The following is a 228,866-nucleotide window of genomic DNA, read 5'->3' on the forward strand; positions in this document are numbered from 1 at the left end:
CCCAACCCATAGTCGTGATACATCACCCCCGCGAACACACCCGTCCGACTCCCCCGCAACCCCACCGGATCAATCCCCGCCCGCTCAACCGCCTCCCACGACGCCTCCAGCAACAACCGCTGCTGCGGATCCATCGCCAACGCCTCACGCGGCGAGATCCCGAAGAACCCCGGATCGAACTCAGCCGCGTCGTAGAGGAACCCGCCGTGCCGCGCGTACGAGGTGCCCTGGCTGTCGGGGTCGGGGTTGTAGAGCTTGTCCAGGTCCCAGCCACGGTCGGAGGGGAACTCCCCCACCCCGTCGCGGGCCTGCGCCACCAGCTCCCACAGGTCCTCCGGCGACAGCACACCACCCGGATAGCGACACGCCATCCCCACGATCGCGATCGGCTCGTCGACCACCTTCGTGGCGGTCACGGCGGCCTGGGCGGCCTGCCCGCCGGCCATCTGGTTGGCCAGGTGGTCGGCGATGGCCTCAGCGGTCGGGTAGTCGAAGATGAGCGTGGCCGGGAGCGGCACGCCGATGGCGGCCGTGAGCTGGTTGCGGAACTCGACGGCCGTCAGGGAGTCGAAGCCGAGCTCCTGGAAGGCGCGGTCGGGCTGCACCGCGTCCGCCGAGGCGTGGCCCAGCACCTTGGCCGCTTCCTTGCGGACGAGTTCCAGCAGCAACATCCTGCCGCGTTCCGCGCCCTCCAGCCCGGCGAGCCGGCGGGCCAGCTTCGATCCGGTCGAGCGGGCCACCTGCCGTACCGACCCGCGTACCAGGCCGCGCAGCAGCGCGGGAAGGCGGGAGCCGCGGCCGGCCAGCGCGCTCGTGTCGATGCGCAGTGGAACCAGCGCCGCCGCGTCCGAGCCCGCTCCGGCGTCGAACAGCGCCAGCCCTTCGTCCACGGTCAGCGCCGGCAGGCCCTGGCGCCGCATCCGTCCGAAGTCGGCCTCGCTCAGCGAGCCGCTCATGCCCGCGTCGGTCTCCCACAGCCCGTACGCCAGTGACGTGGCGACCAGCCCCGACAACCGCCGGTGCACCGCGAGGGCGTCGAGGAACACGTTCGCGGCGGCGTAGTTGGCCTGCCCTGCCGCCAGGACGGAACCGCCCGCGGACGAGAACAGCACGAACGCCGACAGGTCCAGGTCACGGGTGAGCTCGTGCAGGTGCCAGGCCGCGTCGGCCTTCGGTCCCAGCACCCGGTGCAGCCGTTCGGCCGACAGCGACCCCACCAGCCCGTTGTCACTGACGCCCGCCGCGTGGACCACGCCGCGCAGCGCGCGCTCCTCGGGGATGGACGCGATCACCGTGGCGAGCGCGTCACGGTCGGCCACGTCGCACGCGGCCACGTCCACCTCGGCACCCAGTTCGGACAGCTCCGCCACCAGCTCGGTGGCGCCGGGCGCATCGAGCCCGCGCCGGCTGACCAGCAGCAGGTTCCGAACGCCGTGCTCGGCCACCAGGTGACGCGCCACCAGCGCGCCCAGCCCACCGGTCCCGCCGGTCACCAGGACGGTCCCCTCGGGCCCGAACACCGGCTCGCCGGCCGACGTTCCGGCCCTCACCAGCCGCGGAGCCCTGATCTGGCCACCGCGGACCGCGGCCTCCGGCTCTCCGGAGGCCGCCACCCCGGCCAGCGTGTCCCACGACTCGGCGCTGCCGTCCACGTCCACCAGCACGAACCGCCCCGGGTTCTCCGCCTCGGCCGCCCGTACCAGCCCCCACACCGGAGCCGCCGACACGTCAACCCGATCGCCGTCGCCAACAGCCACCCCACCCCGCGTCACCACCACCAGCCGCGACGACGCGAACCGCTCGTCGGCCAGCCATCCCTGCACCGCGCTCAGCACGTCGGCGAGGGTCTCGTGGACGGCGTCGAGGACCTCCGCCTCCGGCGGGGTCACCACGTACGTGACCGCGTCCGGCACGGCGGCGTCCTCGGCGACCGACGCCAGCTCGGGCAGCTCGGGCTGCTCGGCGGTGTCGGGGGCGGAGACGGGCGTCCACTCCACCCGGAACAGCGACTCGGCGTGGTCGTTGCCCGCGGCGGTGAGCTGTTCCGCCGAGACCGGGCGGACGGCGAGCGACTCGACCGACAACACCGGCGCGCCGTCGGCGTCGGCGATGGTCAGGGCGATGGAGGTTTCGCGGAGGCGGGAGATCCGCACCCGTACGCTGCTCGCGCCGGCCGCGTGCAGCCGCGCTCCGGCCCAGGAGAACGGGAGCACGGTCTGCCCGTCCCCGGCGATCAGCTGGGCGTGCATCGCGGCGTCGAGGAGCGCGGGGTGCAGCCCCGACCTGGCCGCGTCGGCGTGCGCCTGCTCGGGCAGCTCGACCTCGGCGAACACGTCCTGGTCCCGCCGCCAGGCGGCCTGCAGCCCCTGGAAGACGGGCCCGTACTCGTACCCCATGCCGAGCAGCAGCTCGTAGGCGCCGGACACGTCGACCGCGTCGGCGCCGGCCGGCGGCCACTGCTCGAGGCCGTCGGCGGGCGCGGTCGCGGCGGCGGACAGCGCGCCGTCGGCGTGCCGGGTCCACGTGCCGGCGGTGTCGCCGTCGGCACGGGAGTGGATGGCGATCGACCGCGCGCCGGAGGCGTCGGCGGCGCCGACGACCACCTGCACCTGGCGCCCGCCGCCGGGGGGCAGCAGCAGCGGCGCCTGCAGGGTGAGCTCCTTGACGAGCGGGCTGCCCACTTCCTGGCCGGCCTGCAGCGCCAGCTCCAGGAACGCCGTCCCGGGGAGCAGGATCGTGCCGTTGACGGCGTGGTCGGCCAGCCACGGCTGGGTGGCCACGGACAGGCGGCCGCTGAAGATGACCGACTCGCCGCCGGCCACTTCGGTCACCGCGCTCAGCAGGGGATGGTCGAAGGCCGCGAGCCCCGCCCCGGCCATGTCGCCGGCGCCGGCGCGCGCGGAGATCCAGTACCGCTGGTGCTGGAAGGCGTAGGTGGGCAGGTCCACGAGCGACGGGCGGGCGGGGGCGAAGAACGCCTCCCAGTCGACGGCCACGCCGCGCACGTGCAGATGGCCCAGGGCCTGCACGAACGCGAGCGGCTCTGCGCGGTCCTTGCGCGTGCTCGGGACGAAGACGCCGTCCTCGGCGCTCTGCTGGGCCAGCGCGGTCAGCGTGGTGTCGGGGCCGACCTCGATCCAGACCTTGGCGCCTGCCGTACGGGCGGCGGCGACGCCGTCGGCGAACCGCACCGCGCCACGTACGTGCTCGACCCAGTAGGCAGGGTCGGTCAGCTGGCCAGGCTCGGCCAGACGACCCGTCACGTTCGAAACAATCGGCAGGCCCGGCTCGTGGACGCCGATGCCGCTGATCGCCTCCGCGAACTCGGCCAGCATCGGCTCCATCAACGGCGAATGGAACGCATGCGACACCCGCAACCGGCGCGTCCTCGCCTCCACCTGGCCCTCGATCTCCGCGATCGCCGCCTCGTCACCGGACACCACCACCGCAGCCGGACCGTTCACCGCCGCGATCCCCACCCGGTCCTCACGACCAGCCAGCAACGGCAGGACCTCAGCCTCCGGGGCAGCCACCGCCAGCATCGCCCCACCAGAAGGCAACGCCTGCATCAACCGCGCACGAGCCGCCACCAACGTGCAGGCATCCTCCAACGAGAACACCCCCGCCACATAAGCAGCAGCGATCTCCCCGATCGAATGCCCCACCAGCACATCCGCCCGCACACCCAACGAAGCCAGCAACCTGTACAGCGCCACCTCAAAGGCGAACAACGCAGGCTGCGTCATCCCCGTCTCGTTCAACACACCCTCGGGATCGGAGAACATCACCTCACGTACGGGATGCGGCAACAGCGGATCGAGCACCCGGCAGATCTCGTCCAGTTCGGCGCCGAACACGGGAAACGCCTCGGCGAGCTCGCGGCCCATGCCGAGCCGCTGGCTGCCCTGGCCGGCGAACAGCAGCGCCACCTTCCCGCCGGAACCGCTTCCGGAGATCGCGCCGGAGGGGTCCTCGGCCAGCGCCTCCAGCCCGGCGAGCAGTTCGGAGCGGTCGGCGCCCACGACCACCGCGCGGTGCTCCAGCACGCTGCGGCCGCCGGCCAGCGTCCAGGCGATCCCGGCCGGGTCGGTCCCGGGGCGCTCGGTGACCCACGAGGCGAGCCGCCGGGCCTGCCCGGCCAGCGCCTCGGGGCTCCTGGCCGAGATGAGCCAGGGCAGCACCGGCAGAGCCCCGTCGTCGCCCGTGGTGATCTCGCTCTCGTCGCCCTGCTCGATGATCACGTGGGCGTTGGTGCCGCTCACGCCGAAGGACGAGACGGCGGCGCGGCGCGGGCGGTCGAGCTCGTCCCACGGGCGGGCCTCGGTCAGCAACTCCACCGCACCCGCCGACCAGTCCACATGCGGCGACGGCTCATCCACATGCAGCGTCTTCGGCAACGTGCCGTGCCGCAGCGCCATCACCATCTTGATCACACCGCCCACACCCGCAGCCGCCTGCGCATGACCGATGTTCGACTTCAACGACCCCAACCACAACGGCCGATCCCGATCCTGACCATAAGCAGCGATCAGCGCCTGCGCCTCGATCGGATCACCCAGCGACGTCCCCGTCCCATGCGCCTCCACCACATCCACCTCAGCCGCCGACAACCCCGCATTCGCCAACGCCTGCCGGATCACCCGCTGCTGCGACGGACCGTTCGGCGCCGTCAACCCATTACTCGCACCGTCCTGATTGATCGCCGAACCACGCACCACCGCCAGCACCCGATGACCGAGCCGCCGCGCATCCGACAACCGCTCCACCAGCAACATCCCGACACCCTCAGCCCACCCCGTGCCATCAGCACCAGCCGAGAACGCCTTACAACGACCATCAGGCGACAGACCCCGCTGCCGCGAGAACTCCACGAACGTCCCGGGCGTCGCCATGATCGTCACGCCGCCGGCCAGCGCCAGCTCGCACTCGCCCGACCGCAGCGCCTGCACCGCGAGGTGCAGCGACACCAGCGACGACGAGCACGCGGTGTCCACGGTCACCGCCGGGCCCTCGAACCCGAACGTGTACGACACGCGCCCGGACGCGATGCTGCCCGAGTTGCCGGTGCCGACCAGCCCTTCCAGCTCCTGGGGCACGGTGGCGGGGGCGTAGTCGTGGTACATCACGCCCGCGAACACGCCGGTCCTGCTGCCCCGCAACCCCGCCGGATCGATCCCGGCCCGCTCCATCGCCTCCCACGAAGCCTCCAGCAACAACCGCTGCTGCGGATCCATCGCCAACGCCTCACGCGGCGAGATCCCGAAGAACGCCGGATCGAACTCCCCCGCCTCGTACAGGAACCCGCCATGCCGCGCATACGTGGTCCCGTGACTGTCCGGATCGGGGTCGTACAGCGCCGCCAGATCCCAGCCCCGGTCCACGGGGAACTCCCCGATCGCGTCCTGGCCGGAGGCCACCAGGTTCCACAGGTCCTCGGGTGAGAGCACCCCGCCGGGGAAACGGCAGGCCATTCCCACGATCGCGATCGGCTCGCGCGCCGCCTCGGCGAGAGAACGGTTCTGCGCACGCAGCCGTTCCGTCTCCTTCAAGGAGGAACGCAGGGCCTCGATGAGCTTGGTGTCGTTCGCAGCCATTCTCGCCTCGTACTCTTCGTGCTACCGAAAGGGGGATCTACGCCTGGGCGGCGGGGATGTTCTCGGTGATCGTCCGCATGACCGCGGCGGCGTGGTCGTTCAGGTAGAAGTGACCGCCGCGGAAGACGTGCAGGTCGAACGCGCCGCTGGTGTGCTCTTTCCAGCGGGCCGCCTCGTCCGTGGTGACATGGGGGTCACGGTCGCCGGTCAGGACGACGATCGGGGCGTCGATTCTGGCGCCGGGCGTGCAGCGGTAGGTCATGATGGCCGTGTAGTCGCCGCGCAGCGACGGCAGGATCATGCTCTGCAGCTCGGGGTCGGCCAGCATGCGCACGTCGGTGCCGCCGAGCCGCCGCACCTCGGCGAGGAGGGCCTGGTCGCCCTCCTTGTGCACGGTCTCGACGCGCACGCACGAGGGGGCGCGCCGGCCGGAGGCGAAGAGCACCCGCGGCGCGAGGTTCCGCTCCATCAGCCTTCTGGCCACCTCGAACGCGACCACGGCGCCCATGCTGTGCCCGAAGAAGGCCATCGGCCGGTCCGCCAGCGGCACGATCTCCGCCGTGACGCGGTCCGCGAGCTCGCCGATGTCGTCGATGCACGGCTCGTGGCGGCGTTCCTGCCGGCCCGGATACTGGATCGCCAGGACGTCGAACCGCGGCGTGAGCTGCTTGGCGACCGGGTGGAAATAGGAGGCCGAGCCGCCCGCGTGCGGGAAGCAGATCAGGCGCGTGGCGCTCTCGCGGCTGTCCGGCGCGGAGAAGAAGCGCCGCACCCACGTTCCGGTTTCGGTGATCACTGGGTTTTCCTTCCGTTGATGTCCGCACTCACCCTGGCGACCAGGAGTTCGGCGCCTGGAATGTGTGCGGCTCGTCCCAGGCGGGCGGGCGGGAGGAGGCGCCCCCGGTCCAGCGCGGGCCGTCCGCCCGCGTCGCCGGCCTGGGCGGCGGGGTGTTCCCCTGCTCCGCGCCCGGCGCGAGGCGGTGCAGCAGTGCCGTCACCACCGCGGCCACCTCCTCCTGGTCCAGCTCGCCGCGTACGAACCTGAACACCGCCCCGTCGCCGCCCATCACATCGGCAGGTTTCCGTGCTTGCGGTACGGGACCTTCGCGGTCTTCGCGCGGAGCATGGCCAGCGACCGCGCCAGCACCGCCCTGGTCTCGGCCGGGTCGATCACGTCGTCGACCAGCCCGCGCTCCGCGGCGTAGTAGGGGTGCATCAGCTCCTGCCGGTACTCCCTGATCAGCCGGGCGCGGGCCGTGTCGGGGTCGTCGGCCGCGGCGATCTCCTTGCGGAACACGACGTTCGCGGCGCCCTCGGCGCCCATGACGGCGATCTCGTTCGTGGGCCAGGCGAAGGACAGGTCCGCTCCGATGGAGCGGGAGTCCATCACGATGTACGCCCCTCCGTACGCCTTGCGCAGGATGACCTGGATGCGCGGGACGGTGGCGTTGCAGTACGCGTACAGCAGCTTGGCCCCGTGCCGGATGATGCCGGCGTGCTCCTGGTCGCGGCCGGGCAGGAAGCCGGGGACGTCGACCAGGGTGACCAGGGGGATGCTGAACCCATCGCAGAACTGCACGAACCTGGCCGCCTTCTCCGAGGCGTTGATGTCCAGCACGCCCGCCAGCGAGGCGGGCTGGTTGGCCACGATGCCGACGACCTGGCCGTCGATCCTGGCCAGGGCGCAGACGACGTTGGTGGCCCACGTGCTGTGCACCTCGAAGAAGTCGCCGTCGTCGGTGACTTCGTGGATGACCTCGCGCATGTCGTACGAGCGGGTCAGCTCGGAGGGCACGATGTCGAGCAGCGCCTCGCACCGCCGGTCCGCCGGGTCGGCGGTGGCCAGGGCGGGCGGCGACTCGCGGTTGTTGGCGGGCAGGAGGGAGAGGAGGTAGCGGACCTCCTCCAGGCAGTCGGCCTCGTTGTCGTAGACGAAGCCCGCCGCGCCCGAGACGGTGCCGTGCACCTGGGCCCCGCCGAGCTCGTCATGGCTGATCTTCTCGCCGGTGACCGCTTCGACCACGTTGGGGCCGGTGATGTACATCTGCGAGATGCCGCTGACCATGAAGGTGAAGTCGGTGAGCGCCGGGGAGTAGGTGGCGCCACCCGCGCAGGGGCCGAGGATCACGCTGATCTGCGGGATGACCCCGGAGGCCTGCACGTTGCGCTGGAAGATCCCGCCGTAGCCGGCGAGCGCGGTCACGCCCTCCTGGATGCGGGCGCCGGCGCCGTCGCTGAGGCTGACGAGCGGCGCGCCGGTCGTCGTGGCGAGATCCATGAGTTTGTGGATCTTCTGGGCGTGCGCCTCGCCCAGCGAGCCGCCGAAGATGCGGAAGTCGTGCGCGTAGACGAAGACGGTGCGGCCGTGCACCTTGCCCCAGCCGGTGATCACGCCGTCGGTGTAGGGCCGCCGGTCCTCCATGCCGAAGCCGCTGGCGCGGTGCCGGCGCAGCGGCTCGATCTCGGTGAAGGTGCCCGGGTCGAAGAGCAGGTCGAGCCGCTCGTCGACGGTGAGCTTGCCCCTCGCCCGCTGCGGGTCCTTGGCCGGCCGAGCTTCCCCGCCGCGCGCCTGATCCTTGATCATGCCGAGTTCGGCCACCCGCTCCCGCAGGGAGAGAGGCGGTTCCAAGCCGCGTTCTGTGGTCAGAGTCACGTTGCGTATATCCTCTCGGCCTATGAGCGGGATATCAGCGGACACGCCCTTCGAGCGCGTGCCCGGATGCCCCGCCCCAGTCACGTCTCATTCCAGCCCATGGGCCCGCGACCTAGCTACGGGATTCGCCCCCTAATATCCGCCTGCATTCCCCTACGGAATCCCCTGGACGGCGATCGAGGAGAAACCTGGGCTTTCCAGGGGAGCGCCCGGAATTTTCCCGCGGTGCCGTCGCCACGCTTCAGGGGGGCGATAGGGGTTGCCTGCACGGGAGGGTTCGTGCCCCGCCGCGAGCAGCACGTCTAGTGGGGCATAGGGGTTACCCCACGCTTCGCGCATCGCGAATACTGGTGCCGCTCGGCAACCTGAAATCTCGCCGGTGTGCCCGGCCGGGGCGCACCAGCGCGGCGTGTAAGGAGACACCGGTGGACTTTGGTTTATTCTATTTCGCGGACGGTGTCCGGACCGGATCCGACCAATACCGGCTGCTGCTCGAAGGGGCCAGGTTCGCCGACACCAACGGTTTCTCCGCGGTGTGGACACCCGAGCGGCATTTCCATGAATTCGGCGGCCGTTATCCCAATCCGGCGGTGACCGCGGCGGCCGTCGCCGCGGTGACGGAGAACGTCGCGATCCGCGCGGGAAGCGTCGTGGCCCCGCTGCACCACCCGGCGCGCATCGCCGAGGAATGGGCGGTGGTGGACAACCTTTCCGGCGGCCGGGCCGGCGTCTCGTTCGCGCCCGGCTGGCACGTGGTCGACTTCGCGCTGAGGCCCGAGAACTACGCCGACCGCCGCCAGGTGACGATGGACACCATCGACACGGTGCGGCGGCTGTGGCGGCAGGAGGAGGTGGAGCTGGTCGACGGCGCGGGCGAGTCGGTCAAGCTGCGCACCCATCCGGCGCCGGTCCAGCCGGAGCTGCCGACGTGGCTCACCAGCTCGGGCAACCCGGAGACGTTCCGCCAGGCGGGCGACCTCGGCGTCGGCATCCTCACCCACCTGCTCGGCCAGAGCCTCGACGATCTCGTCCGCAAGGTCGCCGAATACCGCGAGCACCACGCCAGGGCGCACAACGGGACCGGCCACGTGGCGCTGATGTTGCACACGTTCGTCGGCGAGGACCGCGCCAAGGTGCGGGAGGTGGTGCACGATCCGTTCACCGACTACCTGCGCAGTTCGCTCGGCCTGGTCCTGAAGGCGGCGGAGGAGCTGATGCCGGGCATCGACCCGGACCAGATGGACCCGGAGGACATCGAGTTCCTCCTGGAGGTCTCCTTCGAGCGGTACTTCGAGACGGGCGGCCTGTTCGGCACCGTCGACGACGGCATGGCGCTGTTGAGCTCGCTGGAGAGGATCGGCGTCGACGAGGTGGCCTGCCTCATCGACTTCGTCCCCGACACGGACGCCGTCCTCGACGGCCTGCGTCACCTCGCCCGGCTCAAGCAGCGGTGGGAAGCACGGTGAGCGCGCCGCCGGCCGGCGCCGTCATGATCGACAGCGCGCGGTTGAGACGCGCGCTCGGTCACTACCCGACGGGCGTCGTGGTGGTCGCCGCCCTGGCGGACGGCGAGCCGCACGGTTTCACCGTGAACTCCTTCACCTCCGTCTCCCTCGACCCGCCCATCGTGAGTTTCTGCGCCGCCCACACCTCGACCACGTGGCCGTACATCCGGGCCGCCGGCGCGTTCACCATCAGCATGCTGAGCGCCGGTCAGGAGCGGGTGTGCCAGTCGTTCTCGAAGAAGGGGGCCGACCGGTTCTCCGGGGTCGGCTGGACGGTGAACGGGAGCGGCCATCCGGCGATCACCGGCGCGGTCGCGTGGATCGACTGCATGCTCGACTCCTGCCACCTGGTGGGGGACCACGAACTGATCCTCGCCAGGGTGATCGACCTGACCACCAACGACGCCGCCGGCGACGACCCGCTGGTCTTCCACCGCGGGCGGCTCGGCAGGGTGCTGCTCTGAGAGGCGGAAACGACGAAAGGCGCTCTCCTGCCGGAGAGCGCCTTTCGGGTGGTGCGCCGCCAGGGACTCGGACCCCGGACCCGCTGTTCATCAAGGTTCCCGCAGGCGGGAATTCGGGGCCCGCTGCTGCCCCTGCGCTGGTCGTGCGTGCCGCTACCGTTCCGCCCTCCTGATCGCCGGCTCGCTGTCCAACGTGTCGCGGAGCACCTGGGCCAGATGGGTGCCATGACGGTTGGTGCCCTGGGCGATCTGGGTGCGGCAGGAGAAGCCGTCGGCCAACACCAGGTCCTCCTCACCCGCAGCACGAACCTTGGGATAGAGCGCTCGCTCGGCGCAGGCCTGGGAGATGTCCCAGTGGCCGCGCTCGAAGCCGAAGTTACCTGCCAGACCGCAACATCCCGACGAGACCACATCGGCATCGACGCCGACCCGCGTCAGCACCTCGCGGTCCGCTTCATACGAGCCCTTCGCCTCCTGGTGACAGTGCACCTGCGCCACAGCACGCACATCGAGCCGGCGGAAGGGCCACGGGTCTTCGTGCTGAGCGACGAACTCAGCGAACGTCTGCGTCTGCGCCGAGAGTCGCCGAGCCCGCAGGTCCTCAGGCAGTAGTTCGCTGGCCTCGTCACGCAGCATCACCGTGCAGGACGGCTCCAGCCCGATGATTGCCCGTCCAGCGGCCAGGTGCGGCGCGAGGAGGTCGAGGGACCTGGCGAGCATCCGGCGGGCGGCGCCGAGCTGCCCCGTTGAGTGCAAGGTCAGCCCGCAGCAGACGAAGCCGTCTGGAAGCACCACCCTGTATCCCAACGCCTCCAGCACTTCCACGGCTGCTTTCCCGACGTCAGGGCTGAGGTAGTTCGTGAAGCTGTCCGGCCACAGCACCACGGTTCCCATTCCCGACGACTCGTGCCGCCGCATCCACTGCGCGAACGACCGCGGCGCGAAGCGGATCAGCTCGCGCCGCGGCTCGATTCCGCCCAGCCGTTTGGCGAACGCCGCGATCGGGCGTCGTGCCAGCACCACGCCGGCGAGCCTGGCGAGCCCGGGCACCGCGGCGATCAGCCTCGCCAGCAGCGGCAGCCAGCCCATCGAGTAGTGCGCGGCCGGCCGTACCCGCCCCGCGTAGTGATGGTGCAGGAACTCCGCTTTGTAGGTGGCCATGTCCACATTGACTGGGCATTCGTCCGCGCACGCCTTGCACGAAAGGCACAGGTCGAGCGCCTCACGCACCTCCTTGGAGCGCCAGCCGCCCGGAACTGACTCCCCGCGCAGCATCTCGGCGAGCACCCGCGCCCGCCCACGCGTGGAGTGCACCTCGTCGCGGGTCGCCTTGAACGACGGGCACATGCTCCCGGAATCCAGTGACCTGCAGGCTCCCACCCCGACGCACCGGTGGACGGCCGCGGCGAACGAGCCGGCGTCCCGGTGCAACGCGTGTACCGGCGTCACCTCCAACGCACCGCGCTCGGGTCCTGGCCGCACGGCTGCATCGATCGGCGCCGGGTCGACCAGCACGCCGGGGTTCAGCGTCGCCCGCGGGTCGAGGAGGTGCTTGAACGCGGCGAAGCAGTCCAGCATCGGCTGCGAGTAGATGACGCCGAGCAACTCCGAGCGCGCCCGCCCGTCGCCGTGCTCACCGGACAGCGAGCCGCCGTGCGCGGCGACGAGCCCGGCGGCGTCGGTGATGAACGACCGGTACGCGGCCAGCCCCTTCTGGGTGTCAAGCGCGAAGTCCACCCGCAGATGCAGGCAGCCCTCCCCGAAGTGGCCGTACGGAACACCGCGGAGCTCGTGCTCGTCCAGCAACGAGGAGAGGTCACGGAGGTAGGCGGCCAGATTGCGGGGCGGCACCGCGGAGTCCTCCCATCCGGGCCATGCCTCGCCCCCGTCGGCGAGCCGGGTGACGATGCCGGCCCCTGCCTCCCTGATCCGCCACAACGCGCGGGCCCGGGCCGGTTCCGTCACCACCAGCGCCGTTGCCCCGCCGGCGAGCCGGGCCAGCGCGTACGCCCGCTCGACGGCCTCGGCGGTGGACGTTCCGCCGGTCTCGCAGTACAGCCAGGCCTGGCCATCGGGAAGATCGGCGCCGGCAACGGCCTTACCCGGCCTTGAACGCAGCGCGGCGAGCAGGTCGGCGCCCATGCCTTCGACGGTCATCGCCCCCGCGGCCGCCAGCTCCGGCGCGACCTCAGCGGCCAGGTGGACGTCGGGGAATCCGAGGACCAGCAACGCGGATGCGGCCGGGGTCTCCACGAGCCGAACGGTAGCCTCGGTGACCACCCCGCAGGTGCCCTCGCTGCCCACCAGCGCCTTGGCCACGTCGAAGCCGTTTTCCGGCAACAGGTGATGCAGCCCGTAACCCGAGACCTGCCGGCCGAACCGCCCCAGCTCGGTGCGCAGGAGCGCGAGGTTGTCCCGTACCAGCGCGCGCAGCCGCCCGTCCAGATCATCGTCGCCGGTGGTGGTGCCCGCAGCGACGAGCTCGCTGCCGTCGGCGCTGACCATCCGCAGCCCGATGACATTGTCCGCTGTCGTGCCCCAGGCCACCGAGTGCGCACCGCAGGCGTTGTTGCCGATCATTCCGCCGATGGTGCACCGGGAGTGGGTGGACGGGTCGGGGCCGAACGTGAGCCCATACCGGCCCGCCGCGGCACGCAGATCGTCGAGCACCACCCCCGGCTGCACCCGTGCGGTACGCGCCCCCGCATCGATCTCGAGGATCTTGTCCATCCGCCGGGAGAGGTCGAGCACCACACCGGTTCCGATGGCGTTGCCCGCAACCGAGGTGCCGCCGCCGCGCGCCGTAACGGGGACTCCGACCGCGCCGGCCAGCCGGACCGCGGTCGCGACGTCCCTCGCCGTGCGCGGTTCGACGACAGCGACGGGCATCTGCCGGTAGATCGAGGCATCGGATCCATACGCCGCCCGCGCCGCCAGACCCGTGCGCACCATGCCGGGCAGTTCCTCCGCCAGTTTCCCGGCCAGCGCCGTCGCGGTGACCGCCATGAAGACCACCTCCTAGTTACATGCAACTGTTGCATGCAACACCTTACAGTGAATGACCTCTAGGATTCGAGGCGACGGCGAGAGGAGAGACGGTGGAGCGGTTGCCCAAGGAGCACACGAAGAGTGAGCGGCTGGCCGTCACCGTGCGCGATGCGATCATCAGCGGCGAACTCGCGCCGGGGCGGCTGTACTCCGCGCAGGAGCTCGGTGAGCGGTTCGGCGCCTCTCGGACCCCGGTCCGAGAGGCGCTGCTGAAGCTCGCCGATGCGGGACTGGTGCGCATCGAACGTAACCGTGGTGCGCGCATCCTCACCAGCAATGACCAGGACATCAACGAGGTCTTCACACTCCGGCTGCTCCTGGAGCCGCCGGCGGCGGGCCTGGCAGCGCAACGGCAGGACTTCCCCGTGACCGATCTCGACAGCGCACTCGCGGATATGCGCGCCCATCAGGACGACCGTGAGGCGTTCTTCGCCGCGGACCGCGCCTTCCACGAGGTGATTTTGCGCGCCAGTGGCAACCGGCGCCTGGTCGCGTTCGTCACCGGGCTGCGCGACGCAATCTCCCTGCAGGGTCGCAGGACGGTTCCCGGTGGACGCAGTCCCCTGGAGATACTCGCCGAGCACGAGGCGATCGCCGAAGCGATCCGCGCCGGGGAGCGCGAGGTGGCCACCCGCGCCATGCGTGTCCACCTGCTCAACACCGCCGACCTCCTCCTGGCCGGCGACCACGACAACCTCAGGGAGTGGCTGTCATAGGCGAGACAGGTGCCTTCTCCTGGAGGACGAACACCTCTCCTGGTGAACGGCCGACGATCTCCCCGTAGAGCAACGGGTCCGTGGCGCCGTCAGCGCCGAAGAGGATGACCGTGCAGTCCTCGTCGAGGTATTCAGGATTCAACGGTGTTCCCCTTGCGGTAGCGGCGAGATTCCGGGCGGTCGGAGTGCCCGCGCGACCTGGTCGACGGAGGTCCGGCAGTGGGCGTCGCAGATCGGGAAGGGCTCGTGGACAGGCCGGTCCAGCACGCCGGACAGCCCATCGATGTCCCGCTGCGCGCGTCCGCTCGGTGTGCCAGGCGGCGGGCGTCGGCCCCACCTTGGAGGTGTCGCCGGGGACGAGCGGGACACCGGCTCACCCCAGGCGACGACCACCGTTCGAGCCCGCTCATACTGAGGAGGGCAGCACCAGCACCGCGAAGGTCACGATCGGGGCGATCACGATCAGTGACAGGCCCCAGCGCATCAAACTGGAGAAGACGTTCGCGCGCTTGCTCTCCTCAGAGTTCGCCACGGCCAGGGCCCCCATCGTCGACAACGGGCTGCAGTCGACCACCGAACTGGACACCGCAAGTGCGACGATGAAGGCCGTCGCGCCGATCTGGTCCGTCAGCAAGAACGGGGTCGCGAGCGGCACCACGACTCCGAGCAGAGCGGTAGTCGAGGCGAACGCGGAGACCACAGAGCCAATGAAAAGGATCACGATGGCGGCCAGCAGCGGGGCGTCGATGTCAGCGATGCCACTACCGAGCCAGTCGATGGTGCCCTGTCCCTGCAGGAGAGCCACGTAGGTGATGATCCCGCAGATCAGCAGAACCGTTGACCAGGCCACCTTCCCGACAGCCGCCTGAGCGGAGCCGGTGAACACCAGCGAGAGCAGCACAGCGATGGTGAGGGCCACGAACCCGACGTCGAGGCCGAACGTCAGGGTCAGGACGACCAGCGCGATGATGCCGACCAGAGTGCAGATCTGCTCGAGACCGAGCCGGCCGGAGCCCTCCAGCGGATCGGGCTCGACATCGGCGGTGCCGCCGGCCGTCACGGTCGCGCCGGGAGACCGGAGCTTCGACTCGGCCCCGGTGGTGCTGTGGACCGGTGCGGTGACGGTTGCGGGAACGGCGCGCTGGGTCAGGAGCTCGCGGCCGCCGAGCGTGATGTACGCGATTGCGGCCAGGATGAGGGTCGTGACGAAGGTGCCCGCGAACAGCAGCAGCGGGCTGGTCGGGAGGCCGGCTCCCGCGCTGAGGCCGTTGACGATGACCCCGTAGATGCCTATGGGCGAGAAGCCGCCGGCAGTGGTGCCCTGGATCACCATCATGCTCATCATCACCGGGTTGATCCGGTGCTTGACGGCGAACTTCAGCGCGATCGGCACGACGATGGCGCAGGCGGCCGGTGCCGCGGCGCCGACGGCGGTGAGGCAGGCCGGGACGGCGAACATGGTCCAGGGCACCAGGCCTGTGCGTCCGCCGACGGCTGCGACGGCCGCTTGCACCAGCCGCTCGACTGTTCCGTTGTAATCGGCGATGGCGAACAGGTAAGTGACGCCGACAAGGATCACGAACATCTCGCCCGGGAAGCCGTCGAGGACCGTCTTGGCCGGGACTGAATAGACGAGACCACCGACGATGAAGGCGCCGACCAGTGCGACGGTGCCCATGTTGACCGAGCGGATTGTGCCCAGCAGAAAGATGACGACGAATGCGCTCAGCGCGATGATCTCAACTGGCACGATGCTCACCGTTCCTGGTGCCCCGAGGCAGGTTGTCTTCACTTTGCCGCGAACCGTTGAGGGCCGACCCGCGCGGGCTTGTGTTGTTCTCGCCGTGACCAGCGTCGTTGAGTTCGGCCAGGACGCTCGCGGTGTGCTCACCGAGCGCCGGCACGGACGGGACGGGCGAGTTGTCGGTCCGCAGGTTGAACGGGGCCCGGACGGTCGGCGCGAGACCGCCGCTGGTGCGGATCGACATCCAGCGGTCTCGCGCCCGGAGCTGAGGGTGCTCGATCAGGCCACGCAGGTCGTTGACCTCGCCTGAAGGGATTCCAGCTGCGAGCAGCCGTCGCACGGACTCCTCGTGCCCGATGGCGGTCAGGAGCTCTTCCAGGCGCGGCTCGAGGACACCGCGGTTGCGGACGCGGTCGGCGTTGGTGGCGAAATCCGGATGTTCTGTGAGCTCAGGCGCTCCCAACACGTCCTCGCACAGTGCCCGCCAATGCGATGTCGTCTGAACGGCGAAGTTGACCGACGTCGAAGACCCGGTCCGGTAGAGCCCGTAGGGGATCATCATGTTGTGCCGGGCCCCCTCCCGCCGGGGTGTGCTGTCGGCGTGGATCTGGTGATAGGCGGGCGCCATCATCCATTCGGCGATGCAGTCGAGCATCGAGATCTCGACCAGGCGACCAGCGCCAGTCGTCGACCGCTCGATGAGCGCCGCCTGGACAGCGGCCAGGGCGTACACCGCGGTGCACATGTCCACCACGGAGATGCCGACCTTGGCGAGCTCTTCCTCGGTTCCGGTGACCGACATCAAGCCGGACTCGCCCTGGATGAGCAGGTCGAACGCCTTGCGGTCGGCCATCGGACCGGAGGTGCCGTAGCCGGAGATGGCGCAGTTGACGATCCGCGGGTTGAGCCCGGCCAGGTGCTCGTGGTCGAACCCGAGCCGGCTCATCGCCCCCGGCGCCAGGTTGTGGACCAGAACGTCGGCCTGGCTCACGAGCCGCTCAAAGCTGGCGCTGCCACCATCGGAGCGCAGGTCCAGCACCACACTGCGCTTGCCGTAGTTCGCCCACGCGAAGTAGGCCGAGTCTCCGTCGACGACCGAGTCGTAGCCACGCGCCAGATCACCGGCGGGTGCCTCGACCTTGACGACATCGGCGCCAAGGTCGGCGAGGTGCCGGGCGCACAGAGGAGCGGCGACGGCATGCCCGACCTCAACCACTCTCACGCCGCGCAGTGGCGGGCCACAGTAGTGAGTGCTGGTTCTTGTCGACGGTGTGACCGTTGGATGTGCTGTCACGCGTGGCTCCACATGGCTCACGAAATGTGTCGCCTGTCACGCTATGGACCTGGGTGGGAACCTACGACGGGCATTACTACGACGTCGGGTGGGCTCCATTGGAACTTCCGCCAACGGACTCGCTGTCACCAGCGGGGACGCACCTACACTCGGTGAGTATCGACAACGGAGGTGAGACGTGCTGCTCTCTGAGCTGCTCATGGCCATCGGCGATGGCCCGCTACGGGCGCGCAGCACGGCGAAGTTCGACCCGGATCTGAACGAAGTGCTGCTCGATGACGGCGCCACCACGATCGGTCCCGGTCAGATCGTCCTTGCCATTCGATCGGGAGCCGAGCAGGACCTCGTCGACCAAGCGGAACGCGCAGGATGCCGTGCGGTAGTCGTGTCCTCGAGCGCGCAGGTGGAGCCTCGCCCCAACGTCGTGGTGCTCGACTCCGACATCGCGTGGACGCCGCTGTTCGTACTGCTCCGGACGATGCTGCTGGCATCACATGACGAGGCGAGCGACGCCACGGGTCCCAGTTCGGTCCACGGCCTCGCCGATGCGGTGGCCGTCATGGTCGGCGGCTCTGTCGTGCTCTACGACCGCGCCCACCGGGTTATCGCCTACTCGGTTCAGGGCCACGAGATCGACCACGTTCGCCGTGACGCGATTCTCGGCCGCCGCACGCCTGACCAGTGGATCAGACGCTTCACGATCGACCGTACGGCCTACCAGACCTACTCCGAACCCGGCCGCGTGGTGAGGGTCGCCGACTACCAGGACCTGCACACGCGGTTGCGCATCGCCGTGCACACCGGCGACGAAGTCATAGGCGAGATCTCCGTCGCGGAGGGCGCCACACCATTTCCTCCGCATGCAGAGGAGGCCCTGCGACGAGCCGCACGACTGGCAGTGCCTGTGGTGCTGCGACACCACCGCGCACAGGACGCTGAGAGAATCACACGCGAACGAACCGTGCGAACGCTGCTGCGCGAGGGCGCGCTACCCGCGCCCATGTTGTCCGGCGAGGGGTCGAAGGTCGCGCGCGAGCTGTTCGTCCTCGGTTTCGGACTCGACCAGGGGCCCGGGAGCGCAGACGTTCCCCCAGATGAGCAGGTCAGCGAACGGTTCGTCCACTTCCTCTCTCTGCACCTGGGCGCGATCGACGCCTCTTCGCTGGTTGCACCGCTCGACGGCGCATACTGGGCTGTCGTGTCGGCTGGCGTCACCACCCATGGGCGCCTGGTCAAGAGCGCTCAGCTGGCTCTCGGACAGCTGGCCCGGATGGGAGTACGCGCGAACGCGGCCATCGGGCCCCTCGCCGCGACGCCAGAGACGGTGCCGGCGACCAAGCGGATCGTCGAGGACCTGCTGGCAATCGCGCGCTCCGAAGGCAGCAGCGGCCGGATGATGACCCCCGAGACGAGCTGGGCCGGGCTCGTGCTCGTCGCCGCCTGCCGCGGCCTCAATGAGAACAACGTTGTGCCGCGAGGACCCATCGACGCCCTGGTCGCATACGACCAACGCCACGACTCCAACCTGGTCGAGACCCTTGCGACCTTCCTCGACGAGTTCGGATCGATATCAGCCGCCGCATCACGGTTGTACCTGCACCCGAACACACTCAGGCATCGCGTTCAAAGGATCGCCGAGGTGTCCGGCCTCGATCTGAACGACGCCAATGAGCGCCTCGCCGCAGCGATCCTGCTGCGTAGCGCTCACGTGAGCGAATCGCAAGCTGTCTGAGACCACGCATGCGAGCCGAACCACTGTTGATCAACGATTGAGCTTCGTCATCGAGACGCCGGTCATGGGCGTTGTTCCATCGGTTCACTGCGGCGTCGTGCACATGGCCGACTGGCGTGATGGCGGTCCACTGGTCAGCGGGTGACATGCCGCTCCTGGCGCGGACCTGAGACTCCGTAGCCAGGAGCGCTATGGCACGCGCGGCAGTCAGATCTCCACCGTGGTCTTCAGCAGGGCGGCGAGTTCGGCCATGTCGGAGACGGTGACGTCGGCGGAGTAGCGTCCGTTGCCGAACGGGCGCTTGCGGCGGTCGACGAACGCCGACCGGAGGCCGGCCGCCTTCGCGCCGATGCAATCGAATGCGTGGTTGGCCACGAACAGGATGTCGTGGCGTCCGAGTCCGACGAGCGCGGCCGCGGTGTGGTAGGTCGTGCGGTGAGGCTTGAACGAGTCGGCCTCGGCGACGGACATGACGCGGTCCCACAGATCGGCGGTGCCCGAGTAGGGAACGCCCGCTGCGAGCATGTCCGGGTCCCCATTGGAGAGGATGTACAGCTTGAGCCCGTGCTCCTTCATCTCGGTGAGCGCCTGGACGACGTCCGGGAATGGGTCGAGTCGCGTTATCTCGTCGACGAGTTCGCGCACCTCGTCGTCGGTGTGCTCGATGCCCGCTCGCTCGAGGGTGTAGTCGACGGCCTCGAACCCGATCTGACGGTACGGCGTGTGGTCGCGATGCAGCAGAGCGTCGATCATCGAGTTTTCGAAGTGAGTCCTGCGCCACCAGGTGACCAGGCGCCCAGGCGGGTTCTTCGTGTAACCCTTGCGTTCCAGGTACGGGGCGACCGCGCGGGTCAGGCTTCCCTGCATGTCGACGACAGTGCCGTAGAAGTCGAACATGACGGCCTTCACGTCGCGGATGTCTTCAATGCTCACAGAAACTCCTCGGATGTGCGTACGTGCTGCACACCGACGCTAGAAGGGTGGGATCGGTGGACGCATTGGACGATTCCTAATGATCGAGCAAGAGTTGTGGTGCGATGTTCCATGGGCTGGGGCGGCAGATGGTTGCAACGTTGACTCATGCCCCTACGCCTGAGTCATGTCGATGTTCTCCGCTCGGTTCGCCGCGACGTTGCCGAGAGCGCGGAGACCGGCGCGCCGCCGTTGGGGCACCTCGCGGGACTTCATCGGGTGCCGACCCAGGACGGCTCCTACGCGCTCGCCTTCGACCTGGAGCGGCCCCTGATGGCTGGCGGGCCGGGCCTCTTGGAGATCGCCATGCTGACCGACCTCGCGTTGGGTGGCGCCATCCGCAACCAGGTCGGTCGAGCGCTGCCGATGCCGACGATCTCGATGACCCTCCAGCTCGCTCCGGGACGAGCCGCGCAGGTGGCAGCGGCCGACAGCGAATGCACGGGACGACTCGATCGCACCGCAACTGCACGCTCCCAGCTCAAGACCGCGGCCGGAGAGATCGTCGGCGACGCGCAGGGCGTCTTCGCGCTTCCGGCGATGCCGTACGACGGTCCCGAGCGAGCCATGCCTTGGGACTGCCTGCCAGGAGACGACGCGGCGGACACTGGGGGCGGCGCCGCAGATGATCTGACGTCGTGGACGCCGGGGACCACCGATGCGGCGCTGGTCGACCGGATCGTCGAGCACGCGTCCCGGACTCCGAGGTGCGCGTGGGGAACGGCGCACGTCGAGCAGCAACTCACGTCCAACGGCGAGAACATCGCGCTGACGCCGACCGAGCCCATGGCGAACCGACTCGGTCACGTTCAGGGCGGCGCTCTCTTCACCGCTGCCGTGCTCGCGGCCGCGCGGCGAGGTGAATTTCCGGTCGACTCGCTTGTGACGGGCACGATCGAGTTCATCGATGCGGTAAGGCTGGACGACCAGATCCTTACCCAGGTGTCGGTCCTGCGAGCAAGCGGGCGTTCCTTGTTCGCGAGCGTCTTGGTGGATCAAGGTGAGCGCCGCTGCTGCCACGTCACGACCGTGTTCCGGCGCGACTACGCCATCTCTTGATCTCCGCCTCGCGTAAGACAGGCCGAGAACCGAGAAGCCCCAGACCAAAAGCATGGCCTGGGGCTTCCACCGGGTGCGCCGCCAGGGACTCGAACCCCGGACCCGCTGATTAAGAGTCAGCTGCTCTGACCAACTGAGCTAGCGGCGCAACAGGTGTAACTGTATCAGCCGCCGAACGGTACCCGCACATCATCCGAGCCTGGCCGCCAGCCCTTCGTACGCCCCCAGCACCAGGTCCCAGAAGCGCTTCACGTCCAGCGACGTTCCCACCTGCGCGTTCGCCTGCCGGTCGCCGATCCTGAAGTCCGTCACCGTCATCCCCCGGGTGTGGATCCCGGCCGTCTCCACGTTCACCACGGCGGGAACGCAGGTGAACAACGACGGATCCAGCACGTACGCCACCGCGCACGCGTCGTGGATGGCCGGGCCGCCGCCGGCCGTGACCTCGCCGTAGAACCGGGCCGCCGGCACCAGCAGGTCGCTGCCCAGCCGCCCGAGCGGGCGCATGCGGTCGAGCACGCCGGTGTTGACCACGGCCGACAGCGTCACGTCCAGACCCATCATCGTCACCGTCCATCCGGCGTCGAAGACGATCGCGGCCGCCTCGGGGTCGGCCAGCATGTTGAACTCGGCCGCCGGGTTGTGGTTGCCCCGCGTGAAGGAGCCGCCCATGATGACCAGGTCGCGGGCCCACTCGACGACGCGCGGCTCGCGGCGTACGGCGAGGGCGAGGTTGGTCAGCGGCCCGACGGCCACCAGGGTGATCTCGCCGGGAGCGGCCTGCAGCGTCTCAGCGATGAAGTCGGCCGCGTGCCCGGGCGACGCTCCCCGCTCGGCCGGGGGCAGCCTCACGTCGCCGAGCCCGGTGGCGCCGTGTACGTGGGAGGCGCGTACGGTGCGCCGCAGCAGGGCTCCGGCGCTGCCCGGCGTCACGGGCACGTCGCCGAGTTCCAGGAACTCCCTGAGCGCCAGGGCGTTGGCGGTGGTCAGCTCCAGATCGACGTTGCCGCCGACCGTGGTGATGCCTGCCAGGCGCACCGACGGGGACCCCGCGATCAGTGCCAGGGCGAGCGCGTCGTCGATGCCGGGATCGCAGTCGATGAGAACTTTCTTCACGGAAGGCGAGGATACGCATAGATCGGGCCGGGCAGTTCCCCCAAAGCTGCCCGGCCCGATCGGTGGCGGTCCAGGCCGGCGTCTTCCCCCAAAAACGCCGGCGGTCCCGCACTGGCGAACCGCGGTCCCCCTCCGCGTCCGCTCCGGTGAAGGTCTATTGGCCTCTCGACCTGCTACAACGGTACCGAGACGAATGCAACGGTCGCGTCATAACGGGGTCGAATATCTGTTTAATCCCACCTACGGAAGTTCCAACCGAACCTCCGTACCTTCCTGCAGTGACCTGCTCACCGTGCAGTACTTCTCGTGCACCCGCTGCGCCACCGCCTCGAAAACGGCGCGGGCGTCCTCCGACGGCAGCTCGACGTCATAGGTGACCGTCACCGGGCCCAGCTTGCTCTGCTCGACCTTCTCCGCCTGCACGGTCATCTCCAGGCGGACGAGCCGCTTGTTCCGCTGGGCCGTGAGCGGCTCGACGGTCACGATGTTGCACCCGCCCACCGCCGCCAGCAGCAGCTCGACCGGAGTGAACACGCCGTCCTCGTCGCCACCGCCGATCCGCACCTCGGCGCCGCGGGCGTTCGTGGCCCGGAATCCGCCGTCATCAGTCCGCTCCACACGCACATTTGCCATGTTCCCGACCTTAGCCACCGAGCGCAGCGGCGGGTCCGGGGGTGTGCCCGCGGCCCCCTTCACCTGATTCCTCAGCTGCGCTCAGAAACCTTTCATCTTCGTTGAGCACCGTGATGGACATGGCTAGCGAGGCGAATGCGAACCAAGGTCCCATCCTCTTCTGGTGTGGTGTCGCGGTAGCCGAGTTCGGCGCGATCCAACCGGGTCTCGGCCATCCGTGGAGCCCCGCCTCCTACCTCACCGCGGCGCTGCTCGCCGGGATCGGCCTGCTCAGCGTCAAGGCCGCCGGCCACCTGCGCACCGAGGAGGCCAGGCAGCGGCTGCGGCTCGGCGGCTACCTGACCGGAGGGCTGCTGGTGGCGTACCAGGTCGGCGCGGCGCCCCAGGCGACGGAGCCCGGCCGCGTGGCCTGCCTGCTCCTGTACGCGCTGGCGACCGTCATGGCGGTCCTGAGCCACCGCGTCCCGCCGGAGAGCAGGCCGGTCCTGCTGATCGCCACCGGCGTCGATCCGCGCTCCCTGCGCGCCCGCCTGGCGAGGGCCGCCGACACCGTGGCCGTCTACCGCACCGAGCGCGCCACCGACGAGCTGCGCGACCTGGAGGCCACGTACGGTCTCGTCCTCGTCGTCGGCCGGGAACACGACCCGAGGGTCAAGGAGCGCCTGAGCGCCTCCGGGCTGAGCCGCGAGATCCCCGACATCGCCGAGCGCGAGGTGGTGGTGGCCGGCCCGCGCCCGTTCAAGCGGTACGTCAGCGGCGCGTTGTCACGCCTCGCCATCCCCAGATCACAAATCCGTTTCGAAAACGGACACAGGGTTTAGGCCGACGTTACGCGTCATCTGAGACGGTAGGTGACGGACAAGGAGGCAAGGTGACGACTTTCCCCGGAACCGCCCGTGTCGAGATGGTCATGGGCATGCCCGTCAGTGTGGACATCCGCACGGCGCTCCCGGCACGCGAGACGACCCCTCTGCTGGACGACGCGTTCGCCTGGCTCAGGTGGGTGGATGACACCTTCAGTCCGGTCAAGGAAGACAGCCAGATCGGCCGGCTCAACCGCGGCCAGACCATCGAGCAGATCCCCGAAGTCATCGAGGTCCTGCACCGCTGCGACGAGCTCAGCAGGCTCACGGACGGCTGGTTCGAGGCCCGCATCAACGGCGTGACCGACCCGTCCGGCTACATCAAGGGGTGGGCGCTCGAACGCCTGTCGCGCGCGCTGGTCAACGCGGGCGCCGGCGACCACCGCATCAACGCGGGCGGAGACATCAGGCTGCGCGGCTCGGCCTCCCCCGGCAAGCGCTGGCGGGTCGGCATCCGGGACCCGCACACGGACCTGGTCCGCAAGGTCGTCCTCGCCCACGACCTGGGCATCGCCACCTCGGGCGGCGCGCCCATCGTCAACCCGCGCACCGGCGAGGTGCAGCGCGGGCTCGGCTCGGTCACGGTGATCGGGCCCGACCTCGGCATGGCGGACGCCTACGCCACCGCCATCTACGCCATGGGGCCCGTCCTGGCCAGGCGCTTCGCCGCCCGGCTCGCGGAGTCGGGGCCGTACGAGACGATGATCATTCTGCGGGACGGGCAGGACGTCAGCACGCCCGGCTTCGCCCAGTACAGCGGCGGCCAGGCCCAGCTGGCGGGCTGATCCGGGGCGCGAGCGGGGCGCGAGCGGGCTAGGCGTCGGGGTGCTTGCGCAGATATTCCAGGTAGATCGGGCGCAACGCCTCCCCCAGCTCGCCCTCGCCCGACGCGATGGCGTCGCTGAGCAGCGCCGAGACCCTGCTGAGGTCGTTGGCGCTCTCGTCATGGTGACCGGTGGCGGCCTCCGCGGCGGGGATCACCTTCAACAGGTCCCACAGAAACCCCAGGTCCCCATGGCGTACGGCATAACGCACCGCCCGATCGTGCAACTCGTTGGCCGGCAACGACTCGAGCCCGTTCGCGTTCATCTCGTACCTCCCCTGCACGCACCTTCCCGAGCAGGACGGGCCATAACCGGCGACCACCGGCGGTGACCGCCGCGCATCGCCGTGCTCATGCCTCTATCGCGGCGCCGTTCCCAAGTGGGAGGATCAAGCAGCGTGAGATTCATCATCAGAACCCTTGCGGCAGCGGCGGCCCTGTGGGTCGCCATCCAGCTCGTCCCGGGAATCGGCATCGATCTCGAGACGAACACGGCGCAATACTGGGGCGTCCTGGTGATCGTGGCGCTGATCTTCGGCATCATCAACGCGATCGTCAAGCCCATCGTCAAGACGCTGGGCTGCGCGCTCATCGTGCTGACGCTCGGTCTCTTCCTGCTCGTGATCAACGCCGCCATGCTGCTGTTGACGGGCTTCATCGCCGAGCAGGTCGACATCCCCTTCCACGTCGACGACTTCTATCCGGCCGCGTTCTGGGGCGCGATCATCATCAGCGTGGTGAGCTGGCTGCTCGGCCTGTTCATCCCCGACAACGACTGAGTCCCCCATGGAGCTCGACGGTGCCGGCCTGACGTGCGCGCAGGTGCACGAGGCGGCCTACGACGGGGCCCGGGTCACGATCTCCTCCCTCGATCGGGCCCGGGCCGCGTGGGCCACCGCCCAAGGGCTGCGGGGCCCCGTCTACGGACGGAGCACCGGAGTCGGCGCCAACAAGGCCGTCACCGTGGAAGCCCCCGGCCTCGACCTGCTGCGCAGCCACGCGTGCGGCGCCGGCGCGCCGATCTCGCCCGCCCGCGCGAGGGCGATGCTCGTCGTCCGGCTCAACCAGTTCGTCGCGGGCGGATCCGGCATCGATCCGGCCGTGCTCCCGGTGCTGGCGCACGCCGTCAACGCCGGTTTCACCCCGCCCGTCAGGACGTACGGCGCCATCGGCACCGGCGACCTGACGGCCCTGTCCATCACCGCCCTGTGCCTGCTGGGCGAGCTTCCCTGGCGCCACGACGGCGCCGCGCCGGCCGACGAGCCGCGCTTCCCGCTGGCGTCGAGCGACGCGCTGCCGTTCATCAGTTCGGGTGCCGCCACGCTCGCCGACGCCGCCATCGCCTGCCACCGCCTGCGCCTGCTCCTCGAAGCGGCGGTCGACGTCGCCGCGATGTCGTTCACCGCCGTCGACGCCTCCGCGGAGCCGCTGGCCGCCGCCGTCCAGGAGGCCCGCCCCCATCCCGGGCAGGCCGTCGTCGCCGCCCGCCTGCGGGCCCTGCTCAGCCAGGGGCTGGCCACCCGCATCCAGGACCCGTACGGGTTCCGGGCCTTCGCCCAGGTGCACGGCGCGGCCGTGGACGCGCTCGACCGGACCACCGCCACGATCGAGATCGACCTCAACGCGGCGACCGAGAACCCGCTCATCTCCGGCACTCTGGCCTGGCACAACGGAAACTCCCACGCGGCCCCTGTGGCGCTGGCCCTCGACGCGCTGCGGGCGGCGATCGTGCAGACCGCCCAGCTCAGCACCGCCCGCCTGGCCGCGCTCATGGACCCGGCCTACACCGGCCGCCTGCCGTTCCTCGCCCGGCAACGCGGCGAATCCGGGGCCCTGATCCTGGAATATGTGGCTCAGGACGCCATGGCCGTGCTGCGCCACCTCGCGGTGCCGGTGACGACGGGCACCGCGGTGATCTCGCTCGGCACGGAGGAGCACGCGAGCTTCGCCACCCAGGCCGCCCGCCTCGCCCTGCGCTGCCTGGAGCCCCTGGCGCTCGTGCTGGCCTGCGAGCGCACCGCGGCTCTCAGGGCCCGCCAGGCCCCGCCTCAGGACCGGCCGCTCACCGACGACCTGGAGGAGTCGCGCCGCGCCCTGGCGGGACACCCGGAGTGAGCCGCTGTCAGCGGCCGGGCACGCGGGCTCCTACGGCCCCTGCCGGAGGACGGGCACGCGGGCGACCGAGCCGCGCTCCCTGAGCGCGGGCGCCTGCACGACGTGCCGCCGCCGGGTGCCGCCGTCGGCCGCCGCCGACATGAGCCGGACCGCGGCCCGCACGATGCCGTCGATGCCCCAGTCGACCGTCGTCAGGCCGGGCGTGAGCAGGCCCGACATGGGGTGATTGTCGTAGCCCATGACCGAGACGTCGCCCGGAATCGACAGCCCGAGCTCCTGGGCGGCCGCGTAGACGCCGTAGGCGATCGAGTCGGCGAAGCAGAAGACGGCGCTCGGCTCCTTCGCCGCCAGGATGTCGTGGGCCACCGCCGTCGCGTCGGCCAGGCCGTGGGGCGAGGTGGCGACCTGGATGTCCAGGCCCAGCCGCTCGGCCTCGGCCATCACGTGCACGTCGGCGGGGCGGTCGGGCGTGCTGGCCCGGGTGGGCGTGAGCACGGCGATGCGGTGGTGGCCGAGGGCGCGCAGGTGCTCGAGAGCCAGGGTCACGCCGCGCCTGTTGTCGAAGATGACCTCGCCGGCCGTGCCCGCGATCGAGTCGCCGACCGCGATCACCGGCAGCGACTCGCACAACTCCGGCCAGAACGCCGCCGCAGGGTCGATCGGCTGCACGATCATGCCGTCGACCCGCTGGTCGCGCAGTTGCTGAGCCAGCGCCCGCTCCCTGGCGGGATCGCCGAACGCGTCGAGGATCAGCGCGTAACGATCCTTCTCGCGCAGCCCCCTGCTGATGCCGACCGCCAGGGACTGCTGCCACAGATCTTCCAGCGAGCCGCACAGCAGCCCGATCATGCCGGTGCGGCCGCTGGCCAGCGCCCTGGCGATGGGATCGGCCTCGTAACCGAGCTCGGCCGCGGCGGCCCGCACGCGCTCCTTCGTCTCCTCGGACACCTGCAGGCCGCGCAGCGCGTAAGAGACGGCCGCGGGGGACAGGCCCGTCGCCTGAGCCACCTCGCGGATCGTCGCTCTCTTTCGAGGCATTAAGCCAGCCTATTGGGTGCCGCCGACAGAAGCCGATTCCAGGACGCGGGCATGTCGGCTCCCGTCTTTCCGCGGTGCGGACATGCTCTCCAGCATCCATCCTGACGCGCCGCGTGTCGAGCGGTGGGACCGGATCCTCGTGACCGCCCGCGGCAGGCGCCTGCGGCTGTTGACAAGCGTCTGGTGAAGCGGTTCACTGAACCGTATCACTGAACCGTTTCACGTTGTGGATTTCGCTGCGTAGGCGCTTTGCATGTATTGTGAGTAGGAAATAGGGGAAGGAGTGATCGTGAGCATCGACGTGCACCAGCACCTGTGGACCCGCGCGTTCGTCGACGCCCTGCGCGCCCGCACCTCCCCGCCCCGCCTCGACGGCTGGACGCTGCTCCTCGACGGCGAGCCGCCCTACGACGTCGACCCCGCCGACCACGAGCACCGCGACACCACCGGCCTCGAGCTGGCGCTGGTGTCGCTGTCGAGCCCGCTCGGCATCGAGCTCCTGCCGCCCGAGGAATCCTGGCCGCTGATCGACGCCTACCACGACGGCGCCCTGGCGCTGGGCGAGCCCTTCGGCGCGTGGGCGGCCACCTGCCACAGCGACGCCGACCCCGACCGGCTGGCCAAAGACCTCGCCAGGGGTTTCGCCGGGCTGCAGATGCCCGCGACGGCCGTGCCCGACGACCGGCTGCTGGAGGTGCTGACCGGGCTGGACCTGCCGCTGTTCGTGCACCCCGGGCCGGCCGTCCCTTCCGCGGGCACGCCGCCGTGGTGGCCCGCGCTGGTGCCGTACGTGCAGCAGATGCACGCCGCCTGGCACCACTTCCACGCCGTCGTCAGGCCCCGGCACCCGAGGCTGCGCGTCTGCTTCGCCCTCCTCGCCGGGCTGGCGCCGCTGCACTCCGAGCGCCTCATCGCCAGGGGCGGCGGCGGGCGCGGCCTGATCGACCCCGGCTTCTTCGTGGAGACCTCCTCCTACGGCCCGCGCGCGATCGACGCGGTCGTCCGCGAGCTCGGCATCGACGTCGTCGTCAACGGCTCCGACGCGCCCTACGCCACCGCACCCGACCCCGGACTCGGCGCCGCGGCCGCGCACGCCATCCGGGTCGTCAACCCCCGTCGCCTACTCAGCAGAAAGGAGACTCGTACGTGAGCACCGACCAGATCCAGGACGGGGGCACCTGCGCCCGGCTCCCGGAGCGCACTCTCGACCGGCGTGAGCTCCGCGACCTGGTGAACGACCTGGCCGCCCGCCCGGAGGAGTGGCACGACCAGGTCGACTTCCCCGCCGGCGGCGGCCGGCACTACGCCTCGCTCTACCGCGACGCGTACGTGGACGTCTGGCTGCTGTGCTGGCGTCCCGAGGACGACACGGGCTGGCACGACCACGACATCTCCTCGGGGGCGGTCCACGTGGTGCGGGGAGCGCTGCTGGAGTGCAACCCGCGCATCGGCGGCGAGCACCTGGAGACCGTGGTGACGGAGGGGCAGTCGTTCTCGTTCGGGCCCGACCACATCCACCGGCTCACCGGCGCGGTCGACCACAGCGTCTCCATCCACGCCTACTCGCCGCCGCTGTGGCGGCTCGGCCAGTACTCGATCGAGTCGAGCGGCGTCATGCGCCGCGTCTCGGTGAGCTACGCCGACGAGCTCAGGCCGTTGGACGAGCCGGTCGTGCCGGCGGTCGGCTCTGTGGCCTGAGCACGCAGCAGCTTCCGCAGGGCTCCACGTCGGGCAGGGTGATCCACAGACAGCAGGTCCTGCGGAAATAGCCGTCGTCGGCGGGCTCGATCAGCCCGTCGACCGGCGGCCCGATCTCTTTCAGCAACCGCATGTAGTCGCCCTCGACGATCGAGGTCAGCGGATGGGCGACGGCCTCGGCGGTGGACCCCCACAACGTGCGATCGCCCACCTTGGCCAGGGAGCCGAGGGCCCTGACCAGCGGCGCCTGGGACTCGGCCAGCGCCTCGCCGATCGCGCTCGCGCCCGAGCCCCAGCTCACACGCGTGGCCGCGAGGGTCACCCCGGCGGGGGACACCTTGAAGTAGGTGTCAGGCAGCCGCATGAGCGGCACCTTTCCGTCCAGCGCCCACCCGAGCACCATCGGCAGGGTGTGCCAGTAGCCGTAGGTCTTCCAGAACAGCGCCGCGCCGACGTGCCGCGGGGCGTTCCAGCGCGCGGCCGTCTCGTCGGCCAGCTCGGCGAGCAGGGTGTACGGCTCCCGCACCAGCTCGGCGGCGGGCGTCCAGCTCTCGTCGGGCTCGACGACGAGGCCGGGCTCCACGCCGAGGATCCCGCCACGCGCGCCGGCGACCCGCTGAAGCACCTCGGTCAGCACCGCGAACCCCCGCACATTCGTAGGTAAGCCTTACCTCAACGTAGCAGGGCGTCCGGCGTGCCACCCCGCCACGATCTGCACCACGAGCGCGCCCATCCCGGCCATCAGCGGCACCGACCATCCGCCGGACACCTCCCTGAGCAGCCCGAACAACATCGGTCCGAGCGCCGCGACGCCGTATCCGACCGACTGGGCCACCGCCGACAGCGCGGTCACCCCGGCCGGGTTCGCCGGCCGCAACGCGATGATCAGCAGCGCCAGCACGAACGAGGCGCCCTGGCCGACTCCGAGCACGATCATCCACACCCACGGCAGGGTCGTCGGGGCCAGCAGCATCCCCAGGTACCCGAGCACGGTCAGCACGCCCGCGGCCACCGCGTACGGCGCCTGCGACTTCCGCCGCCCGGCCAGCACGGGAACGGCGAGCGAGGTGCCCACCTGGACCAGGTTCGTCAGGCTGAGCAGGTAGCCGGCCTGGTCGGGGGGCACACCGGCCTCGATGAAGATCGTCGGCAGCCAGGCCAGCATGACGTAGAAGGTCAGCGACTGCAGCCCCATCAGGGCGGTGACGTACCACGTCAGGGGGCTGCGCAGCACCATGCCGATCGGACGGGGGCCGTCCTGTCCCCCGGCGCGTCCCCGCCGCGCCTGCGGGAGCCAGAGCAGGGCCGCGAGCAGCGCGGGCACCGCCAGCAGCGCCGAGACGCCGCGCCAGCCGTACCCTGTGACGTGTTCGAGCGGGATCACCAGCGCCGAGGCGGTGGCCGCGCCCGCCACGACGGAGGAGACGTAGACGCCGGTCATGAGGTTGATCCGGGAGGGGAAGTGCTGCTTGACGACGCCGGGCATGGCGACGTTCATGACGGCGATCGCGGTGGCCGCCAGGGCCGAGCCGAGATAGAGCAGGGCCGCGCCGTCGAGCCCGCGCAGCGCGACGCCCGCCGCGATGACGAGCAGGCCGGCGAAGAGCGTGCGGTCGAGACCGATGCGCCGGGCGAGCAGCGGCACCGCCAGCCCGAAAACGCCCAGGCAGACCACCATGACCGTGGTGATCGCGCCGCCACCCGCCGGCGAGAGCCCGACGTCGTCCATGATCTCGTCGAGGAGTGGCGAGATTCCCGCGATCGCAGGACGGAGGTTGAGCGCGGCCAGCACGAATCCCGCGACGAGCGCCACAGAACGCAACGACATAGGCGACTACTCTGGCATAACCGGTTGACAACGTTGTCGCACCCCTCCTCGGTGAGACATGATCCTGGCGTGAGACCGACGATGAAGGACGTCGCCTCGGCGGCAGGCGTGGCGCTCAAGACCGTCTCGCGCGTCGTGAACGGCGAGCCCGGCGTGCACCCCGCCACGGCCGAGCGGGTGCGGGCGGCCATCGACCGGCTGGGCTACAGCCGCAACGAGAGCGCGAGGGTGCTGCGCAGAGGCAGGACCGCGACGATCGGCCTGGTCATCGAGGACGTCGCGGACCCGTTCTACTCCGGCCTGAGCAGGGCCGTGGAAGAGGTCGTCATCGACCACGGCTGCCTCCTGCTGAGCGGGTCGTCGGGCGAGCAGCCCGGCAGGGAGCGGGAGCTGGTCGAGACGTTCTGCGCGCGCCGGGTCGACGGGCTGATCGTGGTGCCCGCCGGCGAGGACCACACGTACCTGCGCAGCGAGCTGGAGGCCGGGACGCCCGTGGTGTTCGCCGACCGGCCGCCGGGCGCGGGGCTCGACGTCGACACCGTGCTCGCCGACAACGTGAGCGGGGCCGGGCAGGCGGTCCGCCACCTCCTGGGCCACGGCCACGTCCGGATCGCCTTCCTCGGCGACGACCCGGCCATCTTCACGGCGGCGCAGCGCCTGCAGGGTTACCGCGCGGCCCTCGGCGGCCTCTACGACGAGCGGCTGGTGTCGATGCGACCGCCGTCGCTGGAGACGGTACGCGCCGACCTGGCTGGCATGCTGGCCCTGGACGATCCGCCGACGGCGGTGTTCGCCGGGAACGGCCGCTACACCGTGACCGTGCTGCGCGCCCTCGCGGGACGGCGGCCGGCGCTGGTCGGGTTCGACGACTTCGAGCTGGCCGACCTGCTGCAGCCCGGGGTGACGGTGGTGGCTCAGGACCCGTCGTGGATGGGCCGGGTGGCGGCCGAGCTGCTGTTCCGCCGCCTGCGCGGCGACGTGGGCCCGTCGGAGCACATCGAACTGCCGGTCCGGCTCATCCCCCGAGGCTCCGGCGAGCGCCCCGCCCCTCCACGCTAGGGCCTGCCACGGCCGCCAGCACGATCGCGCGCGGGCCCAGTAGGTATAGTCATGGGCGCATCAGTTCTGCAAAAGTGTTCACAGACCTCATTCAGGAGCGCGCGCATGAATGCCGCCGACGTCGCACCCGAGGCGCAGACCCGATTCCCCCATGAGCTGATGTACGCGGCGGCGCAGCAGTACTACATGGAGGACGCCACCCAGGGCGACATCGCCAAACGGCTGGGCGTCAGCAGGGCGACCGTCAGCCGGCTGCTCACCGAGGCCCGCAAGCAGGGCATCGTGGAGATCAAGGTGCACCGGCCCGCCTCGATGGAGGACGGCCCGCTGGCCGCCGAGGTGGCGCGGGCGCTCGGCCTGGGGCAGGTCTTCATCGTGCCCAAGGTCAGCGGCCCCGCGCTGGGCCCGTGGCTGGCCCCCGGCGTGGCGCGCGCGCTGGCCGGGGTGGGGCTGGAGTCGGGCGACGTCGTGCTCGTCTCGTCGGGCACCACGGTCTACGAGTGCGCCCGCGAGGGGCTCGGGCACTATCCGGGCGTCACGATCGCGCCCGCCGTGGGCGGCCAGGAGGAGCCCCAGCCCTGGTTCCAGACCAACGAGACCACCCGCATCCTGGCCGAACGCGTCGGCGGCGTGCCCGCCTACCTCTACGCGCCCGCCCTGCCCGGCCCCGAGCTGTTCTACTCGCTCCAGCACGAGCCGTCCGTACGCCGGGTGATGGACCTGTGGGCGCACGCCAAGTGCGCCCTCGTGGGCGTCGGCTCGGCGCCGCTCATGCGGCAGATGACACCCGCCTTCATGCCGCGCGACGCCGAGGCCCTGCGCCAGGCCGTGGGCGACGTCTGCATGCGCGTCTACGACCGGGAGGGCACCCCGCTGACCTATCCGGGCAGCGAGCGCCTGGTCGCCACGCGACTGGAGGAGCTGCGCCGCGTCCCGGCCACGATCGCCGTCGCCGTCGGCGCGGAGAAGGTGCTCTCGATCATCGCCGGCGCCCGGGGCGGCTACTTCAACCAGCTCGTCACGGATGCGCCGACGGCTGAGGGGATTGTGGCCGCCGCACGCCAGCTCTGAACATCTTTGCTGGACAAAGTTTCTGAACGCACGCTAACGTGAGCCGCACCACAGGATGTGACCCCTTGTGAGGGGCTATGTCCATGTCTCGGGGGCAGCGAGCGTTTGGATCCGTCCGCGAGGACGTAGCGAGTGAGGAACGAACCCGTGAACAGAGCTCAGATGCGGACCAGCGCGTTCGCCGTGGCGGCAGTGCTCGCAAGCTCGGTGCTGGCCGCGTGCGGCTCAGACTCCGGCTCGACCGGCGGGGATGCCGGCGGCGACACCCAGAACGCCAAGGTCGCCTTCCTCATGCCCGACCTCGCCTCCACCCGTTACGAGCTGCAGGACAAGCCGCTGTTCGAGGCCAAGATGAAGCAGCTCTGCCCGAGCTGCCAGGTCATCTACCAGAACGCCGACTCCGACGCGGCCAAGCAGCAGCAACAGGCCAACTCCGCGCTCGCCCAGGGCGTCAAGGCGATCGTGATCGACCCGGTCGACTCCGCCGCCGCGGCCACCATCGTCAAGTCGGCCCAGTCGCAGCAGGTGCCGATCATCGCCTACGACCGGCCGATCCCGGCCACGCCGGCCGACTACTACATCTCGTTCGACAACGAGAAGATCGGCTCGATGATCGCCCAGTCCCTGGTCGACCACCTCAAGGAGGAGAAGGCCGAGGGCGGCATCCTCCAGGTCAACGGCTCCCCCACGGACGCCGCGGCCGGCCTGATCAAGAAGGGCATCCACAGCGCCGTCGACCCGAGCGGCTTCAAGCTCCTGGCCGAGTACGACACCCCGGACTGGCAGCCCGAGAAGGCGCAGACCTGGGTGAGCGGCCAGATCACGCAGTTCAAGGGCCAGATCGCCGGCGTGGTCGCGGCCAACGACGGCACCGGCGGCGGCGCCATCGCCGCGTTCAAGGCGGCCGGCGTGGACGTGCCGCCGGTCACCGGCAACGACGCCGAGCCCGCTGCCGCCCAGCGCGTCATCGCGGGCGACCAGTACAACACCATCTCCAAGCCCATCAAGATCGTGGCCGAGGCCGCGGCGAACGTGGCCTGGGGCTTCATGCAGGGCGAGAAGCCCGCGGGCAAGACCACGCTCTACGACACGCCGTCCGAGCTGTTCGTGCCCACGGTGGTCACCAAGGACAACATCAAGGAAGTGCTCTTCGACAGCGGCATCATGAAGGCCGCCGACATCTGCACGGGCGCGTACGCCAAGGGCTGCGACGAGCTCGGCATCAAGTAGGAGAGCACCGATGACCGTCCTGTCGCTGCGCGGGATCAACAAGACCTTCGGCGCCGTGGCCGCGCTCACCGACATCGAGCTCGACGTCGCCGCCGGCGAGGTCGTCGCGATCGTCGGCGACAACGGCGCGGGCAAGTCGACCCTGGTCAAGATCCTGGCCGGCGTGCACGCGCCCGACTCCGGCAGGGTCACCTTCGAGGGCCGCGACGTCGAGATCCCCACGCCGGCCGCCGCGCACAAGCTCGGCATCGCCACCGTCTTCCAGGACCTGGCGCTCTGCGAGAACCTCAACGTGATCCAGAACCTGTTCCTCGGCCAGGAGGTCCGCCCGCTGCGGCTGGACGACGTGGCCATGGAGACCCGCTCGTGGGAGCTGCTGCGCCAGCTCTCCGCCAAGATCCCGAGCGTGCGGGTGCCGGTCGCGGCACTGTCCGGCGGCCAGCGGCAGACCGTGGCCATCGCCAGGTCGCTGCTCGGCGACCCCAAGGTGATCATCCTCGACGAGCCCACGGCCGCGCTCGGCGTGGCGCAGACGGCCGAGGTGCTCAACCTCGTCGAGCGGCTGCGCGAGAACGGCCTGGGCGTCATCATGATCAGCCACAACATGGCGGACGTGAAAGCCGTCGCCGACACCGTGGTGGTGTTGCGGCTCGGCCGCAACAACGGCGTCTTCGGCGTGGCCGACGTCACCACCGAGGACATCATCGCCGCCATCACCGGCGCCACCGACAACGCGGTGTCCCGGCGTACCAACAAGGGAGCGTCGTCGTGAAGGGGCGAGGGCACATGGCGAGCGAACCCGCCTCACGGAGTGAGGCCATGAACACGCGAGGGAGCGCCGTCGTCTGGAGGAGCGGCGGAAGCGCAGCGACCAGAGCGGGGGAAGACGGCGGCATCGGGCGACCGAGCCCGCCGAACGGAGTGAGGCCATGAATACGCGAGGGAGCGCCGCCGTCTGGAGGAGCGGCGGGAGCGCAGCGACCAGAGCGGGGGAAGACGGCGGCATCGGGCGACCGAGCCCGCCGAACGGAGTGAGGCCATGAATACAGTGACCACCGACCGCCAGGACGAGCGCCTGCGGGAGCGCGCGGGGCTGCGCGGCGCGGTCACCGACGTGATCGAGCGCGCTCGCGGCGGCGACCTTGGCGTCATCCCGGTCGTGGTCGGGCTCGTGGTCATCTGGACGGTGCTGCAGGTCCTCAACCCGATCTTCCTGTCCAGCGCGAACCTGGTGAACCTCACGCTGGAGTCCGCCGCCGTCGGCATCATCGCGCTGGGCGTCGTGTGCGTGCTGCTGGTCGGGCAGATCGACCTGTCCGTCGGGTCGGTCAGCGGGCTGTCCGGCGCCGTGCTCGCGGTGTTGTTCGTGAGCGAGGGGTTGCCGGTCTGGCTCGCGATCGCCGCCTCCGTGCTCATGGGCGCGGCCATCGGCTGGTTGTACGGGCAACTGTTCAACCGGTTCGGGGTGCCGAGCTTCGTGATCACGCTGGCCGGCCTGCTCGGTTTCCTGGGCCTGCAGCTGTACGTGCTGGGCGCCAAGGGATCGATCAACCTGCCGTTCGACTCGGGCCTGGTGAACTTCGCCCAGCTCGACTTCGTACCGGCCTGGTTGTCGTACACGTTCGCGGGGATCGCGGCCGTGTGGTTGTTCGCCAGCGGATTCCTCCACGCCCAGCAGCGGCGCAAGGCCGGGCTGTCGGCGAGAAGCGTCACCGCGCTGGCCGCCAGGAGCGTGGCGCTGCTCGTGGTGCTGGCGTTCGTGGTCTGGTACCTCGGCCAGACGCGCGGCGTCGGCTGGATGTTCGTCTTCTTCGTGACGCTCGTGCTGATCATGCACTACCTGCTGTCGCGGACGAAGTGGGGCAGGGCCGTGTACGCCGTCGGCGGCAACGTCGAGGCCGCGCGCCGCGCCGGCATCAACGTCCGGGCGATCTACACCTCCGTGTTCGTGCTCTGTTCGACGTTCGCCGCGGTCGGCGGCATCCTGGCCGCGGCCAGGCTCGCGGCGGCCAACCAGAGCAGCGGCGGCGGCGACGTCAACCTCAACGCCATCGCGGCGGCCGTGATCGGCGGGACGAGCCTGTTCGGCGGGCGCGGCACGGCCTTCGGCGCGCTGCTCGGCGTCATCGTGATCCAGTCCATCTCCAGCGGGCTGACGCTGCTCAACCTGGACTCCTCGATCCGGTTCGTGGTCACCGGGGTCGTGCTGCTGCTCGCGGTGGTCGTCGACTCGGTGTCGCGCCGGTCGAGGACCTCACACGGCAGGGCCTGATGGCGATCATCTGCGTGGACGCGGGGACCACGGTCATCAAGGCGGTCGGCTACGACTCCTCGGGGGCGGAGTCGCACGTCGCCCGGCGGGAGACCAAGGTCGCGAGGCCGGCGCCCGGCCACGCCGAGCAGGACATGGACGCCGTCTGGGCCGCGGTCGCCGAAACGGTCCGAGAGGTCGCGGCCCGAATGCGCGAGCCGCGTGCCACTCCTGGTGCGGGGGAGATCGACTTCGTGGCGGTGACGGCGCAGGGCGACGGCTGCTGGCTGGTCGACGCCGGCGGTCGGCCGGCCGGGCCGGCGATCCTCTGGAACGACGCCAGGGCCGCCGCCACGGTCGACGCCTGGACCCGTTCGGGGCTCGCGGCGGAGGCCTTCCGCCTGAACGGCTCCTCGGCCGCGTCCGGGCTGCCGCACGCCGTCCTCACCTGGCTGCGCGCGAACGACCCCGGCCGGCTCGACCGGTCGCACGCCAACCTGACCTGCGGCGGCTGGATCTTCTCCCGGATGACCGGGGAGCTGGTGGCCGACGAGTCCGACGCGTCCGCGCCGTTCATGGACCTGCGGGCGCGGGCGTACTCGGACGAGCTGCTCGGCATGTTCGGCATGGAATGGGCCGGACGGCTGCTGCCCGAGATCCGGTCCTGTCCGGTCGCCGAGCTGACGGCGGACGCCGCCGCGACGCTCGGCCTGCCCGCCGGCACGCCGGTCGTGATGGCCCCCTACGACATCGCCTCGACGGCCCTGGGCGCGGGCGCGGTGGCGCCGGGGCAGGCGTGCGGGATCCTCGGCACCACGCTGTGCACCGAGGTCATCGTCGGCGCCCCCGACCTGGACGGCGACCCGATCGGCATCACGATCGCGCTGCCCGGCGGCTACCTGCGGGCCTTCCCCACGTTCGCCGGCACGGAGGTCGTGCAGTGGACGTGCCGCCTGCTGGGCCTGGACGGCCCGGCCGAGCTGGGCGAGCTGGCCCGGCGGAGCCCGCCGGGCGCGGGCGGTCTGACGTTCCTGCCCTACCTGTCGCCCGCCGGCGAGCGGGCGCCCTTCTCCGACCCGCTGGCCAGGGGCGCGCTGCACGGCATGTCGTTCGAGCACGGCCGCGAGCACGTCGCCAGGGCCGCGCTGGAAGGGCTCACGATGGTCATCCGCGACTGCCTGGCCGCCACCGGCGCCGCGCCGACGGAGCTGCGCGCGAGCGGGGGCGGCTCGGCCAGCGCCACCTGGCTCGCGATGATCGCCGACGTCACCGGGCTGCCCGTACGCCGCCCGGCCGACGCCGAGGTGGGCGCGCGGGGCGCGTACCTGGTGGGGCTGGCCGCCACGGGCGCCGCGCCGTCCGTCGCCGACGCGGCGGCCCAGCACGTACGCCTGCGCGACGCCGTCGAGCCCGACCCCGGCCGCCAGGCCCGCTATGCCCGGCTCTTCGACGACTTCCTGAGCCTTCGGGGCTCCAGCGCCGGCACGTGGCCGCTGCTCGCCGACATGAGGGGCCGTCCATGAGCACAGGGACCGGCACGGGGCCGCTGCTCGCCGACATGAGGGGCCGTACATGAGCGTGTGGATCGGCGTCGACCTCGGGACGCAGAGCGTCCGGGCGATGGCCGTCACCGGCGGCGGCGACGTGCTCGGCGCCGCCGCGCGCCCGCTGACCAGCCACCGTGACGGTCCCCGCCACGAGCAGGACCCCGAGGAGTGGTGGCGGGCGCTGGCCGGCGCCACCCGAGAGGCGCTGGGGGACGTGCCTCCGGAGCGGGTGGCGGGAGTGGCGGTGGACGCCACCTCTGGAACGATCCTGCTCGCCGACGGACTCGGCGGGGCGCTGACGCCCGCGCTGATGTACGACGACCGGCGGGCGGCGGGCGAGGTCGCGCGGGTCAACGAGGTGGGCGGGCACGTGTGGGAGCGGCTCGGCTACCGGCGCATGCAGCCCAACTGGGCGCTGCCGAAGCTGCTGTGGCTGCTGCGCGACGCGCCGCGCGGGGCTCGGCCGGCGCACCAGAGCGACTTCGTCAACCGGCGGCTGACCGGCCACGAGGTGGCCACCGACCTGAGCAACGCGCTCAAGACCGGCGTCGACCTGGTCGAGGAGCGCTGGCCCGCCGAGGTGTTCGACGCGCTGGGGGTGCCCGCGGAGATCCTCCCCGAGGTCGTACGGCCGGGCGCCCGGCTGGGTGTGGTGTGCCCTGAGGCCGCCGAGCAGACCGGCATCCCCGCCGGCACGCCGGTGGTCGCCGGGACCACCGACGGCTGCGCGGCCCAGCTCGGCGCGGGGGCGCAGCGGGCCGGCAGCTGGAACTCCGTGCTGGGCACCACCCTGGTGCTGAAGGGCGTGACGGAGGAGCTGATCCACGACCCGCTCGGCGTCGTCTACTCGCACCGCGCGCCGGACGGCTCGTGGCTGCCCGGCGGGGCGTCGAGCACGGGAGCGGGCGTGCTGACCCGCGACCTCCCCGGGCGCGACCTCGACGCGCTCAGCGCCCAGGCCGCCGCCCGGTTCGGCGCGCGTCCCGGACCGTCCGGCGGCGCGGGGCCGGGGGCTGTCACGTACCCGCTGGTCTCCCGGGGAGAACGGTTTCCCTTCGCCGCGCCCGACGCGGAGTCGTTCACGCTCGGCGACCCGGCCGACGACGTCGACCGCTACGCGGCGATCCTGCTCGGTGCGGCCTTCGTCGAACGGCTCTCCTTCGACTACCTCGACCTGCTCGGCGCCCCCGTTGACGGCGAGATCATCCTGACCGGCGGCGCCACCAGGAGCGCGTACTGGACCCGGCTCAGGGCCGACGTCCTCGGCCGCCCGGTGACGTTGCGGGAGAACGCCGAACCCGCGCTCGGCATGGCCGTGCTCGCGGCCGGCAGCGCCACGGGGGAGCTGGACGGAGAGAACGCCGGGATGATCAGGACGCGGGCCGTGGTGGAGCCGTCAGGGACCGACCTGCGCGAGCCGTACCTGCGTTTCGTCGCCGAGCTGGAACGCCGCGGCTGGCTCGGCGAGGCCGCCGCACGACACGCCCGCGAAAGGACCACCCGATGACCGACCTCGTGCTCGTACGCCACGGCGAGACCGTCTGGCACGCCGAGAACCGCTACGCCGGGCTCACCGACATCGAGCTGACCCCGCGCGGCCACCAGCAGGCCGCCCGGCTCGCCGGATGGGCCGCGACCGCGGGGCTGGAAGGCGTGTGGGCCTCGACGCTGAGCCGGGCCCGCATCACCGCCGAGGCGAGCGCCGCGGCGGCGAAGGTGGCGACGCGCGTGGACGCCAGGCTGCGCGAGCTGGACTTCGGCCAGGGCGAGGGCCTGACGTCGGCGGAGATGGCGGCCCGCTTCCCCGAGGCCCGCGCCGCGTTCGAGGCCGACCCCGCGGAGCACCCGCTGCCGGGAGGCGAGGACCCGCGGCAGGCCGCCGAGCGTTTCGTCGCCGCGCTGCACGACATCGCCGCCGCGCACCAGGGCGGGCGCGTGCTGGTGGTCGCGCACACCACCGCCCTCAGGCTCGCCCTGTGCCACCTCGTCGGGGTGCCGCTCGGCGAATACCGGCGGCTGTTCCCCCGCCTGGACAACTGCGCGCTGACCGAGCTGCGGCTGAACGCCGGACGGCCGGCGCTGCTGCAGTACAACTCCCCGATTGGAGCCGTTCGTTGACCATCCGAGTCCTTGCCGCAGGCGACCACTTCGTCCAGAACCGCCTGCTCATCGACGCGCTCAGACGGGAGGTCCCCGGCGAGGTGGACGTCCGCGAGCTGACGTTGCCGTGGCCGGTGGAGCCGTTCGGCCGGGTGGGCGAGGTCGACGAGGCCTCCGACGTGGAGGACGCGCTGATCGAGGCGCTGCGCGGCGTCGAGGTGTGCGTGACCCAGATGGCCCCGCTGACCAAGCGCGTCCTCGACGCCTCGCCCGATCTGCGGCTGTTCTGCGTGAGCAGGGGCGGTCCCGTGAACGCCAATCTGGAGGCGGCCGCGCAGGCGGGGGTGGCCGTGACGTACGCGCCGGGCCGCAACGCCGTGGCCACCGCCGAGCACACGCTCGCCATGCTGCTCGCCGCCACCCGCAGGATCCCGCAGACGCACGCCGACCTGGCCGGCGGCGTGTGGCGGGGCGACTACTACACCTACGACAGCGTGGGCCCGGAACTGGAGGGCGGCACGGCCGGCCTGATCGGGTACGGCGCCATCGGCAGCCGCGTGGCCCGCATGCTGGCGGGTTTCGGCGCGGAGGTCCTGGTCCACGACCCGTACGTCGACGTGCCCGGCAAGGTGGAGCTCCCCGAGCTGCTCGAACGCTCCCGTTTCGTCTCCCTGCACGCCCGCGCCACCCCCGAGACCACCGGCATGATCGGCGCGGCCGAGATCGCCGCGATGCCGCGAGGTTCGGTCCTGGTTAACTGCGCGCGCGGCGCGCTGCTCGACTACGACGCGCTGTGCGACGCGCTGGAGTCCGGCCACCTGTTCGGCGCCGCCATGGACGTCTTCCCCGAGGAGCCGATCCCGCCGGGCTCGCGCCTGCTCGCCGCGCCGAACCTGGTGATGACCCCGCACCTGGCCGGGGCCAGCAAGGAGACGGCGATGAAGGCGGCCTCGATCGTGGCCGCGGACGTGGCCCGCTACGTGCGCGGCGAGCCACCGGCCCACCTGGCCACTCCTTGAGGGCCACTCCTTGAGGGCCACTCCTTGAGGGCCACTCCTTGAGGGCCACTCCTTGAGGGCTACCCCTTGAGCGCGCCCGCCATGAGCCCGCGCATGAAGAACCGGCCGAGCAGGATGTAGATCAGCATCGTCGGGATGGACGAGAGGATGGCCGCCGCCATCTGCTGGCTGTACGGGGTGGCCTGGGCGCCCGCGATGTTGTTCAGCATCACGGTCGCCGGCCAGCTCGTCGGCCCGGTCAGGAACACGGCGAACAGGAAGTCGTTCCAGAGCGAGGTGAACTGCCAGATGACGACCACCGCGATCGCGGGCGCCGACACCGGCAGCACCACCGACCAGTACGTCCGCAGCATGCCCGCGCCGTCCACCCGCGACGCCTCGATGAGCTCGTCGGGGATCGTGACGTAGTAGTTGCGGAAGATCAGCGTGCAGATCGGGATGCCGTAGACGACGTGGGCGAGCACCAGCCCCGGGATGCCGCCGTAGAAGACGCCCTGCAGCCCGGTCAGGTCGTTCAGCCCGACGAGCAGCTGCACCAGCGGGATCATCACGCCCTGGTACGGGATGAACATGCCGAACAGGAACAGGGTGAACAGCACGTCCGCGCCGGGGAAGCGCCACTTGGACAGCACGTAGCCGTTCATGGAGCCCAGCGCGCACGACAGCAGCGAGCCGGGCACGGCCAGCAGCACGCTGTTCCACAACCCTGGGGCGAGCTTGTCCCAGGCCACCTGCCATGCCTCGGTCGTCCACGTCTGCGGCAGGTTCCAGGCCTGGCTGGGGTCCGCCTCGGTGAGCGGCTTGAAGCTGGTGACCAGCAGGACGTAGATCGGGATGAGGAAGATCACCACGAAGGCGAGCAGCACGCCGAACCGCGTCCAGGCGAACGCCGTGCTCCTCCGCCCGGCACTCACCGCTGTCATTGGCGCCTCTCCTTACGCACGGACCAGATCAGGTACGGGATCACGAAGATCGCCACGCTGAGGACGATGTAGGAGGCGATCGTGGCCCCCTTCGCGGGGTCGTGGGAGTCGAAGACCGCCACCCACATGAACACCGCGGGCACGTCGGTGATGATCTGCTTGCCCGACACCGCGACGATCAGGTCGAAGACCTTGAGCGAGATGTGCCCCAGGATGATCAGCGCGGACAGGGTCACCGGCCTGAGCAGGGGCAGCACGACGTGCCGGTAGACGCCCCACTCGGAGCAGCCGTCGACGCGGGCCGCCTCGCGCAGTTCCTCGGGCACGCCGCGGAAACCGGCCAGGAACAACGCCATGACATATCCGGACATCTGCCAGATGGCCGGCAGCGCCATCGCCGCCATGCCCCAGTCCGGATCCCGGAACCACTGCCACTGCGGCAACCCGATCGCGTCGAACAGCCGGTTGAGCCCCACCGCCCGCTCGTCCGTCCCCGAGTTCATCAGCCACCGCCACACGATCCCGGTCGCGACGAACGAGATGGCCATCGGGAACAGGTAGATCGCCCGGAACGTCCCCTCGCCCCTGATGCCCTTCTCCATGAGGAACGCCAGCAGCCACCCGAGCACCAGCGCCCCGAGCACGAACACGACCGTGAACACGATCGCGTGCCGGACCGACAGGTGCCATCGGGCCTGGTCCCAGATGTCGATGAAGTTCTGCAGCCCCACGAACTCGCCCTCGGACACCTCATCGTGCTTGTCCGTCATGGCCAGCCGGAAGTTCCAGCCGAGCATGCCGTACACGAAGACGCCGATCAGGACGATCGACGGCGTGACGAGGAGGAGCCCGGGCAGCCACGTGCGCGCCCGCCTCACAAGCAATCCCTCCCACGGACGCGGCAGGCCGCCGGATGCGGCCGCCTGCCGGGCCCGTCGCGTGGTTCTCCTACCGGCTCATCTCTGCGCTCATCTCCGGGCCCGGCTACTGCGCGTTGGCCGTGGCAGCGTCGGCCAGCCCCTGCTGCAGGGCCTTGACGTCCTTGGTGCCGAGGAACAGGCCGACCTGCTCGTTGATCGCAGCCAGCCACGGCTGGTTCACCGCCACACCGTGCTGGACCGACCCGGCGAGCTTGTTGCTCGACCAGTCCTTCAGCGCATCGGCCAGGTAGTCGGTGTAGAGCGACTCGTCGGCGTCCTTGCGCGCGGGGATGGAGCCCTTCTTCGGGTTGAAGGCGTCCTGGCCCTCCTTGCTGGCCGCGACCTTCAGCCAGGCCAGCGCCCCGTCACGGTTCTTCGCGCCCTTGGGCAGGGTGAAGCTGTCGGACAACCACAGGTACGTGCCCTCGGTGCCGGGAGCGGGCGCCCAGTCGAAGTCGGTCTTCGACTTCTTGCCCAGGCCGCCCTCCGGGGGGTTGTGGAAGTAGCCGTAGGCCCAGTCGCCCATGATGTTGAAGGCGGCCTCGCCGTCGGCGACCTGCTTGGCCGCGGGCTGCCAGTCGTCCTGCGGGTCGCCCGCGTACTCCATGATCTTGGCGAAGTTCTGCAGGGCCGTGGTCACCTGCGCGCTGCTCCAGTCGGCGCCCGGCTTGAACAGGGCGTTGTAGGCGTCGGTGCCCAGCGAGCCGAGCAGCACGCTCTCCAGCAGGTGGGTGACGGTCCACTCGGAGCCGATCGACAGGGGGATCTTGCCCTTGGCCTTGACCTTCTCCAGGGCCGCGACGAACTCCTCGATCGTCTTGGGCGCCCCGGCCACCCCGGCCTCCTTGAGCACCGCCGGGTTGAACCACAGGACGTTGGACCGGTGGATGTTCACCGGCACCGAGTAGATCTTGCCCTCCACGCTGATCTGCTCGACGAGCTGGGCGGGGAAGACCTCCTTGAGCTTCAGCTCGTCGTAGAGCGCGGTCAGGTCCTCAAGGTTGCCGGCCTTGATGTAACCCTGCAGCTCGGCGCCCGCGTGGCCCTGGAAGGTGTCAGGAGGGGTGCTCGCCTGGAGCTTCGACTGCAGCAGGGCCTTGGCCTTGTCGCCGGAGCCACCCGCCACCGCCGCGTCGAAGAAGGTATATGTCGGGTTTTTCTCCTCGAAGATCTTCCGCATCGCGGTGAGGCCGTCGGCCTCACCAGGACCCGTCCACCAGGAGAAGACCTCAACCTGCTGTTTCCCGCCGCTGTCCGCGGAGGGCGACTGTGCCGTCTGCTCGCCGCCGCCACCGCCGCAGGCCGTCAGGCCCAGGACGCTCACCATCGTGATCGAGGCGGCCACCAACCACCGTCGCATCGCACACCATCCCTTCGAAGCCCCCCGAAGCAGGTGATTCTTGACAACGTTGTCAACAACGGCTATCAACCCACTTTCCCCGCCACGCCGTCAAGGGAGAGCGGGTAACAGGTCCGCATATCTGGCTCAGGCGCGCCTCAGCACGCCGTCAGGACCCGACACCACCGTGACGCCGAAACCACGGCCGCCGGCCAGGTCGTCACCGTGCGCGGCGACCACCGTCGCCCCCTTCGACACGCCAAGCGCGATCAGGGCCGGCAGGTCGCAACCGCCGCCGGGAGTCCACGTCGCCAGCACCACGTCCGACTCGGTCAGGCGTACGGGCCGGTCGAGCTCGGCCATCCTGGCCAGCAGGTCCGCGTGCGACAACCGCCGGCCCCCGGCAGGCAGGAGCGCGGCCTGGCGCCTGGCGTCGAGCACGGGCAGCGCGGTCGGCGCGAGCGCCACCAGCTCGCTGAAGTCGATCGTGTCGAGCGCCGCGCCCAGCGAGACGATCTGCCGCACCCGGGAGCGCTCGGCCGCGCGCACCGCCGTCGCCGCCAGGTCCGGCGTGGTGACCAGGGTGCGCGCGTCGCACTCCCGCAACCACACGGCCAGCTCGTACGCCCCGAGCGCGGGATCGATGGGCGCCGCCACCCCACCCGCGGCCAGCACCGTGTGCACGGCCAGCGTCTGCGCGCCCGCCGTCGAGACGTGCACGCCCACCACCTGGTCGCGCCGCGCGCCCCTGCACACCAGGCCCGAAGCCGCCCTGGTCACCTCGGTCACCAGCTCGCGGTAGCCGTAGACACGACGGCCCCGCACGTCGACGAGCGCGGGCCGGTCACCACGCCCGTAGGCCAGCCGGAAAACCTCGTGGATCACGGTGCCGGTCGTCGAGACCGAGGGCTTCATGGTTGACAACGTACGACCGCCCGGACGGGCCCGGCATCCGCCGATGTATGTAGGCCGATGTGCATTATTCGGGCGGGCCCGAGCCCTGCGCGGCTCGAGCCCGCGGTCACGCGCCGGCGACCGGACCGCCACCCCTCCGAGGAGGCCCGGCCGGCACGGACACGTGACGACCGCACGCGAGGCAAGCCCCGCGTTCGAACGGTAAGCCCTCAGGGCACCCCCGCACATGCTCTGACATGGCTATTCGACGATGTAGACGGCCGGCGCGGCCATGTGTAGAAGCTCAACGGCTGCCGATCATCCATGCGGCGATCTGTGTACGCGTGGAGAAGCCCAGCTTCGACAGGATGTTCGCCACGTGACGGGCGGCGGTCGCCGGACTGATGACCAGCTCGTCGGCGATCGCCCGGTTGCTGAGCCCTCTCGCGACCAGCTCGGCGATCTCGCGTTCCCTGGCCGTGAGCCTGCTCTCCTGCACGACCGGGACGAACATCGCCGCCGGCGGATCGGGCCGCGTGCCGTCGAGCGCGCAGGACACCGCCTGGTCGGCCGTCATCTTCGCGCCCTCGGCCCAGAGCACGGCCACCGTCTCGTCGCCGAGGAGCTCCCGCGCGGGGCGCAGCACGTTCTCCGTGCGCGCGTCGGGCTGGCGCCCGCGCAGCGCCACGGAGGCCGCGATCAGCAGCACCCCGAGCCGGTGGTCGCCCTCGGCCGTGACCAGGCTCGCCCACGCCTCCAGCCTTCTGGCGATGCCGCAGCACAGCCCGGCGTCGCGGCTGAGCACCAGCGCCTCGGTGAGCATGGTCCTGGCCGTCGTCAGGTCTCCCTGGTCGAGCGCCACACCGCCGAGCCCGGCCATGCCGCTCACCTTCTGCTGCCTGGCGTCGATGTGCCCGATGAGGCTCAGCGCCGACTCGTAGTGCAGCTTGGCCACGGCGAGGTCGCCCGTCTCCCTGGCCACCTGCCCCAGGCCGATGTGGCCCGACGAGCGCCCGACGTGGTTGTCCAGCTCCTCGTTGATCGCCAGGACCTCGCCGTACGCGCGTCGCGCCTCGCGCAGCCGGCCCTGGCGCAGGGCCGAGGCCGCCCTGGCGCTGTGGGCCAGCGACTCAAGGACGCGGTCGCCTGACTGCCTGGCCGCATCCAGCGCCCGGGCCGGCATGTCCTGGTCGCCGGTCAGCCAGGCCAGCACGATCAGGCCGGCGGCCACGCCGTACGTGTCGTGGGCGGTCGCGCACGCGGCCAGCCCGGCACGGACCCACCGCAGACCGGGCTCCCTGTCACCCGCCGTCAGGGCCAGCTCGCCGCGCAGGATCGTGGCCTGCCCGCGCAGCGCGGGAGGCACCCGAGGGGCGTCGAGAGCCAGCAGCCGGTCGAGCCGCTCGGCCACGTCGAGCTTGCGCCCGCAGCCGGTCAGCAGGAAGCGCACGTCGGTCAGCATGGCGAGTGCGGCCTCCGGCGCCCCGGTGGAGACCGACCAGTCGCAGGCCGCGGCGACCTCGGCCTTGAGCCCGTCGAACAGGTTGATGTAGCGCTCCACCACCGGCCACGACATGCGCCGCTCCGGCGCCACCGCCCGCCGGAACCCGGCCGCCATCCCTGCCAGCGCCATCAGGTGGCGGTGGCGCAGCTCGGTCTCCTCCCCCGACTCGGCGAGCTGTTCGAGCGCGTATTCGCGAACCGTCTCCAGCAGCCGGTAACGCGCCTGCCCGGCGATCTCACCGTCGAGCGCCACCAGCGACTTGTCGACCAGGTCGCACAACCGGGGCAGCACCTCCTCCTCGGGCAGGCCGGGACCGGAACAGACGCGTTCGGCCAGGTCGAGCGTCCACCCGGCGCGGAAAACGGTCGTACGGCGCAGCAGCACCCGTTCCTGCGGGCTGAGCAGCCGGTAGCTCCAGTCGACCGCCGCCCTGAGCGTCCTGTGCCGGGCGGGAGCCGTCCGCGGGCCGCCCGCGAGCAGCCGGAACCGGTCGTCGACCCGCTCCACGAGCTGGCGTACGGACAGCACCCTGACCATGGCGGCGGCCAGCTCGATCGCCAGCGGCAGCCCGTCGAGGGCCCGGCACAACGTCACGACCTGCGGCAACGTGTCGGCGGTCAGCTCGAAGCCGGGCCTGGCGGCGGCCGCCCTGGCCGCGAACAGGCGTACGGCCTCGCTGCCCTCGCCGTCGATCGACAGCGGCGGCACCCGCCAGACCGTCTCCCCAGGGACGCGCAGCGGCTCCCTGCTGGTGGCCAGGATGGTGAGCCCGGGACATGAGCCGAGCAGGTCGCGGCAGAGCTCGGCGCACTCGCCGATCACCGGCTCGCAGTTGTCGAGCAGCAGCAGCACGCGCCGGCCACCGATCAGCGTGCCAGGGTCGCCCGCGAGGCCCAGCGACGCCGCCACCTGCGCTCTGACCTCGCCCTCTCCCAGGTCGGCCAGCTCGACCAACCGCACGCCGCACGCGTGGACGGGGGCGACCCGCGCCGCGAGCCGCAGCGCCAGCCGGGTCTTGCCGATGCCGCCCGCCCCGCACAGCGTCACCGCCCGCGAAACGCGCATCAGCTGGACCAGCTCGTCCACGTCGGACTCCCGGCCTACGAACGTGTTCGACTCGGCCGGCAGGTTGGTGAGATCAGCGAATCGCAGCATCACTGTGAGTGTGTCACCAACTACGTCCCGCGCCCACAGTCGAGTTCATGAGAAGTATGGCTGTCCGCGGGCACAATCTTGACTATGGCCGACGAGCCGCTGGAACTCGGGGAGATCTCCTTCTCCGACTGGCACGCCCACACCGACAAGATGGCGGAGGTCGGCTTCCTGACCATCGCCAGGCGCCTGCCCTCCCTCGTGGTCGAGGCGCTGCGCATGGCCTGGCGCGCCAGCCCCCGCGACACCGTGGCGACCGTCACGCTCAACCTGCTGGGCGGCGTCTTCACCGCGTTCGGCCTGCTGGCCACGACCGGCGTGCTGACGGCGCTCTTCAGCGAGGGCCCGACTCCCGACCGCGTGATGGCCGCGCTGCCCGGCCTCGTCCTCGTCGGCGCGGCGGCCGTGCTGCGCACGGCGACGCAGGCAGGCGCCGGCTGGGCCCAGTCGCGCCTGAACCCCCAGGTCAGCCGCCTCACCGAGGAACGGCTCTACGGCCTGACCAGCCGGGTCGACCTGGTGGCCTACGACGACCCCGACTTTCACGACGCCCTGCAGCGGGCCAGGCTGCGCGGCGTGGCCATGACCGACGCGGTGGTGTCCTCGGCCATCAACGTGGTGACGGCCGCCGTCGGCATCGCCGCCGTGGCGGGCGTGCTGGGCGTGCTGCACCCGGTGTTACTGCCGCTCCTGCTGCTCGCCGTGGTGCCCGACGCCTGGGCCGCGGTGCGCAGCGCCAGGATGCGGTACAGCACCCTCTACTCACTCGTCCCCGCAGCCCGCCGCAAGTGGATCATCGCCGAGCTGCTGGCCGAGCGGGGGCCCGCGGCGGAGGTGCGCTCGTTCACGATGCGCGGTTTCCTGCTGCGCATGTACGACGCCGTGGCCACGGCCGAGCAGGACGTCATGCTCCGGCTGGCCCGGCGGCAGACCATGGCCCGGCTGGCCGGGGAGGCCCTCGGCGGCCTCGGCGCCGCGCTGGTCTACGTCGCCCTCGGCATCCTGCTGGCCGTGGCCGCGATCCCGCTGGCGGTCGCGGGCACCGCGGTGCTCGCCATCCGCTCCGGCCAGACCTCGCTGGGCAATCTCATGTACGCCACCAACCAGCTCTACGAGGAGGGCCTCTACTTCACCGACTTCCTGGACTTCTGCGCGCAGGCGGAAGGCCGCGTGTCCGGCGAGCGCCGCGCTCCGATGCCGCCGGCCTTCGAGCGCATCGTGGCCGACAAGGTCACCTTCACCTACCCGGGGGCTGAGGAACCGGCCCTGCGCGAGGTGTCCGTCGAGATCAAACAGGGCGAGATCGTCGCCTTCGTCGGCGAGAACGGCTCCGGCAAGACCACCCTCGCCAAGATCCTGTCCGGCCTGTACGAACCCGGCACGGGCACCGTCCTGTGGGACGGCACCGACCTGCGCCAGGTCGACCCCGACGAGCTCCGCACCCGCACCGCCGTCATCGCCCAGGACCACACCCGCTGGCCCCTGGCCGCGCGCTACAACATCACCATGGGCACCGGCAAAGGCGAACGGGCCCTGCACGAAGCCGCCGCCGTCGCCGGCGCCGACGAGGTCATCGCCCGCCTGCCCCACGGCTACCACACCCTGCTCGACCGCCGCTTCAAGGACGGCTGCGAACTGTCCGGCGGCCAATGGCAGCGCATCGCCGTCGCCCGCGGCTTCCACCGCGACGCCGCCCTGCTCATCTGCGACGAACCCACCGCCGCCCTCGACGCCCGCGCCGAGCACGCCCTCTTCGAACGCATCCGCACCCACGCGGACGGCCGCACCGTCCTGCTCATCACCCACCGCCTGGCCAGCGTCCGCTACGCCGACCGCATCTACGTCCTCGACCGCGGCACGGTCACCGAGCACGGCGACCACGACACCCTCATGTCACTCAACGGCCTCTACGCCGACCTCTACACCCTGCAGGCCGCCGCCTACCGCTGACCCGGGCCGGCTGCTTCCTTCACGCGCCGACCGGAGTGTCACCTGCTGTGGCGGATCGCCGCCCGTACGGCGGTGTAGATGACGACCCAGAGAGCCGCGAAGGGGATGAGGAAGACGAAGATGAGCTCGTATATACCGATGTTAGGCATGCCCCGCAATGTAAGGAGCCGTGATAGACGAGCGCTTACCGATCACTTGCACCGGAGCCGGGCGGTGCCGTCACGCCAGGGCCGCCTCGATCACCGCTCGCGCCACGTCGCCCACCGCGCCCGCCCGGTGGCCGGGGTTCTCCAGCACCACCCCCACCGCCACCTCGGGCGCGTCCGCCGGCGCGAACGCCGTCACCAGCGCGTGATCGCCGGCGACCATGCCCCTCTCGGAGGTGTCGGACTTGGCGGCGACCTCCACCCCGGGGATGGCCGCCGGGCCGCCCGCGTGCGTGACCGTCGTCATCATCGCCGCGAGGTAGCGCGCCAGCACGGGCGACAGGGCCGTGCGGTAGGGCGCGGGATTGGCCCGGCCGATCACCGAGCCGTCCGCCAGCCGCTGCTCCTCCACCAGGTACGGCCGCATCAGCACCCCGTTGTTGGCCACGGCCGCCGACAGCATGGCCAGCATCAGCGGCGTCACCCGGTCGTCGTGGCGGCCGATCGCGGACAGCGCGGTCCGCGCCCGGTCCATGGCGACCGGATAGCGGCTCGGCGTCGTGCCCAGCGGGATCGTCAGACCCGTCGCGTTGAACCCGAAGGCCTCGGCCTGGTCCCGCAGCAGGTCCTGCCCGAGCTGGAGCCCGATGCCGGCGAACGCGGTGTCGCACGACGCCATGAACGCGTACGCGAGCGTCGGCCGTTCCTGCGCGCAGCGCTCGCCGTTGTCCACGTACATGGGGGTGCCGGGCAGGCGCAGGCGGGCGGGCGCGTCCACCACGGTCGACGGGGTGTACTCGCCGGAGGCCAGCGCCGCCGCCGTGGTGACCAGCTTGAACGTGGACCCGGGCGGATACAGCCGGTGCAGCGCCCTGTTGGTCATCGGCCGCGACGGAGCGTCGCGGAACCGCCTGGCCATCTCGGCGAGCCGGTCAGGGTCGAAGGTGGTCAGGGCGTTCGGATCGTAGCTCGGGTAGCTGGCCAGCGCCAGGATCGCCCCCGTCGCCGGGCTGATGGCCACCGCCGCGCCCGGTACCCCGGTCGCCTTGAGACTCTGGTAGGCCGCCCACTGCGCCCGCTCGCTGATCGTCAGCCGGATGTCGGCTCCTTCCACGACACCGTCCCTGACCAGCGACTGCACCCTCACCTTGGCGTCGTCGCCGGACAGCACCGCGTCCTGCGCGTGTTCGATGCCGGTCGAGCCCGACAGCGAGACGTGCCCGGTGACGGGCGCGTAGACGGCGCCGTGCCGGTAGACCCGCCGGTAGAGGTACGGGCCGTGGCCGGTCGGGCGGCTGACGGCGACGGGCGTGCGCTCGTAGGTGAGGATGTCGCCGCGCGGGCGTTCGAACCTGGCGATCAGGGGCCGCTCGTTCCTGGGGTCGGCGTTGAGCGTGTGCGAGCCGAACGCCTGGACGAGCGTCAGGTGCGCCAGCACCACGAACAGCATGGCCGCGCACGACCTGGCGACGCGGCGGAGCGGGATGTCGATCCGCCGCGCCCACGATGCCATGCCTTTCGGTTTACCAACCGGGGCGCAAAGGCCTGGCTAGATGAGGCTGCGGTAGTAGGAAATCTTGTTCCGGATGTAGCTCTGCCGCTCGCCGAGGTTCGCGATCTGCGCCCGCACCTGGTCGTCGTGCTCCTCCAGGAGCTTGATGCGGTCGGGGATCGTGTGGTCGCCCGCGCGCACGAGCTCGGCGAAGCGGAGCATCTGGGCGATGGGCATGCCCGTGTCGCGCAGGCAGCGCAGCGTGCCCAGCCAGCCGATGTCCTCCTGGCTGAACCGGCGCTGCCCGGCCGCGTTCCTGTCGACGCGCTCGAGCAGGCCGATCTTCTCGTAATAGCGCAGGGTGTCGATGCTGAACCCGGTTTCCTGCACGACCTCGGCGGGTGTGTACACGCTCATGTGCCCTCCTCCGCCGGCCGTGTTCGTTCGTGACGCTGCTCCACGCGTCCAAGCATTCCACCTGGAGCGCACTCCAGGTCAACCGGTCCGGGCAGGGCTTGACACGGAGTGCACTCCAGCTCTCAGAGTCAGCCCCATGAACATCGCCATCGGCACGATTCCGTTCGGCACGACCGTCAACCTGCGGGACACCTTCGCCCTTCTCGACCGGTTCCACGAGGCCGGCGGCACCATGCTCGACACGGCCAACAACTACCCGTTCTGGGTGGAGGGCCGCACGGGCGACGAGAGCGAGCTGGCCATCGGCAAGTGGCTGGCCGCGCGGGGCAACCGCGACGAGATCTTCATCAGTACGAAGGCCGGCGCCCGGCCCACCGTCCCCGGCGACACCACTCTCGACTCGGCCGAGGGCCTGTCCGCCCCGGTCATCGCCAGGGCCGCGGAAGGCAGCCTCAGCAGGCTCGGAACCGATCACATCGACCTCTACTGGTCGCACATCGAGGACCGCTCCGTCCCGCTGGAGGAGACCCTGGGGGCGTTCGACGAGCTGGCCCGGCAGGGCAAGATCCGCGCCGCGGGGGCGAGCAACATCGCGACCTGGCGGCTCGAGCGGGCCAGGAGCGTCTCCGCCGCGAACGGCTGGATCGCCTACACCCACGTGCAGCTCCGCCACACGTACCTGCGGCCCCGGCCGCTCACCAGGCCGGCGGAGACGGGGCACACGCTGGCCTCCGACGAGACCTTCGACTACCTGGCCGCCGAGCCGGACATGACGTTGTGGGCGTACAACACGCTGATGTTCGGCGCGTACACGCGAGCCGACCGTCCCATTTCCGATATATACGATCATTCGGGCACTACCCGGCGCCTGGCCGTGCTCCACGAGGTCGCCAAGGAGCTGGGCGTGACCCCGAACCAGGTCGTCCTCGCCTGGCTGATGGCCGGCGGCGTCGTCCCCATCGTCGGTGTCTCGACGATGGACCAGCTCGAGGAGGCCATCGGCGCCGCCGACCTCAAGCTGGACCAGGACCTCCGCGCCCGCCTGGACGCCCCCGCCTGACCTGGCGCTCCCGGTCCCCGCGGCGAGGCCGGGGAAGGCTAGGGGAGGTGGTCGGCGAGGTAGCGGCGGACGAGTTGCTTGCACTCGACGATCAGCCTCGCGTCGCCGTGGGGATCGGTCCTGAAGGCCAGTTTGAGCACCGCGTCCGTGGCCTCGACCGCCACCAGCAGCGCCCGGTCCAGGCCGGGGCCGACGGGCGCGTCCAGAAGTTCGAGGGTGAGCCTGCGCAGCCGGTCAGCCACCACCGCGTTGTTCTCGTGGGCGCCGTCGAGCGCCTGCTTGCTCCCCGCCACCGGCCCGCCGGCGGTGACCAGCACCTCGCCGAAGTCCATCACCGAGAACCCGGGAGTCGTGCGCTTCATGTCGACGAACTCGTCCACGGCCAGGTCGACGAGATCGGTCCAGTGCGACAGGTCGGCCGTCGCGACGCGTTCGGTGACGCGCCCGAGGAACGCCTCCAGGTTGCGCCTGGCCAGCGCCCGCACCAGGCCCTGCTTGTCGCGGAAGAACTGGTAGAAGGTACCGATCGGCACCTCGGCCCGGCGGGCGACCTCCTTCGTGGTCAGCGCGTCGTAGCCGACCTCGTCGAGCAGGAGCGCGCACTCGTCGAGCATCCGTTCCACCCGTTCCACGCTGCGGCGCTGGGCGGGACGGCGGCGCAAGGTACTCGTCATGGTCACCATCCTGTCCTATTACCGGCAGGAAAGGTCCATTACCGTGGCTCGATAACGTGAGCGAGGAGAGCCTGGAATGTTCCTGTGGGGCACGGCCACCGCGGCCTACCAGATCGAGGGCGCCGTCCACGAGGACGGCAGGGGTGTCTCCGTCTGGGACACGTTCGCGCACGAGCCGGGGCGGACGCGCGACGGCCACACCGGCGACGTGGCGTGCGACCACTACCGCCGCTGGCGCGAGGACGTCGCGCTCATGTCGGGCGTGGGGCTGAACGCCTACCGGTTCTCGATCGCCTGGCCGCGCGTGCAACCCGCGGGCTCGGGCGCGGTGAACGAGAAGGGGCTCGACTTCTACGACCGGCTCGTGGACGCCCTGCTGGCGGCGGGCATCCAGCCCGTGCCGACGCTGTTCCACTGGGATCTCCCCCAGGCGCTGCAGGACCGCGGCGGGTGGATGAGCCGCGGGACGGCCGAGCGCTTCGCCGAGTACGCAGAGATCGCCGCCCGCCGCCTGGCCGACCGGGTCCCGCTCTGGATCACCCTGAACGAGCCGTTCGTGCACATGGCCTTCGGCTACGCCATGGGCGTGCACGCCCCCGGCCTGGCCCTCATGACGGACGCGCTGCCCGCCGCCCACCACCAGCTGCTCGGCCACGGCCTGGCCGTACGGGCACTGCGCGCGGCCGGAGCCCGGCAGGTGGCGCTCACCAACAACTGCACCCCGGTCAGGGCGGCGTCGGCGGACGAGGCCGACGTCAAGGCCGCCGAGGCGTACGACGCCCTGCACAACCGCCTGTTCAACGACCCCGTGCTTCTCGGCGAATATCCAGACCTGTCGGCCTACACCGCCTCCCTCGGCTTCGTCCAGGACGGCGACCTGGAGACCATCGCCGCACCCCTGGACGCCCTCGGGATCAACTACTACCACCCGACCCGCATCGCCGCCCCCACGGCGGAAGGGCTGCCGTTCACCGACGCGGGCGTCACCGGCCATCCGACCACGGCCTTCGGCTGGCCGGTCGTCCCCGACGGCCTGCGCGAGCTGCTCACGGGCCTCGAAGCCCGGTACGGCGCCGCCCTCCCCCCGATCGTCGTCACGGAGAACGGCTGCTCGCAGGACGACGTCCTGACCGGGCGCGGCACGATCGAGGACGGCGGGCGCATCGCCTTCCTGCGGGACCACATCGAGGCGATGCGGCGGGCCATGGCCGAGGGCGTCGACGTGCGCGGCTACTTCGTCTGGTCACTGCTGGACAACTTCGAGTGGGCCGAGGGCTACCACCAGCGCTTCGGCCTCGTCCACGTGGACTTCGCGACGCAGCGCCGCACCCCGAAGGCGTCGTACGCGTGGCTGAAGGAGTTTCTCGCGGGTCAGAACACCGACACGTGAACGTGGTCGTAATGGTTGGCCGTCGCCCCGCCCCGGTTGGACATCGGGTCCCAGCCGCCGCCCGAGCGGATGTCGTAGTAGCGCTGCTTCCAGATGATGTACATCACGCCGAGCCTGGCGCCGTTCTTGATGAGCCACGCGGCGAGGGCGTCGCCGTTGGCCGCGTCGGCGCCGGAGGCCACGGTGCCGCCTCTGGACATCATGAAGTCGCAGGCCCGGCCCTTGCCGTGTTCGCCGGGATCGCCGGGGCGCAGGCAGCCGACGCCGTACTTCATGGGGAAGTTCTGCATGATCTCCGCGCGGACCGAGACCATGCGCTGCGTCAGGCCCTCTGACCCGCCGGGCTGCTGGAAGCCGTATTTGGCGAGCAGGCGCTGGATGTCGCGCCGCCTGGACTGCATGGCCTTGATCTCCTTGCGGAGCTTCTCGATCTTGTCGTTGGCCTTGAGCTTCGCCTCTTTGTGCTTCTTGATCAGCCTCTGGATGCTCCTGACCCGCTCGGTGCGCTCGTTGGCCATGTAGCCCATGTTGGCGGCCTGGCCGAGGATCTTGTACGGGTCCTCGTTGGGCGCGATCAGCCGGAAGTTGTCGAGCGGGCCCATGATGTAGGCGCTCTGCGCGATCCGGCCCACTTCGGCCTGGGCGGCCTTGAGCTTGGCCGCAAGATCGCTGGACGTGTTGGTGGCCCGCTTCGCCTGGATCCTGATCTCCTCCAGGATCTGGATCTGGCCGCGGTACTGCTCGCTGAGCCGGGCCGCCTGTTTGGTGAGTTTGCGCAGCTCGGCGGGTGAGGGATCGGCTGCGGCCGGTTGTCCGGGCTGGAGGCCGAGCAGCCCGGCGAGGACGGTGACAAGAACGGCGAAGCGCCAGATCCTCACACCCGTCCCCTCCCCTCATAGACGGACCGAAACTATAGAAGATGATCTTGATCTCTGTCATCCGAACGACCGAACTGCCGCACCTTTGACGATGTTTCAAGGCTTATGTCCAACTGCGGACGAGGAAGCAGATTGGGCCTTGTGTAGATCGCTCCAAACGTCAAGATGACGGCGAACTCGTCTCCGCGAAGGGGCAGACACCCGTGTCTCGATCATCGATCCTCGCCGCCGCCGTGATCCTCGGCCTAGGCACGTCCCTCGTGGTCACCGCGCCCGCCCAGGCGTCCGTGGACCCGCTGCCGGCCCGTGACCGCATCGAGCTCTACCAGCTCGACAGCCCGCCGGGCACCGCCCAGACCCTCAGAGAGAAGGGCTTCGACGTCGTCCAGCACGAGATCAAGGACGGCAAGGAGCACATCGAGCTGACCGCTGCCGAGGACGACCTCGGCACGCTGGAGAAACTCGGCCACGAACCCGCACCCGTACGCAACGAGCAGGGCCAGAGCCAGCTCGAGGCCGCCAGGGCACAGGCGGCCGGCGGCTACACCGTCTACCGGTCCTACTCCGAGCCCGGCGGCATCGCCGACCAGCTCAGGGACATCGCCAGGGCCAACCGGGACATCGTGAAGCTCCAATCCATCGGCAAGACGCTCAAGGGCCAGGACATCCTGGCCGCCAAGGTGACCGCGGGCGCCCGGCTGCTGCCCGACGGCGTCAAGCCCTCGACCCTCTTCTCGGCCACGCAGCACGCCCGCGAGTGGATCGCCACCGAGGTCGACATGCGGCTGCTGAAGCACGTCATCGCCAACAAGCGCGCCCTCAGGGACCTGCTCAACAGGACCGAGCTGTGGTTCGTGCCGGTGGCCAACCCCGACGGCTACGACTTCACGTTCACCGAGGGCAACCGCCTGTGGCGCAAGAACCTGCGCGACAACAACGGCGACGGCCGGATCACCGGCGCCGACGGCGTCGACATCAACCGGAACTTCCCCACGAACTTCCACTACGACGAGGAAGGCTCGTCGAGCATCCCCAGCAGCGAGACCTACCGCGGCACGGGCCCGGCCAGCGAGCCCGAGACCAGGGCCATGGACGGCCTGCTCCGGCGGGTCAGGTTCGAGATGCAGCTCAACTACCACTCGTACGGCCCGCTGCTGCTCTACCCGATCGGCGTGCAGATCGCCACGGAGACGGCCGACAACCCGATCTACGAGGCGCTGACGGGCGACGACGCCAAGCCCGCCATCCCCGGCTTCGACCCCGACCTCGGCGCCGAGCTGTACACCACCAACGGCGACACCAACGACCAGGCGCACTTCCGCTACGGCACGCTGTCGTGGACGCCCGAGCTCAACGAGGGCTGCGACGGCTGCGGCTTCGTCTTCCCCGACGACGAGGCGCTGGTGCAGGCGGAGTTCGAGAAGGGCCTGCCGTTCGCGCTCGACGTGGCGAGGTCCGCGGTCGACCCGGTCGAGCCGGTCAGCCATCTGGGCAACAGGACGCCCGACTTCGTGCTCGACCCGTTCGAGGTCAGCCACGGCAGGAACCAGGTCGTCCAGGTCAACGCCAAGCGCAGGCTGGGCCCGGTCTTCCTGAACTACCAGGTCAACGGCGGCCGTACCCGGATCGCCCCGACCCACGAATGGAAGGGCGGCGAGCGCTACGGCGACGGCTACGACCGCTACTACCACCGGCTGCGCGGCAAGATCGCCGGGACGAGGCCGGGCGACAAGGTGAAGGTCTGGTTCACCTCGATCGGCAGGAAGAGCGACGGCTTCACCTACACCGTCGCCGACGACATCGGCGGCAAGGTGCTCGTGCTGGCCGCCGAGGACGTCACCGGCATCAGCCCTGACCAGGAGGGCACGGAGGCGAAGTACGCCGGCGAGTACGCCGCGGCGCTGAGCGCGGCCGGCTACTCCTCCGACGTGTACGACCTGGACCGGATGGGCCGCAAGGCCCCGCACCCGCTCGGCGTGCTCAGCCACTACAAGGCGGTCGTCTGGGAGACCGGCGACGACGTGATCCCACGCTCCGAGGGCCAGGTGCCCGGCACCACGTCCAAGGCCGGCGTGGACACCGAGCTGGCGGTCCGCGACTACCTGAACGAGGGCGGCAAGCTGCTGCACGCGGGCAGGTACGCGTCGTACGCGGCCAACGGCAACGGCCTGTACTTCTACGAGCCGGACCAGCCCGAGAACCCCGAGTGCACGGAACCCGGCGACCCGCCCTGCATCCCGGTGTTCAACGACTTCCAGCAGTACTGGCTAGGCGCCCACGTCTATTTCGACGACGGGGGCACCGACCAGGGCACCGGTCAGCCGTTCGCGCTGAGGGGCGCCTCCGGCGCGTTCGAGGGCTTCGAGGCGACCCTGGAGCCCGGCCACACCAACGCGTTCGTGGCGACCTCGGCGATCCTGCCCGCCGACCGGTTCCCGCGCTTCGCGAGCTCGGCTCCGGTCAAGTGGGCCAGGCCCGGCGGCCCGTTCGACCCGCACTCGGGCTCCTGGGACGTCTACAGCGGCATCGCCGACGTGTCGTGGAAGCGGCTGACCAGGACCGTCGACCTGACCGGCAAGAGCGGCGGGGAGTTGTCGTTCTGGACGTCGTACGACACCGAGAGCGCCTGGGACTTCCTGGCGGTGGAGGCCAGGACGGCGGGCGGCGACGACTGGACCACGCTGCCGGACACGAACGGCACACCTCCCAGGACACCGGCGACAGCTGCGACGCCGGGAACAGCGGCGGCTGGCGCACGATCCACCCGTTCACGCAGCGCTACCAGAGCGCCTCCTGCGAGCCGGCCGGGACGTCCGGCGCGTGGCACGCGGCCTCCGGCAACTCGGGCGGCTGGCAGCAGTGGACGATCGACCTGACCCCGTACGCGGGCAAGCGGGTCGAGCTCTCCATCTCGTACGTCACCGACTGGGCCACCCAGGGCGCGGGCGTCTTCCTCGACGACTTCGCGCTCACGCTGGACGGCACGGTCGCCGAGGAGACCTCGTTCGAGGCGGACATGGGCGGCTGGAGCGCCGGTGACCCGCCCGAGGGCTCGGCGCCGTCGACCAACAACTGGTTCCGTACGGACCAGCTCTTCGAGGAGGGGGGCGGAGTCGTCACCAAGGACACCGTCTACCTGGGCTTCGGCGTCGAGAGCGTGACCGGCCAGGACGCGCGTACGGACCTGGTCGGACGGTCGATGCGGCACCTGATCGGCGATCCTCGCTGACCCCGGCGGAGGGGTGCGGCGCACCGGCCGCGCCCCTCTTGCGTGCGCGTCCAGAACATGGTTCGGTCACCTTGAGGCATCCCCAGGGCAAGCAAGCATTCGGTCAAGCAGGAGGCTCACGACATGCGCCAGCACGACAAGCTGTTCATCGGGGGCGAATGGGTGGCCCCGGCGGGCGACGCGACGATAGACGTCATCTCCCCGCACACCGAGGAGGTCGTCGGCCGGGTGCCCGACGGCACGCCCGAGGACGTGGAGCGCGCGGTCGCCGCCGCCAGGCAGGCGTTCGACCACGGACCCTGGCCCCGGATGACCTTCGCCGAGCGGGCCGAGGTGATCGGCAGGCTGGCCGCGATCTACAACGAGCGGCAGGGCGAGATGGCCCGGCTCATCACGGAGGAGATGGGCTCGCCCATCACCTTCTCCAACCTCGCGCAGGCGCCCCAGCCGCTCGGCATGCTGCAGTTCTACGCCGAGCTCGGCAAGACGTTCCAGCAGGAGGAAGAGCGGCCAGGGCTGTTCGGCCCGCTCACCGTACGCAGGGAGCCCGTGGGCGTCGTGGCGGCCGTGGTGCCGTGGAACGTGCCGCAGTTCGTCACGATGACGAAGCTCGCGCCCGCGCTGCTGGCCGGCTGCACGGTCGTGCTCAAACCGGCGCCGGAGACGCCGCTGGACGCGTACCTGCTGGCCGAGTGGGCGGTCGAGGCGGGACTGCCCGCGGGCGTGCTCAACATCGTGCCCGCGGGCCGCGAGACGGGCGAGCACCTGGTCTCGCACGCGGGCGTGGACAAGGTGGCCTTCACCGGCTCGACGGCGGCCGGCCGACGCATCGCGGCCATCTGCGGCGAGCAGCTCAAACGGGTCAGCCTGGAGCTGGGCGGCAAGTCCGCCGCCATCATCCTCGACGACGCCGACCTCGCCGCCGGCATGGGCTTCCTGTCCATGGCCAGCCTCATGAACAACGGCCAGGCGTGCGTGGCCCAGACCCGCATCCTGGCCTCGCGCAACCGTTACGACGAGGTGGTGGACGCCATCGCGAGCATGGTCGGCTCCCAGCCCGTCGGCGACCCCGCCGACCCGGCGACCGGCATCGGCCCGCTGGTGGCCAGGCGGCAGCAGGAACGCGTCGAGGGCTACATCAGGATCGGCATGGAGGAAGGCGCCAAGGTCGTGGTCGGCGGCCTGGAGCGGCCGTACGACCGGGGCTGGTACGTCGCGCCCACCGTCTTCGCCGGCGTCTCCAACGACATGCGCATCGCCCGCGAGGAGATCTTCGGCCCGGTCCTGGCCGTGATCCCGTACGACGACGAGGCCGACGCCGTCCGCATCGCCAACGACAGCGACTACGGCCTGGCCGGCACGGTGTGGACGGCCGACACCGACCACGGCATGGAGGTGGCCCGCCAGGTCCGCACCGGGACGTACGGCGTCAACTGCTACATGCTGGAGACCAACGCGCCCTTCGGCGGCTACAAGGCCAGCGGCATCGGCCGCGAACTCGGCCCGGAGGGGCTCAACGGCTATCTGGAGTACAAGACCATCGCCCGGCTCGGCTGACCGGGCGGAAGGAGGGCCCCGCGGCCGGCCGCGGGGCCCTCGTCGTACGGGATGTGCACCCAGCGCGCCCCCGCAACGCTAGGTGCAGATCCCGCCACTCACAGTGCATACCCCACTCCCCGCGGTGTTCCACCCGATGGAGGCACTGAAAGTGCGGATCGCCTTACCCATGGTGATCCGCCGGCGGCGAGCCACGGTGGGCGACCGCCTGACTACTGAAGTATGTCCCATGGTCGCCGTCATGACGGCTTCCATCCCCAGAGACTTTCTCCCGGCGGTTTTTATCCATCCGCCCTAGGTAGACGTGTATTACTCACGAAAAGTTCGAAGAGATCCATTTGCCAATTTTGCTGATGAGTTCGGGGGTGGCGGCGGTCTCCGCGTGGCCGTACCCCGGCTCGATCCAGAGCTCCTTCGGCTCGCGCGCGCCGTCGTAGAGCTGGTGCGCGTGCTCCACCGGAAAGAACGCGTCGGCCTCGCCGTGGACGATCAGCAGCGGCACCGGCGTGATGAGCCCGGCGGCCTCGTGCGGCGGCATCGGGATCGGGTCCCATGCGCCGGGAGCGATCCTGGTGCGCTTGACCAGCCGGGCAGCCAACCGGCCGGCCCGCCGCTCGATGGCCCAGTGCACCTGCCGCATCGGCCTGGTGCCCCGGTAGTACCACCGGGCCGGGCCGCTCACCGCGACCACCGCGTCCACGCCGCGCCTGAGCCCCGCATGGCGTACGGCCACCGCCGCCCCCATGGAGAAGCCCACGACCGCGATCCTTGAGTAGCCGACCACCCGGGCGTGCCTGACGGCGGCGTCCACGTCGAGGATCTCCGCGTCCCCCACGGTCGTCAGGCCGCCCGAACGGCCGTGGCCGCGGAAGTCGAACGCCACCACGCCGCCGTAGCGGCTCAGCACGTGCACGATGCGGCGGGCGGAGCGCTCACGCCACGAACCGGTGAAGCCGTGCGCCACCACGATCCCGACGTCCAGGGGTCCTGACCGCGCCGGATCGGCCCCGGCGGCGGGCAACCTGGCGGGAGTGTGCGAGGCGTCGATGCGAACCCCGTCCTCGGTCCTCAGCATGACGGGGAAGTTGGGCGCGAAAGGCATGAAGACGAGCTTAGGTTCGCTCCGCGTCCATCCGGTGCCTGGCCGCCCACACCGCGATCTGGGCACGCGAGTCGAAGCCCAGCTTGTCCATGATGTTGGCGACGTGCCTGGCCACGGTCGCCGGGCTGATCACCAGCTCCAGCGCGATGGCACGGTTGCTCATCCCCCGGGTGAGCAGCGCCGCGACCTGCCGCTCCCGGCCGGTCAACCCGTCGTAGCGCAGGCCGGCAGGCGCGGAGGAGCCCGGCGGCCCCGGAACGGCCGCCCAGGCCCGAGCCGAGTCGAGCGCCCGCTCGGCCACCTCCTCGGGCGGCTGCTTCATGCCCTGGGCCCACAGCAGCGCCACCCGGCCCTCGCCGAGCCGCGCGCGGGCGAGAGCCAGCAGCTCCTGGACAGGGCCGGGCGCGCCGAACTGCCCGATGGCCTCGCGCAGCGCGGTGGCGGCCGCCGCGGCCGACACCGCGCCCTCGATGTCGTCCCGCGCCCGGTCCAGCGCGGACAGCGCCATGAGGGCGCGGACGATCCCGCGCCGCTGGCCGGTCCGCAAACCCAGGGCCAGACCGGCGGCCACGTGCTCACCGGCGGTCGCGAAGTCGCGCAGCCCGGCCGCCACCCTCGCGATCTTGGTGTGGCAGCGGGCCACCTCGATCCGGTTGTCCATGTCCGCGAGCAGCGGCAGCGCCGAGGCGTGGTGGAACATGGCCGTCTCCAGGTCACCGGCGGCCTCGGCCACCGCGCCCAGATGGGTCAGCGCCCTGGCCAGGGTCCAGTGGTGACCGGTCTTCCTGGCGATGGCCAGCGCCTCCTCGCCGTAGCGCTGGGCCTGGCGCAGGCGGCCGTGGAAGAGCGCCACGTTCAGCTGGGCGATCCGGACGGTGGCCAGGTTGAACAGGTCGTCGTGGGCGGTGGCCGCGGCCTCCAGCTCGTCCAGGTAGGCCAGGGCCTCCTTGCTCTTCCCCCTGCGGAAGAACACGGTCAGCGCCACGCAGTAGGTGATGCCGAGCCAGTGCGTGTAGGGGTGTCTCTTCTGCTCCTCGACGGCCCGCACGACGAGCTCCTCCGCGCGGGCCAGCTCGTCACCGAGCTCCAGCCCGTACGCCAGGCCGCCGTTGGCCACCGCCACCAGCTCGGGCGGCACCTCCGACAGATCGAGCGCGAGCAACCGCTCGTGCCAGCCGACGCTCTCGCCGAGGTCGCCGCGGACGGCCTGGATCGCCAGGGCCGTGCTCGCCAGCCGCAGCCCGAGCACCGGCTGCTCGGACTCCACCGCCCAGTCGACGGCCGCGCGGCAGTCGTCGAGCAGGGACCGCCCCCTGGTGAACGCCTGCTTGATCGCCTCCCAGGACATCCCGCGGTTGAGAGAGTCGGCGCCGTAGCACTGCTCCAGTTCCTCGCAGATCACGCGCAGGTGCCTGTCGCGCAGGTGCGCGGCCTCGCCCGCCTCCTCCAGGCGCTCTGCGGCGTACTGCTTGATCGTCTCCAGCAGGCGGTAGCGGCCGGCGGCGCCGGGGTGGAGCACCAGCGACTTGTCGACCAGGGCGCTGAGCAGGTCGAGCAGCTCGGCGCCGCGCAGGATGCCGCCGTCCGCGCACACCCGCTCGGCCAGCTCCAGATCGAACAGCCCGGCGAAGACCGACAGCCTGCGCAGCAGCACCCGCTCCCGCGGCGAGAGCAGGTCGTGGCTCCACTCCACGGTGGCGAGGAGCGTGCGCTGCCGCGCGGGGGCGGTACGGTCGCCGGTGGTGAGCAGCCCGAACCCTGTCGCCGACGCGGTCGGCGATCCGGCCGGGGCTCAGCAGGCTGGTACGGGCCGCCGCCAGCTCCAGGGCCAGCGGCAGGCCGTCGAGCGCGCGGCACAGGCGTACGACGTCGTCCATGCTGCCCGGGACCCCGCGCGCGCCGGCGGCCAGCGCCCGCTCCACGAAGAGCAGCACGGACTCGGCGTCCGGGTGGTGGTCGTCGGGCAGTTCGAGCGGCGGCACCCGCCACACCAGCTCGCCGGGGATGCGCAGGGGTTCGCGGCTGGTGATCAGGAACGCCGGCTCGGGGCACTCGGCGATCAGCTCGGCCACCAGCTCGGCGCACCGCTCGACCAGGTGCTCGCAGTTGTCGAGGACGATCAGCGCCCTGGCCGCGCGCAGGCGCACCCGCAGGCCGTCGAGCAGCCTCCCCGGCGTCTCGTCGCGCACGCCGAGCACCTCGGCCAGCTCGTTGACGACGAGCGCCGGCCTGCTGACGCGGGCCAGCTCGACCAGCCACACGCCCCCCGCGAACCCGGGCATCGCCCGCGCGGCGACGCGCAGCGCCAGGCGGGTCTTGCCGATGCCGCCGACGCCACTGAGCGTGATCACGCGTTCCTCGTGGATCAGCGCGCTCAGCTCGGCCACGTCTCGCGCGCGCCCGACGAAGCGGTTGGGCTCCGCGGGAAGGTTGTGCGGGACTTGCGCCGTCATGTGAGGGCCCATGGGGGTCGCGGGAACTGTCCGTCCCGCTCAGTCTCCACTGCTTCGGCGCTCGATGCGATCACTTTGCGTGCAGAAATCACGACGGATCGGATAGGGAGGTAGGGCGCCCAGGTCTGCGACGCCCATCACGATCCGTACGCGCGTCTCGTCCGCCGCCTCCAGCGCCCGCGGCACCTCGGAGATCATCACCCGGGCGCCGGTCGCGCGGATGCGGCTCCTGAGGGTGTCGACGTCGAGATCGGCCGGCAGCGGGCAGGCGACGCCGCCCGCGGCGATCACCGCGTCCGTCGCGATCATCAGGTCGGCCCCGACGGGCAGGCAGATGAGCACGGCGTCACCCGCGCGAACGCCTCTGCGCCGCAACTGGACGGTCGCCATGGCGGACCTCTCGTCCAGTTGCTCCTCGGTGAGCGCCAGGCCGGTGCCCAGGTCCACCATGACGATGCGCTCCTCCATGGGGCCAACGGTAGGGAGGGCGTCTCGTGCGGGCATGGGGCGGAATATGCAGATCCCTATGCAGAAGCCCTGGGGTGTTCCGCGGCCCACACCGCGATCTGCGCCCGCGAGGTGTAGCCGAGCTTCTCCATGATGTTCGCGATGTGGCGCGCCACCGTCGCGGGGCTGATCACCAGCTCCTCCGCGATGGCCCGGTTGGACAGGCCGCGGGTGAGCAGCCCGGCGACCTCCTGCTCGCGCGCGGTCAGCAGCGAGTGCCTGACGGGCCCGGTCACCACGGGCGTCCCGGCCGCCAGCAGTTCGCTCTCCAGCACGTGGCGCGCGGCGTCGTCGGGGTGCATCGCCCGGCCCCGCGACCACAGCGAGGTGGTGCGGCCCTCCCCCAACCGGGCCCTGGCCCGGCCGAGCAGCTCCTCGATCCGCGTCGTGGCCGGGTACCGGCCGATCGAGGCGCGCAGCGTGGCCGCCGCGGCCGCGGCCAGCACCGCGCCGGCGAGATCGCCCTCGCACTCCGCCAGCACCGACAGCCCGGCCAGGCACCGGGCCATGTCCTGGCGCTGCCCCGCCGCCCCGGCCAGCGCTCGGCTCGCCGCCAGCCGCTCCCTGGCGACGCCGAACTCGCGCGACATCGCCGCCACCCTGCCGATCCTGGCCAGGCAGCGCGCCAGCTCCAGGTCGTCGCCCAGCTCCCGCAACCACGGAACGGCCAGCTCGTAGCGGGACCTGGCCGTCACCAGGTCGCCGCGGGCCTCGGCCACCGAGCCGAGCTGGGCGGCCGTCCGCGCCATGATCCAGCGGTGACCGTGCTCGCGCGCCCGCGCGAGCGCCTCCTCGCCGTGCCGCTCCGCCTCCCGCAGCCGGCCACGCGTCAGGGCCACCGCCGACAGCCCGGCCAGCCCGGCCGCCTGGTTCCAGGCGTCGCCGGACCGGGTGGCGAGGGCCAGGCACTCCTGGGCGTGCGGCAGCGCCTCGTCGGGCCTGCCCATGCGCAACAACACCACGGCCATGACACTGTGCACGGCGCACCGGGTGAACACGTCGCCCGGCGGCAACCGGGCCAGGCTCCGCCCGGCCACCTCCAGCGAGCGGTCCAGCTCGTCGCGCGCCTCCAGCCCGTACGCGAGGCAGGCCTCGGCCCGCGCGATCCGCCCGCCGGGCACCTCCGACAGGTCGAGGGCGAGCAGCCGCTCCGTCCAGGCGACGATCTCCGACGGGTTGCCGCCGACGGGCAGCAGCGCCGTGCCGGCGGCACACAGCCGCAGGCCCAGCGCCGGGTTGCCGGACTCGGCGGCCCAGCCGAGCGCGACCCGCTGGTCGTCGGCGAGGATCCGGCTCGTGGTCAGCGCCTCCAGCCGGCCCTCCCAGGGCACCCCCGGCTCGACCAGCTCGGTGGCGAAATGGTGTTCCTGCAGCTCGCAGAGCGCGCCGAGGTGCCGCTCGCGCAGGATCTCCCGCTCGCCCGCCGTGTCGAGGCGCCCGGCGGCGTACCGCTTGATGGTCTCGAGCAGCCAGTAGCGTGCGCGGCCCTCGTCGCAGAGCACGAGCGACTTGTCGACCAGGCCGCCGAGCAGGTCGACGATCTCCGCCTCGGAGATCGGCGGTTCGGCGCAGACCTGCTCGGCCAGGTCGAGGTCGAACGCGCCGGCGAACACCGCCAGCCTGCGCAGCAACACCTGCTCCTTCGCGGAGAGCAGGTCGTGGCTCCACTCGACGGCGCGGAGGAGCGTGCGCTGCCTGGCGGGAGCCGTGCGGCCGCCGGTCGTCAGCAGCGCGAACCTGTCGTCGACGCGGTCGGCTATCTGCCCGGGGCTGAGCAGGCTCGTACGGGCCGCCGCCAGCTCGATGGCCAGCGGCAGCCCGTCGAGCGCCCGGCACAGGCGCGCCACGTCGGGCATGCTGCCGGGGCCCAGCCGCGTGCCCGCGGCGGCCGCGCGGTCGAGGAACAACCGCACCGACTCGGCGTCGGGACGGCCCGTGACGGGCGGCAGTTCGAGCGGCGGCACCCGCCAGACCAGCTCGCTGGCGATGCGCAGCGGCTCCCTGCTGGTCGCCATGACGTTCAGCGGCGGGCAGGCCGCGATCAGCGCCGCGACCACTTCCGCGCACCGTTCGACCAGGTGCTCGCAGTTGTCGAGCAGCAGCAGGCAGGGTTGACCGCGCAGCCTGGCCACCACCGTGTCGAGCAGCGGGCGGCCGGCCTCATCGCGCACGCCGAGCACGCCGGCGAGCTCCCGCTCCACGAGCTCGGGACGGCCGACCCCGGCCAGCTCCGCGAGCCAGACGCCGCCCGGATAGGAGGGCAGCAGCCCGGCGGCCACCCGCACCGCGAGCCGGGTCTTGCCGATGCCGCCGACCCCGCACAGCGTCACCACCCGCGTCTCGCCCATCAGCCGGCGCAGGTCGCCGACGTCGCGTTCGCGGCCCACGAACCGGTTGGGCTCGGCGGGAAGGTTGTGCCGGGGCAGCTCAGACATGTGGTCACCCGCGCATCGCAGAAGGATCACACTCTCCGACAGTGTCGCACTTTCCCCGCCAGGAGACCCGCGCATCAGACGCGCGCGCTCATGTTGCTCCAGCCGGCCAGGGACACGGCGGCGCCCGTCGGGATCACAGGCCGAGCGAGCTCACGACCGTCCGTTCGTCGACGACGCGCAGCGCGGGATTGCCGAGCAGCCTCCTCGCCAGGTCGTAGGGTGCGACGACGACGTTCGCCCCCCGCTCCTGGGCGAGCACGCGGCAGCCGACCAGGCTCGGCTCGTGGGCGACCACGACGTGGGCACCGGACATCATGGCCAGGTCGATCACCCGCAGCACCCTGAACGGATCGTTGACCGCGCTGATCAGGACGTCGTCCTTGGAGATGGCCACCCGCGCGGCGAGCCTGCGCAGGTCGCCTGCCAGCTCGTCGTGGTCGAACACGCGCCGGCCGTCGAACGTGAGCGCCGGGCCCGCCAGCGGCCCGAACTCCACCCCGCGCTCGTCGAGCAGCTCGGAGAACGGCTCGGCACCCTCGACCGGGTAGAAGGAGTAGACCTGCTCGACCTGCGTGGCGGCGGGATCGTAGTGGCGCTGGGTGATCAACATGCGGGCGGAGCCGGAGGCCGCGAGCACCGCGACGCCGCCCGCCCAGGCGACGGCGTGGATCGCGACCGGCAGCGTCGCGCCGGGCGGGACGTTGACGATGACCCTCTCGCCGTAGCCCAGACCCCGGCGGCGCAGGCCCGCCGCGCCACGGGTGACCCGTCTGACGAAGGTCGCGTACGACAGCAGCTCGCCTGTCCGGACATCGCTCACCGCCGGCCGTTCGCCCCGTGTCGGCGCCGCGGCCATCACCAGCTCTGTCCAGGTCATGCCGTTAATGTAGGGACCCTGGCCAAGATTGCCATGCGCACAATTGTGCAACCGGCTATGTACGTAGGCCCCCGCCGTCGTCCCGCTCGCGCTCGCCATCAGAGGGGATCAATTAGACTTGGTAGGTCGCGACTTCGCGCGGCCGCCTCCACGACACAGAGCGAGACCTCTCATGCCTTTGAACAGCCGCGAAGACCTGCGGAACATCGCGATCATCGCGCACGTCGACCATGGCAAGACCACGCTGGTCGACGCCATGCTCTGGCAGTCCGGGGCCTTCCGCGCCAACCAGGACGTCGACGACCGCGTCATGGACTCCAACGACCTCGAGCGCGAGAAGGGCATCACCATTCTCGCGAAGAACACCGCGGTCAAGCACGGCGGCATGACCATCAACATCATCGACACCCCCGGCCACGCCGACTTCGGCGGCGAGGTCGAGCGCGGGCTCTCGATGGTCGACGGGGTCGTGCTGCTGGTCGACGCCTCCGAGGGCCCGCTGCCGCAGACCCGCTTCGTGCTGCGCAAGGCGCTGTCGGCGAAGATGCCGGTCATCCTGTGCATCAACAAGGTCGACCGCCCCGACGCCCGCATCAAAGAGGTCGTCGACGAGGTCTATGAGCTCTTCATGGATCTCGACGCCACCGAGGAGCAGATCGACTTCCCGATCGTCTACGCCTCGGCCAAGGCGGGCAGGGCCTCCATGGAGCGCCCCGACGACGGCGGCATGCCCGACTCGGGAGACCTCGAGCCGCTGTTCGACATCATCAAGTCGACCATCCCGGCGCCGACCTACGACCCGAGCGCGCCGCTCCAGGCCCACGTCACCAACCTCGACGCCTCCTCCTATCTCGGCCGCATCGCGCTGTGCCGCATCCACCAGGGCGTCATGCGCAAGGGCCAGCAGGTGGCCTGGTGCCGCACCGACGGCACGATTCAGCGCGTGAAGATCACCGAGCTGCTCATGACCGAGGCCCTGGAGCGCAAGGCGGCCGAGCAGGCGGGCCCCGGCGACATCATCGCCATCGCCGGCATCCCCGAGATCATGATCGGCGAGACGCTGGCCGACCCCGACGACCCGCGCCCGCTGCCGCTCATCACGGTCGACGAGCCGGCCATCTCGATGACCATCGGCACCAACACCTCGCCCCTCGTGGGCAAGGTCAAGGGCTCCAAGGTCACCGCGCGCATGGTGAAAGACCGACTCGAGAAGGAGCTGGTCGGCAACGTGTCGCTGCGGGTGCTGCCCACCGAGCGGCCCGACGCCTGGGAGGTGCAGGGCCGCGGCGAGCTGGCGCTGGCCATCCTGGTCGAGCAGATGCGCCGCGAGGGCTACGAGCTCACCGTCGGCAAGCCGCAGGTGGTCACCAAAGAGATCGACGGCAAGGTGCACGAGCCCGTCGAGCGCCTCACGGTCGACTGCCCGGAAGAATACCTCGGCGCGGTCACGCAGCTCCTGGCGGTGCGCAAGGGCCGCATGGAGCACATGACCAACCACGGCACCGGCTGGATCCGCATGGAGTTCGTGGTCCCGGCGCGCGGCCTGATCGGCTTCCGCACGGAGTTCCTCACCGAGACCCGCGGCACGGGCCTGGTCCACCACGTCTTCGACTCCTACGAGCCCTGGTTCGGCGAGCTGCGCACCCGCAACAACGGGTCGCTGGTGGCCGACAGGTCCGGCCCGGTGACCGCGTTCGCGATGCTCAACCTGCAGGAGCGCGGCACGCTGTTCGTCTCGCCGACGACCGAGGTCTACGAAGGCATGATCATCGGCGAGAACTCCCGGTCCGACGACATGGACGTCAACATCACCAAGGAGAAGAAGCTCACCAACATGCGCTCCTCCACCAGCGAGGAGACGGAGAAGCTGATCCCGCCGCGCGTGCTCTCCCTGGAGCAGGCGCTCGAGTTCATCCGCGAGGACGAATGCGTGGAGATCACTCCTGACGCCGTGCGCATCCGCAAGGTGGTGCTCGACGCCGCGACCCGCGGCCGCGCGGCGGCCCGCGCCAAGCGCGCCTGACCCACCGGCTGACCCACCGCGCCTGACCCACCGCGCCTGGCGGCCTACGGCAGCCAGGCCGGTGGGGCGCGGCCTCCTGCTCCGGCGGCCAGGTCAGCGGGGCGGCAGCTCGCTGCCTCTCACGTGGGTGCAGAGCCACTCGACCAGGGGCCCGAAGTCGCGCCACGTGCGCGCCACCTGCTCGCGCACCTGCGGCGTGTGCACCCACGGCGCCGGCTCGAACCGTTTCCCCGCGTGGAGCGACCTGTGCCGCAGCAGCTCGATGCGGGGGTGGCCGGTGTCGAAGCCGCGCGGCCTGGTCTTGAGCCGCTCGCCGTGGAGCGTGTAGCCGGCCGCCTCCAGCGAGTCGATGATCGACTCCAGCGGCTTGCCCGACAGGTCTTCGTCGACGGCCGCGCGATAGCGGGCGACCTGGTCGGGGGCCTTCGTGTAGACGCCGCCCGCGGTGAACAGCCCGGCCGCGCTCAGCTCCACGTAGAGCCCGATGCCCGGCATCAGGTCGACGAACGCGCCCTGATGCGTCTTGTACGGCGACTTGTCCTTGGCGAAGCGCACGTCACGATAGGGCCGGAAGAGCTGCGCGGGCCCGAACTCCGTGGCCAGCTCGTCGGCGAGCGCGAGCATCGGCTCCCGCACGGCCTCCTCGTAGAGCTGTTTGTGCCGGCCGAAGTAGGTCTTCGAGTTGTCAGCCTCGAGCCCTTCGTAGAACAGGAACGCCTCGTCGGGAAAGCCGGTGAACCCCATGTGGACCAGCCTGCCACGCGGCCGGGCCGCCCCGGGTCACCGCCTCATGTACTTCCTCCCCGGCGTGGGGCTCCGGTGGCCGTACAGCTCTGAGACCGTGACGAACGTGAAGCCCCTTCTCGCGAGCGCGTCGAGCAGGGCGGGCACGGCCTTCACGGTGGTGCGGTGGATGTCGTGCATGAGGATGATCGAGCCGGGTGTGGCCCGGCCGGCCCGCCGGGCCACGATTTCGGGCGTCCGGTCCCGCCAGTCGAAGGTGTCGACGTTCCACAGGATCTGGGCCATGCCCGCGCGGCGTGCCTCGGCCGCGACGTGCCGGTCCGTCAGCCCGTACGGCGGCCGCATCACCCGCATCCTGACCCCGGTGAGCCGGCGCACGAGGCGGCCGGTGTGCCGCAGCTCCCGGTGGAGCTCCTTCCGCGTCAGCTCGGACAGCGCCCGGTGGCTCCAGGAGTGGTTGCCGAGCTCGTGCCCGTCGGCCGCGATACGCTGCACGGCTCGCCCGCCGCCGGCCGCCACCATCTCCCCGACCACGAAGAACGTCGCCCTGACGTGGCGCTCGTCCAGCACGTCGAGCAGCTGGTCCGTGTGCTCGCCCGGCCCGTCGTCGAAGGTCAGGGCCACGCACTTGGCCGAGGCGCAGTCGACGTGGCGCGGCCAGTCGGCCTGCATCGACTCCAGCCGCCTGGCCAGAACGGAGCGCTCGACCGGCGGCGGCTGGACGGGCACGATCGGGAGCGCCGGAGGATGGGGGTGCACCACCACCTGGGTGGCGAAGCTGACCAGAGCCAACAGGGCCAGCGGCAGAGCCCACCCGCGCATGCGTCCCCCCGAAACACCGCGTACGGGGGCTACGGATAGTCCTGGGCCGGTTTCCCCCGCAGTTCCCTGACCAGGTCATCCCACCAGGGTGGGATATCGGCCCGCAGTTCTTCGGAGCGGCGCGCCACGCGCATGGCACATCCGGCCGGATCCGTACCCAGATGCCGACGTTTCACCGGCCCTTCCTGCCAACGGTAAAAGCCGTCCCTGTAGCGCACGACCAGGCCTATCCACACCGAGACGGTCGCATCGTCGCCCACGTCGTACGCGCTGGTGACGCCCAGACCGTGGAGCTCCGCCTGGAGCTTCTCCGTCGCCGCTCGGGCCTCACTCACCCGCCACCCCCTGCCGACGTTCTGCACACATCAGTGATGTACCCAGACAACGGGTGCCAGCCGCTTATAAGGGATATCTCCGTCATTGGTCGGGTGTCTCGCGGGGCTCGGCGACCACCATGACGAACCTGAGCTGCTCCTTGCCGTTGTTCGCGTAGCGGTGGGGACGGTCGGCGGTGAAGAGCACCGCGTCGTCCCTGCCGATGGTGTGGCTTTTGCCGTAGACGGTGATCGTCAGCTCGCCGTCGAGCACCGTGAGCATCTCGCGGGTGCCGGGCGGGTGGGCGTCGCCGTCGTGGTGCTCGCCAGGGGCCAGCCGCCAGTCCCACAACTCCAGGATCATCGGCACGTCCGCGCCCACGAGCAGGCGGGCCTGCACGTCGCCCTGGCGGAACGTGACGACGTCGGCCTTGTCGATGACGCGCACCATGGGCACGTCGGCGACCTCGACGAGTCGGGCCACTGTGACGCCCAGGGCGGAGGCGATCCTGGTGAGCGTGGAGACGCTCGGGTTGGTCCGACCCTGCTCCACCTGGACGAGCATCCCCCTGCTCACCCCCGACCTGGCGGCCAGCGCGTCGAGCGTCAGCCCGCGGTGGGAGCGCTGGGCCCGGACGTTGTTGGCGATGGCCTGGGTGATCAGCTCGGGGTCCTCCATGGAGTGCAGTGTAGTGAAAACCTATTGCACTGTGCTGAACCTAATATGTTGTACTAAGCGTGCAGTTTGTTGGACTGGACGGAGTGCGACATGACGGTGATCCTGGCGGCCGCCTGCGCGGTGGTCTACGGCACGGCCGACTTCTTCGGCGGCCTGGCCACCAGACGAACCCAGGTGCTCTCGGTCGTCGTGCTGTCGCAGATCGCCGGCCTGGGGCTGATCCTGGCCCTTCTGCCGCTGCTGCCCGGCGCGTTCAGCGACACGGCGCTGTCATGGGGGCTGGCCGCGGGCATGTCGGGGGCGGCCGGGCTGGTGCTGTTCTACCGGGCGCTGGCCACGGGCGTCATGTCGGTGGTCGCGCCGACGACCGCGGTCACCTCGGCCGCGCTGCCCGTGGTGTTCGGGCTGGCGACCGGCGAGCGGCCGGCGTTCTGGGCACTGGTCGGGGTGGCGCTGGCGCTGGGCTCCGTGCTGCTGGTCAGCCAGGACAGCTCAGGCGGCGGACACGGCTCCGTCGCCTCGGTGGCGGCGGCGCTGGCCGCGGGCGCCGGGTTCGGCGGCTTCTTCGTCCTGCTCTCCATGGCCTCCCACGAGTCCGGCCTGTGGCCGCTGGTCGGCGCCAGGCTCTCGTCGGTGACCGTGGTGGCCCTGCTCGCCCTGGTCACCCGGAGGACGCTCAGACCGCGGCCGGGGTCACTGCACATCATCGTCGCCGCCGGCGTGCTGGACATGACGGCGAACGTGCTCTTCCTGCTCGCCCAGCAGGACGGCCTGCTCAGCCTCGTCGCCGTGCTCGTCTCGCTCTACCCGGCCAGCACCCTTCTGCTGGCCCGCCACGTGCTCGGCGAGCGGCTGCGGGCCGTCCAGATGACCGGCGTGGCCTGCGCGCTCGGGGCGGTGGCGCTGATAGCCGTTGCACAGCATCCCTAGCCTTGCTACGTTTCGCCCGTGCGCCCTGATCGGGCACGTTCCGGTGACGAGCCGTTGAGGCACGTCGCGGTGCCGTACGGCTCGGACGAGGCGTTCGTGAGCCTGACCGTCCCGCGCGTGCGCGCGGCGCTGGGCGAGGGCAGGCGGGTCCTGGTGATCACCGGGCCGGCCAAGCTCCGCCTGCTGGCCGACGCCCTGGGCCGCGACGCCGGGCGCGTCGACCTCCGCGACTCCGTGTCCTGGTACACCCACCCCTACCGAACCCTGGCCGGCCTGCACGACTACACGCGCGGCCCTCGCACGTTCATCGTGGGCGAGCCCGTCTGGGAGGGCAGGAGCGAGCGCGAGGTCAGGGAGCTCATCCGTTACGAGTCCGTCATCAACGCCGCGCTCCGCGCGCGGCCGGCGATCCTGTGGTGCCTCTACGACGTCCGCCACGTGCCCGCTGGCGTGCTCGACCACACCCATGTCACCCATCCCCTGCTGCTCGGCCCCGGTGGCGAGGCGGCCTGCGCCCGCTTCGTCGAGCCGCACGACCTGGTGCTGGACACCGATCGCGCGCCCCTGCCCGAGCCGGGCGGCGACGCCAAGACGTTCGACTTCACCGCGCGCGAGCTGAAGCGGCTGCGCCGCAGCGTCGGCGACTACGCCAGGGCGGCCGGCATGGACGGCGACCTCGTCCCGTCACTCGTGCTCAGCGCGTCGGAGATCGCGGCCAACAGCATCGAGCACGGCGCAGGCCACGGCACGATCACGATGTGGGTGGACGACGAGGAGCTCGTGTGCGAGATCGCCGACCCTGGCGGCGCGCTCCACGATCCCCTGCCCGGCTACATACCACCGGAGCCCGGATCCCCCAGGGGATACGGGCTCTGGATCAGCCGGCAACTGTGCGATCTCGTCGAGTTGCGCGCCGAGGACGGCCTGTTGCGCGTCCGCCTCCGTCTCGCCATGGGACCGTAGGCGCGCGCCGGAGCCGTGGCTCTGAGCTAGGCGGCGCTCTGTGCGGGGACGCGTACGGCACCCTCTTCGCGGGCGTATCCCTCCAGCATGCCGCGCAGCTGGCGGCGGCCTCGGTGGAGGCGCGACATCACGGTGCCGATCGGGGTGCCCATGCGCTCAGCGATCTCCTTGTACGCGAAGCCCTCGACGTCGGCCAGGTAGACGGCCACGCGGAAGTCCTCGGGCAGGCTGCGCAGGGCGTTCATCACGATGTTGTCGGGGAGCCGGTCGAGCGCCTCGTTCTCGGCGGAACGCAGCCCGGTCGAGGAGTGGGACTCGGCGGCGTGCAGCTGCCAGTCCTCGATGTCCTCGGCCGCGGACAGCTTGGGAGAGCGCTGCTTCTTGCGGTAGTCGTTGATGAAGTTGTTGGTGAGGATCCGGTGCAACCACGCCTTGAGGTTGGTGCCCTCGCGGAACTGGTGGTAGGACGTGTACGCCTTCGCCACCGTCTCCTGCACGAGGTCCTCCGCGTCGGCGGTGTTGCGGGTCAGGCGCATGGCGGAGGCGAACAGCTGCGACGTCACGGGCACGACGTCCCGTTCGAACCAGTCCTGACGCTGCTCATCGGTCATAGTGATCAAATCAATCCCCCTTGCGCTATCCCCCGTTTCGGCACAAGCCGCCTGACAGCGGTTCCATCATCGCAAGCACCAGGTAAGGGGCGCGTTAGTGCGGTTCCGCCTTGGTCAGAAGGGGTCTTCGTCCATCTGCTCGCGGCGTGCGTGGTCACGTCCACGGCCGGACAAGTCTCATTATCATAACACTACCCACCCATTTTCACAGTAAGAGTGGCAAGAGTCACATGGGATAGCGTATAGGCATGAGTCTCGTCGGCCGTCATGTCCCTGGCAGCCGCCGCTGGGTGGCCGACGCCATGCACCAGGTCGATGCCGACCGTTGCCGTGACACACATCTGCACGTCTTTCCGCTGCCCTCGGGCCGGGGTGTAAACCTTTCCTTGAAAGACGAGCCGATGCGGCCGGGAGTTCACTCGAACATCGAACTAGTTCGAACCGGGTCGTTGCCTGCCGTCCACGAATTGGCCGGATCGGGCCGGCCACGGCCGTCGCCGGGCACCTGACAGCCCCGAGTTGGTGCACAACGACAGCGCCGGGCCGGCTATTCCCCGACCTCCATGGGCGTCAGGAGGCGGGTCTGGCGGGATCGACGGCGAAGAACTTCGCCACGTCGTCCAGCATGGCGTGCGCGCCCTGGATGCCCACGGCGCTCATCCAGGTCAGGTCGCTGACCTCGTGCTTGTCACCCTTGAGCTTGCCCCAGAGCGGGTTGTTGACGAACTTCTCCTTGGGCCCCTCAGACGACGGATCCGGATATGTCGCGACGAAGATCTGGTCGGCGTCCAGCTCCGCGATCCGCTCCTGGCTGACGTCCACGGCGATGGCGTCCTTCGCGGCCGGCTGGCCCTCAGGGCGGGGGAAGCCGACGTCCTTCATGACCACGCCGGAGTAGGAGTTCTCCACGTAGAGCCGGGTCGTCGGCTCGCCGGCGAAGCGCACGACGGAGATCGTCGGCAGCTCGCCGTCCTTCTTCTTGATCGCCTCGCCGATCGCGGCGGCCCTCTCCTCGTACTCCTTGATCCTGGTGTCGGCGAGTGCCTCCTTGCCCAGGGCCTGGCCCATGAGGCGGAGGTTGTCCTTCCAGATGGCCCCGGTGGTCTCGCTGAAGACCGTGGGCGCGATCTTGGAGAGCTTGTCGTACAGCGCCTCGTGGCGGACCTTGGCCGAGACGATCAGGTCGGGCTTGAGCGCGATGATCTTCTCCAGGCTCGGCTGCTCCAGCGTTCCGACCGGAGCGGCCCGCTTGCCGTACCGCTCGGCGACGGCCCCGAGATAGCCGGGGAGCTCGGTGTCGATCGAGCGGTAGGTGGTGTAGCCCACCACCGGCGTCTCCAGGGTGAGCACCGCGTCGACGAAACTCTGGTCGAGCGCCACCACCCGCTTCGGCTGCTCCGGGATCACCGTCTCGCCCATGACGTGCTTGACGGTCCTGAAGGGGGCGCTCAGCGAGGGGGCGTCGGCGGTCTCCGCGGAACCGCAGGCGGCGAGCCCCACCACGAGGACGGCGCAGACCAACGCGCGCAACGGTCTCATCAGCACCCTTTCGGTCAAGATAAGGCAAACCTAATTTAGGTTAGCCCTGCCTAAGCTGGCATACTGCACCGGGATCCGGCAAACATCGAGGAGGGCGCGGGTGAGCGCAACGGCCGTCGCCCCCGGGCTTCGTGGCGTCCGCCACCGGCGGCTCACGGTCCTGATCGTGCTGGTCGCCTCCGTGCTCGTCGCCGTGGTGCTGAGCGTCACCGTCGGCTCCAAGTCCGTGCCGGTCACCGACGCCTGGCACGCGCTCACCGCGCCGACCGGCACCGAGAACGACATCGTCATCCGCGCGCTGCGCGTCCCCAGGACGGTGCTCGGCGTGCTCGCCGGAGTCGCCCTCGGCGTGGCCGGCGCGCTCATGCAGGGCCACACCCGCAACCCGCTCGCCGACCCCGGCCTGCTCGGCGTCACGCAGGGGGCGGCGTTCGCGATGGTGTCCTCGATCGTGCTGCTCGGCGTCTCCAGCCTGCTCGGCTACATCTGGTTCGGCCTGGCGGGGGCGCTGGTCGCCAGCGTCGCGGTGTTCGCGCTCGGCATGACGGGCGGCAAGGGCAGCCCGACCCCGGTCACGCTGGCGCTCGCGGGCACCGCCGTGAGCGCCTTCCTCTACGCGCTGACCTCGGCCATCGTGCTGCTGGACGAGCAGGCGATGGACGTGTTCCGCTTCTGGCAGGCGGGCTCCATCGCGGCCCGCGGCGCCGACGTCGTCTGGCAGGTGCTGCCGTTCATCCTGGTGGGCCTCGTGCTGGCGGCGGTCAACGCCCCCGGGCTCAACGCCCTCTCGCTCGGCGAGGACGTCGCGCGGAGCCTCGGCCAGAACATCCCCGTGACCCGCGCCGTCGGCGTCGCCGCCGTCACCCTGCTGTCGGGCGCGTCGGTCGCCGCCTGCGGCTCGCTGGCGTTCGTCGGGCTCATCGTGCCCCACCTGATCCGTCCGCTGTCGGGCACCGACCACCGGTGGCTGCTGCCGTACTCCGGGCTCGTCGGCGCGGCGCTGCTGCTGCTCGCCGACGTGATCGGACGCGTGGTCGCCCCGCCGGGAGAGCTGGAGGTCGGTGTGGTGCTCGCGCTGCTCGGGGCGCCGTTCTTCGTCGCCCTCGTACGGCGCAGGAAGCCGGTGCGCCTGTGACCGCCCTCCCCTTGCGCGTCGCCGGCCTGTCCTGGCAGGTGCGCCCGCGCGGCGTCGTGCTCACCCTGGCCGGGCTGGTCCTGCTCGCCCTGCTCATGGGCCTGAACATGCGCATCGGCGACATCGAGATGAGCCTCGCCGACGTGGTCGCCGGCACGTTCGACGCCGGCAACGCGGGCCACTTCGTCATCATGGAACTGCGCCTGCCGCGCGCGCTCACCGGCGCCCTCGTCGGCGCGGCGCTCGCGCTGTCCGGGGCGATCATCCAGTCCATCGCCCGCAACCCCCTGGCCAGCCCCGAGATTCTCGGCGTCACCACCGGCGCCTCCGTCACGGTCGTGGCCGGCGTGGTGGCCAGCGGCAGCGTCTACGGCGGCGTGAGCGGCCTGCTGTCCACCCTCGGCATCCCCGCGCTCGCCCTGCTCGGCGGCCTGCTCGGCGCCGCCGTCGTCTACGGGCTGGCCTGGCGGCGGGGCCTGGACGGCTACCGCCTGGTGCTGGTCGGCATCGGCGTGGCCGCCGTGTTCACCAACATCAAGTTCTGGCTCCTCACGGTCGGCGACGTCAACGACACCAGCCGCGCCATGATCTGGATCAGCGGCTCGCTCAACGGCCGGGGCTGGGAGCACGTGACGCCCACGGCGCTGGCCCTGGCCGTGCTGGTGCCGCTGACCCTGCTCGGCACCCGCTCGCTCGACGCCCTGCGCTTCGGCGACGACACCGTCACCGCCCTCGGCGTCCGCATGAATCCGGCCCGCGCCCTGCTGATCCTCGCCGCCGTGCTGCTGGCGGCCGTGGCCACCGCCTCCGCCGGCCCGATCGCGTTCGTGGCCCTCGCCTCGCCGCAGATCGCGCTCAGGCTGGTCCGGTCAAGACGGCCGCCCCTGTTGTGCTCGGCGGTCATCGGCGGCGTGCTCACCACGGGCGCCGACCTGATCGCGCGCACCGCGTTCTCCCCGCTCGAGCTGCCCGTCGGCATCGTCACCGCCGTGCTGGGCGCGCCCTACCTGATCCATCTGATCTGGAGGTCACGCAAGTGAGACTGCAGGCCGCCGACGTCAGGCTCGGGTACGGCGAGCGCGTCATCGTCGACGGGCTCGACCTCGGCATCGAGGCGGGCACCGTGACCGCCATCATCGGCCCGAACGGCTGTGGCAAGTCCACCCTGCTGCGCGCGCTCGGCCGCCTGCTCAAACCGCAGGGCGGTGAGGTACTGCTCGACGGCAAGCGCATCGACAAGCTCCCCACCCGGGAGGTCGCCAAGATCCTCGGCATGCTTCCCCAGGCGCCCGTCGCCCCCGAAGGCCTGACCGTGGCCGACCTGGTGGCCAGGGGGCGGCATCCGCACCAGACGTGGTATCGGCAGTGGTCCTCCGACGACGAGGGCGCGGTCACCGCGGCGCTGGACATGACGGGCCTCGCCGACCTGGCCGAACGGCCGCTGGACGAGTTGTCGGGCGGGCAACGGCAGCGGGCGTGGATCTCCATGGCCCTGGCCCAGGGCACCGACCTGCTGCTGCTCGACGAACCCACGACCTTCCTCGATCTCGCCCACCAGGTGGAGGTGCTGGAGCTCGTACGCCACCTGCACCAGCGGGCCGGACGCACGGTCGTCATGGTCCTGCACGACCTCAACCTGGCCGCCCGCTACGCCGACCGGCTCGTGGCCATGCGCGCCGGGCAGGTGATCGCCTCGGGCGCCCCGCACGACGTGCTGACCGAGGAACTGCTGCGCGAGGTGTTCGAGCTGGACGCCAAGGTCATCGAGGATCCGGTGGCCGGGACTCCCCTGGTGGTGCCGATCGGCCCGCGTGCCCGTCCCGCAGAGCGGGAAGCCTGAGCCGGCCCAGCGGCGTGTGCGCCACGACCGCGGCGATGGCCAGCCAGCTCACACCAGCGACGGCCATCAGCGCGTACGCGTTGCGCGTCTCCGACTCGAACACGCCCGTGGCCAGCGACGCGAGCGGGATGGACAGAAAGGCGATCATCCTGGCCGTGCCGAGCACCCGTCCGAGCAGATGGTCGGGGACGAGCAGCTGGCGCGCGGTCGCGATGGCCACGATCGACGTCCCCGCCGCGGCGAACTGCCCCAGCCAGGCGAGCCCGATCGGCACAGGGCCGCGCGCCACGATCATGGCCAGCATCGACAGGCCGCCCGCGGCGACGGCCAGGCAGATCACCGGTCCCGGCGGATACCTGCGCAGCAACCGGCTGCCGAGCGCTGCCCCGAGCACCGCGCCCACCCCCTGGAAGGCGTAGACGACGCCGATCTCCCCCGGGCTGAACCCGTGGTACGAGCTGAGGTAGTAGACGAGCCCGGCCAGCAGCAGCCAGACCCCGAAGTTGCACGCCGCGGTCGCGAGCGCGGTGGTGAGCACCACCTTGTCGCCACGGAACAGGAAGCTGAGGCCCTCTCCGATGTCCGCGAGCACGGACCGGCCTCGTTTCGTCAGCGGGCCCCGCGCCGCCCTGACGGGCCAGATCAGCAGGGCCGACAGCAGGAACGTGCCCGCGTCCACGTAGATCGCTGCCTGGTGGCCGAGACCCACGACGAGCGCGCCGCCGATCACGGGGCCGACCATGTTCACCGCGTGCTCGCCCATGTGGAGCCGCGCGTTCGCCTGCGGCAGCCGCTCCACCGGGACCAGCGAGGGCACCATCGAGCGGAACGCGGGCTGGTAGAGGGGATCGACGCAGGCCAGCAGGAACGCCACCGCGTAGATCGCCCAGACCTGCCGCACGCCGGCCGTCACGATCACCGCGAGCAGCACGGTGACCGCGCCCGACGTCAGGTCGCCGATCACGAGCACGCGCCGCCGGTCGACCCGGTCCGCGAGCGCCCCGCCTACCATGCCGAGCGCGACGTACGGCAGGTATTCCATGGCGTACACGAGCCCGGTGCCGAGCGCCGAGCCGGTCAGGTCGTAGACCAGGAGCGGCAGGGCCAGCCGGTAGATCCAGGTGCCGAGCGAGGAGGCGAGGAAGGCGCTGAGCAGGAGCCAGTAGCGCCGTCCCATGGGCTCAGACCTCGCTGAGAGCCTGCCCGATGTCGCCGTCGCCGGGTGCCAGGACCGCGGCCCTGAGAAGGTCGTGGCGGGCTTCGCCCGGGTGTCCCGCGGCCCGGTGCACCACCGCCCTGTTGAACAGCAGCTCGGCCGTCTCCGCACGCTTGAGCGCGCTCGTCAGGTCGGCCAGGGCCGCGCCGTGGTCGCCGAGCTCGAAGGCCAGCTCGGCCCGCCCCGCCCAGGCCGCGACCAGATCGGGGGCGAGCTCCAGGGCCCGGTCGAAGGCGGCGCGCGCCTCCGGGTGGCGCTGCTCGGCCAGCTCGACCTGGCCGAGCACGCACAGCAGGTGCGGGTCACGCGGCGCGAGCCGCAGCCCTCGCTCGACGTCCTGCCGGGCCTCGGTGTACGCGCCGGCCGCCGAGCTCAGCCCGGACCTGTTCACGTACGCGGGCGCGAACTCCGGGTCGAGCTCCAGCGTGTGATCCAGGTCGGCGCGGGCACCCGCGAGGTCGCCCGCCGCGTAACGCAGCTCGGACCGGTTGTAGTACGCCTCGGGGAAGGGCGGGCTGAGGCGCATGACGCTCTCGTAGTCGGCCAGCGCCTCGTCGTCGCGGCCCAGCTTGTGCAGCAGGTTGCCCCGGTCGAGGTAGTAGTCGGGATAGCCGGGATCGGCCTCGATGGCCCGCGTGTAGTCGGCCAGCGACTCCTCCGCCCGGCCCGTCATGGCCAGGAGCTGGGCCCGGTTGGCGCGGAGCACGAGCTTGTGGATCGGATGCTCGGCCGGCAGGTCGGCCTCGGCCAGGTCGATGGCCTGCCGCACCAGCTCCATCGCGGCGGCCGGGCGGCCCCTGCGCACCTCGACCAGGGCTTTGCCGTTGAGGTCGAAGCCGAGGTGGAAGGCCCGCTCCCTGGGGTCGGGCAGCAGCGACGTGATCGTGATCGCCTCGTTGATCCAGGCCAGCGCCTCCTCGGGGTCGCGCCGGGCGGGGTCGTGGTGGCGTACGAGGATCATGGCGGTGGCGTAGGCGATGGTGGCGCGATGTTTGGGGTCGGTGCTCTCGCGTCTGGCGCGGTCGTAGAGCTCGCGGGCTTCGTCCTCGCGCTCGATGGCCTCCAGCGAGGCGGCCACGCGCTGCAGGAGCTGCCGCCACCGCCCCGGGTCGGCGTCGTACGCCATGCCGCGCAGCGCCTCCAGGCCCGACTCGGCCATCGCGTGGTGGAAACCCTCGTCGCGGTAGCGGTCGAAGTCGCCCGGCAGCGCCCTTGTCGGGGGTGCGGTCGACGGTGCCTGCGGGCCCTCGTCGATCCGCAGCAGGCCGGGGTCGAGCCGGCGCCGCAGCACGGCGACGAGCTCGGTGTCGGTGTGGTCGGCGGCGTCGAGGTTGGCCACGGTCACGGCGAGCGGGCCAGCGCGGTGGAGGTGGTCACGGACGAACTCGGCCAGCCCGTTGGCGATCCTGAGGCTGCGCCGGGCGGCGGGGATGAGGATGCGCTGCGCGGGGGGGAGGTCGTCGGCCAGCGAGCGCCTGCGCGCCGGGACGACGTCGCGGAGTTTCGGCCCGGCCGTCCGGATCTCGATGTCATGCGCGGCGACCAGCTCGGGATGCCGCGCCAGGGCGGCCGGGACGAGATGGCCGAGCAGCCCGGCGGCGAGCGTGTAAGGGCCGCCGATGCGGCGGTCCGCGTCCAGCATGATCGTGTCCACACGACCCCATTCCGTGCTCAGGCGGGGCCGGCGCCCTCGATCAGGCGCCGGCCGGGGTGGGTCAGGTGCCGTGCCTCGGCGCTGCCGCGGCGGTCGGCTTCACGGTCCCTGGCCGGTGAACAACGATCTTCTTCATGATGCCCCTTCGTCGTTGAATGGAACCGAGCATTCAGCTTGATGACCGGTCAATGTCAGCACACGGAAAAGACATCAATCAATGGTTATCTGGTAATGCATATTTCAGGACTAATTACGGCCAAGCCGGAAATTGTCCTCAGTCGCCGAGAATCGCGTCCACGAAAACCTCGGGATCGAACGGCGCCAGGTCGTCGGGCCCCTCGCCCAGCCCCACGAGCTTGACCGGCACCCCCAGCTCCCGCTGCACCGAGATCACGATGCCGCCCTTGGCCGTGCCGTCGAGCTTGGTCAGCGCGATGCCGGTGATGTTGACCACCTCGGCGAACACCTGGGCCTGGCGCATGCCGTTCTGGCCGGTGGTGGCGTCGAGGACGAGCAGCACCTCGTCGACCGTGGCCTTCTTCTCGATGACCCGCTTCACCTTGCCCAGCTCGTCCATGAGGCCGGTCTTGGTGTGCAGGCGGCCGGCGGTGTCGACGATGACGACGTCGACCTTCTCCTCCGTGCCCTTGGCGACCGCGTCGAAGGCCACGGAGGCCGGGTCGCCGCCCTCGGGGCCGCGCACCGTGTCGGCGCCGACCCGCTCGCCCCAGGTCTGCAGCTGGTCGGCGGCGGCCGCCCGGAAGGTGTCGGCCGCGCCGAGCACGACCTTCTTGCCGTCGCCGACGAGCGAGCGCGCGAGCTTGCCGGTGGTGGTGGTCTTGCCGGTGCCGTTGACGCCCACGACGAGCACCACCGCGGGCCGTTCGCCGTGTTTGCGCACGTGCAGCGTGCGGTCGAGATCGGGGCCGACCTGCGCGAGCAGCTGCTCGCGCAGCAGGCCGCGCACCTCCTCGGGCGTGCGGCTGCCCAGCACCTTGACCTTGGTGCGCAGCTCCTCGACCATGACCTGGGTCGGCGCGACGCCCACGTCGGCCGTGATCAGGCTCTCCTCGATCGCGTCCCACACGTCGTCGTCGAGCCGGTCGCGGGAGAGCAGCTCCAGCAGCCCGCGGCCCAGAGCGCTCTGCGAGCGCGCCAGCCGCGAGCGCAGCCGCACCATCCGGCCCGCGGACGGCGGCGGCACCTCGACCTCGGGCTCCACCACGACCGGCTCGGCCGGCTTGGCCGGAGGCGGCAGCGTGGTGGTCGCCCCCTCGCCCTCCTCGCCCGCCCCCGCGGGCCGCTTCTCCTCGGGAAGCACGGGAGACTCGGGCGGCTTGACCGGCGGAGGCGCTTTTCGGCCCGGCCGGAAGAGCAGGAACAGACCGCCGACCGCCAGCAGGGCGACGACGGCCACGATCACGATGACGCCGAGGTAACCATCCACAAGATGTCAGTTTTCCAGATCGACCCCCATGCTCATGCCCAAGGCCACACCTGTCAGGCCGACTCGCGCTCCCTCAGTCGCTGGCTGACCACCTGTGTGACACCGTCACCGCGCATCGACACGCCGTAGAGTGCGTCGGCGATCTCCATCGTGCGCTTGTTGTGGGTGATCACGATGAGCTGCGAGCTCTGCCGCAACTCCTCGAACAACGTCAGCAGGCGCTGCGTGTTGGTGTCGTCGAGCGCGGCCTCGACCTCGTCCATCACGTAGAACGGCGACGGCCGCGCCTTGAAGATGGAGATCAGGAACGCCACCGCCGTCAGCGAGCGCTCGCCACCCGACAGCAGCGACAGCCGCTTGACCTTCTTGCCCGGCGGCCTGGCCTCGACCTCGATGCCGGTGGTCAGCATGTCGGCCGGCTCGGTGAGGACCAGCCGGCCCTCGCCCCCGGGGAAGACCCTGGTGAAGATCTGCTCGAACTCCCTGGCCACGTCGTCGTACGCCGAGGCGAACATCTGCTCCACCCGGTCGTCGACCTCCTTGACCACCGTCAGCAGGTCGCGCCTGGTCTTCTTGAGGTCTTCGAGCTGCGAGGTGAGGAACGCGTGCCGCTCCTCCAGCGCCGCGAACTCCTCCAGCGCCAGCGGGTTGACCTTGCCGAGCTGGTTCATCTGCCGCTCGGCCGCCCTGGCGCGCTTCTCCTGCTCCTCGCGGACGTACGGCACGGGCGGGTCACCGGGCACCGGGGCGTCGGGGCCGTACTCGGAGATCAGGGATTCGACCTCGACCCCGAACTCCTCCAGCGCCCGCTGCTCCATCTGCTCCAGCCGCAGGCGCTGCTCGGTGCGGGCCACCTCACTGCCGTGCACCCGGTTGACCAGCTTGTCCAGCTCCTGGCCGAGCTCGCGTACGCGCAGGCGCACCTGCTTGAGCTCGGCGTCGACGGCGACCCTGGTGAGGTCGGCCTCGTCACGTTCCCCGGCGGCCAGCTGGATGGAGGTCGCCAGGGCATCGAGCACCCGCTTGGCGCCCTTGCTGACGGCCTCGGCCACGGCGGCCTGCTGCCTGCGCCTGGCGCGCTGGGCGGCCGCCTGGGCGCGTTCCTGGCGCTCGCGCTGGGCGGCTCGCAGCAGGCCGTCGGCACGGCCCTCGATGCCCTTGACTCGCTCCTCAGCGGTGCGCACCTGCAGGCGGGTGTCCATCTCGCGCTGCCTGGCGGCCTCGCATGCGCCCGCCAGCTCGTCGCGGCCGTCGGTGGTGGGCTCGGACTCCAGCTCCTGGGCGTATTCGGCCTCGGCCAGCCGGATCTCCAGCTCGGCCAGCTCTTCCAGGCCCTCCGCGCGGGCTTCCTCCGCCTTGGTGACGCTCCTGGCCAGGCGTTCGGCCTCGGCGCGGGCGGCGCCGGCGGCGGCCTCGAGCTGGGCCAGTTGCCTGGCGGCCTCGGCGTTGCGCTGGTCGGCCTCCCGCTGGCGGCTCCTGACCTGGTCGAGCGTGCCCTGCGCGGCGCTCACGCCGGCCTGGGCGGTCGTGACGGCGGTCTGGGCCTCGCCGACGCGGGCCTGCGCGGCCTCCAGGGCCGACTGAGCGGCCTGCTCCTGGTCAATCGCCTCGTCGAGGGCGCTGACGGTCTCCTCCGCCCTGCTCTCGGCCTCCTCCAGGTCTTTGACCGCCTCGTCGAGGGCGGCCCGGACCTGGAGCACGGAGGTGCCGCCGTCGGATCCGCCATCGGCGACGTACGCGCCCACCAGGTCGCCGTGCGTGGTGACGGCCCGCAGGCCGGGATGGCGCTCGACCAGCTCGCGCGCGGCCTCCGCATCGTCGACGACCGCCACACCGGCCAGCACGTGATCGAGTGCCGGACGGAGATGGCCGGGCACCGTGACGAGGTCGGCCACCCAGCGACTGCCGTCGGGGGCCTCCCCCCGCCGCGCCGCACCCGCGCCTGTCGCGCCCGCCGCTGCGGGACCGGCTGCGGGCTCCTGGCCGGACGGGGCCGATGACGGATGGTCGGGGGCATGGGCGACAAGGAGCGTGGCCTGGCCCTTGCCCTGGGCGCGGAGCAGGTCGATGGCCTCGACGGCGGCGCCGAGGCTCTTCACGGTGATCGCCTCAGCGACGGGACCGAGCACGGCCGCCACGGCCGGCTCCGCCCCCGGCGTGACCTGCATGGCGGCCGCCAGCGGGCCGAGCACTCCGGCGAGGCCGGCGTCCAGCAGCGCCGCGCCGCCGTCGCCCTTGGCCAGCCCCAGCTCCAGCGCCTCCCTGCGCGCGGCCAGCGCGGCCACCGAACGCTGGGCCTCCTGGTCGGCGGCGCGGGCCGTGGCCACGGCCGACTTCGCGGACTGCAGGGCGGCCCGCGGCGCGTCGAGGCCGGCCTTGGCCTCCTCGGCCGCAGCCCGCGCCTCGTCGGCGACCGCCGCGGCCTCCTCGACCATGGCCTGCGCCGTGGCCAGCTCCTCGGCAAGCGCGGGGTCGGCGGCGGGCTCCTCCAGCCGCCGCGCCTCCAGGTCTTCCGTGGCCTGGCGCTCGCGCTCGGTCGCGTCGGCCACCGCCGCCCGGAGCCTGCCGATCTCCTCCTCGGCGGCCCTGGCCCTGCTGCGTACGGAATCGACCTGGCCGCGCAGCTTGGCCAGCCCTTCCCGGCGGTCGGCGGCGGCCCTGGCGGCCATCGCGAGCCGCTGCTCCTCCGCGTTCAGCTCGGATTCGGCCTCGGTGCGCCGCTCGACGGCCGCCTCCAGGAGCTCGTGCGCGTGTTCGAGCTCGGCCCTGAGGATCAGCTCCTGCTCGCGGGCCTCGGCCGCCTCGCGCTCCAGTTCCTCGGGGTCGCGGCCCCTGCGCTCGATGGCGGCGGCGTCGAGCGCGTGCCGGTGGCGTTCGGCGGCGAGTTGTTCGAGGCCGGTGATGCGCTCGCGCAGCGACGAGAGCCGGAAGTAGGTCTCCTGGGCGGCGGCCAGCCGGGGCTGTGCCTCCGCCTCGGCGGCCTCCAGCGCGGTCTCGCGCTGCTGGCCTTCCGCGAGCTCGTTCTCGACCTGGTTGCGCCTGGCCGTGATCGCGGCCTCGTCGGCGGCCTCGCGTTCCAGGGTGGCACGCAGCGTGCCCACGTCGTCGGCCAGCAGCCGGAGCCTGGCGTCACGCAGGTCGGCCTGGATGACGGCGGCCTTGCGGGCGATCTCGGCCTGGCGGCCCAGCGGCTTGAGCTGGCGGCGCAGCTCCGTGGTGAGGTCCTGCACGCGGGTCAGGTTGGCCTGCATGGCGTCGAGCTTGCGCAGCGCCTTTTCCTTGCGCTTGCGGTGTTTGAGCACGCCGGCGGCCTCTTCGATGAACGCCCGCCGATCCTCGGGCCCGGCGTGCAGCACGGCGTCGAGCTGCCCCTGCCCGACGATGACGTGCATCTCGCGGCCGATGCCCGAGTCGGACAGCAGTTCCTGGATGTCGAGCAGGCGGCAGGTGTCGCCGTTGATCGCGTATTCGCTCTGCCCCGACCTGAACATCAGCCGGCTGATCGTGACCTCGGTGTAGTCGATCGGCAGCGCGCCGTCGCTGTTGTCGATGGTCAGCGTCACCTCGGCGCGCCCGAGCGGGGGCCTGGAGGAGGTGCCGGCGAAGATGACGTCCTCCATCTTGCCGCCGCGCAGCGACTTGGCGCTGTGCTCGCCCATGACCCAGGCCAGGGCGTCGACGACGTTGGACTTGCCCGAGCCGTTGGGGCCGACGACGCAGGTGATGCCGGGCTCGAACCGCAGGGCGGTCGCGGAGGCGAAGGACTTGAAGCCGCGCAGGGTGAGGGTCTTCAAATACAAGCGCGGCCCCCTTTTCCCTCGACGACTTCGGAAAAGACTACTGGTCCCTGATGCGGCCCGCGGGCGCATGCCGTCGGAACCGGCGTGACCAGGGCAAAGGAAGCTTTCCGAGCAGGGGAAAATAACAAGGGACGCCTCTTCGAGACGTCCCTGGGTCTTGCGCTCCGATCACTCTCAGGTGAGTGCCGGCTCGCGCTCTTGCATGCGGCTTAGCGCCTCGTCGCGGGTTTGCGCCGCAAGAGCGTCATTCGTGGCCTGAAGTCGGATGAGTTCTGCCTCCAGATCCCGGATACGCTGCTGCAGGCGGCGCATTTCCGAGACCATTCGAGGGTCAGGACCGCCGACGTGGCCGAGTAGAGCCTTCGCCATGGTAAAGGGTCCTCCACGCTGAGTGACCAGACTGGTTCGCGCACTTCTTATTCCGCGGGAGGGGTGCGCGTGGTACTTAACAAGAGTCGCACCGGCAGTGTGGGCGGTCAAGTCGATCGAACCGCTGAGCCCTACTGATGGGCACTCCCGACATACAACTATACCCCATTTGGGGGGTTTAGGGGAAGTCGCTATCGCTCCACAAAACCGCCCAAACTACCTCGTGGTTCGCTCCAACGTTCCACTACTCCATCGACCCTGCCCGGCGTGTCGCAACCTCTGAGCAGCTCCAGCAGCTTGACGCACGCCGACCGCGGCCCCTCGGCGACCACCTCCACCCGGCCGTCCTCGGTGTTGCGCGCCCATCCCGCCAGTCCGAGCTCGAGCGCTCTGGCCCGGGTCCACCAGCGGAACCCCACACCCTGGACCCTCCCCCGCACCCAGGCAGTCACCCGGACGTTCTCCGATTTTTCGGTATTTTTCGTGTTCTCCGACATCTGATCTCCCCTGTGCTCTCACGCCACCAAGGCCTCCGAGCCGAGCGCGTGCCGGGCCGCCGCGTCGCGGAACGCCCGGATCGCCGCCGTCTCGGCCGCCCGCGCCCAGGCCAGGCCGAGAATCGACGGAGGCAGGCCGGCGACGGGGACGAACCTCACGTCGGGACGCCTGTGGTGGGCGGCCGTGGGGGCGCAGAAGAGCATGCCGCCCCGGCCGAGCGCCACCTGGGTCAGGCCCTCCTGGCTCGTGGTCACCGTACCGGCCCGGGGAATCGGACGTCCTGAAGGGGTCACGGAGGGTGCCACGCGTTCCCGCCAGGCGCGCGGTGCTGGACCGTCCAGGCCGATCAGGGGCAGGCCCGCCAGTTCCTCGGCGCCGATGCTCGCCCGGCCGGCCAGGGGATGGCGGGTGGAGACGCCCAGCTCGTACGACACCCGGTTCAGGCCCTCGCCCACCGCCAGGTCGGGCTCGTCCACCGGCAGCAGCGTGAACGCGATGTCCACCCGTCCGGCCCGCAGCCTGCCGAACGGGTCGGACAGCGGGATCTCCACCAGCTCGACCTCGCAGCCGGGGTGGCGGCTCTCGAAGGCGCGTACGCTGCCCGTCACGACATCCGTGGGCGTGGCCAGGAACCCCACCCTGAGCACGCCCGTCACCTCGCGGGCGGCCGCCTTCGCCCGGCTCACGGCCGTGGCCAGCCCTTCGTACGCGGGCCTCAGGTCGGCCAGGAAACGTTCGCCGAGCGGTGTCAGGCGCACCCGCCTGCTGGTCCGCTGGAAGAGCCGGCCGCCGATCCTGGTCTCCAGCGAGCGCATGAGCTGGCTCACCCGGCCCGGAGACAGGTAGAGGCGCTCGGCCGTACGCGCGAAGTGCAACTCCTCGCTGAGCACGACGAAGCACTCCAGTTCCCTGAACTCCATCTCCACCTCCACCGATCGCTTAGCCTGCCTAAACCAAGCTTTCGGCCTTCGCCATTGTTCCCGCCCGCGGACGCCAGAAGGCTGAGCGACATGACAATGACCGATGTACGCGCCTCCACCCAGGCGCGATGGCTCGCCGTGACCTCGGTCGCGGTCGGCACCTTCACCATCGTGACCAGCGAGATGCTGCCCGTCGGGCTGCTGACCGCGATCGCCTCCGACCTCCGCGTCTCCGACGGCACGGCCGGGCTGATGATGACGGCCCCAGGGCTGGTCGCGGCGGTCGCCGCACCCCTGCTGGCGGTGACCACCCGCCGGGTCGACCGGCGGGTCACCCTGCTGGGGCTGATGGCGTTGCTGGCGGTGGCCAACCTGGCGGGCGCGTTCGCCCAGAGCCACGTCGTCATGATGGCCGCCCGGGTGCTGACCGGGGTGAGCATCGGCGGTTTCTGGGCGTTCGCGGCCGGGCTGGCGCCCCGGCTCGTGCCCGGCCGGTCGGTCGGACGGGCCACGTCGATCATCTTGTCCGGGGTGTCGGTGGCGTCGGTGCTGGGGGTGCCGGCGGCCACATTCGTGTCGTCGTTCGCGGGGTGGCGGAGCGCGTTCATCGCCATGGGGGTGGTGGCGCTGGTCCTGCTCGCCGTGCTCGCCGCCACCCTGCCGCCGCTTCCCGGCGACCCGCCGCCCACGCCCGCCCGGCCTCGGAACGACCGCGAAACCGCCCAGAACGGCTCCACACCGGCGCGGGACGCCGCGGAGGGCACCGAGGCCGCCCGCCGGCCCGGCAGGCGGGCGGCGTGGCTCTCACGGCCGCTCAGGCTCGTGCTCGTGCTGACCGTCCTCCTCGTGTCCGGCCACTTCGCGGCCTACACCTACGTCCGGCCGTTCCTGGAGCAGGTCTCGCACGCCGGCCCCGCCCTCATCAGCACCGCGCTCCTCGTGTACGGCGCCGCCGGCGTGGCGGGCAACTTCGCCTCAGGTGCGCTGGCCGCCAGGAACCCCAGGCCGGTGCTGATCGCGCTGGCCGCGCTCATGGCCCTGGCCACGGCGGCGCTGCCGGTGATCGGGCTGCCCCTGGCCTTGCTCGTGGTGTGGGGCCTCGGCTACGGCGGCGTGGGCGTCGCCCTCCAGCTGTGGATCATGCGGGAGGGCGGCGGCGAGCTCGGCACGGCGCTGTTCGTCAGCGCCTTCAACGTCTCCATCGCGCTCGGCGCGCTCGCCGGCGGCCGGGTGGTCGACGGCGTCTCGATCAGCGCGGTGATGGGACTGGCGGCGGGCCTGGCCGCTCTGGGCGCGGTCGTCGCTGGCATCTGGGGCAGGAGTAGGACGACCGGTTCATGAACGCCTCGCGCCGGATCGGCGCGCCGCAGCGCGAGCACGGCAGGTCGCGCCGGCCGTAGACCTCCAGGGAACGCTCGAAGTAGCCGCTGTCGCCGTTGACGTCGACGTAGAGGCTGTCGAACGACGTGCCGCCCTGCTGGAGGGCGGCGGCCATCACCGCGCGGACGGCGGCCAGCAGCTCGGCGATCTTGGGCCTGGTGAGCGTCTGCGTGGGATGGGCCCAGTGGAGCCGGGCGATCCACAGAGCCTCGTCGGCGTAGATGTTGCCGACGCCGCTGATCAGCGACTGGTCGAGCAGGGCCCGCTTGATCTCGGTGCGTTTGGCCCTGAGCCTGCGGGTGAACTCCTCCTCGTCGAACGCCGCCTCGAACGGGTCGGGCGCGATGTGGGCGATCGGCTCGGGCACGCCGCCGACCAGGGCGGTGAGCATGATGTGGCCGAACGTACGCTGGTCGACGAAGCGCAGGTCGGGGCCGCCGTCCTCGAAGCGGAGGCGTACCCTGAGGTGTTTCTCCGGCGGCGCGTCACCGTCGACCACCAGCAACTGGCCGCTCATCCCCAGGTGGGCCATGAGCGCCTCCTCGGCGCCCGACAGCGGCAACCACAGATATTTGCCGCGGCGCTCGGCCGACAGCAGCGTGCGGCCCTTCAGCCGCGCGGTGAACTCGTCGGGGCCGGGCATGTGACGCCTGATCGCGCGGGGGTGTAGCACCTCCGCCGAGGCGATCTCACGGCCGATGACCCATTGCGCGAGGCCGCGCCTGACGACCTCGACCTCGGGCAGCTCGGGCAACACGCACCTCGCCCTCTGGACGCCGAACTCTCACCTTGTGGAAACCCCGGACGCGGACACTCAGCTCGCGGGCTGGCTCTCCCGCTGCTCCCTGCGAGCCCTGATGCGGGTCCACGCCGCCTCGGCCGCCTGCTGCTCGGCCTCCTTCTTGCTGCGCCCGGTGCCCGAGCCGTAGGACTCGCCGCCGACCCGCACCATCGCCGTGAACGACTTGGCGTGGTCGGGGCCGCTCTCCTCGACATGGTATTCGGGCACGCCGAGCGCCTCGGAGGCGGTCAGCTCCTGCAGGGAGGTCTTCCAGTCGAGCCCCGCGCCCAGCGACGCCGAGCGCACGATCAGCGGGTCGAACAGCAGGTGCACCACCCGGAACGCCTCGTCGAGACCCTTGTCGACATAGACCGCGCCGATCAGCGCCTCGAGCGTGTCGGCCAGGATGGACGACTTGTCGCGCCCGCCGGTGCCCTCCTCGCCCCTGCCGAGCCGCAGGAACCGGCCCAGCCCGAGCCCGCGGGCCACGTCGGCCAGCGCCCGCATGTTGACCACCGCGGCGCGCAGCTTCGCCAACTGGCCCTCGGGCAGATCGGGATGGTTGCGGTAGAGAGTGTCGGTGACCACCAGGCCCAGCACCGAGTCGCCCAGGAACTCCAGGCGCTCGTTGGTGGGCAGGCCACCGTTCTCGTACGCGTAGGAGCGGTGCGTCAGCGCCCGCTCGAGGATCGCGGGATCCAGGGCGACCGCCAGGACCCGCTCCAACTCGTCTCTGGCGACCTCCACGGCCACCGGCTTAGGACCTGCGCCCACGTGCTTCCTCCTCGGACATCTTCACACGGCGCGCCGGCTGCGGAAGATGCCCGAAAACGTGGTGGGCGTCGGGGTAACGCGTAGCCCCGGCGTCCACCACGGCCGCGGGCGAACCGCCGCCGCACGCATCCGAAACGGTAACGCCGACCGAGGCACAATGGCACCCGGCCGGCATCACGTCAATCAGGCGGACGGCTCGATGACCTGACGACGATTGTAGGTGCCGCAGGTGGGGCACGCGATGTGCGGCTGCTTCGGCGAACGGCACTGCGGGCAGCTCACCAGGGCGACAGCAGTCGTCTTCCACTGGGAGCGACGGGCGCGGGTGTTGCTCCGCGACATCTTTCGCTTCGGGACGGCCACGTCACTTCTCCTGATCGTTATCGTTCTCGGAAATCAGACCTTGCAACGACGCCCAGCGGGCGTCGATCTTCTCGTGCCGGTGATCCGCGCCGGCCTCGGCCAGCTTGATCCCGCACTCCGCGCAGAGCCCTTCGCAGTCATCCCTGCACACCGGGCTCAACGGAAGTGCGAGCACCACCGCGTCGCGGAAGGTCGGCTCGAGGTCGAGCAGCTCCCCGTCGAGCAGCGAATCCTCCTCCGAGGCGTCCTCGTCGGAGTAGAAGAACAGCTCCTGCAAGTTGACCTCGACATCCGAGGTGACAGGGTCGAGGCACCGCGCGCACTCCCCGGCCAGCGGGGCCTGCGCCGTGCCTGAGACGAGCACGCCTTCCATCACTGCCTCGAGCCGGAGATCCAGCTCGACTTCGGCGTCCTTGGGGACACCGATCATGTCGACGCCGAGATCTGCCGGTGCCGGGAGCGACAGGGTCATCTGCCTCATCGTGCCCGGCCGCTTTCCCAGGTCATGAGTGGAGATCACCCAAGGGGAGCGGGGGTCGAGGTGCTGAGTCATCCTGCTCTCGCTAGGCATGGCGAAAACCGTCGCCGTCGTACAAGGCCGAAAAGAAAGAATAGCAGCCCTGCGGGGGGCATGCCCCCCGCATACCCCCCGACGGCATCGTGCTGCGCCCGTTTCCTCAACGCTCGGGCGCTAGCTTCTGAGGCGCTCGATGAGCAGCTTGTGCACCAGATCCGGCACGAGGCCCGACACGTCGCCGCCGTATCGGGCGATCTCCTTCACCCGGCTGGAGGAGAGGAACGAGTATTCGGGGTTGGTCGGCATGAACAGCGTCTCGACCCCCGACAGGCGGTAGTTGAGCTGCGCCATCTGCAGCTCGTAGTCGAAGTCGCTGACCACCCTGATGCCCTTGACGATGGCGGGGATGTCGTGCTGCCTGCAGAAGTCGACCAGCAGGCCATGGAACTTCTCGACTTTGACGTTCGGATATTCCTTGGTCACGGTCTGCAGGATGTCGATCCGTTCGTCGACCGTGAACAGGCTGCTCTTCTCGACATTGATGAGAACGGCCACGGTCACCTCGTCGTACAGCCGCGCGGACCGGCCGATGATGTCGAGGTGGCCATTGGTGATGGGGTCGAACGACCCCGGGCAGACTACGCGGCGCAAGACGCCTCCCAGGTTTACGGGCAGGTCTACGGGTTCCCGGCGGCGCGACCGTACCAAACGGACGCTTCACCATATCGACGGACCCTCTCCTCAACGTAGCCTTCCGGCCACATAAGGGCCTTTCCCCTGCTTTCCCGCTCGAACGCCACCAACGCCTCTCCAGCCAGCCAGCCGTTGTCGCGCAGCAACTCCAGAACCCGCTCCACCTCGCCGTCGGTCGTGGCGTAGGGCGGGTCGGCGAACACGATGTCGTACGGCTCGTCAGGCGCCTTCCCGAGCACCCGCGTCACCTTGTCGGCCACCACGCGGGCGCCGTCGAGGCCGAGCGAATCGACGTTGGCCCTGATCGTCCTGACGGCCCTGGCATCGGACTCGACCAGCAGGGCCGCGGCCGCACCCCTGGACAGCGCCTCCAGCCCGACCGCGCCCGAACCGGCGTACAGGTCGATCACCCGGGCGTCGCGGATCCCGTGCAGGGAGTCGAGCGTCAAGAGGATCCCTTCTCGCGCCCTGTCACTGGTCGGTCTCGTCCCGCGCCCCGGCGGCACGGCCAGGCGCCTGCCACCCGCGATGCCTGCGATGATCCGCGTCATGTGACCCATTGTTCCGTATGTTCGCGCAGGTCAAGGATGCACAAGTGTCTGCCTCGACTACGCAAGGGTGATTCACATCGGGAGGATCGGCCCGCATGATGAGTTCTGCGGCCTTCAAGGTGACCCACATGAAGGCCGACCGGCGTGATCGTGAGCCCTTCCGCACGCCGGTTCCCTCGGCACCTGACCCGAGGGTGGGCCCAGCCGGGGACGGCATTCGGGGGGAGGCCGTCCCCGCGGCTGGGCCTTTTACATGATCGTTTTGATCGGCGGCCGCCCTGCCCGCCTCAGGTCTTCTCCAGGTATTCCGCACGCTCGTCGGCCAGCAGCCGTTCGATCTCCGCGCGCAGACCCTCGTGGGACGCGAGCTCGGGATCGCGGGCCAGCAGCGCGCCGGCCTCCTCCCTGGCCGTGGCGATGACGTCCTCGTCGCGCAGGAGTTGCAGCAGCTTCAGCGAGGAGCGCTTGCCCGACTGCGCCGCGCCCAGGACGTCGCCCTCCCGCCGCTGCTCCAGGTCGACCCGTGACAGCTCGAACCCGTCGAGCGTCGCAGCCACCGCGTCGAGGCGGGCGCGGGCCGGGGTGCCCTCGGGGAAGTCGGAGACCAGCAGGCACAGGCCGGGCAGGCCGCCCCGGCCGACCCGACCGCGCAGCTGGTGGAGCTGGGAGACGCCGAAGCGGTCGGCGTCCATGATGATCATGACGGAGGAGTTGGGCACGTCGACCCCGACCTCGATGACCGTGGTGGCCACCAGGACGTCGAGCTCGCCCCGCGTGAAGGCGCGCATGAGCGCGTCCTTCTCCTCCGGAGGCAGCTTGCCGTGCAGCGTGCCGACCCGCAGGTCGTGGAAGGGCCCCTCGGACAGGAGCTGGGCCACGTCGAGCACCGCGAGCGGCGGGCGCCGCTCCTCGTCGGCGGGCGTCGCCAGATCGCCCTCGTCGCCCTCCAGGTCGCCGATGCGGGGGCACACGATGTAGGCCTGCCGCCCCAGCCCGACCTCCTCCCTGACCCGCTGCCAGGTGCGTTCGAGGTAGTGGGGCTTCTCGGCTGCCGGGACGACGTGGGTGGTGATGGGGGCACGACCCGACGGGAGCTGGGACAACGTCGAGACCTCCAGGTCGCCGAAGACCGTCATCGCGACCGTGCGGGGGATCGGCGTGGCCGTCATCACCAGGACGTGCGGGCGCGTCCCGCCGGCCTTCTCGCGCAGCGCGTCGCGCTGCTCCACCCCGAACCGGTGCTGCTCGTCGACCACGACCAGCCCGAGGTCGGCGAACTGGACGTGCTCCTGCAGCAGAGCATGCGTGCCGACGACGATGCCCGCCGTGCCGGAGGCGGCGTCGAGCAGGGCCGATCGGCGGCCGGCGGCGCCCATCGAGCCGGTCAGCAGGGTGACGGCCGTGCCCCCGAACATGCCTCCCTGCGCCAGGTCGCCCAGCATGGTGGTGATCGAGCGGTGGTGCTGCTGGGCGAGCACCTCGGTCGGCGCCAGCAGCGCCGCCTGGCCACCCGCGTCGACCACCTGGAGCATCGCGCGCAGCGCCACCACCGTCTTGCCCGCCCCGACCTCGCCCTGCAGGAGCCGGTGCATCGGATGCTCCAGCGCGAGGTCGGCGGCGATCTCCTCGCCGACCTTCGCCTGGCCCTCGGTCAGCGCGAACGGCAGCCGCGCGTCGAAGTCGTCCAGCATGCCGCCGGACCGCCTGGGCCTCGGCCTGGCGGGCCAGGCGGTGGCCGCCTGCCGCCGCTGGAGCAGCACCGCCTGCAGCACGAACGCCTCGTCGAACTTCAGCCTCTTGCGCGCCCTGCCGACCTCGGCGAAGTCTTTCGGCCGGTGGATGGCCACGAGCGCCTCGCCCAGGTCCTGCAGGCCGTGGCGGGCCCGCAGCTCGGCCGGCAGCGGATCTTCGAGCGGGCCCAGCGTGTCGAGCACGACGCCGACCGCGCGCCTGATCGCCCACGGCGTCACGTCCTTGCCCGCCGGGTAGATCGGCACCGGCGCCGCCGCGAACTCCTCCGCGCTCGCCTCTCCCTCCTCGAACAACTCGAACTCCGGATGAGCGAGCTGCCAGCGCGGCTTGGCCCGCGCGCCGAACAACCCCACCTTGCCGGCGAACATCCCGCGCCGCCCCGGCTTGAGCCGCGACTCGGCCACGTGGGAGCCCTTGCCGAAGAACGACAGGTAGAGCCGGTTGCCGTTGCCGTCGACGATCTCGACCTCCAGCCAGGTGCCGCCCCGGTTGCGCATGGGCTTGCGCATCAGCCTGGTCACCTCGCCGACCACCGTGACGTGCTCGTCGACCGCCAGCGCGTCGAGCGAGGTCAGCTCGCCGCGCTCGGCATAGCGGCGCGGATAGTGGCGCAGCAGGTCGCCGACCGTCTCCAGGCCGAGCACGCTGTGCAACAGCTTGGCGGTCTTCGGGTCGAGGGCCTTCGTCAGAGGCTCGTCGAAACGGCTCACGGCACTTAGTTCTACCGCCTGAGGCCGACAGGAATCCCCTCCCCCGCCGCCCGCGTGCCGATCCTGGCCGCCTTCACGGGGAATCCCGCACGGAAGGCGCGGCTCGGCGCTCGCCGTCATTCCACGCCGATGAGGAGCGGGTAGCCGCCCTGCTCGCCGTCGTACACGACGAGGTCGACGTCGGGGCGCGTACGCCTGAGATGGTCCTCGACGCGGCCGGCGAGCCCGGCGGGCGCCTGCGCGCCCGTGACCAGGGTCACCAGCTCGCCGCCGCCCGCCACCATCCGGTCGACGACCGTGGTGGCCACGTGGTCGACCGTGTCGCCGATCACGGCGACGTCCCCGTCGATCAGGCCGAGCACGTCACCGGGGCGGCACACCCCCGCGCTGGTGAACGCCTCCCTGTCGGCCACCGTCACGTGCCCGCGCCGCGTGTGGCCCGCCGCGTCGGTCATCGCGACCACGTCGTCGTCGAAACGGCGCAGCGGATCGTGTACGGCCAGCGCCGCCAGCCCCTGCACGGTGGCCTCCGTGGGCAGCACGCTGACCGTGACGCCGTCCTCGCGGGCGATCTCCGCCGCCGCGGCGGCGACCGCCCTGACACCCTCGTCGTTCGGCAGGACGACCACCTCGCCACCCGCCTGCCTGATCGCGGCGAGCACGGCGGGCAGCGTGGGCCTGGCGCCGGGGGCGCGCCGCACCACGACCGCGCCGCACTCCTCGAACAGCGCCGCGATCCCGTCGCCCGCGGCCACCGCCACCACGCCCCTGCCGGCGCCGCCGCGGTGGGTGCGTTCGGCCAGGTAGGTGATCCTGATCCGGTGCGGCCTGCCCGCGCGCAGCCCTGCCTCGACCGCGGGGCCCGCCTCGGCCACGTGCACGTGCACGTTCCAGAGCCCCTCGCCGCCGACCACGACCAGCGAGTCGCCCATGGCGTCGAGTTCCTCGCGCAGCGCCCGCACCGCGCGGTCGGGGGCGTCCAGCAGGTACATCACCTCGTACCCCGCCCCCACCTCCGCCATGGGCGCCACCCGCGCGGTCGGCGCGGGAACGTCGTAGTGGCCGGTGGACGAACCCGTGATCACGGAGGCGAGCGTCTCGAGCACGATCGCCGCGCCGGCGCCGCCGGCGTCCACGACGCCGCTGCGGGCCAGCACGTCGAGCTGGCCGGTCGTCCGGCGCAGCGCGACCCTGGCCTCCTCCGCCGCCTGCCGCGCCACCGCGCCCAGGTCGCCGGCCTCGGTGTCCTGGACGGCCCTGGCGGCGGACTCCAGCACGCTCAGCACCGTGCCCTCGACCGGCCTGGCCACGGCCTCTCTGGCGAGGGTGGCGGCCCTGAGCAGCCCGGCGCGCAGGTCGGGACCCTCCTTCAGCACCTCGGCGAGCCCGCGCAGCGCCTGGCTGACGATCACCCCTGAGTTGCCGCGCGCACCGACGAGGGCGCCGTACGAGAGGGTCTGCCACACCACGGCCGCGTCCACGTCGTCGGGCAGCGACTCGACGGCCTCGGCCGCCGACAACATGGTCAGGTGCAGGTTGGTGCCGGTGTCACCGTCGGCGACGGGGAACACGTTGAGCGCGTCGATCTCCGTCCTGGCCTGGCCGAGCGCGTCGGCGGCCAGCCGGGCCCAGCGGCGCACCGCGGGCGGGTCGAGGATCTTCATGCCGGCCCTCCGACCTCCCCGATGCGCTACGGTTGTGCGAGGAGAATATCGCCGCATCGGACCTGGTCCAGTGCTCTGGTTCGCGCCCATCGGGGTGGATCGGATATTCTCGTCTGGCTGGCCGGTTGTCCCGGCATGCCCTCCGCCCGGAATTCATCCGCGGACAGGGCTACATCGACTGTTTTAAGGAGCGATACCGTGGCTTCCGTCTGCGATGTCTGCCGCAAGGGGCCGACGTTCGGCAACAACGTGTCACACTCCCACCGCCGCACCCGCCGTCGTTGGAACCCCAACATCCAGACGGTCCGCGCGGTCGTCGGCGGCACGCCGAAAAAGCTGAACGTGTGCACCTCGTGCATCAAGGCGGGCAAGGTCACCCGCTAGTCCGCGCTTTTCACGAAGCCCGTCCGTTCCTGAGGGAACCGGCGGGCTTTCGTCATCCCACCCACCCTCCTGTGACCGGGTCTCTCCCTCACCTCCGAAGTGCCCCGCCTGGGGCGGAGGAACCTCTGGGAGCAGGGCTCTGCGGGCCCTGGGCAGGCCCGGGACGACCGCGCGCCAGGAGGAGCCCAGTGCGGGACACGACAGCCCAGGAGAGCCGGTGCGGGGCGCGGGCGGTCCCTCGGTCGCCTCACGCCGGCCCGGCGACAGGAGGGCGGCCAGCGCCCCCTTGGGACGGTTCTCCCGCGCCGTGGTTCACGGAGGAGACGGTCAGCGCCAGCGCCAGGCGTGGTCGACGGGGCCGATGCCGCCGCCGAGGGGGAAACCCCTGGCGATCGCTCCCGTCACGTACTCCTTCGCCCTGCCCACCGCCGACGGCATGTCGTCGCCCATCGCCAGGCGGGAGGCGATGGCCGAGGCGAGCGTGCAGCCCGTGCCGTGGGTGTGGCGGTTGTCGAGGCGTTCGGCGGCGAAGCGGAACTCTTCCGTGCCGTCGGTGAGCAGGTCGACCGGGGCCCCGGGCAGGTGGCCGCCCTTGATCAGCGCCCACGCGGGCCCCAGTTCCAGGACGGCGTCGGCGGCCCTGCGCAGGCCGTCCTCGTCATCGACCTTGACCGAGGTGAGCTGCTCCACCTCCCACAGGTTCGGCGTCACCACGGTGGCCACGGGCAGCAGGCGCGTCCGCATCGTCTCGATCGCTTCCGGAGCGAGCAGCGAGTTGCCGTGCTTCGACACTCCGACGGGGTCCACGACCAGCGGCGCGTCGTACGGGCCGAGCGCGTCGGCCACCGTCTCGACCAGCACAGGCGAGGCGAGCATGCCGGTCTTCACCGCCTGCGCGCCGATGTCGCCGAGCACCGAGTCGAGTTGCGCGCGTACGGCCTCGGGCGGCAGCTCCCAGTAGCCCTGGACGCCCAGCGAGTTCTGGGCGGTCACGGCGGCGATGACGCTCATGCCGTGAGCGCCCATCGCCATCATGGTCTTCAGGTCGGCCTGGATGCCCGCGCCGCCCCCGGAGTCGGAGCCGGCGACGGTCAGCACGCGTGGCGGGGTGGAAACCGCCGTGGAAGGGGCGTTTTGCGGGGATCGCTCCGTCATGTCCCCTATCCAACCACTCAGCTGACGACGCACTCCCCGCTGACCATCCCGCAGTTGGCCGCCGGCGCGCCCCTGCCCGTCGCGGTGAACGACACCTCGGCCGTGGCACCGACAGGCAGCTGGGCCGACAGGTCGAGGATCAGCAGGTCACCGTCCTGCGTCCAGTCGGCGCCCCGGACGTCCACGACCCTGCCCTCGACCGGGACCGAGACCGTGGGGTTCCGCAGCGTCCCCGCCGAGGTGTTGGACAGGCGCAGGTTGACCGCGTACGTGGTCATCCGCTGTCTGATGGTCTGCTGGACGTTCACCGAGCCCGTGCCGGCGGGCGGCGAACCGAAGGATCCCTCGTCGTCCGTGGGATCGGGGGCGCTGGTGGTGGTCGGCGCGGCGCCGATGTCGGCGTCCACGGAGGAGGGCTCGTCGAGTGGCGTGTCCTGAGGAACGCTCTCATCGTCCGGCTCCTGCACCGGCTCCTGCGGGGGCTCCTTGGCCGGCTCCTTCGACTTCTTCACCCTGGTCTTGGTGGGCGTCGGCTTGGCCTGCTCGGTGTGGCGCGGGCGGGCTTGGTACGTGACGGTGGGCGTCGGGGTCTCTGCCGGTCCGGTGTCCTCCACCGGCTCCTCCGAGGGCTCCTCTTCCGGCTCGGTCTCCTCGACGGGAGGCTGGGAGACCTCCGGTCCCGGCCGGTTGGTGGCGCCCTGCACGGCCGCGCACGTGGTGTCCGCGCACTTGTCCGTGCCGCCGGAGGTGCTCATGAACTTGACGCCCGCCACGGTGCCGCCGAGCACGACGGCCACGGCGGCGACGGACAGCAGCGCGACCCGGCCCTTGCCGCCGCTCGACGAGGCGCCGGAGAGCAGCTCGTCGTCGCGGCGGCCCTTGCGGCGGCCGCGACGGTCGCGGGGCTCCTCGGGCCCGGCGGGGCCGGAGTCGGCCGACCAGCCGGAGCCCAGGAAGCCTGTCTCCGTGTTGGCCCAGGCCGGCGCCTGCGCGGCGGTCGGCGCTCCGGCCACCTTGACGTCGCCGGGCTCGGGCGGGCCGCTGCTCGGGGCGGGGCCGGAGGGCGCGTCGAATCTGGCGGTGCGGTCATCGGGCTCGCCGGAGAGCCCGGAGCGATCCGCGGCCCCGTCGAAGAACGCGGTCCGGTCGTCCTGGCCCCCGAACGGCCCGGACCTGTCGTCCGGCGCGAACGGATCAGAAGGACCCCCGGAGGCGCCGAACGGGCCGGGCGGGTTCGCAGGGCCGCCGAACGGCTGGTGGGCCTGGTCGCCGAACTGCCCGCCGTCCGCGGGACGGCTGAAGGCGCTCGCGTGGCCCGACCCTGGGGCTCCCGGAGCCGGCATGCCGGGGTGGCCGCCGAACACGGCCGTCTGGTCGGCGGGATCGCTTCCAGGTCCTGCGCCAGGTCCGTTGAAGGGCCGGTCGGCGGGCGGGCCCCACTCGGACGGGCGGGCGAACGCGCCCGTCGTCTCCATCGGCCCGGCCTCCTCGATCCCCTGTCCCTGAGGTGGCTGGAACGGGCTCCTGGAGCCGGTGGCCGTAGGGAATCCGCTGGCGGCGTCGGCGGGCAGCGCGAAGGCTCCGGTGGTCTCGAACGGCTCGGACTGCGGCGTGCGCGGCGGCGGTGCCTCCGTACGCCGTGGCATGGGAGCCCACTGGCCCGTCACCTCGGGTTGGTCCGGCAGGGAAGGCCAGCCTGGCTGGTCGACCTCCTCGTCAGGACCCCAGAATGCGCTGCCGTTCCCCCGTTCGTCCCCGTCTTCGGATCCACCTGTGCCGTGGCGGCCCATGGCTGCCCTTTCTCCCGGTTACAGTGGCCGCCAATCTTCATAACACCTTCACTACGCCGCTGTCACAACAATCCCGTTAGTCACGGCCTAAATCCGGAAACTTTCACGCAAATCGGGACAAGTAGTCACTCAAAGTGATCCCAGCCTCGTCGCCCGACCTTCCGGCCATGCACCACGACGCCGGCGCCTTCGACCACGCGGCCCACGACCTGCCACGACTCCGGCAGGCGTACCTCTGGGGGGAAGACCGCCGCGAGCGCGTGATCCTCACCGCCCGTGAGCACCCACTCCAGCGGATCGGCCCCCATCTCCTTCGCCGCCACCGCGACGGGCTCCGCCACGGCGAACGCCTGCGGATCGAGCTCGATCCGCACCCCGCTGGCCTCGGCGACATGGCCGAGGTCCTGCAGCAGCCCGTCACTGACGTCGAGCATCGCGCCGGCACCCAGCTCGGCCGCCCGCGGCCCCATCGCGTACGGAGGTGACGGCCTGCGGTGCGCCGCCACGACCTCCTCCAAGGCCGCGGAGCCGGCCGGCAGGCCCTCCTCCAGCAGCGCCCATCCAGCGGCCGCGTACCCGAGCCGGCCCGTCACCGCCACCACGTGCCCGGGCCTGGCCCCCGAGCGGAGCACGGGAGCGCGCCCCTGCAGATCGCCCAGCGCGGTCACCCCGATGACGACCTGGTCACACCGGGTGACGTCACCTCCGGCCACGCTGGCGCCGACCACGGCGCACTCGTCGCGGAACCCGTCGGTCAGCTCGTCGAGCCAGGCCAGGGGCAGGTCGGCGGGGATGCCGAGCCCCACCACGATCGAGGTGGGGACAGCGCCCATGGCCGCCACGTCGGCGAGGTTCTGGGCCGCGGCCTTGCGGCCCACGTCATAGCCGCCGGACCAGTCGCGGCGGAAGTGCCGGCCCTCCAGCAGCAGGTCGGTCGAGACCGCGACACGCCTGTCGGGCGCGGCCACCACGGCGGCGTCGTCACCCGGCCCCACCATCACCGCCGCACCCTGGGGAAGGCGTGCGGTAATACGATTTACCACACCGAATTCGCCGAGATCTCCGACTGTGATGACGCACCTCCTGACGCACACAGGGTACGGTTACCCATCGGCGTGATCCAATCGCCCGGGAGGACGTAATGGTGCAGGCCTACATCCTTATTCAGACCGAGGTAGGCAAGGCCGCCGCCGTGGCCCACGAGATTTCCGGCATTCCCGGGGTCACTCAGGCGGAAGACGTGACAGGGCCCTACGACGTGATCGTGCGCGCCGAGGCCAACAACGTCGACGAGCTGGGCAAGCTCGTCGTCGCGCAGATTCAGGCGGTGGAAGGGATCACTCGTACCCTGACGTGTCCGATCGTCCACATCTGAAGGCAGTCGTCGCATGCGTGCCGCCGCCGTCCTGCTCGTTCTGCTGACGCTCGCCGGGTGCGGCACGGTGCAGGTCGATCCGCCCACGCCGCGGGGGGAAGCGGTGGCCGCGTGCGACAAGCTGGCCGGGCTGCTGCCCGAGACCCTCGACGGTGACGAGCGCGGCACGTCCACGCCTGAGTCACCGTACGTCGCCGTGTGGGGGGAAGGAACCATCGCGCTGCGCTGCGGGGTGGGCCGCCCGGCAAGGATGGCGCCCACCGACCAGCTCCAGGAGATCGGCGGCGTGGGCTGGTTCGCCGATCCGGAAAGGCCCACGTTGTTCACCGCGGTGACCGACACCGCGTACGTCGAGGTCACCGTCGGAGGCGAGCACGTGCCGGCCGAGGTGCTCGCGGACCTGTCGAAACCGATAGCCAGGACGTCGGCCCGCTGACCGCGCGATCGTTCAGCGAAGCCCCGCCGGCCGGGCCAGCGCGAGCTGGATGAGCCGGTCGACCAGCGCCGGGTAGGGCAGGCCCGAGGCGGCCCAGAGCTGCGGCGCCACCGACAACGACGTGAACCCCGGCATGGTGTTGATCTCGTTGAAGACGAGCCCGCCCTCGGGCGTGTAGAAGAAGTCGGCCCGCGCGAGCCCTTCGCAGTCGAGCGCCTCGAACGCGCGCACGGCCATCGCCCGAAGCTCCTCGGCTGTCTCGGCCGGGATGTCGGCGGGCACGGTCAGCGACATCTGGTCGGGATAGTATTTCGCCTCGAAGTCGAAGAACTCCTGCCCGCCCTCGACCCTGACCTCGCCGGGGATCGACGCGGCGGCCGGCTCGTCACCGGGCGACTCCAGCACCGCGCACTCGATCTCGCGGCCGGCGATGGCGGCCTCGATGAGCACCTTGGGGTCGTGCTGCCTGGCGGCCTCCACCGCCGCCTCCAGCTGGGACCGGTCGGACGCCTTGGAGATGCCCTGCGAGGAACCGGCCCTCGCGGGCTTGACGAACACCGGGAAACCGAGCGCCTCGGCCTCCTTGACCACGCGCTCCCGGTCGAGCCGCCAGTCGCGGTCGCGGACGACGACGTGACGGCCGACGGGCAGCCCCGCGGCGGCCATCACGGTCTTCATGTGAGCCTTGTCCATGCCGACGGCGCTGGCCAGCACGCCCGAGCCGACGTAACGCACACCGGCCATCTCCAGCAGGCCCTGGATCGTGCCGTCCTCCGCGAACGGCCCGTGCATCACCGGGAACACCACGTCGACCGAGCCGAGCTCCACGGGGATGCTGCCCGGATCGTAGGCCACCAGCGCGTTGCCACCCGACGGCAGCGCCAGCGCCGCGCCCGCGCCGTCGACGACCGGAAGCTCGCCCGACTCGATGGCGAACCGCTGGTCGGACGTGGCCAGCACCCACCTGCCGTCCTGGGCGATCCCGATGGGGATCACCTCATATTTGCTCCTGTCGATCGCTTCCAGAACGCTGCCCGCGCCCATCAGGGACACGGCGTGCTCAGAATTGCGACCTCCGAAAACGACGGCGACGCGTGGCTTGCTCATGGTGTCCGAATCTACCGGGGTGTCCCTGTCACAGCGAGCTGAGCACGCCGCAATCAGGCCTTTCTCTTATACGCCGTAACGCTCGGGTTTGGGCGAGCGCGACATCAGCAACATGCCCGCCTCCGCCGGCGACATGCCGTCGTGCACCACTCCGACGACGACCTCGGTGATCGGCATCTCCACGTCGTGCTTCCTGGCCAGCTCCAGCACGGACTCGCAGGACTTCACGCCCTCCGCCGTCTGCTTGGTGGCGGCGACGACCTCGTCGAGCGTCATGCCCCTGCCGAGGTTCTCGCCGAACGTACGGTTACGCGACAGCGGCGACGTGCACGTGGCCACGAGATCACCCATCCCGGCCAGCCCCGCGAACGTGTGCGCGTCGGCGCCGAGCGCCGCACCCAGCCGGGAGATCTCCGCCAGCCCTCTGGTGATGAGCATGGCGCTGACGTTGTCGCCCATGCCCATGCCCGCCGAGACGCCGACGGCCAGCGCGATCACGTTCTTCACCGCGCCGCCCAGCTCCACGCCGACGACGTCGGGATTGGTGTACGGGCGGAACCAAGGCGGCAGGTGGCAGGCCGACTGGAGACGGGCGGCGACGGACTCGTCGGCGCATGCGACGACGGTGGCGGCGGGTTGGCGCATGGCGATCTCCTTGGCCAGGTTGGGCCCGGAGATGACCGCGACGCGCTCTTCCGGCACCTCGGCGACCTCACGGATCACCTCGCTCATCCGCTTGGTCGTGCCCAGCTCGATGCCCTTCATCAGGCTGACCAGCACCGCACGGGGCGGGAGGTGCTCGCGCCAGCGGGCCAGATTGGGCCGCAACTGCTGCGACGGCACGGCCAGCACCACGAAGTCGGCCCCGTCGAGGGCCCGCGCGGCATCGGTCGTGGCGCGCAGCGTGGCCGGCAACTCGATGCCCGGCAGATAGTCGGGGTTGCCGTGATCACGGTCGATCGCCTCGACCAGCTCTTGCCTGCGCCCCCACAGCGTGACCTCGTTGCCGGCCTCCGCCAGAATCATGGCGAACGTCGTGCCCCACGAGCCCGTGCCGAAAACGGCCACCTTTGTCATGCCATCACCGTCCGGCGGGATCGTAGGGGGTTTCCGGCGCCTTCTCGCCACGCAGCTCCGCGAGCTGCACGGTGATCGCCGCCATGATGTCGGCCGTCGCCTCGCGCAGCACGGCCGCGTGCGGTGGCCGGCCCGCGTACTTCGACAGATCGACCGGCGGACCCACGCTCACGCGGAACGTCTTGCGCGGGAACAGCCTGGGCTTCTTCTCCCCGTAGGGGAGCAGCTCATGCGCGCCCCAGTGGGCGACCGGGATGACGGGCGCGCCGCTCTGCAACGCCAGCCGGGCGGCACCCGTCTTGCCCACCATGGGCCACAGGCCGGGGTCGCGCGTGCAGGTGCCCTCCGGGTAGAACATGATCGCGCACCCGTCGGCGAGCCGCTCGGCCGAGACCTGCAACGATCTGGCCGCCTCGTTGCTGCCCCGGTCGACCGGGATGGCCAGCAGCGCCGCCACGGCCCGGCCCAGGAACGGCACTCTGAACAGCGCGGACTTGGCGAGGATTACCGGCCAGCGCCCGTTGTTGTAGAGGAAGTGCGACAGCAGAACAGGGTCGGCCCAGGAGAGATGGTTGGTCGCGATGATCACGCCGCCGGTGCGGGGAATGCGCTCCCCGCCGCGCCAGTCCTTCCTGACCAGGAGCCGGGAGAGCGGTTTCACCACGACTACGGCCAGGGTTTCCCAGAAACGCGACGGTCGCGTGGGGCGGCTCATGGTCTCCTCCAACACCTGCGGGATGCGCCCCAAGTCTCCCTGCTGGCTGCTCGGGATGTCGAGGTGGGGGGTGCGGGGGCGCGACGCTCAAGGTTCCGGCTTCCTCCCCACGCCTAGCGGCGGGGGATTCCCACCTTCACCGCGACGCTCTTCACACCGAACTCCACCCCGGCCACGGCGCCCGCGGCCGGGCCCGGCCGGGACCGCGAACCTGCACGGCGAGCGGGACGTGCCGGCGGCCGTCGGGACCGCGGGAGACGGTCACCGTGGACGGGTGCCGCCAGGCGAGTGTCCGGTTCCGCACCGCGCGGACGCACCCGAACGTGCGACCGAGCACCGCCGCCTGCTCGGGACCCGGGTAGGCCCGACACTTGTCCGCCGTCCGCACACCCGGGATCTTAGCGGGCAGAGCCGCTCCTGCTTAATCGTGCTCCGCCTAGATGGCGAACTGACGTTCCCCGCGCCACCACGCGGCGGATCCGCTTTCCTCCCCGCGGCCGAAGCCGGGGGTCTCCAGCGAAGGAGCAGCATTGACGAGCATCCGGTGGTCACTGGTGATTCCGGTGAAGACGCTGGTCGCGGCGAAAACCCGGCTCGCCGCGGCGACAGGGCCGCACCGCACCAGGCTGGCCGTGGCCGTCGCCTGCGACACCGTGGCGGCGGCGCTCTCGTGCCCGCGGGTGGCGAGGGTTATCGTGGTGACCGCCGACCCGGCCGCCGCGGGCCCCCTCGCCGGGCTCGGCGCCGGGGTCGTGCACGACCCCGATCGCGGGCTGAACACCGCGCTCCGCACCGGAGCCGCCCATGCCGTACGCGTCGCGCCCGGCGACGCGGTGGGCGCGCTCCAGGCCGACCTGCCCGCCCTGCGGCCGGCCGAACTCGGCCTGGCGCTGGAGGCGGCGGCCGAGTTCGACCAGGCGTTCGTGCCCGACGCGCTCGACGTGGGGACGACCTTCTACGGAGTGCTTCCCGGGACGCCGTTCACCCCGAGGTTCGGCGGGGAGTCGCGGGCCAAGCACCTGGCCACCGGGGCCAAGGAGCTGGCCGTGCCGGGGATCGACTCGGTGCGCCGCGACGTCGACACACCCGACGACCTGCGCGCGGCCGTCGCCCTCGGGCTCGGCAGGCACACCGCGGCGGTGGTCAAGGAGTTGTGGCCGGGCACATGAATGTGGCGTGCCGGCCGGAGCGGCGCCGGGCACATGACCGGGCGGTCGTCAGGGAGTGGCGGCCGTCCTCATGATGGCGGGCGCGGTGACCACCGCCAGGTGCGACAGGCCCAGCAGGGCGATGCCCGCGGCGAAGACCGCGTACCCGCCGAGCCACTCCCCCAGCGCGCCGCCGGCCAGCCCGCCCAGCGGCACGACGCCCCACATGAGGAAGCGCATGCTGGCGTTGACCCGGCCGAGCAGGTGTCCAGGGGTGATGCGCTGGCGGTAGCTGAGCTGGGCGATGCCGAAGATCGCGCCGGCCACGCCGAACAACGACGCGGCCACCGGGAAGACCAGCAGCCGCCAGCCAGGGCCGGTGGCCAGCGCGGGCAGGTAGAGCACGGTGGCCAGCGCCGCGGAGCCGTACAGGGTGCGGCCGGTCCCGAAGCGGGCCGTGACGCGGGCCACCAGCGCGGCGCCCGCCAGGGAGCCCACGGCGGCGGCCGACAGCAGCAGGCCGTACTGCGCGGAGCCGACGCCGAGCTCCTTGACCAGGTAGAGGGGCAGGCCGACGAGGCAGATGGAGTTGGCGGTCATGGCCAGCGCGCCGCCCGCAGCGATCCTGCGCAGCACGGGCTCGCCCATGACGAATCTCAGGCCCTCCACGACCTCGTGGCGCAGGGACCGTTCGCTTCGCCGCACCGTCTCCTCCGCCCGCACGCCCGCCAGCAGGAGCGCTGAGACGAGATAGCTGACGGCGTCGGCGAGGAGAGCGATCGGGGCGGTGAGCGCCGCCACCGCCCAGCCGCCGACGCCTGGCCCGGCGAGCAGGGAGACGTTCTTGGTGATCTCGAGTACGCCGTTGCCACGTTCGAGCCGCTCCTTGGGCACGATGGCGGGCAGCAGGCTCATATGGGCGACGTCGAAGAACACCGTGCCGGCGCCGAGCACCAGCGCGACGACGTAGAGCTGGGGCAGCGTGAGCACGCCCAGCCAGGCGGCCACGGGGACCGAAAGGAGCGCCGCTCCGCGTACGACATCGGCCCAGATGATGATCGGGCGGCGCCGCGACCGGTCCACCCACACGCCGGCGGGCAACCCGATCAGGAGGAACGCGAGCATCTGGGCGGCCGACAGCAGGCCGAGATCGAAGGCGCCGGCGTCGAGCGTGAACAGCGCGGTCAGCGGCAGGGCCACCACGGTGACCTGGGTGCCCATCTGGGTGATGCCGTTGGCCCAGGCGAACAGCGCGAAGTCACCTCGATGTCTCATGACGGGCGATCCTCGCGACCTGCGCGGGCGGAGACAATTATTGGACCGCCTGGCGTGGCCGCCTTAGGCTGGTCCTCGTGCAGGCGACGGTGCGGAGTTACGACGAGGCCACCCGCTCTGGCACGGTGTTCCTCGACGACGGGACGGTGCTGGAGTTCGGCACGCCCGCCTTCGACGCGGGGCCGCTGCGGCTGCTGCGCTCGGGGCAGCGGGTCAATCTCGCGATGTCCGGAGGCGAGATCACTTACATCACGCTCTCCACTTTCCCGGTGCCCGGTGCTTAAATGCGGACGCCCGGGCCGGACGGCCCGGGCGTGGTCCGCTGAGTTTACTTTTTCTTGCCGATTTTCTTGCCGCCCTCGTTCACCAGCTCTTTGAAATCGGAGCCGGGACGGAACTTCGGCGCCCAGCTCTCCGCGACGTTGATTTCCGCACCGGTCGACGGATTGCGCGCCGTGCGGGCGGGCTTGTTCACCATCTCGAACGCGCCGAAGCCCGTGATCGAGACCTTGTCGCCGCTGGCCACGGCCTTCTGGATGGCGTCGACGACCGCGTTCACGGCCTCGGTGGCCGTCTTCCTGTCGCCCACCCGATCCGCGATGGCCTCGACGAGTTCACGCTTGTTCATGAAAGTCCTGCTCCCCCAGTTACGGCTCGGGGCTCCAGTTTACGTGTTTGACGGAGAAACCCCTTACGGGCTCGAAAGTAGGCGGGATCGCAGGGGAACTCAATCACCGGGCGCGTTTTCCGCACTTCGTGGCGTGTCGGGAAGCTCGTCAAGCGAGGCCAGAAACGCGTCGAGGCGCAGCGCAGCCCTTTTCCGATCGTGCTTCGCAAGGTCACAAATCGACAGATAGCGGCGCGCTATCCGTTCCTTGTCGGCGGCGGGGAGCATGCGGACGCGGCGGTGCGCCTCGCGCAACCGCCGCGCCAGTTCGTCGTCTTCTAGACGGTCGTCGGCAGCCATGGCTGCCGACCATTCTCGTATGCCGCCACGTCGCCGGCGTGACGCAGGGTCAGCCCGATGTCGTCGAGGCCCTCCATGAGCCGCCAGCGGGTGTAGTCGTCGATCTCGAAAGCGATGACCTCGTCCGCCCAGCGGACCTGGCGTTCCCGCAGGTCGACGGTGATCTCGAGCTTCGGGTCGGCCTCGACCGCCGACTGCAGGTCCGCCACCTTGTCGCCGGGCAGGACGACCGGCAGCAGGCCCATCTTGGTGGAGTTGTTGCGGAAGATGTCGCCGAACCTGGCGGCGATCACGACGCGGAACCCGTACTGCTGGAGCGCCCAGACGGCGTGTTCGCGCGAGGAGCCGGTGCCGAAGTCGGGGCCGGAGACCAGGATCGAGGCGCCCTCGTGGGCGGCGTCGTTGAGGACGAACTCGGGGTCCTCACGCCAGGCCGCGAACAGGCCCTTCTCGAAGCCGGTGCGGCTGACCTGCTTGAGCCAGACGGCCGGGATGATCTGGTCGGTGTCGACGTTGCTGCGGCGCAGCGGCACCGCCGTGCCGGTGTGGGTGGTGAAGGCTTCCATCGATTTTCCTTACGGGTCTACAGGTCTGAAGGTCTACGCGGGAAGGGCCGGCGAGGCCGGCTCCGGCTCACCGCGGCCGCGTCAGAGGTCGGCGGGAGCGGTGAGGCGGCCGGTCACGGCGGTGGCGGCGGCGACCTGAGGCGACACCAGGTGGGTGCGGCCCCCCTTGCCCTGGCGGCCCTCGAAGTTGCGGTTGGAGGTCGAGGCGCTGCGCTCGCCCGGCTTGAGCGTGTCGGGGTTCATGCCCAGGCACATCGAGCAGCCGGCCTCGCGCCACTCGGCGCCCGCGGCCTTGAACACCTCGTGCAGGCCCTCCTGCTCGGCCTGCAGCTTGACCTGCATCGAGCCGGGGACGATCAGCGTGCGGGTCTTCACCTGGCGGCCGCGCAGGACCTCGGCGGCCGAGCGCAGGTCCTCGATGCGGCCGTTGGTGCACGAGCCGACGAACACCGTGTCGACCTCGATCGCGCGCAGCGGGGTGCCCGCGCTGAGGCCCATGTAGTCGAGCGCCCGCTCGGCCGCCGAGCGGGCGACCGGGTCGGCGAAGGAGTCGGGGCTCGGCACGGACTCGGCGAGCGGCAGGCCCTGGCCAGGGTTGGTGCCCCACGTGACGTAGGGGGTCAGCGTCGAGGCGTCGATCTCCACGACCTTGTCGAACACGGCGTCGTCGTCGGTGCGCAGCGACTTCCAGTATTCGACGGCCTGGTCCCACGCCTCGCCCTGCGGCGCGTGCGGGCGGCCCTTGAGGTAGGCGAACGTGGTCTCGTCCGGCGCGATCATGCCGGCGCGGGCGCCTGCCTCGATCGACATGTTGCACACCGTCATGCGGCCCTCCATGGAGAGCTTGCGCACCGCCTCGCCGCGGTATTCGACGATGTAGCCCTGGCCGCCACCGGTGCCGATCCTGGAGATGATCGCCAGGATCAGGTCCTTGGCCGTGACGCCGGGAGGCAACTCGCCCGAGACCTCGATGGCCATCGTCTTCGGCCGGTAGGCGGGCAGCGTCTGGGTGGCCAGCACGTGCTCGACCTCGGAGGTGCCGATGCCGAACGCGATGCCGCCGAACGCGCCGTGCGTCGAGGTGTGGGAGTCGCCGCAGACGATCGTCATGCCCGGCTGCGTCAGGCCGAACTGCGGCCCGATGATGTGCACCACGCCCTGCCCGGCGTCGCCCATCGGGTGGAGCCTGATGCCGAACTCGGCGGCGTTCTTGCGCAGCGTCTCGACCTGCTTCTTGGACACCGGGTCGGCGATCGGGCCGAGCACGGTCGGCACGTTGTGGTCTTCGGTGGCGATCGTGAGATCGGGACGCCGCACCTTCCGGCCGGCGAGACGGAGCCCGTCGAACGCCTGCGGGCTGGTCACCTCATGGATGAGGTGCAGGTCGATGTAGAGCAGGTCGGGCTCGCCGTCGGCGCGCCTGACGACGTGCTGCTCCCAGACCTTCTCGGCCAGTGTGCGGCCCATGTGATCTCCTCCTGCATAGAGCGATGCGACGCATCGCGGCTCAGTCGCTCGGATCCGGTCTCTTCCCTTGTCGCTGGGGTCGCCCCGCTCCCTGCGCTCCTCAGTCCAGAGACCGGCGCTCCCTCGCGGGAGAACCTTTGTGACTTGCCTTCTCATATGTCGAGACGGCAGTATCGTCCTATGGACAACTCTAGCGGAGTCGGAGTACTCGACAAGGCAGTTCTTGTACTCAATGCCCTCGAAGCGGGACCCGCTTCACTGGCGCAGCTCGTCCAGGCCACCGGTCTGGCCCGTCCCACGGCCCATCGGCTGGCCGTCGCACTTGAGCACCACCGCATCGTGACCCGCGACACGCAGGGCCGTTTCGTGCTGGGCCCGCGGCTCTCCGAGTTGTCCACCGCGGCCGGCGAGGACCGGCTGCTGGCGGTGGCCTCCCCCGTGCTGATGCAGCTCAGGGACCTGACCGGGGAAAGCGCGCAACTCTATCGCCGCCAGGGCGACGAACGCGTCTGCGTCGCGGCGGCGGAGCGGGCCAGCGGCCTGCGCGACACGGTTCCCGTGGGCTCGGCGCTGCCCATGACGGCGGGCTCGGCAGCGCAGATCCTGCTCGCCTGGGAGGAGCCCGACCGGCTGCACCGCGGGCTGCGCGGCGCCAAGTTCACCGCCGCCACGCTCGCGTCCGTCCGTCGCAGGGGCTGGGCCCACAGCGTCGGCGAGCGGGAGCAGGGGGTCGCCAGCGTGTCCGCCCCCATAAGGGGCAGTGGAGGCAAGGTGATCGCGGCCGTGTCGGTCTCCGGGCCCATCGAACGGCTCACGCGAGCCCCCGGGCGGTTGCACGCGGTGCCCGTCATGGCGGCGGCCGAACGCATTACCGAGGCGATGCGCCGCACGTCATGATCGGCTGTCATGATCGGCGAAACCAGGTATTTCTGGGGCCGACAGCCTCGCGGGCGCACTAGCCTGAGTGCGTGACAGATCGCATCGAGGTAGCCGCCACTGAGCTGCGACCCCTGCTCGAAGAGTTCATCATGTGGGCGCGCGCGAACGCGCCCGGAAGCGACCCCGAGCTCGTGGGGCCTGCCGCACTCTGGCACCGTCTCGCCTTCTCGCAGGACCTCGGCACGTGGAAGCGTGCCGACCTGCGCAACCTGCTGCTCGACCGCATGCCCAAGGTCGTGGAGGATCCCGACGCCGCCGCCGACGGGATGCTCCCGGCCGTGGACGCGTACCTCACGTTCCTCTCGCAGACCGGCAGGCTCGCCAAGGGCTCCGACTCCCTCGCCGATCTGCAGGCCGAGCTCGACGACGTCGAAGACGAGTTCGTCGACCTGATGGAGGAGCTGATCGACGACGGCGAGGGCGAGGAGGACGAGGAGACCGGCGACCTCGGCGACTTCGAGATGTTCGCCGACGAGCTGGCCGAGCTCGACACGATCAGGCTGCGGCCCGACACCGAGCTGGCCGCGGCCGCCCGCGAGGCGCCGCTCATCGCCAAGGCCCGCGACCTGGCCGTGTGGGTGGGCTCGGGCCGGCGCGTGGGCGAGGAGACCCTGCTCAGCGACACCGAGGTGGAGGAGGCGCTGGCGGCCGTCGGGTTGCCCAGGCCGGAGACCGAAGGCCCGGTCGCCGAGGCCGTCCCCTACCTGTGGAACATCTGGAACCTGGCCGTCGATCTGGAGTTCCTCGAGCCGGGCGACGCCAACACGGTGGCGGTCCAGGACGACACGTCGGAGTGGCCGTTCGACGACGACGAGGACGTGCTCGACGCCTGGATGCTCGGGCTGCACTCGGTCGACTACGGCGACCCCGAGCTCGACGACGACGATCTCACGATGGCGCTGGCGGGCCTGACCCGCGGCCTGCTGGTCAGGCTCCTGCTGGCCGGCGGCTCACGTGACCTCGACGAGCTGAGCCAGGAGCTGGCGGAGGCCGCCGCCGACCTCGACGAGCTCGGATCGGACGCGTGGGAGGCGGCGGCCGACCCGCTCGCGCCCCCGATCGACTGGCTGATCGGCTACGGCATGGTGGAAGTCGACGGCAAGACCCTCAGGCTCACGCCGCTCGGCACCGAGGGGGTCGTCCACCTGGTCGACGACGCCGACATCGAGGTCGACGCCAGACCGGCGATCGAGTCCATGAGCGCCCACGAGCTGCTGGCGCTCAGCGCCGAGCTGCCCGAGGACGAGGCCGACACCGAGTTCGCCGCCTGGATGCGGCTGCGCGAGCCGGGAAAGGCCGCCGAGGAGCTGCTGGAGGCCGCGGGCGAGGACGAGAGCGACGCGCTGATCAGGGTGCAGGCGGCCAGCGTGGTCGGCACCCTGGGCGAGGCCGCCATCCCCGCCTGGCGGGAGGCGCTCAAGCAGCCCACGCTGCGCCCTTACGCCGCCACCCACCTCAGCCAGCTGGAGGTCGAAGGGGCGCCTGAGCCGACGCAGGACGACACGCACTGGCTGATCCTCGACATGTGGACCATCTCGGCCGGGCTGGGCCGGTCGGAGTTCGTGAGCAGCCTGCAGGACATCGGCCCCGACATGGTCGGCAACCTGCTGGAGGTGATCTGGAAGATCCCGCACGCGCACGTGGAGGAGCTGCTGGATCTGATCTCGCAGGTGCATCCGGACAAGCAGGTGGCCAAGGCCGCCCGGCGCGCCCTCTTCAAGGCCCGCTCCCTGTGATCTGACCACTCGGGGCCCGTCCGCGGCGCGTTTCGCGATCGGCGGCGCGGGCCCTCTGGTCGATTCGGCGCGAGCCTTCGCCATCCGCGCGTGTCGCGATCGGCTGCACGGGCCTTCCCGGTCGTGCGGCACGCGTGGCTGGGCCATCGTTTCCGGCGCGGCACCGCGCGTGGTGTTCCGTCGCGGGTTGCTGCTGGACGATCAGGCTGCGGCGCCGTGCGTGGCCGGGCTCCTCCCACCCTTTACGCTGACGGCGGCCGCCCCCACCCGCCGCACGGGGTCGGCGCCCGTCCAGGGGAACGCTCCCGCGGCTCGCGGGGCCGGGCGCCGTGACGTGCGCGCTGTGGGCCGATCGCGCGAGAGCCGGCGACCGGCGAAGAACCCCGGCAGCGGTAACCGTGCGAGACAGAAGGTGGGCCGGCCTCGGCCTCACCCGCGACCTGCCCGAGGGCGGCGCCATGCGGTTCTGGATGGGAAGAACCCCGGTAGCGGAAACCCTGGCGGAAAAGAAAAACTCCGGAGCGGAATCGCGCCGGAGCGGTGATGCAGATGTAGTCCCGACCGGATTCGAACCGGCGCTACCGCCTTGAGAGGGCGGCGTCCTGGGCCACTAGACGACGGGACCTTCGCTGGCTTGTGACAGTGGTAGTCCCGACCGGATTCGAACCGGCGCTACCGCCTTGAGAGGGCGGCGTCCTGGGCCACTAGACGACGGGACCCTGTCCACAAGCTGGTGTGCCGGGCTTCCCCGGCGACGCGCGTAACTCTACCGCACCCCGGAGACCACAACCAAACCACTTAGCGGCCCATCAGATCGGGCCTGTAGTGGCGAACCCAGTCGCCCATCCGGCCGCGCTGCCACAGCGCGTCGAACTCGCCGAGCGGGATCGTCACCTCCGGACGGCCCGTCGCCGGGTCAACGGGGACGCGGGACAGCCGGTCGCGCATCCAGCCGGGGATCCGGGGCGGGACCGCGCGCTCGCCCCAGCCGATGAGCCCCACAGAGCGCAGCGCCTGCGCGCGCACCCGCACCCCACCCGGCCGGCCGACTCTCCTGGGGTTGGCGAGCTGGGTGTCGACGACGTCGATCCGGGTGATGTCGGGCCAGCGGAGGTGCACGCGGAAACCGAGCGAGTCGGTCAGTTCGACGCCTTCCGCGGTGAAGCGGACGACGGTGCCCGAGCTCATGCGGCGGTGTTTGGCGACGAGGACGGCGAGCAGGCCGCCGGTGGCCAGGGCACCGATGGCGATGCCCAGCAGGGTGCTGCCGGTGAAGATGGCGCCGAGCAGCAGGATGACGACGAAGAAGAGCACGAGGAGTGCGGCGAACGGGGCGACGAAGCGGGGCAAACTGCCCGCGCGAATGCGAAATTCCTCCATAAATCGGGCGACTCTACCGCACCGGCTTGGCGCCTCATTGGTCTCTCGTCGCTCCCTCGACCGGCACCTCCTCGACCGGCACCATGCCACGCCATCACGACGGCTGATCCGTCAGCCGTTGAGCAGTCCGCGGCGGTAGGCCTCGGCGACGGCGGAGGCGCGGTCGCGGACGTCGAGCTTGGCGTAGACGTGCAGCAGATGGGTCTTGACGCTGGCCTCGCTGATGAACAGCTCGGCCGCCGCCTTCTTGTTCGTCGCTCCCCCGGCCACCAGGCGCAGCACCTCGAGTTCGCGCTTGCTCAGCCGGCCCCGGGTGGGCCTGCGCAGGTCGCTGGCCAGACGGCCGGCCACGGAGGGCGCCAGCACGGTCTCTCCCTCGTGGGTGGCGCGGACGGCTCGGGCCAGCTCGTCGGGCGGAGCGTCCTTCAGCAGGTAGCCGCTGGCTCCGGCTTCGAGGGCGGGCAGGACGTCGGTGTCGAACGTGGTGAGCACCAGCACCCGCGGCCCGGTGCCGGAGAGCTCGCGGATGGCGGTGACGCCGTCCATGCCGGGCATGCGCAGATCCATGAGGACGACGTCCGGCCGGAGCTCGGCGGCCAGGCGCACGGCCTGCGCCCCGTCGGCCGCCTCTCCGACGACCTCCATGTCGGGCTCGCCGCCGAGAGCCGCGCGCAGGCCGTCGCGCACGATCGGATGGTCGTCGGCTATCAGCAGCCTCAGCCGCATCGTGTTCCCTCCGTGAGGTGGTCGTCCGCCGTCAACGTGCGTCACCCTGCCCGGCCGGCGGGATGGCGGGCACGGACACCGCGACGGCCGTGCCCTGTCCTGGCTCGGACTCGATCGCCAGCGTGCCGCCCACGCCGTGTGCCCGCCGGCGCATGCCGTCGAGCCCGAACCCGTCAGCGGGCGTCTGCGGGTCGAAGCCGGCTCCGTCGTCCCGGACGTCGAGAAGCACGGATTCGTCGGTGTAGGAGAGCGTGAGGGCCGTTCTGGTGGCGCGTGCGTGCTTGGCGACGTTGGCCAGCGCCTCCTGGGCGATGCGGAACAGCGCCGCCTCCACGTCGGCGGCAAGCGCGACCGGGGTGCCGGTGAGCTCCAGGGCGAGGCCGACGCCCGACGACTCGGACCAGGACCGGGCCATGCGGTCGACGGCCTCGGGCAGCCGGGAGTCCTCCAGCGACTCTGGGCGCAGCGCGCGTACGGACCTGCGGGCCTCGGACAGGCTGCGGCGGGCCAGTTCGGCGGCCTGGTCGAGGTGGCGGCGGGCCGGGCCGTCGCAGACGCGGGCGGCGGCGTGGATCTGGCCCATCAGCGCGACGAGGTCCTGGGCGACCGTGTCGTGGATCTCGCCGGCCATGCGGTGCCGCTCGTCCAGCACGCCGGCGCTCCTGGCCTGGTCGAGCAGGCGGGCGTTCAGCTCGGCGTTCTCGTCCATGGCGGCGCGCAGCCGCTCGACCAGGCGGCGGCGTTTGTCGTGCTCGGCGGAGACGTACCAGCCCGCCAGGGCCAGCGGCAGGGCCACGGCGGCGATCACGCTGAGCAGCGAGGCACGGGCGCCCGGGCTCGCCTGTGCGGCCAGGCTGACCACGGCGGTCACCGTCACGCCCAGCATGACCAGCCGGGCGGGCAACATCCCGATGGCGAGCGGGTAGCCGACGGAGGCGAACACCGTGAAGGCGGCGTGCTCGGCGGCCAGCGCCCCCGCGAGGGCGATGAGCACCAGGAAGTGCCCCACGACGAGCGCGCGGTGCGTGTCGCGGTGCGCATGGAGCCAGGCGATCGGCGCCAGCCACACCGCGGCGGCCGGCACGAGCACGGGCCAGCCCGGCCACCGCGCCGGGGTGTCGCCGCCCATGACGGCGGCCGCGATCGCGGAGACCGCGAGCAGTGCGTAGGCGAGCGCCAGATAGACCCAGCGCTCGCGCCCGTCGAGCCGGCTCATGGGTCAAGCCTGGCACGACATCAACCGATCGGTGGATGCCGGGCATCGGCCGCACGTCGAGCCCGGCGGGCGATGTGCGGGCCCGGCACGCTCAGGGAGCATCGCCTCATGAGCAATCCGAGCAGACGAAAGATGATCCAGTACGCCGCGGTCGCGGGTGCGAGCGCCGCCACCGCGACGGCCGGCGCCAGGGTCGCGCCCAAGCGCAAGGAGGTGACCACGTTCGTCTTCGTGACCGGCGCGAACGGCACGGCCGCGGCCGACGCCGAGCTGACGATGCGCGGCCACCGTTCCGTGGGCGTGAGCCTGCCCGGGCACGGCCCCTCCGAGCAGTTCACCCGCGCCTACCAGACGCCGCAGGACCTGAACAAGCTGGCCACGATGCCGTCGCCGGTGGCGGGCGTGACGCTGGACGACTACGTCGAGGCGACGGTGAACACCGTGCGCAGGGTCTCCCGGTACGGGCCGGTGATCCTGGTCGGCGGCAGCCTGGGCGGCGCGGCGATCACGAAGGCGGCCGACGAGGTGCCCGACCTGATCGACCGGCTCGTCTACGACACGGCCTACTGCTGCACCGACCTGAAGTCGCCGGCCGAATATCTGGAGACGCCCGAGGGCAAGCCGAGCCTGACGGGCAACATCGTGCCGGGCGTGATCGCCGATCCCCGGGTGATCAAGGCGATCCGCGTCAACTGGCGCTCGAACGACAAGAAGTTCCTGGACGGCGTCAAGGCGGCGTTCATGGCCGAGGCCGACGACGGCGAGTTTCTCGCGATGCTGAACTCTCTGCTGCCCGACGAGTCCCTGCAGGTGCCGAACGCCGACAGCCGGGGGCACAAGGACAAGTGGGGGCGGGTGCCCCGGGTCTACATCAGGCACTCGCGCGACCGGGTGATCCCCATCGCCCTGCAGGACCGCATGATCAGGGAGGCGGACGCCGCGACGCCGAAGAACACGTTCAAGGTCTTCACGGTGAACACCTCGCACGCGCCGACCGCCAAGGCGTATCAGCAGATCAGCGAAATTCTGCACCGGCTGGCGAAATAGAAAAAATGGACGCCTCACCGGGAGGCGTCCACCAAATGCTGGGGTACCAGGACTCGAACCTAGACTAACTGAACCAGAATCAGTCGTGCTGCCAATTACACCATACCCCACCGGGGCGAACCCTCTCGGGCGCGCTTCGGCGATGTCCGAAAGAATAGCCCAGCCGGAGGGCTAAGACCAAAACGAACGGCCAACCCGTCCTCCGCTGCCTGCGGCACCGGTCCGGTCATGCCAAGCTGAAGGGGACAAAACACCACGTGGAGGAGCCCGAGCGTTGGCCGAGAATCCGTTCTTCGCCCCTAGTGATCTGCCCTACCAGCTGCCGCCGTTCGCGGACATCCGCGAGGAGCACTACGTTCCCGCTTTCGAGCGCGGCATGGCCGAGCAACTGGCCGAGGTCGACGCGATCGCCGACAACCCCGAGCCGCCGACCTTCGACAACACGATCGCCGCGCTCGAACGATCGGGGCAGATCCTTGATCGCACGGCCACGGCCTTCTCCAGCATTGCCTCCTCCAACTCCACCGACGGCATCATGGAGATCGAGAAGCAGATCTCCCCCCAGCTGACCAGGCACAGCGACGCGATCCGGCTCAACCGGGCGTTGTGGGCGCGCATCAAGCAGGTGGCCACGGACGACCCGGAGGAGTCCTGGCTGCTGGAGAAATACCGCGACGACTTCATCAGGGCGGGCGCCGACCTGTCGGAGACCGAGCAGGGCCGGCTGCGCGAGCTCAACGAGGAGTTGTCGAAGCTCTCCACGGAGTTCGCGCAGAGCCTGCTGAAGGCGTCGACCGAGTCGGCGCTGGTGGTGACGGACCGCAAGGAGCTCGACGGCCTCGACGAGGCCAAGATCGAGTCGCTGCGCAGGGACGACGGCACGTACGCCCTGCCGCTGCTCAACTACACCAACCAGCCAGGCCTCGCCCAGCTCACCAACCGTGACGTGCGCCGCAGGCTCTACGAGCTGAGCGTGGGCCGGGCGCCGGGCAACTTCGACCTCGCGGCCAGGATGGCGGCGCTGCGCGCCGAACGGGCGGCGCTGCTCGGCTTCCCCAACCACGCCGCCTACACGGTGGCCGACCAGACCGCCAAGACCGTCGAGGCGGTCGAGGAGATGCTCGGCCAGCTCGTCGGCCCGGCGGTGCGCAACGCGTACAAGGAGGCGGAGGCGCTGGCCGAGCAGGCCGGGTTCGCGATCGAACCGTGGGACTGGTCGTACTACTCGGAGAAGGTCCGCAAGGCCCGCTACGACTTCGACGGCGCCGCGATGCGGCCCTACTTCGAGCTCGACCGGGTCTACCGCGACGGCATCTTCTTCGCCGCCGGCAGGCTCTACGGGGTCACCTTCACCGAGCGGCCCGACCTGAGCGGCTACCACCCCGACGTGACCGTCTTCGAGGTGTTCAACGAAGACGGGAGCCGGCTGGGGTTGTTCGTGCTCGACCCTTACGCCAGGGCGGGAAAGCGCGGCGGCGCGTGGATGAACAACCTGGTCGACCAGTCGTTCCTGTTCGGGCAGCCGCCCGTGGTGATGAACAACCTCAACATCACCAAGCCCGCCTCGGGGCCGACGCTGCTGACGTACGACGAGGTCAACACGGCCTTCCACGAGTTCGGCCACGCGCTGCACGGGCTGTTCTCCCACGTGCGCTACCCGCGCGTGTCCGGCACCAGGGTGCCCCGCGACTTCGTGGAATATCCGTCGCAGGTCAACGAGATGTGGGTGACCTGGCCCGAGGTCCTGGCCAACTACGCCAAGCATCACGAGACGGGCGAGCCCATGCCGGCGGAGCTGGTGGCGAAGCTGACGGCCGCGTCGACGTTCAACCAGGGCTTCAAGACCGTCGAATATCTGGCCGCCACGCTGCTCGACTGGGCCTGGCACAAGCTGACGCCGGGTGAGACGGTCGACGACCCCGAGGCGTTCGAGGCCGCCGCGCTGGAGGCCGCGCAGGTCGCCATGCCGGTGATCAGGCCGCGTTACCGTACGAACTACTTCGCGCACATCTTCGCCGGCGGCTACAGCGCCGGCTACTACTCCTACATCTGGAGCGAGGTGCTCGACGCGGAGAGCGTCGAGTGGTTCACGGAGAACGGCGGGCTCACCAGGGCGAACGGCGACCATTTCCGCCGCGAGCTGCTCTCCAGGGGCGGGAGCATCGACCCGCTGACCGCGTTCGGCAACTTCCGCGGCCGCGAGCCGAGCATCCAGCCGCTGCTCGCCCGCCGCGGGCTCGTCTAGCCGCGGCGCGCAGTGGGCCTGACCGTCCCGGCGGCCCACTGCGCGCCCCGCGTGCCGGCTCCGCACCATGAGCCGCAGGGCGGCGCCATCGGGGTGCGGCCGCCGAGATGGCCGCCGGGGCCGCCAGGGGCCGCCGTCAGCCTCGCAGGCGCGCCAGCGCGGCGCGCAGGCGCTCCTGGCTGCGCGCGCGGCCGAGCACCTCGATCGACTCGAACAGCGGCAGGCCCACCGTCCGGCCCGTGATCGCCACGCGCACGGGAGCCTGGGCCTTGCCCAGCTTGAGCCCGACGGCCGCGCCGACCTCCTCCAGCGCCTGCTTCAGCGACTCAGGGTCCCAGCTCACCGAGTCGAGGCGGTCGAGGTAGCCGGTGAGGATCTCCAGCGGGGAGTTCTTCATCGCCTTGTCCCAGGACGCCTGGTCGAAGACCGGCTCTTCGAGGAAGAGGAAGTCGACGTTCTGCCGGATCTCCGACAACACCGCGATGCGGGTCTGCGCCAGCGTGGCGACCTTGCTGAACAGCTCGCGGTCCCACGACGGGTCGAGGAAGGGCGCGCAGCGCTCCTCGAAGACCTCCAGCGGCAGCGCCCGGATGTATTCGCCGTTGAACGCCCGCAGCTTCTTCTCGTCGAAGAACGCGTTGGACGGGTTGACGTCCTCCAGCCTGAACAGCTGCACCATCTCCGACCACGGCATGATCTCGCGGTCGTCACCCGGGCCCCAGCCGAGCAGCATGAGGTAGTTGACCATGGCCTCGGCGAGGTAGCCCTCCTGGCGGTAATCCTCCAGGGCCACCTTGTCGCGGCGCTTGGAGAGCTTCTTCCGCTGCTCGTTGACGATGACCGGCAGGTGCGCCCAGACCGGCGGCGTCGCGCCGAGAGCCGGCCACAGCAGCTCCTGTCGGGCCGCGTTGGGCAGGTGCTCCTCGCCGCGGGCGACGTGGGTGATGGACTGCGTGATGTCGTCGACGGCGTTGGCCAGCACGTAGAGGGGCGAACCGTCGCTGCGCGCGATCACGAAGTCTTCCTGGGCCTTGTTGGGGAACTCGACCCTGCCCCTGACGAGGTCGTCGACCACCGTGACGCCCTCGTCGGGGGTGCGGAAGCGGACCGCGCCGGCGGACAGCCCGCGCTCGCGGCAGTGGCCGTCATAGCCCTTGTCTTGCGAGCCGGTGCGCTCCTGCACCTGCTCGCGGGTGCAGTCGCAGTAGTAGGCCTTGCCGTCGGCCAGCAGCTTGGCCACCGCCTCGCGGTGCTGCGGCTGGTTGGCCGACTGGAAGTAGGGGCCCTCGAACACCGGGTTGGTGCCGTTGATGCCGATCCAGTCGAGCGCCGCGATGATGCCCTCGGTCCACTCGGGCCGGTTGCGGGAGGCGTCGGTGTCCTCGATCCGCAGGACGAACCGCCCCTGGGAGCGTTCGGCGAGCGCCCAGTTGAACAGCGCCGCGCGGGCGCTGCCCACATGGAACATGCCGGTAGGGGAAGGGGCGAACCGCACCCGTACGTCAGTCACGGGAGACCACCTTGTTCGTGAGTGTGCCGATGCCTTCGATGCCGACGCTGACCTCGTCGCCGATCTCGAGCGGGCCGACGCCGGCCGGGGTGCCGGTCAGGATGACGTCGCCGGGGATCAGCGTCATGACCGCGCTGACGTAGGCCACCAGCGCCGGGATGTCGTGGATGAGCTGGCTGGTGCGCCCGCTCTGCCGGATCTCGCCGTTGACCGTGGTCGTCAGCGCGAGGTCGGCCGCGTCAATGTCGGTCTGGATCCACGGCCCGAGCGGGCAGAACGTGTCGAAGCCCTTGGCCCTGGTGAACTGCACGTCCTTCTTCTGCAGGTCGCGGGCAGTGACGTCATTGGCGCAGGTGTAGCCGAAGATGACGTCCTTGACCCGCTCGACCGGCACCTCGCGGCAGAGCCGGCCGATCACCACGGCCAGCTCGCCTTCGTAGTCGACGCGGTCGGACAACGTCGTCGGGTAGGCGATGTCCTCGCCGTGGCCGATCACGGAGGTGGACGGCTTCATGAAGATGAGCGGCTCATCGGGCACCTGGTTGCCCAGCTCAGCCGCGTGCTCGGCGTAGTTTCTGCCGATGGCGACCACTTTGCTCGGCAGCATCGGGGCCAGCAGCTTCGCCTGGGACAGCGGGAACCGCTCTCCGGTGAACTGCACCTGGCCGAACGGATGGCCGGCGACCATGGAGACGAACTCCTCGCCCGGACCGCCTTCGACCACGCCGAACGACACGCCTTCGCCTGTGGAGAACCTCGCTATACGCACCTGACAAGGCTATCGCCGCCGCCGGTGGAGTCCGCCCATCCCGGCCGTCCGCCACCAGGCACAGGCCAGGATTCACCGTCAAATAAGCCAAAAGTCCGTTTTGGTACGTATCGGTCGAGCGCTGTGGGTTAGCTGCCCCTAATAGCGACACATGGGGGGCGACAGATGGACACGGTGTCAAACACAGGAACGGGTGCCGTACCACGGGCGCGTGCTCATGAGGGCGGCTCGGCCACCTCATTGGTCACGGACAAGGGCACCACGAGCATCGACGACGGGGTGGTCGCCAAGATCGCCGGACTCGCGGCGCGCGAGGTGTCCGGCGTGCACGCCATGGGCGCGGGCGCGGCGCGGGCCCTCGGCAGCATGAAGGGGATCGTCGGCGGGGACGTCAGCGTGTCCCAGGGCGTGTCGGTCGAGGTCGGCGAGCGGCAGGCCGCGGTGGACCTGGATCTGGTGGCCGAGTACGGCACCGCGATCCCGGACCTGGCCGCGGCCGTGCGGCGCAACGTGATCGCGGCGATCGAGCGGATGTGCGGGCTGGAGGTGACCGAGGTCAACATCCGTGTCGACGACGTCCACCTGCCCGGCCAGGACCGGGCCAGGGACCGGGACACCGGCGAGCAGCGGGACGCGGAGCAGGAACCCAGGGTTCAATGACCGCGCCGGAGGACGGCCCCGCGCACGGCCCCGACGACGGCCCGAGACGCCAGGGGAAGCCCGTCGCCGCCACCGGCCCCGGCCACCGAACCGCTGCCGGACCTGCCGGAGCCGGGCCGACCGGTACCGGATCGACCGATACCGGATCGACCGGTGCCGGGTCAGCCCGTACCGGGGCGGCAGGGGGCGATGGCGGCGATCGGGACGGGGGCGGCGAGGCGCGGGTGATCGCTCAGCGGGTGCGGGCGTGTTCCGGCGTGATCAGGCTGTCCGGGGGGCCGTTCGGGACGGTGGCCACGTACATGCCCGGCGAGCGGCTCCTGGGCGTGTCGGTCAACGACCGCGAGGTGGAGATCGCCGTCGTCGCCAGGATGGACCGCCCGCTGCCGGAGACCGCCGACGAGGTACGGCGGGCCGTGACGGATCTGGCCGGCGGCCGCCGGGTGAACGTGCGTATCGACGACATCGTGGAGGAACCATGAACAACGCCCACTGGCCGACGCTGGTCGGCCTGGCCGTCGGCATCATCCTGGGCCTGACGGCGGCGTTCGGCGGGCTGACCGCGTTCCTGCTCGTCCTCGTGCTCGGCGCGGCCGGCTTCGTCGTCGGCCGGATCGTCGAGACCGGCGAGGTGAACCTGTCGAGCCTGTCCACGAGGCGGAGATGACCGACGTCACGCCGGCGGAGAGCGCGGCCACCGTGACGGTGCCCGCGCAGCGCCGCCCTCCGCAACCGCCGCCGGAGGCGCGGGGCCGCACCGAGGTCGCCGACCAGGTGGTGCTCAAGATCGCGTGCCTGGCGGCCGCGGAGGTTCCCGAAGTGCGCGAGGTGCACTCCAGGACCGCGCCGTGGAGCCGCTCCCCGGACGCCGGTGCGGCGGCGCGACGGGGAGGTACGCCGGGCGCGAAGGCCGCGCCCTGGCGGCGTTCGTCGAGCGCCGAGGTGCGGGGCGGCCGGGCCACGATCCGCCTGCACGTGAGTGTCGCCTACCCGGCGCCGCTCCGCGGGGTGGCCGCCCGGCTGCGGGAGCACGTGAGCCGCCGTGTCGCCGTCCAGACCGGGCTGGAGGTCAGCCGCCTCGACGTGATCGTGACCGATCTGGCCGGTGAACCGCGATGACCACTCAGGAGATGTGCACCGTACCTCCCGACGACGAGGGAGGCGCGCACCGGGCTGGCCCGCCGAAGGGGGCCGGAACAGGTGACAGGACAGCTGACAGGGCGGCGGTGCGCGCGTTCCGGCCGCGGCGCAGGATCCCCGCCATCGTGGTGAGCGTCCTGCTGGCGCTCCTCGGTCTGCTCGTCGCCGCCGAGACGATCTCAGGGCTCGTCGGCCGGCCGCTGCGCCTGGTGCCCTACGACGGGATGCTCTCGTGGGCGTCGGCGACGTCGTGGTCGGATCCGCTGGTCCTGCTCTCCTCGGCCGTGGTGACGCTGCTCGGGCTGGTCCTGCTGGCCGTCGCGCTGGTGCCTGGGCGGCCCAGCATGGTGCCCGCGCGCAGTGGCGACCCCGGTCTCGTCATCGGCCTGCGGACCAGGACCGTCGCCAAGGCCCTCGCCCACGCGGCCGAGGAGGTGCCCGGCGTGCACGCGGCGCGCGCCAGGATGCGCGGGCACGCGGTCGTCGTCACGGCGGCCACGTCCGGGTGGGACAAGGAACGTTTCGGCGAGGAGGTGCGCGACGCCGTGCTGACCCGGCTCGCGGCGCTGGATCCCGTGGAGCCGTACCGGGTGGTCGTGAACGTCAAGGAGCCGAGATGAGCGGGAACATCGGCCGGGTCAACCGGTGGGGGCTGGCGCTGGTCGGGCTGGTGCTGACGGTGCTGGGCGGTCTCGCGCTGGCCCGCGGCCTGGGCGCGTTCGGCATGGCCGGCACTCCGATCGTCGACGGCGGCGCGCGCGGGTTCTTCGCGCGTACCAGCCCGTGGATCTGGTGGGTCGTCGCGCTCGTGGCGCTCGCCGTCGCGCTGCTGGCGCTGTGGTGGCTGCTCGCGCAGGCGCGCGGGGAGCCGCACGGCCCGCTGCGCGTCGAGTCGGGGCCGACGGGGGTGACCGAGGTGGCGCCCGGCGGCATGGCGCAGGCGGTGGCCGACGACGTCGTGTCGGGCCCGTCCGTGCTGAGCGCCCGCGCCGACCTCGTGGACGCGCGCGGCAGCCCGTCCGTACGGCTGCGCGTGGTCGCCGACGAGTCGGCCCCGCTGTACGAGCTCAGCCGGCACCTGTCCACGGTGGTGCTGCGGCATGTGCGCGACGCGCTGGAGCGGGATCAGGTGCCGGCGATCGCCCGCGTTAGCCTGGAGCCCTCACCTTCGCCGCACCGGGTGGTGCGCTGACGAGAGGGGTTCTGTGGTGTCCGTCGTGAAGATCAACGTGCTGACCGTGCCCGCCGACATGCGTACGGAGCTGGAACAACGGTTCTCGAAGCGGGCCGGGATGGTGGAGTCGGCCGACGGGTTCGAGTGGTTCGAGTTGCTCAGGCCGGTGGAGGGCACCGAGCGCTATCTCGTCTACACCCGGTGGCGCAGCGAGGAGGACTTCCAGAACTGGCAGCAGGGCCAGGCGTTCCAGCGCGGCCACGCACAGGCAGCGCAGGGTCAGGGGCAGGGCCACGGCCACGGCCAGGGCCCCGCGGCGACCGGCTCGGAGCTGTGGTCGTTCGAGGTGGCGGAGAGCGCCGGCCCGAAGGGCTGAGCGCTCTCAGGCGTCGAGCGGGTTGCGCGCGATGCGGTCGAGGATGCCGTCGCGGACGAGCCCGCCGGCGAAGCTCGACGGTTTGCGCGCGCCCTGGTCGGCGATGCACGCACCGAACTCCTTGGCGATCTCCAGCCGCGGATGGCGCGCCAGCACCTCGGCGCGCACCTCCTCGGGGATCTCGTCGGTGCGCCGGCCCGAGATGTCCATGCCGGTCGAGAGCTCCAGCAGGTGGCCCTCGGGGTCGTCCGCCACCGGCACCTCGGCCCACATGTGCCGGATGATCACCTCGGCCGCGCGTTCCCTGCGCTCCGGCGACCAGCCGGCGCCGGCGCAGAAGGCCCAGGCCACGTGCCCGCCCGCCTCCTCGTACGGCACCGTGTGGCTGTCGTACCCGGCGACCAGGCCGATGTCGTGCAGCATGGCCGCCACGTACAGCAGCTCGGCGTCGAAGGCGATGGAGTGCGCCTGCCCGTGGGCGGCGGCGAACAGGTAGGCCCGGATCGAGTGGTTGAGCAGCGAGGGCGTGTGGTAGCGCGTGGCCACTTCGAGCGCTCCGCGGCAGGCGGGCGTGTCGGGGATCATCAGGTCGTCGAATCTCACGGCTCCAGCATCTCCTTCCCCGCGCCGGCTCCGCCAGCCGGAGCACCGGCGCCACATCGAGCGGCTAACGAATCGGACACTCGGCTTGACCCGGTGATCGCGAGAGCGAAAGCATGTGCCGCCCTCACTGTTCTGTCCCGGAAGGACCTGGCGTGCGCCGGTTTGCGTTACCTCTTGCCCTCACGCTCGCCCTCGGCGGGTTGGCCGGCCCCGCTCAGGCCGGCTCCCAGGCCGACGGGGTGACCCGCACCGCGGAGTGCCAAGGCGACTGGCTGCCCGGCACGCCCACGGTCACCGACGTCATGAAAGGCGAGATCTCGCTGGTCGGGTTGCCGGCGTACAAGATCGGCAGAAAGATCGACTGGTCGGCCAGCCCGTACAAGAACCGCTCGTGGGAGTACGTGTTCCAGTCGCTGCGCTGGATGGGCACGCTGGTCGTCGAGTACGAGAACACCGGCGAGCAACGCTACCTGGATCGTGCCACCGAGATCACCAAGGACTGGGTGGCGAAGAACAGGCGAGGGGCGCGCGGCACCAAGCCGTACGTGTGGAAGGACCATCCGGTCTCGCTGCGCACGCAGCCGCTGCTCTGCCTGAGCCGGCACGTCAACGCCGGCTGGCTGAAGGACAGCCTGGCCGACCACGCCAAGCTCCTGTCGGACCCCCGGCTGTACAAGAAGGGCCACAATCACGGCATCGACCAGGACATCGCGCTCCTCGGCATCGGCTGCAGGTACGGCCGTAAGGACTGGGCGAACCTGGCCTCCCGCCGGCTGACCGGCACCGTGAAGCTCGACGTCGACAACCAGGGCGCGCTCATGGAGCAGGCCCCGCGCTACGCGGTCTACGTGTACGGCCGGCTCCAGGTCGCGATGACCGGCATGAAGGCGTGCAAGCGGAAGGTGCCCGGTGAGATCACCAGGCGGGCCGAGACGCTGAAGGACTTCATCGCCCACGCGACCATGCCCAACGGCTACATGGTGCCCATCGGCGACGGCAGCGCCGACACCGAGCCGAAGATGGAGACGGGGACGCCGAAGCAGGAGGTCAGGACCTACCGCGCCGGGTACGTGTTCGGCCGCACGGCCTGGGGCGAGAAGGAGTCGGCGTACTACTCGATCCGGTTCGGGCCCGGCATGAAGTACCACGGCCACGAGGACCACCTCGGCGTGACGTACTACGCGAAGGGGCGCGACATCCTGGTGGACGGCGGTTTCCACTCGTACGAGAAGAGCGCCTACCGCTACTGGACGCTCTCCCCCGAGGCGCACAACGTGCCCACGGTGGCGGGCGGCAAGTTCCGGCCCCGCACGCCGAGCAAGCTCGCCAGGACGTCCTACGGCAAGGGGCGGCAGGCGTTCAGGCTGACGGACAAGGCGTACGGCGCGAGCCGCACCAGGTCGGTGCTGGTGAACCACGGCGACGACCTGATGGCGGTGCTGGACACCGCCTCCGGCGGCAAGAAGGTCAGGAACGTGTGGCGTTTCGACCCGTCGCTGAAGCTGGTCTCGAAGGGCGGCGGCAAGGTGGTGCTGGGCGACGGGGACTTCAAGGTCACGCTGCTGCAGCTGTCGTCGTGCGACCGGGTCGGCGGGCAGAAGGTGGAGCGCGGCGGCAAGCTGGGCTGGGTGTCGCCGACGTACCTGTCGAAGAAGCGCACGAACGTCGTGGTCTCGCCGTCGGCCAGATCGCTCCTGACGGTGATCGTGCCGGGCACCGACTCGCCGAAGGTGTCGTGCTCCGGCGGGAAGGTCACGGTCGAGGGCGTGTCGTTCGCCTCCCGCCTGCTCTAGCGACCGGGTGCAGGGGGCTCCGGGCCCCCTGCGCCGTTCAGGCCGTCAGGAGACGTCCCGCCCCGCGCGGAGCAGGCCGTACGTCACCGCCTGCTCCAGAGCCTGCCACGAGGCGTCGATGATGTTCTCGGCCACCCCGACCGTGGCCCATTCGGAGGTCTCGTCGCTGGAGGTGATGAGGACCCGCGTGATGGCGTCGGTGCCGTGGGTGCCTTCGAGGATGCGGACCTTGTAGTCGACCAGTTCCAGCTTCGCCAGCTCGGGGTAGAGCTGCTCCAGGCCCAGGCGCACCGCCTTGTCGAGGGCGTTGACGGGGCCGTTGCCCTCGCCGGTGGCGACGATGCGCTCGCCCTTGGCGTGCAGCTTGACGGTGGCCTCGCTGACCAGCTCGCCACCCTTCGTGCGCTCGACGATGACGCGCCAGGACTCGACCTCGAAGTGCCGCCTGCGGGAGCCGTGCAGGGTGTCGCGCAGCAGCAGTTCGAACGACGCGTCGGCGGCCTCGAACGTGAAGCCCTTGGACTCGAGGTCCTTGACCCGCTCGACGAGGGTCTTGGTGGTGTCGGGGGTCAGCTCGTAGCCCAGCTCCCTGCCCTTGAGCTCGACCGAGGCCCGGCCCGCCATGTCGGAGACGAGCATGCGCATGTCGTTGCCGACGGCGGCGGGGTCGATGTGCTGGTAGAGGTTGGGGTCGACCTTGATGGCGCTGGCGTGCAGGCCCGCCTTGTGGGCGAAGGCGGACGTGCCGACGTAGGGGGCGTGGGAGTTGGGCGTGACGTTGGTGACCTCGGTGATCGCGTGGGCGATGCGGGTCATGTCGGCCAGCGCCTCCCGCGGCACCAGGTCGAAGCCGCGTTTGAGCTGCAGGTTGGCCACGACGGTGAAGAGGTTGGCGTTGCCGGAGCGCTCGCCGTAGCCGTTGGCGCAGCCCTGCACGTGGGTGGCGCCGGCCTTGACCGCGGCCAGGGTGTTGGCGACGGCGCAGCCCGTGTCGTCGTGGCAGTGGATGCCGACGCGGGCGCTGGTCTGGACGGCCTCGTGAACGATCTCGGCGAGCTCGTCGGGGAGCATGCCGCCGTTGGTGTCGCACAGGGCGATGACGTCGGCTCCGGCTTCGGCGGCGGTCCTGAGAACCTCCAGCGCGTAGGCTGGGTTGGAGGTGTAACCGTCGAAGAAGTGCTCGGCGTCGAGGAAGACTCGCTGTCCCTCCGCACGAAGGTGAGAGACCGTGTCGCGGATCATCGCGAGGTTCTCCTGGAGAGTCGTGCGGAGGGCCAGCTCCACGTGCCGGTCGTGGCTCTTGGCGACAAGGGTCACGACCGGCGCGCCGGATTCGCGCAAAGCGGCCACCAAGGGGTCGTCGGCTGCCTTCACACCGGGCCGGCGGGTCGCGCCGAACGCGGCTAGTTGCGCGTGTTTCAGGTCGAGCTCTGTTCGAGCCTGCCTGAAGAACTCTGTGTCCTTGGGATTGGCGCCCGGCCAGCCCCCTTCGATGAAACCCACGCCCAGGCCGTCCAGCTGCCGCGCGACGGTGATCTTGTCGGCGACGGTGAGGTTGAGCCCCTCCTGTTGCGCGCCGTCACGCAGCGTCGTGTCGTATACGTGGAAGCGGTCGTCGGCCATGGGTGATCTCTTCTCTCCGGAAGGCTCGCACTGGGTGTGGTCTTTTCTGGAAAACAAAAAGACCCCTCACGGACGTGAGAGGTCTGCGCGCTGGCGGTGTCCTTTGTCAGCCAGCGCGCCTGCCGATAATGAGCAGACCGTAGAACATGATGCTCACCAGTCTGCCATACGGATTCACCATCTGGCACGCGGGTCTCACCGAGTGGACACTCGTGTCGCGTGGGGCGTCACACGGCGACGCCGTCACCGCCGGTGATGGCGCGTTCGAGCGCGGCCGCGTCGAACACCTCGTTGCCGAGCATCCGGCCGTCGAGCAGCACGGTCGGCGTGCCCTGGATGCCCGCCTTCGCCGTCTGCTCCAGGTGCGCCTTCGCGTACGACTGCGACCGGACGCACTCGTCCACCACCGCGCCCGCCTTCCTGGCCGCCCCGGCCAGCTCCTCGACGGTGAACCCCGAGGCCACGCCGTGCGGCGCGGGCTGCATGGCGTACAGCCGGCTCCTGAAGGCCAGCCAGTTGTCCTCGGGGACGCAGCGGGCGGCCGCGGCGGCGCGGATGGAGTTGGAGCGCATGGGCTCGGCCCTGAAGATTGTCACCGGACGGAAAACGATCTTCACCTTGCCCTCCCTGGCCAGCCGCTGCAGCGTGCCGTCCACGGCGTCGTGCATCTGCTTGCACACGGGACAGTCGAAGTCTTCGTACAGGTCGAGCACGGGAGCCCGGCTCGACCGGTCCGCCAGGACCATGGACCCGTCCGCCTGCCGGGTCAGCCGCACCTCGCCGGACGACTCGCCCGGCTCCGCGAACGCCAGCACCCCGATAACGGCGATCACCGCGCACGCGACCGCCACCGCCACCAACCGCTTCACCATGCCACTCTCATCTCGTTGATCGCGCAGACCCTATCGGAAACCGAAACAACGGCGGCATGAAGACATGCCTCCTTGACGCTGACATCGCGCGATACGTATGCGAGCACGGCACGCCGCCCGTCGCGGACGGGATGATCATGATCAGGAGGAGAGAGAGCCATACCACCGAATCGGCGCCCGGCGCGGGCGCCAGGCCCTACTCTTGGTGATCCCGTGACTACAAGAGGACGGCGGCATGGTCAGGCCACTCGAAGAGCGTTTCCGTACGGCCCGCGACTTGTTTCCCGAATATCGGGTGGAGACGGTCAAGGGCCGCATCGTGGTGAACGAGTCCGGCACCTGGCAGCACAACACGATTCTCTTCCGGCTGCTGCTGCAGCTGGTCGGCGCGGCGGCCGGGCGGGGCTGGGAGATCTGGCCCAACATCACCGTCTATCTCGGCGAGCACGCCGACCGGTACGTCCCCGACCTGACCGTGGTGCCGGCCTCCCCGCGGATGCACGAGGAGCACGCCGTGCACGGCGACGCGACGCTGCTGCTGGCCGACGTCGTCTCGGCCGGCAGCGGCTACGACGACTATTACGTCAAGCCCTGCGGCTACGCCCCCGCAGGGGTGCCGCTCTACCTGGTGATCGACCCGTTCCAGCGATCGGTCAAGCTCTTCTGCGACCCCTCCCGCGGGACCTACGCCACGGAGATCGTGGTGGCCGCGGGCGAGCCGCTGGCGTTGCCCGATCCGTGGGGGCTCGCCGTCGACACGGCGCGGCTGATGTGACCCCCGGGAGCGCCGCCCCCGGGGATCGATCACCCGGCTAGACGATCTTGTGCACCCAGTGGTGGGAGTCGGGGCGGGAGCCGTACTGGATGCCGACCAGTTCGTCGCGCACCCGCATGGTGACCGGCCCGGGGGCGCCGTCGGCCACCGTCCAGGAACGGTCGGCGCCCTTGACGGTGCCGACCGGCGTCACCACGGCCGCCGTCCCGCACGCGAACACCTCCGTGAGCTCGCCCGACTCGCAGCCCGCCTGCCACTCCTCGACCGACACGAGCCGCTCCTCGGTCTCCAGGCCGAGGTCGCCGGCCAGTTGCAGGATCGAGTCACGGGTGATGCCGGGCAGCAGGGTGCCGGTCAGCGCGGGCGTGACGAGCTTGTCGCCGAAGACGAAGAACAGGTTCATTCCGCCCATCTCCTCGACGTACCTGTGCTCGTGGGCGTCCAGCCACACCACCTGGTCGCAGCCGTTCTCCACCGCCTGCCGCTGCGCCACGAACGCGGCCGCGTAGTTGCCGCCGCACTTGGCGAAGCCGGTGCCGCCGGGGGCGGCGCGGGTGTACTCGGTCGAGAGCCAGACCGAGACGGGCTTGAGCCCGCCGGTGAAGTAGGAGGCCGCGGGAGAGGCGATGACCATGTACTTGTAGGACTTGGACGGGTAGTTGACGCCGAGCCCCGCCTGCGTGGCGATCATGAAGGGCCGCAGGTAGAGGCTGTGCCCCTCGGTCGTCGGCACCCATTCCCTGTCGGTCTGCACGATCAGCTCCAGCGATTCGACGAACGTCTCCTCGGGCAGCTCGGGCATGGCCATGCGGGCCGCGGAGCGGTTGAAGCGGCCCGCGTTCGCGTAGGGGCGGAAGGTCACGATCGAGCCCGTGGTCTGCCGGTAGGCCTTGAGCCCCTCGAACAGCTCCTGGGCGTAGTGGAAGACCGACGTGGCCGGGTCGAGGGAGAGCGGCCCGTACGGCATGAGCCGGGCGTCGTGCCAGCCCTCACCCTCGGTGTAGTCGATCGAGATCATGTGGTCGGTGAAGGTCTGCCCGAAACCGGGGTTCGCCAGTACCTGCTCCCGCTCGGCCGCGGTGCGAGCGTGGTCGGATAGCTGCACGTCGAAGCTGAGCTTCTGAGCGATGGTCATGACGGCGGTCCTTCTCTCTGCGAATCTACGAACGGGGGCCGCTGAAGTGCGGTGTCGAGCAGTGCCGCCCTGAAAAGAGCAGCCCGTACTTCCTATTGTCTCGCTATATGGGATGGCAAGCGGCCGTTGGGGTGGTCAGGCCGTTGACACGCCAAAAAGCGCCTGGCGGTCCGTGTCGGATCGCCAGGCGCTCGCGGGGCTAGGCGGTCCTAGCCGGATACTCGCGCGGTGATGTCGTCACCGATCTCGTGGGTGCCGCGGCCGGGACGCCGCTCGGCGATGTCGGCGGCGACCGCCTGCTCGACCCTCGCCGCCTCCGCGTGCAGGCCGAGGTGGTCGAGGAGCATGGCGACGGACAGGATGGTCGCGGTCGGGTCGGCCTTGCCCTGTCCGGCGATGTCGGGGGCGCTGCCGTGCACCGGCTCGAACATGCTGGGCGCGGTGCGCTCGGGGTTGATGTTGCCGCTGGCCGCCAGGCCGATGCCGCCGGCGATGGCCGCGCCGAGGTCGGTGATGATGTCGCCGAACAGGTTGTCGGTGACGACCACGTCGAAGCGCTCGGGCTGGCTCACGAAGAACATCGAGGCCGCGTCGATGTGGGCGTAGTCGGTGGCGACCTCGGGATAGTCGCCGGCCACGCGGTCGACCGTGCGCTGCCACAGGTCGCCGGCGTAGGTGAGGACGTTGGTCTTGTGGACCAGGGTGAGCTTCTTGCGCGGCCGGGACCGGGCCTTCTCGAACGCGTAACGCACCACGCGCTCGACGCCGTGGGCGGTGTTGAGCGACTCCTGCGTGGCGATCTCGTGGGGCGTGCCGCGCCGCATGACGCCGCCGGTGCCGGCGTAGAGGCCTTCGGTGCCCTCACGGACCACGATCATGTCGATGTCGTCGGCCGACGAGCCGGCCAGCGGCGTCCGCACGCCGGGGAACAGCTTGACCGGGCGGAGGTTGACGTAGTGGTCGAACGCGAAGCGGAGCCGCAGCAGCAGGTCGCGCTCGAGGACGCCGGGCGGCACGCTGGGGTCGCCGACCGCGCCGAGCAGGATCGCGTCGTAGCCGCGCAACTCCTCGAGCACCGCGTCGGGGAGAGTCTCTCCGGTGCGGTGATAGCGGGCTGCCCCCAGGTCGTAGTGGGTGGGCTCGATCTTGGTGCCCACGGCCTCCAGGACCTTGAGTCCTTCGGCCACGACCTCGGCGCCGATGCCGTCACCCGGGATGACGGCCAAGCGGATGTTACGCGACTCCATGGGTGGTTACCTTACCGGCTCGTCTCGACTGACGAACACATCATCTCAGCTTGCGGACGGTTCGGTGACCTGGGCACGCGGGAGCGCCCAGGCCACGTCCTGAGCTAGCGGCCGGAACCCTGCGGGGCGCCGCCGTTGTCCCTGCGGTCGAGCGCGGTCTGCACGGCCTCGGCGGCCTCGTCGTCGTGTTCTTCCGCACGGTTCCAGGCATACATCTCGTACATGCGACTCATCTCATTTCGCGGAAACGATCCGATGGAAAGCCGGACTCCGGTCACGAATCCGGGCGAGCCTGCTCTCGTGGTCCGGGTCACGGACCGGGAGGAAGGGGCTGACGGCCGACGCAGCGCCACTCACCGCGGCGAGTCGTCGACCTGCCCTAACAGGCCTCGCCGCGGCAGGTAATAAGTACGAGCACCTGGCGCATCTCCGCCACAGTACCTCAGCCGTCTCGTTGGACGTCCTAGTATCTTGCATGCTGAGACGCGAAAGGCCGCCGCCCCCTGCGGGACGGCGGCCTCGTACGACCGGGGAGGGTCAGTCCTCCAGGTCCACCGAGCGGCCGCTCTCGGCGCCGATCTCGGCCACGATCTGGTCGACCACGTCGGCCGGGATCGCGGTGTCGACGGTCAGCGCGATGAGCGCCTTGCCACCCTTGACCGACCTGGCCACCTGCATCGAGGCGATGTTGATGCCGTGCTCGCCGAGGAGGCGGCCGACCACGCCCACGATGCCGGGACGGTCGGTGTAGGTGAAGAACGACAGGTGGGCCGTCGGCTCGATCTCCATCTCGTAGCCGTTGACCTCGACGATCTTCGTGATCTGGCGGGGGCCGGAGAGCGTGCCCGACACCGAGACGTGGCGGCCGTCGGCCAGCACACCCCGCACGGTCACCACGTTGCGCCAGTCAGGGCTCTCCGAGCTGGTCACCAGCTCGACGTTCATGCCGCGGTCCTTGGCCAGCAGCGGCGCGTTGACGTACGTGACCTGCTCCTCGATCACGTCGGCGAACACGCCCTTCAGCGCGGCCAGCTCGATCACCCGGACGTCCTGCGCGGCGATCTCCCCGCGCACCTCGACGTCGAGCTTGGTCGCGACCTCGCCGGCCAGCGCCGTGAACACCCGGCCGAGCTTCTCGGCCAGCGGCAGGCCCGGCTTGACGTCCTCGGCCACCACGCCGCCCTGGACGTTGACGGCGTCGGGGACGAACTCGCCCGCCAGTGCCAGCTTCACGCTCCGCGCGACCTGGGTGCCGGCCTTCTCCTGGGCCTCGTGCGTGGAGGCGCCCAGGTGCGGCGTGGCGACGACCTGGTCGAGCTCGAACAGCGGGCTGTCGGTGCACGGCTCCTTGGCGTACACGTCGAGGCCCGCCCCCGCGACCCGCCCCTCCTTGATGGCCGAGTAGAGGGCCGCCTCGTCGACGATGCCGCCGCGGGCGACGTTGACGATGCGCACGTTGGGCTTGACCCTGTGCAACTCGTCGTCGCCGATGAGCCCGACCGTCTCCTTCGACTTCGGCAGGTGCACGGTGATGAAGTCGGCCTGCGTGAGCACCTCGTCGAGGGACAGCAGCTTGACGCCCATCTGCGCGGCGCGGGCCGGCGGCAGGTAGGGGTCGTAGGCGATCAGTTCGACGCCGAACGGCTGCAGGCGCTGGGCCACGAGCTGGCCGATCTTGCCGAGGCCGAGGATGCCGACGACCTTCTCGTCGAGCTCGACACCGGTGTACTTCGACCGCTTCCACTCGCCGTTCTTCAGCGCGGCGTGCGCCTGGGCCGTGTTGCGCGCGCTGGCCAGGATGAGCGCGAGGGTCTGCTCGGCGGCGCTGGTGATGTTGGAGGTCGGCGCGTTGACGACCATGACACCGGCCTTGGTGGCGGCCTCGACGTCGACGTTGTCGAGGCCGACGCCGGCGCGGGCGACCACGCGCAGCTTGGGCGCGGCGGCGATGGCCTCGGCGTCGACCTGCGTGGCGGAGCGGACGATCAGCGCGTCCACGCCGGCGAGTGCGGGCAGCAGCTGGGAACGGTCGGCGCCGTCGGTGTGGCGGACCTCGAAATCAGCGCCGAGCACGGCGAGGCCGGCCTCGGACAGCTCCTCTGCGACCAGAACGACGGGCTTGTTCACGGGTGTGGATCCTCCGGGACAGGCGGGCTTCGGGGGACTCGTCACACGTCCGGCCCCCCGACGGTCCCACAGAGTCTAACGGTCGCTTGTGAACGCGTTCACGAGGGACCCACGATGTGGGACAGGGGCGGCCGTACCCACCGGGCGGCAAACTCATCCATATCGCGGCCGTCTTTGTCTTGATCGGGAGATTTCTTCGCCATTAGCCTGATAAGCCGTGGCCGACTACCTATGGTTCGTCATATGAGCATCGGGAATCCTGCGCTTGCCGACGTGCTCGCCCAGCATGGCACCCCCCATCGCCTGCTGGGCGCTCTCGCCGACGGTGGAATCCTGGTGGCAGTGCGAACAGACCGTTCAGTCGTCCTGGGGACGACGCAAGCCGGTGACCGGGTCCTGCTCGGCTACACCGGCCCTGCCACCTATGCCAGGCACCGCGGCAGCCATTCCCTGTCGGCGTGTGACGCCGACACCATCCTGGACATCCAGCGCGTCACCGGCGTGCGGGAGATCGTGATCGACGCGGCCGGACCAGCCGCCGCGGCCGTGCCCATCGACGATCTCCAGCGCTTCCTCACCTCGACGCGCAGCGGACCGACGCCCGTGCTGTCGGGGGCGGCCCCCGCCGCCTACGCCACGGGCGCCATGGCCACCGTCTCGCGCGGTGCCGCGCTGGCCCAGGTCGCACCGCCCTCCACCCAGGCGCCCGCGTTCCCGTGGGTGCCCGCGCCCCGGCCGCACCTGTCGGGGCCCATGCAACAGGTGGACCCCGGCTACCGGCGGTGCGCGCACCCGATCCTGCCCGCGCTGCGGCAGGCGATCGCGCAACTGCTCATGGATTTCCCGCTCGTGCACCACGTGTGGATCTCCGAGGCGAGCACCGCGTCCGGCGCCCCCGGGATCATGCTGCACGTGAAGGTGCACATGTCCGCCGCCGAGGACGTCGTACGCGACCTGCACCGCCTGGTGCGGGCCCGGCTGCCGCAGTTCGCGGCGTCCGGCGCGCCGATCCTCATGGCCAGGGTGGCCGACACGCACAGCGAACGCCGGATGATCGAGATCGGCGCGCACGTGGTGTGCGCCGACGTCCGCGACTGACCTCCCGCGCGCGACGGGCCCGCGCGGGCCCGTCGCGCCACGCGGAACTGGGCCCTACCGAACAACGCTCTGTTCGGTTTCAATGAGGGCATGATCGCACCGGAGGCGAGCGCCTCCACGGTCCCCCGGAGCGTGCGCGTCGGCTACGGGGTGGGCTCGTTCTGCACCGCCACGGTGGGCGCCGTTCCCGGGCTGCTCCTGCTGTACTACATGACGAACTTCCTGGCCGTACCCGCATGGCTGGCCGGGGTGGTCGTGACCGCGCCCAAGGCCTGGGACCTCGTGATCAATCCGCTGGTCGGCCGCTGGTCCGACCGGACCAGATCGCGGCTCGGCCCGCGCAGGCCCTGGCTGCTCGCCGGCGCCTGCACGCTGCCGATCGCGTTCTTCCTGGTCTTCGCCGGGCCGCCGCTGACCGGCGTGCCGGCCGCGCTGTACGTCGGGGCGTGCTTCCTGGCCACGGCGACGGCGTACGCGCTGTTCGAGGTGCCGTACAAGGCGATGCCCGGCGAGATGACGCACGACTACCACGAACGCACCTCGCTGCTCCAGTGGCGGATGATCTTCATCGGCGCTGCCACCGCCATCAGCGGCGTGCTGGCCCCGGCCATCGTCACCAGCCAGGGCGGCGACGGCACGCTCGGCAGCTACCGGCTGATGGCCGCCACGATCGCGGCCGTCCTGCTGGTCTCGATGCTGGGCTCGTTCTTCGGCACCGCCCGCGCCCCGATGACCGGCGCGCCCGAGCCCGACCGGGGCGGGTGGCGGGAGCAGTTGGCGGCGGTCAGGGGCAACGCGCCGTTCCTCTGGATCACGGCGCTGGCCTGCACGCAGATGCTGGCCGTCAGCATGATGCTGGCGGCGGCGCCGTACTTCGCCACCTACACGATCGGCACGCCGGACGCCACGCAGACGCTGTTCGCGGCGCTGGTCGGCCCCATGCTGCTGACGATGCCGCTGTGGGTGCGGCTGTCCAAGCGGTTCGACAAGCGCGGCGCGATGGTGCTGGCCGCGCTGATGTTCGGGGGCGGCACCGCGGCGGCCATGGCGACCCCGCTCTTCGGCTCGTTGTACGCGCACGTGACGATCCTCGTCGTCGGCGTGGGCATCGCGGGCGTGCAACTGCTGCTGTTCTCCATGCTGGCGGACGTGATCGCGGTGGACGCGGCGAAGACCGGCAAGCGCAGGGCGGGCGTGCTGACCGGGTTGTGGACGGCCATCGAGAGCGGGGTCAGCTCGTTCGGCGCGCTGATCTTCGGCGTCATCCTGTCGCTCGGCGGCTTCATCGAGTCCGAGCCGAGCAGGCCGGTCGAGCAGCCGGAGAGCGCGGTGACCGCGGTGCTCGTCGGGCAGACCACGGTCCCCGCGCTGATCATCCTGGCGTCGGTGGTGATGACGCTGAGATACCGCCTCACGCCACCCGGCGCGCCGGAAGCGGACGCGTCCGTGTGACTGGCCGGCCGCACGGCGAGGCCGGCGTGCCTGGTCAACGTGGGGGCCAGGCATGCGCGCGCAGGACGGTCATCACCACCGATCCGCGTATTCTGGACAGGGAGCGCGGTTCAGGCCGATACTCGCTACATGAGCTCCACGCTTCCGCCCTTTCGTGCCTCGGATGGGGAACGCGACCGTGCGATCGACGAGCTCAGAGATCGCGCCGTAGAGGGGCGCATCTCCCACGACACGTTCGTGGGCCGGGTCGACCAGGTGCTCAGGGCGCAGAACCGCCACGAGCTCGACGAGGTGGTGGCCGACCTGCCGCGGCGGGCGACGGTCAGGCAGCGGCTGACCGACGCGGTGGCGGCGGTGTCGGAGTTCACCACCAGGGTGCAGTCGGCGTGGCGGCGGCCGCGGCTGCCCCGGCTGGCGCTGCCCGACGACGACCGGCTGCGTTACGTGGTGGGCAGGGGGTCGGCCTGCGACCTCGTGCTGTCGGACCTGACGGTCTCCCGCGTGCACGCCGAGCTGCGGCGCGAGAGCGACGGGTGGCTGCTGGTCGACCTGGGCTCGCTCAACGGCACCCGGCTCAACGGGTGGCGGCTGGTGGGGCCCGCCCGGGTCAGGTCGGGTGACGAGATCTCGTTCGGGGACTGCGGTTTTCTGCTCACGTCGGGCCTGCCGTCGATGTGACCGCTCCCGCATTCTCCAATAAATACGGATATTTGCGGATTACAGGCTGACGGTGCTGCTCCATGCTGCAGGCGATCCCCCAGTCATGCTGGAGCAGTCTTTCTTGGAGACCCCATGCGGCGCACCTCAGCATCCCTCGTCGCGGGCACGCTCGTCGCGGCCCTCGCGTGGGCGTCCAGCCCCTCCTCACCGGCCGTCGCGCTCGACCCCTCCGTGGGCGTGGCCGACCTGACCCAGGACCTCAACCAGATCCTCAGCGACTCGCGGCTCACGATCGCCAGGGCGGGCGTCGTCGTCAAGAGCGCGGAGAGCGGCGAGGAACTGTACGCCACCGACGCCGGCAAGCTGCTGATCCCGGCGTCCAACACCAAGCTGTTCACCTCGGCCGCGGCTGCCGAGACGCTCGGGCTCGACTACCGCTTCACCACCAGCGTGCTGAGCACCGGGCGCAAGGCCGGCAAGGTGCTGACCGGCGACCTGGTGCTGCGCGGCACCGGCGACCCGACCATGCTGGCCGAGGACTACGACGCGCTGGCCGCCGAGGTGGCCGGCGCCGGCGTCAAGGTCGTCACCGGCAAGCTCGTGGCCGACGACACCTGGTTCGACGCGCGGCGGCTCGGCAACGACTGGGCCTGGGACGACGAGACCGCGTACTACGCGGCCCCGATCTCGGCCCTGACCGCCTCCCCCGACAAGGACTACGACGCCGGCTCGGTGATCGTCGCGGTGTCGGCCGAGAACGGCGAGGTCAAGGTGACCACCACGCCCGACACCGGGTACCTGAAGATCGTCAACCGGGCGACGGCAGGCTCCGAGACCGACGTGCTCATCGAGCGGCAGCACGGCACCCGCACCGTCGTGATCACCGGTACGGTCGCGGACCCGTACCAGGAGTGGGTGGCCGTCGACGACCCCACGGCCTACGCCTCCTCGCTCTTCCGTGAATCGCTGGCCAGGCACGGCGTCAAGGTGCTCGGCCGCACGGTGACCGGCGCGGCGCCAGAGGGCGCCACGGAGCTGGCCGCGCACGAGTCGATGACGCTGGGCGAGTTGCTGGTGCCGTTCATGAAGCTGAGCAACAACATCCACGCCGAGATCCTCACCAAGGCCATGGGCCGCAAGGCGGCGAACCAGGGCACGTGGGCGGCCGGGCTCAAGGTCACCACCGACTTCGCCAAGGCCAACGGGGCTCAGGTGATCAACATGCGTGACGGCTCGGGGCTGTCGCGCCGCGACGGCTTCTCGCCCGGCTCGATCGTGCAGTTCCTGTCGGCCGTACGCGGCAAGCCGTGGTTCGACACCTGGTACGAGTCGCTGCCCGTCGCGGGCAACGCCGATCGTTTCGTCGGCGGCACGCTGCGCAGCCGGATGCGCGACACCGCCGCCGCGGGCAACGTGCGCGCCAAGACGGGCTCGCTGACCGGGGTGACGGCGTTGTCCGGCTACGTCACCAGCGCCGACGGCGAGCCGCTGATCTTCTCGATCATGCTGAACCAGTACCTGTCGGGGTCGCCGAAGGACATCGAGGACAAGATCGCCGTACGCCTCGCCCAGTTCTCCCGTACCTCGGCGGGCGGTGACCCCGTCCAGCTCCGCGCCACGGACCCGGGCCCGGCGGGCGACCTGGAGTGCTCCTGGCTGAAGCCCGCGCAGTGCTGACGCCGATCATCCTGTAGCGGACGCGGCGGCCTCCCGACGCGCAGGAGGTCGCCGCGGTTTACCCCCATAAGGCGTGCTGCATCACGATTCAGCCACTTGGAGCGGTCTTTTCAGGACATAGCCGACCTTGGAGCGCCAGAATGCGGTTCGACCTTGTGTGCAACCGCCGACCCGGAGGAGAGAATGCGCAGACAGCTCAAGGCATGGGCCTGCCTCGGGAGTCTGGCGGCACTGACCTTCCCCGCACCGGCCGCGCAGGCGGCCACGAGCGCGCAGGCCTGCCGGGTGGCCGCGGCCAAGCCCACGCTCTCCCACGGCTTCGTCCGCGGCACGGCCACCAGGGCGGGCTGCTCCGACAAGGCCCTGCTCCGGGTACGCATCGCGATGGCCGTGTCGGGCCCCGACCGGGTCGTCAAGAGCGGCTCCAGGACCGTCGGGACCGGCTCGCTCACCGCGCAGGTGCGCTGCACCACCACCCCCCGCACCTACTACGTGATCGCGCTCGACGCCAAGGGGCGCACCGGCAAGTCGCGCACGGCGCGGCTGGCGTGCGGCAAGTTCGCCTCGGCGACCGAGGATGCGCTCGTCAAGCTCACCAACAAGGCGCGGGCAGGGAACGACTGCAAGCCCCTGGCCCACGACCCCAGGCTGCACCTCGCCGCCGAGCGCCACTCGGCGGACATGGCGGCCAAGGGGCGTCTCAAGCACACCTCCGGCGGGCGCACGTTCGCGGAGCGCATCAAGGCGGTCGGCTTCTCCTACAGCCTGATCGCCGAGAACGTCGCCATGGGCTACCCCGCCGCCGCCACGGTGCTCAAGGACTGGCTGAAGAGCCCAGGCCACCGCAAGAACATCCTCAACTGCTCGTTCACCCACATCGGCGTCGGATACAGCGCCGAGAAGCAAGCCTGGACCCAGATCTTCGCCGCCCGCTGAAGCCCTCGCTTGAACCCCGCTGAAGCCAAGGGAGCGTCGGGCTTCACCGGCCTCCGTGCCGGTTCCCACCGCACGCCCACACGCTCCCCTCCGGGCGGGCCCGGCCGCGCCTCCCCCCGCACGAAGGACCGCGGCCGGGCCCGCGTCCTTCCTCCGGTGTCAGGCCCGGTCGGAGAAGCGGGCCAGCACCAGCGACTCGACCACGCCGACGACCGCGTACGCGAGGATCGACACGGCCGTGACCACCACGATGTCCGCCCACACCTCGTCGTAGCGGAATCCGCCGATCGCGCGCAGGATCTCCGCGCCGATCCCCTCGCCGGTGGCCAGCCATTCGGCGATGAGCGCGCCGATGATCGAGGCCGGCACCGAGATCCTGGCCGAGGCGAAGACCGCGGGCATCGCCGTCGGCACGGCCACCTTGCGCAGGACGGTCATGCGGGTGCCACCGTAGGCCATGACCAGGTCGGTGGCCTGCGGCGAGGCCGATCTCAGCCCGAAGACGATGTTGACCAGCGCGGGGAAGAACACCACGATGCCGCCGATGACGGCGACGCCCACCAGGTCCCTGCCGAAGATCAGCGTGATCAGCGGCGTCATCACCACGAGCGGCACCGAGCGCAACAACATCGCGACCGGCATGAAGGTCTGCTCCACGGTCCTGAACAGCACGAACGTGACCGCGACGGCCATCGCGGCGACCATGCCCGAGGCGAACCCGACGGCGGCGTCCCTGACGGTGATGCCCAGCGCGCCGAACACGGCCTCGCGGTGGGCCGCCGACGCCGTCAGGTAGTCCCACACCTGGGGCGGGCGCTTGCCGACGAGCGGGCTGATGCCGAACGCCTCCAGCGCCAGCCACCACGCGGCCACGACGATGACCACGCACGGCGCGAGCGGCCCGACGACCCGCAGAATGGTACGGCCGATCACTGCGCCTCGCCTTTCGACCACGGGGTGACCACACGGGCGACGAGCGCGACGACGGCGTACCCGAGGCCGGCGATCAGCCCGGCCACGAGCGCCAGCCCCCAGGTCCGCGGCACCTGGAACTGCTGCTGCGAGATCATCAGGGAGACGCCGATCCCCTGGTCGTTGCTGCCGAGATATTCGCCGATGATCGCGCCGAGCAGCGCCGAGGGTGCGGAGATCCTCAGGCCGGCGAACGTGCTGGGCAGGGCCGAGATGATCTGCACGTAGCGGAGCCTGGCCAGGCGGCCGCCGCCGTAGACGGTGACGAGGTCGAGACCGGCCTGGTCGGCGGAGCGCAGCCCGAGCAGGGCGCCGATGAGTGTGGTGAAGAAGACGGAGATGGCGGCCAGGAACACCACGGTGGCCTCGCCGCCGAAGACGACCAGCACGATGGGGCCGATGGCGAGCAGGGGGACACAGTAGCTGATCACGGCGAGCTGGGTGGCGACGGCTTCGAGCCGGGGCACGAGCAGCACCAGCAGCGCCACGCCGATGGCCAGCCCGTTGCCCCACAGGAAGCCCTGCGCCGCCGCGGACACGGTGGCGATGACGTTGGGGCCGTAGAAGGCCCACCCGTCGTCGCCCATTCCGGCCAGCACGGCCCACGGCGTGGGCACCGCTCCGCCGCCGGCGAACACCGTCACGGCCAGCAGCCACCACACCGCGACCAGGGCGACGACACCGGCCAGCCCCTGCGCCCGTCTCATGAGCCGTGCCCGAACAGCAGGTCGCTGAGGTGGTCGTGAAGGGCGTGGAACTCCGGCGTACGCATCATGCCGGGCGTGCGCGGGCGCGGCAGGCCGATCTCCACCAGCTCGACGATCCGGCCGGGGCGCGGGCTCATGACGGCGACCACGTCCGACAGGAAGATCGCCTCGCCGATCCCGTGGGTGACCATCAGCGTGGTGGCGGGCTTCTCCGTCCAGATGCGCAGCAGTTCCAGGTTGAGCCGCTGCCTGGTCATGTCGTCGAGCGCGCCGAACGGCTCGTCGAGCAGCAGCACGCTGGGCTTGACGACGAGCGCGCGGGCGATGGAGACGCGCTGGCGCATGCCGCCCGACAGTTCGGCGGGCCTGGCCTTCTCGAACCCCTCGAGACCGACCAGCTTGATCAGGTCGTCGATGACGCCGGGCTCGGGCCTGATCCCGGCGACCTCCAGCGGCAGCCGGATGTTGGCGGCGACGCTCCTCCAGGCCAGCAGGGCCGAGTCCTGGAAGGCGATGCCGAGGTGGTGGCTCCTGCGCAGTTCGGCGGGCGTCTCGCCGTTCACCCGGATCTCGCCGCTGGTGGGCTGCTCCAGCCCGGCGAGCATGCGCAGCACCGTCGACTTGCCGCAGCCGGACGGGCCGAGCAGCGACAGGAACGAGCCCTTCGCCGTACGGAGGTCCACGCCGTCGACGGCGGTCAGGCCCTTGCCGAACGTCTTGCTCAGCCCGGTGACGCTGATGCCGCCGCTCATGAGAGCTTCAGGCTCGGGTCGGCCTTGTAGACCTCGTCCAGGACGGTCAGGTCGAACAGTTGCTCGGCCTTGATGGTCAGGCCGGCCTTGGCCAGCGAGGCGATGTTCTGCTCGATCAGCTCGGGCGTCATCGTGAACAGGCCGTTGGCCTCGACGTCGGGGGTGACGACGAGCTCGTTCTGCATCTTGGCCTCCTCGGTCTGCTCCTTGACGTCGAGGTTCTGGTCCTTGCCGTAGACGGTCGCGGCCAGCTCGGCCGACCTGGCCGGATCGGCGACGGCGTCCTTCCAGCCCTTGATCTCGGCGGTCAGGAACGCCTTGAGCTTGTCGCGCTCGTTGTCGATGGTCTCCTGGGTGACCGTGAACGTCTCGGCGACCAGCGGCAGGCCGGCGTCGGCGAGCAGCAGGTGGGTGGCGTCGTGGCCCTCCATCTTCAGCCGTACGGGGCCGCTGGTGACGAAGCCGACGTAGCCGTCGAGCTGCCCGGAGGTCAGCATCGAGGGGTCGGACTGGAACGGCACCCGCGTCACGCTGCCCTCGTCGATGCCGTTGGCCTTGAGCAGCGCGTTCCAGACCAGCTCGTTGGAGTCCTGGACGCCGATCTTCTTGCCGGCCAGGTCTTCGGCGCTCTCGATCGGGTTCTTGCTCAGGGAGATGATGGCGAACGGGTTCTTCTGGAAGGTGGCGCCGACGATCTTCAGCGGGGCGCCCTGCAGCACGGCGGGGGCGGTGATGGTGGGGGCGGACAGGCCCGCCCAGCAGCGCCCGGTGGCCAGTCCCGACTCGACCGAGGTGCCGGAGCCGCCGCCCGACAGCAGCTCGACCTGGGAGAACCCGGCAGCCTTGTAGTAGCCCTTGCTGTCGGCGAAGTATTCGCCGGCGAACTCGACGTTCTTCTTCCAGGAGAGCTGGAGCTTGACCGAGCCGAGCCCGCCGCCGGAGGAGGAGCCGGCCGGCGAGCCGCTTTCGCCGCAGGCGGCCAGACCGAGCGCCAGACCGGCCAGGCCTGTCGTCCGCAGGAACGCGCGACGGTCGAAGGTAGCCATGATTCTCCTTGAGCGGCCGTGAAGGTGCAGGTCAGGACGTTATCTACCGATTATTACCATCAAGTGACGGTATTTTCGGACTTCTGGCCGGGCGGACGGCCGTCGCGCGAGATGGCGGAAAAACCGCTGGCGGCCCCTGTAGGTCCCTACGAGAGCGGGGGACGAGGACCGTAGATCCCTCCAGCGGCCCGGGGGCTCCGGTAGCGTCGGGCGTGAAATGAGACTCGACGGAATCCCCCTTTGGGACGGTACCGAACTTCGCGGCCCTGTCGATCTGAGCTGGGAGCCCGACCGGATCATCGACGTGAGCCCCGCCGCGCCGCGCCACGACGACCTGTGCGTCATCCCCGGCCTGGTGGACACGCACGTCCACCTGATCGGCCACGCAGGTCCCGGCGACCCGCCCGACTTCGCGACCTGGCCGCTGGTCACCACGCGCGACGAGCAGGTGCTGCACGGCGTCGCCCACGCCCAGCGGGCCATGCGGCACGGCGTCACGACGCTGCGCGACCTGGCAGGCGACGAGGCCCAGGTCGCGCTGCGCCGGGCCTTCGACGCCGGGGTGCTGCAGGGGCCGCGCGTCCAGGTGCACGGCGTGGTGGGGATGACCGCCGGGCACAACGACCTGTTCGTGCCGCCCGCCTCGCCGCAGCGCAAGCCCACGGCCGACGGGCCCGACGAGTGCCGCAAGCTCGTACGCACCTGGGCCAGGGCGGGCATGGACGGCATCAAGCTCACCACCAGCGGCGGCGTGCTGTCGATCGGCGACAGGAACGCCTGGCGCAACTACACCCGCGACGAGATCAGAGCCGTCGTGGACGAGGCGCACGCGCTCGGCATGCCGGTGGCCTCCCACGCCCATTCCGAGGAGGGCATCCGGGTGGCCGTCGAGGAGGGCGTCGACTCGATCGAGCACGGCACCCTCATGAGCACCGACCTGGCCGAGGTCCTGGCCGCCCGCCGCACCCCCGTGGCCCCGACGCTGCTCATCAACGAGGCCATCGCAGAAGGCCGCGTCCCGGTCACCCCCGAGGCCAGGGCCAAGGCCGCCGAGCTCGTCGCCACCCGTGACGTGCTGCTCGCCCAGGCGGCCGCTCTCGGCGTGCGGTTCGTGCTGGGCACCGACGCGAACGGCCACCACGTGCAGTTCGGCGACCAGCTCGCCGAGGTCCGCCACATGGCCGGGATCCTCGGCATGGACGCGGCGTCGGCGCTGCGCGCGGCCACCTCGGACGCGGCCGACTCGATCGGCATGCCCGTGGGCAGGATCGCGCCCGGGCTGGGCGCCGACCTCATCGTGCTGCGCGGCCGGCCGTGGGAGCGCATCGGTGACCTGGCCGCCGGCAATATCGTGGCCGTGGTGTCACGGGGCGCCGTCGTCGCGGGCGGGCTGCCCTGACCGGAGCGCCAGGTAGAGGTCCGTACGGTCGCGCATCGACGCCATGCGGCGGCCGGTGAGCTCCTCGATCCGCTGCATCCGGTAACGCAGCGTGTTGACGTGGACGTACAGCTCGTCGGCAGTGCGCTGCCACGATCCGCAGGTCTCCAGGAACAGGTCGAGCGTGCGCAGCAGCTCGGAGCCGTGCCGCGCGTCGTAGTCCTCGACGGGGGCCAGCAGGCGGTCGCGGAACGACCGGCGCACGCCGGCCGGCAGCGAGGCCAGCAGCAGGTCGAAGCTGTCGATGTCGGCCACCGACATGATCGACACCGGCCCGGGCCCGCCCCTGGCCGACTCCATGCCGCGCCTGGCCGTCTCCAGCGCCTCGCCGAGCTGCGACACGCTGGCCGCCATCTCGCTGATGCCGGCCGCGATGCTCACTCCCGGGCTCGTCCCCCGGCTCACGTCCGACCGCCCGGCGACCAGCCCGCGCAGCTCGTCGGCCAGGCTCTTGCGCGATGCCCGGCCGTTGACCAGCACGATCGCCTCGCGCGGCGTGCCGCCGACGATCAGGTGCCGCCCTTTCCTCGCCAGGCCCTCGTGCAGCAACTCCGGCAGGTCGAGCTCGGGGCCGCCGGTCCGGGTGACCGCCATGGCCGCGGTCGGCAGGCCGGGGTCGGCGCCCAGCAGCCGCATATGCGCCGAGACCTCGCCGGGCGGGATCTGGCCGAGGACGTCCAGCAACGTCTGCGCCCTGACCCGCTCGGCCCTGCGCTGCTCGGCGGCGAACCCCTCGACGGTCACCACCTCGGTGATCGCGCCGAACGACTGGTCGGGAGCGGCCAGCAGCAGCGGCAGCCGGCGCAGCTCGCACGCCTTGACCAGCTCCCGCGGCAGCTCGCCGAGCACGATCAGGCCCACGACCAGGCCGGCGGCGTCGCTGGCCCACAGCGCGTCGGCGAAGCGCTCGCAGTCGGGCGGCTCGGTGTACCAGACGCCGCTGGTCAGCACCAGGTCGCCGGACCGCAGGTAGCGGCGGGGGTCGGGCAGGTCGGTCGGGTAGGCGCGCCGGATCTCGCGGTCGAGTGCGATATCACCTGTCACCAGCGTCAGCCGCAGGTCGTCGCGTGCGAGCAGATCCGCCAGCCTCATGAAATCCGATGGTATGCCAGGCCGCGCGGACGGCCGCCGGGGTGCCTACCACGGACGGGAGCGGAGCGGCTCGCTGAGAGGGAGGTTTCCGCACGGAAATCGCCCTGAGAGTTCGGAGGTTCGCACGATATCTGCCGGGCCGGGCGGTCCGGTTTACTCGGTGCCATGCGTCCCAAGGCGGAACTCCACCTGCACATCGAGGGCACCCTTGAGCCCGAGCTCGTCGTCGAGCTGGCCAGGCGTAACCGGATCGAGCTGCCGGCCTTCGACGTGGAGGCCGTCCGCGCCCGCAACGACTTCGCCGGCCTGCGCTCGTTCCTGGACGTCTACTACGACAACCTGGCGGTCCTGCGTACCGAGGAGGACTTCCACGACCTGGCCGCCGCCTACCTGCGGCGGGCCGCCGGGCAGGGCGTGCGGCACGCGGAGATCTTCTTCGACCCGCAGGCGCACACGAGCCGGGGCGTGCCGCTGGAGGCGGTGTTCGGCGGGTTGTCGGCGGCCCTGCACGGCAGCGACGTGTCGGCCGCGCTGATCCTCTGCTTCCTTCGTGACCGGGGCGCGGAGGAGGCGGAGCAGGTGCTGCGGGCGGCGCTGCCGTTCCGCGAGCACTTCATCGGGGTGGGGCTGGACTCGGCGGAGGTGGGATATCCGCCGTCGTTGTTCCGGCGGGTCTTCGACATGGCCGCCGCCGAAGGCCTGCACCGGGTGGCGCACGCGGGCGAGGAGGGCGGGCCCGACTACGTGTGGGAGGCGCTCGACGTGCTGGGGGTGGAGCGGGTGGACCACGGCATCAGGGCGATGGAGGATCCGCAGCTCGTGGCCAGGCTGAGGGAGGAGCGGATCCCGCTGACCGTGTGCCCTCTGTCGAACGTGCGGCTGCGGGTGGTGCCGTCCCTGCGCGACCACATCCTGCCCGCGATGCTGGACGAAGGGCTGGTCGTGACGGTCAACTCCGACGATCCCGCCTACTTCGGCGGCTACGTCGAGGACAACTACGAAGCGTTGCGCCGGGAGCTGGGAATGACCGGCGAGCAGCTCGACCAGATCGCCGTCAACTCCTTCGCCGCGGCCTTCGCGTACGAGCCCCGGCACGGTGAAGGGGCCCACCCCGCAGGATGGGCCCCTCGTCATCACTCACCAGCTGAGATATGACCTAGCCGATGTTGCACTCCCTGTGCTCGTGGCTGAGCACGTGGTTCAGGACGTTGTCGAGGCCGATGCCGGCCAGCAGACCCTGGGCGTTCTGGTGGTTGTCGACCTCCTTGCCGATGGTGCCGTCACCACACACGAGGATGATCCTCACGTCCTTGCCGCGGTGGTCGTGGTCGTCGTACGTCGCCGCGAGCGCGGAGCCGCCGGACATGAGCAGCCCTCCGACGAGCCCGGCCAGGATGAGCCCCGATTTGTACATGTCGTATCCCCTTTGGTACGTAATGACTACTCTCTGTAGCTACCGGGAGGTGTTTGCCCTGCCCCGCTCGCTGACAAACTCCCCGATCTTGTTCTTGACCTGCGCGAAAGCAGCACCTGGCAAAGCCGTGCCGGAGATCGTTTCACTTGACGATCAGGTGTGCTCCACGGGGACGGCCTTGCCATTCGAGGCCGGGCACGGCGCAAGGGCCATCCCGCAGGACGGGCCCCCGGTTGCGCACCCGCGGCCGGGCACGACGCAGGGGTCCGCCCGATCGGGCGGACCCCTGGTGCTCATCAGCCGGAGAAGCGACTTCAGCCGATGTTGCACTCCCTGTGCTCGTGGCTGAGAATGTGGTTCAGGGAGTTGCCGACGGCGATACCGAGCAGGCCACTGGCGTTCTGGTGGTTGTCGACACGCTGACCGACGTTTCCGTCACCGCAGACGAGGATGATCCTCACGTCGCCGTCGCGGCCGTCGTTGTTGAACGTCGCAGCGGACGCGGCGCCGCCGGACATGAGCAGCCCTCCGACGAGCCCGGCCAGGATGAGGCCTGATTTGTACATTTTATCTCCTCTGGTACCTATTGACTACTCTCCGTAGCTACCGGGGTGAGAAATGCCCTGCCCCTCCCTTCGACAAACTCCGGCGTTTCGGTCTTGACCTGCGCGAAAGCAGCGCCTGGCATAGCCGTGCCGATGAACGTCCGGCTTGACCGTCAGGTGTGCTCCCGGGAGGAGCGGGCGAAGATCACATGACCGTTCCGCGACCATGGCGCGCGCCCCTCCTGTGGCCCCAGACTGGTGCCTGTCACGGGAGGCAATCATGACCGCAAGCACCGGATCGTCCGGAACCGCGACCGGCGGACGGCGCACCGAACTCGACGCCATGCGCGCTCTCGTGGTCGTCGGGCTGGTGTTCTTCCACGCGTCGCTGGTCTTCGACTCGCGCGACGACTTCTACGTCAAGAACGCCGAGACGACCGACATCACGTTCATCATCGCGGCGCTCTGCGTGATCTGGGCGATGCCGCTGCTCTTCCTCATCGCCGGGCTGGGAGCGTGGCACTCCCTGCGCCGCCGGGGGCCCGGCGGGTTCGCCGTGGAACGATTAGCGCGGCTGGGCGTGCCGCTGCTGTTCGCCCTGGTCACGATGTTGCCGGTGCCTCAGTGGTTGCGGCTGCGGGCCGATCCGGGCTATCACGAGTCCTATCTGGAGTTCCTGCCGAAGTTCTTCGCCGTGCGGCCGGATCCGGGCGACTTCCCGTTCGTCGTGGAGGGGGCGTACTTCGAGACCGGGCACCTGTGGTTCGTGGTGCTGCTGCTGACCTTCTCGCTCGTGCTCGCGCCGCTGGTGCGGTGGGTGCCGCGTGGCTGGGCGCTGCGCTCGCGCGACCGCCTGGTCGCGCTCTCCCAGCCGCGGGGCGCGATCCTGCTGCCCGGCCTGCCGATCGCGGCGATCTGCGCGGTCGCCGGTCTCGAGGAGGCGTTCGGCGGCTGGGACCGCTGGGCGTACCTGGTGTTCTTCCTGTACGGCTTCCTCCTCGTGACCGATCCCGCCTTCCGCGCGGCGATGCGGCGCAACCAGCGGATCGCGGCCGTCGCGGGCGCCGTACTGATGCTGGTGGGGGTGCCGGGCTTCATCGTCGCGGGCGACGCCCCCGGCGCGGACGCGTTCACGGACCTGACCCCGCTCGCGGTCGCGATGCGCACGTTGTACGGGCTGGCCGGATGGTGCTGGCTGGTCGCGATCCTCGGCGCCCTCGACCGCCCGCGCCCCGCCTCGGCGCCGGCCAGGCCGCCGAACCGGCTCGCGGCCTCCGTGTCCGCCTACCTGGCGCCCGCCGTGCTGCCGCTCTACATCCTGCACCAGCCGGTCGTCGTGGCCGTGGCCTTCTTCGTGGCCGGCTGGCAGGCGCCGATCCTGGTCGAGTACGCGGTGATCGTGGCACTGTCGCTGGTGCTGACGGTGGCCGTCTACGACGTGCTGGTGCGCAGGACGCGGGTGACGAGGTTCCTGTTCGGGATGCGGGAGCCTACGGGACGGTGAGCACGACCGGGCCGTCGCCGGTGATGGCGACCGTGTGCTCGACGTGCACGCTCCTGCTGCCGTCGGCCGAGCACAACGACCACCCGTCGTCGGCCACGTAGTAGCCGTCGCCGCCGCCGGCCATCAGGCTCGGCTCGATCGCGATGACCAGGCCGGGCCGCAGGCGCAGGCCGCGGCCCCTGCGTGCCTCGTTGGGCACGAACGGCGACTCGTGCATGGCCCGCCCGATGCCGTGGCCGCCGAAGTCGTTCTGCATGCCGTAGCCGGCGCCGCGCCCGACCGTGGACATGGCGTGCCCGATGTCGCCCATCCTGCCGCCGGGCAGGGCCGCTTCGATGCCCGCGGCCAGCGTCTCCTCGGCGACCTTGATCAGTTTGAGGTCTTCCTCGCGGGCGTGGCCGACGGTGAAGCTGACGGTGCCGTCGGCGTGCCAGCCGTCGACGTACGCACCGCAGTCGACGCTGATCAGGTCGCCGTCCCGCAGTTGGTACGCTGTCGGCAGGCCGTGCAGCATCACCCCGTTGACCGAGGTGCAGATCACACCCGGATAGGGCATCGCGCCGAAGGACGGGTGATAGCCGAGGAACGACGCCCCCGCGCGGGCCTCCTCGATGACGGTCCTGGCCACCTCGTCGAGCTGCTTCAGCGTCACCCCGATGCCGGCCCGCTCCCGCACCGCCGCCTGGACGGCGGCGACGACCTTTCCCGCCTCCCGCATCGCGGCTATCTCTCCGGCCGACTTGAGCTCGATCACGGCGCCTCCTCGCTCGATAACTATACCGGTATTATTATCACAGCCGCGCGCGGCGTGAAGGGCGCTCAGCCGGTGATCTCCGGCGTGCCCCCGTTCGAGGCGGCCGGGGGTCATTGTCAGGGGCTGACCGAGCCTCAGCCGTGCACGAAGGTGCCGCGCGGGGCAAGCACGCGCCGACAGGCAGATAACGAACGGTTCGCAATATTGCCGGGGATAAGGTGCTATTTCTGCGCGCTGCGGGTGAAATCTTCTTTTACGCCGACGCAGGCGATCAGCACATCGGGTACAGGCCGACAGGGGCGGGTGGCGGCAGCGGATCGGCGGGATCGGGCCGGTCGGCGCGGAAGGCCTGCAACAGGTACGCGACATGCCGCCGGGACGCGGCCAGCCTTCCCTCCGGGGAGCCGGTCGCCAGGCCACCGTTGGCCATGAGCAGCAGCGTCAGATCCGACCGGTCGAAGTCGGCACGCAACCGCCCGGCCGCCTTGGCGCGGCGTACCAGCTCGGCGAAGCCCCGTTCGGCGTGCGCACGCACGTCCTCGACGCCCTCCTCGGAGGAGAACCGCGCCAGCAGCGCCACGGTGAAACCGCGTTCGACCACCTGCATGGCGGTCAGCCTCTCGATGAGCGTGCGGAATCCCCGCCACGGATCGGGATCGGCCAGCGCATCGTCGATGACCGAGGCGCACACGCTCAGCTCGTCGGCGAACACCTCCGCGATCAGCGACTCGCGCGTCGGGAAGCGGCGGTAGAGGGTGGCGACGCCGACTCCGGCACGGCGGGCGATCGCGGCCATCGGCACGTCGAGACCGCGGGCGGCGAACGCCTCGCGCGCGGCTTCGAGGATGCGGTTGCGGTTGTGCAGCGCGTCGGCGCGGAGCCCGGCCGTGGTCGTGCCCGCCGCGGCAGGCCGCATCCGAGAGGAGGCAGCAGGCATGTCTCTCACATTAGCCCAGAGCGGACCGGCTGCTCCGTTTCCCGCCTAGCCTCACGGGCATGCGGACAGCGACAGAGATGCGTGCGGCCCTCTTCGACCGGTACGGCCCGCCGGAGGTGCTCCACGAGGGCACGGGGCCCGCCCCCGGCGAGGTGGCCGCCCTGGGCTCCCCCATGTCCGGGCTGAAGGTCGGCGACCGGGTCTGGGGCGGTCTGCCCAGAACGTTCGGCGCCGCCGCCGAGTTCGTCGTCGTACGCCCCCGGCACCTGGCCTTCGCCCCGGACGGGCTGGACCTCGTACGGGCGGCCGCCCTGCCGGGCGTGGGCACGACCGCGATCACCGCGCTGCGGGACAAGGCCCGGCTCACGCCGGGCGAGCGGCTGCTGGTGCGCGGCGGGAGCGGCGGTGTCGGCCACGTCGCCGTCCAGCTCGGACGCGCGTACGGCGCGCACGTCACCGCGCTCGCCGGGAGCCGGAATCTCGGCTTCGTCCGGGACCTCGGCGCCGACGAGGCCTTCGACTACGCCACCACCGCGCCGGGCGACCTCGGCAGGTTCGACGTCGTGCTGGACACGGTCGGCACCGGCATGGGCGCCTACCGGCGGCTGCTCGCTCCGGGAGGGCGCATGGTGGGGATCGCGTTCGACGTGGGCAACCCGGCGGCGTCGATCTCGTACGTGCTCGCCTCGGCGGTGTTCGGTCCGCGGCGGGTGCGCTTCTTCAGCGGCGAGCCCGTCCATGACCTGCTGGCCGAGCTGGCCAGGCTGGTCGAGGACGGGGCGATCCAGCCCGTCGTCGACACGGTCTATCCGCTCGCCCGCATCGCCGAGGCGCACCGCGCTCTGGAGGCGGGAGGCGTACGCGGAAAGCTGGTCGTGGAGATCGGGTAGCCGCGCCGGACCGCCCAGGACGGTGCTCACGACGCGCCGGGACCGGCGGGCGGGCCTGTGCACCCGCCCGCCGGTCCCGGTGGAATCTCAGGCCTTCAGCCAGCTCATCATCGGGCGGAGCTTGGCGCCGGTCTTCTCGATCGGGTTGTCGGCCAGCTCCTCGCGCTTGCGGTGGAACTCCTTCTGGCCGCCGTCGAACTCCTCGACGAGCTGCCGGGTGAAGGTGCCGTCCTGGACCTCGGCCAGAATCTGGCGCATCGCCTGGCGGGACTCCTCGCCGATGACGCGCGGGCCGCGGGTGTAGCCGCCGTACTCGGCGGTGTCGGACACCGACCAGTACATCTTCGACAGGCCGCCTTCGTACATGAGGTCGACGATCAGCTTCATCTCGTGCAGGCACTCGAAGTAGGCGACCTCGGGCTGGTAGCCGGCCTCGATGAGCGTCTCGAAGCCCGCCTTGATCAGCTCGGAGACGCCGCCGCACAACACGACCTGCTCGCCGAACAGGTCGGTCTCGGTCTCCTCCTTGAACGTCGTGCGCAGCGCGCCGGCGCGCGTGCCGCCGATGCCCTTCGCGTACGACAGCGCCAGGTCGAGCGCCTTGCCCGAGGCGTCCTTCTCCACGGCCACGAGGACCGGCACGCCGCGGCCGGCCTCGAACTGGCGGCGCACGAGGTGGCCAGGGCCCTTGGGCGCGACCATGCACACGTCGACGCCCTCTGGGGCCTCGATGAGGCCGTAGCGGATGTTCAGGCCGTGCCCGAAGAACAGCGCGTCGCCCTCGACGAGGTTGGGCGCCACGTGGTCGGCGTAGAGACTGCGCTGGATGTGGTCGGGAGCCAGGATCATGGTGAGGTTGGCCTCTTCGACCGCCTCGGACGGCGTGACGACGCGAAGGCCGTCGTTCTCCGCCTTCTCGCGGCTCTTGGAGCCCTCCGGCAGGCCGACGCGCACGTCGACGCCGGAGTCACGCAGGGAGAGCGCGTGGGCGTGGCCCTGGCTGCCGTACCCCAGCACGGCCACGTGGCGCCCCTGGATGATCGACAGGTCGGCCTGGTCGTCGTAGTAGATCTCGGTCACTTGCTCAAAACCTTTCAGGCGGTACGGTCCAGTGCCCTGAGGGACCGGTCGGTGATGGAACGGGCGCCGCGGCCGATGGCCACCATGCCCGACTGTACGAGTTCTTTGATGCCGAACGGCTCGAGGACCTTCACGAACGCCTCGAGCTTGTCGGTGGTGCCGGTGACCTCGATGGTCACGGCGTCGGCCGCCACGTCGATGCAGCGGGCCCGGAAGAGCTGGACGAGCTCCAGCACGTGGGAGCGGCTGTCGGCGTCGGCCCGCACCTTGATCAGCATCAGCTCGCGCTGCACGGATTGCGACGTGTCGAGCTCGACGATCTTGAGCACGTTCACCAGCTTGTTGAGCTGCTTGGTGACCTGCTCGAGAGGCAGCTCCTCGACGCTGACCACGATCGTCATCCGCGAGATGTCGTCGTGCTCGGTCGGGCCGACCGCCAGCGAGTCGATGTTGAACCCCCGGCGGCTGAACAGCGCCGACACCCGCGCGAGCACGCCCGGCTTGTTCTCGACAAGCACGGAGAGCGTGTGTCTAGTCATCCTCGTTCTCCCACTTCGGCGCCATGTCACGGGCGATCTTGATGTCGTCGTTGCTGGTGCCCGCCGCGACCATGGGCCAGACCATGGCGTCCTGGTGGACGACGAAGTCGACCACGACGGGAACGTCGTTGATCTCCATGGCCTTCTCGATCGTCGCGTCGACGTCTTCTGGACGCTCGCAACGCAGGCCCACACAACCATAGGCCTCGGCCAGCTTGACGAAATCCGGGATGCGGCGCGTCGTCTGCAGGTTGGTGTTGGAGTAACGCTCGTCGTAGAAGAGCGTCTGCCACTGGCGGACCATGCCGAGGTTACCGTTGTTGATGACGGCGATCTTGACCGGCACGCCCTCGATGGCGCAGGTGGCGAGTTCCTGGTTGGTCATCTGGAAGCAACCGTCGCCGTCGATGGCCCACACCGTGGCGTCGGGGCGGCCCATCTTCGCGCCCATCGCGGCCGGCACGGCGAAGCCCATGGTGCCCAGCCCGCCGGAGTTGATGAACGTGCCGGGCTTCTCGTAGCCGATGAACTGCGAGGCCCACATCTGGTGCTGCCCCACGCCTGCCACGTAGTAAGCCTCGGGGCCGGCGATGGCGCCCAGCCGCTCCATCACGTACTGGGGCGCCAGCGAGCCGTCCTCCCACGTGTCGTAGCCCAGCGGGTAGGTCGCTTTGTAGCCGTTGAGCGCCGTCCACCAGTCGGTGTAGTCGCCGCGCTCGCCCGAGGCCTGGATCGTGCTGACGAGGTCGCTGATGACCTCCTTGCAGTCGCCCACGATCGGGACGTCGGCGTGGCGGTTCTTCGAGATCTCCGCCGGGTCGATGTCGGCGTGCACGATCTTCGCGCGCGGCGCGAACGACGACAGCTGGCCGGTCACCCGGTCGTCGAAGCGCACGCCCAGGCCGACGATCAGGTCGGACTGCTGCAGCGCGCCGACGGCCGAGACGCTGCCGTGCATCCCCGGCATCCCCATGTGCTGGGGGTGGCTGTCGGGGAAGGTGCCCCTGGCCATCAGGGTGGTGACGACCGGGATGCCGGTCAGCTCGGCCAGCTCCAGCAGCTCGGCGGACGCGCCCGCCTTGTGCACGCCGCCGCCGACGTACAGGACCGGGCGCCTGGCCTCGGCGATCAGCTTGGCGGCCTCGCGGATCTGCTTGGAGTGGGGCCTGGTCACGGGGCGGTAGCCGGGCAGTTGCATGACCGGCGGCCAGGAGAAGGTGGTCTCCGCCTGCAGCGCGTCCTTCGAGATGTCGACGAGCACGGGCCCCGGACGGCCGGTCGAGGCGATGTGGAAGGCCTCCATGATCGTACGCGGGATGTCCGCGGGATCGGTGATCAGGAAGTTGTGCTTCGTGATCGGCATGGTAATGCCAGAAATGTCGGCTTCCTGGAAGGCGTCGGTGCCGATGGATCCGCTCGCCACCTGACCGGTGATCGCCACGATCGGCACGGAGTCCATGTACGCGTCGGCGATCGGGGTCACCAGGTTGGTGGCGCCGGGGCCGCTGGTCGCCATGCACACCCCGACCCGGCCCGTCGCCTGCGCGTAGCCCTCGGCGGCGTGGCCCGCGCCCTGCTCGTGGCGTACGAGGACGTGCCGGACCTTGGTCGAGTCGTAGAGAGGATCGTAGGCCGGCAGAATGGCGCCGCCTGGGATCCCGAACACTGTGTCGACGTCCATGTGCTCCAGCGCCCTCACCAGGGACTGCGCACCTGTCATGCGTTCGGTCATCGGCTCGTTCCTTGCGTGGCTACTCGCTTAAGGACATAAAAAAGGCCCCGTCCCACCATGGAGGTGGGCCTGGGGCGGCGCGCAGGTCGTCGTGCTTCGCTATCGGCCTGCGCGCCGGCGAAGTACTACGAGAATCTCACTGCGAAGCATGGCTTACACGATAGCCGCTCCGAACGCCCCAGTGTCAACTTGGTGGACACATGTCTCAAACGGTGAGACTCGTCCGCATCAGGGAGTCGACCCCGCGGGCCGCCATGGGCCTGGCCACCAGGAAGCCCTGCCCCCGGGTGCAACCCATCTGCTTGAGCAGCTCCAGCTGCTCGGGACGCTCGATGCCCTCGGCCACCACGATGAGCCCGAGGTCGTGGCCGAGCCGCACGATCGTGCGCGTGAGCAGCGACAGCGTGTCGTCCTTGCCGAGGCCCGACACGAACGACGGGTCGATCTTGATCATGTCGACCGGGAGTTGCCGCAGGAACGCCAGCGAGGCGTAGCCGGTGCCGAAGTCGTCGATGGCCAGGCGCACGCCGAGCGCGCGCAGCTCGGACAGCCGCTTGATGGTCTCCTCGGCGTCTTCGACCAGCATCTCCTCGATCACCTCGAGGGTGAGCGCGGAGGCGGGCAGCCCGCTCTCGGCCAGCGCCTCCTCCACGGTCTCGACGAACCGGGGCGCGGTGATCTGGCGGGCCGACAGGTTGAGCGACAGGCCGATGTCCCAGGACTCGGCCCGCCAGGCGGCCACCTCGCGGCACGCCTCGCGCAGGATCCACTCGCCCAGCGGCACGATCAGCCCGGTGTCCTCGGCCGGGCCGAGGAACTGCTCGGGGGGCACGAACACCGACCCGCGCCACCACCGCACCAGTGCCTCGACCGCGGTCACCCGCGACGTGGCGAGGTCGACCACCGGCTGGTACTCGATCGCGAACTGCTGCTCGATCAGGGCCCGCTGCAGGTCGGCGGCCAGCTCCAGGCGGCGCACGACGTCGGCGTGCATCTGCGCGGCGAACACCTCGACCCGCCGCCCGCCGAGCTCCTTGGCGCGTGCCATGGCGACGTCGGCGTTGCGGATGAGGTCGCCCGCGGGCATGTCGTCCTCGGTGAAGGCCACGCCCACGCTGGCGGTCAGGGCCACGTCGCGGTCGGCGACGCGGAACGGCTCCTGCGAGACCGCGCGGACGAGCCGCTCGGCCAGGTCGACCGCGAGCTGCGCCTCACCGCCCGTCTCCACCAGCACCGCGAACTCGTCTCCGCCCCACCTGGCCAGCGTGTCGTCGGCCCGGACGGCACCGCGCAGCCGCCTGGCCGCCTGGCCGAGGAGGTAGTCGCCGCTGGCGTGGCCGACGGAGTCGTTGACCGAGGTGAACCCGTCGAGGTCGAGGAAGATGACCGCGGTGTTGGCCCCTCCGGTGCCCGGCGTGCGGCCGGAGAGCACCTCACGGGTGCGCTCCTCGAAGTAGGCGCGGTTGGGCAGCCCGGTGATGCCGTCGTGGAAGGTCAGGTGGGCGACCTGGTTGCGCAGGGCCTCCTCGTCGCTGACGTCTCTGGTGGTCACCAGCATCAGCTCGTCGCCGCGGACGTGGCGGGTGGCCACCGACTCGGTGGGGCGCCAGGTGCCGTCGGCGGCCCGCACCCGGCACGCGATCAGGCAGGCGCCCGGCGAGGCGCCCTCCTCGTCGAGGTGCATGGCCCGCATCGCGACCTGGATGCCGGGCACGTCCTCCGGGTGGATGTAGTCGAAGATCGACCCGCCCACCAGCTGGTCGGGGCGGTAGCCGTAGGTGGCCTCGACCCCGGCGCCGATCTCGCGCACCACGCCCTCGTAGTCGCACAGGAACACCACGTCGCCGGTGCTCTCCGCCAGCTCCCTGAGCTGCCGCTCGCCGAGCTTGACCAGACCGCGCAGGCGCAGGTTGGTCGCCGACACCACGAACAGGCGCACGAGCAGGAGCAGCACGACGGAGACCGCGACCACCACGACGCCGGTGACCACCGGCCCTTTCGGCCCTCCCGCCAGGTGCGCGAGCAGCGTGCAGGCCGCGATCGCGACCATCGCCAGCGGCACCACCCCGATCACGCCGGCCACGGCGGGCCCGCCCGCCTGCCTGCCGGGCGGACCCCACGGGACGGCGGCCAGGAGCAGGAACGCGACCGGCGCGAGCATGACGCTCCAGAGCGGCGCGTCGCCTCCGTCGAGCCGCGCCACCGCGACCGCCAGGCCCGCCACGGTCATGGTGGCGAGCACGCCGACGCCGGCCAGCCCGAGCAGCCATGAGGTGGCCTTGCTGGTGAGCACGGACGGGATGACGGCGAACGTGACCAGCAGCGCGATCATCGGTGGCAACATCACGAACGTGAAGGCGGCGGGGTCGGCCGCGTTGGCGTAGACGTGGCGCAGCGCCACCACCCAGCCGATCAGGAAGAGCGAGGCGGCGCACAGGTAAGCATCGGTGACCTGCCGTAAAACGGCTCGCGCCGGGAACTTGCGGTCGGCGGCGATCAGCGCGCCACCGGCCGTGACACCGGCGCCGAGCAGCACGAACATGTCGGCGAAGCTGACCACGAAGCTCTCGGCGAAGGGACGCAGCGCCACACCGGCGGCCCAGATGACGGCGCCGCCGCCCATCCAGCGCGCGCCCATCGCCATGGGGCGATGCGCGGCCGACTTCACCGAGGCGATCAGCAGGGTGGTGGCGGCGGCCAGCGCCGCGAGCCCTCCCGCGACCGCGCCGGTGAGCAAGGGCTGACCGCCCGCGAGTAGCGCGGCGGCGAACGCCACCGCGCCGACCGCCGCCGCCGCGGTCAGCGGCACCCGTGGATCACGCCAGCGGATCACAGTCGTTGCCCATCCCGTCTCGTCCTCTGTGCCCATGACCCGCCGAAGCCCGGCGGACCACTTCGCCAGTGTGTGCGGTTGTGGGTGCGCGGGTGGTGACAACGCCGATGTCGTCACCGATCTGATAACCACACGGACCGATTGCTGCCAATAGCGCCTTGACAGTGAGTCAGGAACTCCCTGCAAACGTAACGCTACGCACCGAAGGTCACGGACCAGCCACGTTCCGGGATCCTCTCAGTACGTGTCGGTTATGACATTGATCAGCTGCTCACCTGCGAGATAACGCTCCAACTGGGCCCGGATGAGGCGGAGCACGCGCCGCTCGGACGCGGGGGTGCTGCCCGCGACGTGCGGGGTGATCAGCACGCCCGGAGCGCTCCAGAGGGGATGTCCCTCCGGCAGCGGCTCCGGCGCCGTCACGTCCAGCGCGGCACGCAGCCTGCCGGTCTTCAGCTCGGCGACCAGGGCGTCGGTGTCGACGATCCCGCCCCGGGCGGCGTTGACGAGCACGGCGCCGTCCTTCATGCGGGCCAGGAACGCGGCGTCCACCATGCCGGCCGTGTCGGGCGTGGCGGGCACGAGGAGCACGACGACGTCCGCCGCCGGCAGCAGCGCGGGCAGGTCGGCCATGCCGTGCACGCCGTCGCGGGCGGTCCTGGCCACGCGTACGACCTCGACCTCGAACCCGGCGAGCCGCCGCTCCAGCGCCGCACCGATGGAGCCGTAGCCGACGATCAACACGGTGGAGTCGGCGAGGACGCCGGTGTGGTGGTAGGTCCACTCTCCCCTGCGCTGCGCGTCCACGAACCCGGGAAACTCACGCACCACCGCCACCATCGCCCCGACCGCCCACTCCGCGGTGCCCGCGTCGTGCACGCCGCGCGCGTTGCACAGCGTCACGCCCTCGGGGATGTGCGGGCGGTACGGCTCCACCCCCGCGGTCACGGTCTGCACGAGCCGCAACGAGCTCATCCGCGCGATCGTCCCCCGCACGTCGGGCACGGTGACCAGCGGCGGGATCCAGACCTCCACCTCCTCGACGCCTTCCGGCATCGAGGAGGTGCTGTTGTACACGGCGCATTCGACCCCGGACAGGTCAGAAAGAGCATCAGCCGCCGAATCGGAGGGAACCCAGGTCTTCATGCGGAGAACCTTACGACTCCGGGGGAAGTATGGAACACATGAGGAAGCCCATGAGGAGACACCGCGCGCTCCTGTCGCTGACCGTGCCGCTGACCGTCCTCCTGAGCGGGCTCGCCGGCTGCTCCGGCGCCGGCGGCGATGTGCTCCCGACGGCCGCCGTGACGGCCACGGGTCCGGCCGCCGGCACCCCTGCGGACGTGGCGACCGGGCTGGCCGTGCCGTGGGCGATCGCGTTCCTGCCCGACGGCGACGCCCTGGTCACCGAGCGCGACACCGCCCGGCTGCTGCGGGTCACCGAGGACGGCAAGGTGAGCGAACTCGGCACGATCGAGGGCGTGACGCCGGACGGCGAGGGCGGCCTGATGGGGGTCGCGGTCAAGGACCAGCACGTCTTCCTCTACTACACCGCCGCGGAGGACAACCGGATCGTCCGCTACCGGCTGACCGGCGACGCGCTCAGCGACCGCCGGGTGATCGTCCAGGGCATCCCCAAGGGCGGCATCCACAACGGCGGCAGGCTGGCGTTCGGCCCCGACGGCCACCTGTACGCCTCCACCGGCGAGACCGGCGACCGCGACCTCGCCCAGCAGCGCGACTCCCTCGCGGGCAAGATCCTGCGCATGACCGTGGACGGCGCACCCGCGCCCGGCAACCCGTTCGGCACGCTCGTCTACAGCTACGGCCACCGCAACGTCCAGGGCCTGGCCTGGGACGACTCGGACCGCCTGTACGCCTCCGAGTTCGGCGCCAACGCCTACGACGAGGTCAACCTGATCGAGCCGGGCGCCAACTACGGCTGGCCCGAGGTCGAGGGCCGGGGCGATGACCAGCGGTTCGTGAACCCGATCCTCACCTGGTCGACGGACGAGGCCTCGCCGTCCGGCATGGCGTACGCCGGCGGTTCGTTGTGGGTGGGGGCCCTGCGCGGGGAGCGCCTGTGGCAGGTGCCGCTCGGCGCCGACGGCGCCGCCGGCCGGCCGGTCGCCCACTTCGCCGACCGCTACGGCCGCCTCCGCGCGGTCACCACCGCCCCTGACGGCACCGTGTGGGTGGGCACCAGCAACAAGGACGGCAGGGGTTCGCCGCGGGAGGGCGACGACCGCATCCTGTCGGTCCCCACCTCGTGATCAGGCCCGTTCGGCGTCAGGACGCGGTGCAGGTGATCTGGGGCTGAGCACGGTATTTGGTGGTCAGCTTGTCGTCCTTCTTGACCACCCGGCCGTCCTTGTGGAAGACCCGCATGACGTCGATGGTGAACCCCTGGGCGCCCGTCGTCGCCAGGCAGCCGGGCTCGTTGCTGGTCTCCCGCCGATACTGGGTGAAGTCCCGCCGTTCCGACTCGATCGCCTCGATCTTGTCGTACCGCTTCGTGCCCCAGAGCGCCACCGTCACCGACGTCTGCGTGAACGTGGTCTTGATCAGCACGCCGTTGTCCGAGTCGTTGCGCCACTTCAGGTCCGACTCCGGGTAGGTCAGCACGACGTCACGCCCGGGCGGGAACTGGTCGGTGTAGTAGTCCATCGGCTTGTGCTCGACGTCCTCGAGCCCGCTGAAGTACGCAGCGTTGTACATCGTCGTGGCGAACTGCGAGACTCCGCCGCCGACGATGTTGACCAGGCGCCCGCCGACGGTCTCCGCCGCTTCGACGTATCCGTCCTCGAGGGTCCGCTCGCCCACGACGTCGTTGACCGAGAACGTCTCGCCCGGCTTGACGATGTGGCCGTCGAGCTCCTCCGCCATGCGCTGGATGTTCTTCGCGCGCGGCTGGCAGCAGGCGAAGTTCGTGGTGAAGGTGGCGAGGGTCTCCTTGATGCCGAGCTTGTTGATCTCCGAGGTCGCGACCGCGGGGGCGACGGTGCCCAGCCGCACGGGGATCGTCCGGTCTCCGCCCCCGGCGAACACCCTCTCGGCGTCCCTGGCCAGCAGCTTGTCGTTCACGCCCCGGCCGGTGCGGGCGGGCACCAGCACCGGCTTGCCGTTCACGATGTCGTACGTGGCGTCGCGCGGCTGCTGGGCGGCGGAGACCAGGGTGCTCTCCACGTCGGTGAGCACCGCCTTGGCGTCGAACTGCGGCGCGAGCCCGCCGCTGCCGTCGGAGGCGAAGGACAGGTTGGCCGCGATCGCGGCGGGCGGGACCTGCGCCTGCTTGCCGTCGAGGGTCAGCGTGATGGGGGCGGCGACGGCCTGCCTCGCCTTGGCCAGGGCCGCCCTGACGGCTTCCGGGGTGGTGGTGGGCTTGGACGGTCTCAGGGTGAGCACGACGGAGCCGCCGCCCCTCAGGAAGGCGTCGCCGATCCTCTTCACGGCGTCCTCCCTGTCGAGCAGCACGCCGTCCTGGGGCTGGCGCGCCTTCGGCGTCAGCCCGGAGAAGGCCACCCGGCCCTCCTGCGCGCGCTTGTCCACGGACTCGGCCAGGCCCTCGACGGTCCTGGTGAGCTGGGAGGTGTCGATGTTGATCTTCGGTTCGAGCTCGGTGGTGCCGGTCAGGCCGCGCCACACCTCCTGCGGGCTGGGAAAGCCGCTGGGCGCCTGGCCGATCGTGCCGACCACGTCGAGCTCAAGCCCGGCCTCGTCGGCCTGGATGGTGTCCTTCTTGCCGCCGATGTCGGCCACGACCGGCTTGCTCAGCTGGGCGGCGAGGTCGGTGCGCAGCTTGTCGGCCGCCTGGGTGACGGTCAGCCCGCCGATGTCGACCCCCGACACGCGGGTGCCGCGCAGCACGCTGCCGGACATGAGCACGGCGGGCACGACGTACGACAGCACGGCGAGCAGCAGGACGACCGTGAGGAGGCCGGGCAGCAGGCGCCGTTTGCGCGGCTCGGGCTCGAAGGAGTGCGGGTGCTCGCGCGGGCTCTCCTGGCCGAACACGGGGGCGGACCCCGAGTCCTTGCCCGCCATCGGCCACGGCTGCGCCGGTGGCGGTGCTGGGGGCAGCGCTCCGCCCGAGGGACCGCCCGCGGCGCTCGGGGCTTGGGCCTGCCGGGGCTCCTGTCGTTCCGGCGGTCCGAAGATGTCCCGGGAGACCCCCGGGGGCAGGCCTTCGATCCGCGGTTTCTTGGAGACGCTCGACGTGGGCAGTGGCACCGAGGCGAACGGGTCGGTCGGTGATTCGATCGGTCCGGCGTTTCGCACGCCTCAATCTCCTCCCGGTCCGCAGCCAAGTCTCAGGCAACAGTAAGGCACGCGGATCCGCATATGTCACGGGAAATGACTACGGAAGTGTGTCAACCTAGCCACCGGTAGCGATGTTCCGGACGACCGGCCGTGCCGTAACGCGGCCGGAGTTCGGCCTGCCCTGCCGCGCAGAGGTGTTCGAGATAGCGGCGGGCGCTCACCCGCGACAGGCCCGTGAGCTGGGCGGCCTCGGTCGCCGACAGGTCGCGGCCAGCCTCCCGCAGGCTGTCGGCGACCAGCGCGCACGTGGCCGGCGACAGGCCTTTCGGCATGGGAGCCGCGGTCATGGGCGTGCCGAAGAGCCGGTCGACGTCGTCCTGGCGGGCCTCGGGGCCGATGGCGGTGATGCGCCTGCGGGTGTCGGCGTACTGCTGGAGCCGCTCGGTCAGGGCGGTGGCGGTGAACGGCTTGATCAGATAGTTGACCGCGCCGCCGCGCATGGCCTCCTTGACCGTCGGCACGTCGCGGGCCGCGCTGATCATGATGACGTCCACGTCGTTGAGCGCCTTGAGCACCTCAAGCCCTGACATGTCGGGCAGGTAGATGTCGAGCAGCACGAGGTCGGGCCGCTGCTCCGCCGCCGCGGCCAGCGCGCCGGCCCCGTTGTGGGCGACGGAGACGACGCTGAACCCCGGCACGCGGGACACGTAGCCGCTGTGGATCCGCGCGACCATGAAGTCGTCGTCGACGACGAGCACCCTGATGTCGTTCACGACACCGTCCCCGCCCGCTCCCTGGCCGGAAGGAGGGCGGTGAAGACGGCGCCGCCCGCGTCCGTCACCCGCACCCAGCCTCCTCTGCGCAGGCACGCCTGCCGGGTCAGGGCCAGGCCGAGACCGCGCGGCCCCGACTGGGCGGCCTTGGTCGTGAAGCCCTCCCTGAAGACCTCCTCCACCAGGCCGGGAGCGATGCCGGGGCCCGAGTCGCCGACGCGCACCCGCAGGCCGTCGTGATCGGCCCGAACCGACACCTCGATCGTGCCCTCGGCGCCGTCGAGCGCGTCGATGGCGTTCGCGACCAGGTTGCCCACCACCAGCACCGCGTCCTGCGGGTCGCCGAGCAGGCCGACCGGCACGGTGGAGTCGTCCGACAACACGAGCGTGGCGCCCCGCTCGGCCGCCTCCGCGGACTTGGCCAGCAGCAGCGCGGCCAGGGTCGGGTCCTGGACCCGCTCGCGCAGCCCCGCCGCGTACGAGCCGCCGGTGGTGCGGGTGATGAAGCCGATCGCGGCCTCGTGCTCGCCCAGCTCCAGCAGCCCGACGACGGTGTGCATGCGGTTGGCGAACTCGTGTGCCTGCGCCCGCAGCGCCTCGGTCGCGCTGCTGGCGTCGTCGAGCTCGCGGGCCAGGTGGATGAGCTGGGTGCGGTCGCGCAGGGTCACCACCCAGCCGCGGTGGTGGCCGCGTACGGAAACCGGGGTGCGGTTGAGCACCAGCACCCGGTCGCCGTGCAGCACGACGCGGTCCTCGCCGGGGTCGGCGCCCCCGAGCACGTCGCGCATGCGCTCGGACACCGGCATCTCGGTCAGGTCGGCGCCCACGTCGCCCAGCAGCTCGCGGGCGGCGTCGTTGACCAGGGTGACACGCCCGCCGAGGTCGAGCGCCAGCACGCCCTCCTTGACGCCGTGCAGCACCCCCTCGCGCTGCTCCAGCAGGGCGGCGATCTCGCGCGGCTCCAGGCCGAACGTCTGCCGGCGCACCCGTGCGGTGATCAGCGCGGCCAGCGCGAGGCCGGCCAGCAGCACGGCGAGCGCCGTCCAGATCAGCGGCGGGAGCGCGTCGACGACCTGGCTGATGACCGTGGTCTCCAGCACGCCGACCGAGACCAGGCCGATGACGTCGCCATATTCGTCGCGGATGGGCGTCTTGCCCCTGACCGTGGTGCCGATCGTGCCGGTCTCCTTGCCGACCCAGCTCCGGCCCGTCCTGAGCACCGTGCTGCCGTCGGTGGACAGCTGCTTGCCGATCAGCGAGGCGTTGGGATGGGCGTAACGTTTCTGGTCGGTGTTGGCGATCACGACGTAGTCGGCGCCGGTCTCCTGCTGGACGCTCATGGCCAGCGGCTGCAACACCGTCTCCGGCTCGCTCAGCTTGAACGCCTCCCGGACCTGCGGAAGCGCGGCCACCGACTGCGCGATCGCCAGTGCCCGTTGCTGGTGGAGCGAGGCCAGCTGATCACGCGTGTGCTCGGCCCACACGCCACCGGTGCCCCCCACGGCGAGCAGCACGATCACCATCTGAAGCGCGAACAGCTGGGTCCCGAGTGAGGCCTCACGAACCCGTCTCACGGGCACATGGAAACAAATCGAGGTCACGGCCAGGTCGCGGGGGGTGCCGCAGGAACCCGCGACCAATACGACCACTATGACGGCAACCGCGCAAAGGGTCGACTCCGGAGAGCAGGGGCATCACGATCCGGGTCTTGTCACCGTGAAAACCCTTCTTGGAGTGATCATGCGCTTGCGCGTATTCGCCGCCCTCGCGGCCATCTCCCTTGGCGCACTGACCGGCTGTGGCGAGACGGCGGGCACCTCCGCGAGCTCGCCGTTGCGGATCATGGCCCCGGCCGCGCCCGGGGGCGGCTGGGACCAGACCTCCCGCATCGCCGAGCAGGCCATCAAAGCGGCCGACCCGCAGCGCAAGGTCGAGGTGTACAACGTGCCCGGCGCCGGAGGCACGATCGGCCTGGCCCAGCTCGCCGGCGAGAAGGGCAACGGCAACCTGCTGATGACCATGGGCCTGGTCATGGTCGGCGCCATCGAGCAGAACAAGTCGAAGGTCACGCTGGCGGAGACCACGCCCATCGCCAAGCTGACCGAGGAGTACGAGATCGTCGTCGTGCCGGCCGCGTCGCCGTACAAGACGCTGGACGACATGGTGGCGGCCTGGAAGGCGGACCCGTCGAAGGTGTCCATCTCCGGCGGCTCCGCGGGCGGCACCGACCACATCGTGGCCGGTCTGATGGCCAAGGCCGCGGGCATCGACCCCAAGCAGGTCAACTACATCGCCCACTCGGGCGGCGGCGAGGCGCTCAACGAGCTGCTCGGCAACAAGGTGAGCGCGGGCATCTCCGGCGTGGCCGAGTTCGCCGAGCACGTGAAGTCGGGCAAGCTGCGCGCGCTGGGCGTCACCTCCGGCGAGCGGCTGCCGGACCTCGACGCTCCCACGCTGAAGGAGGCCGGGCTCGACGTCGAGCTGGCCAACTGGCGCGGCTTCGTCGCCCCTGCCGAGCTCTCCGACGCCGACAAGAAGGCGCTGACCGACCTGGTCACCAAGATGCACGACGCGCAGCCGTGGAAGGACGCGGTGGCCAAGAACGGCTGGATCGACTCGTTCCAGACGGGACAGCAGTTCGCCGACTACCTGGCCGCCGAGCAGACCAGGGTCAAGGCGATCATCGCCGAAATGGGGCTCGTCTCCTGATGGCCCGCTGGTGGCGGCCCGAGCTTGGGCTGGCGCTCGTCGTGCTGGTGCTGGGCGTGCTCGTCGTGGTCGGGACGCTCGACGTCTCCGCCGCGGCCTCCCAGCTCGGCCTCGGGCCGCGCTTCTTCCCCATGCTGGTGGGCGGCGCCATGGTGCTCATCGGCCTGTTCTACGTGGCCGACGTCGTACGCGGCGGGCGGGGCGACCCCGAGGAGAGCGAGGACGTCGACGCCGACGCGCCCGCAGACTGGCGCAGCGTCGGGCTGGTCAGCGGGATCTTCCTGGCGTTCAGCGCGCTGCTGAACGTGCTCGGCTGGATCATCGGGGCGAGCCTGCTCTTCTTCGGCCTCGCGGTGGTGCTCGGTGCCGAGCACAGAACGCGCGCCGCCGTGATCGCGGTGGTCGTGGCGATCAGCACGTACCTGCTGTTCGTCAAAGGGCTCGGCGTGTCGCTGCCCGGCGGGCCGCTGACGGGGGTGATCTAGGTGGAGTCGCTGCAGCTCCTCCTCGACGGCTTCGCCGCCGCGCTCACCCCGGTCAACCTCATGTACGCGCTCATCGGCGTCACGCTCGGCACGCTCGTCGGCGTGCTGCCCGGCATCGGGCCCGCGATGACCGTGGCGCTGCTGCTGCCGATCACGTTCACGGTGCCGCCGGCCAGCGCGTTCATCATGTTCGCCGGCATCTACTACGGCGGCATGTACGGCGGCTCCACCACCTCCATCCTGCTCAACACGCCGGGCGAGTCCGCCTCCATGATCACGGCCCTGGAGGGCAACAAGATGGCCAGGCGGGGCCGGGCCGCCCAGGCGCTGGCCACGGCGGCCATCGGCTCGTTCGTGGCCGGGACCATCGCGACCGCGCTGCTGGTCGTGGCGGCACCCGCCGTGGTGAGCTTCGCGATCTCGTTCGGCCCCGAGGACTACTTCGCGCTGGCCGTCCTCGCGTTCACCGCCGTCTCATCCGTGTTGTCCCGTTCGGTCGTACGCGGCCTGGCGTCCCTGGGGCTCGGCCTGGTGATCGGGCTGATCGGCATCGACCAGCAGACCGGCCAGGCACGGCTCACGCTGGGCATCCCGCAGCTGCTCGACGGCATCGACGTGGTGATCGTGGCGGTCGGGTTGTTCGCGCTCGGCGAGTCCCTCTACGTGGCCTCGCGGCTGCGCCACGCCATGCCCGAGGTGGTGCCCGTGGGCCGGGCGTGGATGGGCCGCTCCGACTGGGGACGCTCCTGGCTGCCCTGGCTGCGCGGCACCGCGCTGGGCTTCCCGTTCGGCGCGCTGCCCGGCGGAGGCGCGGAGATCCCCACCTTCCTGTCGTACGCGGCCGAGAAGCGCCTGGCGCGCGGCGTGGCCCGCGAGGAGTACGGCAAGGGCGCGATCGAGGGCGTCGCCGGCCCCGAGGCGGCCAACAACGCCTCCGCCGCCGGCACCCTGGTCCCGCTGCTCACGCTGGGCCTGCCGACGTCGGCCACGGCCGCGATCCTGCTGGCCGCCTTCCAGCAGTACGGGCTCCAGCCCGGCCCGCAGCTGTTCGACCACAACCCCGCGCTGGTGTGGGGCATGATCGCCTCGCTGTTCATCGGCAACGCGATGCTGCTGGTGCTCAACCTGCCCATGGCACCGTTGTGGGCGCGCGTGCTGCGGATCCCCCGCCCGTACCTGTACGCCGGGATCATCCTCTTCGCCGCGCTCGGGGTCTACGCCGTCAACGGCACCGTGGTGGACCTGTTCGTGCTCTATGTGCTCGGCCTGCTCGGCTACGCCATGCGGCGCTTCGGCCTGCCGGTCGCCCCCGCGGTGATCGGCATGATTCTGGGCCCGATGGCGGAGATCCAGCTCCGCAGGGCGCTGGCCATCGGCGCGGGGGACGCGAGCGTGCTGGTGGGCAGCCCGATCGCGGTCGTGCTGCTGGTGCTGGCGCTCCTCGCCCTGCTCACGCCGCTGCTGAGGAAGGCGCTGGCCCGGCGTAGCGTCGAGACGGCCCCGCCGTCCCGCGACGAGTGACCGTACGCCACCCGCCGTGCACCGGTGACCGGGCCGACCGGGAAGACCGGCACCCACCGGCCGCACCGGGCCGTCCCGGTCACCCCCGCACGCGCCGGGGCCCCGCCGGTGGAACGGCGGGGCCCCGGCGGCCGTGCAGAGGCCCGGTTATTCGGAGACGCCGAGTTTCTCCAGGATCAGCTGGCGGGCGCGGGCCGCGTCGGCCTTGCCCTTGCTGGCCCGCATCACGCCGCCCACCAGCGCACCGGCCGCGGCGATCTTGCCGGAGCGCACCTTGTCGGCCGCGTCGGCGTTGTCGGCCAGCACCTGGTCGATGATCGCGGACAGCTCGCCCTCGTCGTTGACGATCTGCAGCCCGCGCTTCTCCACCACCTCGTCGGGCGTGCCCTCGCCGGCCAGCACGCCTTCGAGCACCTCGCGCGCCAGCTTGTCGTTGAGCGCGCCCGAGGCGACCAGCTCGGTCACGCGGGCGATGTCGGCCGGCGTGATGGGCAGGTCGGCCAGCGGGGTGGCGGTCTCGTTGGCGCGCCGCGCCAGCTCGCCCATCCACCACTTGCGCGCGTCGGCGGGCGGGGCCCCCGCCGCGACCGTGGCCTCGACCAGGTCGATCGCGTCGGCGTTGTGCATGGCCTGCATGTCGAAGTCGGACAGACCCCAGTCGGACTGCAGCCGCTTGCGCCTGACCGACGGCAGCTCGGGCAGCGCCGCCTTCAGCTCGGCCACCCAGGCCGGGTCGGGCGCGATCGGCACCAGGTCGGGCTCGGGGAAGTAGCGGTAGTCCTGCGCCTCCTCCTTGGACCTGCCGGACGTGGTGGTGCCGGTGTCCTCGTGGAAGTGGCGGGTCTCCTGGACGATCTTCCCGCCGTCGGTGAGGACGCCCGCCTGCCGCTCGATCTCGCTGCGGACGGCCCGCTCGACGCTGCGCAGCGAGTTGACGTTCTTCGTCTCGGTGCGGGTGCCCCACTCGGACGCGCCACGCGGCATGAGCGAGACGTTGACGTCGCAGCGCAGCGAGCCCTCCTCCATGCGCACGTCGGAGACGCCGAGCGAGCGCATGATCTCGCGCAGCTCGGTGACGTAGGCCCTGGCCACCTCCGGCGCGAGCCGGTCGGTGCCCGGGATGGGCTTGGTCACGATCTCGACGAGCGGGATGCCGGCCCGGTTGTAGTCGACGATCGAGTAGTCGGCCCCGTGAATGCGGCCGGTGGCGCCGCCCACGTGGGTGGACTTGCCGGTGTCCTCCTCCAGGTGCACGCGCTCGATCTCGATCCGCACGGTGTTGCCGTCGACCTCGACGTCGACGTAGCCGTCGAAGCAGAGCGGCTCGTCGTACTGTGAGATCTGGTAGTTCTTCGGCATGTCCGGATAAAAGTAGTTTTTCCGGGCGAAGCGGCACCACTCGGCGATCGAGCAGTTCAGTGCCAGGCCGATGCGGATCGTCGACTCGATGGCCATGGTGTTGGCCGTCGGCAGCGCGCCGGGCAGCGCCAGGCAGGTCGGGCATACCTGCGTGTTGGGCGGAGCGCCGAACGTCGTCTTGCAGCCGCAGAACATCTTCGACCTGGTGCCCAGCTCGACGTGCGTCTCCAGGCCGAGCACCGGCTCGAACTTGTCGAGCGCTTCGTCATAGACCATGGTCATAGCGACGGAGCCTCCTTCAGCAACGGGCCGCCCCAGCGGCTCTCCAGGGCCTGCTCCACGGCGGCGCCGACGCGGTAGCAGCGGTCGTCGGCCAGCACGGGCGCCATGATCTGCAGGCCCACCGGCAGACCGTCTTCCTCGGCCAGCCCGCACGGCACCGAGATGGCCGCGTTGCCGGCCAGGTTGGACGGGATGGTGCACAGGTCGGCGAGGTACATCGCCATCGGGTCGTCGACGCGCTCGCCGATCGCGAACGCCGTGGTCGGCGTGGTCGGCGACACCAGCACGTCGACCTGCTGGTAGGCGGCCTCGAACTCGCGGGAGATGACCGTGCGCACCTTCTGTGCCTGGCCGTAGTAGGCGTCGTAGTAGCCGCTCGACAGCGCGTACGTGCCGAGCATGATGCGCCGCTTGACCTCGGGTCCGAACCCGGCGGCCCTGGTCAGCGCCATGACCTCCTCGGCGCTGCGGGTGCCGTCGTCACCGACGCGCAGGCCGTAACGCATCGCGTCGAAGCGCGCCAGGTTGGACGAGCACTCCGACGGCGCGATCAGGTAGTACGCGTAGAGGGCGGTGGTGAACGACGGGCACGAGACCTCGACGACCTTGGCCCCGAGCGACTCGAGGAGTTGCACGGCCTCGTTGTAGCGGGCCAGCACGCCCGGCTGGTAGCCGTCACCGCCGAGCTCCTTGACCACGCCGATCCGCATGCCGGCGACGTCGGCGTGCCGGGCCGCCTCGACCACCGAAGGCACGGGCGCGTCGATGGAGGTGGAGTCCATCGGGTCGTGCCCGGAGAACGCCTCCTGCAACAGCGCCGCGTCGAGCACGGTGCGGGCGAACGGCCCCGGCGTGTCGAGCGAGCTCGCGAACGCGATCAGCCCGTAACGGGACGAGCCACCATAGGTCGGCTTCATCCCCACGATGCCGGTCACCGAGGCCGGCTGCCGGATCGAACCGCCCGTGTCGGTGCCCGTCGACAGCGGCGCCTCGTAGGCCGCCACGGCCGCGCTCGAACCACCGGAGGAACCGCCCGGCACCTTCGCCAGATCCCACGGGTTGCGCGTCGTGTGGAAGGCGGAGTTTTCCGTCGAGGAGCCCATGGCGAACTCGTCGAGGTTGGTCTTGCCGAGAATCACCAGCCCCGCCTCGCGCAGCCGCTTGGTGACGGTCGCGTCGTAGGGCGGACGCCAGCCTTCGAGGATCTTGGACGCGGCCGTCGTCGGCATGTCGCGCGTGGTGAAGATGTCTTTGTGCGCGATCGGCACCCCGGCCAGCGGCCCGAGCTTCTCACCGGTCCTGAGCCTGGTGTCGACGGCCCGCGCCTGCTCGATCGTCGTCTCGCGGTCGACGTGGAGGAAAGCCTTGACCTTGGGCTCCACCTCGGCCATGCGGTCGAGGTGCGCCTCGGCCACCTCGACCGACGACACCTCCCCCGCGGCGATCATCGAGCCCAGCTCGGCAGCGGTCTTGCGGATCAGGCTCATGCCTCCTCCCCGAGGATGCGCGGCACCCGGAATCGATCGTCCTCGACGGCGGGAGCACCGGCCAGCGCCAGCTCGGGCGTCAGGGACTGTCGCACCTCGTCGGCACGGAAGACATTGGTCAGCGGAAGCGCGTGCGACGATGGCGGCACATCCTCGGCGGCGACCTCGGCCACCTTCGCGACCGCTTCGATGATGGCATCGAGTTGGGTGGCGTAGTGGTCGAGTTCGTCACCGGTGAGCGCCAGCCTGGACAACCGGGCCAGGTGTGCGACCTCGTCGCGGGTTATGGCGGACATGAGTCGTTGAACCCGTTTCGTGGATGGAGTCTTTGGACACTGCCATCCTAGAGGGCTTGACGAAGCACGCCCGAACGGTTAACACCCTGGCAACACCGCTCCCGGCTGCGCGAGCGCGGCTTCACCCGTACAACTCCCGCGGCCCCACCCCGCGCACCTCGCTCCCCCCGCCGGGGCCGCATCGAACGCGGCGCCGCCGTAGCAGGTCGGCACGGGCGCCGGACCGGGTCTGCGTTCCGCCAGGTCACGCGGTCCTGGTCACCTCGGGCGCGTAGCCGAAATCGACCTTCGGCACCGCCTCCGCGTGGTCGCGCAGCCAGGTCGCGGCGTCGGCGGCCGGCATGGGCTCGCAGAACAACCACCCCTGCCCCACGTCGCACCCCATGTCCGCCAGGCGGATGGCCACCTCGTCGGACTCGACCCCCTCGGCCACCGAACGCAGGCCGAGCGAGCGCACCAGGTCGACGATCGAGCGCACGATCCTTTCGTCGTCCTCCGACTCGGCGATCCTGCGGACGAACGAGGCGTCGATCTTGACCTCCGACACCGCCAGGCGCTGGAGCCTGATCAGCGAGGAGTAGCCGGTGCCGAAGTCGTCGATGGCCAGCGGGACGCCGAGCGTGGCCAGCGCCTTGATGGTCTCCTGGGTGTAGGCCTGGTCGCCGGTCAGGATGCGCTCGGTCACCTCCAGCTGGATGGCCGCGGGCGGCAGGCCGTATTTCGCCAGCCCCACCTCCAGCCGCTCGGGCAGCGCGGAGTCGAGCAGGTCACGGGCGGAGATGTTGACCGAGATCTGCACCCGCAGATCCGTGTGCCACCAGTGGGCGGCCTGCTCCAGCGCCTCGTCGATGACGTACGCGGTCAGCTGGCGCATCAGGTAGGACTGCTCGGCCAGCGGGACGAAATCGGACGGCGGGATCGGCCCGTGCGCCGGGTGGCGCCAGCGCAGCAGCGCCTCGACGCCCAGGACCGCGCCGGTGCCGAGACTGACCTTGGGCTGGTAGTGCAGGCGCAGCTCGCGGTTGTCGATGGCGCGGCGCAGGTCGCCGAGGAGGCTCAGGCGCTCCGGCGAGTTCCTGTCCTTGTCGGGCTGGTAGAGCTCCACTCCCGTACGGCCCTCCTTGGCGAGGTACATCGCCACGTCGGCGCGCTGGAGCAGCAGCTCGAAGTCGGGGGCGTGATCGGGGTAGAGCGCGATGCCGACGGAGCCGTCCACGTCGAAGGTCATGCCCTCCAGGCGCACCGGCTCGGTCAGCGCCGCACGCAGCCTGGCCGCGACCTCCCTGGCCGCGTGAGTGTCCCTGATCGAGGGCAGCAGCACGGCGAACTCGTCGCCGCCCAGCCTCGCGACCACGTCTCCCGGGCGTACGGAGTGGGTGAGGCGGTGCGCGACCATCTGCAACAGGCGGTCGCCCACCGGGTGGCCCATCGTGTCGTTGACCTCCTTGAACCGGTCGAGGTCGAGCAGGAACAGGCCGACCCGGTCGTCCTGCCTGGCCTCGGCGAGCGCCTCCTCCGTGCTGACGATGAGCAGCTTGCGGTTGGGCAGGCCGGTCAGCTCGTCGTGCATGGCCTGGTGGTCGCGGCGCATGGAGAGCGTGGCGGTGAAGTAGACGGCGGCCAGGGGCGCCACGAAGAGCGGCACCAGCCCCGGCGAATGGTTCATGACCACGACGACCAGAGGCGCCAGGCCGAGCAGGCCGGCGTAGACGAGGCTCTGCGGGCCGACGGTGGCCTTCAGCACCCGGGTGAGCGAGCGCCGTTCGTGCAGCGCGACCGCACTGCACACGAGGGTCGCCCTGGTCGCGAAGTAGGCGATCCCCGCCAGCCCGATCGCCAGCAGGTTACCGCCGCCCGGCACCCACGGCAGGGCCGGGCTCGGCACGATGCCGAACGTGCCCAGCACCACACCCGCGGCGGTGAGCGCGAGGGTCGACTGCGCGATGTTGAACATGACCCGATGCCACGACTTGCGCGTCACCACGCCGTTCATGGCCACCGCGACCCCCTGCATCAGCACCGCGGCGGGCAGCCCGAAGTGCAGGAGCACGGCGAACGTGAACATGGTGGAGGGGTAGGTGCCGCCCACGGCCGCCGCCGAGGAGACCATGACGGGCCGCAGCTCGCCCAGGACCACCAGCACGGCCAGCACCCAGAACAGCGGTGTGCGGGCGACCTCCACCAGCTCGGACATGTCGAGCCTGAGCATGGCCACCACGAGTGCGGTGAACCCGATCACGGTGATGCCCGCGAGAAACGCCCACAGCGGCGTGCCGGCGCGTGGGCCGGTGTCGCGGGTGTCGGTTGGGTCAGTCATCGGTAACAGAACCCCCATTAGGTCACTATGGGAGGGTACGACCTTTACCCCACTTCGCGAAACCAAGCGCGTACGTTCCGTCACTTCTCCTTTCCGACATATACCCAGAAAACACCCTGGGTAGCACACCATGCACGCTGCGGTCTCCCCGCGCCACCCCCAGGACCGCATGCGAGACCCCATCACGGAACACGGTCATCCGCCGGAGCGCGGTCGCCCTACAGCAGCCGGTGCGAAACGACCCTCACCCATGCCGGAACCGCGGTCGCCACCCGCGCACGAGCCCTCGTGAACCGACCGCTCTCAGACGAGCCAACCACTCCCGCACAAACCGGACCCACCCGCATGAACCCCATCCCTACGAACGGACCACCCGCACGAACGAACCACCCGTACGAACCGGGTCCCACCCATACGAACTGACCGCCCGTGCGAACGATCCTCGACGGGTCCAGAACCGACCGGGTTCGCATGAATTACCCGAGCCCATGCGAACCGACCCCGCCCGTATGGACCAACCGCTCCCGGAGGAACCGGCCCCGCCCGTGCCGGCCAACCGTGCCCGTGCGAGCCCATGGACCCGCGTCAACGCGTGAGGGTCAGGGCTCGGGGGTGATCGCGGCCCCGGTGGCCGCCTCCGGGCCTTCGTTCAGGAGGATTTCGAAGCCCGCGCTGTCGAGGATCGGCACGCCCAGGCTGACCGCCTTGTCATATTTCGACCCAGCGTTGTCACCCGCGATCAGGAACGACGTCTTCTTCGACACCGACGACGCGACCTTCCCGCCCCTGCCGGTCAGCTCGGCGGCGGCCGAGTCGCGGGTGTGGCCCTCCAGCGTGCCCGTGACCACGAACGTCATCCCCTGCAGCGTCTGCGGGCCCTTCTCGGGGGCCGGCTCGTCCTCCATGCGGACCCCGGCCGCGCGCCACCGGTCGATGATCGCGCGGTGCCAGTCGACCGCGAACCACTCCCGGATCGTGGCCGCCACCCGGGGCCCGATGCCCTCGACCGCGGCCAGCTCTTCCTCCGAGGCGTTCATGATCGCGTCGATCGACCTCATGGCGTCGGCCAGGGCACGCGCCGTGGGCGGGCCGATGTGCCTGATCGACAGGGCGACCAGCACCTGCGCGAGCGGCACCTGCTTGGCCCGCTCGAGCTCCTCGATGAGCTGCAGCGCGTTCTGGCTGGGCTCGCCGTTGATGTTGGAGAAGAAGGAGACGACCTTCTGCTCCCCCGTCTTCGGGTCGATCTTGGGCAGGCCGGTGTCGGGATCGCGGACCACCGACCTGATCGGGATCAGCTGGTCGAGCGTCAGGTCGAACAGGTCGGCCTCGGTGCGCACCACCGGCTGCTGCGGCGGGAGCGGCTGGGTGAGCGCCGTGGCCGCGACATAGCCGAGGCCGTCGATGTCGAGCGCGCGCCGCCCGGCCGCGAAATAAATGCGCTCGCGCATCTGGGCGGGGCAACCGCGCGCGTTGGGGCAGCGCAGGTCGGCGTCGCCCTCCTTCTCGTAAGCCAGCGCGGTGCCGCACTCCGGGCAGTGCGTGGGCATGACGAACTCCCGCTCGGACCCGTCGCGCAGCGCCGCCACCGGCCCGACGATCTCGGGGATGACGTCGCCCGCCTTGCGCAACACCACGGTGTCGCCGATGAGCACGCCCTTCTTGGCCACGACGGCGGCGTTGTGGAGCGTGGCGCGCTCGACGGTCGAGCCCGACACCACGACCGGCTCCATCACGCCATAGGGGGTGACGCGGCCGGTGCGCCCGACGCCCACCTGGATGTCGAGCAGCTTGGTGTTGACCTCCTGCGGCGGATATTTGAAGGCGATCGCCCAGCGCGGAGCGCGCGAGGTGGAGCCGAGCTCACGCTGCGTGCGGAAGTCGTCGACCTTGACGACCACCCCGTCGATCTCATAGGGCGGATCGTGGCGGTGCGCGCGGTAGTGCTCGATGAACTCGTTGATCTCGGTGAGGCCCGGCAGCACCTGGTAGAGGTCGCTGACCGGCAGCCCGAACTCGCGCAGCCGGTCGTAGACCTCCGACTGCGCCCGCGGCTCCGTCGCTCCCTCCCAGACGCCGACGCCGTGCACCAGCATGCGCAGCGGGCGCTGCGCCGTGATGCGCGGGTCCTTCTGCCGCAGCGTGCCGGCCGCGGAGTTGCGCGGGTTGGCGAACGGCGGCTTGCCCTGCTCGACGAGCTGCTCGTTGAGCTTCTTGAAGTCTTCGACCGGGATGTAGACCTCGCCGCGCACCTCGACCAGGCTCGGCACGTCGTCGCCCTTGAGCCGGTGGGGGACGCCCTTGATGGTGCGCACGTTGGCCGTCACGTCGTCACCCGTGCGCCCGTCACCCCTGGTGGCGGCGCGCTCCAGCCTGCCGTCGCGGTAGACCAGGGCGATCGCGAGCCCGTCGATCTTCAGCTCGCACAGGTAGGGGCCCGGATCTCCTTCGGCCAGCCGCTCGGCGCGCACCTGCCAGGCCGCCATGTCGGCGTCGTTGAAGGCGTTGTCGAGGCTCTCCATCCTGGCCAGGTGGCGAACCTTGGCGAAGTCGCCGCTGACCGGCGCCCCCACCTGCTGGGTGGGCGAGCCTGGCGTCTGGAGCGAGGGATGCTCCTCCTCCAGCGCCAGCAGCTCTCTGAACCACTGGTCGAACTGGGCGTCGCTGACCGTGGGCTGGTCGAGCACGTAGTAGCGCCAGCGAGCCTCGTCGACCAGCTCGCTCAGCTCGGCATGCCGCTTCAGCGCGGGCACCGGCACCCCGGCGACCTCAGTGGATGGCTCGCCCACGGCCTCTCCTTCCGTCCAGCATTCTGAGCAAACGCTACCGCTCAGCACTGACAGAAAAGGCCGCCGGCGCACGTGCTCCCGGCGGCCATGAGATCGGACGCTCTCGCAGGTGGAGAGCTTTGTGGGGCCTTCGCGTGAAACTTCCGCGGCGCACCTCGCCCTCCGTCCAGGAACGCCACGTGAGCCAAAAGGCCGGTCAGCCGGCTTGCCCGTTCGCGGGATCGTCCCTGAGCACCTGGGCGGCTTTCGCGCACGCGGCCAGGGCGGCCCTGGCGTACCTCGGCGTCGCACCCGCGAGCCCGCACGCCGGCGTCAGCACGACCTGCGCCGCCAGCCTGTCGGGCGCGAACCCCAGCCGCCGCCACAACCCCACCGCGGGTTCGGCGACCACGCCAGGGTCGGGCAGCCGGGCATCCCTGCCCGGCACCACGCCCATGAACAGCACCATCCCGGCCTCGAAAAGCTCGCCCAGCGCATCGTCGTCCCTGCGCCGCAGCAGGGCGGCGTCGACGGAGACCCCCCGCACCCCCGCCGACCGCAGCAGGCCGAGAGGCACCGAGGGCGCGCAGCAGTGCACCACGGGGGCGTCGAAGAGCCGCAGCGACTCCTCCACCCGCCATCCCTCCACCGCGGCCAGCCGCCCGAACCCCGAGGCGGTCGGCACCGTGCCGGCCAGCACCCCCGGCAGCCCGGGCTCGTCGAGCTGCAACACGATCTCCGTCACCCCTGGCAGCCGCCGCCGCACCTCCGCGCAGTGGTCGGCGACCCCCTGCGCGAGGGACGCCGTCAGATCGCGTACGGCCCCCGCGTCGGAGAGCATCTTGTCGCCGTGCTTCAGCTCGATCGCGCCGGCCAGCGTCCACGGACCGCACACCTGCAGCTTGAGCGGACCCGAGTAGTCGTGGGCGATCTCCTCCAGCCCGTCGAGATCGCGGCGCATATGGTCGAGGGACCGCTGGTGGTCGCGCCCCGGCCGGTCGCTCAGCCGCCAGCCGGACGGCTGCACCTCGACCGGCAGGTCGACGAGCAGCCCCGCCGTGCGCCCGACCATGTCGGCGCCGACGCCTCGGGCGGGCAGCTCTGGCAGGTAGGGCAGCCCGGGCACCTCGCCGAGGACGACCCTGATCGCCTCGAGATGGTCCTCGCCGGGATGTGAGCCGATCCCGGTGGCTTGCCACGTGGGCACAGTAGACATGGGGACAAGCGTAGGCTCTGCCGTATGAAGATCAGTAAATTCGAGCACGCGTGCGTACGCGTGGAGAAGGACGGCAAGGTCCTGGTCATCGACCCGGGCACGTTCAGCGAGGGCCCCGTTCTGGAGGGCGCGGACGCCGTCCTCATCACCCACGAGCACTTCGACCACGTCGACGTCGGCAAGCTGAGGGCGGCCTCGCCCGACCTGGAGATCTGGACGTGCGAGGCTGTCGCCGCCGAGCTGGCGGACGTGCCGGCCAAGGTGCAGGTCGTACGACATGGCGACGCCTTCGAGACGGCCGGTTTCGGGGTGAAGGTGTTCGGCGAGTGGCACGCGCTGAACCATCCGGACATTCCGATCGTGCAGAACGTCGGCTTCATGCTCGACGACGCGCTCTTCTACCCCGGTGACGCCCTGACCGTGCCCGGGGTGGACGTGCCGACGCTGCTGCTGCCCACCAACGCACCCTGGCTGAAGCTCGTGGAGATGGTCGGATATCTGCGCGATGTGCGCCCGGGACGGGCGTTCTCCACCCATGACGGCCTGATCAACGACAGGGGTCTCGCGGTCGTGGACAACTGGCTCAAGGTGGAGGCCGACAAGCAGGGCGCCGAGATCCGTCGTATGGGGGTCGGCGAGTCGGTCACCCTCAGCTAGCGGAGAGGATCGTCGCCGAGCCGATCACCGTGGCACCGGAATAGAGGACGGCGGCCTGCCCCGCCGCAACTCCCGTGGCCGGGCGGTCGAGGTCGACGCGGAGCCCGCCGCCGGTCTCCTCGAACCGGCAGCCGTAGACCTCTCCGTGGGCGCGCAGCTGCACGGTCAGGTCGTCGAAGCGGGACGGGCCGTTCCAGACCGGGTCGCCGCAGGTGATCGAGGTGACCTCGAGCGCCGCGCGCGGCCCCACCGTGACGGTGTTGGAGACCGGCTCGATCGACAGGACGTAGCGTGGCCTGCCGTCGGGGGCCGGGCGGTCGATGCGCAGGCCCTTGCGCTGGCCGATCGTGAAACCGTGAGCGCCCTGGTGGCTGCCGACGACGGCGCCGCTCTGGTCGACGATGGGCCCCTCCTCCGCGCCGAGCCGCTTCGACAGGAAGCCGCGGGTGTCGCCGTCGGCGATGAAGCAGATGTCGTGGCTGTCGGGCTTGTCGGCGACCATCAGCCCGCGCCGCGCGGCCTCCTCGCGCACCTCGGCCTTGGTCGAGTCGCCCAGGGGGAAGATGGCGTGGCCGAGCTGCTCGCGGGTGAGCACCCCGAGCACGTAGGACTGGTCTTTGCCCTGGTCGGCGCTCCTGGACAGGACACCGTCGGCCAGCCTGGCGTGGTGGCCGGTGGCGACCGCGTCGAAGCCCAGGGCCAGCGCCCGGTCGAGCACCGCGGAGAACTTGATCTTCTCGTTGCAGCGCAGGCACGGGTTGGGCGTGCGGCCAGCGGCGTATTCGGACACGAAGTCCTCGATCACGTCGCGCTGGAACCGCTCTGCCATGTCCCAGATGTAGAAGGGGATGCCGATCACGTCGGCGGCACGCCGCGCGTCGCGAGAGTCCTCGATCGTGCAGCAGCCCCGGGCACCCGTGCGGTGGGATTGGGGGTTGGCCGACAGAGCGAGGTGCACACCAGTGACGTCGTGACCGGCCTCGGCGATCCGAGCGGCGGCCACGGCGGAGTCGACGCCGCCCGACATGGCGGCAAGCACACGCAGTCCCATGACCTTCTCAGCGTACTGTCCGTACGGGAGTGCGCGGCCATGTGCACGATCGGGGCCGGGGTCTGCGAGGATTCAGCGCATGCGACTGTTCGGGCGCAAGGACGAAGAGGAAGAGGCCGGCGGGCAGGACGAGGCCATCGCCGGGTTCTGGACGTGGTGGCAGGAGACCAGGCCGCGGCTCGACTCGCTGGTGGCCGAGGGCGAGGCCGCGGGGCTGGAGGAGTGGCTGGCGCCGGCGGTCGCCGCCGTCCATCCCGAGCTGGTCTGGGAGGTGGCGCCCGGCAAGGAGGCGGCGCACGCCCTCGTGGTGACCGCGGCGGGCGACGCCGAGCTGCGCCCGCTCGCCCACCGCTGGGCCAGGGCCGCGCCGGCCGCCGATCTGCTGTGGGAGTTTCATCCGTCGCGGCAGGCCAATCCGCAGGCGGCGGAGCTCGCCATCGAGGTGGGCGGTTACGCGTTCGCGCTCGACAAGCTGATGCTCGGGCTGCGGGTGCCGCGCAACCAGCCGAGGGTCGACGTGGCCGCCTACCACCCGATCTTCGCCGAGCTCGACGAGGACACCCGGATGGAGGCCACGCTGCTGGCCCTCGACTGGCTGCTCGGCGAGGACGACGTCGCCAGGTGGGTGGGCGAGATCACGCCGGCCACGTTCCAGCCGATCGACGCCGTGGCCGCCATGCACCTGCCGGCCGTGGTCGCCGACGTGGCCTCCGGCTACGCGGAGGAGGAGTGGGTGCTGCTGCAGGGGCAGACCGCGACCGGCGCGCCGCTCGTCGCCACGGTCCGCCACCCGCTGCGCCCCGTCGACCATCCGCTCTGCGACCAGCACATCGCGATCACGCTTCCGTACGCGCATCGCGACGAGAACGGCCTGCCGGTCGACGGCTCGCTGGAGGCGCTGCGCGACTTCGAGGAGCGCCTGGTGGCCCGCCTGCTCAAGCTGGGCGACGACGCGGTGCTGGCCGCCCACCTGAGCACGGAGGGGCACCGGATCATCCACGTCTACGCCGACCCGACCGGCGACGCCGCGATCCACGCCAAGGAGCTGATCGTGGGCTGGGAGGAGGGCGAGCCCCGCGTCGACGTGACCGCCGACCCGGGTTGGACCGCCGCGGCGCCGTTCCTCACCTGACGCCACGGCGGCCGGTCAGCCGAGGCCGGCGCGGCGGGCGCGTTCGACCGCGGCGGGCAGCACTTCGATCAGGCGGTCGACGTCGTCGCGGGTCGAGGTGTGCCCCAGGGTGAACCTGAGCGAGCCGCGCGCCGCCGCCGCGTCGGCCCCCATCGCCAGCAGCACGTGCGACGGCTGGGAGACGCCTGCCGAGCAGGCCGAGCCGGTCGAGCACTCCACGCCCTTGGCGTCGAGCAGCATGAGCAACGCGTCGCCCTCGCAGCCGGGGAAGGAGAAATGCGCGTTGCCCGGCAGCCGCCCCGGTGAAGCCGGAGGGGTCCCTCGCCGTTCGGTCTGGGGGGTTTGCGCGGAGGTCGTCTCGCGTACGTCGGGATCACCGTTGAGCACGACGTCGGGGACGGCCGCGCGTACGCGCTCGATCAGCTCGTCGCGCAGCGACGCCAGGCGGCGCCCCAGAGCCTCCTGCTCCTTGACGGCGGTGCGGACGGCGGCGGCGAGCCCCGCGATGGCGGGGGCGTCGAGCGTGCCGGAGCGCACGTCGCGTTCCTGCCCTCCGCCGTGCTGCACGGAGACCGGCGTCAGCCCTCTGGCCAGCAGCAGCGCGCCGACGCCCATCGGGCCGCCGATCTTGTGGCCGGTCAGCGTGAGCGCGTCGACGCCCGACGCGGCGAACGACACGGGCAGCTGCCCCACCGCCTGGACGGCGTCGGTGTGGAACGGGATGCCGTGCTCGCGGGCGACGGCGGCCAGGGCGTGCACCGGCTGGACGGTGCCGACCTCGTTGTTGGCCCACATGACGCTGACCATGGCCACGCTGTCGGGGTCGCGTTCGATGGCGGCGCGCAGGGTCTCGGCATGGACGCGGCCGTACGCGTCGGCCTCCAGCAGCTCGATCTCCGCGCCCTGGCTGTCGGCCAGCCACTGGGCCGGGTCGAGCACGGCGTGGTGCTCCACGGAGCTGATCAGCACGCGCCTGCGGGGGCGGCGCGCCCAGTAGAGGCCCTTGATGGCGAGGTTGTCGGCCTCGGTGCCGCCCGAGGTGAACACGACCTCGCTGGGCCGCGCCCCGAGCGCGTCGGCGATCGCCTCGCGTGACTCCTCGACCACCCTGCGCATCCGGCGCCCGGCGCCGTGCAGCGAGGAAGCGTTTCCGACCTGTTGGAGTTGAACCGTCATGGCCTCGATCGCTTCGGGCAGCATCGGGGCGGTCGCCGCATGATCAAGATAGGCCGACGGTCTGGTCACGAGTCCAGGGTATCTCGTTTGCTACTGTACCGTCCGGACGGTACAGTAAGCGGCATGCGAAAGGACGAGCTTTTGGACGCGGCGGAGGAGCTCCTCTGCGACCAGGGTTCGACCGCGCTCACCCTGGCCGCGGTGGCGGACCGGGCGGGCGTCAGCAAGGGCGGCCTGCTCTATCACTACGCCTCCAAGGAAGCCCTGATCAAGGGCATGGTGGAGCGCCTGATCGACGACTTCGACGAGCTCATGGCCGCCCAGCCCGACCAGACCTACACCGGTCGATACCTGGGCGCGACCCTGGCCTCCGTACGGTCGGGCAGGTTGCGACGATGGGCGGTCGTCACCGGAGCGTCGGGCAACCTGTTCCTGCTCGCGCCGCTGCGCGAGGCGATGACCCGATGGCATCGCGAGGAGCTGGGCGAGGAGCCCGACCCGGTGGCGGCGCAGATCGTGCGACTGGCGTGTGAGGGGCTCTGGGACGTGGCGAGCCACGATCCGGAGCTCAACACGGAAGACGATCTCCAGGCTCTGGAGGGCCGCCTCAGGGCGCTGCTCAAACCTCCCGCCTGAGCCGTCCTCGGCCGCCCGGCTCCCCGGACGGCCGGCCCTCGCCCGGATCTCCACGCGAAGTCCGAGCCCGGATCTCCCGCGCGAAGCCCCGAACCCGGCCCGCCCGGAACGCCGAGCCGGCCCTCCGCCCGGATCATCCGCCATGATCATCCGGGCGGGCTCCCCGATCCGGCCCTCGCGCGGATCCTTCCGAGCCGCGCCGAACCCCGGCCCCTGCTCACGGTCCCTTCCAGGGCTGATCGAGCCGGGGTCTTCCCCCTGCGGTGAGCGAGCCCGCTCACCCTCCCCTGCCTGGACGCCCGCGCGTCCGGACCGCTGAAGACAACGAACTTTGTGAGAGGTGTGGCCCTATGACCCGCGAGCTGAGGGGCGCCCGTTACGGGGCGGTCCTCACCTTTGTCCTTGCCGGCCTGATGGTGGGCACGATGACCGTGCGCATCCCCGCCCTGACCGACAAGCTGGCCCTGTCCGAGGCCATGGTCGGGACGATCCTGCTGGTGTGGGGCCTGGGCGCCCTGGTGACCATGCAGTCCATGCGGCGCGTCATGGCGCGCGCGGGCAGCAGGGCGGTTCTGCGGATCAGCGGCCCGCTGACGGCACTCAGCCTGGTGGCCGTGGCCCTCGCCCCCGACCTGCCGCTGCTGCTGGCGGCCGTGGCGCTCTTCGGCATGGCCTTCGGCGTCATGGACGTCGCCATGAACGCCCAGGGCTCCGCCGTCGAACGGGCCCACGGCCGGCCGCTGATGAACGGCATGCACGCCGGCTGGTGCGTCGGCGCCATCTCCGCCGGGGCCCTGGGCAGCCTGGCCATCGCCGCCGGTCTGCCGTTCACCGCCAACGTGGCGCTGGTCGGCCTGGTCGCGCTGCCCGTGGCCGTGCTGATCGGCCGTACACACCTGCCCGAGCCCCCGTCCACCGGCACGGAGCCGGCGGGCCGGCGCCGCATGCCGCCGGTCGTCTACCTGCTCGGCGCGATCATGTTCTTCGCGTTCATGGTCGAGGGCACGGTCGCCGACTGGAACGGCCTCTACATGCGTAACGAGCTCGGCGCCCCCGAGGCCCTGGCGGCGCTCGGCTACCCCGTCTTCGAGACCGGCATGCTGGCCGCCCGGCTGACCGGCGACCGCCTGCGGGCCAGGTTCGGGGTGCGCGGCATGCTGACCGTCTCCGGGGTGGCGACGGCCGGGTTCTTCGCGGTCGTGCTGGTCGCGCCCGCGGCGCTGGTGGCGGTGGCGGCGATGTTCTTCGTCGGCCTGGGCGTGGCGACGATCTCGCCTCTGACTCTGTCGCTGGCCGGCACCGCGACGCGCACCCCGGGGCCGGCGATCGCCCAGGCCGGGGCCATGGGGTACGCGGGCCTGCTGCTCGGGCCCGTGGTGATCGGATTCCTGTCGGACGCCACCTCCCTGCGCACCGCGCTCGGCGTCGCGGTCGTCCTGGGCGTGCTGATCGCGCTGGCCTCCCGCCTGCTCCCGCGCGAGGAGCCCGCTCCGGCCACCCCGCTGCCCGTCAGGGAACCCGCCGAAGCCGCCGCCTGAGTGGCAGGCTCGTACGGTGAGCCTTGATCGCAGCGTGCCCTTCGACGTCGAGGCGTACGTGGCCCGGGTGAAGTCGAGCCCCTGCTTCATCTGCGCCATCGTCGCCGGAGACCCCGCCTACACCACCGAGCAGATCGTCTACGAGGACGACCACCACCTGGCCTTCCTGGCCCGCTACCCCACCATGCCCGGCTACCTGCTGGTGAGCCCCAAACGGCACATCGAGCACGTCGTGCGCGACCTCGGCGAGGACGCCTACCTCGAGCTCATGCGGGTGGTCAGGAAGGTGGCGCTGGCCGTGGAGTCGGTGGTGCCGTCGGAGCGGACGTACGTGCTGTCGCTGGGCAGCCAGCAGGGCAACGCCCACCTGCACTGGCACGTGGCCCCGCTCCCGCCCGGCACGCCTTACGACGAGCAGCAGTATCACGCGCTCATGTCGGAGAACGGCACGATCCCGTGGACGCGGGAGCAGGCCGAGGAGCTGGCCGCCCGCCTCAGGAGGGCGCTGGAGTGACTGGGAGTTCTCTGTGGATCCCGGCGGGGGCGCCGCACGCCCGCACGTGGCGGCGCCCCCGCTCACAGAGAACTCACAGATTCGCTCAGAACGCCTCCAACCAGGCACCGCAGGCTGGGTGGCATGATTCAGCTCAACGCACTGACCAAACGCTACGGTGACGTGGCCGCCGTGGACGATCTCACCGTCACCGTACGGCCCGGCCTCGTCACCGGTTTCCTCGGTCCGAACGGCGCGGGCAAGACCACGACCCTGCGCATGATCCTCGGCCTCGACCTGCCCACGTCGGGCTCGGCCACGGTCGACGGCCGCCCGCACCACGAGCTGCCGAGCCCGTTGCGCGTGATCGGGTCGCTGCTGGAGGCGCAGGCCGTGCATCCGCAGCGCACCCCGTACAAGCACCTGCTCTATCTGGCGCAGAGCAACTCCATCCCGGCCGGCCGGGTCACCGAGGTGCTCGACCTGGTCGGGCTCGCCGACGTGGCGGGCAGGAAGGCGGGCGGGTTCTCGCTGGGCATGAGCCAGCGGCTGGGCCTGGCCGCCGCGCTGCTCGGCGACCCGCCGGTGGTGGTGCTCGACGAGCCGGTCAACGGCCTCGATCCCGAAGGGGTCCGGTGGATCCGCGCGCTGATCCGCGCTCTGGCCGCGGAGGGGCGTACGGTGCTGGTCTCCAGCCACCTGATGAGCGAGATGGCGGTGACCGCCGACCGGCTGGTGATCATCGGGAAGGGCCGGCTCATCGCCGAGGGGGAGATCGGGGAGTTCACCGAGACCGGCTCGACCGTGCTCGTGCGTACGCCGGAGGCCGCCGCCTTCTCCCGGCGGCTGGAGTTGTCGGGGGCGCACGTGCAGCCGGGCGACGAGGACGAGCTGCTGGTCACCGGCATGACCGCGCCCGACGTGGGCCGTCTCGCGGCTGCGGAGGGCGTGGCGTTGTTCGAGCTCACCCAGCGGCGGGTGTCTCTCGAGGACACGTTCATGGAGCTCACCCGCGGCAGCGTCGAGTACGGAGCGGCCCGATGATCGATGCCGGGATCCTCAGGGCGGAGTGGACGAAGTTCAGCAGCATCAGGGCCACGATGGTGCTGGCGGCGGCGAGCGTCGCCGTCGCGGCGGCGCTCGGGTGGTTGTTCGGCAACGCCACCGCCGTGGACTACGCGGCGGCCACGGCGCAGGAGCGGCTCGACTTCGAGCCGCTGGAGCAGAGCATGCGCGGGCTGTACATCGTGCAGCTGCTGATCGCGGCGCTGGGCGTGCTGGTCGCCTCGTCGGAGTACGGAGCGGGCACCATGCGGGCCAGCCTGGCCGCCGTGGGCAGGCGCGGCCACCTGCTCGCCGCCAAGGCGGGGCTGACGGTGCTGACCACGTTGCCGGTGAGCGTGGCGGCGGTGTGGCTGATGTACGTGACCAGCCAGAGCACGCTGGCTGCGGGCGGGGCGCCGTACCTGACGCCGGGGCAGCCGGCGGTGCTGCGGATGTTGCTGACCGGGCCGCTCGTGCTGACGGCCCTGGCGTTGTTCGGGCTGGCACTGGGTTTCCTGCTGCGCGGCACGGCCCCCGCCGTCAACGTCAGCACCACCTTCCTGCTGCTCCCCATGCTCGCCTCGGTCGCGCCCGACTTCGTGAGCGGCTTCCTCAGCGTCTACTGGCCCAACGCGGCCGCCTTCGGGGCTGCCCTGGGGACGGCGCCGTTGCCGGCGTGGGCGGGGTTCGGGCTGCCGGCCGGGTTCGTGGCGGCCATGCTGGCCGCGGCGTTCGTACACTTCAGGAGCCACGATGCCTGACCGGCGACGGTAGGAGGTGCGTCACGTGGGCGAACGGCTGCTCGTGGTCGACGACGAGCCGACGGTCAAGGAGTTGTTGTCGGCGACGCTGCGCTTCGCCGGTTTCACCGTGACCTCGGCGGAGACGGGCGCGCAGGCGCTGGAGGCGGCCAGGCGCGATCCGCCCGACCTGGTGCTGCTCGACGTGATGCTGCCCGACCTGGACGGCTTCGAGGTCATCCGCAGGTTACGCGGCCTGCCCAGAGCCGGCGGCCGGCCCGGCCCCGTGCCGGTGTTGTTCCTGACGGCCCGCGACACCGCGGCCGACAAGATCAACGGGCTCCGGCTGGGCGGCGACGACTACGTGACCAAGCCGTTCGACCTGGAGGAGTTGCTGGCCCGCATCAGAGCCATCCTCCGGCGTACGGGCGTGATCGCCGACGACCGCACCCTCGTCGTCGGCGATCTCGAAGTGGATCCCGACGGCCACCAGGTGACCAGGGCGGGGCGGCCCGTACGCCTGTCGCCGACGGAGTTCAGGCTGCTGCACCACCTGGTGCTCAACACGGGGCGGGTGCTGCCGAAACCGGAGATCCTGCAGCAGGTGTGGCGCTACGACTTCGCCGGCGACACCAGCATCGTCGACACCTATGTCAGCTACCTGCGCCGCAAGCTCGACACCGGCGGACCGAAGCTGATCCACACCGTGCACGGCGTCGGCTACGTGCTGCGCGAGCCGAAACGATGATCGGGCGGCTGTCGTTACGCGCCCGGCTGCTGGCCATCGTGGTCGCGCTGCTCGTCGCCGGCCTGGTGGCGATGAGCTCGATCGTGGTGGGGCAGCTGAGACGGCAACTTCTGGGCCGCGTCGACGCGCAGCTCGTCCCTATCAGTCTGGTGATCTCCGCCATCCCGCCCGGCCACGTCGACACGATCCAGCGGGAGCTCGCCGGATCACCGCTCGGCTTCTTGCGGTCCGACCTGGCTGAGCAGGGCATCGAGCGGCTCGATCTGATGTTGAAGGGTCTCGGGCAGCTCGACCTGACCGAGACGGGTTACGCGGTCTACCTGTCGGCCGACGGCGCCGTGACCCGCAAGCTGGGCCAGGCGAGGGGTCCCGGGCCGGCCCGGCTGAACGCCGCCGTCGCGACGGCCCGCGCGGGCGAGCCGTTCACGGTGGCCGGCGCGGACGGCGCGGAGTGGCGGGTGGTGGTGCGGCCGTACGCCGCCGCGGGTGGGGGCGGCTCCTCCACCGTCGTGATGGCCGCGTCGCTCGACGAGACGAACGCGACGGTGGGCAGGGTCAGGCTCGCCTGCCTGGTCGGGGGGTCGATGTTGCTGGCCGTGCTGGCGCTGGCGGGCGGCTTCGCGACCAGGGCGGGGCTCGCCCCGCTGCGCCGCGTGGAGGAGACCGCGGCGGCCATCGCCGGCGGCGACCTGACCAGGCGCGTTCCCGAGCCCGCCGCCCCGAACACGGAGCTCGGGCGGCTGGCGCGCTCGCTCAACACGATGCTCGCCCAGATCGAGCAGGGGGTCGCGGCGAAGGTGGACTCCGAGGCCCGCATGCGCCGGTTCGTCGCGGACGTCAGTCACGAGCTGCGCACCCCGCTGTTCGGCATCAAGGGCTTCTCGGAGTTGTACCGCATGGGCGGCACGGAGGCCGGGCCGGCGCTGGCCCGCATCGAGGCCGAGTCGGGACGGCTGGCCCGGCTGGTGGAGGACCTGCTGCTGCTCGCCGGGCTCGACGAGGCCGACGGCCCCGCGCTCGACCTCACCCCGATGGACCTGCGCACCCTTGCCGCCGACGCCCGGCACGACTTCGCCGCGCTCGACCCGTCCAGGCCCATCGCCTTCACCGGGCCGGACGGAGGGGCGGCGGCGAGCGCTCCCGTGCTGGGCGACGAGGCGCGGCTGCGGCAGGTGGTCAGCAACCTCGTCGGCAACGCCGTCACCCACACGCCTCCGGGCACGCCGGTCAGGATCGGCGTCGGCACAGAGGCGGACACAGAGGCGGGCGCACACGGGGTCGAGGCGGTGCTGGTCATCTCGGACGAGGGTCCCGGGCTGGCGGCCGAGGAGGTGGAGCGGGTGTTCGACCGCTTCTACCGGGCGGACGGCTCGCGGGCGCGGGCGACCGGCGGGGCGGGGCTCGGGCTGGCCATCGTCCGCTCCATCGTCAGCGCCCACGGAGGCCGCGTGGAGGTGCGTTCCGCGCCCGGCGAGGGAGCGGCCTTCCACGTACGTCTCCCCGCCCTGTGCGGGCGGTGATCCCGCGAAAGGGGGCGGCGCCGCGTCGCGCGGCGCCGCCCCCTTGAGCCCTACTTGCGCTTGGTGACCTCTTCAGTGAGCTGCGGGACGACCTGGTGCAGGTCGCCGACGACGCCGTAGTCGGCCAGCTCGAAGATCGGCGCCTCCGGGTCCTTGTTGATCGCGACGATGGTCTTCGCGGTCTGCATGCCCGCCCGGTGCTGGATCGCGCCCGAGATGCCGGCCGCGATGTAGAGCTGCGGCGACACCGTCTTGCCCGTCTGCCCCACCTGGAACTGGTGCGGGTACCAGCCGGCGTCGGTGGCTGCGCGGGAGGCGCCGACGGCGGCGCCGAGCGCGTCGGCCAGGCCCTCGATGACCGAGAAGTTCTCGGCCGAGCCCACGCCGCGCCCGCCGGAGACGACGATCGCGGCCTCCGTCAGCTCGGGCCTGGCGCCCTTCTCCTGCTTGACCCGCTCGACGACGCGGGCCGATCTGGCGGCGTCGGTCAGCGCGACCGCCACCTCCTCCTCGGCTCCGGCGCCCTGGGCGGCCTCGGGAGCGGTGGAGTTGGGGCGTACGGCGACGATGGGCGTGCCCCTGCGCACCCGGGAGTGCACGTTGACGCCGCCGCCGAAGATGGACTGGTCGGCCACGAAGCCCTCGCCCAGGCCCACGGCGTCGGTGATGACGCCGGAGTCGGTCTTGACGGCCAGCCGGCCGACGACCTCCTTGCCTTCGGCCGTGGCGGCCACGAGCACGGCGGCGGGCGACTTGGCGGACACGAGCTGGGCCAGCAGTTCGGCCTTGGGCGCCACCACGTGGTCGACGATGTCGCTCGAACCTGCGACGTAGATCGTCTCCGCGCCGTATTCGGCGAGCCTGGCCTTGGCCTCGGGCGTGATGCCCGGGCCCGCCCAGACGGCCGCGGGGGTGCCCAGCGAGCGGGCCAGGGTCAGCAGCTCCAGCGTGACCTTCTTGACCTCGCCTTCGACCTGCTCGACGAGAACGAGAATTTCCGACATATCAGGTGTTCTCTCCCGTGCTCAGATGAACTTCTTGGAGGCCAGGAACTCGGCGGCCTTCGCGCCGCCGTCGCCCTCGTCCTTGACGATCGTGCCGGCGGCGCGCGGCGGCGCGGCGGCGAAGTCGACGACCTCGGACCAGGCGGCGGCCAGGCCGACCTGGGAGGGATCGATGGAGGCGTCGGCGATGGCCAGCGTCTCGACCGGCTTCTTCTTGGCCGCCATGATGCCCTTGAACGACGGGTAGCGCGGCTCGTTGATCTTCTCGACCACGGACACGACGGCCGGCAGCGTGGCCTCGACCCGGTCGTAGCCGTAGTCGGTGAGGCGCTGGATCGTGATCGACGTGCCGTCGACGTCGACCTTGTTGGCCAGCGTCAGCTGCGCCACGCCGAGGCGCTCCGCCAGCATGGCGGCGAGCACGCCGGTGCGCGCGTCGGTGGACTCGGAGCCCAGGACGACGACATCGAAACCGATCTTGTTGAGCGCCTGCGCCATCGCGTACGACGTGGACAGCGCGTCGGAGCCGTGGAGCGCGTCGTCGCTGAGGTGGACGGCCTTGTCGGCTCCCATGGCCAGCGCCTTGCGGATGGTCTCGGTGGCCTTGCCGGGGCCCATGGTGAGCACGGTCACCTCGCCACCGTGGGCTTCCTTGAGCTTCAGTGCCTCCTCGACCGCGTATTCGTCGAGCTCGTTGACCACGCCGTCGGCGGCGTCGCGGTCGAGCGTGTTGTCATCGGACCGCAGCTTGCGCTCGGTCGCCGTGTCGGGGACCTGCTTCACGCAGACGACGATGTTCATGGCCGGTGGCCGACCTCCCGTGTTCGCGTGCGCCACCGCCTCGCTGCGGTGGGCGCCGAATGCAATGCTGTCCAGACTGCCAGGTGCCCGCCGGGCTCCCGACAGAGGGTGTGCCATGGTCTGGCGTTATGTTACCCATGAGTAGTCGGTGTGCAACCGCCCGGGTGGGGGCGGCCGGCGGAAGGGTCCCGCCGGCACCACCATACCGAACTTCATTCTGTTGCTGCCTCCCACCCCTTCGCGGCGGGGATCACGCCGACAGCAGGAACACGATCCCCACCACCAGGGCCGTGCCCGCGAACAAGGCCAGGGTGAACGTGCTGAACACCGCCGCCAGCCCGAAACAGAGCCCGACCGTGCCCGCCACACTGACCATATCCGTGACGACGCGGCGGCGCCGGTAGAGGGCGCGCGAGAAGAGCGCCACCCCGGCGTCGGACACCACACCCAGCGCGTACGCGGCCAGCAGGAAGAGCGCCACCTCGGGCAGCGTCTCCTGGGCGCCGGCGGCCAGCAGCCCCACGAACAGCCCGGAACCGATCACCCACCGCCTGCGCACCTTCTCCCTGTGCCGCGCCCTCGACTCCTCCACCGAGCGCGGGCGGCGCTCCTTGCCCGGCCGCCACTCCCTCGTGCTCGTGTCGTCGGCGTCCGAACGCGGGCGTGCGGGCTGGGCGAAGGCACGGGGCACGTGGGAGACGGGCGCCACGTCGAGCCTGGCACAGATCTGCGCGGCCGTCGGCCGCGCAGCGGGATCGGTGGACAGGCACTCCGCTAACAGCGGCTCCAGCCAGCCGGGCACGCCCTCCAGGTCGGGCTCGTGGTGCACGACCCGGTAGGCGACCGCCGACGCGGGGCCCTGCCCGTACGGCTGCCGCCCGGTCGCCGCGTAGGCCAGCGTCGCCCCGAAGGAGAACACGTCGGCCTCAGGGCCCGCGTTCTTGCCCTCCAGCACCTCGGGAGCGAGGTAGCCGGGCGTGCCCACCACCGCGCCCGAGGCCGTGACGGACAACGAGTCGAGGGCGCTGGCAATGCCGAAGTCGATGACGACCGGCTCGCCTTCGGCCATCATCACGTTGGCCGGTTTGAGATCGCGGTGCACCACGCCCGACTCGTGCATGGCGAGCAGCGCGTCGGCCAGCCCGCAGGCCAGCCGGCGGAGGTCGGCGACGGGCACGGGCACCGCGCTGAGCGGCCTGCCCTGGACGTAGCGGGTCACCAGGTAGGGGCGGGCGCCCTCAAGGGAGGCGTCCAGCACCTCGGCCACGTGCGGCCCGCCGACCCTGCGCATGGTCTCCACCTCGCGCGCGAGCCTGGCCAGCGCGCCGCCGTCGGCCGCGACATGCGGATGCAGCACCTTGACGGCGACCGTGCGGCCCTCCGCGTCGAGCGCGAGGTGCACCTCGCCGAACCCACCGGCCCCGAGCCGGGAGAGGAGCTCATACGGACCGAGCCTGTCGCCCATACTTCTTCTCTCCCCTCGAGAGCCCGCGGGGACACTCAGTTCCAGGGAGTCAGGAACCCCAGCCCGAGCCCGTCGAGCAAGCTGTCGATCATCCCGGTGATCAGGCCGACCGTGGTCTGCCTGGCGTCGCTCGCCAGGTCCTCGATCACGGTCTCCGGCGCCCGCCACGGTGTCCACACCGCGTCCTGGCCCAGCGCGAACATCACCGCGAACAACGCCGCCGTGCCCATCAGCACGACCGCGACCAGCGCGGCTCCCGGGCTGCGCAGCACGCCGGTGAGCGTGCGGGTGACGGCCTTGCGCGGCGCGCCGCCGCCGGGCAACACGAACAGGCCCGCCGCGAACGCGCCCGCGGCGTACGACGCCGCCACGTTGACGCTCATCTGGCCGACCCAGTGGAGCAGCCCCCAGACGCACACGCCGAACAGCAGCGCCAGCGGCACGTGCACCGCCGACACGAGCGCGGACTTGACCAGCGCCCACGGCGTTCCCACCACCACGAGCCACGGGTCGGCCGCGCTGCTCCCCCGCACCTGGCGCCGCTTGACCAGGTCGCCGAAGAGGTATTCGCCGATGCGCAGCACCAGCACGATCGCCACGGCGATCGCGCCCACCATGACCGGCATCATCACGGTCAGCGCCACCAGGGTGACGAGCATGAGCAGCCCCACGAACTGGCTGCCGAAAAGATATTTCTTCCGCTCGGACGGCGGGGTGTACTTCCGCGGCTCGGGCGGCGGCGTGTAGGGCCTGGCCTGCGCCGGAGCGGTGGGCCGTGGCGCGGCGTAGCCCGCCACGTGCTGGTCGGCACGCGGCACGGGGGGCCTGGCCGAGACCGGCGCGGGCACGTAGGGCGGTGGCCGCTCGTCACGCCGTGGCGGCGCCTCCTCACGCCGCTGGGGCACCGGTGGCGCGCCGTAGTCGACCGGCGGCAGCAGATCGGAGAACGTGTCCATGGTCCGGGTGCGGTCGCCCATGCGCTTGGTGCCCGTGGGGCCGTCGAACGAGGCTTCGTTGAACGCGGTCACCGACGGGTCGAGCGCCTTGGCCATCCGCAGCAGCTCGTGCGCGTCGGGCCGGGCTGACGGGTCGACCTGCAGCGCGCGGGTGAGCCAGCCGCGCAGCCACGCGGGCGCCTTGTCGATCTGCGCCCGCCCTTCCATGATGTTGAAGCAGACCGCCTCGAACGTGCCCGTGCCGAAAGGCGGCGCCCCCGTCGCGGCGAAGAACACCGTCGAGGCCATCGCGTGCACGTCGGCCGCCTGGGTGATCTCGGAGTCGCGGATGATCTCGGGCGCGAGATAGCCGGGCGTGCCGACGAACATGCCGGTCTGGGTGAGCCTGGTGGCGTTCACCAGGTGGGCGATGCCGAAGTCGATGACCAGCGGCTCGCCGTCGACGAGCATCACGTTGGACGGCTTGAAGTCGCGGTGGATCACGTCGGCCGCGTGGATGGCCACCAGCGCCCTGCACAGCCCCTGGGCGAGCCTGATGAGGTCGCGTGCCTCCAGGGGGCCCTCGGCCAGGACGGTGTCCTCCAGCGTGCGGCCGGGCGCGAAGCGGGTGACGACATAGGGCTGGCCGCCGACGAGTTCGGCGTCGATCACCTCGGCCACGTGCGGGCTGCGCACCCGGCGCATGGTCTCGACCTCGCGGGTCAGCCGGTCGCGTGCCTTGAGGTCGGCGGCCACGTGCGGATGGAGCACCTTGATCGCGACCTCGCGGCCGTCACCGTCGAGACCGAGGTGGACGACCCCCATCCCGCCTTCGCCGATCTTCCTGACCAGCCGGTAAGGGCCGAGGCGCTCTGGTGCCTGGGTGTTCATCGCCACCTTCCCCGCGTCATCCTCCTGAATTCCCCCTCAGACTTTCGAGCTGCTTGACCACTGGATCGACGTTCAGCGGAGTCCATACGGCCCCCCTTGGCTTGTCCCCGAACGTGCCGTAAGCGAGGATCAGCGAGAGCGCGGCGCCTGCCGCGAGCACTCCGGCCATCACCATCGCCGCTGTTCTCGAGGGTACGAGCGATGAGAGCGTTCTGCGCATCTGCCTGCCTGGCCCTTCCACCCCCGGACCCGCGCAGACGGTCCACAGGGCGATCGCGGCGCCCCACGCCAGGGCGTAGGACGGTTCCATCCTGGCGACCACGGTGAGCAACAACGTCACCGGCAATCCCAGGATGACGGCATAAAGCAGCAGAGCGAGCGTGATGCCCGCCGATTTGGCGAGTTCTTTGGGGTAGGAGAGCACCCTGACGACGTCGAGCGCCGCCGCGCCCGCGGCACGGCGCGCCATCAGCGCGGGCTGCGCCAGGTCGGCCGCCCGCAGCAACACCGCGACCGGGATCGCGAGGACCGCCACCAGCACGGGCGCGAGCACGGCCGCCACGATCATGAGGACGAGCAGCATGGCGCTCGCCACGCCGTAGGCCCTGGAACGCTGCAGCACGTTGCCAGGGGACACGGCCGGGATGAAGGGCTCACGCTTCGTGGGGCCGGGCTGGTAGTGCTGCTGCGCCGGGATGTAGGGCGGCGGCTGCGCCGGCGTCGGCGCCGGCCTGGCGTAGTCGTGGCCGGGCCCGGACCGGCCAGGACCTGCCGCTCCGCTGGGCCCTCCAGCGGGCCCTCCAGCGGGACCCGTACCGGGCCTGGCGTCGGCGGGCGAGCCGGCGGCGAGCCTGCGAAACTCGGGAGAGTCGGGCCGCACCCGCCTGGTGGGCACGTCGGCCTCGCCCGGCGGCGCGTTGTGGGCGCCCGGCTGCGCCTGCCAGGGCTGCGACGCCCCGCTCTCACGCTGGATCCTGCGCAGCTCCTCCGGCGACACCCTGCGGGTCGGCCAGGGGTCGGGCTGGTTGGGCAGGAGCGAGACGTACTGCTGATCCTGCGGTGGCGGGGTGACCGGGTGGTCCTGGCTCTCGAGCAGCCGCCGCGGCGTCACCGGCGGCGTGGACACGTCGTGGGGCGGCTTGTCGGCCGCGGGCCGCGGGACCGGAAGGCCGGCCGGCGACGTGCCGGGCCGCGGCACGGTGGACAGCTCGTCGGGCGCGCCGCCCCGCGGCGGCTGGGGCATCATCCTGGCGGTCTGCTCGGCCAGGTCGGCCGCCTTGGGGCGCTTGGCCGGATTGCGCTGGAAAGCCGCCTTGAGCAGCGGCTGCAACGTCGCCGGGGCCGCGCTGATGTCGGCCTTGCCCGCCGTGATGTTGTAGAAGACCATCTCCAGCGTGCCCTTGCCGAAGGGCGGCTGGCCGGTCGCGGCGTACAGCAGCGTGCCCGCCCACGCGTGGATGTCGACCTCGGGGCCGGCCTCCTGGCCCTCGATGATCTCTGGCGCGAGATAGCCGGGGGTGCCGATGAACATGCCGGTCTGCGTCAGCCGGGTCGCGTCGACCGCCTGCGCGATGCCGAAGTCGATCAGCACGGGCTCGCCGTCGAGGATCAGCACGTTGCCCGGCTTGAGGTCGCGGTGGATCACCCCCACCGAGTGCACGACGGCCAGCGCCGAGGCCACCCCGTGCGCGACCTTGACCAGCGCGGGCAGGTCGAGCGGCCCGTCGTCCTTGACGATCTCGTCGAGGGGACGGCCGGGCACGTAGCGGGTGACGATGTAGGGGCGACGCCCGGTCACGTCGGCGTCGAGCACCTCGGCGATGTAGTTGCTCCGCACCCTGCGCATGGTCTCGACCTCGCGCGAAAGCCGCCGCCTGGCGACCTCGTCGCCGGCGACCTCCCCGCGCAGGACCTTGACCGCCACCTGGCGCCCCTGCGGGTCGGCGGCGAGGTGGACAACGCCCATCCCGCCTTCACCGAGCCGCCTGAGCAACCGGTAAGGGCCAAGTCGGTCATCGTTCATGGCATGAAGCACCATATCGGCTTAGTCACCGCCCACGAGATGAACCATGAGGCCACATTCCCACTCGTACAACGTCCGGAAAGGGCTCATCGGTTTCCCATCCAACGGTCTCGAATCGGCTTCGGTTTCTGTCAGCCGGCCAGCGAGAGAACCTCGGCCCCCTTCAGCCCGGCCAGCCCTGCCCCGGAGACGGCCAGCTTCGACCTGCGCACACCGCTTCCGATCACCACCCTCGGGTGCTCCGCGACGTGCGTGTCCACGAGGATCGGCCAGTCATCCGGCAGCCCCAGTGGCGTGATGCCGCCGTATTCCATGCCGGTCAGCTCGACCGCGTCGGCCATCGGCGCGAAACTCGCCTTCCTGGCGTCGAGATGCCTGCGCACGACGCCGTTCACGTCCGCCCGCATCGTCGCGAGCACCATGCATGCGGCGTAGCGGATCTCACCGCCTCGTCTGGCGGCCACGACCACGCAGTTGGCCGACTCGTCGAGGCGCACGGCGTAGCGCTCGCAGAACGCCGTCGTGTCGGCCAGATCGGGGTCGATCTCGGCCACCTCGGCATCCTCCACGTGCGGAACGGCCCGCGCCACCGGATCGGCCAGGAGGTCGATCCGTTCGGTCGCGGGCACCCAGTGCAAGCTCATCCCATCTCCTCGATCGCTTCTCCTTGGACCCTAACCCGGGCGTCGGAGCAGCGTGCGACGTCACGGGGACTGCAGCACCCGCTGGTGCAGCAGCGTGACGGCGCCGCGGGCGGACTCCATGGCCCCCGCCTGCCAGGCGATCAGATGGGTGAGCCAGTCGCCCGCGAAGTAAACCCTTCCGGCGGGGCGTTGCAGAAAAGTGAAGGACGAATCAAAGGACGGCCAGCGCACCCAGCCGCCCTGGATGTGCTCCTGACGCTCCCACGCGATGGAGACGCTGGACAGGAGGTTCTGGCGGTACTTCTCGCCGTGGATCTTCTTGCCCTGGGTGAGCGCCCTGCGCCTGCGGTCGTCGGGGGTGAGGGCCCCGTACAGCTCGGCGTCGCGCTCGGCGTTGTAGTAGCCGACCAGGAGGCCGCGTTCGGCGTGGTAGTCGTGGGACGGATACCAGATGTGGGTGATGTCGAGGTCCGTCTCCGTCACGCCGCCGTAGATGTGGTCGTCCAGCTCCCACCAGCGCCGGCCGTACTCCAGGCCGATCTTTCCCGCGGCGACCGGGACGGGCGCCTTGAGCGCCGTGGTGACCTGGGCTCCGAGATTGTGCGGGATCTTGGCGAGGATGTGCGGCGGGAGGGCGGCGATGCAGTAGTCGGCCTTGACGCTGCCGCCGGTCCAGACGACCTCGACGCCGTCGTCCAGCGAGGTGATCTTGGTGACCTTGGCGCCGGTCGTGATGTTGTCCTCGCCCACCGCCTCCACCAGCCTGGTGACGATCGCGTCCATGCCGCCGACGGGCTGGAACATGGGGGTGGCCTGGTCGAAGCCGAAGTTGTTGGTGATGGCGCGGCCGGTGCCCGCGGCGAGGATCTCGTGGAGGGAGCCGGGGGCGTCCAGGAGGACACCACCATCTATTGCCGGAAATTTCGTGAAACCGCGGCGCGACGAGCCTTCATATTCCAGCCGCGGGCCCAGGTCACCGAACCTTCTGAGGAAATCGAGCAGGCGTTCCTGGTCGTCCTTGGTGATGGCCTTATCCAGCGCACCGACATTTGTGGCTTTCGCCAGCATTTCCGCGACATATCCATACATGTCGGCTCGGGCGGTCCGTGCCCGCATCGTCCGCCCGTTGGTGTGCACGTACGCGGCGGCGTTGTCGTTGATGAAGGTCTCGATCGGGATGCCCAGCTCGCGACAGTAGTCGAGGGTCACCATCCACGGCGCGATCCTGGCGGGGCCCGCGTTGAAGTAGACGCCCTCGCCGAGCGTCACCTCCTGCGCCGGGCCGTTCAGCTCGCTGAGGCGGTCGCCGCCGCGCAGCGTGAGGTTCCGCCCGCCGGCCTTCTCCCTGGCCTCCAGCAGCGTGCAGTCGTAACCGGCCTTGCCCAGCTCGTACGCCGCCGTCAGCCCCGCCACCCCCGCGCCGATGATCACGACCCTGGCCGTGCCCTTGCCGCGCAGGGTGAAGTCGCCCGGCCTGGGCGCCACGTAGTCCTTGGACTGCTCCGAGGGCGCCAGCCCCAACGCGCCCATGGCCGCGTACATGGCGCCCGCGCCGCCCACCGCGCCGATCCCGACGAGCAGCCCGCGCCGGGTCAGCGCCGCGCCTTCCACGTCACCCGCCCCCTACACCCGGTCCCGGGCGTTCACCGTCATCCCCACGCCCTGTCACCCGTACGGTCCGCTGCCGCAGGCGACCTGGCCGCCGATGGTGGCGAAGATGCCGAACAGCGCCATGATCTGGGTGAAGTCGTCGGTGGTGAACTCGGTGTGACGCGACCCCGCGGACTTCACACCGGGGATGAGCGCCACAGCGGCGGCGATGGCGGTGGAGTTCCACTCCACCCCAAGCGTGTACGGCGCCGCCACCTCATACGGCGTGAAGTCGCTCAACCTGCCGAGCGCCCGCGCCGTGGCCTCACGGATCCTTGCCTGGGCGACGCTCGGCGGCAGCAGCTCGGCCGAGAACTTGTCGATCCCCTTCTTCACCGCGACCGTCTCGACGTCGCCGAGCAGCGCGCGTGCCTCCTCGCCGACGGCCTCGTCCCCCGTCACCACCGCCACCGGCACCCCGTGGAACCCGGCGCACGCGGCGACGAGCCGGGTCTCCCCGCACAGCTCGCCGTTGAGGTGGACGTTCTGGATCTCCTTGCCCATCCAGGTGTGGTTCAGCACGCCGTCCTGCACGCCGGCGCGGGCGTGGTAGCCCACGAAGCAGGCGGCCTGGAACGACCCGTCGAGCCCCTGCGCCATCCGCTGTGCCTTGCCCGGTCCACGGATGAGACTGGCCCGGGGATCGAGCAGGTCGATCCGGAGGTTCTTGGTGGACCCGTGGGCGTCGTTGACCAGCACGCTCGCCGCCCCGGCGTCGAACGCGCCCTCGACGGCGGCGTTGGCGTCGGCGGTCATCAGCTCGCAGCCGCGCTCGTAGCCGCGTTTGCCCGCGTGCATCTCCTCGGGGTCCGTCAGCCCCGTCACGCCCTCCATGTCCACCGACAGATAGACCTTCACGTGCCCTGCTCCTTCATCGCTCCAAGCCCGCCCGGTGTTCAGGCGCCCCAAGTCTCCACCCGGCGCACCTCATCCTCCGTCATGAGCCCCACGTTCGCCTCGATGTACGCGGCCGCCTCGGGCCGCCACGGGGCAGGGATCTCGTCGAGGGCCGGCGGGTAGCAGTGGTCCAGCCAGCTCGTGGACTCCTCCGTGGCGTCGAAGTAGTCGAGCACCCCGGCGAAGAGGGTGTGCTCGATCCCGGGGACGCGCGCCAGCCCGTACTCGACCATCTCCTGGCCGCCGTAGGGCGGCTTCTTGAGCCACGGCTGTGCGGCGCGGTGCCTGGCGGTCATGGGGGTGTCGAGCGGCCGGCGCTCGACGGCGGCCTGGATGAGCTCCTTGTAGAGGCACTTGCCGCAGTTACGGCACGGCCCGTCGGTGCCGCGCAGGCACCAGCGCACGTACTTCTTCAGATCGGAGTCGAGGGCCAGGCGCATGGTGACCGCCTCGCTCACGCCCCCCACGGGCAGCACGATGTGCACGCCCGCCGCCGCGAATAATTTGCCCCATCTGCCGTTCGGCGCCCACATGGGGTTGTCCGGCGTGTAGCGCAACACGTAGCGATCCCCGCCGAGCCAGCGTGAACCGAGTTCATAGCCGAAGGCCAGGCCGCCGAGGTTCAGCTGGTCGGCCAGGAGCAGCGCGCCCACCGCCACCGCGTGGTGCTCCGGATAGCCGGGACGCGGCTCGGCGAGGGTGTACTCCAGGTCGGAGGTGGCCGTGGACAGCTCGCGGCCCGTCCGCTCGGCGAGCCTGGCCAGCACGTCGGACCGGTAGTGGGGCCAGCGGTTGGGGACCCGCCGGTGCGGCACGCGCCGGAAGTGCACGAACGGCGCCTCCGGATACATGGCGGCCGCCGCGACGGAGTCCGCGCCGCCGCTGTACGAGATCGCGAGCCTGGCCCCCGGCCGGCGCGGCTCCGCCCCCACGGGGCCCGCCTCGATCCCCCAGCCGGCGTGCAGGGCCTCGGCCAGCTCCGCCGACACGGCCCGGTCGAAGGAGACGCGCCGGCGGGTCCACGGCGCCACGACCGTCCAGGCGGCGAGGGCGAAGAGGTCGGGGTGGGCGTCGTCGGGGACGCCTCCGACGGAGCAGGAGTTGGTGGCGAGCTTGATGGGGTGCTCGTCGGACGCCTTGCCGGTGATCTCGTCGTCCGGGTCGAGGCGGAACGTCAGCTCCGCGCCGGTCCAGGTCACGCGCACGGCTGCTCCTCGGAACGCCCCCGTGCCGGCTCGTCCGCCCGGTCCGCCGCGCGGGCGTCTCCCCCGGGCAGGCGGGTACGCAGGTCGTCGATGGCCTGCCAGACGAGGACCTCGTTCTGCAGCACGCCGTCCAGCGCCTTGGCCGTCTCCTGGGCGAGCCGGTGGGCGTCGTCGGCCTTGCCGCCGAGCTTGTCGATCTTGCTGTCGACCGTGCCGCCGCCGGCCGACGGCGGGCGCGCGTTCCGCAGCCGCTCGACCTCGCCCTGGAGGGTCGCCATCTCGCGCCGCAGGGTCTGGACCTCCCAGAGCGCGTCCCTGATGTCCTGGCGATGATCGGCGATGGAGATGTAACGGGAGTCGAACCACGTACGCACGGCTTTGCGCAGCCGGACAGGGACGGGAACGCGCATCATGAAACGCCACGATAGTGGCAATCCACAGCCCGGACGGACGAAGCAACCGAGGGGTTATCAGAGCCCCCCGAAAGCTCCGTCCAGTTTGCGGTGACATGTCCAGAAGAGCGCTATTGCCCGGTGAATTTGGGCTTGGACTTCTCGGCGAACGCGCGCATGCCGATCTTGGCGTCGTCGGTGGCGAAGAGTCCGGAGAACTGCAGCCGCTCGATCTCGAGGCCGGTGTCGAGGTCGACCTCCAGCCCTTGGTCAACGGCCTGCTTGGCGGCGCGGAGCGCGATCGTGGGACCGCCCACGAAGGTGGCGGCCCATTCGAGGGCGGCGGTGTAGACCTGCTCGTCCGGGACCACCCGGTCGACCAGGCCCATCACGAGGGCCTCGGAGGCGGGCACGTGGCGGCCCGTGAAGATCAGATCTTTCGCCCGGGCCGGGCCGACCAGGCGGGGCAGGCGCTGGGTGCCGCCCGCGCCGGGGATGATGCCGAGCAGGATCTCGGGCTGCCCCAGCTTGGCCGACTCTCCCGCGACCCGGAAGTCAGCGCAGAGGGCGAGCTCGCAGCCGCCGCCCAGGGCGTAACCGGTGATGGCGGCGATGACCGGCTTGCCGATGCGGGTGACCGCGGTGAAGCAGTCCTGAAGCGTACGGGAATGGGTAGACATGTCGGCATAGGACATGTCGGCCATCTCTTTGATGTCCGCGCCCGCCGCGAAGACCTTCTCGCCTCCGTAGATGATCACCGCCTGCACCTGAGGGTCGGCGTCGACGAGGCCGGCGGCCTCGCCGATCTCCTGCTGGACCTGGCCGTTGAGGGCGTTCATCTTCGGACGGTCAAGACGGATCGTGGCGATCTGGTCGGCCACCTCGACGCTCACAAACTCACCCATACGTCGAACCTAACAGAGCAGATCGTCAGCGGGCCGCCGCCGTCCCGCACGCCCCCCGTCAGCACTCACCGTCAGCACTCACCGTCAGGCCGCGCCGTCAGCGGGCCGCGGCGGACTTCACCTCCTCGGCGGTCCGCTTGCTGCGGGACACCCGTACGAGGGCGGCGGACAGGCGGGCCAGTTCGTCGCCGGAGCGGGCCAGCCGGGCCAGCGAGCGCTCCTGGCGGGGCAGGCCGACGTTGGCCGCGCCGTCCAGCACCTTCTTGTCCAGGTGCGGCGCGACCTGGGGCCAGACGGCCTGGACCTCGCGCAGGAAGATGTCCGCGCCGGTCGGCCCGATGCCGGGGAACTCCATCAGCAGCCCGGCGGTGCTGCGCGGATCGCCGCCCGCCTCGTCGCGCAGGCGGCGCAGATCGCCCTTCCACCGGTCGAGGAGCAGTTCGGCCCCCCGGCCCAGCATGGTGGCGGTGCGCTCGTCGTAGCGGCGGTAGTGGCCGCGGCCCAGCGCGTCCACCCGGTCCTGCCAGGTCGCCTCCCGCATGGCCTTCGGGGTGGCGTACCCGGCCGCGAACAGCTCCCGGGCGGCCCCCACCGCCACGTCCGCCGAGATCCGCGCGCTGAGCAGGGTGGCCAGGACGAGCAGCTGGTAGAGCGGTTTCGGCTGGTCGGCCAGCTTGATCCCGGCCTCGTTCGCGAACGTGCGACCGTACCGGTCGAGCAGCACGTCCATGACGGCTTTGTCGGTCTTGGTCATGAGTGTCCCGCTACCCGCGACCCCTACGGGCATGCCGGGCCACCGGGTTCGCGGCGGAGGCCGGCCCGGGTTTGGGGCAAGGGCCGGAGGGGAGGCGAAGGTTTCCCGAGCGAAATGGAGTCTGTTGTGCTGACACTGACAGACAACGCCGTTGAAGCCATCCGCGACCTCATGGTCGGGGAGGACGTGCCCGCCGACGCCGGGCTGCGCATCGCCCCGAAGACCGACGAGGCGGGCACACTCGAAGTCACCCTGGTGAGCACGCCGTACGCGGGCGACCAGGTCGTGGAGAAGGGAGACGTGCGCGTCTTCGTGTCGGAGGACGCGGCGCCGATCCTGGACGACAAGGCGCTGGACGCCCAGCAGAGCGTTCCGGGGCAGCCGACGTTCAGCCTCGGTCGGCGCGCCTGACCGTGCATCGCAGGGGACGTGGCGGCCGATTCATGTCACGATGACGACGCGTCCGATTCAGGGGGTGTCCGATGAGTGACGATCCGCTGCTCCCCCAACCGGTGGCTCGCGCGCTGGCCGGCTACCGCGCGCTGCGTGACGCGCACGGTGTCTGCTGGGGCGAGCCGCCTCTCACATACGTCGTCCAGGCCTGGACCACCGTCTTCCTCGACAACCGGTACGACTTCTGGGGCGCCGGGCTGCGCCAGCTCGCCGAGCGCCATCCCGAGGTCCCCCAGGATCAGCTCGAAGACCTCCTCGGCGGGGTCGACGCCGACCGGGTGGTGCGCGACGCGCTCGGCGGCGACGTGGTGGACAATCTCGCCGCGCTGCGGCTCGCCCCCGAAGGCGTCACGCTCGAAGCGGTCACGCAGGTCGTGCTGGACGACCAGCCGTTCCGCACGTCGCTGCTCCTCGACTCCAGCAGGGACGAGCCCGTCACCGTCGTGGTGGACGGCACCGCGTACGAGGTGCCGCCACGCGGCGCCAGGGTGGTCGCGGCCGGCGGGTCCGTCACCGCCGACGGCCGGCCGGTGGATCTGGCCCCGCTGTGCCGCAGGGCGGCGCCGGCCGCGGTCAGGGTGCGGGCGGGGTTTCCGTGCCGGTGGAGCGTGACGGGCGCGAACGGCCAGGGCTGGTATCCCGAGGGCGCTCCCCGCAAGGTCGACGCCCTGCGCAGACCGTACTTCCATGGCGACGATCTCGTGGTCGCGGTGCCCGCCGAGCCGCTCACGGTGGCGGTGGCCAGGGGGATGGAGTACTCGTCGGCCGAGGTCGTGATCACGCCGGAGGCGGGCGCGGAGACGCTCGTCGAGCTGGCCCCCGAGCGGCTCTACGACGCCGCTGCCCGCGGCTGGTACGGCGGCGACCTGCACGTGCACCTCAACTGGATGGGCGAGGAGCCCGCCGCGCCCGAACTGGCCGCGGCCGCGCAGCACGGCGAGGACCTGCACGTGCTCAACCTCGTGGCGGGCAACGTGGCCAGCGAGCGGGTCTACGACCTGGAGGCGCTGGCGCACTGGGCGGGCGAGGACCTGCCGTGGTCGGACGACAGGCACCTGGCCAGGATCGGCGTCGAATACCGCAGCGACCTGGTCGGGCACCTCACCGCGTTCGGGCTCCGGCAGCCGCCGCAGCGTTGTCACACGGGCTTCCAGGGCACGGCCGACTGGCCGCCCAACGCCATGGCGTGCGAGGAGCTGCGGGCGCTCGGCGGGGTGATCGGGTACGGGCATCCGTTCCACATGGCGTTCGGCGAGGACGATCCGCCCGGCGTGGTGCTTGACCGCGGGCGCGACTGCTCGGCCAGGGAGATCGTCGCGGACGCGGCGCTCGGCCTGATCGACGCCCTGGACGTGCTCAACCACTCCTCGATCACCGGCACCGCGGCCGTCTACCGGCGGCTCATCGGCGCGGGCAACAGGATCGCGGTCACGGCCGGAACGGACGCAGTGTTGTCGTTCTGCCGCCGCGGGACCGCGTCGAGCCCGCCCGGATGGGAGCGGGTGTACGCCAACGTCGCCGGCCCGCTGACCGCCGAGTCGTACGCGGAGGCGATCCTGCTCGGCCGCACGTTCGCCACCACCGGGCCGTGGCTGGAGCTCTCCGTCAACGGGCACGGGCCTGGCGACACGCTGGACCTGGCGCCAGGGCAGCGGGCGGAGATCGTGCTCACCTCGGTCGGTCCCGAGGTCGAGCGGCTGGAGATCCGCACCGCCGAGGGCGTGCTGGCGCAGGGCCGGCCGGGGCGGCTGACCGCGACGCTGGTCGCGGACGAGCCGACGTACGTGGTCGCCGTCGCCACCGGCCCGCCGCATCCGCGCACCCTGCACCGGAGCGGCGTCCACGCGCACACCAGCCCGGTGTACGTGAACGTCGCGGGCTCTCCCGTGGCCAGGGAGGCGGACGTGCGGTGGTGCCTGGCGTGGCTGGACCGGCTGGAGGAGCTGCTGCGCGAGTCCGGCACGTTCGAGACCGAGGAGCAGCTCGGCGAGCACCTGGAGGTGTACGCGCGGGCCAGGAAGGTCTACCGCGGGAGGCTGGCCTGAGCGTCCGGCATCGAGACGACGTACTTGCCCGGTGACGGTGCCCGTGAAGTCGGTGCCGGGGACGCAGGGGAAGCGGAGCCCGAACCTTATAAGTGAAGAGATTTTCTCCGCTTTCCAGCCGTTATGCTGCTGTGGAGAGCCACGTCAAGCGATCTCCAGCACACGAGAGGCGGCCAGCCGATATGCGCGCGCCGGGCCAACTGAGAGCGGACGCACAACGCAACCGGGATCTGATCATCGACACGGCCAGGGAGGTGTTCGCCGAGCAGGGCACCGGCGCCACGATGGACGAGGTCGCGCGGCTCGCCGGCGTGGGGGCGGGCACGCTCTACCGGCACTTCCCCGACCGCGACAGCCTCATCCACGCCGTGCTGGCCGACGCCCTCGAACGCATGATCGCGCTCGCGCAGAAGGCGCGCGAGGAGGAGACCTGGGCGTGGGACGCGCTCAGCCGGTTCGTACGCGGCTGCGCCGAACTGCGGCTCGACCTGCTCATCTCCGTGGCGGGGGCGCAGGTGCACCGCGTGGCGGGCACGCCCGAGATCAACGAGGGCCGCGGCCGCCTGCTGGAGGTCCTCGACCAGATCGTGAGCGCCGCCCACGACGAGGGGGCGCTGCGCACCGACGTCGGCACGGGGGACGTCATGGGGGTCGTCGGGCTGCTCGTCCGCGGGCTGCCCACCCTGCCCGCCGCCCTGGGCGGCGAGCTGCGGGAGCGCGCGGTGCGGCTGGCGCTCGCCGGCATGCGCGCCCACCCGGCGCCCTCCCCGCCCGAGGAGCCGCTGACGTCCGAAGAGCTGATCCGGCGCTTCACCGCCGAACGCGAAAGCTGAGCCACGCCGGCAGCCCGTGGCCCTACAGGTCGCCGGAGAGGCGTTCGACGCCCCGGAGCAGCGCGGAGTGGTCGAGCGTTCCGTCGCCCGACGCGTTGGCAGCGGCCACGAGCTGGGCGACCAGCGCGCCGAGCGGCAGCACCACCCCGGCCTCGCGGGCCGCCGACGTGACGATCCCCATGTCCTTGTGGTGCAGGGCGATGCGGAAGCCGGGCTCGAACGCGTGGTCCAGCATGTTGCCGCGCTTCTGGGCCAGCACCGCCGAACCCGCCAGGCCGCCGCCCAGCACGTCCAGCGCCGCCTCCAGATCCACTCCGTACGCCTTCAGGAACACGACCGCCTCGGCCAGCGCCTCGATGTTCGCGGCGACGATGAGCTGGTTCGCCGCCTTGACCGTCTGTCCCGCGCCGCTCGGGCCGACGTGCACGACGGTCCTGCCGACCGCGTCGAAGATCGGCCCGGCCGCCGCGAAGGCGTCGCTCTCGCCGCCCACCATGATCGACAGGGCTGCGTTCCTGGCGCCCGCCTCGCCTCCGGAGACGGGGGCGTCGAGATAGCGCAGGCCGCGGGCGGCCGCCTCTCCGGCCAGCTCGCGGGTGACGTCGGGCCGGATCGAGGAGAAGTCGATGACCAGCGTGCCGGGCGCGGCGTGCGCGAACACGCCGTCATCCCCGGTCAGCACGGCCTGCACGTCGGGAGAGTCGGGCACCATGAGGGCGACCACGTCGGCCCCCGTCACGGCGTCGGCGATCGAGGCGGCCGCGCGCCCGCCCGCCTCGGTCAGGGCCTTGGTCTTCTCGGGCGAGCGGTTGTAGCCGGCCACGGTGTGCCCGGCCCTGACCAGGTGCACGGCCATGGGGCTGCCCATGATGCCGAGGCCGATGAAGGCGATGGTGCTCACGTCGTTCCTCTCCCGTCGGTTGCTCTCGCGCCGATCCCTGCCGCGCGGGTCTCGCGCGGGTTCCTGTCGCGCGGGTCTCTATCGCGCCGGTCCCCCGGGGGCGGCGGCTCGCTCCTGGCGTGGGAGCCAGTCAAAGGCGCCGGGCCCGTCGGAGCGGTATTCCAGGCCGATATATCCGTCATATCCGGCTGCGTACACGTCAGAGATCCACGGCCGGAGCGGCAGCGCACCCTCACCCGGCGCCCCCCTGCCGGGGGCGTCGGCGATCTGCACGTGGGCGATGCGCGCGGCGTGCCGCTCGATGACGGCGGGCACGTCGTCGCCGTTGACGGCCAGGTGGTAGAAGTCGGCCAGCAGCCCAACGCCGGGCACGTCACCGAGCCGGTCGAGCACGGCCACCGCGTCGGCGGCCGTCAGCAGGGGATAGCGCGGCGCGCCGCTGACCGGCTCGACCAGCACGGTGCCGTCGACGCCGCGCGCGCAGGCCGCCAGCATCTCCACGGCCAGGTCGTCCTGCTCCTTCGCGTCGATCCCTTCGACGCGGTTGCCGTAGAGGGCGTTGAAGGCCCGGCAGCCGAGCCGCTCGCCGATGGCCGCCACCACAGGGATGTTGTCGAGCAGCTCGCGGGAGCGCTCCGGCCACGACACGAGGCCGCGGTCCCCTGCCACCATGTCGCCGGCGAAGAAGTTGAGCCCGGTCAGGTGCACGCCCGCGTCCTCGACGGCGCGTACGAACGTGTCCACGTCACGGTCGGCGGGCACGGCCTGCGGCCACGGCCACCAGAACTCCACCGCCGTGAACCCGTCGGCGGCCGCCGCGGCCGGGCGGTCGAGCAGGGGCAGGCCGGTGTAGAGGATCGAGCAGTTGACGGTCCATCTGGTCACATGAGCTCCTGCGCGGTGGCCTCTTCCGGCCGCTCGCGGCGCAACTGGCCGAGCAGGCGGCCCTGGGCCTGGTCGAGATGGCGGGCGAGGCGCTGCTGGGCCCGCTCGGGGTCTCCGTCGCCGATCGCCTTGAGGATGTCGTCGTGCTCGTGCACCACGTTCGTCGGGTGCGTGGTCCTGTGGGCCTGGAACTGGCCCATCGTCAGGTGCACCTCGCCGAGGATCACCTCGTGCATGCGCGACAGCCGCCGGCTGCCCACGGCCGCGACCAGCGCGGAGTGGAACGCGATGTCGGCCTCCACCTGGCCGGCGAAGGCCATGTCGCCGGCCGCCGCCTTCATCGCCGCCTGCGCGCGGGCGGCGGCCTGCGGCACGGTGGCGGTGCGGGCGAGCGCCGCGACCGCCGCGCGCTCGACGGTCTCGCGGCTGAGGTAGAGGTCGCGGATGTCGTCCTCGTCGAGCTTGGGGACTTCGCCGGCGACGCGGGTCTCGGTGAGCTTCTCCCCCGGCGCGATCTCGCCGTCGACGATGCGCTTGCGCACGGACTCGTAAAGCGCTTCCGTCAGAGACGACGGTCCGAGAGAAAAGCTGGTCTGGCCGTCCAAAGGCCCCCTCCCGACAATCGCCGAACACGAGCAGAATCGTCAGACAAGTACACTAGCCCTCAATACCCGGCCGCCTTGCCGACGACGTTGCGCAGCGGCTCGCCACGGGCGAACCTGCCGACGTTGTCCAGCATGATCGATGCCGCCGCGCGAGACGCAGACGAAGCACGCCGTACGCTTCATCGCGGCGAACGCGGCCCGGTCGAACCGCCCCGGGGTGGCCGCCGTGAGCGGCGCGGTGACCACCACGAAGTCGCACGCGGCCAGGAACCGGAGGAAGTCGTCCTGGGCGAACAGCTCGTCCACGCCCGGCGCGGGCACGCCGGCCCTGCGGCGCAGGCCCAGCACCCGCATGTGGAACGCCTTCGCCTTGGCCGCCAGACCGAGCCCCGCGTTGCCCAACCCGTAGAGCCCGACGTCACGGTTGACATCAAGCAAAGTTGAGGTTGCACCCTCGGAGGGTCGAACGCACAACCTCCAAGGAGCCCCTCATGCACGCCGTCGTCCTGCACGCCTTCGGCCCGGCCGGCAATTTCCGCTACGAGACCGTCCCCGACCCCGAGCCGGGCCCCGGCCAGGTGCGCATCGCCGTCAAGGCGGCGGGCGTGCACCTGGTGGAGACCATGATGCGCTCGGGCATGGCCAGTGATTCGCTGCCGCCGCTGCCGGAGCTCCCCTCCGTCTTCGGGGGCGAGGTGTCGGGGCGGGTCGACGCCGTGGGCCCGGAGGTGGACCCCGCCTGGATCGGGCGCGACGTCGTGACCTCCGCCGGGCAGCCCGGCGGCTACGCCGAGCTGGCCGTCGCGGACGTGGCGTCGGTGCACCGGCTGCCCCGCGAGCTGGGACACGAGACGGCCGTCGCCATGATCGTCACCGGGTGCACGGCGCTGCAGTTCCTCGACGTGGCCAGGCTGACCTCCGACGACGTCGTGCTGGTGACCTCGGCGGCCGGCGGGATCGGCCGCCTGGTCGTCCAGTACGCCCACGCCCTCGGCGCCACCGTCATCGGCGCGGCGGGCGGCCCCGCCAAGGTGGCTGCCGTGCGCGAGCTCGGTGCGGACCTCTCCGTCGACTACGACGAGCCCGGCTGGGAACGGCAGGTGGCCGAGCGGCTGGGTGGCCGAACGGTCACCGCCCTGCTCGACGGGGTCGGCGGCGACAAGGCGCGGGCCGCGTTCGGGCTGCTGTCCGACGGCGGGCGTCACGTCACCATCGGCAACGCCTCCCAGCAGGACTTCCAGCCGGACCCCGCGATGCTCAAGGAGCGGGATCTCACGGTGACCAACGCCCTGCTGGTCCTGCTCGGCAGTCCGGAGCAGCGGCCGGCGTACGAGGCCCGCGCGCTGGCGGCGGCCGCCGAGGGCACGTTGACGCCGGCCGTGCAGACGTTCCCGCTGGCGCGGGCCGCCGCCGCGCACGCCGCGCTGGAGAGCCGGGCGACGACGGGCAAGGTCGTCCTCATCCCCTGAGCGGCCACGCGGCCGTCCCCGAGCGGTCACGCGGGATTCTCCGTACGCCCGCCGCGAACCCGCCGGACAGGCCGAGCGGACCGGCACATAGGGTCCAGCCATGACCTCGGCCACCATGGACCCCGGCACTCCCGACAGCCGGAGTGCCGGACGCTATCTCTGGTGGCTGGTCACCAGCCAGCGCGGCAGGGTCGTGGCCGGGGCCCTGCTCGGCACCGGCTGGACGGTCTGCCTGACGCTCGCCCCCTACCTGCTGTCCCGCGCCATCGACGACGGGCTGACGCCGGGGCACTGGCCCGCGCTGGCCGGCTGGGCGGCGGCGTTACTGGGCTACGGGGTGCTGACCGCGTGGCTGGCCATCATGCGGCACCGGACGATGACCCGGGTGCGGATGGACGCCGCGTTCCGTTCCGTACAGGTGCTGGCCCTGCAGTCGACGCGCCTGGGTGCGGCGCTGCCGCGCCAGGTCACGGCCGGGGAGGTGGTCACGATCGGGTTCACCGACGTCGCCATGATGTCCGAGGCGCTGACCGTCACCGGCCCCGGTGTCGGCGCGGTCCTCGCCTACGCCGTCGTGGCCGGGCTGCTGCTGTCGGTCTCGCCGCTGCTCGCCGCGGTCGTCCTGCTGGGCGTGCCGCTGCTGGTCGTCGTGCTCGGCCCGCTGCTGGGGCGGCTGCGGGGCGCCGAGACCGGCTACCGCTCGCGGCAGGGGGCGCTCGCCGCCCGGTTCGGCGACATCGCCGCGGGGTTGCGGGTCCTCAACGGCGTCGGCGGCAAGGACGTGTACGCCGAGCGCTACCGTCGCGGCTCCCAGGAGCTGAGGGAGCAGGGTTACCGGGTCGGCGCGGTGACGAGCTGGATCCAGGCTCTCGGGGTGGGCCTGCCCACCCTGTTCCTCGGCGCGGTGACCTGGCTGGCGGCCCGGATGGCCGCGCGGGGCGACATCACCGCGGGCGAGCTGGTGGCGGTCTACGGGTACGCCGCGGTGCTGGTGGTGCCCGTGTCGTCCTTCATCGAGGGCGGCTACGGCCTCAGCCGCGGCCTGGTGGCCGCCCGCAGGGTCGTGCGGTTCCTGGGCTTGGAACCCGCCGCCGGGGTCATCGACGACCCGGTGGACCCGCCCGCCCCCATGTCGGTGCTGCGCGATCCGGTCTCGGGCGTGGAGATCGCGCCGGGACGGCTGACCGCCCTGGTCAGCGCCCGCCCGGCGGAGGCGGCGGCGGTGCTCGACCGGTTGGGCGGGTTCGCCGGTCCCGCCGCGACCTGGGGCGGGATCCGGCTGAGCGACATCGACCCGGCGCGGCTCCGGGAGCGGATCCTGGTGGCCGACAACGAGGCCGACCTGTTCGCGGGCACGTTGCGCGACATCGTCGCGGGCAGGCTCGACCCCGACGACGACGCCATCGGCCTCGCCGTCCACGCGGCCATGGCGGACGACATCGTCCGCGGCCTGCCCGGCGGGCTGGACGCGCGCGTCGACGCGCGGGGCCGCAACCTGTCGGGAGGCCAGCGCCAGCGCGTACGCCTGGCCAGGGCCCTGCTGGCCGACCCCGAGATCCTCCTCGCGGCCGAGCCGACCTCGGCCGTGGACGCGCACACCGAGGCGACGATCGCGGCCCGGCTGCGCGCGACGCGGGCGGGCCGCACCACGGTCGTCACCACCACGTCGCCCCTCGTGCTGGCCCATGCCGACACCGTCCACTACCTGGCGGGCGGCTCCGTCGTGGCGACCGGCGGGCACGGCGAGCTCCTGGGCTGGCAGCCCGGCTACCGCGCCCTGGTGGCCAGGGATGACGACGGCAGCAGGAAGGCGGCCCGATGAGCCGATGCGCGGGGAGCGAGCGCGGCAGAAGCGCGGCCCGATGACGAGCGGCGCCCTGCCGGTGGCTGACTCCGCCCGGCTGCGCAGGGCGGCGTTCCGGCTCATCCGGCTGGACCGGCGCGCGTTCTGCGCCATGGTCGTCCTCAACGCGCTGGCCTCCGCCGCGGGACTGGCCGGCCCGTGGCTGCTCGGCCGCATCATCGACGAGGTGCGGGACGGCGCAGGGGTCGCCACCGTGGACCGGCTGGCGCTCGCGCTCCTCGGGTTCGCGCTGGCACAGTTCCTGCTGGTCCGCTACGCCGGCCACATCGGGCACCGCTTCGGCGAGCGCATGCTGGCGCGCATCCGCGAGGAGTTCACCGGCCGCGTGCTCGCGCTGCCGGTGGGGGTGGTCGAGCGCGCCGGGGCGGGCGACCTGACCACCCGCGGCACCGCCGACGTCGCGGCGGTGGGCACCATGCTGCGCGGCGCGGGCCCCGACGTGCTGATCGCGAGCGTGCAGGCGGTGTTCGTGCTGGGCGCGGTCGTCGTCCTCGACCCGCTGCTGGGCGGGTGCGGCGTGCTCGGGCTGGCGGGCATCTGGTTCGCCGCCCGGTGGTACCTGCGCCGGGCGGTGCCGGCCTACCTCGCCGAAGGGGCCGCCAACTCGGAGCTCGCCGAGCAGCTCGCGGCCACCACCGCGGGCGCCCGTACGGTGGAGGCCCTCGGGCTGGGGCGGCGCCGCCTCGAGACCTGCCAGGAGGCGATCGAGCGGTGCCGGGTCACCCGCACCCGGACGTTGTTCCTGCGCAGCGTGCTCTTCCCCATCGTGGACGTCTCCCACGCCATCCCGGTGGTCGCCGTCCTGCTCGCGGGCGGCCTGCTGCTCGCGCAGGGCGCCGTGACCCTGGGCACGGTGGTCGCCGCCGCACTCTACCTGCGCCAGCTCTCCCAGCCGCTCGACGTCATCCTGCTCACCATGGAACGCCTCCAGAGCGGCGCCGCCTCCTTCGCCCGGGTGGAGGGCGCCGGCCTGGCCCTCCGGGCGGACCAGGACGCCGCCGCCCCCGAGCCGGTCGACGACCGGCTGCAGGTGTCCGGTGTGCACTATGCCTACGACGGTGGCCCCGACGTCCTGCACGGGGTGGACCTGACGGTGCAGCCAGGCGAGCGGCTGGCCGTCGTCGGGCCGTCCGGCGCGGGCAAGACCACCCTGGGCAGGCTGCTGGCGGGCATGGACGTCCCGAGCGCCGGCTCCGTGACCGTCGGGCGGGTGCCGGTCGCCGGGCTCGACCCCGCCCGGCTGCGCGAGCGGGTCATGCTCGTCACCCAGGAGCATCACGTGTTCCTCGGCACCGTACGCGACAATCTGCTGATCGCCGCGCCCGAGGCCACCGACGACGCGTTGCGCGCCGCCCTGGCCGCCGTCGGGGCGGGCTGGATCGACGAGCTTTCCGACGGACTGGACACCGAGCCGGGCCCGGAGGGCGAGCGGCTGGACGGCGCGCAGGCCCAGCAGCTGGCCCTGGCCCGCGTGGTGCTGGCCGACCCGCACACGCTGATCCTCGACGAGGCCACCGCCCTGCTGGACCCGCGCACCGCGCGGCACACCGAACGCGCGCTCGCCGCCGTGCTCGCCGGGCGCACTGTCATCGCGATCGCCCACCGCCTCCAGACCGCCCACGACGCCGACCGGGTGGCCGTGCTGCGGGACGGCAGGCTCACCGAGCTCGGCACGCACGACGAGCTCGTGGCGGCGGGCGGCGCGTACGCCGCGCTCTGGCGCTCCTGGCACGGCGGGCACCCGGAGTGAGCGCCGCGGTCATGAGGCCGGGTGGGCGAGGATCAGCACGATCGCGTCGAGCAGCCGCTGCCAGTCGCCTTGGTGCAGGTCCCGGTCGAGCGGTCCGGCGACGGCGGCGAGCGCGCCGACCAGCGTGGCCCGCACCACCCGGTCCTCCTCGCCCAGCAGCGCGGCCAGGGATCCGGCCTCGCGCCGGAACCTCCTGGTCCGCGCGAACTCCACGAGCGACGGTGGCGGGGCAACCTCCTCCGAAGCCGAGCCCGCGCCCCGGGCCGTGCCCTGGCCCGTGCCCGAAACCGTGCTCGGGTCGGCGAAGGTGAGCACCAGCCGGGTGCCGAGGGCCTCGGCGAGCCGGTCGAGGGCGGAGAGGGTGGGGTTGCCCCTGCCGTTCTCCAGGTTGGCCACGTAGGGCACCGACAGCGCGGCGTCGGTGGCCACCGACGCGACGGTCCTGCCGAGTGCCGCCCGGCGGCTGCGCAACCGCCGGCCCAGATCCGCATGATCCACACTCATATCTTGACAGAATACTCGATCGCCCGTTTCTCTTTTGTGAGAATACAAGCGATCGGGGGAAGACCATGGTGCAGGCCCTTCGGGTGCGGGACTTCCGGCTGCTGTGGGCGGCCCGGGCGGTGGCAGGACTCGGGACGAGCATGCTGGTCGTCGCGGTTCCCGCCCACGTCTTCGCCGTCACCGGGTCGGTGCTGGCGACGGGCGTCACCCTGGCCTTCGAGTACCTGCCCTCGCTGCTGCTGGGGCCGTTCGCCGGGGTGCTGGCCGACCGGTGGGACCGCCGCCGCCTGATGGTGGCGACCGACCTCGTGCACGTCCTGGCGATCAGCGTGATGCTGCTCGCCAGGACACCCGAGACGATCTGGCTCGTCTACGTGGCCGTGCTCGGGCAGGGCAGCGCCGCCGTGCTCTTCCGCCCCGCGGGCCAGGCCCACGTTCCCTCCGTGGTGGGCACCGGGCCTGCCCTCACCAGCGCCAACGCCCTCAGCGCCGTCACCACCGGCGTGGTCGCGCTTGGCGGCCCGCCGCTCGGCGGGCTGCTGTTCGCCTTCAACGGCATCGGCGCGGTCGTCGCGGCCAGCGCCGCCGCCGGGCTGCTGTCGGCGGCGACCATCGCCATGACCTCGCCCCGGCCTCGCGACCCCGGCGCGACCTCCCGCGGCGTGCTCGCAGGCATCGGCCAGGGGCTGCGGCACGTGCGGCAGGCCGCGGCGACCCGGGGCCTGCTGGCGACGAACAGCCTCTACCTGCTGGCCAACGCGGCGCTCACCGCCCTCCTCGTGCCGTTCGGCGTGACGCGGCTCGGCGGCAGCGTGGAGGTCGGCTACCTGCTGTCCGCTCTGGGGCTCGGCTTCCTGCTCGGCGCTCCCGTCAGCCGCAGGCTCGCCGACCGCCACTCCGCCAGGACGACCGTCGCCGCCGGCCAGGCGCTCGTCGCGGCCGCGTTCGCGCTGCTGTTCAACAGCACCGCGCTGCCTCTCGTGCTGGTCGCCGCCGTGCTGCTCGGGCTGCCGGCGGTGACCGTACTGGTATCCGTGCAGTCGTGGGTTCAGCGGACGACGCCCGGGGGGCTGCTCGGCCGGGTCAGCTCGGCGTTCCTCACCATGGAGGCCGCCGCGACGATGCTCGGCGCCTTCGCGGGGCCCGCCGTGAGCGAGCTGTTCGGCATGACGGCCGCGCTCAACGCCGCCTGCGCGGTCGCGCTGCTGTCGGCCCCGCTCACGCTCTGGCTGGTCCCCCGCCGGTCCGCGGCCTCCCGTCCCCCCGCGGAGTGCGAGGCCGGGCACTGACGCACAGCCGGGTTCTCCGCCCGCCAGACTGGGGCGGAATGACGCGCGGGCCGCGTTCGTGAGGGGAGACGGCGGTGGAGGTTCACTGGGTCGTGGAGGAGGTCGAGCGTACTTCCGAGCGGCTGGACGCGCTGCGCAGCTCGCCCTTCGTGTTCTGGATGGACGTGCGCGGCCCCGTGCCCTCTCCTGGGCCGGACCTGGCGGCGGCGGCCGTCGCGGCCTACGGGGACGTGACGCGGGTGACGGGGGTCGAGCCGGCCGCGGACTGGCGGAGCGAGGTCCGGCAGGCGGCCCGTCGGATGGGGCTCTTCGCCGAGTTGTTCCGTGGTGAGGCTCGCGAGGAGCCGGAGTTCCTGGTCGAGTGGGTGCTGGAGATCATCGAGGACACGCTCGGGACCGTACGGGCCGCGGGCCGTGTCACGCACCGGCCGACGGGGTGGTACGCGGCGTTGTGGGAGGACTGGGTCCTCGTCACGGACGAGTGGGCGGTCGTGCTGAGCCTGACCAACGAAAGCTGAGCGGGCTCCCCCGTAAGGGATGAAGAATCTCTTCGCAAAGATCTCGCCTGCGAAGGAAAATATTGAGACGCTGAACCCCACCACGCTCCCCCAGCCCCAAGGAGTGGTTCATGCGCAGACTACTGGCGATCTCCCTCGTCGCCGCCCTGCCGTTAAGCACCGTGACAGCGGCGCACGCCCAGGAACCCGCCGGCCGCCAGGCGGCCTTCGCCTCAGCCGCCGAGGAGTTCCAGGTGCCGGAGAGCGTGCTGCTCGGCGTCTCCTACCTCGAGTCGCGCTGGGACGCCCACGCCGGCCGGCCCTCCAGCGACGCCGGGTTCGGGCCCATGCACCTGACCGACGCCGCCTCCTTCACGGGATCCAACCACCACCACGAAGGCGAGGAGGACGCGCGCGGCGACGAAAGCAGGCCCCTCCCCGCCCCGAGCGCGCGTCCCGCGCCCGCCGACCTCCCCGCCTCGCTCCGCACGATGGAGAAGGCCGCCGAGCTCACCGGCGAGAGCCGCGAGCGCCTGCGTACGGACGCCGCCGCCAACATCCGCGGCGGCGCGGCGCTGCTCGCGGACTACCAGAAGGCGCTCGGCGCGCCGCTGAGCGACGAGCCAGGCGACTGGTACGGCGCCGTCGCGAGATACTCCGGAGCCGAGGAGGCGGGCGCGGCCAGGTTCTTCGCCGACGAGGTCTTCGCGACGATCAAGGAGGGCGCCGAGCGGACGACGGACGACGGCCACCAGGTCAGGCTGGCTCCCGTCCCCGGGCTCACGAAGATCGAGAAGTGGCTGGACAAGCTCGGACTGCGCAAGCCGAGGACCGGCGGCGTGGAGTGTCCGGCGTCGATCTCGTGCGAGTGGATCCCGTCGGCGTACCAGGAGCTTCCGAACGACGACTACGGCCACTACGACCTGGCGAACCGCCCGTTCAGCCAGAAGATCGAGTACATCATCATTCACGACATGGAGGGATATTTCCTGCCCTCCATCCGCCTCAACCAGGACCCCGCCTACGGCGCCAGCTGGCAGTACTCCGTCCGCTCCACCGACGGCCACATCGCCCAGCACATCAAGGCCAAGGACGTCGCCTGGCAGGCGGGCAACTGGTACGTCAACGCCAAGTCCATCGGCATCGAGCACGAGGGTTTCCTGGCCGAGGGCGGCACCTGGTACACCGAGGCGATGTACCGCTCCTCCGCCCGCCTGGTCCGCTACCTGGCGCTGCGGCACGGCGTCCCGATGGACCGGGCCCACATCCTGGGCCACGACAACGTCCCGGGCACGCTGCCGACCACGGTCAGGCAGATGCACGAGGACCCGGGCCCGTTCTGGGACTGGGCGCACTACTTCCAGCTGATGGGCGCGCCGCTGCACGGCCTCGGCGGCCCCAGATCCGGCTCGGTCATGATCAAGCCGGACTTCGCGACGAATAAGCCGTACTTCTATGGCTGCGACCGCCAGAACCCCGAGGCCGCCTGCCCGCCGCTTCCCGCCCACACCGTCTGGCTCCGCACCGAGCCGCGCGACGACGCCCCGCTCGTCAAGGACATCGGCAAGCACCCCACGGGCGAGTCGCTCTACAGCGTGTACGACCACAGCGCCCGCGCGAGCACCGGCCAGCGCTTCGCCGTGGCCGGCCGGCAGGGCGACTGGACCGCCATCTGGTACCTCGGCCAGAAGGCCTGGTTCCACAACCCGAAGAGCGCGCCCACGGCCGTGCCCTCCATGGGCCTGGTGGTCACCCCCAAGCCCGGCAAGGCGACCGTCCCGGTCTACGGCCGGGCGTACCCGGAGGCGGAGGCCTACCCCGAGGGCATCCCCTACCAGGAGGTGACCCCGCTGCAGTACACGTTCTCGGCCGGCGAGAAGTACACCCTCGCGGGGCCGGCCGCGACGGAGTACTACCGGGCGGTCACGTTCAACCTGGAGGACCACAAGGTGGTGCGGGGCAGGACGAAGTACCTGCAGATCCAGTTCGGCCACCGCGTGATGTTCGTCAAGGCTGACGACGTGCGGGTGACGTTCTCCGGGTGAACGCGTTGACGGCGCGCCTGGTGCTCGCGAGCGCCTCCTGAGAGGAGTCGAACGTACGCTGGGCGACGCCGACGAACACGCAGTCGACGACGAGGAGCTGGCTGATCCGGCTGGCCAGGGCGCCGGGACGGAACTCCGTCTCGCGCCCGGCCGAGATCAGCACGTGTTCGGCCAGCTCCGCGATGGTGGAGCGGGGGTTGTTGGTGATGGCGACGGTCGTGGCCCCGCCCTCGGCGGCCCGGGTCAGCGGCTCGATCACGTCGGGGGTCTCCCCCGACGTGCTGACCCCGAGCGCCACGTCGCCGTGTTTCAGCAGCACCGCGCTGGTCAGCGCCAGGTGCGCGTCCTGGAACGCGTGGCTGGACAGCCCGATGCGCAACAGCTTCTGGGCGAAGTCCTCGGCCACCAGGCCCGACGCGCCGACGCCGTAGGCGTCGATCCGCCGCGCGCCGACGACGGCGTCGACCACGAGCCCGAGCCGCTCGGAGGTCAGCTGCGCGACCGTGTCGTTGATCGCCTCCGACTCGGCCCGCGCCACCTTGTGGATGACCTCCGAGAGCGGGTCGTCGGGGGCCAGGTCGCCGGGCACCAGCCGGTCGGGCTGCGCGGCGGCGGCCGCCAGGGCTAACCGGAGTTGCGGATAGCCCGCGAACCCGAGCAGCCGCGCCGTGCGCACGATCGTGGCCTCGCTCGTGCCGGAGGCGGCGGAGAGCTCCGTGATGGTGCTCCGCGCCACCGTCGCGGGGTCTTCGAGGATGAGGCGGGCGACGGTCTGGGCGGCAGGCGTCAGGGACGGCAGCACACCGCGGACCGTGGCCACCAGAGTGTCGGCCCGCAGGCCGTTGCCGCTGTCGTCCACGGTCCCGATTATGCCGCTTGCGCCGGGATCCCGAGCTGCTGGTTAGCGCAGAGTCCCGTTCGTCATGCCCGCGGGCTCCTCGGGCACCGTGATGAGGCCCAGCTCGGCCGGGGTGACGACGAGCGGGTGGTGCGGGACGACGCGCACGGTGTAGCCGAAGGCGCCCGTGTGGTCGAGCGGGACGACGCCGGTGAAGTGCGCCCGCCCGTCGTCCTCCGCCGAGGCCATCTCCAGCTTCGCGTACGCGGGACGCACCAGCTCGTCGTGCGGCCCGACCCTGCCGTAGACGGCCTCGACCCGCACGTCGGCGGCCTCCAGGTCGCCGAGCGCGATCGTCGCGTGCAGCTCGATGGACGAACCGACCTCCGGGGTGTCGCCCACCCCCGTGGCCTCGGCGTGCTCGACCCTGACGCCCGGCCACGCCTTGGCGACCCGCAGCCGCCAGGCGGCGAACGCCTTCGCCGGCGCGTAGCCGTCGGCGGACAGCGCCCTGGCCGCGCCGGCCGCCGGGTTGTACAGGGTCACGACGTAGTCGCGCAGCATGCGCCCGGCGAGCACCTTCGGCCCGAGCGAGGCCAGCGTGTGCTTGACCATCTCCATCCACCGCCGGGGCAGCCCGTCACCCGGACGGTCGTAGAACCGGTCGGACACCTCGTGCTCGATCAGGTCGTAGAGAGCGGCGGCCTCCAGCTCGTCGCGGCGGTCGGTGTCGGCCACGCCGTCCGCGGTGGGGATCGCCCAGCCGTTGGAGCCGTCGTACCACTCGTCCCACCAGCCGTCACGGATGGACAGATTGAGGCCGCCGTTGAGCGCGGACTTCATCCCGGACGTGCCGGACGCCTCCAGCGGGCGCAGCGGGTTGTTCAGCCAGACGTCGCAACCCTGCACCATGAGCCGGCCGAGCGCCATGTCGTAGTCGGGCAGGAAGACGATGCGGTGGCGGACCTTCTGCTGGTCGGCGAACTTGACGATCTGCTGGATCAGCTTCTTGCCGCCCTCGTCGGCCGGATGGGCCTTGCCCGCGATCACGATCTGGACCGGCTTGTCGGGGTCGAGCAGCAGCTCGGTGAGCCGCTCGGGGTCGCGCAGCATGAGCGTGAGCCGCTTGTAGGAGGGGACGCGCCGGGCGAACCCGATCGTGAGCACGTCGGGGTCGAGCGCGTCGTCGATCCACCCCAGCTCGGCGTCGGAGGCCCCGCGCTCGCGCCATGACCGGCGCAACCGCACGCGGGCGCCCTCGACGAGCTGCCTGCGCAGCGTTCCCCTGATCTGCCAGATGTCGCCGTCGGGGATCTTCTGGATGCCGTCCCAGCCGCGGGCGCGTTCGATCAGGGAGGGCAGCTCGCGGTCGGCCAGCTCCATGAACTCGCGCCCCACCCACGTGGGGGCGTGCACGCCGTTCGTGATCGAGCCGATCGGCACCTCGTCCAGGTCGAAGCCCGGCCAGAGGCCCTTGAACATCTCCCTGCTGACCTCGCCGTGGAGGCGGGACACGCCGTTGACGCGCTGCGCCAGGCGCATGCCCATGACGGCCATGTTGAACCGCTGGGGATCGGACTCCGCGCCCAGTGCCAGGATGCGGTCGACGGGCACGGTGGGCCAGGCGTTCGATCCGCCGAAGTGGCGGGCGATCATCTCGACGGGGAAGCGGTCGATCCCGGCGGGCACGGGCGTGTGCGTGGTGAACACCGTGCCGGCCCGCACCGCCTCCCACGCCTCGTCGAAGGAGAGCCGCGCCTCGGTCAGCTCGCGGATGCGCTCGAGGCCCAGGAATCCGGCGTGGCCCTCGTTGGTGTGGAACACCTCGGGCTCGGCATGCCCGGTGATCTTGCAGTACGCCCTGATCGCGCGCACACCGCCCACGCCCAGCAGCAGCTCCTGCATGAGCCGGTGGTCGGTGCCGCCGCCGTAGAGCCGGTCGGTGACGTCGCGGGCGGCGGTGTCGTTGTCGGCCACGTCGGAGTCGAGCAGCAGCAGCGGCACCCGGCCCACCTGCGCCACCCACACCTGGGCGTGCAACATCCGCTCGTCCGGCAGGCCGATGCGGATCTTGACCGGCGCGTCGTCGGCGTCCTTGAGCAGGGTGAGCGGCAGCCCGCCGGCGTCGAGCGACGGGTAGTGCTCCTGCTGCCAGCCCTCGGGCGACAACGACTGCGTGAAGTAGCCGTGGCGGTAGAGCAGGCCGACCGCGAGGATCGGCACGCCCAGGTCGCTGGCGGCCTTGAGGTGGTCTCCCGCCAGGATGCCGAGACCGCCCGAATATTGCGGGAGAGCCGCGGCGATGCCGTACTCGGGGGAGAAGTAGGCGATGGCGCGCGCGGCGTCGGGCAGCGTCTGGTACCACCGCGGCGAGGTCATGTACTCGCGCAGGTCGTCGGCGGCGTCGGCGAGGCGGCGCAGGAAGCGGCGGTCGGCGGCCAGCTCGGACAGCCTGGCGGGGGTGACCGCGCCGAGCAGGGCGACGGGGTCGTGCCCGACCCGCTCCCAGAGGTCGGCGTCGACCTCGGAGAAGAGGTCCATCGTCTCCGGGTGCCAGGACCAGCGGAGATTGTGCACGAGCTCGCCGAGGGCGGCCAGCTCCGCGGGCAGGACGGTGCGGACGGTAAACCGGCGGATAGCTCTCACGTTTCTGCACCCTACGGGCTAGGAGGGACCTCTCAGTCCTTCACCCTCATGATGACCGTTCAAACCCCTTCCAGGAACAAGCATGAAGAGGCACCATTGGGGCAACTTTCCTCTTTGTTGGCCCTCCCACAGACACACTCGGGAGGTCTATCCGCTGCTGTCCAGAAATAACGTGCAAGGATCGTTACTGCCTGGGTAGGCCGCCTCCAGCGGACCACCGGCAACGGCGTGTGCATCCACGGAAAGCCTCCGGCGGCACCGAGTGTGTCGCCGCAAACCCTTGAATGCGATGATCGGACGAATTCCCATCACGGACATCTCCCCCGTCGTCGACTGCGGGCAGTGGCCCGCCAAGGCGGTCGCCGGCGAGACCTTCGAGGTCTCGGCGACCGTGTTCAGAGAGGGCCACGACGCTGTGGCCGCGGGCGTGGTGATGACCGCGCCCGACGGGCAGCGCGGGCGGTTGAGACCGATGCGCGAGCTGGCGCCGGGCACCGACCGCTGGGGCGTGGAGGTGTGCCTGCCGGCCGAGGGCGACTGGCTGTTCCGCGTGGAGGCGTGGAGCGATCCGATCAGCACGTGGCTGCACGACGCCGAGATCAAGATCCCGCGCGGGATGGACGTCGACCTCATGTGCGAGGAGGGCGCGCGGCTGTTCGAGCGGGCCGCCAGGGCCGTGCGGGTCGCCGACTGCGCGAACGACCGGCCGGCCCAGGAGGGGCACGCCGGCGCGAACGGGCAGCGCAGGCAGAACGGCAACGGCGACAGCGCGTGCGGGCACCGCGCGGCGCTGCTGTCGATCTCCGCCACGCTGCGGGACGAGGATCTCGACCCGCGGGCGCGGTTGTCGATCGCCCAGCTTCCCGAGACCGCCGCGCTGCTGCAGGCCCACCCGTTCCGCGAGCTGGTGACCAGGTCCAGGTCGCACAAGGTCAGAGTCGACCGGCGCAGGGCGCTCTACGGCTCCTGGTACGAGTTCTTCCCCCGGTCGGAGGGGGCGATCGTGGACGAGTTCGGCGTCTCCAAGTCCGGCACCTTCCAGACCGCCGCCAGGCGGCTGCCCGCGATCGCCAAGATGGGCTTCGACGTCGTCTACCTGCCGCCCGTCCACCCGATCGGCACGACGCACCGCAAGGGGCGCAACAACACGCTCAGCCCCGAGCCCGACGATCCCGGCTCGCCGTGGGCGATCGGCTCGGAGGACGGCGGTCACGACGCCGTCCACCCCGACCTCGGCACGCTGGAGGACTTCGACGAGTTCGTCGGCCGGGCCAGGGAGCTGGGCATGGAGGTGGCGCTCGACTTCGCGCTGCAGTGCTCGCCCGACCACCCGTGGGTGAAGGAGCACCCGGAGTGGTTCACGATCAGGGCGGACGGGTCGATCGCGTACGCCGAGAACCCGCCGAAGAAATATCAGGACATCTACCCGGTCAACTTCGACAAGGACCCGGAGGGCGTCTACGCCGAGGTCAAGCGGGTGCTGCTGCACTGGATGCGGCACGGCGTGCGGATCTTCCGGGTGGACAACCCGCACACGAAGCCCGTGGCGTTCTGGGAGCGGCTGCTGGCCGACATCCACACGACCGATCCCGACGTGATCTTCCTGTCGGAGGCGTTCACCCGGCCGGCGATGATGCGCGCGCTGGCCAAGGTCGGCTTCCACCAGTCGTACACGTACTACACGTGGAAGAACTCCAAGTACGACGTGGAGGGCTACCTGTCGGAGCTGGCCCACGAGACCTCGCACTATCTGCGGCCGAACCTGTTCGTCAACACGCCGGACATCCTGCACGAGTACCTGCAGCACGGCGGCGTCCCTGCGTTCAAGATCAGGGCGGTGCTGGCCGCGCTGACGTCGCCGGCCTGGGGTGTCTACTCCGGGTATGAACTGGGGGAGAACGTACCGGTACGCCCGGGTAGCGAAGAATACCTGGATAGCGAAAAATATCAGTACAAGCCTCGCGATTGGGTTACAGCAGAACGCGAGGGACGTAGTCTGGCTCCCTTCATCACTCACCTGAATTTGTTCCGAAGAGCGCATCCGGCACTGCAGGAATTGCGTAACCTACGATTCCACAGGGTCGATCAACCGGACATCGTTTGCTTCTCCAAACGGCTGCCGGGCGCCTACGACCCGGCCACACGAAGGCACGGGATGGGCGACGTCGTGCTCGCGGTCATCAACTTGGATCCACACCACACCCATGAGGCGACCGTGGATCTCGACCTGCCCGCCATCGGTCTCGACTGGAACGCGGAGTTCGTCGTCGACGACGAGCTGTCGGGCGAGTCGTACCGCTGGAGGCAGAGCAACTATGTACGCCTCGACCCCCACATCCAGCCTGCCCATATTCTCACCGTACGAGCCGCGCCACGGTAGAACTGAATTCAGCGGGGAGTCTTCAACGTGTGTGACAGCGCCTCCCTCATGAGCACCCTGCGAGGCCGCTCATGAGCATCACACCCATTCCCAACACTTTTGACGAAGAGAAGCCGCGCGACCCCTACTGGTACAAACGAGCGGTCTTCTACGAGGTCCTGATCAGGGGTTTCGCCGACTCCAACGGCGACGGGACCGGCGACATGCGCGGGCTCATCAGCCGGCTCGACTATCTGCAGTGGCTCGGCGTCGACTGCCTGTGGCTGCTGCCGCTGTACGAGTCGCCGCTGCGCGACGGCGGCTACGACATCGCCGACTTCATGAAGATCCTGCCCGAGTTCGGGGATCTGGGAGACTTCGTGAAACTCGTGGACGAGGCACACAAGCGCGGCATGCGCGTCATCGCCGACCTCGTCATGAACCACACCAGCGACGCCCACCCCTGGTTCCAGGCGTCGCGACACGACCCCGAGGGCCCGTTCGGCGACTTCTACGTGTGGTCCGACACCGACGAGAAGTACCAGGACGCCCGGATCATCTTCATCGACACCGAGACGTCCAACTGGACCTACGACCCTGTGCGCGGCCAGTACTACTGGCACCGGTTCTTCCACCACCAGCCCGACCTCAACTACGAGAACCCGGCCGTGCAGGACGCGATGCTGGAGGTGCTGCGGTTCTGGCTGGACCTGGGCATCGACGGGTTCCGGCTGGACGCGGTTCCGTACCTCTTCGAGGAGGAGAACACCAACTGCGAGAACCTGCCGAGGACCCACCAGTACCTCAAGCGGATCAGGTCGGAGGTCGACCGCCTCTTCCCCGACCGGGTGCTGCTCGCCGAGGCCAACCAGTGGCCGTCGGACGTCGTGGAGTATTTCGGCGACTCAGTGGGCGGTGGGGACGAATGCCACATGGCCTTCCACTTCCCGTTGATGCCGCGGATCTTCATGGCCGTACGCAGGGAATCGCGCTACCCGATCTCCGAAATTTTGGCCCAAACACCGAAAATTCCGGAGAATTGCCAATGGGGCATCTTCCTCCGCAACCATGACGAGCTCACGCTCGAAATGGTCACGGACGAGGAACGCGACTACATGTACACCGAATACGCCAAAGACCCTCGCATGCGGGCAAATGTCGGCATTCGTCGCCGTCTGGCCCCCCTCCTGGAGAACGACCGCAACCAGATCGAGCTGTTCACCGCGCTGCTCCTGTCGTTGCCGGGCTCCCCGGTGCTCTACTACGGCGACGAGATCGGCATGGGCGACAACATCTGGCTCGGCGACCGCGACGGCGTGCGCACCCCCATGCAGTGGGACCCCGACCGCAACGCCGGCTTCTCCGACTGCGACCCCGGGCGGCTCTACCTGCCGGTCATCATGGACCCGATCTACGGCTACCAGGCCATCAACGTCGAGGCCCAGCAGAAGAACGCCGGCTCGCTGCTGCACTGGACCAAGCGCATGATCGAGATCCGCAAGCGGCACCCGGTCTTCGGCCTGGGCGGCTACGCCGAGCTCAACTCCTCCAACCCCAGCGTGCTGGCGTTCGTGCGCGAGCTGGGCGACGACCGCATGTTGTGCGTGAACAACCTGTCGCGCTTCCCGCAGCCGGTCGAGCTCGACCTGCGCAGGTTCGTCGGCGTCGCTCCCGTGGAGACGATGGGCGGGGTCCCATTCCCGGCAATTGGCGAACTTCCGTATCTTTTGACGCTTCCCGGGCATGGGTTCTACTGGTTCACGCTCCCGCCGGCCGTCATCCAGGAGGAGTAGGACGTGCTTGACGAGCTCCTTGCCACATGGATCGGCCGCCAGCGTTGGTTCGGTGGCAAGGGGCGCCCGATCGACGCTCTGTCGATCGACTCGGACGTCGAGCTGACCCCCGGGCTCCGGCATCTGATCGTCGCCGTCTGGCAGGAGGGCTCGCGCGAGCGCTACCAGGTGCTGCTCGGGGAGCGGCCCTCGCTTCCCGACCGGCTCGCCCACGCGCTGATCGGCACGGCCGGCGACGTCGACCTCTACGACGCCCTACACGACTCCGAGCGCACCGGCTGGCTGCTCGACGGGATGGCCCGCGGCGAGGACCGCAGCGGCCTGCGCATGCGCCACGTCCCCGGCGCCGCCATCGACACCGAGCCGCGCAGCGTGGTCCTGAGCGCCGAGCAGTCCAACACCTCACTGGTGTACGGCGACGCCTACATCTGCAAGTTGTTCCGCCGGCTCATCCCCGGCGTCAACCCCGAACTGGAGATCGTCACCGCGCTCGCCGCCAGGGACGCGCCGCACATCGCGCAGCCGTACGGGTGGATCGAGACCGACCTCGACGGCACCGGCACCACGCTCGCGTTCATGCAGGAGTTCCTGTCCACCGCGAACGACGGCTGGGACCTCGCCCTGGCCAGCGTGCGCGACCTCTACGCCTCGCTGCCCGAGGTCCCGGCGTCCGAGGCCGGAGGGGACTTCGCGGCCGAGTCGCTGCGGCTGGGCACGGCCACCGCCCGCGTGCACCGCGAGCTGGCCGCCGCCTTCCCCACGGACGTCATCGAGACCCACGAGGTCAAGCGCATGGCCGAGGGCTTCCGACGCCGGCTCGGCCGCGCCGTGTCCGAGGTGCCCGCGTTGCGCCAGCATGTGACCGTCATTGAGCACGCCTACCACCAGGTGGAACTGCTCACCAACGAGGTGCCCGTGCAGCGTGTTCACGGCGACTACCACC

At 71.1% G+C, this 228,866-nt stretch carries 201 protein-coding genes, 4 tRNA genes and 2 pseudogenes (1 of these 207 running past the window's edge); 86 read left to right on the top strand and 121 right to left on the bottom strand.

What is annotated here, in order from left to right:
- The 4 genes from ABGB14_RS19755 to ABGB14_RS19770 all read right to left on the bottom strand — a co-directional run.
- Positions 1-5,594, bottom strand: a 5,594-nt coding sequence (locus ABGB14_RS19755; protein ID WP_347645181.1) for a type I polyketide synthase, incomplete at its 3' end; no start/stop codon positions are given.
- 37 nt (positions 5,595-5,631) lie between these two features.
- Entirely contained in the window at positions 5,632-6,390 is a 759-nt protein-coding gene (locus tag ABGB14_RS19760) for an alpha/beta fold hydrolase (protein WP_347645182.1), read from the bottom strand.
- 28 nt (positions 6,391-6,418) lie between these two features.
- Positions 6,419-6,664, bottom strand: a complete 246-nt coding sequence (locus ABGB14_RS19765) for an acyl-CoA carboxylase subunit epsilon (RefSeq protein WP_347645184.1) — start codon at positions 6,662-6,664, stop codon at positions 6,419-6,421.
- Positions 6,661-8,178, bottom strand: a complete 1,518-nt coding sequence (locus ABGB14_RS19770) for an acyl-CoA carboxylase subunit beta (protein ID WP_347645540.1) — start codon at positions 8,176-8,178, stop codon at positions 6,661-6,663. The genes ABGB14_RS19765 and ABGB14_RS19770 overlap by 4 nt, the downstream gene beginning before the upstream one ends.
- Positions 8,179-8,672: 494 nt before the next feature.
- Between ABGB14_RS19770 and ABGB14_RS19775 the strand changes: the two genes are divergently transcribed.
- Both ABGB14_RS19775 and ABGB14_RS19780 read left to right on the top strand, forming a co-directional pair.
- Positions 8,673-9,713, top strand: a complete 1,041-nt coding sequence (locus ABGB14_RS19775) for a MupA/Atu3671 family FMN-dependent luciferase-like monooxygenase (RefSeq protein WP_347645186.1) — start codon at positions 8,673-8,675, stop codon at positions 9,711-9,713.
- Positions 9,710-10,216: a flavin reductase family protein gene (locus ABGB14_RS19780; protein WP_347645187.1), complete on the top strand. Its 507-nt coding sequence runs from the start codon at positions 9,710-9,712 to the stop codon at positions 10,214-10,216. Before ABGB14_RS19775 ends, ABGB14_RS19780 begins: the two co-directional genes overlap by 4 nt.
- 153 nt (positions 10,217-10,369) lie before the next feature.
- Here ABGB14_RS19780 and ABGB14_RS19785 read toward each other — a convergent pair whose 3' ends face one another.
- Positions 10,370-13,222: an FAD-binding and (Fe-S)-binding domain-containing protein gene (locus tag ABGB14_RS19785; protein WP_347645189.1), complete on the bottom strand. Its 2,853-nt coding sequence runs from the start codon at positions 13,220-13,222 to the stop codon at positions 10,370-10,372.
- A 92-nt stretch (positions 13,223-13,314) separates the two neighbouring features.
- Here ABGB14_RS19785 and ABGB14_RS19790 point away from each other — a divergent pair, with 92 nt between their 5' ends.
- Positions 13,315-13,980 (top strand): FCD domain-containing protein, encoded by a 666-nt coding sequence (locus tag ABGB14_RS19790; protein ID WP_347645190.1) that lies wholly within the window; start codon positions 13,315-13,317, stop codon positions 13,978-13,980.
- Here ABGB14_RS19790 and ABGB14_RS19795 read toward each other — a convergent pair.
- The 3 genes from ABGB14_RS19795 to ABGB14_RS19805 form a co-directional block, all read right to left on the bottom strand.
- Positions 13,961-14,122, bottom strand: a complete 162-nt coding sequence (locus ABGB14_RS19795) for a hypothetical protein (protein WP_347645192.1) — start codon at positions 14,120-14,122, stop codon at positions 13,961-13,963. The genes ABGB14_RS19790 and ABGB14_RS19795 overlap by 20 nt on opposite strands.
- Positions 14,123-14,386: 264 nt before the next feature.
- The gene (locus ABGB14_RS19800) at positions 14,387-15,739 is read right to left on the bottom strand and encodes an SLC13 family permease (RefSeq protein WP_347645193.1); all 1,353 of its coding nucleotides are present in this window, start codon (positions 15,737-15,739) and stop codon (positions 14,387-14,389) included.
- The gene (locus ABGB14_RS19805; RefSeq protein ID WP_347645194.1) at positions 15,720-17,039 is read right to left on the bottom strand and encodes a CaiB/BaiF CoA-transferase family protein; all 1,320 of its coding nucleotides are present in this window, start codon (positions 17,037-17,039) and stop codon (positions 15,720-15,722) included. Before ABGB14_RS19805 ends, ABGB14_RS19800 begins: the two co-directional genes overlap by 20 nt.
- Before the next feature lie 157 nt (positions 17,040-17,196).
- Here ABGB14_RS19805 and ABGB14_RS19810 point away from each other — a divergent pair, with 157 nt between their 5' ends.
- The gene (locus tag ABGB14_RS19810) at positions 17,197-18,750 is read left to right on the top strand and encodes a helix-turn-helix domain-containing protein (RefSeq protein ID WP_347645195.1); all 1,554 of its coding nucleotides are present in this window, start codon (positions 17,197-17,199) and stop codon (positions 18,748-18,750) included.
- 207 nt (positions 18,751-18,957) lie between these two features.
- Here the strand turns inward: ABGB14_RS19810 and ABGB14_RS19815 are convergent, their stop codons facing one another.
- Complete coding sequence (locus ABGB14_RS19815) at positions 18,958-19,683, bottom strand: haloacid dehalogenase type II (protein WP_347645197.1); 726 nt, start codon at positions 19,681-19,683, stop codon at positions 18,958-18,960.
- Positions 19,684-19,830: 147 nt separating this feature from the next.
- On the opposite strand from ABGB14_RS19815, the gene ABGB14_RS19820 reads away from it, so the two are divergent.
- Complete coding sequence (locus tag ABGB14_RS19820) at positions 19,831-20,781, top strand: hypothetical protein (protein ID WP_347645198.1); 951 nt, start codon at positions 19,831-19,833, stop codon at positions 20,779-20,781.
- Between the two features lie 74 nt (positions 20,782-20,855).
- On the opposite strand, the gene ABGB14_RS19825 is transcribed toward ABGB14_RS19820, so the two are convergent.
- The 3 genes from ABGB14_RS19825 to ABGB14_RS19835 all read right to left on the bottom strand — a co-directional run bounded on the left by ABGB14_RS19825 (position 20,856) and on the right by ABGB14_RS19835 (position 22,530).
- Positions 20,856-20,929 (bottom strand) — tRNA-Lys (locus ABGB14_RS19825).
- A gap of 41 nt (positions 20,930-20,970) precedes the next feature.
- Positions 20,971-21,897: a nucleoside hydrolase gene (locus ABGB14_RS19830; RefSeq protein ID WP_347645200.1), complete on the bottom strand. Its 927-nt coding sequence runs from the start codon at positions 21,895-21,897 to the stop codon at positions 20,971-20,973.
- A gap of 240 nt (positions 21,898-22,137) precedes the next feature.
- The gene (locus ABGB14_RS19835; RefSeq protein ID WP_347645201.1) at positions 22,138-22,530 is read right to left on the bottom strand and encodes an OsmC family protein; all 393 of its coding nucleotides are present in this window, start codon (positions 22,528-22,530) and stop codon (positions 22,138-22,140) included.
- A 119-nt stretch (positions 22,531-22,649) separates the two neighbouring features.
- Here ABGB14_RS19835 and ABGB14_RS19840 point away from each other — a divergent pair, with 119 nt between their 5' ends.
- Together ABGB14_RS19840 and ABGB14_RS19845 are read left to right on the top strand one after the other, a co-directional pair.
- Positions 22,650-23,351 (top strand): hypothetical protein, encoded by a 702-nt coding sequence (locus ABGB14_RS19840; RefSeq protein ID WP_347645203.1) that lies wholly within the window; start codon positions 22,650-22,652, stop codon positions 23,349-23,351.
- Positions 23,352-23,401: 50 nt separating this feature from the next.
- Positions 23,402-24,178: an FAD:protein FMN transferase gene (locus ABGB14_RS19845; RefSeq protein ID WP_347645204.1), complete on the top strand. Its 777-nt coding sequence runs from the start codon at positions 23,402-23,404 to the stop codon at positions 24,176-24,178.
- Between the two features lie 28 nt (positions 24,179-24,206).
- On the opposite strand, the gene ABGB14_RS19850 is transcribed toward ABGB14_RS19845, so the two are convergent.
- On the bottom strand, positions 24,207-24,482 hold the full coding sequence (locus ABGB14_RS19850; protein WP_132503624.1) for a hypothetical protein: 276 nt from the start codon (positions 24,480-24,482) through the stop codon (positions 24,207-24,209).
- 132 nt (positions 24,483-24,614) lie between these two features.
- On the opposite strand from ABGB14_RS19850, the gene ABGB14_RS19855 reads away from it, so the two are divergent.
- On the top strand, positions 24,615-24,995 hold the full coding sequence (locus tag ABGB14_RS19855; RefSeq protein WP_347645206.1) for a phage holin family protein: 381 nt from the start codon (positions 24,615-24,617) through the stop codon (positions 24,993-24,995).
- 7 nt (positions 24,996-25,002) lie between these two features.
- On the top strand, positions 25,003-26,331 hold the full coding sequence (locus tag ABGB14_RS19860; RefSeq protein ID WP_347645208.1) for an aromatic amino acid ammonia-lyase: 1,329 nt from the start codon (positions 25,003-25,005) through the stop codon (positions 26,329-26,331).
- A 30-nt stretch (positions 26,332-26,361) separates the two neighbouring features.
- On the opposite strand, the gene ABGB14_RS19865 is transcribed toward ABGB14_RS19860, so the two are convergent.
- The gene (locus ABGB14_RS19865; protein ID WP_347645209.1) at positions 26,362-27,369 is read right to left on the bottom strand and encodes a LacI family DNA-binding transcriptional regulator; all 1,008 of its coding nucleotides are present in this window, start codon (positions 27,367-27,369) and stop codon (positions 26,362-26,364) included.
- Positions 27,370-27,658: 289 nt separating this feature from the next.
- Here ABGB14_RS19865 and ABGB14_RS19870 point away from each other — a divergent pair, with 289 nt between their 5' ends.
- Together ABGB14_RS19870 and ABGB14_RS19875 are read left to right on the top strand one after the other, a co-directional pair.
- Positions 27,659-28,519: an amidohydrolase gene (locus ABGB14_RS19870; RefSeq protein ID WP_347645211.1), complete on the top strand. Its 861-nt coding sequence runs from the start codon at positions 27,659-27,661 to the stop codon at positions 28,517-28,519.
- Positions 28,516-29,067: a cysteine dioxygenase family protein gene (locus ABGB14_RS19875; protein ID WP_347645212.1), complete on the top strand. Its 552-nt coding sequence runs from the start codon at positions 28,516-28,518 to the stop codon at positions 29,065-29,067. Before ABGB14_RS19870 ends, ABGB14_RS19875 begins: the two co-directional genes overlap by 4 nt.
- Here ABGB14_RS19875 and ABGB14_RS19880 read toward each other — a convergent pair.
- Together ABGB14_RS19880 and ABGB14_RS19885 are read right to left on the bottom strand one after the other, a co-directional pair.
- Complete coding sequence (locus ABGB14_RS19880) at positions 29,018-29,719, bottom strand: hypothetical protein (protein WP_347645213.1); 702 nt, start codon at positions 29,717-29,719, stop codon at positions 29,018-29,020. The genes ABGB14_RS19875 and ABGB14_RS19880 overlap by 50 nt on opposite strands.
- A 15-nt stretch (positions 29,720-29,734) precedes the next feature.
- A complete protein-coding gene (locus ABGB14_RS19885; RefSeq protein ID WP_347645215.1) occupies positions 29,735-30,895 on the bottom strand; it encodes an MFS transporter in 1,161 nt (386 codons plus the stop codon).
- 81 nt (positions 30,896-30,976) lie between these two features.
- Between ABGB14_RS19885 and ABGB14_RS19890 the strand changes: the two genes are divergently transcribed.
- The 9 genes from ABGB14_RS19890 to ABGB14_RS19930 all read left to right on the top strand — a co-directional run bounded on the left by ABGB14_RS19890 (position 30,977) and on the right by ABGB14_RS19930 (position 41,172).
- On the top strand, positions 30,977-31,954 hold the full coding sequence (locus ABGB14_RS19890) for a LacI family DNA-binding transcriptional regulator (RefSeq protein WP_347645541.1): 978 nt from the start codon (positions 30,977-30,979) through the stop codon (positions 31,952-31,954).
- A gap of 105 nt (positions 31,955-32,059) precedes the next feature.
- Positions 32,060-33,025, top strand: a complete 966-nt coding sequence (locus ABGB14_RS19895) for a sugar-binding domain-containing protein (RefSeq protein WP_347645217.1) — start codon at positions 32,060-32,062, stop codon at positions 33,023-33,025.
- Positions 33,026-33,172: 147 nt separating this feature from the next.
- Positions 33,173-34,255 carry a sugar ABC transporter substrate-binding protein gene (locus ABGB14_RS19900; protein WP_347645218.1) on the top strand — a complete coding sequence of 361 codons (1,083 nt, stop codon included), beginning with the start codon at positions 33,173-33,175 and terminating at the stop codon, positions 34,253-34,255.
- A gap of 10 nt (positions 34,256-34,265) precedes the next feature.
- Positions 34,266-35,027, top strand: coding sequence for an ATP-binding cassette domain-containing protein (locus ABGB14_RS19905; RefSeq protein WP_347645219.1), 762 nt, complete (start codon positions 34,266-34,268; stop codon positions 35,025-35,027).
- A 267-nt stretch (positions 35,028-35,294) separates the two neighbouring features.
- Complete coding sequence (locus tag ABGB14_RS19910; protein WP_347645220.1) at positions 35,295-36,527, top strand: sugar ABC transporter permease; 1,233 nt, start codon at positions 35,295-35,297, stop codon at positions 36,525-36,527.
- Positions 36,527-38,029: an FGGY-family carbohydrate kinase gene (locus tag ABGB14_RS19915; protein ID WP_347645221.1), complete on the top strand. Its 1,503-nt coding sequence runs from the start codon at positions 36,527-36,529 to the stop codon at positions 38,027-38,029. Before ABGB14_RS19910 ends, ABGB14_RS19915 begins: the two co-directional genes overlap by 1 nt.
- 49 nt (positions 38,030-38,078) lie before the next feature.
- Positions 38,079-39,560 (top strand): FGGY family carbohydrate kinase, encoded by a 1,482-nt coding sequence (locus tag ABGB14_RS19920; RefSeq protein WP_347645223.1) that lies wholly within the window; start codon positions 38,079-38,081, stop codon positions 39,558-39,560.
- Positions 39,557-40,171 (top strand): histidine phosphatase family protein, encoded by a 615-nt coding sequence (locus ABGB14_RS19925; RefSeq protein ID WP_347645224.1) that lies wholly within the window; start codon positions 39,557-39,559, stop codon positions 40,169-40,171. Before ABGB14_RS19920 ends, ABGB14_RS19925 begins: the two co-directional genes overlap by 4 nt.
- Complete coding sequence (locus ABGB14_RS19930; protein WP_347645226.1) at positions 40,168-41,172, top strand: 2-hydroxyacid dehydrogenase; 1,005 nt, start codon at positions 40,168-40,170, stop codon at positions 41,170-41,172. The genes ABGB14_RS19925 and ABGB14_RS19930 overlap by 4 nt, the downstream gene beginning before the upstream one ends.
- Before the next feature lie 59 nt (positions 41,173-41,231).
- Here ABGB14_RS19930 and ABGB14_RS19935 read toward each other — a convergent pair whose 3' ends face one another.
- The 5 genes from ABGB14_RS19935 to ABGB14_RS19955 form a co-directional block, all read right to left on the bottom strand.
- Positions 41,232-42,095, bottom strand: a complete 864-nt coding sequence (locus ABGB14_RS19935) for a carbohydrate ABC transporter permease (RefSeq protein ID WP_347645227.1) — start codon at positions 42,093-42,095, stop codon at positions 41,232-41,234.
- Positions 42,092-42,973, bottom strand: a complete 882-nt coding sequence (locus ABGB14_RS19940) for a sugar ABC transporter permease (protein ID WP_347645228.1) — start codon at positions 42,971-42,973, stop codon at positions 42,092-42,094. Before ABGB14_RS19940 ends, ABGB14_RS19935 begins: the two co-directional genes overlap by 4 nt.
- 106 nt (positions 42,974-43,079) lie before the next feature.
- The gene (locus tag ABGB14_RS19945; protein ID WP_347645230.1) at positions 43,080-44,375 is read right to left on the bottom strand and encodes an ABC transporter substrate-binding protein; all 1,296 of its coding nucleotides are present in this window, start codon (positions 44,373-44,375) and stop codon (positions 43,080-43,082) included.
- Positions 44,376-44,501: 126 nt separating this feature from the next.
- Complete coding sequence (locus tag ABGB14_RS19950; RefSeq protein WP_347645232.1) at positions 44,502-45,269, bottom strand: AMP-binding protein; 768 nt, start codon at positions 45,267-45,269, stop codon at positions 44,502-44,504.
- Positions 45,270-45,552: 283 nt separating this feature from the next.
- Positions 45,553-47,907 (bottom strand): LuxR C-terminal-related transcriptional regulator, encoded by a 2,355-nt coding sequence (locus tag ABGB14_RS19955; protein WP_347645233.1) that lies wholly within the window; start codon positions 47,905-47,907, stop codon positions 45,553-45,555.
- A gap of 84 nt (positions 47,908-47,991) precedes the next feature.
- Between ABGB14_RS19955 and ABGB14_RS19960 the strand changes: the two genes are divergently transcribed.
- A complete protein-coding gene (locus tag ABGB14_RS19960) occupies positions 47,992-49,854 on the top strand; it encodes an ABC transporter ATP-binding protein (protein WP_347645235.1) in 1,863 nt (620 codons plus the stop codon).
- A gap of 219 nt (positions 49,855-50,073) precedes the next feature.
- Here the strand turns inward: ABGB14_RS19960 and ABGB14_RS19965 are convergent, their stop codons facing one another.
- Both ABGB14_RS19965 and ABGB14_RS19970 read right to left on the bottom strand, forming a co-directional pair.
- On the bottom strand, positions 50,074-51,513 hold the full coding sequence (locus ABGB14_RS19965; protein WP_347645236.1) for a penicillin-binding transpeptidase domain-containing protein: 1,440 nt from the start codon (positions 51,511-51,513) through the stop codon (positions 50,074-50,076).
- 36 nt (positions 51,514-51,549) lie between these two features.
- Complete coding sequence (locus ABGB14_RS19970) at positions 51,550-51,909, bottom strand: MerR family transcriptional regulator (RefSeq protein ID WP_347645237.1); 360 nt, start codon at positions 51,907-51,909, stop codon at positions 51,550-51,552.
- A gap of 136 nt (positions 51,910-52,045) precedes the next feature.
- On the opposite strand from ABGB14_RS19970, the gene ABGB14_RS19975 reads away from it, so the two are divergent.
- Positions 52,046-52,969 (top strand): aldo/keto reductase, encoded by a 924-nt coding sequence (locus ABGB14_RS19975; RefSeq protein ID WP_347645238.1) that lies wholly within the window; start codon positions 52,046-52,048, stop codon positions 52,967-52,969.
- Between the two features lie 38 nt (positions 52,970-53,007).
- Here ABGB14_RS19975 and ABGB14_RS19980 read toward each other — a convergent pair whose 3' ends face one another.
- Positions 53,008-53,643, bottom strand: a complete 636-nt coding sequence (locus ABGB14_RS19980; protein ID WP_347645240.1) for a TetR family transcriptional regulator — start codon at positions 53,641-53,643, stop codon at positions 53,008-53,010.
- A 76-nt stretch (positions 53,644-53,719) separates the two neighbouring features.
- Between ABGB14_RS19980 and ABGB14_RS19985 the strand changes: the two genes are divergently transcribed.
- A complete protein-coding gene (locus ABGB14_RS19985) occupies positions 53,720-55,033 on the top strand; it encodes a GH1 family beta-glucosidase (protein ID WP_347645241.1) in 1,314 nt (437 codons plus the stop codon).
- Here the strand turns inward: ABGB14_RS19985 and ABGB14_RS19990 are convergent.
- Positions 55,015-55,911, bottom strand: a complete 897-nt coding sequence (locus ABGB14_RS19990; RefSeq protein WP_347645242.1) for a hypothetical protein — start codon at positions 55,909-55,911, stop codon at positions 55,015-55,017. The genes ABGB14_RS19985 and ABGB14_RS19990 overlap by 19 nt on opposite strands.
- Positions 55,912-56,114: 203 nt before the next feature.
- Between ABGB14_RS19990 and ABGB14_RS19995 the strand changes: the two genes are divergently transcribed.
- From ABGB14_RS19995 to ABGB14_RS20005, 3 genes are all read left to right on the top strand, one after another.
- The gene (locus tag ABGB14_RS19995) at positions 56,115-58,787 is read left to right on the top strand and encodes a M14 family zinc carboxypeptidase (protein WP_347645243.1); all 2,673 of its coding nucleotides are present in this window, start codon (positions 56,115-56,117) and stop codon (positions 58,785-58,787) included.
- Between the two features lie 140 nt (positions 58,788-58,927).
- Entirely contained in the window at positions 58,928-59,140 is a 213-nt protein-coding gene (locus ABGB14_RS20000; RefSeq protein WP_347645245.1) for a hypothetical protein, read from the top strand.
- A 123-nt stretch (positions 59,141-59,263) separates the two neighbouring features.
- The gene (locus tag ABGB14_RS20005; RefSeq protein ID WP_347645246.1) at positions 59,264-60,697 is read left to right on the top strand and encodes an aldehyde dehydrogenase; all 1,434 of its coding nucleotides are present in this window, start codon (positions 59,264-59,266) and stop codon (positions 60,695-60,697) included.
- 313 nt (positions 60,698-61,010) lie between these two features.
- Here ABGB14_RS20005 and ABGB14_RS20010 read toward each other — a convergent pair whose 3' ends face one another.
- Positions 61,011-61,799 carry an alpha/beta fold hydrolase gene (locus ABGB14_RS20010; protein WP_347645247.1) on the bottom strand — a complete coding sequence of 263 codons (789 nt, stop codon included), beginning with the start codon at positions 61,797-61,799 and terminating at the stop codon, positions 61,011-61,013.
- Between the two features lie 10 nt (positions 61,800-61,809).
- A complete protein-coding gene (locus tag ABGB14_RS20015) occupies positions 61,810-63,492 on the bottom strand; it encodes a LuxR C-terminal-related transcriptional regulator (RefSeq protein ID WP_347645248.1) in 1,683 nt (560 codons plus the stop codon).
- A 49-nt stretch (positions 63,493-63,541) separates the two neighbouring features.
- Here ABGB14_RS20015 and ABGB14_RS20020 point away from each other — a divergent pair, with 49 nt between their 5' ends.
- A complete protein-coding gene (locus ABGB14_RS20020) occupies positions 63,542-64,366 on the top strand; it encodes a hypothetical protein (protein WP_347645250.1) in 825 nt (274 codons plus the stop codon).
- On the opposite strand, the gene ABGB14_RS20025 is transcribed toward ABGB14_RS20020, so the two are convergent.
- The 3 genes from ABGB14_RS20025 to ABGB14_RS20035 form a co-directional block, all read right to left on the bottom strand.
- The gene (locus ABGB14_RS20025; RefSeq protein WP_347645252.1) at positions 64,292-64,720 is read right to left on the bottom strand and encodes an AMP-binding protein; all 429 of its coding nucleotides are present in this window, start codon (positions 64,718-64,720) and stop codon (positions 64,292-64,294) included. The genes ABGB14_RS20020 and ABGB14_RS20025 overlap by 75 nt on opposite strands.
- Positions 64,721-64,776: 56 nt before the next feature.
- Complete coding sequence (locus ABGB14_RS20030) at positions 64,777-67,194, bottom strand: LuxR C-terminal-related transcriptional regulator (protein ID WP_347645253.1); 2,418 nt, start codon at positions 67,192-67,194, stop codon at positions 64,777-64,779.
- 133 nt (positions 67,195-67,327) lie between these two features.
- Positions 67,328-68,071: an AMP-binding protein gene (locus ABGB14_RS20035; protein WP_347645255.1), complete on the bottom strand. Its 744-nt coding sequence runs from the start codon at positions 68,069-68,071 to the stop codon at positions 67,328-67,330.
- A 172-nt stretch (positions 68,072-68,243) separates the two neighbouring features.
- Here ABGB14_RS20035 and typA point away from each other — a divergent pair, with 172 nt between their 5' ends.
- Entirely contained in the window at positions 68,244-70,094 is a 1,851-nt protein-coding gene (gene typA / locus ABGB14_RS20040; protein ID WP_347645257.1) for a translational GTPase TypA, read from the top strand.
- 93 nt (positions 70,095-70,187) lie between these two features.
- Here typA and ABGB14_RS20045 read toward each other — a convergent pair whose 3' ends face one another.
- From ABGB14_RS20045 to ABGB14_RS20060, 4 genes are all read right to left on the bottom strand, one after another.
- Entirely contained in the window at positions 70,188-70,838 is a 651-nt protein-coding gene (locus tag ABGB14_RS20045; protein WP_347645259.1) for a DUF2461 domain-containing protein, read from the bottom strand.
- Positions 70,839-70,874: 36 nt separating this feature from the next.
- Positions 70,875-71,660, bottom strand: coding sequence for a polysaccharide deacetylase family protein (locus tag ABGB14_RS20050; RefSeq protein ID WP_347645261.1), 786 nt, complete (start codon positions 71,658-71,660; stop codon positions 70,875-70,877).
- Positions 71,661-71,689: 29 nt separating this feature from the next.
- Positions 71,690-71,995, bottom strand: coding sequence for a hypothetical protein (locus ABGB14_RS20055; RefSeq protein WP_347645263.1), 306 nt, complete (start codon positions 71,993-71,995; stop codon positions 71,690-71,692).
- Between the two features lie 82 nt (positions 71,996-72,077).
- A complete protein-coding gene (locus ABGB14_RS20060) occupies positions 72,078-72,653 on the bottom strand; it encodes an XRE family transcriptional regulator (RefSeq protein ID WP_347645264.1) in 576 nt (191 codons plus the stop codon).
- A gap of 90 nt (positions 72,654-72,743) precedes the next feature.
- Here ABGB14_RS20060 and ABGB14_RS20065 point away from each other — a divergent pair, with 90 nt between their 5' ends.
- Together ABGB14_RS20065 and ABGB14_RS20070 are read left to right on the top strand one after the other, a co-directional pair.
- The gene (locus ABGB14_RS20065) at positions 72,744-73,583 is read left to right on the top strand and encodes a DMT family transporter (RefSeq protein WP_347645265.1); all 840 of its coding nucleotides are present in this window, start codon (positions 72,744-72,746) and stop codon (positions 73,581-73,583) included.
- Between the two features lie 18 nt (positions 73,584-73,601).
- Entirely contained in the window at positions 73,602-74,546 is a 945-nt protein-coding gene (locus tag ABGB14_RS20070; protein ID WP_347645267.1) for a sensor histidine kinase, read from the top strand.
- A 26-nt stretch (positions 74,547-74,572) separates the two neighbouring features.
- Here ABGB14_RS20070 and ABGB14_RS20075 read toward each other — a convergent pair whose 3' ends face one another.
- Both ABGB14_RS20075 and ABGB14_RS20080 read right to left on the bottom strand, forming a co-directional pair.
- Complete coding sequence (locus tag ABGB14_RS20075; protein WP_347645269.1) at positions 74,573-75,157, bottom strand: sigma-70 family RNA polymerase sigma factor; 585 nt, start codon at positions 75,155-75,157, stop codon at positions 74,573-74,575.
- Positions 75,158-75,727: 570 nt separating this feature from the next.
- A complete protein-coding gene (locus ABGB14_RS20080) occupies positions 75,728-76,696 on the bottom strand; it encodes an iron-siderophore ABC transporter substrate-binding protein (RefSeq protein ID WP_347645271.1) in 969 nt (322 codons plus the stop codon).
- Between the two features lie 100 nt (positions 76,697-76,796).
- Between ABGB14_RS20080 and ABGB14_RS20085 the strand changes: the two genes are divergently transcribed.
- The 3 genes from ABGB14_RS20085 to ABGB14_RS20095 are packed head-to-tail and all read left to right on the top strand — an operon-like array spanning position 76,797 to position 79,671.
- Complete coding sequence (locus ABGB14_RS20085) at positions 76,797-77,831, top strand: iron ABC transporter permease (protein ID WP_347645272.1); 1,035 nt, start codon at positions 76,797-76,799, stop codon at positions 77,829-77,831.
- Positions 77,828-78,871 carry an iron chelate uptake ABC transporter family permease subunit gene (locus ABGB14_RS20090; protein WP_347645274.1) on the top strand — a complete coding sequence of 348 codons (1,044 nt, stop codon included), beginning with the start codon at positions 77,828-77,830 and terminating at the stop codon, positions 78,869-78,871. The genes ABGB14_RS20085 and ABGB14_RS20090 overlap by 4 nt, the downstream gene beginning before the upstream one ends.
- Positions 78,868-79,671, top strand: coding sequence for an ABC transporter ATP-binding protein (locus tag ABGB14_RS20095; RefSeq protein WP_347645276.1), 804 nt, complete (start codon positions 78,868-78,870; stop codon positions 79,669-79,671). Before ABGB14_RS20090 ends, ABGB14_RS20095 begins: the two co-directional genes overlap by 4 nt.
- Here ABGB14_RS20095 and ABGB14_RS20100 read toward each other — a convergent pair.
- The 7 genes from ABGB14_RS20100 to ABGB14_RS20130 all read right to left on the bottom strand — a co-directional run bounded on the left by ABGB14_RS20100 (position 79,592) and on the right by ABGB14_RS20130 (position 89,575).
- Entirely contained in the window at positions 79,592-80,848 is a 1,257-nt protein-coding gene (locus ABGB14_RS20100; protein WP_347645277.1) for an MFS transporter, read from the bottom strand. The genes ABGB14_RS20095 and ABGB14_RS20100 overlap by 80 nt on opposite strands.
- A 4-nt stretch (positions 80,849-80,852) precedes the next feature.
- Positions 80,853-82,541: a tetratricopeptide repeat protein gene (locus tag ABGB14_RS20105; protein ID WP_347645278.1), complete on the bottom strand. Its 1,689-nt coding sequence runs from the start codon at positions 82,539-82,541 to the stop codon at positions 80,853-80,855.
- Between the two features lie 274 nt (positions 82,542-82,815).
- A complete protein-coding gene (gene ftsY, locus ABGB14_RS20110; protein ID WP_347645280.1) occupies positions 82,816-83,988 on the bottom strand; it encodes a signal recognition particle-docking protein FtsY in 1,173 nt (390 codons plus the stop codon).
- A gap of 53 nt (positions 83,989-84,041) precedes the next feature.
- Positions 84,042-87,788, bottom strand: a complete 3,747-nt coding sequence (gene smc, locus ABGB14_RS20115; RefSeq protein WP_347645281.1) for a chromosome segregation protein SMC — start codon at positions 87,786-87,788, stop codon at positions 84,042-84,044.
- 174 nt (positions 87,789-87,962) lie between these two features.
- Positions 87,963-88,157, bottom strand: coding sequence for a hypothetical protein (locus ABGB14_RS20120; RefSeq protein ID WP_090938435.1), 195 nt, complete (start codon positions 88,155-88,157; stop codon positions 87,963-87,965).
- A gap of 191 nt (positions 88,158-88,348) precedes the next feature.
- Complete coding sequence (locus ABGB14_RS20125; protein ID WP_347645282.1) at positions 88,349-88,654, bottom strand: acylphosphatase; 306 nt, start codon at positions 88,652-88,654, stop codon at positions 88,349-88,351.
- 18 nt (positions 88,655-88,672) lie between these two features.
- Positions 88,673-89,575 carry a LysR family transcriptional regulator gene (locus ABGB14_RS20130; RefSeq protein WP_347645284.1) on the bottom strand — a complete coding sequence of 301 codons (903 nt, stop codon included), beginning with the start codon at positions 89,573-89,575 and terminating at the stop codon, positions 88,673-88,675.
- Positions 89,576-89,665: 90 nt separating this feature from the next.
- Here ABGB14_RS20130 and ABGB14_RS20135 point away from each other — a divergent pair, with 90 nt between their 5' ends.
- Entirely contained in the window at positions 89,666-90,916 is a 1,251-nt protein-coding gene (locus ABGB14_RS20135; RefSeq protein WP_347645286.1) for an MFS transporter, read from the top strand.
- Here the strand turns inward: ABGB14_RS20135 and mutM are convergent.
- From mutM to ABGB14_RS20175, 8 genes are all read right to left on the bottom strand, one after another.
- Positions 90,825-91,709, bottom strand: coding sequence for a bifunctional DNA-formamidopyrimidine glycosylase/DNA-(apurinic or apyrimidinic site) lyase (gene mutM / locus ABGB14_RS20140; protein ID WP_347645542.1), 885 nt, complete (start codon positions 91,707-91,709; stop codon positions 90,825-90,827). The two genes, ABGB14_RS20135 and mutM, sit on opposite strands and share 92 nt — an antisense overlap.
- A 60-nt stretch (positions 91,710-91,769) precedes the next feature.
- The gene (gene rnc / locus ABGB14_RS20145) at positions 91,770-92,483 is read right to left on the bottom strand and encodes a ribonuclease III (RefSeq protein WP_246079802.1); all 714 of its coding nucleotides are present in this window, start codon (positions 92,481-92,483) and stop codon (positions 91,770-91,772) included.
- Between the two features lie 210 nt (positions 92,484-92,693).
- On the bottom strand, positions 92,694-92,873 hold the full coding sequence (gene rpmF / locus ABGB14_RS20150; RefSeq protein ID WP_033409409.1) for a 50S ribosomal protein L32: 180 nt from the start codon (positions 92,871-92,873) through the stop codon (positions 92,694-92,696).
- A 1-nt stretch (position 92,874) separates the two neighbouring features.
- Positions 92,875-93,426 carry a YceD family protein gene (locus ABGB14_RS20155; RefSeq protein WP_347645287.1) on the bottom strand — a complete coding sequence of 184 codons (552 nt, stop codon included), beginning with the start codon at positions 93,424-93,426 and terminating at the stop codon, positions 92,875-92,877.
- Between the two features lie 138 nt (positions 93,427-93,564).
- Entirely contained in the window at positions 93,565-94,041 is a 477-nt protein-coding gene (gene coaD, locus ABGB14_RS20160) for a pantetheine-phosphate adenylyltransferase (RefSeq protein ID WP_347618539.1), read from the bottom strand.
- A 26-nt stretch (positions 94,042-94,067) separates the two neighbouring features.
- Positions 94,068-94,634: a 16S rRNA (guanine(966)-N(2))-methyltransferase RsmD gene (gene rsmD / locus ABGB14_RS20165; protein ID WP_347645289.1), complete on the bottom strand. Its 567-nt coding sequence runs from the start codon at positions 94,632-94,634 to the stop codon at positions 94,068-94,070.
- A 287-nt stretch (positions 94,635-94,921) separates the two neighbouring features.
- A complete protein-coding gene (gene recG, locus ABGB14_RS20170) occupies positions 94,922-97,096 on the bottom strand; it encodes an ATP-dependent DNA helicase RecG (protein ID WP_347645290.1) in 2,175 nt (724 codons plus the stop codon).
- A 116-nt stretch (positions 97,097-97,212) separates the two neighbouring features.
- A complete protein-coding gene (locus ABGB14_RS20175; RefSeq protein ID WP_347645292.1) occupies positions 97,213-98,760 on the bottom strand; it encodes a DAK2 domain-containing protein in 1,548 nt (515 codons plus the stop codon).
- 198 nt (positions 98,761-98,958) lie between these two features.
- Here ABGB14_RS20175 and rpmB point away from each other — a divergent pair, with 198 nt between their 5' ends.
- Positions 98,959-99,144, top strand: coding sequence for a 50S ribosomal protein L28 (gene rpmB / locus ABGB14_RS20180; RefSeq protein WP_043618345.1), 186 nt, complete (start codon positions 98,959-98,961; stop codon positions 99,142-99,144).
- A 327-nt stretch (positions 99,145-99,471) separates the two neighbouring features.
- On the opposite strand, the gene thiD is transcribed toward rpmB, so the two are convergent.
- The 3 genes from thiD to ABGB14_RS20195 all read right to left on the bottom strand — a co-directional run bounded on the left by thiD (position 99,472) and on the right by ABGB14_RS20195 (position 103,183).
- Positions 99,472-100,299 carry a bifunctional hydroxymethylpyrimidine kinase/phosphomethylpyrimidine kinase gene (thiD, locus tag ABGB14_RS20185; RefSeq protein ID WP_347645294.1) on the bottom strand — a complete coding sequence of 276 codons (828 nt, stop codon included), beginning with the start codon at positions 100,297-100,299 and terminating at the stop codon, positions 99,472-99,474.
- 17 nt (positions 100,300-100,316) lie between these two features.
- Positions 100,317-101,945: a hypothetical protein gene (locus ABGB14_RS20190; RefSeq protein ID WP_347645296.1), complete on the bottom strand. Its 1,629-nt coding sequence runs from the start codon at positions 101,943-101,945 to the stop codon at positions 100,317-100,319.
- Between the two features lie 269 nt (positions 101,946-102,214).
- Entirely contained in the window at positions 102,215-103,183 is a 969-nt protein-coding gene (locus ABGB14_RS20195; RefSeq protein ID WP_347645297.1) for a thiamine-phosphate kinase, read from the bottom strand.
- 47 nt (positions 103,184-103,230) lie between these two features.
- Here ABGB14_RS20195 and ABGB14_RS20200 point away from each other — a divergent pair, with 47 nt between their 5' ends.
- Both ABGB14_RS20200 and ABGB14_RS20205 read left to right on the top strand, forming a co-directional pair.
- Positions 103,231-103,464, top strand: coding sequence for an Lrp/AsnC ligand binding domain-containing protein (locus tag ABGB14_RS20200; protein ID WP_132503568.1), 234 nt, complete (start codon positions 103,231-103,233; stop codon positions 103,462-103,464).
- Between the two features lie 13 nt (positions 103,465-103,477).
- The gene (locus ABGB14_RS20205) at positions 103,478-103,900 is read left to right on the top strand and encodes a DUF3515 family protein (RefSeq protein ID WP_347645298.1); all 423 of its coding nucleotides are present in this window, start codon (positions 103,478-103,480) and stop codon (positions 103,898-103,900) included.
- A 12-nt stretch (positions 103,901-103,912) separates the two neighbouring features.
- Here ABGB14_RS20205 and ABGB14_RS20210 read toward each other — a convergent pair whose 3' ends face one another.
- From ABGB14_RS20210 to ABGB14_RS20225, 4 genes and pseudogenes are all read right to left on the bottom strand, one after another.
- On the bottom strand, positions 103,913-105,007 hold the full coding sequence (locus ABGB14_RS20210) for a D-alanine--D-alanine ligase family protein (RefSeq protein ID WP_347645300.1): 1,095 nt from the start codon (positions 105,005-105,007) through the stop codon (positions 103,913-103,915).
- Positions 105,008-105,073: 66 nt separating this feature from the next.
- Positions 105,074-106,084, bottom strand: coding sequence for an NAD(P)H-dependent glycerol-3-phosphate dehydrogenase (locus tag ABGB14_RS20215; protein ID WP_347645302.1), 1,011 nt, complete (start codon positions 106,082-106,084; stop codon positions 105,074-105,076).
- A gap of 4 nt (positions 106,085-106,088) precedes the next feature.
- Complete coding sequence (locus ABGB14_RS20220) at positions 106,089-106,799, bottom strand: lysophospholipid acyltransferase family protein (RefSeq protein WP_347645304.1); 711 nt, start codon at positions 106,797-106,799, stop codon at positions 106,089-106,091.
- Between the two features lie 274 nt (positions 106,800-107,073).
- Positions 107,074-107,187, bottom strand: a pseudogene (locus tag ABGB14_RS20225) (helix-turn-helix domain-containing protein); the annotation flags it as partial.
- 142 nt (positions 107,188-107,329) lie between these two features.
- Here ABGB14_RS20225 and cofC point away from each other — a divergent pair.
- Positions 107,330-107,968, top strand: a complete 639-nt coding sequence (gene cofC / locus ABGB14_RS20230) for a 2-phospho-L-lactate guanylyltransferase (protein ID WP_347645306.1) — start codon at positions 107,330-107,332, stop codon at positions 107,966-107,968.
- 48 nt (positions 107,969-108,016) lie between these two features.
- Here the strand turns inward: cofC and ABGB14_RS20235 are convergent, their stop codons facing one another.
- Entirely contained in the window at positions 108,017-109,222 is a 1,206-nt protein-coding gene (locus tag ABGB14_RS20235) for an MFS transporter (RefSeq protein ID WP_347645307.1), read from the bottom strand.
- Positions 109,223-109,299: 77 nt separating this feature from the next.
- Between ABGB14_RS20235 and ABGB14_RS20240 the strand changes: the two genes are divergently transcribed.
- Positions 109,300-109,506 carry a hypothetical protein gene (locus tag ABGB14_RS20240; protein WP_347645309.1) on the top strand — a complete coding sequence of 69 codons (207 nt, stop codon included), beginning with the start codon at positions 109,300-109,302 and terminating at the stop codon, positions 109,504-109,506.
- A 44-nt stretch (positions 109,507-109,550) separates the two neighbouring features.
- Here the strand turns inward: ABGB14_RS20240 and ABGB14_RS20245 are convergent, their stop codons facing one another.
- The 4 genes from ABGB14_RS20245 to leuC form a co-directional block, all read right to left on the bottom strand.
- Positions 109,551-109,850, bottom strand: a complete 300-nt coding sequence (locus ABGB14_RS20245; protein ID WP_132334500.1) for an HU family DNA-binding protein — start codon at positions 109,848-109,850, stop codon at positions 109,551-109,553.
- 99 nt (positions 109,851-109,949) lie between these two features.
- Positions 109,950-110,189, bottom strand: coding sequence for a hypothetical protein (locus ABGB14_RS20250; RefSeq protein WP_347645311.1), 240 nt, complete (start codon positions 110,187-110,189; stop codon positions 109,950-109,952).
- Positions 110,168-110,755, bottom strand: coding sequence for a 3-isopropylmalate dehydratase small subunit (leuD, locus tag ABGB14_RS20255; protein ID WP_347645312.1), 588 nt, complete (start codon positions 110,753-110,755; stop codon positions 110,168-110,170). Before leuD ends, ABGB14_RS20250 begins: the two co-directional genes overlap by 22 nt.
- Positions 110,756-110,836: 81 nt before the next feature.
- Positions 110,837-112,222 (bottom strand): 3-isopropylmalate dehydratase large subunit, encoded by a 1,386-nt coding sequence (leuC, locus tag ABGB14_RS20260; RefSeq protein ID WP_347645313.1) that lies wholly within the window; start codon positions 112,220-112,222, stop codon positions 110,837-110,839.
- A gap of 180 nt (positions 112,223-112,402) precedes the next feature.
- On the opposite strand from leuC, the gene ABGB14_RS20265 reads away from it, so the two are divergent.
- Both ABGB14_RS20265 and ABGB14_RS20270 read left to right on the top strand, forming a co-directional pair.
- A complete protein-coding gene (locus ABGB14_RS20265; RefSeq protein ID WP_347645314.1) occupies positions 112,403-113,119 on the top strand; it encodes an IclR family transcriptional regulator in 717 nt (238 codons plus the stop codon).
- A 71-nt stretch (positions 113,120-113,190) separates the two neighbouring features.
- A complete protein-coding gene (locus ABGB14_RS20270) occupies positions 113,191-114,897 on the top strand; it encodes a hypothetical protein (protein ID WP_347645315.1) in 1,707 nt (568 codons plus the stop codon).
- A 552-nt stretch (positions 114,898-115,449) separates the two neighbouring features.
- Here the strand turns inward: ABGB14_RS20270 and ABGB14_RS20275 are convergent.
- The 5 genes from ABGB14_RS20275 to ABGB14_RS20295 all read right to left on the bottom strand — a co-directional run bounded on the left by ABGB14_RS20275 (position 115,450) and on the right by ABGB14_RS20295 (position 118,219).
- Positions 115,450-115,522: transfer RNA gene (locus ABGB14_RS20275), tRNA-Glu, on the bottom strand.
- 18 nt (positions 115,523-115,540) lie between these two features.
- Positions 115,541-115,616: transfer RNA gene (locus ABGB14_RS20280), tRNA-Glu, on the bottom strand.
- Positions 115,617-115,695: 79 nt separating this feature from the next.
- The gene (locus ABGB14_RS20285; RefSeq protein ID WP_347645317.1) at positions 115,696-116,277 is read right to left on the bottom strand and encodes a hypothetical protein; all 582 of its coding nucleotides are present in this window, start codon (positions 116,275-116,277) and stop codon (positions 115,696-115,698) included.
- A gap of 111 nt (positions 116,278-116,388) precedes the next feature.
- Positions 116,389-117,003: a response regulator transcription factor gene (locus tag ABGB14_RS20290; protein ID WP_347645319.1), complete on the bottom strand. Its 615-nt coding sequence runs from the start codon at positions 117,001-117,003 to the stop codon at positions 116,389-116,391.
- A 31-nt stretch (positions 117,004-117,034) separates the two neighbouring features.
- The gene (locus ABGB14_RS20295; protein ID WP_347645321.1) at positions 117,035-118,219 is read right to left on the bottom strand and encodes a sensor histidine kinase; all 1,185 of its coding nucleotides are present in this window, start codon (positions 118,217-118,219) and stop codon (positions 117,035-117,037) included.
- Between the two features lie 108 nt (positions 118,220-118,327).
- Between ABGB14_RS20295 and ABGB14_RS20300 the strand changes: the two genes are divergently transcribed.
- Positions 118,328-119,266: an alpha/beta hydrolase gene (locus ABGB14_RS20300; RefSeq protein ID WP_347645323.1), complete on the top strand. Its 939-nt coding sequence runs from the start codon at positions 118,328-118,330 to the stop codon at positions 119,264-119,266.
- 38 nt (positions 119,267-119,304) lie between these two features.
- On the opposite strand, the gene ABGB14_RS20305 is transcribed toward ABGB14_RS20300, so the two are convergent.
- Positions 119,305-119,376 (bottom strand) — tRNA-Gln (locus ABGB14_RS20305).
- Between the two features lie 164 nt (positions 119,377-119,540).
- On the opposite strand from ABGB14_RS20305, the gene ABGB14_RS20310 reads away from it, so the two are divergent.
- Positions 119,541-121,511: a M3 family metallopeptidase gene (locus ABGB14_RS20310; RefSeq protein ID WP_347645325.1), complete on the top strand. Its 1,971-nt coding sequence runs from the start codon at positions 119,541-119,543 to the stop codon at positions 121,509-121,511.
- A 136-nt stretch (positions 121,512-121,647) separates the two neighbouring features.
- On the opposite strand, the gene gltX is transcribed toward ABGB14_RS20310, so the two are convergent.
- Together gltX and ABGB14_RS20320 are read right to left on the bottom strand one after the other, a co-directional pair.
- Positions 121,648-123,021, bottom strand: a complete 1,374-nt coding sequence (gene gltX, locus ABGB14_RS20315; RefSeq protein WP_347645327.1) for a glutamate--tRNA ligase — start codon at positions 123,019-123,021, stop codon at positions 121,648-121,650.
- A complete protein-coding gene (locus ABGB14_RS20320) occupies positions 123,014-123,790 on the bottom strand; it encodes a fumarylacetoacetate hydrolase family protein (RefSeq protein WP_347645329.1) in 777 nt (258 codons plus the stop codon). Before ABGB14_RS20320 ends, gltX begins: the two co-directional genes overlap by 8 nt.
- Positions 123,791-123,964: 174 nt before the next feature.
- On the opposite strand from ABGB14_RS20320, the gene ABGB14_RS20325 reads away from it, so the two are divergent.
- The 7 genes from ABGB14_RS20325 (at position 123,965) to ABGB14_RS20355 (ending at position 127,140) form a co-directional block, all read left to right on the top strand.
- Complete coding sequence (locus tag ABGB14_RS20325) at positions 123,965-124,450, top strand: Asp23/Gls24 family envelope stress response protein (protein WP_347645330.1); 486 nt, start codon at positions 123,965-123,967, stop codon at positions 124,448-124,450.
- Between the two features lie 224 nt (positions 124,451-124,674).
- Positions 124,675-124,932 carry a hypothetical protein gene (locus ABGB14_RS20330; protein WP_347645332.1) on the top strand — a complete coding sequence of 86 codons (258 nt, stop codon included), beginning with the start codon at positions 124,675-124,677 and terminating at the stop codon, positions 124,930-124,932.
- Complete coding sequence (locus tag ABGB14_RS20335; RefSeq protein WP_347645334.1) at positions 124,929-125,117, top strand: DUF2273 domain-containing protein; 189 nt, start codon at positions 124,929-124,931, stop codon at positions 125,115-125,117. The genes ABGB14_RS20330 and ABGB14_RS20335 overlap by 4 nt, the downstream gene beginning before the upstream one ends.
- The gene (locus ABGB14_RS20340) at positions 125,114-125,569 is read left to right on the top strand and encodes a hypothetical protein (protein ID WP_347645335.1); all 456 of its coding nucleotides are present in this window, start codon (positions 125,114-125,116) and stop codon (positions 125,567-125,569) included. The genes ABGB14_RS20335 and ABGB14_RS20340 overlap by 4 nt, the downstream gene beginning before the upstream one ends.
- Positions 125,566-126,210 carry a DUF6286 domain-containing protein gene (locus ABGB14_RS20345; RefSeq protein WP_347645337.1) on the top strand — a complete coding sequence of 215 codons (645 nt, stop codon included), beginning with the start codon at positions 125,566-125,568 and terminating at the stop codon, positions 126,208-126,210. Before ABGB14_RS20340 ends, ABGB14_RS20345 begins: the two co-directional genes overlap by 4 nt.
- Positions 126,207-126,782: a hypothetical protein gene (locus ABGB14_RS20350; protein ID WP_347645339.1), complete on the top strand. Its 576-nt coding sequence runs from the start codon at positions 126,207-126,209 to the stop codon at positions 126,780-126,782. The genes ABGB14_RS20345 and ABGB14_RS20350 overlap by 4 nt, the downstream gene beginning before the upstream one ends.
- A 16-nt stretch (positions 126,783-126,798) precedes the next feature.
- Positions 126,799-127,140, top strand: coding sequence for an antibiotic biosynthesis monooxygenase (locus tag ABGB14_RS20355; RefSeq protein WP_347645340.1), 342 nt, complete (start codon positions 126,799-126,801; stop codon positions 127,138-127,140).
- Between the two features lie 6 nt (positions 127,141-127,146).
- On the opposite strand, the gene ABGB14_RS20360 is transcribed toward ABGB14_RS20355, so the two are convergent.
- Positions 127,147-127,743: an HD domain-containing protein gene (locus tag ABGB14_RS20360; protein WP_347645342.1), complete on the bottom strand. Its 597-nt coding sequence runs from the start codon at positions 127,741-127,743 to the stop codon at positions 127,147-127,149.
- A gap of 152 nt (positions 127,744-127,895) precedes the next feature.
- Here ABGB14_RS20360 and ABGB14_RS20365 point away from each other — a divergent pair, with 152 nt between their 5' ends.
- Positions 127,896-129,536, top strand: a complete 1,641-nt coding sequence (locus tag ABGB14_RS20365) for a heparinase II/III family protein (RefSeq protein ID WP_347645344.1) — start codon at positions 127,896-127,898, stop codon at positions 129,534-129,536.
- Positions 129,537-129,581: 45 nt separating this feature from the next.
- Here the strand turns inward: ABGB14_RS20365 and cimA are convergent, their stop codons facing one another.
- Entirely contained in the window at positions 129,582-131,159 is a 1,578-nt protein-coding gene (cimA, locus tag ABGB14_RS20370) for a citramalate synthase (protein ID WP_347645346.1), read from the bottom strand.
- A gap of 227 nt (positions 131,160-131,386) precedes the next feature.
- Positions 131,387-132,031: a thioredoxin domain-containing protein gene (locus ABGB14_RS20375; protein WP_347645348.1), complete on the bottom strand. Its 645-nt coding sequence runs from the start codon at positions 132,029-132,031 to the stop codon at positions 131,387-131,389.
- A gap of 235 nt (positions 132,032-132,266) precedes the next feature.
- Here ABGB14_RS20375 and ABGB14_RS20380 point away from each other — a divergent pair, with 235 nt between their 5' ends.
- Complete coding sequence (locus tag ABGB14_RS20380; protein WP_347645349.1) at positions 132,267-132,806, top strand: Uma2 family endonuclease; 540 nt, start codon at positions 132,267-132,269, stop codon at positions 132,804-132,806.
- Positions 132,807-132,843: 37 nt separating this feature from the next.
- Here ABGB14_RS20380 and ABGB14_RS20385 read toward each other — a convergent pair whose 3' ends face one another.
- From ABGB14_RS20385 to serA, 3 genes are all read right to left on the bottom strand, one after another.
- On the bottom strand, positions 132,844-133,941 hold the full coding sequence (locus ABGB14_RS20385; RefSeq protein ID WP_347645350.1) for a branched-chain amino acid aminotransferase: 1,098 nt from the start codon (positions 133,939-133,941) through the stop codon (positions 132,844-132,846).
- Positions 133,942-134,150: 209 nt separating this feature from the next.
- Positions 134,151-135,188, bottom strand: coding sequence for a 3-isopropylmalate dehydrogenase (locus ABGB14_RS20390; RefSeq protein WP_347645351.1), 1,038 nt, complete (start codon positions 135,186-135,188; stop codon positions 134,151-134,153).
- Positions 135,189-135,725: 537 nt separating this feature from the next.
- Positions 135,726-137,315, bottom strand: a complete 1,590-nt coding sequence (gene serA, locus ABGB14_RS20395) for a phosphoglycerate dehydrogenase (protein ID WP_347645353.1) — start codon at positions 137,313-137,315, stop codon at positions 135,726-135,728.
- A gap of 243 nt (positions 137,316-137,558) precedes the next feature.
- Here serA and ABGB14_RS20400 point away from each other — a divergent pair, with 243 nt between their 5' ends.
- From ABGB14_RS20400 to ABGB14_RS20420, 5 genes are all read left to right on the top strand, one after another.
- Positions 137,559-138,413: a hypothetical protein gene (locus ABGB14_RS20400; RefSeq protein WP_347645355.1), complete on the top strand. Its 855-nt coding sequence runs from the start codon at positions 137,559-137,561 to the stop codon at positions 138,411-138,413.
- A 90-nt stretch (positions 138,414-138,503) separates the two neighbouring features.
- The gene (locus tag ABGB14_RS20405) at positions 138,504-139,865 is read left to right on the top strand and encodes an MFS transporter (protein ID WP_347645357.1); all 1,362 of its coding nucleotides are present in this window, start codon (positions 138,504-138,506) and stop codon (positions 139,863-139,865) included.
- A 129-nt stretch (positions 139,866-139,994) separates the two neighbouring features.
- Positions 139,995-140,543, top strand: coding sequence for a DUF1707 and FHA domain-containing protein (locus ABGB14_RS20410; RefSeq protein WP_347645359.1), 549 nt, complete (start codon positions 139,995-139,997; stop codon positions 140,541-140,543).
- A gap of 114 nt (positions 140,544-140,657) precedes the next feature.
- Entirely contained in the window at positions 140,658-142,202 is a 1,545-nt protein-coding gene (dacB, locus tag ABGB14_RS20415; protein ID WP_347645361.1) for a D-alanyl-D-alanine carboxypeptidase/D-alanyl-D-alanine-endopeptidase, read from the top strand.
- 183 nt (positions 142,203-142,385) lie between these two features.
- Positions 142,386-143,138, top strand: coding sequence for a CAP domain-containing protein (locus ABGB14_RS20420; protein WP_347645363.1), 753 nt, complete (start codon positions 142,386-142,388; stop codon positions 143,136-143,138).
- 159 nt (positions 143,139-143,297) lie between these two features.
- Here ABGB14_RS20420 and ABGB14_RS20425 read toward each other — a convergent pair whose 3' ends face one another.
- From ABGB14_RS20425 to ABGB14_RS20440, 4 genes are read right to left on the bottom strand one after another with little or no spacing between them, the layout of a single operon-like run.
- Entirely contained in the window at positions 143,298-144,071 is a 774-nt protein-coding gene (locus ABGB14_RS20425) for an ABC transporter permease subunit (RefSeq protein WP_347645364.1), read from the bottom strand.
- On the bottom strand, positions 144,068-144,817 hold the full coding sequence (locus ABGB14_RS20430) for an ABC transporter permease subunit (RefSeq protein ID WP_347645366.1): 750 nt from the start codon (positions 144,815-144,817) through the stop codon (positions 144,068-144,070). The genes ABGB14_RS20425 and ABGB14_RS20430 overlap by 4 nt, the downstream gene beginning before the upstream one ends.
- Positions 144,814-145,569, bottom strand: coding sequence for an ABC transporter ATP-binding protein (locus tag ABGB14_RS20435; RefSeq protein ID WP_347645368.1), 756 nt, complete (start codon positions 145,567-145,569; stop codon positions 144,814-144,816). The genes ABGB14_RS20430 and ABGB14_RS20435 overlap by 4 nt, the downstream gene beginning before the upstream one ends.
- A complete protein-coding gene (locus tag ABGB14_RS20440; protein WP_347645370.1) occupies positions 145,566-146,615 on the bottom strand; it encodes an ABC transporter substrate-binding protein in 1,050 nt (349 codons plus the stop codon). Before ABGB14_RS20440 ends, ABGB14_RS20435 begins: the two co-directional genes overlap by 4 nt.
- Before the next feature lie 217 nt (positions 146,616-146,832).
- Between ABGB14_RS20440 and ABGB14_RS20445 the strand changes: the two genes are divergently transcribed.
- Positions 146,833-148,014, top strand: coding sequence for an amidohydrolase family protein (locus tag ABGB14_RS20445; RefSeq protein WP_347645372.1), 1,182 nt, complete (start codon positions 146,833-146,835; stop codon positions 148,012-148,014).
- On the opposite strand, the gene ABGB14_RS20450 is transcribed toward ABGB14_RS20445, so the two are convergent.
- Positions 147,979-149,145 (bottom strand): helix-turn-helix domain-containing protein, encoded by a 1,167-nt coding sequence (locus tag ABGB14_RS20450; RefSeq protein ID WP_347645373.1) that lies wholly within the window; start codon positions 149,143-149,145, stop codon positions 147,979-147,981. The two genes, ABGB14_RS20445 and ABGB14_RS20450, sit on opposite strands and share 36 nt — an antisense overlap.
- A 165-nt stretch (positions 149,146-149,310) precedes the next feature.
- Here ABGB14_RS20450 and ABGB14_RS20455 point away from each other — a divergent pair, with 165 nt between their 5' ends.
- Positions 149,311-150,300, top strand: a complete 990-nt coding sequence (locus ABGB14_RS20455; RefSeq protein ID WP_347645375.1) for an adenosine deaminase — start codon at positions 149,311-149,313, stop codon at positions 150,298-150,300.
- A gap of 1 nt (position 150,301) precedes the next feature.
- On the opposite strand, the gene ABGB14_RS20460 is transcribed toward ABGB14_RS20455, so the two are convergent.
- Positions 150,302-150,559, bottom strand: coding sequence for a hypothetical protein (locus ABGB14_RS20460; RefSeq protein ID WP_347645377.1), 258 nt, complete (start codon positions 150,557-150,559; stop codon positions 150,302-150,304).
- Between the two features lie 314 nt (positions 150,560-150,873).
- Positions 150,874-151,125, bottom strand: coding sequence for a hypothetical protein (locus ABGB14_RS20465; protein WP_347645379.1), 252 nt, complete (start codon positions 151,123-151,125; stop codon positions 150,874-150,876).
- 259 nt (positions 151,126-151,384) lie between these two features.
- On the opposite strand from ABGB14_RS20465, the gene ABGB14_RS20470 reads away from it, so the two are divergent.
- Entirely contained in the window at positions 151,385-152,608 is a 1,224-nt protein-coding gene (locus ABGB14_RS20470; RefSeq protein ID WP_347645381.1) for an acyltransferase family protein, read from the top strand.
- On the opposite strand, the gene map is transcribed toward ABGB14_RS20470, so the two are convergent.
- Together map and ABGB14_RS20480 are read right to left on the bottom strand one after the other, a co-directional pair.
- The gene (gene map / locus ABGB14_RS20475) at positions 152,595-153,362 is read right to left on the bottom strand and encodes a type I methionyl aminopeptidase (RefSeq protein ID WP_347645383.1); all 768 of its coding nucleotides are present in this window, start codon (positions 153,360-153,362) and stop codon (positions 152,595-152,597) included. The genes ABGB14_RS20470 and map overlap by 14 nt on opposite strands.
- A gap of 271 nt (positions 153,363-153,633) precedes the next feature.
- A complete protein-coding gene (locus ABGB14_RS20480) occupies positions 153,634-154,299 on the bottom strand; it encodes a TetR family transcriptional regulator (RefSeq protein ID WP_347645384.1) in 666 nt (221 codons plus the stop codon).
- A gap of 77 nt (positions 154,300-154,376) precedes the next feature.
- Between ABGB14_RS20480 and ABGB14_RS20485 the strand changes: the two genes are divergently transcribed.
- On the top strand, positions 154,377-155,189 hold the full coding sequence (locus ABGB14_RS20485) for an NAD(P)-dependent alcohol dehydrogenase (protein WP_347645543.1): 813 nt from the start codon (positions 154,377-154,379) through the stop codon (positions 155,187-155,189).
- An 87-nt stretch (positions 155,190-155,276) separates the two neighbouring features.
- On the opposite strand, the gene ilvC is transcribed toward ABGB14_RS20485, so the two are convergent.
- From ilvC to ABGB14_RS20510, 5 genes are all read right to left on the bottom strand, one after another.
- Entirely contained in the window at positions 155,277-156,260 is a 984-nt protein-coding gene (gene ilvC, locus ABGB14_RS20490) for a ketol-acid reductoisomerase (protein ID WP_347645544.1), read from the bottom strand.
- Positions 156,261-156,283: 23 nt separating this feature from the next.
- Positions 156,284-156,808, bottom strand: a complete 525-nt coding sequence (gene ilvN / locus ABGB14_RS20495; RefSeq protein WP_347645385.1) for an acetolactate synthase small subunit — start codon at positions 156,806-156,808, stop codon at positions 156,284-156,286.
- On the bottom strand, positions 156,801-158,540 hold the full coding sequence (locus ABGB14_RS20500; protein WP_347645386.1) for an acetolactate synthase large subunit: 1,740 nt from the start codon (positions 158,538-158,540) through the stop codon (positions 156,801-156,803). The genes ilvN and ABGB14_RS20500 overlap by 8 nt, the downstream gene beginning before the upstream one ends.
- 205 nt (positions 158,541-158,745) lie before the next feature.
- Entirely contained in the window at positions 158,746-161,373 is a 2,628-nt protein-coding gene (locus ABGB14_RS20505; protein WP_347645388.1) for an EAL domain-containing protein, read from the bottom strand.
- Positions 161,374-161,610: 237 nt separating this feature from the next.
- The gene (locus ABGB14_RS20510; protein WP_347645389.1) at positions 161,611-162,519 is read right to left on the bottom strand and encodes a 2-hydroxyacid dehydrogenase; all 909 of its coding nucleotides are present in this window, start codon (positions 162,517-162,519) and stop codon (positions 161,611-161,613) included.
- Positions 162,520-162,557: 38 nt separating this feature from the next.
- Here ABGB14_RS20510 and ABGB14_RS20515 point away from each other — a divergent pair, with 38 nt between their 5' ends.
- The gene (locus tag ABGB14_RS20515) at positions 162,558-163,646 is read left to right on the top strand and encodes a PQQ-dependent sugar dehydrogenase (protein WP_347645391.1); all 1,089 of its coding nucleotides are present in this window, start codon (positions 162,558-162,560) and stop codon (positions 163,644-163,646) included.
- Between the two features lie 16 nt (positions 163,647-163,662).
- Here the strand turns inward: ABGB14_RS20515 and ABGB14_RS20520 are convergent, their stop codons facing one another.
- From ABGB14_RS20520 to ABGB14_RS20530, 3 genes are all read right to left on the bottom strand, one after another.
- Positions 163,663-165,651, bottom strand: coding sequence for a VanW family protein (locus tag ABGB14_RS20520; RefSeq protein WP_347645393.1), 1,989 nt, complete (start codon positions 165,649-165,651; stop codon positions 163,663-163,665).
- Between the two features lie 92 nt (positions 165,652-165,743).
- Positions 165,744-166,406, bottom strand: a complete 663-nt coding sequence (locus tag ABGB14_RS20525) for a response regulator (protein WP_347645395.1) — start codon at positions 166,404-166,406, stop codon at positions 165,744-165,746.
- Entirely contained in the window at positions 166,403-167,980 is a 1,578-nt protein-coding gene (locus ABGB14_RS20530) for a sensor histidine kinase (protein ID WP_347645397.1), read from the bottom strand. The genes ABGB14_RS20525 and ABGB14_RS20530 overlap by 4 nt, the downstream gene beginning before the upstream one ends.
- A 166-nt stretch (positions 167,981-168,146) precedes the next feature.
- Between ABGB14_RS20530 and ABGB14_RS20535 the strand changes: the two genes are divergently transcribed.
- Genes ABGB14_RS20535 through ABGB14_RS20545 form a run of 3 tightly spaced genes read left to right on the top strand, consistent with a single transcriptional unit; the run spans position 168,147 to position 171,121 of the window.
- Entirely contained in the window at positions 168,147-169,115 is a 969-nt protein-coding gene (locus ABGB14_RS20535; protein WP_347645399.1) for a tripartite tricarboxylate transporter substrate-binding protein, read from the top strand.
- Complete coding sequence (locus ABGB14_RS20540; RefSeq protein WP_347645401.1) at positions 169,115-169,600, top strand: tripartite tricarboxylate transporter TctB family protein; 486 nt, start codon at positions 169,115-169,117, stop codon at positions 169,598-169,600. Before ABGB14_RS20535 ends, ABGB14_RS20540 begins: the two co-directional genes overlap by 1 nt.
- Positions 169,601-171,121: a tripartite tricarboxylate transporter permease gene (locus ABGB14_RS20545; RefSeq protein WP_347645403.1), complete on the top strand. Its 1,521-nt coding sequence runs from the start codon at positions 169,601-169,603 to the stop codon at positions 171,119-171,121.
- Positions 171,122-171,268: 147 nt separating this feature from the next.
- On the opposite strand, the gene gatB is transcribed toward ABGB14_RS20545, so the two are convergent.
- The 6 genes from gatB to ABGB14_RS20575 form a co-directional block, all read right to left on the bottom strand.
- Positions 171,269-172,756: an Asp-tRNA(Asn)/Glu-tRNA(Gln) amidotransferase subunit GatB gene (gene gatB, locus ABGB14_RS20550; RefSeq protein WP_347645545.1), complete on the bottom strand. Its 1,488-nt coding sequence runs from the start codon at positions 172,754-172,756 to the stop codon at positions 171,269-171,271.
- A gap of 2 nt (positions 172,757-172,758) precedes the next feature.
- Positions 172,759-174,249: an Asp-tRNA(Asn)/Glu-tRNA(Gln) amidotransferase subunit GatA gene (gene gatA, locus ABGB14_RS20555; protein ID WP_347645404.1), complete on the bottom strand. Its 1,491-nt coding sequence runs from the start codon at positions 174,247-174,249 to the stop codon at positions 172,759-172,761.
- Positions 174,246-174,545, bottom strand: coding sequence for an Asp-tRNA(Asn)/Glu-tRNA(Gln) amidotransferase subunit GatC (gene gatC, locus ABGB14_RS20560; protein ID WP_132595391.1), 300 nt, complete (start codon positions 174,543-174,545; stop codon positions 174,246-174,248). Before gatC ends, gatA begins: the two co-directional genes overlap by 4 nt.
- Before the next feature lie 244 nt (positions 174,546-174,789).
- Entirely contained in the window at positions 174,790-176,862 is a 2,073-nt protein-coding gene (locus tag ABGB14_RS20565) for an EAL domain-containing protein (protein ID WP_347645406.1), read from the bottom strand.
- 599 nt (positions 176,863-177,461) lie between these two features.
- Positions 177,462-179,651, bottom strand: a complete 2,190-nt coding sequence (ligA, locus tag ABGB14_RS20570) for an NAD-dependent DNA ligase LigA (RefSeq protein ID WP_347645408.1) — start codon at positions 179,649-179,651, stop codon at positions 177,462-177,464.
- A 196-nt stretch (positions 179,652-179,847) separates the two neighbouring features.
- Entirely contained in the window at positions 179,848-180,846 is a 999-nt protein-coding gene (locus ABGB14_RS20575; RefSeq protein WP_347645410.1) for a methionine synthase, read from the bottom strand.
- A 24-nt stretch (positions 180,847-180,870) separates the two neighbouring features.
- Between ABGB14_RS20575 and ABGB14_RS20580 the strand changes: the two genes are divergently transcribed.
- Positions 180,871-181,503, top strand: a complete 633-nt coding sequence (locus ABGB14_RS20580; protein ID WP_347645412.1) for an MBL fold metallo-hydrolase — start codon at positions 180,871-180,873, stop codon at positions 181,501-181,503.
- Here the strand turns inward: ABGB14_RS20580 and mnmA are convergent.
- On the bottom strand, positions 181,496-182,554 hold the full coding sequence (gene mnmA / locus ABGB14_RS20585; RefSeq protein WP_347645414.1) for a tRNA 2-thiouridine(34) synthase MnmA: 1,059 nt from the start codon (positions 182,552-182,554) through the stop codon (positions 181,496-181,498). The two genes, ABGB14_RS20580 and mnmA, sit on opposite strands and share 8 nt — an antisense overlap.
- 79 nt (positions 182,555-182,633) lie before the next feature.
- Between mnmA and ABGB14_RS20590 the strand changes: the two genes are divergently transcribed.
- The gene (locus ABGB14_RS20590; RefSeq protein ID WP_347645416.1) at positions 182,634-183,686 is read left to right on the top strand and encodes a DUF695 domain-containing protein; all 1,053 of its coding nucleotides are present in this window, start codon (positions 182,634-182,636) and stop codon (positions 183,684-183,686) included.
- A gap of 15 nt (positions 183,687-183,701) precedes the next feature.
- On the opposite strand, the gene ABGB14_RS20595 is transcribed toward ABGB14_RS20590, so the two are convergent.
- Positions 183,702-184,931, bottom strand: coding sequence for a cysteine desulfurase family protein (locus tag ABGB14_RS20595; protein WP_347645417.1), 1,230 nt, complete (start codon positions 184,929-184,931; stop codon positions 183,702-183,704).
- A gap of 54 nt (positions 184,932-184,985) precedes the next feature.
- Between ABGB14_RS20595 and ABGB14_RS20600 the strand changes: the two genes are divergently transcribed.
- The 7 genes from ABGB14_RS20600 (at position 184,986) to ABGB14_RS20630 (ending at position 191,581) form a co-directional block, all read left to right on the top strand.
- Entirely contained in the window at positions 184,986-185,498 is a 513-nt protein-coding gene (locus ABGB14_RS20600; RefSeq protein ID WP_347618462.1) for a TetR/AcrR family transcriptional regulator, read from the top strand.
- Positions 185,499-185,848: 350 nt separating this feature from the next.
- Entirely contained in the window at positions 185,849-187,036 is a 1,188-nt protein-coding gene (locus ABGB14_RS20605; protein WP_347645418.1) for an MFS transporter, read from the top strand.
- Between the two features lie 16 nt (positions 187,037-187,052).
- Entirely contained in the window at positions 187,053-187,550 is a 498-nt protein-coding gene (locus ABGB14_RS20610; protein WP_347645419.1) for an HIT family protein, read from the top strand.
- 123 nt (positions 187,551-187,673) lie between these two features.
- Positions 187,674-188,573 (top strand): ATP-binding cassette domain-containing protein, encoded by a 900-nt coding sequence (locus ABGB14_RS20615; protein WP_347645420.1) that lies wholly within the window; start codon positions 187,674-187,676, stop codon positions 188,571-188,573.
- Positions 188,570-189,334 (top strand): hypothetical protein, encoded by a 765-nt coding sequence (locus tag ABGB14_RS20620; protein ID WP_347645421.1) that lies wholly within the window; start codon positions 188,570-188,572, stop codon positions 189,332-189,334. Before ABGB14_RS20615 ends, ABGB14_RS20620 begins: the two co-directional genes overlap by 4 nt.
- Before the next feature lie 25 nt (positions 189,335-189,359).
- Positions 189,360-190,061 (top strand): response regulator transcription factor, encoded by a 702-nt coding sequence (locus ABGB14_RS20625; protein ID WP_347645422.1) that lies wholly within the window; start codon positions 189,360-189,362, stop codon positions 190,059-190,061.
- Positions 190,058-191,581: an ATP-binding protein gene (locus tag ABGB14_RS20630; RefSeq protein ID WP_347645423.1), complete on the top strand. Its 1,524-nt coding sequence runs from the start codon at positions 190,058-190,060 to the stop codon at positions 191,579-191,581. Before ABGB14_RS20625 ends, ABGB14_RS20630 begins: the two co-directional genes overlap by 4 nt.
- Positions 191,582-191,631: 50 nt before the next feature.
- Here ABGB14_RS20630 and ABGB14_RS20635 read toward each other — a convergent pair whose 3' ends face one another.
- The 12 genes from ABGB14_RS20635 to ABGB14_RS20690 form a co-directional block, all read right to left on the bottom strand.
- Positions 191,632-192,585 carry an electron transfer flavoprotein subunit alpha/FixB family protein gene (locus tag ABGB14_RS20635; protein WP_347645424.1) on the bottom strand — a complete coding sequence of 318 codons (954 nt, stop codon included), beginning with the start codon at positions 192,583-192,585 and terminating at the stop codon, positions 191,632-191,634.
- A gap of 21 nt (positions 192,586-192,606) precedes the next feature.
- Entirely contained in the window at positions 192,607-193,386 is a 780-nt protein-coding gene (locus ABGB14_RS20640; RefSeq protein WP_347645425.1) for an electron transfer flavoprotein subunit beta/FixA family protein, read from the bottom strand.
- 250 nt (positions 193,387-193,636) lie between these two features.
- Positions 193,637-194,851, bottom strand: a complete 1,215-nt coding sequence (locus ABGB14_RS20645; RefSeq protein ID WP_347645426.1) for a serine/threonine-protein kinase — start codon at positions 194,849-194,851, stop codon at positions 193,637-193,639.
- A 35-nt stretch (positions 194,852-194,886) separates the two neighbouring features.
- Positions 194,887-196,677, bottom strand: coding sequence for a protein kinase (locus tag ABGB14_RS20650; protein WP_347645427.1), 1,791 nt, complete (start codon positions 196,675-196,677; stop codon positions 194,887-194,889).
- Between the two features lie 16 nt (positions 196,678-196,693).
- Complete coding sequence (locus ABGB14_RS20655) at positions 196,694-198,700, bottom strand: protein kinase (RefSeq protein ID WP_347645428.1); 2,007 nt, start codon at positions 198,698-198,700, stop codon at positions 196,694-196,696.
- A 131-nt stretch (positions 198,701-198,831) separates the two neighbouring features.
- Positions 198,832-199,344 carry a YbaK/EbsC family protein gene (locus ABGB14_RS20660; RefSeq protein ID WP_347645429.1) on the bottom strand — a complete coding sequence of 171 codons (513 nt, stop codon included), beginning with the start codon at positions 199,342-199,344 and terminating at the stop codon, positions 198,832-198,834.
- A 60-nt stretch (positions 199,345-199,404) separates the two neighbouring features.
- Complete coding sequence (locus ABGB14_RS20665) at positions 199,405-200,955, bottom strand: FAD-dependent oxidoreductase (protein ID WP_347645430.1); 1,551 nt, start codon at positions 200,953-200,955, stop codon at positions 199,405-199,407.
- 54 nt (positions 200,956-201,009) lie between these two features.
- Complete coding sequence (locus ABGB14_RS20670; protein WP_347645431.1) at positions 201,010-201,852, bottom strand: M55 family metallopeptidase; 843 nt, start codon at positions 201,850-201,852, stop codon at positions 201,010-201,012.
- 38 nt (positions 201,853-201,890) lie between these two features.
- Positions 201,891-203,096 carry a DUF6395 domain-containing protein gene (locus ABGB14_RS20675; RefSeq protein WP_347645432.1) on the bottom strand — a complete coding sequence of 402 codons (1,206 nt, stop codon included), beginning with the start codon at positions 203,094-203,096 and terminating at the stop codon, positions 201,891-201,893.
- Positions 203,087-203,509: a hypothetical protein gene (locus ABGB14_RS20680; protein ID WP_347645433.1), complete on the bottom strand. Its 423-nt coding sequence runs from the start codon at positions 203,507-203,509 to the stop codon at positions 203,087-203,089. Before ABGB14_RS20680 ends, ABGB14_RS20675 begins: the two co-directional genes overlap by 10 nt.
- Positions 203,510-203,619: 110 nt before the next feature.
- Positions 203,620-204,393, bottom strand: a complete 774-nt coding sequence (locus tag ABGB14_RS20685; protein WP_347645434.1) for an enoyl-CoA hydratase-related protein — start codon at positions 204,391-204,393, stop codon at positions 203,620-203,622.
- Positions 204,394-204,490: 97 nt separating this feature from the next.
- Positions 204,491-205,147 carry an endonuclease gene (locus tag ABGB14_RS20690; RefSeq protein WP_347645435.1) on the bottom strand — a complete coding sequence of 219 codons (657 nt, stop codon included), beginning with the start codon at positions 205,145-205,147 and terminating at the stop codon, positions 204,491-204,493.
- A gap of 126 nt (positions 205,148-205,273) precedes the next feature.
- On the opposite strand from ABGB14_RS20690, the gene ABGB14_RS20695 reads away from it, so the two are divergent.
- The 3 genes from ABGB14_RS20695 to ABGB14_RS20705 all read left to right on the top strand — a co-directional run bounded on the left by ABGB14_RS20695 (position 205,274) and on the right by ABGB14_RS20705 (position 208,478).
- Positions 205,274-205,558, top strand: a complete 285-nt coding sequence (locus ABGB14_RS20695) for a HesB/YadR/YfhF-family protein (protein WP_132595371.1) — start codon at positions 205,274-205,276, stop codon at positions 205,556-205,558.
- A 71-nt stretch (positions 205,559-205,629) separates the two neighbouring features.
- On the top strand, positions 205,630-207,645 hold the full coding sequence (locus ABGB14_RS20700) for a CehA/McbA family metallohydrolase (protein WP_347645436.1): 2,016 nt from the start codon (positions 205,630-205,632) through the stop codon (positions 207,643-207,645).
- A 182-nt stretch (positions 207,646-207,827) separates the two neighbouring features.
- Entirely contained in the window at positions 207,828-208,478 is a 651-nt protein-coding gene (locus tag ABGB14_RS20705) for a helix-turn-helix domain-containing protein (RefSeq protein ID WP_347645437.1), read from the top strand.
- 22 nt (positions 208,479-208,500) lie between these two features.
- On the opposite strand, the pseudogene ABGB14_RS20710 reads toward ABGB14_RS20705, so the two are convergent.
- The 4 genes and pseudogenes from ABGB14_RS20710 to ABGB14_RS20725 form a co-directional block, all read right to left on the bottom strand.
- Positions 208,501-209,388 (bottom strand): annotated as a pseudogene (locus ABGB14_RS20710) (2-hydroxy-3-oxopropionate reductase); the annotation flags it as partial.
- Positions 209,389-209,457: 69 nt separating this feature from the next.
- Positions 209,458-210,264: a TIM barrel protein gene (locus tag ABGB14_RS20715; protein ID WP_347645438.1), complete on the bottom strand. Its 807-nt coding sequence runs from the start codon at positions 210,262-210,264 to the stop codon at positions 209,458-209,460.
- On the bottom strand, positions 210,261-210,806 hold the full coding sequence (locus ABGB14_RS20720; RefSeq protein WP_347645439.1) for an FCD domain-containing protein: 546 nt from the start codon (positions 210,804-210,806) through the stop codon (positions 210,261-210,263). Before ABGB14_RS20720 ends, ABGB14_RS20715 begins: the two co-directional genes overlap by 4 nt.
- Before the next feature lie 102 nt (positions 210,807-210,908).
- Positions 210,909-211,307 carry an NAD(P)-dependent oxidoreductase gene (locus ABGB14_RS20725; RefSeq protein WP_347645440.1) on the bottom strand — a complete coding sequence of 133 codons (399 nt, stop codon included), beginning with the start codon at positions 211,305-211,307 and terminating at the stop codon, positions 210,909-210,911.
- A 53-nt stretch (positions 211,308-211,360) separates the two neighbouring features.
- Here ABGB14_RS20725 and ABGB14_RS20730 point away from each other — a divergent pair, with 53 nt between their 5' ends.
- The 3 genes from ABGB14_RS20730 (at position 211,361) to ABGB14_RS20740 (ending at position 215,952) form a co-directional block, all read left to right on the top strand.
- The gene (locus ABGB14_RS20730) at positions 211,361-212,338 is read left to right on the top strand and encodes a zinc-binding dehydrogenase (RefSeq protein ID WP_347645441.1); all 978 of its coding nucleotides are present in this window, start codon (positions 211,361-211,363) and stop codon (positions 212,336-212,338) included.
- 100 nt (positions 212,339-212,438) lie between these two features.
- Positions 212,439-214,160 (top strand): ABC transporter ATP-binding protein, encoded by a 1,722-nt coding sequence (locus ABGB14_RS20735; protein ID WP_347645442.1) that lies wholly within the window; start codon positions 212,439-212,441, stop codon positions 214,158-214,160.
- A gap of 4 nt (positions 214,161-214,164) precedes the next feature.
- Positions 214,165-215,952 carry an ABC transporter ATP-binding protein gene (locus tag ABGB14_RS20740; RefSeq protein ID WP_347645443.1) on the top strand — a complete coding sequence of 596 codons (1,788 nt, stop codon included), beginning with the start codon at positions 214,165-214,167 and terminating at the stop codon, positions 215,950-215,952.
- Positions 215,953-215,961: 9 nt separating this feature from the next.
- On the opposite strand, the gene ABGB14_RS20745 is transcribed toward ABGB14_RS20740, so the two are convergent.
- Positions 215,962-216,456: a helix-turn-helix transcriptional regulator gene (locus ABGB14_RS20745; RefSeq protein ID WP_347645444.1), complete on the bottom strand. Its 495-nt coding sequence runs from the start codon at positions 216,454-216,456 to the stop codon at positions 215,962-215,964.
- 65 nt (positions 216,457-216,521) lie between these two features.
- Between ABGB14_RS20745 and ABGB14_RS20750 the strand changes: the two genes are divergently transcribed.
- From ABGB14_RS20750 to ABGB14_RS20760, 3 genes are all read left to right on the top strand, one after another.
- Complete coding sequence (locus tag ABGB14_RS20750) at positions 216,522-217,745, top strand: MFS transporter (protein ID WP_347645445.1); 1,224 nt, start codon at positions 216,522-216,524, stop codon at positions 217,743-217,745.
- 74 nt (positions 217,746-217,819) lie between these two features.
- Positions 217,820-218,263 carry a hypothetical protein gene (locus ABGB14_RS20755; protein WP_347645446.1) on the top strand — a complete coding sequence of 148 codons (444 nt, stop codon included), beginning with the start codon at positions 217,820-217,822 and terminating at the stop codon, positions 218,261-218,263.
- Positions 218,264-218,373: 110 nt separating this feature from the next.
- Positions 218,374-220,287 carry an N-acetylmuramoyl-L-alanine amidase gene (locus tag ABGB14_RS20760; RefSeq protein ID WP_347645447.1) on the top strand — a complete coding sequence of 638 codons (1,914 nt, stop codon included), beginning with the start codon at positions 218,374-218,376 and terminating at the stop codon, positions 220,285-220,287.
- Here the strand turns inward: ABGB14_RS20760 and ABGB14_RS20765 are convergent.
- Entirely contained in the window at positions 220,250-221,146 is an 897-nt protein-coding gene (locus tag ABGB14_RS20765) for a MurR/RpiR family transcriptional regulator (protein ID WP_132604877.1), read from the bottom strand. The genes ABGB14_RS20760 and ABGB14_RS20765 overlap by 38 nt on opposite strands.
- Positions 221,147-221,188: 42 nt before the next feature.
- On the bottom strand, positions 221,189-223,771 hold the full coding sequence (gene glgP / locus ABGB14_RS20770) for an alpha-glucan family phosphorylase (protein WP_347645448.1): 2,583 nt from the start codon (positions 223,769-223,771) through the stop codon (positions 221,189-221,191).
- 289 nt (positions 223,772-224,060) lie between these two features.
- Between glgP and ABGB14_RS20775 the strand changes: the two genes are divergently transcribed.
- The 3 genes from ABGB14_RS20775 to ABGB14_RS20785 form a co-directional block, all read left to right on the top strand.
- Positions 224,061-226,151 (top strand): alpha-1,4-glucan--maltose-1-phosphate maltosyltransferase, encoded by a 2,091-nt coding sequence (locus tag ABGB14_RS20775; protein WP_347645449.1) that lies wholly within the window; start codon positions 224,061-224,063, stop codon positions 226,149-226,151.
- A gap of 71 nt (positions 226,152-226,222) precedes the next feature.
- Positions 226,223-227,923: a maltose alpha-D-glucosyltransferase gene (treS, locus tag ABGB14_RS20780; RefSeq protein ID WP_347645450.1), complete on the top strand. Its 1,701-nt coding sequence runs from the start codon at positions 226,223-226,225 to the stop codon at positions 227,921-227,923.
- A gap of 3 nt (positions 227,924-227,926) precedes the next feature.
- A protein-coding gene (locus tag ABGB14_RS20785) for a phosphotransferase (protein ID WP_347645451.1) crosses the window boundary here: on the top strand, positions 227,927-228,866 show its 5' portion. It continues 398 nt past the right edge of the window; only the first 940 of its 1,338 coding nucleotides appear in the window; it begins with the start codon at positions 227,927-227,929; its stop codon lies beyond the right edge, outside the window.

Origin of the sequence: Nonomuraea sp. B10E15 (assembly GCF_039871615.1) — a bacterium.
Lineage (GTDB): Bacteria > Actinomycetota > Actinomycetes > Streptosporangiales > Streptosporangiaceae > Nonomuraea.

Coding starts and splice junctions, on each gene's coding strand:
- ABGB14_RS20420 (WP_347645363.1), top strand. CDS start 142,386: ATGCGCAGACAGCTCAAGGCATGGGCCTGCCTCGGGAGTCTGGCGGCA.
- ABGB14_RS19960 (WP_347645235.1), top strand. CDS start 47,992: ATGGCCGACGAGCCGCTGGAACTCGGGGAGATCTCCTTCTCCGACTGG.
- ABGB14_RS20565 (WP_347645406.1), bottom strand. CDS start 176,862: ATGACTGACCCAACCGACACCCGCGACACCGGCCCACGCGCCGGCACG.
- ABGB14_RS19910 (WP_347645220.1), top strand. CDS start 35,295: ATGAATACAGTGACCACCGACCGCCAGGACGAGCGCCTGCGGGAGCGC.
- ABGB14_RS20250 (WP_347645311.1), bottom strand. CDS start 110,189: ATGGCTGCCGACGACCGTCTAGAAGACGACGAACTGGCGCGGCGGTTG.
- ABGB14_RS20235 (WP_347645307.1), bottom strand. CDS start 109,222: ATGAGACATCGAGGTGACTTCGCGCTGTTCGCCTGGGCCAACGGCATC.
- ABGB14_RS19865 (WP_347645209.1), bottom strand. CDS start 27,369: ATGCCTCGAAAGAGAGCGACGATCCGCGAGGTGGCTCAGGCGACGGGC.
- ABGB14_RS19885 (WP_347645215.1), bottom strand. CDS start 30,895: ATGTCGTTGCGTTCTGTGGCGCTCGTCGCGGGATTCGTGCTGGCCGCG.
- ABGB14_RS19840 (WP_347645203.1), top strand. CDS start 22,650: ATGGCTAGCGAGGCGAATGCGAACCAAGGTCCCATCCTCTTCTGGTGT.
- ABGB14_RS20155 (WP_347645287.1), bottom strand. CDS start 93,426: ATGACTCAGCACCTCGACCCCCGCTCCCCTTGGGTGATCTCCACTCAT.
- ABGB14_RS20410 (WP_347645359.1), top strand. CDS start 139,995: ATGAGCTCCACGCTTCCGCCCTTTCGTGCCTCGGATGGGGAACGCGAC.
- ABGB14_RS20390 (WP_347645351.1), bottom strand. CDS start 135,188: ATGGAGTCGCGTAACATCCGCTTGGCCGTCATCCCGGGTGACGGCATC.
- ABGB14_RS20465 (WP_347645379.1), bottom strand. CDS start 151,125: ATGTACAAATCAGGCCTCATCCTGGCCGGGCTCGTCGGAGGGCTGCTC.
- ABGB14_RS19860 (WP_347645208.1), top strand. CDS start 25,003: ATGGAGCTCGACGGTGCCGGCCTGACGTGCGCGCAGGTGCACGAGGCG.
- ABGB14_RS20740 (WP_347645443.1), top strand. CDS start 214,165: ATGCGCGGGGAGCGAGCGCGGCAGAAGCGCGGCCCGATGACGAGCGGC.
- ABGB14_RS20540 (WP_347645401.1), top strand. CDS start 169,115: ATGGCCCGCTGGTGGCGGCCCGAGCTTGGGCTGGCGCTCGTCGTGCTG.
- ABGB14_RS20445 (WP_347645372.1), top strand. CDS start 146,833: ATGAGACTCGACGGAATCCCCCTTTGGGACGGTACCGAACTTCGCGGC.
- ABGB14_RS20380 (WP_347645349.1), top strand. CDS start 132,267: ATGGTCAGGCCACTCGAAGAGCGTTTCCGTACGGCCCGCGACTTGTTT.
- ABGB14_RS20450 (WP_347645373.1), bottom strand. CDS start 149,145: ATGAGGCTGGCGGATCTGCTCGCACGCGACGACCTGCGGCTGACGCTG.
- ABGB14_RS20135 (WP_347645286.1), top strand. CDS start 89,666: ATGACAATGACCGATGTACGCGCCTCCACCCAGGCGCGATGGCTCGCC.
- ABGB14_RS20080 (WP_347645271.1), bottom strand. CDS start 76,696: ATGAGACCGTTGCGCGCGTTGGTCTGCGCCGTCCTCGTGGTGGGGCTC.
- ABGB14_RS20515 (WP_347645391.1), top strand. CDS start 162,558: ATGAGGAAGCCCATGAGGAGACACCGCGCGCTCCTGTCGCTGACCGTG.
- ABGB14_RS20615 (WP_347645420.1), top strand. CDS start 187,674: ATGATTCAGCTCAACGCACTGACCAAACGCTACGGTGACGTGGCCGCC.
- ABGB14_RS20430 (WP_347645366.1), bottom strand. CDS start 144,817: ATGAGACGGGCGCAGGGGCTGGCCGGTGTCGTCGCCCTGGTCGCGGTG.
- ABGB14_RS20440 (WP_347645370.1), bottom strand. CDS start 146,615: ATGGCTACCTTCGACCGTCGCGCGTTCCTGCGGACGACAGGCCTGGCC.
- gatC (WP_132595391.1), bottom strand. CDS start 174,545: ATGTCCGCCATAACCCGCGACGAGGTCGCACACCTGGCCCGGTTGTCC.
- ABGB14_RS20480 (WP_347645384.1), bottom strand. CDS start 154,299: ATGCCTGCTGCCTCCTCTCGGATGCGGCCTGCCGCGGCGGGCACGACC.
- ABGB14_RS20210 (WP_347645300.1), bottom strand. CDS start 105,007: ATGAGCAAGCCACGCGTCGCCGTCGTTTTCGGAGGTCGCAATTCTGAG.
- cimA (WP_347645346.1), bottom strand. CDS start 131,159: ATGGCCGACGACCGCTTCCACGTATACGACACGACGCTGCGTGACGGC.
- ABGB14_RS20605 (WP_347645418.1), top strand. CDS start 185,849: ATGACCCGCGAGCTGAGGGGCGCCCGTTACGGGGCGGTCCTCACCTTT.
- ABGB14_RS20205 (WP_347645298.1), top strand. CDS start 103,478: ATGCGTGCCGCCGCCGTCCTGCTCGTTCTGCTGACGCTCGCCGGGTGC.
- ABGB14_RS20005 (WP_347645246.1), top strand. CDS start 59,264: ATGCGCCAGCACGACAAGCTGTTCATCGGGGGCGAATGGGTGGCCCCG.
- ilvN (WP_347645385.1), bottom strand. CDS start 156,808: ATGACTAGACACACGCTCTCCGTGCTTGTCGAGAACAAGCCGGGCGTG.
- ABGB14_RS20460 (WP_347645377.1), bottom strand. CDS start 150,559: ATGTACAAATCGGGGCTCATCCTGGCCGGGCTCGTCGGAGGGCTGCTC.
- ABGB14_RS20010 (WP_347645247.1), bottom strand. CDS start 61,799: ATGCCTTTCGCGCCCAACTTCCCCGTCATGCTGAGGACCGAGGACGGG.
- leuC (WP_347645313.1), bottom strand. CDS start 112,222: ATGGGCCGCACACTGGCCGAGAAGGTCTGGGAGCAGCACGTCGTCAGG.
- ABGB14_RS20760 (WP_347645447.1), top strand. CDS start 218,374: ATGCGCAGACTACTGGCGATCTCCCTCGTCGCCGCCCTGCCGTTAAGC.
- ABGB14_RS20075 (WP_347645269.1), bottom strand. CDS start 75,157: ATGACCGATGAGCAGCGTCAGGACTGGTTCGAACGGGACGTCGTGCCC.
- ABGB14_RS20060 (WP_347645264.1), bottom strand. CDS start 72,653: ATGGAGGACCCCGAGCTGATCACCCAGGCCATCGCCAACAACGTCCGG.
- ABGB14_RS20575 (WP_347645410.1), bottom strand. CDS start 180,846: ATGTCTACTGTGCCCACGTGGCAAGCCACCGGGATCGGCTCACATCCC.
- ABGB14_RS20175 (WP_347645292.1), bottom strand. CDS start 98,760: ATGAAGATCCTCGACCCGCCCGCGGTGCGCCGCTGGGCCCGGCTGGCC.
- ABGB14_RS20535 (WP_347645399.1), top strand. CDS start 168,147: ATGCGCTTGCGCGTATTCGCCGCCCTCGCGGCCATCTCCCTTGGCGCA.
- ABGB14_RS20620 (WP_347645421.1), top strand. CDS start 188,570: ATGATCGATGCCGGGATCCTCAGGGCGGAGTGGACGAAGTTCAGCAGC.
- mnmA (WP_347645414.1), bottom strand. CDS start 182,554: ATGGGACTGCGTGTGCTTGCCGCCATGTCGGGCGGCGTCGACTCCGCC.
- ABGB14_RS20385 (WP_347645350.1), bottom strand. CDS start 133,941: ATGACCATCGCTCAGAAGCTCAGCTTCGACGTGCAGCTATCCGACCAC.
- ABGB14_RS20690 (WP_347645435.1), bottom strand. CDS start 205,147: ATGACCAAGACCGACAAAGCCGTCATGGACGTGCTGCTCGACCGGTAC.
- ABGB14_RS20025 (WP_347645252.1), bottom strand. CDS start 64,720: ATGGAGGAGCGCATCGTCATGGTGGACCTGGGCACCGGCCTGGCGCTC.
- rsmD (WP_347645289.1), bottom strand. CDS start 94,634: ATGACGCGGATCATCGCAGGCATCGCGGGTGGCAGGCGCCTGGCCGTG.
- ABGB14_RS19925 (WP_347645224.1), top strand. CDS start 39,557: ATGACCGACCTCGTGCTCGTACGCCACGGCGAGACCGTCTGGCACGCC.
- ABGB14_RS19955 (WP_347645233.1), bottom strand. CDS start 47,907: ATGCTGCGATTCGCTGATCTCACCAACCTGCCGGCCGAGTCGAACACG.
- ABGB14_RS20745 (WP_347645444.1), bottom strand. CDS start 216,456: ATGAGTGTGGATCATGCGGATCTGGGCCGGCGGTTGCGCAGCCGCCGG.
- ABGB14_RS20050 (WP_347645261.1), bottom strand. CDS start 71,660: ATGCGCGGGTGGGCTCTGCCGCTGGCCCTGTTGGCTCTGGTCAGCTTC.
- gatA (WP_347645404.1), bottom strand. CDS start 174,249: ATGAGCCTGATCCGCAAGACCGCTGCCGAGCTGGGCTCGATGATCGCC.
- ABGB14_RS20455 (WP_347645375.1), top strand. CDS start 149,311: ATGCGTCCCAAGGCGGAACTCCACCTGCACATCGAGGGCACCCTTGAG.
- ABGB14_RS20405 (WP_347645357.1), top strand. CDS start 138,504: ATGATCGCACCGGAGGCGAGCGCCTCCACGGTCCCCCGGAGCGTGCGC.
- ABGB14_RS19945 (WP_347645230.1), bottom strand. CDS start 44,375: ATGCGACGGTGGTTGGTGGCCGCCTCGATCACGATGGTGAGCGTCCTG.
- ABGB14_RS19850 (WP_132503624.1), bottom strand. CDS start 24,482: ATGAACGCGAACGGGCTCGAGTCGTTGCCGGCCAACGAGTTGCACGAT.
- ABGB14_RS20705 (WP_347645437.1), top strand. CDS start 207,828: ATGCGCGCGCCGGGCCAACTGAGAGCGGACGCACAACGCAACCGGGAT.
- ABGB14_RS20215 (WP_347645302.1), bottom strand. CDS start 106,084: ATGACAAAGGTGGCCGTTTTCGGCACGGGCTCGTGGGGCACGACGTTC.
- leuD (WP_347645312.1), bottom strand. CDS start 110,755: ATGGAAGCCTTCACCACCCACACCGGCACGGCGGTGCCGCTGCGCCGC.
- ABGB14_RS20300 (WP_347645323.1), top strand. CDS start 118,328: ATGAGCAATCCGAGCAGACGAAAGATGATCCAGTACGCCGCGGTCGCG.
- ABGB14_RS20130 (WP_347645284.1), bottom strand. CDS start 89,575: ATGGAGTTCAGGGAACTGGAGTGCTTCGTCGTGCTCAGCGAGGAGTTG.
- ABGB14_RS20120 (WP_090938435.1), bottom strand. CDS start 88,157: ATGGCGAAGGCTCTACTCGGCCACGTCGGCGGTCCTGACCCTCGAATG.
- ABGB14_RS20035 (WP_347645255.1), bottom strand. CDS start 68,071: ATGACCTGGACAGAGCTGGTGATGGCCGCGGCGCCGACACGGGGCGAA.
- ABGB14_RS20045 (WP_347645259.1), bottom strand. CDS start 70,838: ATGGGGTTCACCGGCTTTCCCGACGAGGCGTTCCTGTTCTACGAAGGG.
- ABGB14_RS20285 (WP_347645317.1), bottom strand. CDS start 116,277: ATGGAGGAATTTCGCATTCGCGCGGGCAGTTTGCCCCGCTTCGTCGCC.
- ABGB14_RS20500 (WP_347645386.1), bottom strand. CDS start 158,540: ATGACCGAACGCATGACAGGTGCGCAGTCCCTGGTGAGGGCGCTGGAG.
- ABGB14_RS19935 (WP_347645227.1), bottom strand. CDS start 42,095: ATGACAGCGGTGAGTGCCGGGCGGAGGAGCACGGCGTTCGCCTGGACG.
- ABGB14_RS20245 (WP_132334500.1), bottom strand. CDS start 109,850: ATGAACAAGCGTGAACTCGTCGAGGCCATCGCGGATCGGGTGGGCGAC.
- ABGB14_RS20340 (WP_347645335.1), top strand. CDS start 125,114: ATGACCGACGTCACGCCGGCGGAGAGCGCGGCCACCGTGACGGTGCCC.
- ABGB14_RS20510 (WP_347645389.1), bottom strand. CDS start 162,519: ATGAAGACCTGGGTTCCCTCCGATTCGGCGGCTGATGCTCTTTCTGAC.
- ABGB14_RS20750 (WP_347645445.1), top strand. CDS start 216,522: ATGGTGCAGGCCCTTCGGGTGCGGGACTTCCGGCTGCTGTGGGCGGCC.
- ABGB14_RS20375 (WP_347645348.1), bottom strand. CDS start 132,031: ATGGTGAAGCGGTTGGTGGCGGTGGCGGTCGCGTGCGCGGTGATCGCC.
- ABGB14_RS19985 (WP_347645241.1), top strand. CDS start 53,720: ATGTTCCTGTGGGGCACGGCCACCGCGGCCTACCAGATCGAGGGCGCC.
- ABGB14_RS19835 (WP_347645201.1), bottom strand. CDS start 22,530: ATGGCAAATGTGCGTGTGGAGCGGACTGATGACGGCGGATTCCGGGCC.
- ABGB14_RS20470 (WP_347645381.1), top strand. CDS start 151,385: ATGACCGCAAGCACCGGATCGTCCGGAACCGCGACCGGCGGACGGCGC.
- ABGB14_RS20685 (WP_347645434.1), bottom strand. CDS start 204,393: ATGGGTGAGTTTGTGAGCGTCGAGGTGGCCGACCAGATCGCCACGATC.
- ABGB14_RS20640 (WP_347645425.1), bottom strand. CDS start 193,386: ATGAACATCGTCGTCTGCGTGAAGCAGGTCCCCGACACGGCGACCGAG.
- ABGB14_RS19950 (WP_347645232.1), bottom strand. CDS start 45,269: ATGAAGCCCTCGGTCTCGACGACCGGCACCGTGATCCACGAGGTTTTC.
- ABGB14_RS20730 (WP_347645441.1), top strand. CDS start 211,361: ATGCACGCCGTCGTCCTGCACGCCTTCGGCCCGGCCGGCAATTTCCGC.
- ABGB14_RS19770 (WP_347645540.1), bottom strand. CDS start 8,178: ATGATCAAGGATCAGGCGCGCGGCGGGGAAGCTCGGCCGGCCAAGGAC.
- ABGB14_RS19820 (WP_347645198.1), top strand. CDS start 19,831: ATGCCCCTACGCCTGAGTCATGTCGATGTTCTCCGCTCGGTTCGCCGC.
- ABGB14_RS20590 (WP_347645416.1), top strand. CDS start 182,634: ATGCGACTGTTCGGGCGCAAGGACGAAGAGGAAGAGGCCGGCGGGCAG.
- ABGB14_RS20220 (WP_347645304.1), bottom strand. CDS start 106,799: ATGAGCCGCCCCACGCGACCGTCGCGTTTCTGGGAAACCCTGGCCGTA.
- ABGB14_RS20200 (WP_132503568.1), top strand. CDS start 103,231: ATGGTGCAGGCCTACATCCTTATTCAGACCGAGGTAGGCAAGGCCGCC.
- ABGB14_RS20645 (WP_347645426.1), bottom strand. CDS start 194,851: ATGGGCGACAGGCTCGGTCCGTATGAGCTCCTCTCCCGGCTCGGGGCC.
- ABGB14_RS20580 (WP_347645412.1), top strand. CDS start 180,871: ATGAAGATCAGTAAATTCGAGCACGCGTGCGTACGCGTGGAGAAGGAC.
- ABGB14_RS20350 (WP_347645339.1), top strand. CDS start 126,207: ATGAGCGGGAACATCGGCCGGGTCAACCGGTGGGGGCTGGCGCTGGTC.
- ABGB14_RS19965 (WP_347645236.1), bottom strand. CDS start 51,513: ATGGCATCGTGGGCGCGGCGGATCGACATCCCGCTCCGCCGCGTCGCC.
- ABGB14_RS20660 (WP_347645429.1), bottom strand. CDS start 199,344: ATGAGCTTGCACTGGGTGCCCGCGACCGAACGGATCGACCTCCTGGCC.
- ABGB14_RS19890 (WP_347645541.1), top strand. CDS start 30,977: ATGAAGGACGTCGCCTCGGCGGCAGGCGTGGCGCTCAAGACCGTCTCG.
- ABGB14_RS20735 (WP_347645442.1), top strand. CDS start 212,439: ATGACCTCGGCCACCATGGACCCCGGCACTCCCGACAGCCGGAGTGCC.
- ABGB14_RS19915 (WP_347645221.1), top strand. CDS start 36,527: ATGGCGATCATCTGCGTGGACGCGGGGACCACGGTCATCAAGGCGGTC.
- ABGB14_RS20125 (WP_347645282.1), bottom strand. CDS start 88,654: ATGTCGGAGAACACGAAAAATACCGAAAAATCGGAGAACGTCCGGGTG.
- ABGB14_RS20655 (WP_347645428.1), bottom strand. CDS start 198,700: ATGAACGATGACCGACTTGGCCCTTACCGGTTGCTCAGGCGGCTCGGT.
- ABGB14_RS19980 (WP_347645240.1), bottom strand. CDS start 53,643: ATGACGAGTACCTTGCGCCGCCGTCCCGCCCAGCGCCGCAGCGTGGAA.
- ABGB14_RS20065 (WP_347645265.1), top strand. CDS start 72,744: ATGACGGTGATCCTGGCGGCCGCCTGCGCGGTGGTCTACGGCACGGCC.
- treS (WP_347645450.1), top strand. CDS start 226,223: ATGAGCATCACACCCATTCCCAACACTTTTGACGAAGAGAAGCCGCGC.
- ABGB14_RS20635 (WP_347645424.1), bottom strand. CDS start 192,585: ATGTCGGAAATTCTCGTTCTCGTCGAGCAGGTCGAAGGCGAGGTCAAG.
- ABGB14_RS19975 (WP_347645238.1), top strand. CDS start 52,046: ATGAACATCGCCATCGGCACGATTCCGTTCGGCACGACCGTCAACCTG.
- ABGB14_RS20680 (WP_347645433.1), bottom strand. CDS start 203,509: ATGATGCGCGTTCCCGTCCCTGTCCGGCTGCGCAAAGCCGTGCGTACG.
- ABGB14_RS20650 (WP_347645427.1), bottom strand. CDS start 196,677: ATGAACACCCAGGCACCAGAGCGCCTCGGCCCTTACCGGCTGGTCAGG.
- ABGB14_RS20600 (WP_347618462.1), top strand. CDS start 184,986: ATGCGAAAGGACGAGCTTTTGGACGCGGCGGAGGAGCTCCTCTGCGAC.
- ABGB14_RS20345 (WP_347645337.1), top strand. CDS start 125,566: ATGACCACTCAGGAGATGTGCACCGTACCTCCCGACGACGAGGGAGGC.
- ABGB14_RS20265 (WP_347645314.1), top strand. CDS start 112,403: ATGGACAACTCTAGCGGAGTCGGAGTACTCGACAAGGCAGTTCTTGTA.
- ABGB14_RS20485 (WP_347645543.1), top strand. CDS start 154,377: ATGCGTGCGGCCCTCTTCGACCGGTACGGCCCGCCGGAGGTGCTCCAC.
- ABGB14_RS20435 (WP_347645368.1), bottom strand. CDS start 145,569: ATGAGCGGCGGCATCAGCGTCACCGGGCTGAGCAAGACGTTCGGCAAG.
- ABGB14_RS20295 (WP_347645321.1), bottom strand. CDS start 118,219: ATGAGCCGGCTCGACGGGCGCGAGCGCTGGGTCTATCTGGCGCTCGCC.
- gatB (WP_347645545.1), bottom strand. CDS start 172,756: ATGGTCTATGACGAAGCGCTCGACAAGTTCGAGCCGGTGCTCGGCCTG.
- ABGB14_RS20630 (WP_347645423.1), top strand. CDS start 190,058: ATGATCGGGCGGCTGTCGTTACGCGCCCGGCTGCTGGCCATCGTGGTC.
- ABGB14_RS20775 (WP_347645449.1), top strand. CDS start 224,061: ATGATCGGACGAATTCCCATCACGGACATCTCCCCCGTCGTCGACTGC.
- ABGB14_RS20000 (WP_347645245.1), top strand. CDS start 58,928: ATGGGCGGCTGGAGCGCCGGTGACCCGCCCGAGGGCTCGGCGCCGTCG.
- ABGB14_RS19895 (WP_347645217.1), top strand. CDS start 32,060: ATGAATGCCGCCGACGTCGCACCCGAGGCGCAGACCCGATTCCCCCAT.
- ABGB14_RS20030 (WP_347645253.1), bottom strand. CDS start 67,194: ATGTCTGAGCTGCCCCGGCACAACCTTCCCGCCGAGCCCAACCGGTTC.
- ABGB14_RS20290 (WP_347645319.1), bottom strand. CDS start 117,003: ATGCGGCTGAGGCTGCTGATAGCCGACGACCATCCGATCGTGCGCGAC.
- ABGB14_RS19920 (WP_347645223.1), top strand. CDS start 38,079: ATGAGCGTGTGGATCGGCGTCGACCTCGGGACGCAGAGCGTCCGGGCG.
- ABGB14_RS20190 (WP_347645296.1), bottom strand. CDS start 101,945: ATGCCACGGCGTACGGAGGCACCGCCGCCGCGCACGCCGCAGTCCGAG.
- dacB (WP_347645361.1), top strand. CDS start 140,658: ATGCGGCGCACCTCAGCATCCCTCGTCGCGGGCACGCTCGTCGCGGCC.
- ABGB14_RS19905 (WP_347645219.1), top strand. CDS start 34,266: ATGACCGTCCTGTCGCTGCGCGGGATCAACAAGACCTTCGGCGCCGTG.
- thiD (WP_347645294.1), bottom strand. CDS start 100,299: ATGACGGAGCGATCCCCGCAAAACGCCCCTTCCACGGCGGTTTCCACC.
- ABGB14_RS20700 (WP_347645436.1), top strand. CDS start 205,630: ATGAGTGACGATCCGCTGCTCCCCCAACCGGTGGCTCGCGCGCTGGCC.
- ABGB14_RS20100 (WP_347645277.1), bottom strand. CDS start 80,848: ATGGGACGGCGCTACTGGCTCCTGCTCAGCGCCTTCCTCGCCTCCTCG.
- ABGB14_RS19785 (WP_347645189.1), bottom strand. CDS start 13,222: ATGGCGGTCACCGCGACGGCGCTGGCCGGGAAACTGGCGGAGGAACTG.
- typA (WP_347645257.1), top strand. CDS start 68,244: ATGCCTTTGAACAGCCGCGAAGACCTGCGGAACATCGCGATCATCGCG.
- ABGB14_RS20400 (WP_347645355.1), top strand. CDS start 137,559: ATGAGCATCGGGAATCCTGCGCTTGCCGACGTGCTCGCCCAGCATGGC.
- ABGB14_RS20335 (WP_347645334.1), top strand. CDS start 124,929: ATGAACAACGCCCACTGGCCGACGCTGGTCGGCCTGGCCGTCGGCATC.
- ABGB14_RS19970 (WP_347645237.1), bottom strand. CDS start 51,909: ATGAGCGTGTACACACCCGCCGAGGTCGTGCAGGAAACCGGGTTCAGC.